Source organism: Paracoccus sp. R12_2, from assembly GCF_017744015.1.
Taxonomy (GTDB): Bacteria; Pseudomonadota; Alphaproteobacteria; order Rhodobacterales; family Rhodobacteraceae; genus Paracoccus.
The window spans coordinates 111,793-327,016 of record NZ_JAGHRA010000004.1 but is presented as its reverse complement, the minus strand read 5'-3'; the positions used below and the strand labels follow the sequence as shown (position 1 = coordinate 327,016).

Below are 215,224 nucleotides of genomic sequence, written 5' to 3'. Positions count from 1 at the left end.
CGGTGCAGGCCCAGCTTGTCCTCCTCGGCAAAGACCGCGACCGTGCGCTTGCCCAGCTCGTTCGCCGCCCGCATGACCCGAATGGCAATCTCGCCACGGTTCGCCACAAGGATTTTCTGAAACATGCTGATCCCCCTTTTTCCGCTTGCGGTATCCTAACCATGCTGCATCGCAGCGCAAGCGCTAGCACGCAGCAGCCGCGTTCGGCGCGCAGAGATACAGCAAATGCCCGGCAAGACGAGTCCGGCAAAAGGCTGACACGCAGCCCCGCGATCCCGCCCGCCGCAACGCCACGACCGGGACGAACAAGGTTGCGCCCGCCTGGAAGTTCACTTTATGTTCACAGCATTCGGTTGCTTTTTCATCGCGTCTGATTATGTGATGCGCTTGGTCGATCAAAGGCTCGCTCATGGAACAGAAGTTCATCGAGGTTCGCGGCGCGCGCGAGCACAACCTGAAAAGCGTGGACATGGACATTCCGCGCGACAAGCTGGTGGTCATCACCGGCCTGTCGGGCAGCGGAAAATCCAGCCTTGCCTTCGACACGATCTACGCCGAGGGCCAGCGCCGCTATGTCGAAAGCCTGTCGGCCTATGCAAGGCAGTTCCTGGACATGATGGGCAAGCCGGACATGGACCATATCAGCGGTCTGTCCCCGGCGATCAGCATCGAACAGAAGACGACCTCGAAGAACCCGCGTTCAACCGTGGGCACCGTCACGGAAATCTACGATTATCTGCGGCTGCTGTTCGCCCGCGCGGGGACGCCCTTCTCGCCCGCCACCGGACTGCCGATCGAGGCGCAGCAGGTCCAGGACATGGTGGACCGCATCATGGCGATGGAAGACGGCACTCGCGCCTATCTTCTGGCGCCCATCGTGCGCGATCGAAAAGGCGAATACCGCAAGGAATTTCTTGAACTCAGGAAGCAGGGTTTCCAGCGCGTCAAGGTAAACGGCGAATTCCACGACCTGGACGAACCGCCGACGCTGGACAAGAAGTTCCGCCAGAATATCGACGTGGTCGTGGACCGGATCGTCGTGCGCGAGGGGCTGGAAACCCGGCTGGCGGACAGTCTGCGCACCGCACTGGATCTGGCCGACGGCATCGCGGTGCTGGAGACGGCGCCGACCGGCGACGATGCGCTGCCCGAACGGATCACGTTCTCGGAAAACTTCGCCTGCCCGGTCAGCGGATTCACCATCCCGGAAATCGAACCGCGCCTGTTTTCCTTCAACGCCCCCTTCGGGGCCTGCCCGGTCTGCGACGGGTTGGGGGTCGAACTGTTCTTCGACGAACGCCTGGTCGTCCCGGATGCGGGCCTGTCCGTGGACAAGGGCGCGATCCTGCCGTGGGCCAAGTCCAAATCCGCCTATCTGACCCAGACGATCAATGCGCTGGCCAAGCATTACGGCTTCGACAAGAAGACGCAGTGGAAGGACCTGCCCGACCATGTGCAGCAGATGTTCCTGCGCGGGTCCGGCAAGGACGAGATCAAGTTCCGCTTCGACGACGCGGGCCGCGTCTATGAAATCAGCCGCGTCTTCGAAGGCGTGATCCCCAACATGGAACGCCGGCTGCGCGAATCGGACAGCCAGTGGGTGCGCGAGGAATTCGAACGCTATCAGAACAACCGCCCCTGCGGCGCCTGCGCCGGCTATCGCCTGAAACCCGAGGCACTGGCCGTGAAGATCGCGGGCAACCATATCGGCCAGGTGGTCGAACTTTCCATCCAGGACGCGCTGGACTGGGTCGAGAATGCGCCCGCACATCTGTCGAAACAGAAGAACGAGATCGCCGCCGCGATCCTCAAGGAAATTCGCGAACGCCTGGGCTTCCTTGTCAATGTCGGGCTGAACTACCTGACCTTGTCGCGCGCCGCCGGCACGCTGTCGGGCGGCGAAAGCCAGCGGATCAGGCTGGCCAGCCAGATCGGCAGCGGGCTGACCGGCGTGCTGTATGTGCTGGACGAACCCTCGATCGGGCTGCACCAGCGCGACAATGACCGACTGCTGCGGACGCTGATGAACCTGCGCGATCAGGGCAATTCGGTGCTGGTCGTGGAACATGACGAGGACGCGATCCGCCACGCAGACTATGTCTTCGACATGGGCCCCGGCGCGGGTGTCCATGGCGGCACCGTGGTCAGTCACGGCACGCCGGACCAGATCGCCGCCGACCCGGCCAGCCTGACCGGCCAGTATCTGTCGGGCCAGCGGGAAATCGCGGTGCCCTCGGACCGCCGCAAGGGCAACGGCAAGAAGGTCAGCGTCGTCAAGGCGACCGGCAACAACCTGAAGAACGTCACCGCCGATTTCCCGCTGGGAAAATTCGTCTGTGTGACCGGCGTTTCGGGCGGCGGCAAATCCACCCTGACCATCGAGACGCTGTTCAAGACTGCCTCTCTGCGCCTGAACGGCGCGCGTCAGACGCCGGCCCCCTGCGAGACGATCAAGGGGCTGGAACATCTGGACAAGGTCATCGACATCGACCAGCGCCCCATCGGCCGCACGCCCCGGTCGAACCCCGCCACCTATACCGGCGCCTTCACCCCGATCCGCGACTGGTTCGCGAACCTGCCCGAATCCAAGGCGCGCGGCTACAAACCCGGCCGCTTCAGCTTTAACGTCAAGGGCGGTCGCTGCGAGGCGTGTCAGGGCGACGGCGTCATCAAGATCGAGATGCATTTCCTGCCCGACGTCTATGTCGAATGCGAGACCTGCAAGGGCAAGCGCTACAACCGCGAGACGCTGGAAATCCGCTTCAAGGGCAAAAGCATAGCCGACGTTCTTGATATGACGGTCGAGGATGCGCAGACCTTCTTTGCCGCCGTCCCGTCGATCCGTGAAAAGATGGACGCGCTGATGCAGGTGGGCCTTGGCTATATCAAGGTCGGCCAGCAGGCCACGACCCTGTCGGGCGGCGAGGCGCAGCGGGTCAAGCTGTCCAAGGAACTCAGCCGTCGGTCCACCGGCCGGACGCTGTATATCCTCGATGAACCCACCACCGGCCTGCATTTCGAGGATGTGCGCAAGCTGCTGGAGGTGCTGCATCACCTGGTGGACGAGGGAAACACCGTCATCGTGATCGAACATAATCTGGACGTCATCAAGACCGCCGACTGGATCATCGACATCGGCCCCGAAGGCGGCGATGGCGGTGGCGAGATCGTTGCCACCGGCACGCCCGAACAGGTGGCCGGGGTCGAGGCCAGCCACACCGGACGCTATCTTGCGCAGATGCTGAAACCCGTCCGCATCCGCGCGGCGGAATGACCCCGGTCGTCTGGCAGCGGGTCGAGGGCGCGGGGATCTTCACCGCGGCCATTGCGCTGGCCGGATTCACCCAGTCGGGCTGGCCGCTGTGGGTCTGGCCCCTGGCGCTGCTGGCGCCCGACCTGTCGATGCTGGGCTATCTGGCCGGCCCCCGGATCGGCGCGGCGGTCTATAACGCCGCGCATCTTTACGCCAACGGGCTGATCCTGGCGCTGCTGGGTCTGATGATCGGATCCCCCGACCTGATCGCGGCGGGCGGCATCTGGATGGCGCATGTCGGCATCGACCGGGCATTGGGATACGGGCTGAAAACGGCCGCAGGCTTTCAGGACACGCATCTGGGCCGTATCGGCCGCGATTGATCCCTCAGCCGCCCGTGCCGCGATCCAGATCCTGTGGCAGGCGGTGGATCAGGCAGGATTCCCCCGGCTCTGCCCCGTCCGTCAGGTTCCGATAGGCGGTCGCGTGATCGGGACGTTCGAAGACCGCACAGAACCGCAGATTGTCGGCGTCCACCATCTCGATGCGATAGGGCCGATCGGTAAACGGATCGGTCAGGCGCAGCGTTTCGGGACAGGCGGCGGTGGGCGCCAGATCCGCCGTCGCCGCGCCCGCCTCGAACGCCCGGCAGATGGCCTGGGTCTGCGCCGCGTTCAGGTCGTGCATCCGCACCGCATCGCGCCGCTCGGCCCTGCCCTGCATCGGCCCGCCGCTGAACACCAGACCGGTGCCGATCAGCGCGACCGCAACTGCCGCGATCGTCCAGACCGCCCAGCCCTGCCGCCGCTCAGTCATCCAGATCGCTCCGGTAATAGACCAGCACCAGCCCCGCGATCACCGCGACAAGCACCGCCTTGGCGATGAACCGCAGCGTCAGCCCGCCGGACAGCAGCGCATAGATCGCAGCGACCAGATCCCCCATCAGCGTCAGCAGCGCGATCAGCAACGTGACCGAGGCGAACAGCCGCCGCAATGAAGACCCGCGCCCACCCTCGCCGCGCGGCACCGCCCGGACCGCCCGGCGGTCCAGATACAGAAACAACGGCAGGAACCCCAACAGCGCCGCAATCGACCAGCGCATCGTTCCGCGCCCGACGGACAAGTCGGTCAGATCGGGAATCAGCGCATCGATGACCGCGAATCCCAGTTGCAGCAGATGCCAGGTCACCATTGCCAGCGCCGCGAACATCAGCGCGTGGAACACCGCTTCGCGGGCCGACACATGGTGTTGCGGCAGCGGCACCGGGGGCATCCCCTGCGGCTTTGCCCACGCCGCAAGCGCGGTCCGAACCTCGGCCTCGGACCATCCGGCATCGGCCATCGCGCCGGCGATCGCGGCCCGGTCATGACCTTCCTCAAGCGATTGGCGAACGAAGTCGCGCAGCTGCTCGGTTGTATTCACGCGGTCACCCCTGTCCTGCGCGCTGAAAATGCGCTCTGGGCGGATGATCTGTCAATGCGGCGAAAAAAACCGCGCCGATCCGGAAATTTCCCCTTGCACGCCCCGGCGCGGTCCCATAAATCACCGCTCACCGAAGGCGAAGACAGCTTCGGACAGGATGCGGGCGTAGCTCAGGGGTAGAGCATAACCTTGCCAAGGTTAGGGTCGTGAGTTCGAATCTCATCGCCCGCTCCAATTCAAAAAGGCCGGACCTTCGGGTCCGGCCTTTTGCATTCAGAGGGGACGCGCCCTGTCCGGGCAACGCTTGACCACCTTGCGGGCGTCCTGCAGGATAAGGTTCTCGCGCCGGTCGGCCATTCGGTTACCGCGACGCCGTTCCCGATCGATGCCACCGGTGCGAAGGCAACCGAAAGGCAGATCCGATGTTTTCCAAGATCATGATTCCCGTCGACCTGTCCCATTGGGACAAGATGGCGCGCCCGATCGAACTTGCGATGGAACTTGCCCGCAGCCATGACGCCGACATTCTCCTGGTCAGCGTCGAAAGCGACCACCCCAGCAGCATCGCCCACAACCCGCAGGAATTTCGCGAGAAACTGTCCTCCGCAGCCAACGACCTGGCGTCGCGCAGTGGCCTTGCGGTCGAAAGTCAGGCCATCATATGCAGCGATCCGACATCGGAAATGTCGCAGCAGCTGCTGCACGCGGCAGAGGAAAGCGGCACCGACCTGATCGTGATGGCTACCCATGTTCCCGGCATGATGGACCATGTCTTTGCCTCGCATGGCGGCCATGTGGCACGCTACGCGAAGATCTCGGTATTCCTGGTTCGCTGACGCCGAATGCAGATGCCCGCCCGCCGGATTTCGGCGGACGGGCACATGGAACACAGGGCGCGTTGCCCGACCGCAAGGTCAGCCGTCGACGCGGATCTTCGCGTTGGTGGGATCGTAGGGGCTGTCCTCGGTCACCTCGGCGTCATACAGGTCGCGGAACATCCGCACCTTCAGCTTGGTGCCCGGCTCGGCCAGATCGGGGCGGACATAGCCCATGCCGATCTGCTTGCCGAAGGCTGCCGAATAGCCGCCCGAGGTCAGTCGCCCGATCTTCTCACCATCCAGGAACAGCGCCTCGCGGCCCCAGGGATCGGCGTCCGCAGGCCCGTCGATCAGCAGGGTCACGCATTTGCTGCGGATACCAACCTCCTGCATTGCCGCCTTGCCCTTGAAGTCCTTGGACAGATCGACGAACCGATCCAGCCCGGCCTCCAGCGGGGTCGCGTCGCGGCCCAGTTCAGTGCCGAAGGCGCGATAGGATTTTTCCTGCCGCAGCCAGTTCTGCGCTCGCGCGCCGACCAGCTTCAGTCCCAGCGGCTCGCCTTCCCGCACCAGGTTGTCGAACAGGTGGTTCTGCATCTCGATCGGGTGGTGCAGTTCCCAGCCCAGTTCGCCCGTATAGGCGACGCGAATCGCGTTCACGGGCACCATCCCCAGTTCGATCCGGCGCGCCGACAGCCATGGGAAGCGCTTGTTCGACAAGGCGGTCTCGGGCTGCGGATCGCGGATCAGCCGCGACAGGATCTCACGCGATTTCGGACCCGCGATGGCGAAGACGCCCCATTGCGTGGTCACGTTCTGGATCGCCACGAAGGCGCCACCCGCAGCCATGAAATCCTCGGCCGACTTCATCAGGTTGTCGCCGTCGTAATCTTCCCAGGCACCTGCCGAGACAAGGTAGTACCTATCTTCGTCCAGCCGCACGATGGTGTATTCGGTGCGGGTCGTGCCGGTCTGGGTCAGCGCATAGGTCAGGTTGATGCGGCCCACCTTGGGCAGCTTGTTGGTGGTCAGCCAATCCAGGAACGCCGTCGCGCCCGGTCCGGTGACCATATGCTTGGCGAAGGCGGTCGCGTCGATCAGGCCGGCGGCTTCTCGGACGGCCTCGGCTTCGGCCTTCGCATATTGCCACCAGCCGCCGCGCCGGAAGTTGCGGGCAGTGTGGTCGAAATCGGCGGGGGCATCGACCGGCCCGTAATAGTTCGGCCGTTCCCATCCGTTCACCTGCCCGAACTGCGCGCCGCGCGCCTTTTGCCGGTCATAGGCCGGCGAGGTGCGCAGCGGCCGCGCCGCGTCGCGTTCCTCGTCGGGATGATGCAGGATGAAGACGTGGGAATAGCTTTCCTCGTTCTTCTTCACCGCATATTCGGTGGTCATCCACGACCCGAAGCGGCGCGGGTCCAGCGACGCCATGTCGATCTCGGCCTCGCCCTGGGTCATCATCTGGGTCAGGTAATGGCCGACGCCGCCCGCCGCCGTGATGCCGAAGCTGAATCCCTCGGCCAGCCACATGTTGCGCAGTCCGGGCGCCGGTCCAACCAGCGGGTTGCCGTCGGGGGTATAGCAGATCGGCCCGTTGAAATCATCCTTCAGCCCGACCTCTTCCGACGAGGGGATGCGATGGATCATCGACATGTATTCCTCTTCGATCCGTTCCAGATCCAGCGGAAAAAGATCGGCGCGGAAGCTGTCGGGCACCTCGTGGGGGAAGCGCGCCGGTGCGCCTTCCTCGTAGGGGCCAAGGATCCAGCCGCCGCGTTCCTCGCGGACATACCATTTGGCATCGGCGTCGCGCAGGACCGGGTGTTCCGGGTTGCCGTCGGCGCGCCACTTCAGCAGCGCCGGGTCGGGTTCGGTGACGATGAACTGATGCTCGACCGGGATCGCCGGAATGCGGATTCCCAGAAGCCGGGCGGTGCGCTGCGCATGGTTGCCGGTGGCGGTGACGACATGTTCGGCCCGGATCTCGAACGTCTCGCCCGAGGGGACCAGGTTGCCGCCCTTCTCGATCATCTTCTCGCAGGTGACGATCCATTCCGTTCCGGTCCAGGCATAGCCGTTGACCTGCAGCTTGCGCTCGATCGTGGCGCCGGCCATGCGCGCGCCCTTGGCCATCGCCTGGGTCACGTCGGCGGGGTTGATATAGCCGTCGGTCGGATGGAACAGCGCGCCTTTCAGCCCGTCGGTATTGACCAGCGGCCAGCGATCCTTGATCTGCTGCGGGGTCAGGAACTGATGTTCGATACCGATCGTCTCGGCGGTCGAGGAATACAGCATGTATTCGTCCATCCGCGCATCTGTCTGCGCCATCCGCAGGTTGCCGCAGCGCGTGAACCCGGCATTCAGCCCGGTCTCGGCCTCAAGCCCCGCATACAGCCTGACCGAATAATCGTGGATATGGCTGGTCGCGTAGCCCATGTTGAACAGCGGCAGCAGACCGGCGGCGTGCCAGGTCGATCCGGCGGTCAGCTCGTCCCGCTCGACCAGCAGCGGCTCCCACCCGGCCTTAGCCAGATGATAGGCGATGCCGCACCCGACCGCGCCGCCCCCGACGACAAGAACCTTCACATGCGTTTTCATTTTCGGGCGACTCCTCTGGCCTGTTCCTGTCCCGTATCTGCCAGAGCCATGGCACACCGGTCCCCTCGGCCCGACCATTGACGGCCAAAAACGACATGCTGCAACGCAGCACTTGTGCGAATCCGCCTTCGGACGGTAGGTTGCCCGGCATGTCGGGGGGCAAGACCGGGTGACGGGGGGACGGGATCATGCAGATTTGCCGCAGCAGGCAGTCGGTCAGGGACTGCGTCGCGGGTTGGCGCGAGGCTGGCGACAAGGTGGTTCTGGTCGCCACGATGGGCGCGCTGCATGACGGCCATATGCACCTTGTCGCGAAGGCCCGCGACTGGCTGGACGCACGGGGCGGCGGACGTATCGTCGCCTCGATCTTCGTCAATCCGACGCAGTTCGACCAGCAGGCCGATCTGGAAAAATACCCCCGCGACGAGGAAACCGACCTGGCGATGCTGCGTCAGCATGGCTGCGACGCGGTGTTCCTGCCCTCGGTCGAGGATATCTACCGCCCCGGCGCGCAGACCGTGGTCGAGGTTGCGGGCCTGTCGCGGATGCTGATGGGCCGCGTCCGCCCCGGCCATTTCCGCGGCATGACGACGATCGTGACGAAACTGTTCAACATCATCGGCCCCGACGCATCGACCTTTGGCGAAAAGGATTACCAGCAACTGACCATCGTGCGGCAGATGGTCGCCGATCTGGACATGCCCGTGGAAATCATCCCGGTGCCCACCGTGCGCGAATCCGACGGTCTGGCGATGTCGTCGCGCAACCGCCGCCTGACGCCCCAGGACCGTGCGGCCGCGACCGTCCTCAACCGCGCGCTGGATCGCGGCCAGCAGATGGTCGAACACGGCGCCAGCCCGGCCGCCATCCGCCGCGCGGTCCGCGCCATCCTGCGCAGCGAACCGCGCGCGCAGGTCCGATCCGTCGATCTGCGCGACGCCGCCGATCTGTCGCGCGTCAGCCGCATCGACCGTCCGGTGGTCATGCTTCTGGCCGTCCGCTTCGGCGAGGTGCTGCTGATCGATCAACGCACCGCCACCCCGTAAAGGATCGCCCATGTCCGCTCAGGCCCCGGTCAAACGCATCACCGTTCCGCAGATCGCCGCCCGCAAGGGCGACACGCCCATCGTCGCGCTGACCGCCTATACCGCGCCCATGGCCGCGATGGTCGATGCCCATGCCGAAGTGATCCTTGTCGGCGACAGCCTTGGCATGGTGATCCACGGCCTTCCCTCCACCATCGGCGTCACGTTGGACATGATGATCCTGCACGGACAGGCGGTGATGCGCGGCAGCGCGCGCGCGATGGTGGTGATCGACATGCCCTTCGGCAGCTATGAAGAAAGCCCGCAGCAGGCGTTCCGCAACGCCGCCCGGATCATGTCGGAAACCGGCGCCGGCGCGGTCAAGCTGGAGGGCGGGGCAAGAATGGCCGACACCATCGCGTTCCTGACCAGCCGCGGCATCCCGGTGATGGGCCATGTCGGCCTGACACCGCAATCCACCCTGACGATGGGCGGATTCCGGACGCAGGGCCGCGATCAGGCGACATGGCCCGCCCATGTCGCCGATGCGCAGGCCGTCGAACAGGCCGGGGCATTCTCGCTTGTGGTCGAGGGCGTGATGGAACCGCTGGCCGACCAGATCACCCAGGCCATAGCGATCCCGACCATCGGCATCGGCGCTTCGGCACGCTGCGACGGCCAGATCCTGGTCCTTGACGACATGCTGGGCCTGTCGGGCCGCGTGCCCCGCTTCGTGCAGAAATTCGGCGATCTCGGACCGCGCGCAGAACAGGCCATCGCCGATTATGCCTGCGCCGTCCGCGATCGCAGTTTTCCGGGCCCCGACCAGACCTATCGCTGACGGGCAGGGAACAGCCTGCTTCGGCAGCCATGGTTCGCCCCTCCGGCTTCGCATACGCGACCTCAAATTTTCCTTACCTGCCCGTGATCTATCGGCTAGCCTGTTCGCAACGCGAACGGAGAGTCTCATGTGCCAAGCCTGCTTCGAAGCCGCGTTCCAGCCCGGAACGCTGAGTTATTGCCATTGCGGTCGCCCCGAGACTCAGATGGCGATGAGGCGGATCGAGGCGGATATCTCTCGCCGGCAGATGCTGGGCGGTATGTCGGCGGTCGTCGGCATGTTCGCGGGCTTCGGGCTGGCCCCGCGCGAACTGCGGGCGCAGACGCCGGGAAAACCCCTGCTGCTGACCAACCTGAAATTCTTTGACGGCCAGACCCTGTCGATGCGCGACGGGATGGACATCCTGATCGAGGGCGGGCGCATCTCGGGACTGCCAGCCGTCGGACAAGGCCCCGAGGACGCCGACCGGATCGACTGCGGCGGGCGCAGCGTGATCCCGGGGCTGATCGACGCGCATTGGCACGCCTCTCTGGCGTCGGTCAGCCAGATCGTCGCGATGACGCAGGATATCGGCCTGGTGCATCTGCTGGCGGGACGCGAAGCCGGCGCCACGCTGCAGCGCGGCTTCACGACGGTGCGCGACGTGGGCGGCCCGGTTTTCGGGCTGAAGGCCGCCATCGATCGCTCGGTGGTCGAGGGGCCGCGCATCTTTCCCTCGGGCGCGATGCTGTCGCAGACCTCGGGGCACGGCGATTTCCGCTTTCCCAACCAACTGCCGCTGATGCCGTCGGACCCGCCCGACTACGCGTTGCAGCAGGGCATGACCGCGATCACCGATGGCGTTCCCGAAATCCTGCGCCGTGCCCGCGAACAGCTGATGAAGGGCGCAAGCCAGATTAAGATCATGGCCGGCGGCGGCGTCGCCTCGCCGTCCGATCCCATCGATTCGACCCAGTATCTGGAAGAAGAGATGCGCGCCGCGGTTCAGGCCGCCGAAGACTGGAACACCTATGTCTGCGCGCATGTCTATACCTCGAAGGGCATTCAGCGCTGCATCCGGGCGGGCGTGAAGTCGATCGAACACGGTCAGCTTGCGGACCAGGAAACGGTCGCCATGATGGCCGACAACGATGTCTGGTGGTCGATCCAGCCCTTCCTGGCGGACGAGGATTCCAACCAGTACACCGACCCCGCCGCGATCGCCGCCCAGAAGATGGTCGCCGAAGGAACGATGCGCGCCTTCGACCTGGCCCGCACCCACAAGGTGAACTGGGCGTTCGGCAGCGATGTGCTGTTCGGCGGCGCCGAGAAACAGGGGCGGCACTTGTCCAAGCTGGCCCGCTTCATGTCCCCGCTCGAGGCGCTGCACCGGGCCACGGGCGCGGCCGGGCAATTGCTGGCGCTGTCGGGACCGCGCGCGCCCTATGACGGGCGTCTTGGCGTGATCGAACCCGGCGCCTTTGCGGATCTGCTGGTGATCGACGGCGATCCCTCTGCGGATCTGGACTGGCTTGAAGATACCGACAACCTGCGGCTGATTGTCAAGAACGGTCGCGTCCACAAGAACAGCATCTGAGGGATCACGGCATGTCCTGGAAAACCGCACTGACGCTTTCGGCCGCCGCGCTGCTGTCCCTGCCTGCCACGGCGGAGGCGCAGGATCGCGACTGGCACGGGCAGATCACCCCCTATGTCTGGGCGGCGGGACTGGGTGGCGACGCGACCCCGTTCACCGGCGCGCCGACCTTCAGCGTCGACAAGTCGCTGTCCGAGGTTCTGGAAGATACCGATGGGGCGATGTTCCTGACGGGCTATGCGCGCCGCGACCGTCTGGTGTTCATGGGCGATCTCAGCCTGTCCTCCAGCAGCAAGGAGGGGGTGGTGCCTCCGGGCCTGCCGGCGCGCGCCAAGCTGCGGCAACGATCCATGACCCTGCTGGCAGGCTATCGCGCCATCGACACGCCGGACATGCATCTGGACGTGCTGGGAGGGGCGCGGCTGTGGAAGGTCGAGGCGCAGGTCGATCTTCTCGGCGGCGCGATCAGTCGCAGCGGGGACAAGTCCTTCGCCGATCCGCTGGTGGCGCTACGGGCGAATTACCGTCTGTCACCACGCTGGAGCGCCATTTTCTATGCCGATTACGGCGGCTTTGGCGTCGGCTCGGAACAAACCAGCCAACTGGTCGCCACCGCAAACTATCAGGTGACCGAAAATGTGTATCTGTCCGCAGGATATCGGCAACTGAATGTCGATTACCGCGACGGCGGCACCCGGATCGACATGACCATGGCTGGCCCGCTTGTCGGGGTCAGCCTGCGGTTCTAGCGCCGCGAACGCGTCCGGGAATCCGCGTCGGGCCTGCGCAACGCGCGCAAGCTGTGTACGCGCTGTGCACGCCCGGTGCACGCGCTGTGCACGGTTGGTGCAGCGAAAATCCCTGCATTTGCCGAGGCGTCGGGCGATCCGCCGGAAAACCCGTTGCGCGCACAGCCCAAGCAACGCGCGCCCCCGTTGCGCGGGTTGACTCAGGCGGCGCGTTCGGCAGGTTCGTCCTCTGCCGCCGTGAAATCCGCCGTCCGTGCCAGCGGCGACAGCAGCAGTGGCACCGTCAGCAAGGCCGCCAGCCCAAGGTAGATTGACGAAAAGCTCATCCGCTCGGCCAGCCAGCCGATCGTGCCGGGCGCCAGCAAGATACCGGAATAACCCATGGTCGTGACCACCGACAACCCAATCCCGTTGGCCAGACCGGGCAGGTTGCCCGCCGCAGAAAACGCGATCGGCACCAGATTGGCGATGCCGATCCCCGCCAGCGCGAACCCCGTGATCGCCAGCGCCGGTGTGCCCGCCATCCCGGCGATTCCCATCCCGGCGATCGCGACAAGCGCGCTAAGACGCAACATGCTGACCGCGCCAAGACGGTGCCGCAGCGCATCGCCCAGAAACCGCATCACCGCCATCGTCGCCGCGCATCCCGCGAATCCCCAGCCCGCCAGCGACAGGGACGCGCCCATCTCGCGCTGCAGATAGACCGCGGCCCAGTCAAGGATCGCACCTTCCGGCACCATGCAGCACAGCGCCATGAAGCCGATCACATAGGGCATGGGCTGGCGCGGCAACCGCAGCGGCGCCGCGGCCGCGCCCCCGGCAACGGGCGCGTCCTGCAGCACGCGCGGCAGGATGACGGCAAGCCCGGCAGCCAGCAGCAAGGTCACGGCCACCGCGTGCCAGACCTCACCCAGCAGGGTGATCGCCATGCCGCCAAGGCCCGCGCCGACGACTCCGCCAAGGCTCCAGAATCCATGGCACGACGACATGATCGCCCGCCTGCGGCCACGTTCGACCGCGACCGCATTGGCATTCATCGCGACGTCCATCGCCCCGATCATCCCACCGAACAGGAAGACTGTTGCCATCGTGGCAATCAGGTTAGGCGAGACCGAAATCATCAGCAATGTCGGCACCGCAAGCAGCGCCGCCAGACGCACCGCACGGGCCGATCCCCGGCGTGCCGTCAGGGCGCCGAAGACCGGCATGATCGTGATCGAGCCCAGGCCCAGAACCAGCACGATCCCGCCAGCGACAGCCTCGGATATATCCAGCCGCTGCATCAGTACGGGCAATTTCGGTGCCCAGCTTCCGACCATCAGACCGTTGAGAAAGAACAATCCCGACACGGCCGCCCTCGCGGACATCACCATGCGCGCCCCCAATTCAATCAGTTACCGTCAATACTCGGGACGCCTCAGCGTCCGCATTCCGGCGCGTGCGCGCGTCACAACATGCTGGGCACGACCAGATCGGGCGGGCGATGCCCGTCGGCGAAGGTCTTGATGTTGATGATCACCTTCTCGCCCATTTCTGCGCGTCCCTCGGCGGTGGCGCTGCCCATGTGGGGCAACAGCACCACGTTCGGCAGTTCGCGCAGTCGGGGATTGATCTCGTGGCCATGTTCGAAAACGTCCAGCCCGGCGCCCGCGATCTCGCCGGCGCGCAGCATCCGGGTCAGCGCATTCTCGTCGATGACTTCCCCGCGCGAGGTATTGACGATCACCGCCGATGGCTTCAGCAGCTTCAGCCGCCGCGCATTCAGCAGATGGAAGGTCGAGGGCGTGTGCGGAGCATTGACGCTGATCACATCCATCCGGGCCAGCATCTGGTCCAGACTTTCCCAATAGGTCGCCTGCAATTCCTCTTCGATCTCGGCACGCAACCGTTTGCGGTTGTGATAGTGAACCTGCATCCCGAAAGCGTTCGCGCGACGCGCCACGGCCTGCCCGATCCGGCCCATGCCCAGGATGCCAAGGCGCCGCCCGCCGACACGCCCGCCCAGATGCGCCGTGGGGGCCCAGCCCTTCCAGCGGCCGGCCTGCATTTCGGCCAGGCCTTCCGGGATCTTGCGGGTCACCGCAAGGATCAGCGCCAGCGTCATGTCGGCGGTGTCTTCGGTGACGACGCCCGGCGTATTGCTGACCAGAATGCCGCGCTGTCGGGCCGTCTGGACATCGATGTGATCGACCCCAGCACCGTAATTTGCGATCAGCTTCAACCGCTCGCCGGCCTGGGCCAGCAGGTTGGCGTCGATCTGGTCGGTCACCGTCGGCACAAGCACGTCCGCGTTCTGCATCGCCGAGGCCAGCTCTTCGCGGCTCAGCTTTCGGTCGTCATCGCGCAGCACCACATCGAAAAGCTCTTTCATGCGGGTCTCGACCGCTTCGGGCAGGCGACGGGTGACGGCGACGCGCAGCTTCTGACGCGATGGCTGGGGGCTGTGCATGTGAACCTCACTTTCTCGAAGTCGTGTGGGCGGCACACTTCCAATGCCGGGCGGCTTTTGGCAAACTGCCCGCGTTGCGACGCAGGCACAAGACCCCAGCGCGACGCTTGCCGCAAACGCGCATCGGGCCGGTGCACAGCGCGGTGGCGCCGACAGTGATGGGGCGGAAATTTTGGGGCGGTCGGGATTCCGATCGACAGGAACGGAAGACAGATGAACAGACGGGCGTGTGGACGGCACCTTGCGGCGATGGCGGCAGCTGTGGTGATGGTGATAACGACAGGCATCGTCGCGTTACCCGCCCTTGCAGGCCAGATCGGGGCCGCGCCGCAGGACGGGCCCACCGCGATGCAGGACGTGTCCCCGTATCAGGCGCAGCTGCAGCTTCGATCCCGGTCACCCAATGCGCGGGTGATCCGTGTCCAGAGCCAGGCCGAACCGGGCATGCGAGGCCCGGTCACGAATCTGCCGCTGCCGCGCTATGTCAGCCTGAAGGGCAACGAGGGCAATGCAAGACGCGGCCCCAGCCTGTCCCATCGAATCGACTGGGTCTTCCGCCATGCCGGAATGCCCTTGCGGGTGGTCGCCGAGTTCGGCCACTGGCGCAGGGTCGAGGACAAGGACGGCGCCGGCGGCTGGGTGCATTACGCGCTGCTGTCGGGGGTCCGGACCGCCCTTGTGACCCAGGACATGGTGCAGTTGCGCAACCGCCCCGATCCTGATGCGGATGTCGTTGCAAAGGCGGAAACCGGCGCGATCGTCAGACTGGGCGAATGCAATCCCGGCTGGTGCCGCATTTCGGGCGGCGGTCAGCGGGGATGGGTTCCCAAACAGGCGATCTGGGGTGTCGATCCCCAGGAAATCCGCGACTGACAGACAGGGTCGGCCAGGGCCGCTATCTGCGCGGCCGCGCGCCGCGACCGCGGCGCGCCAACGCCCGTCCGGCAGGACGCCGACCGCAAGGTCGGCACGCCCCCCCCTTTCCTTTGGTCACTCACCTCGGCACGTTCGCCGGGCAGATCAGGCCAGCCCCCGCCCCTTCAGCAACGGGTCGATGCCCGGCATGCGCTGCCGGAACGCGATCCATAGCTGGTCCGCCGGGGCCGAACCGCCGCGCGACAGGATCCTGTCCTCCAGTCGCCGGGCGGTTTCGGCATCAAAGATGTCCCCTGTCTCCTCGAATGCGGCGAATGCATCCGCGTCCATGACCTCGGACCACAGATAGCTGTAATAGCCGCTGGCATAGCTGTCGCCCGCAAAGACATGCGCGAAATGCGGCGAGGCATGACGCATCGGGATCGCATCGGGTGCGCTGAGTTCCGCCAGGATCTCGGCCTGGCGGGCCATCGGATCGGCCGGCGGATCGCCGCGATGCAAGGCCAGATCGACCAACGCGCTTTCCAGATATTCGGTGGTCGAGAAGCCGGTATCGGCGTTACCCGCCGCAATAACCCGGTCCCGCAGATCGGCCGGGATCGGCGCGCCGGTCACGTTGTGGCGCGCATGCGCGTCCAGCACCTGAGGTTGTTCCAGCCAGTGTTCGTAAAGCTGGCTGGGCAGTTCGACGAAATCCTGGGCCACGGATGTGCCGGAAATCGACGGCCAGGCAACATCGGACAGGATGTGATGCGTGGCATGGCCGAATTCGTGGAACAGCGTATGGGCGTCGTCCCAGGACAGGAACGCGGGCTGACCCGGTTCTTCGGGCGGAGTGAAGTTGCAGACATTGACGACGATCGCCCGCTGGCCCGTGCCGATCCGGTGCTGGGATTGCAGCGACGAGCACCACGCGCCGGACCGTTTGCCGGGCCGGGCGAAATAGTCGCCCACGAACGCCGCCATAAGCCGCCCGTCGCGCGTGACACGCCATGCCCGGACATCGTCCGACCACAGCGGCGCGTCGATCGGTTGAAACTCCAGCCCGAACAGCCGGCCCGCCACGTCGAAGACCGCGCCCAGCATCGCGTCCAGCGTCAGATAAGGCTTCACCTCGTCGGGATCGACATCATGTTCGCGCCGCAGCAACCGCTGGGAATAGAAACGCCAGTCCCATGCCTCGAAGGGGCCGTTGACGCCATCCTCGCGCGCCAGCGCGACCAGCTTCGCCTGATCTTCGGCGGCGCGTCGCGTCGCCGGTTCCCAAACCTGGTCCAGCAGATCCCGGACCCGCGCCGGCGTTCCCGCCATTTCCGGTTCCAGCTTGTAGGTGGCGAAATCCGGATAGCCCAGGATCTGCGCCCGCTCGTGGCGCAGCGACAGGATTTCCGCGATCAGCGGCAGATTGCTGGTCGCCTCGCCGCCTGCCCCCTGACCCGATCCCCGCGCAGTCCATGCCCGGAACGCCACTTCCCGCAAGGCCCGGTCCTCTGCATGTTCCAGAAACGGCACGATCAGCGACCGATTCAGGGTCACGACCTGGCCGTCAATTCCGCGCTCGCGCGCGGCCGCGCGCATCGCGCGGACCAGCCAATCGGGCAGACCAGCCAGCCGGTCCTGCGGGACAGGCAGGACATAATCGCGTTCATCAGCCAGCACATTCTGCGCGAATTGTGTCGTCAAGACCGCCATGCGGCTGCGGATTTCGGCCATCCGGTCGCGTGCCGCACCACTCAGTCCAGCACCTGCACGGGTCAGATCGCGCAACGCCAATTCGACAATGCGCCGATCCTCGGCGTGCAAAGCCTCGGCCTGATCGGCGACCAGACGGACGCGGGCGAACAGCCTTGGATCCATGCTGATCTTGCTGCCATATTCGGCAAGCCGTGGCGCGAAGTCCCGTTGAAGGGCCTGCCGCGCCGCGGTCGAATCGACGGAAGCCAACGTGTAGAACACCGACAAGACCCGGTTCAGCCCCTCATCCGCGGTCTCCATCGCCGCGACGGTATTCTGAAAGCTGGCAGGTTCGGGATCGGCGGCAATCGCCTCCATGGCGGCTTCGGCGGCGGCCAGTTCGCGATCAAAAGCGGGCGCGAAATCGGCATCGCCGATCAGGTCGAATCGCGGCAGGCCTTCGGGGCCGGTCCAGCGGGTCAGTTCGGAATTCATGGGCGTGGCTCCTGTCTTTGCAGTGACCCTAATGAGGATTGTGCTTGATCGAAACCATCTGCTGCCGACGTGATCACGCAGATGGACTGCTGCGGCAGGATGAACGAAATCGGACAGGCATTCGGCGACAGCGGGACGATCAGTGGCTGATCCTGGACCCGCAGACGTCACACTCGGCGCGTGCCCGAGTGCGGACCATCCGGGTTTCGCCGTAAAGCCCGTCAAAGATCAGCATTCTGCCCCGCAGGCCCTCGCCCGCGCCGGTCAGATGCTTGATCGCCTCAAGCGCCATCAGGCTGCCGATCACGCCGGGCAGCGCGCCCACGACGCCTGCCTCTGCGCAGGCAGGTGCCAGGCCCGGCGCTGGTGCCACCGGAAACAGGCAACCAAGGCACGGGCCGCCGCGCGCGGGGTCATACAGCGTCACCTGCCCCTCCCACTGGGCGATCGCGCCGGCGATCAGCGGGACGCCCGCGCCCACGCAGGCGCGGTTGATCGCCTGCCGCGCAGCAAAACTGTCGGTGCCGTCGATGACCAGATCGTGCTGGCTGACCAGATCCGCATCCTCGGCCGTGACGCGGCGCAGCAGCGGCGAAATCGCGACATGCCGGTTCAACGCGGACATCGCCAGTGCAGCGGCGCGCGCCTTTGGCTGACCGCGTTGATCGCTGCGGAAGATCACCTGCCTTTGCAGGTTGGACAGGCTGACCGTGTCGTCGTCCGCCAAGGTGATCCGCCCGACGCCCGCAGCCGCCAGATACAGGCAGACCGGCGCACCCAGCCCGCCCGCACCGGCGATCAGCACGCGCGCGTCCCGCAGCCTCATCTGGCCCGCCCCGCCGATCTCGCGCAGGACCAGATGCCGGGCATAGCGATCCAGTTCCTCATCCGACATCTGCCCGTCTTGGGCAGGCTGCGCCTCGGACGGCATTTCGGGCGCTTTCGCGCGCAGCCGTGACAATGCCGCGCGATACAGCAGGATCAGCGCGACCACGGCGCCGCCGACCAGCCATTGTGGTGCCGTCCCGCCCGTCGCCCGCGCCGCAGCGCTGTCGGGCAACAATGCCAGCAACAGCACCAGCCCCAACCACAGGCTGCCCAGCATCGCCAGCACGACCCGGCCGGGCAGACGCAGGAACAGCGCCAGCACCGCCAGACCGGCCAGCAGCCACACGCCCAGCATCAACCGGCCCCGGTCGAGCCGAAGCCACCGGCCCCACGCGGCGTCGCATCGACCTGTCCGACCTCGAGAAACGTGACCTGTGGCGCGGGTGCCGCGACGATCTGGGCGATCCGGTCGCCATGCGCCACGTGGAATGTCTCATGCCCGAGATTGATCAGGATCACCCCCAGCATGCCGCGATAATCGCTGTCGATGGTGCCCGGTGCATTCACCAGGCCGATCCCGTGCTTCAGCGCCAACCCCGAACGTGGCCGGACCTGCACTTCCCAACCTGCCGGGATCTCTAGGATCAGCCCGGTCGGGACCAATGCACGCGCGCCGGGCTGCAGATCGATGCCCTGACGCAGCTCGGCGGTGAAATTCGCGCGCAGATCCGCCCCGGCCGCGCCGGGCGTCGCATAGGACGGAAGAGGGACCGAATGGTCGGACCCTTCGCCGCGCTTGATCCTGATCTGCGTCGGTTGCGTCATGTCACCCTCGTATCCAAGACAAAGGCCGCGCGGCAATGCCTGCGCGGCCCGATTTCTGCGGCGTCGGTCAGATCAGCGCGACTGTTCAGCGCGGCGCGATCATCATCACCATCTGGCGGCCTTCCAGCTTTGGCATGGATTCGACCTTGCCAGCCTCGCCGACATCGTCACGGACGCGGTTCAGCAGATCGACACCCAGATCCTGATGCGCCATCTCGCGACCGCGGAAGCGCAGGGTGACCTTCACCTTGTCGCCGCCTTCAAGAAACTTCATCACGTTGCGCATCTTCACATCGTAGTCGTGGGTGTCGGTTCCCGGACGGAACTTGACCTCCTTGATGTCGATGACTTTCTGCTTCTTGCGCGCCTCGGCCTCTCGCTTCTGCTGTTCGTACTTGAACTTGCCAAGGTCCATGACCTTGCAGACGGGCGGGGTCGCGTTGGGCGAGATCTCGACCAGATCCAGTCCGCTGTCCCTTGCCATCTCCAGCCCGACCGAGGGCGGCACGACACCGACATTCTCTCCTTCAGGGCCGATCAGGCGAATCTCGGCGACGCGAATGCGTTCATTCACGCGGGGTCCGGTGTCACGGGTGGGCGGTGCGTTATGCGGGCGACGAGCTATGGCGTTACTCCTTTTATGGCCATGGCGGGAATGGACCGAAAATAAGGCGCGCGTCGCCCTCTTTCAACCGGATTTGAACGCAACCGGGCCGCTAATGGCGGAATTCCGGGCGGTTTCGCGGATCGCTGGTGGCTTTTCGGCGTTGCGACCCTGTGCGATAACCCCAATCGGCCCCGTCGGCCAGGACGCAAGAAGGAAGACACCCCCATGCAGAAGCTGTTGCCACTGATCGTGATTCTCGTGCTGGCGCTTGGCGGCTGGTGGTGGTGGCAGAACGCCTCCGCGCCCGATGCGCCCTCCGACCTTGCCGCGAACGAGACGCCGATGGACGCCCCCGACACGCAGGCTGGCGAAGCGGCCGAGATCGCCGATACCACCGCGCAGCAGACCGAGGCCACAGCCGAGGACGTCTCCGAAACAGTCGCGGAAACACCCGGCGATCAGCCCGTTCCGTCCAACGAAGCGGCGGATGCCGCAGACGCGGCAGCAGATGCCGCGGCGATTGCCGCAGATGCCGCCGCCGAAGCCGTCGAGGCGTCGCAGGAAGCCGGCATCGCCCCGGCCAACGAGGCCGCGACCGAGGCGGAGGCCGCGGCAGAGGACGCGATTGCCGCGGCCGATCGCGCCGCCGACGCCGCCGCCACATCGGCGACGGACACGCGCGCGGATCAGGACGCGACCGAGACAGCCGCAGAGGCGGCCGAGGACGCGGCCAGCGCCACCGCAAGGGCGGCCGATGCGGCCGCGACGGCTGCCGAGATCGAGACGCTGCTGACCCCCGAAGGATTCGACGCGGGCCGGGTGACGGAAATCATCGAAAGCGCGCAGATCTCGCAGACGCAGAAGGCCACCCTGATGCGGCTTGTGGAAAGCGCGGCAACCAACCCCGATCTGCTGCGCGCGGCGCTGGATCAGGTAAAGGCCGTCATGCCATGAGCGCAGAGACTGGATTGCTGGACTTTCTGAAGCGCGGAGCCCGGCAGATCCAGCGTGGCCCCCTTGCCATGATCCTGATCGAGGATGACGCGGCCGTCACCGAAACCATCGCCCATCATCTGCGGGTCGGTTTCCGCCACGTGCTTGCGCTGTCGCCCGAGCCGATCACCCTGCCCGACGACATGGCCGCCCGCGTGACCAATCTGATCTGGGATACGCGCCGCCCCGCTGCCCATGTCGAGGCTGTGAACGCCCTGATCCGAGCGGTCCCTGATGGCACATGGCTGTATTACTGCTTCAACGCCGAGTTTCTGTTCTTTCCGTTCAGCGAACATCGGCATGTTGGCGAAATGCTGTCCTTTCATGCCGAAGAACGCCGCAACGCCATGCTGAGCTATGTGATCGACCTATATGGCCCCGATCTGAGCCGGTGCCCGTCTGGCGTGGATCTTGACCAGGCGATGTTCGATCGGACCGGCTATTACGCGCTGGGGGTGGCAGGGCCGGATGGCGTTCACCTTGAACGCCAACTTGCGTTTCATGGCGGCCTGCGTTGGAGATTCGAGGAATATCTTCCAACGGACCGGCGCAGGATCGACCGTATTTCGCTGTTTCGCGCCAGCGAGGGGCTGAAGATCGGCGACGATCACAGGTTCAACGACAACGAATACAACACCTATGCCTGCCCATGGCACCACAACCTGACCGCGGCGATCGCCTCGTTCCGCGTCGCGAAGGCCTTGCTGCGCAACCCCGGTTCACGCGACGCGATCAGCGGGTTTACCTGGCGAAATTCCCACAAATTCGAATGGAATGCCCAGCAACTGATGGATCTGGGACTGATGGAACCGGGCCAGTGGTTCTGACGGTCAGGCCCGTCATCACGCCCCTGACGCCGATGCCGCAGCCAGAACCGCTTGCACTTGCACGCGCTTTGTCGTGAATGATAGACCATGCGTCAATCTTAACTCGGGCGAAGTTCACGCCCAGATGGAAGGCAGGATTGCATGGCGATGACCCAAACAAGCTTTGACCGTGACGAGTTGCTTGCCTGCGCGCGCGGCGAACTGTTTGGCGAAGGCAACGCACAACTGCCTGAACCGCCGATGCTGATGATGGACCGGATCACCGACATCTCGGGCGATGGCGGGCCGCATGGAAAGGGGCATGTGGTCGCCGAATTCGACATCAAACCCGATCTGTGGTTCTTCGACTGCCATTTCCCCGGAAACCCGATCATGCCCGGCTGCCTTGGGCTTGACGGGCTTTGGCAACTGACCGGCTTCAATCTGGGCTGGCGCGGCTGGAAGGGGCGCGGATATGCGCTTGGCGTGGGCGAGGTCAAGCTGACCGGCATGGTCCGCCCCGACCGCAAGATGCTGCGCTATTTCGTCGATTTCACCAAGGCGGTTCAGACCCGCCGGCTGACGATGGGCGTGGCCGATGGCCGCGTCGAGGCCGATGGCGAAGTGATCTATCAGGTCAAGGACATGAAGGTCGCGCTGTCGGAAAGCTGATTTTTTTATCTTGAGGAGGCCCCCAATGCGACGCGTCGTCATCACTGGCCTTGGCATCGTATCACCCATCGGCAACAACGCAGCCGAGGTGACCGAAAGCCTGCGCGCCGGCCGTTCGGGCATTGTCTTTGCACCCGAATACGCCGAACACGGCTTCCGCAGCCAGATCCACGGCATGCCCCAGATCGTGCTGGAAGACCATATCGACAAGCGTAACCTGCGCTTCATGGGTCCGGGCGCGGCCTATAACTTCATCGCCATGCAACAGGCCATCGCCGATAGCGGGCTTGAGGAAAGCGACGTGTCGAACCCGCGCAGCGGGCTGATCATGGGGTCTGGCGGGCCGTCCACATCGAATTTCTTCGAGGCGCATCAGATCGTCATCGAAAAGGGCGCGCCCAAGCGGATGGGACCGTTCATGGTCACGCGCTGCATGTCGTCCACGAACTCGGCCTGCCTGGCCACGCCGTTCAAGATCAAGGGCGTGAACTATTCGATCACCTCTGCCTGTTCGACCAGCGCGCATTGCATCGGCAATGGCGTCGAGCAGATCCAGATGGGCAAGCAGGATATCGTCTTCGCCGGCGGCGGCGAGGAACTGGACTGGACCCTGTCCTGCCTGTTCGACGCGATGGGCGCGATGTCGTCGAAATACAACGACACGCCCGAGACCGCCTCGCGGCCTTATGACGCGACCCGCGATGGTTTCGTGATCGCGGGCGGCGGTGGCGTCGTCGTGCTGGAAGAACTGGAACACGCCAAGGCGCGCGGCGCCAAGATATATGCCGAGGTCACCGGTTACGGCGCGACCAGCGACGGCTATGACATGGTCGCCCCGTCGGGCGAAGGCGGCGAACGTTCGATGCGGCTGGCCATCGACACCCTGCCCGAGGGCCGGAAGGTCAGCTATATCAACGCACATGGCACCTCGACCCCGGTCGGCGATATCGGCGAGATCCGTGCGATCAGGCGCATCTTCGGCGAAGGCGCAACCCCGCCGGTCAGTTCGACCAAGTCCTTGACCGGTCACAGCCTTGGCGCGACCGGCGTGCACGAGGCTATCTATTCCCTGTTGATGTTGCAAAATGACTTCATTGCAGCATCTGCAAATGTCGATACACTGGACCCCGAAATCCAACCGGGCGAAGTTGCCACAAGCCGGGTGGACGACGCCGGACTGGATTCGATCCTGTCCAACAGCTTCGGCTTCGGTGGCACCAACGCCACGCTGCTGATGTCTAAATATCTGGAATAAAACAAGAAACGACGCAGAGGTCAGAATATGGGCGATCTTCTTAAAGGCAAGCGCGGGCTTGTGATGGGGGTCGCCAACGACCACTCCATCGCTTGGGGCATTGCACGGGCCGTCGCGGCCGAGGGTGCGGAACTTGCCTTCAGCTATCAGGGCGAGGCGTTCGGCAAGCGCGTGCAGCCGCTGGCCGCATCGGTCGGATCGGATTTTCTGGTCGATGTCGACGTCACCGACGACGCGTCGCTGGACGCGGCGTTTGCGGCGATCACAGAACGCTGGGGAAAGCTGGATTTCCTGGTCCATGCCATCGCGTTCTCCAACAAGAACGAACTGACCGGTCGGTTCGTCGATACCAGCCGCGCGAACTTCAAGCACAGCCTTGAAATATCGTGCTATTCGCTGATCGAGGTCGCCCGCCGCGCCCATCCGCTGATGTCGGAAGGCGGGTCGCTGATCACGCTGACATATGGCGGTTCGAACCGGGTCACACCGTTCTACAACGTCATGGGCGTGGCCAAGGCGGCACTGGAATCCTCGGTGCGCTATCTGGCCAACGATCTTGGTCCCGACGGCATCCGGGTGAACGCGATCAGCCCCGGTCCGATGAAGACTCTGGCCGGTGCCGCGATCGGTGGGGCGCGCAAGACCTTCCGCCACACCGAAGCCAACGCACCGCTGCGCGCCAATGCCACGCTGGATGCGATCGGCGGCACGGCCTGCTGGCTGCTGTCGGATTGGGGCGCCTGCACCACGGGTGAGATCGTCACCGTCGATGGCGGCTATCACGTGCTGGGCATGCCGCAATCGGAAAACCTGTGATCCATGTCTTCGACGCCTATGGCACGTTGTTCGACGTGGACGGCGCTGCCCGACAGGCGGCGCAAGGCGATTCCGCGCTGAACGACATATGGGCGGCGCTGTCTGCGGACTGGCGGCGCAAGCAGTTGGAATATTCATGGCTGCGTGCAATCACCGGCGATCACGTGGATTTCTGGCAGGTCACATCGGACGCGCTGGACTGGGCCGCCGAACGCCACGGCGCATCCACCGCTCAGGCGGCGCGGCTTCTGGATCTTTATCGCAGCCTGCCAGCCTATCCCGAAGTTCCCGGGGTTCTGGACCGCCTGCGCGGCGCGGGCTCGCGCACCGCGATCTTTTCGAACGGCTCGCCGCAGATGCTGTCGGACGCAGTGCACTCGGCCGGGCTCGACGACCGTCTGGAGGCGCTTCTGTCGGTCGAAACGGTGGAACGGTTCAAGCCCGCAGCCGCCGCCTACGATATCGTGACCCGCCATTTCGCCTGCGATCCCGGTGCGATCACCTTCGTATCGTCCAACGGATGGGACATCTATGGGGCGGCGCGCTTCGGGTTCCGGACCGTCTGGGTCAACCGCGCGGGCCTGCCGGTGGATCGCCTGCCCCACCTACCCGACCGCATCCTGACCGACCTGAAAGGACTTTCATGACGCAGTTCTTCACCGCCGAGGACGGCGCACGGCTGGCCTATGACGACCAGGGCCAAGGACTTCCGGTGCTGTGTCTGGCCGGGCTGACGCGCAACATGGCGGATTTCGACTATGTCGCGCCCCATCTGCCGGGGGTGCGGCTGATCCGGATGGATTATCGCGGGCGCGGGCAATCGGATCACACCGGCGCAGGCACCTACACAGTCCCGCAAGAGGGCAAGGACGCGCTGGCGCTGCTGAACCATCTGGGCATCGACAAGGCCGCCGTGCTGGGCACATCGCGAGGCGGACTGATCGGCCTGCTGCTGGCGGCGGCGGCGCATGACAGGCTGCTGGGTCTGTGCCTGAACGATGTCGGCCCGGAAATCGAAAAAGCGGGGCTGGACCGGATCTTCGACTATGTCGGCCGCAATCCGCGCGCGCACACTCATCAGGAACTGGCCGACAAGCTGCCGGCGGCGATGCCCGGCTTTGCCAATGTCCCCGAGGGCCGCTGGCTGTCGGACGCCCGCAGGCATTATGACGAGACACCTGACGGCTTGAAGATCAGATACGACCAGACCCTGCGCGACGCGTTCCTTGATGCCTTCAAGGGCGAACAGCCCGACCTTTGGCCGTTGTGGCAGGCGACCGCCGGGTTGCCGGTGGCGCTGATCCGTGGCGCGAACTCGGACCTTCTGTCAGCCGATGTTGCGGCCAGGATGCAGCGCCTTCGACCGGACATGATCTTCGCCGAGGTGCCCGACCGCGCGCATGTGCCATGGCTGGATGAAGCCGAAAGCCTTGATGCCGTGAAACACTGGCTGGCCCTGCTGGACCGGGCCGCGTAACCCTGCGCAATTGACAAACCCGCCGCCGCGCCCCTGAATGCCGCCAACCGGCATCTGCAGGAAAGGCGCGGCGCATGAGTATCTTCGACATCCTCGGTGGCGAATTCATCGAGATCATCGAATGGACCGACGACAGTCGCGACACGATGGTCTATCGCTTTCCGACCGTCGGCAAGGCGATCAAGTATGGTGCCAAGCTGACCGTCCGCGAAGGTCAGGCAGCGGTCTTCGTGCATGAGGGCCAACTGGCCGACGTGTTCGGCCCCGGCCTGTATCTGCTGGAAACCAACAACCTGCCGATCCTGACCCGTTTGCAGCACTGGGATCACGGCTTTCGCAGTCCCTTCAAGTCGGAAATCTACTACGTCAACACGACGCGCTTCACCGATCTGAAATGGGGCACCAAGAATCCCGTGATCGCGCGCGATCCGGAATTCGGCCCCGTGCGCCTGCGTTCCTTCGGCACATATTCGATGCGCGTGACCGACCCGGCGAAATTCATGTCCGAGATCGTCGGCACCGATGGCGAATTCACCCGCGACGAGATCAGTTTCCAGATCCGCAACGTGATCGTGCAGGAATTCTCGCGCATGATCGCGGGTTCGGGGATTCCTGTCCTGGACATGGCGGCCAACACCGACCAGTTGGGCAAGATGGTCGCCAAGGCGATCGAACCGGTGATCGCCGCGTACGGCCTGACCATCCCCGAATTCTATATCGAGAATATCAGCCTGCCCGAAGCGGTCGAGGCGATGTTGGACAAGCGCACATCGATGGGCATCATCGGCGATCTGGACCGTTTCGGCCAATACGCCGCCAGCGAGGCGATGCTGAACGCCAGCCAGAATACAGGCGGCGCGGGCGCAGGCATGGGTGCGGCCATGGGCGCCGCGATGGGCATGGGCATGGCGCGTCCCGGTCCGTGGGGGCCGCAGCCTCAATCCACCGCGCAGGTCGCGCCGCCGCCGCTGCCCGGCAAGCAGGTCGAGACCGTGTGGCACGTCGCACTGGAAGGCGAGGCGCAAGGACCCTACGGGCGCGGGCATCTGGGACGGCTGATCCAGGAAAACCGCTTCTCGCGCGAGACACTGGTCTGGACGCCCGGCCAGAACGGCTGGCTGCCGGCGGATGAGGTGCCGGAACTGGCGCAACTGTTCACCACGATGCCGCCGCCGCTGCCGGGCTGACGCCGGAATGCCCACCCCGCCGACCGAATACCGCTATCCCTGCGAGAATTGCGGTGCCAGCCTGCGTTTCAAACCGGGCCAGCAAATGCTGGTCTGCGACTATTGCGGTCATCAGCAGCGCATCGGCGATGGGGCCGCACGCGCCCCGGCCCGGCAGACGCAGGGCGGGGTCGACGGTGAAGCCGCGATTCTAAGGGATCCATCGACCGGGCGGGCGCTGCAATGGGACGCCGGACACAAGTCGCCCAACCTGACCGAGATCCCGCTGGACAGGGGGCTGCGTCTGGATGCCGGATCAGAGATCACCGAGGATATCCGGACGCTGTCCTGTCCGAATTGCGGCGCACGGATCGAGATCGCGGGCGACAGCCATGCCACCGCCTGTCCTTTCTGCGCAACGCCCGTCGTCACCGACACCGGCACAACGCGGCAGATCAAGCCGCAGGGTGTTCTGCCCTTCCTGCTGACCGAGGAACAGGCCCATTCCGCCATGGAAGACTGGCTTGGCAGCCTGTGGTTTGCGCCATCCGGCCTGCTTTCCTACGCGCGGCGCGGGCGAAAGATGCGTGGGATCTATTCGCCCTACTGGACTTTCGATGCACGGACACGATCCGAATATTCGGGCCAGCGCGGCGACGCCTATTATCAAACGGTCTATGTCACGCGCGAGATCAACGGTCGCAGTCAGCGCGTCGCGCAGCAGGTCCGCCGCATTCGGTGGCGCCGGGCCAGCGGCAGGGTCGCGCGCGATTTCAACGATGTTCTGGTCCTTGCCTCGGCGTCGCTGCCACGGCGATTCACGGATGGGCTGACGCCGTGGGATCTGTCGCATCTGCGCCCCTATCGTCCTGATTATCTGGCGGGATTCGAGGCCGAGGGATACACCATCCCGCTAAGCGACGGACATGCAACGGCGCGGCAGGAAATGGCGGGCGTGATCCTGAACGACGCACGTCGCGACATCGGCGGCGACGAACAGCGCGTCGAACAGATCCGCACCGATTATGGCGACGAGACATTCAAGCATGTGCTGCTGCCGGTCTGGACCGCCGCCTATCGCTATAACGGCAAAAGCTTTCGCTTCCTCGTCAACGGACAGTCCGGTCGGGTACAGGGTGAACGGCCATGGTCGGTCTGGAAAATCGCCGCCGCCGTGATCGCGGCGCTGGTAGCGCTAGCGGTTTTCCTGTATCTCGCCGAGGCAGGGGGTTACATCCAGCTTGGATCGGGTCTGCCACTGGACGTTGGCACGCCGTCAGGGGACTATGTGATCCAAAGCTAATGGGCTTCGGAGGGGGAAAGATGATCCTGTGCGCAGGCGAATCGCTGATCGACATGGTGCCCGAGAACGGCACTTTCCGGCCGCTGGCAGGCGGCGCGGTCTATAATACCACCGTTGCGCTGGGGCGCCTTGGCGAACCCACGGCCTATCTGTGGCCCATCAGTCGTGACGCGTTCGGTGATATGCTGCTGGATCCGCTGACCGAGGCCGGCGTGGACACGACGCTGTGCCCGCGGTCGAACCGGCTGACGACGCTGGCGGTGGTCACGCTCAGCAACGGTGACGCGCGCTATTCGTTTTATGACGAGGGCTCGGCCGGGCGGATGCTGTCGCCCGAAGACCTGCCCCAGTTGCCCGCCGATATCGAGGCGCTGTTCATCGGCGGGATCAGCCTTGTTCCCGACCCTTGCGGCGCCGCGATCGAGGCGCTTGCGGCGCGGCACCACGAAAACCTGCCGGTGATGATCGACCCGAATATCCGGCCGTTCTTCATCACCGACGCGGACGGCTTCCGGGCACGGCTGGATCGGCTTCTGCCGCTGACCGACATCGTCAAGCTGTCGGCGGACGATCTGGAATGGCTGTATCCCGATCTTGCCCATGAGGATGCGGCTCGCAAGGTTCTGGATCTGGGGCCAAGGATGGTGCTGCAAACCGGCGGTGCGGCGGGTGCGCGAGCGCATTGGGCAGGCGACACCATCGTCGCACCGGCGATCCGCACCACAGTCGCCGACACGATCGGTGCTGGCGACACGTTCAATGCCGGGATTCTTGCCAGCCTGCGCCGCCAGGGCGCGTTGTCGAAGGCGGGATTGGCCGCCATCACGGCCGACCAGATCCGCGCCGCGCTGACACTTGGCGCGCAAGCCGCCGCGATCACCGTGTCGCGGCCCGGCGCCAACCCGCCATGGGCGCATGAAATGCCGGTCTAGTCCGGCTTTCCGACGATCACATCGACCAGCGCGGCAGGGCCGGAATGTCCCGGACCTTCATCCAGGACCGCGTCATAATCCTGCGCGCGGATCACCTGCCAGCGTGGATAGGCGGCAAGGATGACGGGGACTGTCCACAGCTGCTCCTCGATTTTCGGCCCGCCAGATGAATTTGCCATCTGCCGTGTGCTGAAACCGTGCAGGAACACCTGCCCGCCGGATCGAACCGATCTGCCCAGCCCGGCCAGGATCCGGGACCTGAAATCCGGTGAAGCGAATTGGAAGAAACAGCCTAGCGCGGCGTCGAAGCTGCAGTCGGGCCAATCAAAGCCATCCAGCGTTTCGGACCGCCAGTCCAACTTGACATCGTGGCGGGCGGCCAGATCCAGGGCCTTCGCACGCCCAGCCTCGGTCGGCTCGATGGCGGTGACATGATATCCCTGCCGGGCCAGCCAGACCGCGTTGCGACCCTCGCCCTCGGCGATGGTCAGGACGCGCGCCCCCTGCCCCAATCCGACCATGTGATCACGGACGAACGCCGCCGGGGATCGCCCATAGTGAAATGTCTTGCCTTCGAACCGCGCGTTCCAGTCCATTGCCCATCCACCTGTCCTGGTTTTCCGTTCTTGCGCGCACCCGCAACCGGCCCATACAGACTGGCAGCTATTCCTCGGGGTTGTCCAGCGCCTCGAAGCCGGCCCGCTGGCGCGCTGTCCAGCGCAGATGCAGAACCAGCCCATCCTCGCCGGCTTCTTCGCGTTCGACCACGCCAGCCTCGTGCAGCCACGCCCGCCTGCGACCGTCGCTGAAGTCAAGCCGCACCGTCGCTTCGGTGCGCGGCTCGTCCAACGCGCGCGACAGATGCGTGTCGATCGCAACGATCAGATCGTCCAACCCTTCGCCAGTCAATGCGCTGACCGATTGCACACCTTCGGTCCGCGAATCGGTGCGGCGCAGCGCGGCGCGTGTGTCGTCTGACAGCGCGTCGATCTTGTTCCACACCTCGATCAGTTCGACATCCTCATCAACCCCAAGGCTTTCCAGAATCTCGGCCACATCTTCGGCCTGTTCCTCGGTCTCGGGGTGGCTGATGTCGCGCACGTGCAGGATCAGATCGGCTTCCAGAACCTCTTCCAGCGTGGCACGAAACGCCGCGACCAGTTCGGGCGGCAGATCGCTGATGAAGCCCACGGTATCGGACAGGATGATCTTGCGCCCGGACGCACCGCCACCGGCATCCGGCAGGCGAATCGCCCGCATCGTCGGATCAAGCGTCGCAAACAGCATGTCCTTGGCCATCACCTCGGCCCCGGTCATGCGGTTGAACAGAGTCGATTTCCCGGCATTGGTATAACCGACCAGCGCGACGATCGGATAGGGCACCTTGGCCCGCGCGGCGCGATGCAGCGTGCGGGTCTTGACCACGCGTTCCAGTTGACGGCGCAGGCGCGTCATCTGTTCGTCGATCGCGCGGCGGTCGGCCTCGATCTGCGTCTCACCCGGACCGCCGACAAACCCCAGCCCACCGCGCTGCCGTTCAAGGTGGGTCCAGGCGCGCACCAGACGCGTGCGCTGATAGGACAGCGCCGCCATTTCGACCTGCAGGACGCCTTCACGCGTTCGCGCACGGTCGGCGAAGATCTCGAGGATCAATCCGGTCCGGTCCAGCAGCTTGACGTCCCAGTCCTTTTCCAGATTGCGCTGCTGAACGGGCGTCACGGGACCGTCGACCAGCACAAGTTCGGCCTCGGCCGATGCCAGCCTGTCGCCGATCTCGGCAAGCTTGCCCTTGCCGAACAGAGTGCCGGGATTGGGTTCGCGCAGCCTTGCGACTTCTTCGCCCACGATCTCGATACCCGGCAGTGCATGGGCCAGCGCCACGGCTTCGGCCAGCGCGTGTTCGGAATCGCGTCGCTGGGTGCGCGCATGCCCCAGATCAGGATGGATCACATAGGCGCGGGTCGGCCTTGCCTCGGTCGAGGTAGGTTCGGCCAATCAGTCCTCGCCTTCGTAAAGCGAAATGGGCTGTCCGGGCATGATCGTACTGATCGCGTGCTTGTAGACCAGCTGCGACTGCCCGTCGCGGCGCAGCAGCACGCAGAAATTGTCGAACCAGGTGATGACACCCTGCAACTTGACGCCATTTATCAAAAAGATCGTCACCGGCACCTTGGCCTTGCGGACATGGTTCAGGAACGCGTCCTGCAGGTTCTGCTTGTCACCAGCCATTTGTGGGTTCCCGTTTTTGTGCGGCCTGATCCTTCAGACATCTATGCGACACATCGGGGTCATGCAAGACGATGCGAACACTAGCAAAAGTCAATCTGCACGATCCGGTTCGCGCGGTCTGGCCCGCGGACGGGTCAGCGGCGCCAGAACTCTGGCGAAAACAGGGCCAGGATCGCCAACGTCTCCAGTCGGCCGACGACCATCGCGCCGGCCAGAACGATCTTCGTCAGGGACGGCAGACCCGACCAGCCTTCCCAAGGTGCCGACGCGATACCGGCTGATCCGTCAAAGGCCGGGGTCAACGGAATCGCACCGGCCAGCGGGCCGGTATTGGTCAGCGCAGCGATGGACAGGATCGTCGCGGTTTCGAACTCGATCTGCTGGATGGATACCAGCGCGACCGTCACGGCGATGGAACTGGCGAACAGCATGAAGAAGATGAACGCCAGATAGGCGCCCTCGCGCCGCAACCGCCGAGCGACGCGTCCGCCGCCGGCGACCGAACTGGGATGGATGATCCGCTCCATCTCGCGCTCGCCATGCCGGGCCAGCGCATAGACCCTCAGCAGCTTGACGCCCCCCGCCGTCGTCGCCACACCGCCCCCCATCATGGCCAGCCCGGCAAGGATCAGACCCGGCGATGTCAGCCCCGACCATGCCCGCGCGCCCTGCCAGTCAACCGAATTCCAGCCTGTCGTGGTCAGATAGCTGAGCGCGTTGAACAGCCCGCCCCAGAAGGCAGAAAGCGCGTTGCGCAGGTCAGCAGGCATCAGCGGGGCGGAAATCGCGGCATTGCCGGTGTCGATCGCGCCCAGAAAATGCCGCAGAAACAGGAGCAGTGTCACCAAAGCGACCAGCCCGGCCGCCATTTTCAGTTCGGGATCATCGGCCAGCCGTCTGGTCGCGCGCAACTCGCTGCCGCCGGGCCAGAAACGACGCGACAGCGCGGGGATCAGGAAGATGAAAACCACAACCTCGCCAGCGATGCCCGAGCTTTCGCCCGCGGGACCGATGACGGGCGAGATACCACTGGTCGCCAATGTGCCCATCGCACGACACAGCGCCACCAGTGAACCGTCCCCCAGCAGAAGCAACAGCAGCCACATCAGCAGGGTCAGGCCGCCATAGACCGGAAGCACGGTCTGCGCGCTGCGCCACAGGCGATAGGCCGGATCATTCAATGCGGTGCGGAACTCGGGCGATGACAGATGCGACTGCGTATCGCGCGGATCGGCGGATTCCGGCAGGCTTTCAAAATACTCGCTGCGGCCATAAGGGGATGACATGATCTCAAAGCCGCCGACGCGCAACGGCGCAAGGATGGCGACGGCCGCTACCAGCATGAAGAAGCCGCCCATCCAGCCTACCATCGCGCGCCAAAGATGCAGCGGCAGCGGCAGCAGATCGGCAGAATACAGCGACGCGCCGGTCGTTGTCAGCGACGACACCATCTCCCACCATGCATTGAAGAAACCTGTGTCGGGAAGGCTTTCGGCGAAGGGAACGGCAAGGATCAAGGGCAGCACCACCATCGACGCCAGCATGCTGAGCAGCGTGTTGCGCGCGCGCGCGGGCTGCGGATTGGCGATGGTCGCAAGCCCGATCAGCCCGGATAGGATCAATGCCAGAAGCGCCGAGTAGAAAAAACTCCGCGCGATCGCGTCCTCGTTCACGACCGACGCATAGGCGGCCGGCACCAGCATAGCCATGGCCGAGACGACGGTCAGCTGGATCAGCAGCGGTTGGCGCAGCAGCGGCGACACCGGCGCGGCTCAGAAAAAGTCGATCGAGACCTGCAGAAGGCGCTCGACCTCCGGCACGTCTGCGGTCAGCGCGAAGATCAGCACGATGTCACCCTCTTCGATACGGGTGTCCGATGACGGCTTCACGATCCGGTCGCCCTTCTGCACCGCACCGATCAGCACGCCTTCGGGAAATTCGATGTCGCGGATGGCGCGTCCCGACATCGGTGATGTCGACAGAACCTGCGCCTCCATGACCTCGGCCTCGGCATCGCCGATGGAATAGATGTCGCGCACGCGGCCGTGGCGGATATGGCGCAGAATGGTCGACACCGTCGTGGCGCGGGGATTGATATAGGCGTCGATGTCCAGCGCCCCCATCAGGGGAACCAGTGTCGGATCGTTGATCAACGAGATGACCATCCTGGCCCCGGCCTGCTTGGCGCGCACGGCGGCAAGAATATTGGTCTTGTCGTCATCGGTGACAGCCAGCACGGCATCGGCCGAGGGCACCGCCGCCTCTTCCAGAAGTTCGGCCGACAGCCCGTCCCCGTTCAGCACGATGGTTCTTTCCAGCCGGTCGGCGGCATATTCCGCGCGGGCGCGGCCATGTTCGATCAGCTTGGCGCGGATCCGGTCGGGACGCGCCTCAAGCGCGCGGGCGACGGCAAGCCCGACATTCCCGGCCCCGATGATGACGACCCGTTCCTGCTTTTGTGGCGGCTTGCCAAAGATTTCCAGCGTCCGGTTCACGTCCTCGATATGGGTGAAGATATAGACCTGATCGCCCGCGAACAGCTGGTCGCCCGCCTCGGGCGCGAACAGCCGTCGGTCGCGGCGCACACCGGCGACGATGGCGCGCAGGCTTGAAAATATCTCGTTCAATTGCCGCAACGGGGTGTTCAGGGCGGGGCAATCCGGTTCCAGCACGATCCCCAGCAGCTGGATCTTGCCGCCAAGAAACGTCTCGACGTCAAAGGTCGAGGGCGCGGACAGGCGCTGCAACGCGGCCTTGGCGACCTCGCGCTCGGGGCTGATCACCACGTCGATGGGCAAGTGGTCGGTGCGGTAAAGATCCGAATAGATCGCATCCAGATAGGCACTGCTGCGCAGCCGGGCGATCTTTCGCGGCACCTGGAACACCGAATGCGCCACCTGGCAGGTGACCATGTTCACCTCGTCCGAATGCGTGGCGGCGATGATCAGGTCGGCATCGCGCGCGCCCGCCTGATCCAGAATGTCGGGATGACTTGCGAACCCGGTGACGCCCTGCACGTCCAGCGCGTCGGTGGCGCGCCGGATCAGTTCGCTGTTGTTGTCGATCACGGTGACGTCGTTGCGTTCGCCCGACAGATGCCGCGCGATCTGCCAGCCGACCTGCCCTGCCCCGCAGATGATGATCTTCATCCCAGTCCTCGTCCCGACGCGGCGCACCGCCCTGTGCTTTGCCTATGACGCTTGCCCGGAACGCGCAACACCTTCGCCCGTTCCTGAAGGGGGAGACGACCAAGCGAGGCGCCGCGAAACTGCATTGTTGCACGCTGATGCTTGCAACATGGAGCCCGACGCATTAATAATTAACGTAAGGTAAACCTTACCAAGGCGGCAATCAGTGAGGCGGTTTGCGGAATGCTGATTTCCTGCCCCTTCGTTCGGCGGTGCGGCTGCTCAACTGCCCTGACCATGCATCGCTCAGGCGATGCGGGTGTCGCCGTCACCGGAACCAGGCCAGATGACAAGAACGGAGATGGAGAATGCTTGCACCGTCCGCCCGCGGTTTCGTCTGCTCGCGCGGCGTGACATTCGCAGCATGAAGTTTGCTTCCCCCGAACGCCGTCGCCAGTCATCCTGACCTGGTCGTGGTCGGCGATGCTGATTGGCAGTGCATCGCCGACCACCTTTTCGTTGTGAAATCGGCATGCGATGGCTGCGCGATGTCGCCCATGTCACTTTCCGGCGATCAGTTCCTCTTCGCCGCGCATCCCGCCCACGACACCAAGCGATTTCAGCTTGCGGTGCAGCGCGCTGCGCTCCATGCCGACGAACTGGGCGGTGCGGCTGATATTGCCGCCGAAGCGATTGATCTGTGCCAGCAGGTATTCACGCTCGAACATCTCGCGCGCCTCGCGAAGCGCCATCGCGGTGATCTGAGGTCCAAGGCTCAGCGCGTCGCTGTTGTCGGGCGTGGCGCCCTGCGGTTCAAGCTCGGCCGGTTGGATCGGCCCGCTTTCCTCGGCCAGGATCAACACGCGTTCGATCACGTTGCGCAATTGCCGGATATTGCCCGGCCAGCGCATCGATTGCAGCGCCGCGACCGTATCCTCGGGCAGGTCGCGCGCCGGAAGGCCCTGCATCCTGTTGAAATGCTCGATGAAATGCCGCGCCAGCAGCGCGATGTCGTCGCGCCGGTCGGCCAGCGACGGCACGGCGACGGGCACCACGTTCAGCCGGTCGTACAGTTCCTGCCGAAATCGGCCGGCCGCGATTTCGGCCATCAGGTCGCGATTGGTCGATGAGATCACCCGAAGATCCACGCGCACTTTGTCCGAACCGCCCGCCCGCGAGAACTGCTGTTCCGTCAGGACGCGCAGGATCTTCGGCTGGGTGCCAAGCGGCATGTCGCCAACCTCGTCGAAATAGATTACGCCGCCATGTGCCTGTTCCAGCAGTCCGGGCTCGATGCCGCGCTCTGGCGTCTCGCGGCCGAACAGCACCTCTTCCATCCGCTCGGGCTCGATGCTGGCGCAGGGCACGGTGATGAAAGCGGCGTTGGCCCGCGGGCTGTGGGCATGGACATAGCGCGCGGCCAGTTCCTTGCCGGCGCCGGGTTCGCCGGTCAGCATCACCCGTCCGTTCGACTTTGCGACCTTGTCCAGATTGTCGCGCAGCCTCTTGAAGGCAGCAGACTGTCCCAGCATCTCGGCCAGGCGTTCGCCGCCGCGACGCAGGGTGCTGTTCTCGCGGCGCAGGCGGCTGGTCTCCATCGCCCTGTTCACAACGACCATCAGCTGGTCGATGTTGAACGGCTTCTCGATAAAGTCGTACGCACCCTGCTTGATCGCCGCGACCGCGATCTCGATGTTCCCATGGCCCGAGATGATGATGACCGGCACGTCGGGATTGTTTCGCTTTACTTGCTTGAGGATGTCGATCCCGTCCATCCGGCTGTCCTTCAGCCAGATATCCAGCACCATCAGCGCCGGTTCGGCGCTGTTCAGCGCCTCGACCGCCTCGTCCGAATTCGCGGCCAGTCGCGTCTCGAAACCCTCGTCCTTCAGAATATCGGCGATCAGTTCGCGGATGTCCCGTTCGTCGTCGACGATCAGAATGTCACTCATATCAGTCCCGCCTCGTCTTTTTCTTGCCTCGGCTTGCGTTGCGCCCCGCGCACGGGATGCCGTTCCCGCGGCAGGCGTATTTCGGCCATCGCGCCATCGCGTCCGGGCGCGTCCGTCAGGGCAAGGCTGCCGCCATGCTCTTCGACGATCTTCTTCACGATCGGCAGGCCAAGGCCGGTGCCCTGCGATTTCAGTGTCACGTAAGGTTCGAAAAGCCGCGAACGATCGGCCGGCAGTCCGGGGCCGTTATCGACGATGCGGATGGCCACGGCATCATGTTCGGTCTGCATCGTCACATAGATGCGCGGCACCCAGCCATCGGACGCGCCGGCTGCGGCACGTTCCTCGATCGCCTCGCCCGCGTTCTTCAGAAGATTGGTGAAGGCCTGGCGCAACATACCTGCGTCGCAATCGACGACCACGGGCTGATCGGGAATTTCAGTGTGCAGCGCGCCACCAAGCGCATCCTGTTGCAACAATACCGTCTCGCGCAACAGCGCGGCCAGATCGGTTTCCGCCCGGTCGGGTTCGGGCATCCGCGCGAATCGGCTGAATTCGTCCACGATCCGTCGCAGATCGCCGGTCTGACGGATGATGACATCGACATACTGATCCAGCGACGCCTTGTCGTCCGCGCTGGCCAGTGGACCGAACTTGCGCCGCAGCCGTTCCGCCGAAAGCTGGATCGGGGTCAGCGGGTTCTTGATCTCGTGGGCGACGCGCCGGGCGACGTCGCCCCACGCGGCCATGCGCTGTGCGCTGACCAGTTCGGTGACATCGTCGAAGGCGACCACATACCCCTCAAGCCCGCCATCCGTGCCCCGCCGCACGGCCATCCGGACAAGCAGGCTTTCGACACGCCCCTCTCGGGCCAGGCGAACCTCGTCCTGAATCGCCTCGACGACCGAGGCAGACAGTTTCTCGAACAGCGGCGCGAATTCGGGCACCGCTTCGGACAGCAGCGCATCGATATCGCGCTGCGGGTCCAGCCCCAGCAGACGGGTCGCCGAGCGGTTGACGAAATCGATCTCGCCCGCCGCATCCAGACCGATCACGCCGGAGGTGACCGAAGTCAGAACGTTGTCGAACAGGCGTCGCTGTTCGTCGCTGACGCGATAGCTTTGGATCAGTTCCTCGCGCTGCGCCTTGAGTTGACGGGTCATGCGGTTGAAGCTTTCGCCAAGCGTCTGGATCTCGTCGCCGGTATCGGGTTCGGGCACCTGCACATCCAGATCGCCCCGGCCGACCTGCTCACTGGCCAGTGCCAGCGCCCCGATCGGTCGCGACAACCGGCTTGCGAACCACAGCCCCAGCCAGACCGCCGCCGCCACCAACAGCAACGCGAAGCCCAGATAGACCAGCGAGAATTCGAACAGAACCTGTCCGCGTGTCTCTTCCAGCTGCCGGTAGTCACCCACGGTCGCGCGGGTATCGTCCAGCAATCCCAACAGGTTGCCGTCAACATCTCGGGTCACGTACAAATACCGGTCGGCCAGCGGCGGCAGCGCCACCAGTGCGCGGAACTCATTGTTCTGCCAGTCCTCGACCAAGGCCAGACCGTCGGCTTGTGCCGTGTCCAGCTGATCGCTGGTCGGCGCCTCGTACCAGAACAGATAGCTGCGTTCGCCGCGCGCCCGGATCTCTCCCGAGCCGTTGATGATGTAGGCTTCGCGCAGGCCGCGCTGGATCAGCGACTGTCCCTGCGCCAGAAGCTGACGCATTTCACCATCGTCGATCATCGGGTTGGCGCGCCCCGCCTGGATCAGCACCCCGGCCAATGCCCGCGCATCCTCGGTCAGATCCTGGCGATGCTCGTCCTGATACGCCTCGGCTGCGGCCTGTGATGTGGTCACTACCTGCTGCACACGACCCGAGAACCAGCCTTCAAGTCCGATATTGACCAGAAGTCCGGCAAACAGCGCCACCAGCACCGTCGGCACCAAGGCAAGGCCGACGAACACGGCGACCAGCCTTGAATGCAACCGCGATCCTGCCGCCGAGGCGCGCCGCGCAGCGATCAGGCGCGCCATCCGCGCGACCACCAGCCCGATCAGGCAGATCAGATACAGAAGGTCCAGAAGCAGAATCAGGCGCAGCACACGGCTTGCAATGCCATGGCTGAACGGCCCAAGCACGGTCACCGTGACCGCCGCCAACGCCGCGCCGATCAGCAACGCGCCCCAAGCGAGGATGCTACGCCACCGGCGCGGCAATCTGATCCTTGCCAGCCTGTCCCAGCTCAGCCCTGATGCGGACTCTGCCATAACCCCCACTCGCCGTCTGTCGCGGCTTTTGCTGTTGCAGCACCGTTGCCCGGTGACTGCACCTGTGGCGGTTTTACATCAGTTTGCGGCGCCGTGTCACCTCGATATTCAGTTCGGTCAGCTTCTTTCGAAGGGTATTGCGATTTATTCCCAGCAGATCCGCGCAACGAAGCTGATTTCCGCCGGTCGCATCCAGCGCCACCTGCAGCAACGGCCTCTCGACCTCGCGCAGGATACGGTCATACAGGCCCGGCGGCGGCAAGGCATCGCCATGCAGGTCGAAATATCGCTGCAGATGCGCCTCGACCGAATCCGACAACCTGGAATTGCCACCAGGCATCGGCGCTGCGGCCGACATCGCAGAAGGCTGTTCGACCGGCCCGGTGTCACCCGTCATCACGGGCATCCGCGGCGAGGCCTGCTGGCTCAGCGCCTCTGACATCTCGGTCGCCGACACCGCGGGACCGCTTGCGGTCAGGGCCAGCCGTCGCATCATGTTTTCAAGCTCTCGTACGTTTCCCGGAAACGCATGTGATCGCAGCATCGCCGCGGCATCATCGGACAGGCTGCGTTCGGGCAGGCCCTGTGCTGCCGCCCGTGCCAGAAGATGATCGGCCAGCGGCAGGATATCATCGACGCGGGCCCGCAAGGGCGGCACAGTGATGGTCACCCCCGCCAGCCGGTAATACAGATCCGAACGCAGACGACCGGCGGCCACGTCGGCCTGCGGATCAGGTCCGGTGGTTGCGACGATGCGCGGCGCGGCGGCCCGTTCGGGTCCGGACTCCAGCGCCTCGATCAAACCGATCAGCCGCGCCTGCGCAGCCTGATCGAAGCCCGCCGGGTTCTCGATCACGATCGTTCCGCCGCGGGCCTTTTCCGCCGCGCGACCGATCGACCCCTCGCCCGCGTCGGCCGATGTCAGCACCACGATTCCGCGGTCGCGCCGATCCGACAAGTCATGGAAGGATCGGGCGATGATTGTCTTTCCAACGCCCGCCTCGCCTGCGATCAGGACCGGCAGATCCGCGTTCAGGACCCGCGCGACCATGCGAAACAGCGCCTGCATCGCGGGCGCGTGACCGATCAGCGGCATCGCGGGGTCGGCGCTTTCCCGTGGCGCCGAGGCGGTCATTTCGGGCGACGTGTCGGACTTGCGCGGCCGTCGTGACAAGGCCTGTCCGGCCTTGGACATCAGATCCGGCAGATCGAAGGGCTTGGGCAGGTATTCGAAGGCATCGGCCTCGGTCGCGCGGATCGCGGTGACGATGGTATTCTGGGCCGATATCACGATCACCGGCAGGTCGGGACGCGCCTCGTGAATGGCCGGGATCCGGTCGATGCCGTTTCCGTCGGGCATCATCACGTCCGTGATGACCAGATCACCGCGCCCTTCCTCGACCCATTTTGCCAGTTGCGCGAGGCTGCCGGTTGCATGGACCCGACAGCCCGCGCGGGTCAGCGCCTGCGTCAGGACGGTGCGGATGGTGCGGTCGTCGTCGGCGATCAGAACGGTTCCGTCCATGGCGAGGATCCTTATGCCTTTGGCAGCGAAATGCGAAATCGGGTTCGGCCGGGCCGTGAATCGACCCGGATAAGGGCGCCGTGATCGGTGATGATCTTGCTGACCAGCGCCAGACCAAGCCCGGTGCCATTCTCGCGGCCCGACACGAAAGGTTCGAAGATCTGATCGGCGATGGCTGCGGGCAGGCCCGGGCCGTTGTCTTCGATGACGATCTGCAGCGGCAGCGGGCGTCCGGTCGGATCATCCTCGTCAGGCGGCAGGCGCAACGTGTGGTCATAGTAGCTGTGAAGCCGGATCGACGGATCTGCCGTGTCAATCAGCGCCTCGGCGGCGTTCTTGACCAGGTTCAGGCACACCTGGGTCAACTGATCCGCATCCGCCAGCGCCGGCGGCATCGAGGGATCATAATCCGCAGTCATGGAAATTCCCTGCGCGAACCCGACCATGGCCGACCGACGGACCTTTTCCAACACGTCATGGATGTTCACCGGCGACAGCTTGGGCGAGGATGTATCGCCGAACCGTTCGACCTGTTCCAGCAAGGTCACGATCCGCCGGGTTTCGCTGACGATCATCTCGGCCATCTCGCGATCCTCTGCCGACGCGTTCATGCCCATGATCTGGGCCGCACCGCGAATCCCGGCCAGCGGGTTCTTGATCTCGTGGGCCAGCATTTCGGCCATGCCGATGGCGCTGCGCGCAGCGGTTCGAACCGCCCGGCTTTGATATTGCAGCCCGGCATCGTCAAGCGGCACCAGCAGGATCGAAACGGCGCCTCCGCCGCCCCCCGAAGGTCCCGCATGGACAGCCGCCCTTCGGGCCTGATGACCGCCGGCGCGGTCGCCGATCTCGAACAGAACATCCGCCTGATACAGCGCCTCGTCCGACCGCGTCACCCGGCCGATCAGCGGGCGCAACGAGGGATGGACGCGCAACCGCTTGGTCATCGCCTCGCCCTCAAGGGTCTTGCCGATGGTCGAATTGCGCGAGATGTTCAGCCAGATTTCCGCGGCGTCGTTCATCGCCGCCACCCGTCCCTTTTCGTCCAGAACCAGCGCCGGAAGCGGCAGGGAATCCCAACCCGGCCCGGGGCAAGCCTCGCGAAAATCGGCCGGGCGGGCACAGGTCATGCGGCGATACCCCTGGCATCCGCAAATGCACGGCGGATCAAGGCGACCGTCGCCGCGGGGCTGTCGGCCCGCAACATCTCGGCCCGCAACGGGGCGGCGCTGGCTTCGGCATACCAGCCAAGATGTTTCCGCGCGACGCGCAGTCCCAGTTCAGGCCCATAGAAATCCAGCATGTCCTGATAATGTTCTTCCACGGCATCGGCCAGCGCATCGCCCTGCGGAACGACAGGCGCCGGCGTTCCCCACAGATCATGCGCGATCCGCGCCAGTTGCCAGGGCGCGCCCTGCGCCCCGCGTCCAACCATGACGGCATCGGCGCCGGACCGTGCCAGGGCCGATCGGGCAGACGCTGCATCGACCACATCGCCATTCGCAACCAGCGGCGGGCGATCGGGTATGTTGGCGACATCCGCGATCCGGTCCCAATCGGCGCGCCCCTTGTAAAACTGCGCGCGTGTGCGTCCATGCACGGTCAGCATCCTGACCCCGGCATCGCGCGCGCGGCGCGACAGATCCGTGGCGTTCAGGCAGGTGTCGTCCCATCCCAACCGCATCTTCAGCGTCACCGGAACGCGGACCGCCGCGACCACCGCATCGATCAACCCCAGCGCGTGATCCAGATCCCGCATCAACGCGGCCCCCGACAGACCCCCGGTGACCTTCTTGGCGGGGCAGCCCATGTTGATGTCGATAATGCAGGCACCCATCGACTCGACGATCCGGGCGGTTTCGGCCATCGCGGCGGCTTCTCGACCGGCGATCTGCACGCTGACCGGCAGGCCGCCTTCGGTCAGTGCCCGAACACGCGCCGATGCGCGCCCCGACGGCCGTGGCGTCACCATTTCGGTAGAGGCGACCATTTCGCTGACCATCAGACCGGCGCCGTGCCGGGCCACTGCGCGCCGAAACGGCAGATCGGTGATCCCGGCCATCGGCGCAAGGAAAACCGGCGGACCCAGCTTCGTGTCGCCTATCATGATCGGTTCGGGTAATCTCATATCCTGTTCCTTCACCTTGCCGGGCTGTCACCGCAAGGACCGTGCCGCGGCGTCGCGAACTCGCCTGCGCCGCCCCAATGCAGATGCACAATAAAAGGGCATATTGCAATTTTTTCAGGCAGCGCCAGGCATCGCGAATGTCGCAACCATCCCGTGCAGGCGTCGCATCCGTCATGGCATCCAATGCCGTCACCTGATTAAATGCCGGTAAACTTGCAAGGGTGTATCATGTTCCTGTCGGTCTTCGATCTGTTCAAGGTGGGTGTCGGTCCGTCGTCGTCCCATACCATGGGGCCGATGGTCGCCGGGGCGCGGTTTCTGGATGCGCTGCGCCAGCAACCTTTCAGCCCCCACGGGCTGAAGGCCAGCCTGCATGGCAGCCTTGCCTTTACCGGCAAGGGACATGCGACCGACCGCGCCACCATCCTTGGGCTGGCGGGGTTCGTGCCGGCCACGATGGACGCCGACAAGGCCGAGGCCGCGCTGAACGCAAACCGCGAAAGCTGCGTCCTGACACCCGACGGGCTGGGAAAGTTGCACTTCGATCCGGATGTCGATCTGCGCTTTGATTATGATCGCGCCCTGCCCGGCCACGCCAACGGCATGACGTTGTCGGCGACGGACGCACAGGGCGACGTGATCTTCCATCAGGTCTATTATTCTGTCGGCGGCGGCTTCGTGCTGACCGAGGATGAACTGGCGCGCAAGGGCGACGAGGACCGCAGCGACGCAACCCCGAAGGTTCCCTATCCCTTTGCCAGCGCCGAAGAGATGCTGGCGATGGCCGAAAAATCGGGCAAATCCATTGCCCAGATGAAACGCGCGAACGAGCTGGTCTTCCGCAGCGATTCCGAGGTCCGGGACGGTCTGCAGCGGATCTGGCAGGTGATGCGCGACTGCATGGACCGCGGTCTGGAGGCGACGGGCACCCTGCCGGGCGGCCTGAATGTCCGCCGCCGTGCGCGTGCCATCCACGAAAAACTGATGGCCGAGCGCGGCATGAACCTGACCGCGCCCCACGTCATCAATGACTGGATGTCCACCTATGCGATGGCCGTGAACGAAGAGAACGCCGCCGGGGGGCAGGTCGTGACCGCGCCCACGAACGGCGCGGCGGGCACGGTGCCGGCGGTGATAAGGTACTGGCTGGACCATGTGCCGGGCGCGACCGAACGCGATCTGCCGGATTTCCTGCTGACGGCCGCAGCGGTGGGCGGTCTGATCAAGCACAACGCCTCGATCTCGGGTGCCGAATGCGGATGCCAGGCCGAGGTGGGCAGCGCGTCCGCGATGGCCGCCGCCGGGCTTGCCGCCGTGCTGGACGGGACGCCCCGACAGGTCGAGAACGCTGCCGAAATCGCGCTGGAGCATCATCTTGGAATGACTTGCGATCCGGTGAAGGGCCTGGTGCAGGTGCCCTGCATCGAAAGAAACGGGCTCGGCGCGATCAAGGCCGTCAGCGCGGCCAGCCTGGCCCTGCGCGGCGACGGCACCCATTTCGTGCCGCTGGATGCCGCGATCGAGACGATGCGCCAGACCGGCAGGGACATGTCCGAGAAATACAAGGAAACATCGTTGGGCGGTCTGGCCGTGAACGTGCCGAACTGTTGATCGGCAATCAGGCGGCCTGTCGCCAGCCGGACTGCGCGACGCTTGCCCCCGAAGGCCGCGATTGCTAACGCTTGTGCGACAGTGATCCAAATACAAAAGGCCGCCGATGTCCTCGCGTCTCGCACTCATCGCCATGCTGACCTTGTCGCTTGCCGCCTGTGAAGGCACGGGCTTGCCGGGGCTTGGCACCGACGAACAACCTCAGGTCGAAGGCCACAAGGGCCCGCCCGGCGTCTCGCCGCTGGAAGCCCCGATCGAAACCGGCGCCGGGGCGCGCGCCGTCTCGACGGCCGAAGCGAAGACCTACAACACCAGGGCATTCAGCGCGCGCGGCAACGAACCCTTCTGGGCTGTCGATGCTGCGGGCGGCACCGCGATCTACAAGACGCCCGACAATCAGAAGGGTCGCGCAGTCCGCGTCAGCCGCCTGAACTTCGCCGAGGGCGTCGAATATATCGGCGTTCTGAACGGTAGGCCCTTCGTGCTGACGGTGCGCGGTCGCGAGTGTCAGGACAGCATGTCGGGCGAGAAATTCCCGATGTCGGCGGAACTGAAGGTTTCGGGACGGACCAATCGCGGCTGCGCAGCACCCGCATCGGCCGAGCTGGCCGCAGCGGTCGCGGCGGTCAAGGCACCGGCGCCGGCCCAGCCCAAGCCCAAGCGCGTCGCCGCCCCGAAACCAACCGCCGCCGAACCGGCCCCGACGACACGTCCGGCCGCCTCGACGCCCGCGACCCCGGCGCCTGCCACATCGCAGCCAACCGATCCGGAACCCGCTTCGACGGAACCAGCCTCGGATGCGCCCGGCAGTGTGACACCGCCAGCGAATGACACATCGGCGCAACCGGAACCGGCGACGCCGGCGACCGGAACAAGCGGTGACGCGGCACCCGATGATGCCTCCCCTGTCCCCGACCTGCCGATGCGCCTGCCCCAGACCCCGCCGACCGTGACGCGGGACGCGGCGGACACGGGAACCGGCGCGACCGAGGACAGCCCCAGCGAAACCGGCGACAAGTGATCGCGCCGGTGCCTGCGGCGCAGATGTCGCACCCCGATGGCCAAATCGCGACGGCGGGCTGCAAAGTTCCGCCGTCGCGGCTATGATCGCGGCAATTGCCGAACGAGGACCAATGATGCGCCGATCCCAGCTTATCAGACGCCTTCTGGCCACCACCCTGCCGGCCGCCCTGGTCGTCGGGTCGGCCACATCGACCGCGGTCGCCGACCCGATGCTGGCACGCAACATGTCCAGCTTCGGGATGCCCGGCGGCATCGACACCCCCACCGCCGAGACCCTGCCCGACGGCACGCTGGGGGGCACGCTGTCCTATTCCGATTTCGCACGCCGGGCCAACGTGACCTTCCAGGCAATGCCCGGCCTGACCACCGTGCTGCGCTACTCGCGCATCGAGGGTATCCCCGACGGCGACGACGACTATATCTCGGACCGATCCTTCGACCTGCAATACCAGATCGTCGACGAACAGGGCTGGCGTCCGGCCGTCGCGGTCGGTCTGCGCGATTTCCTGGGCACCGGGGTCTATTCGGGCGAATACATCGTCGCGACCAAGAACATCACGCCGACGATCCGCGCCTCGGCCGGTCTGGGCTGGGGGACGCTGGCCGGAAAGAACCGCGTCATCGACACGCAGGACACCGGCGGCAAACCCAATGTCGACGACTGGTTTTCCGGCGGCGCGAAGCCCTTCGGCTCGATCAGCTGGCAGGTCAACGACAAGCTGAGCCTTGTCGCCGAATATTCGAACGACAACTATCTGGCCAGCTACAGCGACGGGCGCACCTATCGGCAGGGCGATACCGAACCTGACAGCAACATCAACCTTGCCGCGTATTACCGCCTGGGCCGCGCCTACGAGGTCGGGGTCTATACGATCGGCGGCGAAACCTTCGGCGCCCAGTTCTCGGTCGCGCTGAACCCGCGCGAGGCACCCTATCCTTCGGGACTTGAAAAGGCGCCGGCGCCGGTGCGTCCGCGCCCATCCCCGGCCGCCGATCCCGAGGGCTGGTCGGGCAGCTGGTCACAGGATCCGACGGCTCAGCCCGCCATCCAGAAAGCCTTGGGCGACGCGCTTTCCGATGAGGGTCAGATCCTGGAATCGATGGCCCTGTCGTCGCGCCGGGCCGAGGTCCGCATCCGCAACCAAAGATATGTCAATCAGTCCGAGGCGATCGGACGGACCGCACGCCTGATGACCCGCGCACTGCCGCCTTCGGTCGAAACATTTGTGATCACCTCGACCGCCGACGGCATCCCGACTTCGTCGGTCACGCTGTCGCGTTCCGATGTCGAGCGGCTGGAAAATACCGAGGCCGGACAGATCGCCGCCGCCTCGGCGATCAGCGATCCGGAACTGCGCCCGGCCGGGCTGGTGCGCAGCGACGACATCTATCCGCGCTTTCGCTGGGTCATAAAACCCTATCTGGATCTGGGCGTGTTCAGCGCCGCGGACGGCCTGACCCACGAAGTCGGTGCCGAAGCGCGCGCCACCTACGAAATCTCGCCGGGGCTGGAGTTGACCGGCGCGCTGCGTCAACGGGTGTTCGGCGACGTCTTCCAGCGTGGACCGGGCATCCCGGGACAGAACCGCGAATATTATACGCCCGAGGAATACCTGGCCGATCCCAGCCTGGAAACGACGCCCGAAGGGGTGCCACGGGTGCGGTCGGACACGCGGATGTACACGGGCAACCATGATCCGGTGATCCCGGAGCTGACGCTGGCCTGGTACACGAAGCCCACCGAAAACGTCTATACCCGCGTCACCGCCGGTCTGCTGGAACGCGCCTATGGCGGCGTCTCGGCCGAGGTTCTGTGGAAGCCCGCTGCCTCGCCATTCGGGTTCGGTGCCGAGATCAACCGCGTGCGGAAACGCGATTTCGATCAGCTGTTCAGCTTCCGCGATTACGAGGTCACGATGGGCCATGTCTCGGCCTATTACGAGTTCGCGCAGGGCTTCACCGCCCAGGTCGATGTCGGCAAGTATCTTGCCGGCGACAAGGGCGCGACCGTCAGCCTGACCCGCGAATTCGCGAATGGCTGGCAGATCGGGGCCTATGCAACCAAGACCGATCTGTCGGATGAGGAATTCGGCGAAGGCAGCTTTGACAAGGGCATCAGCCTGTCGATCCCGCTGGCCTGGGCCACCGGCCAGCCCTCCCGCGAACGCGTCCAGACCACGCTGCGTTCCCTGTCGCGCGATGGCGGCGCGCAGTTGAACGTCAATGGCCGTCTTTACGACCGTGTCCGCGACAGCCAGTCGGTCAAACTGTATCAAGGCTGGGGGAGGTTCTGGCGATGAAACCTGCACGCAAGATCACGCTGCTGGTCGCAGCACTTGCCACCCTTGGCGCCTGCAGCAACGGCACTGCCGACGAAGGCGATATGGGCCCGCTTGGTGCCCTTGCCTCGGTCGCCGGCGATGTCGTCGCATCGCGAGGAAGCCGCGGTGACGAAACACCCGCCGCTCCACCGAAATCCCCTGCCGAAGCCGCCGCCGAGGCGCTGCGGGTCAACCCCGCGCCCCTGATCCAGGCGGGCTTCGAATCCCTGGGCCGCACGCAGGTCATGGCGATGACGGGACAGAACGGCGCGATGCGCACCTACATGACACCGGCCGAAGAAGCCCTGATCCTGCGCGACGGCATGCTGATCGGCACGCGCGGTCTGGGTCACGATCTTTCGGTGGCCGAACCGCAGACCGAAACGCTGATCCGGTCGGGTCGATCCGGCAACGGTCAGCGCGTCATGCGGTATTTCAGCGGCGACGGTCTGGAACGGCCCCTGCAGTTCGATTGCAGCGTCGGCGCCGGGCCGAATCCCGGTGTCATGGTGGAAGACTGCACGGGCCACGGCCTCAGCTTCCAGAACAGCTATATGGGACAAGGTGGCCAGATCGCGGTGTCGCGGCAATGGATCGGCCCGACGCTTGGCTATGTGACCATCCAGACGCTTCGGCCCTGACACGCAGCACGCGAACTAGGTGTCTGACCGGACCGGCCCCTCGGGGCCGGTTTTTTCATGTAGTCGGCTGGCCATACCGACGCAATGCAAGGACGCACCGGTCGCCGAGTCAGGCGCGCAACAACGAAAAGGGGGCTGACCCGAAGGCCAGCCCCCTTCAAAACGAACCGGATGGACCGATCCGTTCCGAAATCAGCTGTCGTCGTCGTCCGAAGCGACGGCGGCGATCACACCCAGCAGCAGCAGGGCGGGAACAACCAGGCCGGCGTTCGAGCTTGCGGGCTCTTCTTCGACGACGACGGGCTCAACGTCGACGACGGGTGCAACATAGCCACCGGCCAGGGCGGAAGTAGCGGTCAGGCCGAGAGCGGCAGCGAAAGTAGCGAATTTGGTCATGATCATGCTCCGTTTCGTTGAAAGCTGCCGTCTCCGGCAACATCGATGAGACAGTTACACAATCCCGAACGGTTGAAAAGCAGCATTAAATCAAATCCCCCGCGGGTCCATGTGCACTGTTGCATATTGGCCAACACATCGCGCGGTGAAGGGTTCCGGTATGCTGGTTGCCCACGCAAGGCTGTAACAAAATTGCCCTAAAAGCGACGAAAAACCTGACTCAGGACAAAGAAAACCGCCGCCGCCGCAACGATCGAAGGTCCGGCCGGCGTGTCGAGGCGCAAGCTTGCCCACAACCCGCCCGCCACAGACGCCGCAGCGATTGCGGTCGCGCTGGCGGCCATCCGCTCGGGTGTCGGCGCCAATCCGCGCGCCGCGGCTGCGGGAACGATCAGCAGAGCCGAGATCAGCAGAGACCCGACCACCCGAATCGCCAGTGCAACAACGACGGCCAATGCGACCGACAGAACCAGTCTTTCGACGCGCGGATCAATTCCGGCGGCCATGGCAAGTTCGTCGTTCAGGGTCGATGTCACCAGCCTCTGCCAGCGCCAGATCAGAGTGCCCAGAACAAGCGCACCCCCGGTCCAGATCAGGGCCAGATCGCCCCGGCCGACTGCAAGGATGTCACCGAACAGATAGCTGGAAAGATCGGCCCGCGCCGACGGCACGAAGCTGATCGCGACAAGACCGATGGCCAGGGCCGAATGGGCCAGCACGCCCAGGATCGTGTCCATCGACTGGCCGCGCGAAGACAGCGACGAAACCAGCAGCGCCATGGCCAGCGCCACACCGACGGTGCCGATATAGATCGACATACCGAATGCCAGGCTCAGCGCCACGCCCAGAATCGCGGCATGTGCCGTCGAATCCCCGAAATAGGCCATGCGGCGCCACACCACGAAACTGCCAAGCGGCCCGGTGACCGCGGCAAGGCCCAGACCTGCCAGCAGGGCGCGAATGAAGAAATCGTCTAGCATTGTCCCTAACCCGCCACGTCAGCCGTGGTGATGATGATGGTCATGACCGCAGGCCGCATCCGGGGGTGCTGCGTGATCATGGTCATGGTCATGGTGATGACGATACAGCGCCAGAGTCCCCTCGGCCCCGGCACCGAACAGCGCGCGGTATGCGGGATCAACGCTGACATGCGCGGGCGTGCCCTCGCAGCAGACATGTCCGTTCAGGCAGACGACCCGATCGGACGCCCCCATCACCACCAGAAGATCGTGACTGACCATCAGCACCGCCGCGCCTGTCTGGCCGCGCAGATCCTCGATCAGCTTGTAGAAGGCGACGATGCCGGGCTGATCCAGCCCCTGCGTCGGTTCGTCCAGAACCAGAAGGTCCGGCACATGAAGCAACGCGCGTGCCAGCAGCACACGCTGGAACTGGCCGCCCGACAGCTGCGTCAACTGCCGCCGCTGCAAGCCCGGAACGCCGGTGCGCTGCAAGACTGCCGCCGCCTCGTCGTCAGAGATGCGGCGCGGCAATGACAGGAACCGCCTGACGGTCATCGGGATCGCAGTGTCCAGCTGAACGCGCTGCGGGACATACCCGATTCGCAGTTCCGGCCGCCGCGAGACCTGTCCGGCGGCAAGGGGCATGTGCCCCAGAAGCGCGCGGACAAGGGAAGATTTCCCCGAGCCGTTCGGCCCGACGACCGTCACGATCTCGCCCGGATCGATTCGGAAATCGACGGATTGCAGCACGGTTTCGGCGCTGCCGGGACGATGGATCGTCAGGTTGCGCGCTTCGATCAGCGCTGTCACGCGACATCTCCTGCGGCGCAGGCAGGGCACAGTCCGACAGCTTCGATCGTCGCCCGCTCGACCGTGAAGCCGCTGTCACGCGCAACATCCGTCAACGCATCGCGGACGGGGGCGGCGGGCAGTTCGGCAAGTTTCTCGCAGACACGACAGATCAGGAAGGCCGGTGCGTGATCCTGATTTGGATGCAGGCATGCGGCAAAGGCGTTCAGACGCTGAAGCCGATGGGCAAGTCCATGTTCGACCAGGAAATCCAGCGCACGATAGGCAACGGGAGGTTGCCGCCCGAAACCTTCTTCCGCAAGCCGGTCAAGCACCTCGTACGCCCCCATGGCGCGATGCGCCTCTAGCAGGATTTCCAGGGTTCGACGCCTGACAGGGGTCAGCCTCGCGCCCTGAGCCGCCACGCGGGTTTCGGCGGCGGTCAGTGCGTGGGACTGGCACGATGCGTGATCATGGGGCGCAAAGGGCGCGCCGGCATCCGAAGGGTGTGTTTGTGTCAATTCATGTAACTTTATAACAATTCGGTTGACTTGTTACCATATTACATAGACATGTTTGCCCCCGCAACAAACCCCGAGGTTCCCATGCGCTTGCTTCTCTCTTCTGCAATCCTTGCCGCGCTGGCGGCACCTGCTTCTGCCGCGCCGCCTCGGATCGTCGCCGACACGGCCATTACCGGCGCCCTGGTTGCGCAGGTTCTTGGCGATCTTGGGGAACCGCATGTCCTGCTGCCTTCAGGCGCCAGCGTCCATCATTACCAGATGCGACCGTCCGATGCGCAGGCGCTGCAATCGGCCGGGCTTCTGGTCTGGTTCGGCCCGGAGCTGACGCCGTGGCTGGATCGGGCAGCAGACGCCGGCGGCACCGGTGCGCCACAACTGGAACTGCTGGACGCAAGTGACGTGACATTGCGCAGCTATGCCAAGGATGACCAGCACGATCATGACGAAGGTCACGACCATGAAGGACATGACCATGAAGGCCACGATCACGAAGTCCAAGATCACGGGCATGACCACGCGCATGAACATGGTGACGACCATCAACACGACGGCACCGATCCGCATGCGTGGCTGAACCCCATGAATGCCGCGCCGTGGCTGACGGCGATCGCACGCGAACTGTCCAAGCTGGACCCGGAAAACGCTGCAACCTATGCCGCCAATGCGGACGCCGCCGCACAAGACTATCTTGCGCTGGATCAGAAGATCGCGCAGCAGCTGACGCCGCTGACGGACAAGAGCTTCGTCGTGTTCCATGACGCCTATGGCTATTTCACCGAACATTTCGGGCTTCCGCCAGCCATCGCGGTGTCACTGGGGGACGCCACCTCGCCTTCGGCCGCGCGCCTGTCCGAGGTTCGGTCACAGATCGCGGAATCGGGCGCAAGCTGCGCGTTTCCCGAATACGGTCACGATCCCAAGCTGATCGATACCGTGATCGAGGGGTCAGATGTCGCCATGGGCGACGAGCTTGATCCCGCAGGGGCTGGATTGTCGCCGGGCCCGATGCTGTATCGCGATGTCCTGCAGCGGATGAGTGATACGCTAAATGCCTGCCTGACAACGGAATAATGCCGAAACAGGGTGGGGCGGACACATGCCGTGGACCGCCCCACCTCTTTTCCGACTCTTTTACTTTGACTTTCCCGATTAAATTTGTCAGCTTTGCAGCCATAGCAACCGATACCGCAAGAGGCTGACCATGACCGCTGCCCGCCCTGCCGATTTCTCGTCCGCCGCCACCAGTGTTCTGGCGCGCATTCCCCAGCATGATGCGACCCAGTTGACGCGGGGCGGCAACCAGGCGCTGATCGTTCTTGATGATCAGATCTATCAGCTTCGAATCACCCGTGCGGGCAAGCTGATCCTGACGAAATAAGAAAGCGGCGCCCCGCGGCGCCGCCTTTCGAATTTACCGCTTCGGGCCAGACGGCTTGCCACCCGGCCGCCCGCCCGGCTTTCCGCCGGGCCGACCCGAAGAAAAACCGGACCCGCCGCGATCCGCGCCCTTGAAACCGGGCTTTCCAGCGGGTTTCCCAAACGGCTTCCGCCCTCCGTCTCGCGTGCCCTGCGCGCCTGCCGGCTTGCCGCCAAAGCTGCGGCGCGGACGGTCCGACTGTTCGCCATCGGCGCGCGGACCGCGAGGACGATCAGACTTCTCCCATGGCTTGCCGCCGCTTGCGGGACGATCTGCACCGGGTTTGCCGCCAAAGCTGCGGCGTGGACGGTCCGACTGTTCGCCCTCGGTGCGCGGACCGCGAGGACGGTCCGACTTTTCCCATGGTTTGTCGGAACGTGCCGGTCGGTCCTTGCTGTTCCAGCGCGGCTTGTCACCTGATCCGGTATCGCCCTGACCGTCACGCGATCCGTGCTTGGGACCGCTGCGGAAGCTGCGTGGCGCGTCGTCATGATCGCGACGTGGGCGGTCATCGCCGAATCGCCGCGCCGGGCGATCCTCTGCGTCACCGGCACTGCGAAAGCTGCGCCGCGGGCCATCCGGACGCGGGCCGGGCTTTCCGAAACCCGCGCGGGCCCCCTCGGCGCCGCGCGGACGCATCTCGCGCTCTTTCTCGGTGGTCTCGCCGGTCAGCAAGCCGCCCAACTGGTCGCGCAGCACCTTGCGCTTGACTTCGCTGACCTGGTTCTTCTCAAGCCCGGTCAATTTGAACGGGCCATAGCCGATCCGGATCAGCCGGTTCACCTGCAACCCGACATGCGCCATGGCGCGACGGATCTCGCGATTCTTGCCCTCGCGGATGCCCACGGTCAGCCACGCATTCGCGCCCTGCTGACTGTCAAGCTTGATCTCCATCGGTGCGAATTCCTCGCCCTCGATGGTGGCGCCGCGGCGCAACGGCGCGAAGGTCAGGTCGCTGGGGGTGCCATTGACCCGCACGCGATACCGGCGCAGCCACCCGGTCGAGGGCAGTTCCAGCCGGCGCTTCAGATCGCCGTCATTGGTCAGAAGCAAAAGCCCTTCGGAATTCAGGTCCAGCCGCCCGACTGTCATCACCCGCGGCAGGTCGCGCGGCAGCGCATCGAACACGGTCTGGCGACCCTTTTCATCGGATTCCGAGGTAATCAGCCCGATCGGCTTGTAGTAAAGCCACAGCCGGGTGTCCTGTTTTTCATCCAGCTTCTTGCCGTCCACGGTGATCCGGTCGCCCGGCATCACGTCCAGTGCCGGGCTGTCGATCTTTTGCCCGTTCACCGTCACGCGGCCTTCGACGATCATCCGCTCGGCCTCGCGGCGGCTTGCGACACCGGCGCGGGCGATCACCTTGGCGATCCGGTCGGCATCTGCGGGCTTTTCGGTGTTTTCTGGGGTTTCGGTCATGCGACGTTCTCCTTCGCATCGCTGCGGTGGCAAAGGCGGTTTACTACGCTTTCATACCGCACGGGGAAAGGATTCTTTTGACGGCTTGCGCGGCGTTGGCAGCCTTGCGACAACCGGGCATGAATTTCATCTCGCATATGCCGCTGGCGCTGGCCGAGGCGCGCGCCGCCGCCGATCGCGGCGAGGTGCCGGTTGGGGCGGTGCTGATCGCTCCTGGCGGAGGGGTCGCGGCCACGGCCGGCAATCGGACACGCGAATACAGCGACCCCACCGCCCATGCCGAGATCCTGGCGATTCGTGCCGCCTGCATCGCGGCCGGGTCGGAACGGCTGCCGGGCCACGCGCTGTGGGTCACGCTGGAGCCCTGCCCGATGTGTGCCGCTGCCATCTCGGCGGCACGAATCGAGGTGCTGTATTACGGGGCATCCGATCCGCGCATGGGCGGCGTGTCGCATGGCGCGCGCGTGTTCGATCATCCCCAATGCCATCATCGTCCGCAGATCTATGAGGGCATCGACGCGGAAGCTTCGCGGCGGCTGCTGCAATCCTTCTTCCAGGATCGCCGGTAACGCAGGTGCCGGTCCATCCGTCGCGCCCCTTGCGGGCAGGAAGATCGCACCGGACCGCTTGCACCCCAAGGCCCGCCCGCATATACGAAGGGTGCGCGGGTGTAGCTCAATGGTAGAGCAGCAGCCTTCCAAGCTGAATACGTGGGTTCGATTCCCATCACCCGCTCCAACCTTCCCTTTCTGACGCTCATCCCGCAGCTTCGGCACCAGTCCGATCTGCGACCAACGGTCGATGACGGCGCCTCTTGCACCTGTTCTCGCCTCGGTGCATGTCCGGTTCAGGATGACCGAACCAGACGATATCATCGACATGCCGGCCTTGCGCGCACATATCGACGCGCTGGACGCCGAGCTGATCGCCCTGTTCGCACGCCGCCGCGATCTGATCGATCGGGCGGCACAGATCAAGGCAGCCCAGGGCCTGCCCGCACGCATCGACTGGCGCGTGGACGAGGTCGTGCAGAACGCCCGACGCAATGCGGCCGCAGCCGGGCTGGATGAAGACCTTTTCGCGGATATCTGGCGACGCCTGGTCGAAGCGGCCATCGCACAGGAAGACCGCCACCTGAAGGGAGATCGCCAATGACCGCCACCCTGATCGACGGCAAGGCGTTCGCCGCCGGACTGCGCCAGCGCATCGCCGCCGAGGTTGCCGCGATGCGGGATCGCGGGATCACGCCAGGTCTTGCCGTCGTGCTGGTCGGCGAGGATCCGGCCAGTCAGGTCTATGTCCGATCCAAGGGCAAGCAGACCGCCGAAGTCGGCATGAACTCTTATGAACACAAGCTGCCGACCGACACCGCAGAAGCGGATCTTCTGGCTCTGATCAAGCGGCTGAACGACGATCCCGACGTGAACGGGATACTGGTGCAGTTGCCGCTGCCGGGTCATATGAACGAAGCCGCGGTCATCAACGCGATCGACCCTGCCAAGGACGTGGACGGGTTTCACATCCTGAATGTCGGCCTGCTGGCCACCGGACAGAAATCCATGGTCCCCTGCACCCCGCTTGGGTGCCTGATGATGCTGCGCGACCATCTGGGCAGCCTGTCCGGCAAGCGTGCGGTCGTCGTCGGCAGATCGAACATCGTCGGCAAGCCGATGGCACAGCTTCTGCTGCGCGACAGCGCCACCGTGACGATCGCGCATTCCCGGACCCAGGATCTGCCCGCGCTGTGCCGCGAGGCCGATATTCTGGTCGCCGCCGTCGGGCGGGCGCATTTCGTCAAGGGCGACTGGATCAAACCGGGCGCCACGGTCATCGACGTCGGCATCAACCGAACCGACGACGGTCTGGTCGGCGACGTGGACTTCGCCGCAGCGCGAGAGGTTGCGGGCGCGATCACGCCGGTGCCAGGGGGCGTGGGGCCGATGACGATCGCCTGCCTTCTGGCCAACACGCTGACCGCGACGGCCCGTGTGAACGGCCTTCCCGATCCCGAAGGCCTGACCCCCTGACAGGGCGATCTGCGCACGCCTTCTGAAGGCACTGGGGCTCTTTCTTTGCGAAAATACCCAGCCGCGGCGACGTCTCGCGAGCGGTTGGGATCTCAGCCCTCGAACAGCCCGGCCTGACGCATCGCCACCGGCGCTGCCAGTCCCAGATGGGTCCACGCGCGCGCCGCCAGCTGCCGCCCCCTGGGCGTGCGTGCGATCAGGCCCTGCTGCAACAGATAGGGCTCGATCACCTCTTCGATGGCATCACGGCTTTCCGACAAGGCCGCTGACAGCGTTTCCACCCCGACCGGGCCGCCGCCATAATGTTCGGCCATCAGGGACAGATAGCGCCGGTCGGCACCGTCAAGGCCCAGATCATCCACGCCCAGCCTCGTCAGTGCCGAATCGGCGATCTGGCGGGTTAGCCGACCATCGCCCTCGACCAGCGCGAAATCGATCACCCGGCGCAGCAGCCTGCCCGCGATCCGGGGGGTGCCACGGGCACGGCGCGCGATTTCGCGCGTGCCGTCCGGGTCGGCCTCGATCCCCATCATGCGTGCGCCCCGCTGCACGATCAGGTCAAGCTCGGGAATCTCGTAGAACTGCAGCCGGGTGGGGATTCCGAAACGGTCCCGCAGCGGCGTGGTCAGCAGTCCAAGCCGGGTGGTCGCGCCGACCAGGGTAAAGGGCTGCAATTCGATCCGGACGGTCCGCGCGGCCGGCCCCTCGCCGATCACCAGATCCAGTTCGAAATCCTCCATCGCGGGATACAGCACCTCTTCGACCGCCGGGTTCATCCGGTGGATCTCGTCGATGAACAGCACATCGCGGGCGTCGAGATTGGTCAGGATCGCGGCCAGATCGCCGGCCCGCGCCAGAACCGGCCCCGATGTCATGCGGAAATTGACGCCCAACTCGCGCGCCATGATCTGTGCAAGCGTGGTCTTGCCCAACCCCGGCGGGCCGAAGAACAACGTATGATCCATCGCCTTGCCGCGCATCTTCGCGCTGTCGATGAAGACCCGCAGATTGGCGCGCGCCTCGGCCTGACCGACGAAATCCGTCAACGCCTGGGGCCGCAGGGCACGGTCCTCGACCTCGCCCTCCATCGGCTCGGGGCGCAGGGTGGGATCTGGCTGCGTCATTCGCGGCCCCATGGTCCGGGTCGTGCGTCCCCCGCCATACCCTGCAACCGGGCGATCCGTTCCTCGGTCGGCGGGTGTGTTGCGAACAGGCTGTCCATGCGCATGCCATGCAGGGGATTGATGATGAACAGGGCGGCCGAGGCCGGATTGCGCTCGGCCGGCACGTTCATGCTGCGACCGGCCATCTGAGCGATCCGGTTCAGCGCCGAAGCCAGCGCCAGCGGCTGTCCGCAGATCTCTGCGCCTTCGCGGTCGGCCTCGTATTCGCGCGTGCGCGAGATTGCCATCTGCACCATCATCGCCGCAATCGGCGCAAGCACCATCGCGATGATACCGCCCAGCATCCCGCCGCGTCCCTCGCGGCCGCCCGTGAACAACAACATGTTGCCCATCATGGCAATCGCGCCTGCCATGGTCGCGGTGATCGTCATGGTCAGCGTGTCGCGATTCTTGATATGGGCCAGCTCATGGGCAATCACGCCCGCAAGCTCGTCGCGGTTCAGACCGCGCAGCAATCCCTGCGTCACCGCGACGGCGGCGTTCTGCGGATTGCGTCCCGTCGCGAAGGCGTTGGGCTGTTCGGTCGGCAGTAGATACACCCGCGGCATCGGCAGGCCTGCCCGTTCGGCAAGCTCGGCCACAAGACCATGCAATTCGGCACCTTGGTGGGGCGTCAGTTCTGTCGCGCCTTGCTGGCGCAGCACCATCTTGTCGCTGTTCCAGAAAGCGAACAGGTTTCCCGCGCCCGCAAACAGGAAGGCAAGGATCATCCCGCCGCGTCCGCCCATCATCCAGCCAAGCGCCATCACAAGCGCGGTCATTGCCGCCATCAACAGAAAGGTTCGCGCGTTTCCAGCCATCACCCTAATCCTTCGGAGCCAGCGATCTTAGTGCCGCGCGGATCAAACCGGCTGTCGCCGCCTCGGGTTCCCTGGCCTGCGCCTCGGCGACGGCTGTGGCGGCTTCCGAGGTTGCATAGCCCAGATTCGCCAATGCAGACAGTGCATCGGCGGCGGCGCGGGCGGATGGTGCGGCGCCAGAGGCAGGGCGCGCAGCGGCCCCGGCACCCTTGGCCGGCGCCGATGCGGCGGGCGTGCCGGGTTCGATGCCCGGCTCGTCCGCCCCCCCCGCATCAACGGTCAGATCGCCGCCAAGCGCCATGATCGCAGGGGCCTTGTCCTTCAGTTCCAGCACAACCCGCTGCGCCAGCTTCGGGCCGACACCCTGCGCCTTGCGCACCGCTGACCAGTCACCCAAGGCGATGGCCCGGCCCAACCCCTCGGCCCCCAGCGTACCCAGAACGGCAAGCGAAACCTTGGCCCCCACCCCCTGAACGCTGGTCAGAAGCCGGTGCCATTCCTTTTCCAGCAGCGTGGAAAACCCGAAAAGCTGCAGCAGATCCTCGCGCACCAGAAGATCGGTATAAAGTGCCACCGCCTGCCCCGCGGGCGGCAACCCTGCCGCCGTGCGTTCGCTGACATGAACGATATAGCCCACGCCGCGCACATCGATCAGCACATGATCGCGCGCGCGATGCAGGATCACCCCTGCGATGCGGCCGATCATGCGACACCTTGCCGCGGGCGGGCCTCTCGCAGGGTCCGGCCCTGCAGATGCCGTGCGTGACAGATGGCAATGGCCAGGGCGTCGGCCGCGTCGGCCCCGTCAATGACGACACCGGGCAGTTGCACGCGCACCATATGCTGCACCTGTTCCTTGCCGGCATGTCCGACGCCCACGACGGTCTTCTTGACCGCGTTCGGCGCGTATTCCCCCACCTCAAGCCCCGCTTCTGCGGGCGCAAGCAACGCAATGCCGCGTGCCTGCCCCAGCTTCAGCGTACCCGAGGCATCCTTGTTGACGAATGTCTGTTCCACCGCCGCGGCATCGGGGCGATGTTCCGCGATCACCGCGCAAAGACCGCGAAACAACTGCGACAGCCGCGTGGCCAGGTCACGCCCGTCCCCGGTGGCGGTGGAATGGATCACCCCGTTCGCGACGTGGCGCATCCGCGATCCATCGACCGCGATCACGCCCCAACCCATGTTTCTCAGACCTGGATCGATCCCCAGAACCCGCATGACTGCCCCTTCTCTTTTGTTTCAGAGCTAGCACGAAAGGCGAACATCGACTAGGGAAAACACGCGTTGGGGGGCATCTGCTTGACTCCCCCTGCCCGATTGGAAACACAAAGGGAAACAACGAACAAAAAAATCGTGAACAGGATCGAGGACCCATGTCGCCAGCCCTCATCGCCATGTTGCCCTTCATCGGCGCGCTGTTGCCGGGACTGCTGATCCGTTCGGGACGCAGCGTCGCCGCCACGGCCTGCGGAACAACCACATTCGTCGCACTTCTGGGCCTGCTGCTGCATGTGCCCGCGATCATGCGCGGCGAGGTCATCACCGCCCGGTTCGAATGGTTGCCGCTGATCCAGTTGAACGCGAATTTCCGGATCGACGGGCTGTCCCTGCTGTTCGGGATCCTGATCCTCGGGATCGGCCTACTGATCATCACCTATGCACGGTTCTACCTGTCGCGGCATGACTCGATCGGCAAGTTCTACACCTATCTGATGCTGTTCCAGGGTGCGATGGTCGGCATAGTCCTGTCCGACAACATCCTGCTTCTGCTGGTTTTCTGGGAACTTACATCGCTGTCGTCATTCCTGCTGATCGGCTATTGGCGGCATCTGCCCGCAGGCCGTCAGGGCGCGCGGATGGCGCTGACCGTCACGGGGATGGGCGGTCTGGCGATGATCGCGGGCATGCTGATCCTTGGGCAGATCGCGGGCAGCTATGACATCAGCGACATCCTGAATGCCAAAGAGGCGATCCAGGCCAGCCCGCACTATACCACGGCACTGATCCTGATCCTGATCGGGGCCTTCACGAAATCCGCGCAGTTCCCGTTCCATTTCTGGCTGCCGCACGCGATGGCGGCCCCCACGCCGGTCAGCGCCTATCTGCACAGCGCCACCATGGTGAAGGCGGGGCTGTTCCTGATGGCGCGACTGTGGCCGGTGCTGTCAGGCACGGCGGAATGGTTCTGGATCGTGTCGATCATCGGTCTGATCACGATGACGCTTGGCGCGCTGATCGCGGTGTTCAAGGACGATCTCAAGGCGCTGCTGGCGTTCTCGACGGTCAGTCACCTTGGCCTGATCACCATGCTTCTGGGCTTTGGCACCAAGGATGCGGCGATCGCGGCCGTGTTTCACATCATCAACCACGCGACCTTCAAGGCCGCGCTGTTCATGACCGCCGGGATCATCGACCATGAGTCCGGCACAAGGTCGATCGCGCGTCTGGGCGGGCTTCGAAAGCTGATGCCGGTGACATTCCTGATCGGCACCGTCGCCGCCCTGTCGATGGCCGGCATACCGCCCCTGAACGGCTTCCTGTCGAAAGAGATGATGCTTTACGAGGCCAGCCATCTGGAGATGGCGCGACAGGTCTTCATGGTCGTCGCCACGATCGCGGCGCTGTTCTCGGTCTGTTATTCGCTGCGCTTCATCGTGCAGGTGTTTCTGGGCAACGAACGCGAAGACTATCCCCACCACCCGCATGATCCGGGTTTCGGGATGTGGGCGGGACCGGCGCTGCTGGTGGTGCTGGTCGTCCTGATCGGGCTGTTCCCCAATACCATGGCCGGCTGGCTGGTCGATGCCTCGGCCAGTGCCGTGACCGGCGAAGCTGCGCATGCCCATATCTCGTTGTGGCACGGCGTGAACGCCGCCCTGATCATGTCGCTGATCGCGATTGCCGGCGGTGCGTTCCTGCTGGGTCTGCATCGCCCGCTGCTGGCCGCATGGGACGCCGCGCCGCGCCCCGAGGCGAAGGCGATCTTCGACTGGTTCGTGCTGCGCTGCGTGTTTGTCGGTCGTGCGATCACCGACGGGCTGACGAACGGCTCGATGCCGCGCGCACTGGCCTTCTTCACGCTGACCGTTCTGGGGGCTGCCGGAGTCGCATGGCTGACCGGCGAGGCAGGCCCGGTCACGCGACCGATGCTGCCGGTCGAGCCGGTGCCGTTCGTCGGTTGGCTGATGGCCATCGTCGCGACGGGCTGCATGGTCTTCTTCCATCGCATCCGCGTTCTGGCGCTTGTTCTGGTGGGCATCGTCGGACTGATCACGTCGATCTTCTTTGCCTATTTCTCGGCCCCCGACCTTGCGCTGACGCAGATCTCGGTCGAGGTGGTCACGGTGATCCTGCTTCTGCTGGCGCTGAATTTCCTGCCCAAACGGACGGCGACCGAAACATCTTCCGTCCATCGGGGCTGGGATGCCTTCATCGCGACGCTGGCGGGTCTGGGTTTCGGCGCGCTGACCTATGCCATGCTGCGGCGCGACTTCGCGTTTCCCAGCATTTCCAGCTACATGCTGGAAAACAGCTACAAGCTGGGCGGCGGCGACAACGTCGTGAACGTGATCCTGGTGGACTTTCGCGGCTATGATACGTTCGGCGAGATCACGGTGCTTGGCATCGCCGCGCTGGCGATCTTTGCGCTGACCCAGACCCTGCTGCAGGGCCGTTCGGCCAAGCGGCTGACGAACTGGGTCCATGACCAGCGCCGCGCGGGCGACCGCCATCCGCTGATGCTTGTCATCGCGACACGGGTGATCCTGCCGATCTCGCTGGTGGTGGGGATCTATATCTTCCTGCGCGGTCACAACCAGCCCGGCGGCGGTTTCATCGCGGGTCTTGTCGTCGCAATCGCGCTGCTGGTGCAGTACATGGCCTCGGGCTATGCTTGGGCGCAGGACCGTCAGGGACTGCCCTATCACGCATTGATCGGGGCGGGTGTCGTGGCTGCCGGTGTCACCGGCATCGGCGCGTGGTTCAACGGCCGGCCGTTCCTGACCTCGGCCTACGGCTATTTCAAGCTTCCCTTCCTTGAGGAATTCGAACTTGCAACCGCGATGGGCTTTGACCTTGGCGTGTTCCTGTGCGTCGTCGGCGCGGTGATGCTGGCGCTGAACTCTCTGTCGCGGATCGCGCGCAAGACGGGCGAGACCGTGAACAAGAAACCGATGGACATCGATCTGAGCGACGAGCAGCCGAAGGAGGCGAACTGATGGAATTTCTTGTCGCCTCGGCCATCGGCGCGACCACGGCAGCCGGTATCTACCTGATCCTGCGCCTGCGCACTTTCGCCGTCGTGCTGGGCATGACCATGCTGACCTATGCGATCAACGCCTTCCTGTTCACGACTGGGCGGTTGGTCGTGAACATGCCGCCGATCCTGCACGGCCATGGCGAGGTCAACGTCGCCGACTATACCGATCCGCTGCCGCAGGCACTGGTGCTGACCGCCATCGTGATCTCGTTCGGGATGACGGCGGTGGTGGTGATGATGGCATTGGGCGCATTCATCGAAGGCGGGGATGACCACATCAACATGCCGGAAAACGACCGCATCATGCCACCGCTGAAGACCATCGACGACCCCAAGCAGACCGAGGACGAGACCGCATGAACCATCTGCTGATCGCCCCGGTCCTTATTCCCGCCATCCTCGGGCCGCTGATGATCCTGTGGATGCGCCACGACCTGCTGCAACAGCGCGTCTTCGGCGTCATAGGCAGCCTGCTGACCCTGGCCGTGGCCGTCAAGCTAAGTGCGATGGCGGCGGGTGGCGATGTGTATGTCTATCGCCTTGGCAACTGGTCCGCCCCCTTCGGCATCGTCCTGATGCTGGATCGCCTTTCCGCGCTGATGCTGCTGCTGACATCGGGCCTGGCCGTCATCGTGCAGCTTTACGGGATCGGCTCGGGCTGGGATCGCAAGGGCTGGCATTTCCATTCACTTTGGCTGTTTCAGCTGATGGGGCTGAACGGCGCCTTCCTGACCGGCGACGCCTTCAACCTGTTCGTGTTCTTCGAGGTGCTGCTGATCGCCAGCTACGGTCTGATGATCCATGGCGGCGGCCCGATGCGGCTGCGCGCGGGCGTTCAGTATATCAGCTACAACCTTGCCGGATCGGCGCTGTTTCTTGCCGCGCTGGGGACGCTGTATGCCGTCACCGGCACGCTGAACATGGCGGACATGGCCGAACGCGTAGCCCAGATGCCGACCGAAGATACCGCGCTGCTGCGAACCGGCGCCGTGCTGCTGCTGCTGGTCTTCGCGATCAAGGCCGCGATCGTGCCGCTGCATTTCTGGCTGCCTTCGACCTATGCCAACGCGCCCGGCCCGGTCGCGGCGTTGTTCGCCATCATGTCGAAGGTCGGCGTTTATGCGATCATCCGCTTCTTCACGCTGGTCTTCCCGCAGGATTCGGTGATCGAGACCATCGCGACCGACCTGATCCTGCCTGCCGCACTGATCACGCTGACGCTGGGACAGATCGGGGTGCTTGGCACCCGAAGCCTGGCGCGTCTGGCGGCGTTCGCGGCCATCGCCTCGATCGGGACGCTGATGATCTCGGTCGCGCGGTTCGACGCGCAGGGGCTGACCGCGGGCCTTTACTACATGATCCATTCGACACTGGCAGGCGCGGCGCTGTTTCTGGTCGTGGACCTGATCGCGGCGCGACGCGGCGGCGATTTCTGGCTGCGGCTTCGTCCTGCGATCCGCAATACCGGGCTGGTGTCGGCACTTTTCTTCGTCGCCGGCATCGCCGTTGTCGGACTGCCGCCGCTGTCGGGGTTCTTGGGCAAGCTGATGATCCTTGATGCGACGCGAGACGATCCGTGGATGGCCGCGATCTGGGCGACGATCCTGATCACCTCGCTGATCGCGCTTGTGGGCTTCGGTCGGGCCGGATCGATCCTGTTCTGGAAATCGCACGAAATGGACCCCGAACCCGGCAACGACACGGACGAAGGGCAGCGGCCGCAACCCGGACCGATCCCGACCAAGCTGGAAACGGACGAGCCGATTCAGGACGTGGATGATTCCGCCGCGCCATGGCTTTCCTTCACGGCGACGGGGATGCTGCTGGCAGGTGCCGTGGCGCTGGCGCTGTTTGCGGGGCCGTTGACGCGATATCTTCAGGACACCGCCGATCAGCTGACCAATCCGCAGCTTTACTATGAGTCGGTTCTGCGCCAGCAGGAGGGTTCGCGATGATCCGCCGTCTGTTTCCCCATCCCTACCTGTCGGCACTGCTGGTGCTGGTGTGGATGCTGCTTGTCAATCGCTTTGCCTGGGGTTCGCTGGTCTTCGCGATCATGCTCAGCATCGCGATCCCGGCGCTGACCGAACCCTACTGGCCCGACCGCGCGCGGCTGCGCCATCCCGGCAAGATCATCGCCTATGTGTTTCTGGTGCTTCGGGATATCGTGGTGGCGAATGTGCAGGTCGCGATGATCGTGCTGTTCAAGCCGAACAGCCGGCTGCAGCCCGCATGGATCACCATTCCGCTTGATCTGCGCTCGCCCGAGGCGATCACGGTGCTGGCAGCGACCATCACACTGACACCCGGCACGGTCAGTTCCGACCTGTCACAGGACGGTCATGCGCTGCTGGTGCATTGCCTGCACGCGCCCGAGCCGGAAGCCGTCATCCTTGACATCAAGAACCGCTACGAGGCCCGGCTGCAGGAGATCTTCGAATGATCGGATACGCGCTATACTTTGCCTTCGCCTGTTTCGGGATCGGCCAGTTGTTCTGTCTTTACCGGGTGGTGATCGCGCCCGGTGTCGGCGACCGGGTTCTTGCGCTGGACACGATGTCGATCAACATGATCGCGTTGATCGCATTGTTCGGCATCCTGCATGACACCGCCATGTATTTCGAGATCATGCTGCTGTTCGCGATGGTCGGCTTTGTCTCGACTGTCGCCTACGCGAAGTTCCTGCTGCGCGGCGACGTGATCGAATAGAAAGGACTGGACATGGAATATCTTGCGGAAATCCTGATCACGGCCCTTCTGGTGCTGGGCGGCATCTTCGGTCTTGTCGGTTCTTTCGGGCTTGTGAAACTGCCTGACCAGATGACCCGGCTGCACGCACCGACCAAGGCCGCCACATTGGGTGTCGGCGGTGTTCTGATGGCATCCCTGTGCTGGTTCTTCTTTTTCAGCGACCATTCAAGCTGGCACGAGTTGCTGATCACCCTGTTCCTGTTCCTGACGGCACCCGTCACCGGACTGATGATCGCCAAGACCAACATGCACCTGACATGGCGGCCCGAGGAATTGCCCGACCCGGGCGAGGATCGGAACTGGGCGACATTCGGGCAATCCGCGGATCGCAGCCTGATGGATGCGGTTCCCGAAGTGGACAAGGCTGCCCGCGACCATCGCGAGTGACCTCAGAGGCCGCGATTTCGCCAATCCCACCCGGTTGCCCGCGCCCTGTTATTCCTCGATGACGTCCAGAACGCCCGGCACGGCACGCAGCGCCTGCCGCGCCGGGGTGGTCAGCGGGGCATCGTTCGCGACTTCGATCTCGATCAGTTCGTCACCCTCGCGCAGTCGCAGCAGGACGGGGCCACGGCTGCGCGCGGAAACGCTGAACTCGGCCTGAATCCGGCCCAGCACTTCGGCAAGGCGCGGGATGGTATCGGCCCCCTGCATCTCGACCGCAAGCGAGCCTGCCCCGGCATCGGCCACCGCATCCTCAAGCCGTGCAACCGAATTCGCCAGCATCTTGACCTGGTCGCCCGAGGGTTCGACCTTGACCTGCAGCACCACGTTTTCGCCCGGTTCCAGCCGGTCGCGGGATGCGGTCAAAAGGTCCGAGAAGACGGTGACTTCATACAACCCGGTCGGATCGGACAGGCTGACAAAGGCGTACTGCGTGCCCTTGGCGGATTTGCGTTCCATCCGCGCGGCGACGGTTCCCGCGATCGAGGTGACCAGCGGCCCGCCGGCGGCCTCGGCGCTGATCTCGGCCAGCGTCTGGACCTTCTTGCGTTTCAGCGCCGGCAGGTAGTCGTCCAGCGGATGCCCGGACAGGTAGAAGCCGACAGCCCGGTGTTCCTCGCCCAGTTTCTCGGCAGGCAGCCAGACCTGCGCAAGGGCCGCGCGCGGCGGCGGCAGATCCTCTCCACCGCCGAACAGCGAAGACTGGCTGGATGCCGCCTGTTCCTGAACCGCCGCCGACCACGCCACCAGCGCATCAAGCGACTTCAGCACCCGTGCCCGATTGTCATCCAGCGCGTCGAAGGCCCCTGCCCGCGCAAGCATTTCCAAGGGCCGTTTGCCCACGCGCTTCATGTCCACACGCCGTGCGAAATCATAAATGTCGCGGAACACCGTGTCGCCCCGCGCTTCTTCGATCAGCCGCATCGCGTCGATGCCGACACCCTTCAGGGCACCCAGCGCATAGTGAATACGCCCGTCCCTGACGGTAAATCTCGGGGCGGACCGGTTCACGCAAGGCGGCACGATCTCGATGCCCATCCGGTCGCATTCGCGTTTGTAGATCGCCAGCTTGTCGGTCAGGTGAATATCGCAGTTCATCACCGCGGCCATGAATTCGACCGGGTGGTTCGCCTTGAGCCACGCGGTCTGATAGCTGACCACGGCATAGGCCGCCGCGTGCGATTTGTTGAAGCCGTAATTGGCGAACTTCTCCAGCAGGTCGAAGACCTCGCCCGCCTTCTTTTCCGATACGCCGTTCTCGACGCTGCCCTTGATGAATTTCGGGCGCTCCTTCGCCATTTCGGCAGCGATCTTCTTGCCCATCGCGCGGCGCAGAAGGTCGGCGCCGCCAAGGCTGTAACCTGCCATGACCTGTGCGATCTGCATCACCTGTTCCTGATAGACGATGATGCCCTGCGTTTCGGCCAGAATATGATCGATGCTGGGATGGATCGATTCCAGATCACGGACGCCGTTCTTGACCTCGCAATAGGTCGGGATGTTCTCCATCGGGCCGGGGCGATACAGCGCCACCAGCGCCACGATGTCCTCGATGCAGGTGGGACGCATCCGCCGCAGCGCGTCCATCATGCCAGAACTTTCGACCTGGAACACCGCGACGGTCCGGGCGCTGGCGAACAGATCGTAGCTGGCCTTGTCATCCAGAGGAATCGCGTTGATCTGGTTCTCGGCACCCTCGGGCGGATCGTACAGCCTGCGCCCGTCGGCCGCGACATGCAAAGGCCGCCCGCCCCCATTGATCAGATCGACGGCGTTCTGGATCACGGTCAGCGTCTTCAGGCCCAGAAAGTCGAATTTTACCAACCCAGCCTGTTCGACCCATTTCATGTTGAACTGGGTGGCCGGCATGTCCGAACCCGGATCGCGATACAGCGGCACCAGTTGATCCAGCGGCCGGTCGCCGATCACCACACCCGCCGCATGGGTCGATGCGTTGCGATACAGCCCCTCGATCTTTTCGGCGTAATCCAGCAGGCGGGCCACGACCTCTTCCTTCGCGGCCTCGCGCAGGCGGGGTTCATCGGCACGGGCCTTGGTGACGCTGACAGGCTTCACGCCCTCGACCGGGATCATCTTGGACAGACGGTCCACCTGCCCGAATGGTAGCTGCAACACGCGGCCCACGTCGCGCACGGCGGCCTTGGACAGCAGTGCACCGAAGGTGATGATCTGGCCGACCTTTTCCTTGCCGTACTTGTCCTGGACATAGCGGATCACCTCTTCGCGGCGGTCCATGCAGAAATCGATGTCGAAATCCGGCATCGACACCCGTTCCGGGTTCAGGAAGCGTTCGAACAGCAGGCTGTAGCGCAGCGGATCAAGATCGGTGATGGTCAACGCATAGGCGACCAGCGACCCCGCCCCCGAGCCGCGCCCCGGGCCGACCGGTATCTGGTGATCCTTGGCCCACTGGATGAAGTCGGCAACGATCAGGAAATAGCCGGGAAAGCCCATCTGTTCGATGATACCCAGCTCGAACTCCAGCCGTTTCTGATATTCCTCGACCGGTACCGCATGCGGGATCACCTTGAGCCGCGCGGCAAGCCCCTCTTTCGCCTGTCGGCGCAGCTCCGTGACCTCGTCATCGGCGAATCTGGGCAGGATCGGCTTGTGCTTGCTGACGGCAAAAGCACAGCGGCGCGCGATCTCGACGGTGTTTTCCAGCGCCTCGGGCAGATCGGCGAACAGCACCGCCATTTCCTCGGGCGACTTGAAATAGTGCTGCGGGGTCAGGCGGCGGCGGGGTTGTGCCTGATCCACATAGGCCTTTTCCGCAATGCAGATCAGTGCGTCATGCGCCTCGTAAAGGTCGGGTTTGGGGAAATACACGTCATTGGTGGCGACCAGAGGCAATTCGTGCCCATAGGCCAGATCGATCAGCCCGGATTCCGACGCGGCTTCCGCCGCCATCAATTGCCCATTCTCGCCCGGATGACGCTGCAATTCGACATATAACCGGCTCGGAAACGCTGCGGCCAGCCGGTCGGCAAGCGCCACTGCCTTGTCGGTCTGCCCCTGCGCGATCAACAGCCCCAACGGGCCAGTCGCGCCGCCTGTCAGACAGATCAGCCCTTCGGAATGCGGGCATAATTCGTCCAGCGTGACATGCGGCAGGCTGCCGTCCGTTCGCAGATAGAGGCACGAGGACAACGCCATCAGGTTCAGCCAACCCGTCTGGTTCTGCGCCAGCAGCACCACCGGGCCGGTCGCCTCGGCGGCCAGTGTCATCTGGCAGCCGATGATCGGCTGGACGCCCTTGTCCATCGCCTTCACGCTGAATTCCAGCGCCGCGAACATCGCATTGGTGTCGGTCAGCGCGACCGCGGGCATTCCCGCATCGGCGGCAAGCGAGGGCAGCTTGCCGACAGGAATCGCCCCCTCCAGCAGAGAATGCTCGGAATGGGTGCGCAGGTGAATGAATCGGGGGGATGCCGTCGCCATGCCGCGACGTTATCGCAGCCTGAGGAACCTGCGCAATCGTTCAAAGCCCTTTGTCGGCGCTGGCGCGCGGCGTGCAGTTCATCAACCCATCCGTTCAGACACATAGCTGCCGGGCGAGGCCGGGAAAACTACGGTTTTCGGACCGTTCAGGAACACCCGGCCATGGATATGGGCGTGGATCGCACGCGACAGGACCTGGCTTTCGACGTCGCGGCCAAGGCTGACATAGTCGCCGGGCGACTGCGCATGGGTGACGCGCACCGTGTCCTGTTCGATGATCGGCCCTTCGTCCAGATCGGCGGTGACATAATGGCTGGTCGCGCCGATCAGCTTGACGCCCTTTTCATAGGCCTGCTTGTAGGGGTTCGCGCCCTTGAAGGACGGCAGGAAGGAATGGTGGATATTGATGATCCGGCCCGACATCTTCTTGCACATCTGGTCCGACAGAACCTGCATATAGCGCGCCAGCACGATCAGTTCCGCCCCGGTTTCCTCGATGATCTCCATCTGCCGCGCCTCGGCCTCGGGCTTGTTCGCGGGGGTGACGCGGATCATGTGGAAGGGAATGTCGTGATTGACGACGACTTTCTGGTATTCATGGTGGTTCGAGATGACGCCGACGATGTCGATGGGCAGCGCGCCGATCTGCCAGCGATACAGCAGGTCGTTCAGACAGTGACCGAAGCGGCTGACCATGATCAGCACCTTCTTCTTCACCGAATCGTCGCCGATCTCGACCTGCATGCCGAATTTTTCGGCGATGGGCGCGAAATCGGTTCGCAACTGCTGCAGGCTCACGCCCCCCTCGGACCGGAAGCTCATGCGCATGAAGAAGCGGCCTGTCTCGATGTCGTCAAACTGTGCGCTGTCGGTGATGTTGCAGTCCTTGGCGGCAAGAAAGCCCGAAATCGCCGCGACGATGCCACGGGTCGAGGCGCAGGTAACGCGCAGGGTATAGCTGTTCATGGTCGGGCTCCGTTGCATATTCAGGGCCGCCCGTGATGGACGGCCCGGTCTGGTTCGCATTTCGGACGAATGGCGCGGAACCTCCATCGCGATTCCGACACAGCCGGGCGTTCATGCGACATTGCGCGATCGCCCGACCGAACGATCAGGCGGCCGGCAAGCGGCTTTCGATCATGCCGGCATACCAGCTTGAACCGGCCGGGATCGCGTCGTCGTTGAAATTATAGGCGGGGTGATGAACCATCGCCGTGTCGCCGTTGCCGACAAAGATATAGGCGCCCTGACGTTCGTTCAGCATATAGCTGAAATCCTCGCCGCCCATCATCGGCTGCATGTCCATGTTCACGTCGCCGGCGATCTGGCGGGCGACCTCGGCCGCCCATTCGGTCGCCTGATCGTCGTTCATCGTCACCGGGTAGCCGCGATCGTACTGCACCTCGGCGATCGCGCCCATCGCGGCGGCGATATTCGTCGCGACGCGGATGATGCCTTCCTCCAACTGATCGCGAACACCGGGATCAAGGCTGCGGGCGGTGCCCTTCAGCTTGACGACATGCGGGATCACGTTATGCGCCGTGGAATCGGTCGAGACGACGCAGACCGAGATGACCGCGTTCTGCAGCGGATCGATATTGCGCGACACGATGGATTGCAGAGCGACGATGATCTGCGCGGCGGTCAATGTGGTGTCGATGCAATCATGCGGCTTGGCGGCGTGCCCACCCTTGCCGGTCACGGTGATGTCGAACTGGTCCGCCGCGGCCATCATCGCGCCGGGCTTGATCGCGAAGGTGCCCGTCGGCACGCCGGGCATGTTGTGCATCCCATAGACCTCGTCGATCTTCCAACGTTCGATCAGGCCATCCTTGACCATTGCATCGCCGCCGCCGCCGCCTTCTTCGGCGGGCTGGAAGATCACCACGGCGGTGCCGTCGAAATTGCGCGTCTCGGCCAGGTATTTCGCGGCACCCAGCAGCATCGCGGTATGGCCGTCATGACCGCAGGCATGCATCTTGCCCGGCGTCTTCGAGGCGTATTCGACGCCGGTCTGTTCGTTGATCGGCAGCGCATCCATATCGGCGCGCAGGCCGATCACCCGGCCCTTGCTGTCGGTCTTGCCGCGGATGACGCCGACGACGCCGGTGCGACCGACGCCCTCGGTCACCTCGTCGCAGCCGAATTCGCGCAGCAGATCGGCAACCTTGCCGGCGGTTCGATGGACGTCATACAGAAGTTCGGGATGTTCGTGGAAATCGCGCCGCCAAGCGGTGATTTCGGGCAGCAGTTCGGCAAAGCGGTTCTTGACGGGCATGATCGGTCTCCTTCATCCGACAGGATGAGGGCTTCGTGCAGAGTGTGCAAGTGGGCCGATGCGTTCTGCCCGGCAGCCAACCTGAACCAGACGGCGGGGCAGACTGATCTGCCCACCCCGCGTGCCACCGCCGGTCGGTTCGGTCAGATGTCGAAATTGCTGGGCAGCACGATCATGTCGCGGATGGTGACGTTGCGTGGGCGGGTCAGCATGAACATCAGGGCGTCCGAAACCTCTTGCGGTTCGATCAGCGCCCCTGCGTCCTTCATGCGCTGCAACCGCTCGGGCTCCCAATCGGAGAGCAGGGCCGAGATCACCGGGCCGGGCGAGACCTGACCGACGCGAATCCCGTGCCCCATCAATTGCCGGCGCATGGTCTGGACAAAGCAGGTCACCGCCCATTTCGAGGCGGAATAGACCGGCTCGACATGGATCGGGGCGTGTCCGGCAATCGAACAGGTCACCAGAATATCGCCGGTGCCGCGTTCGATCATGTGGGGCGCCACGGCGTGCACGTTCTTCATCACCGCGTTGACGTTCAGGTTCAGCATCCGGTCGATGGCTGCCGGGTTCGTCTCGACCAGATCGCCGCCGACATAGCTGCCGGCATTGCACACGATGATGTCGATCTGTCCGGTCTTCTCAAGGATCTCGGGGACCATCGCGTTGCAGCTGTCGGCATCCAGCAGATCCGTGACCTGCGAAACGGTGTTGCCGCCCAAGCTGGCGGTCAGTTCGGCCAGCGCCTCGCTGTTGCGATCGACCATGACAACGCGCGCGCCGGCGCCAAGCAGCGCCTTGGTGGCGGACAGGCCGATGCCCGACGCGGCGCCGGTGACGACGGCTGTCTTGCCGGTGAATTCCTTGGTCATGCGATGTCTCCTTCGTTCGGCGGGCATGTCCCGCACATCCTGTGGTTGGTTTGCAGGCGGTTCCGGGATCAGACGGCCAGAAAGCCGCCGTCCAGCGGAAGCACGGCGCCTGTGATCATCGCGGCGTCGGGTGACAGCAGCAGGGCGATGCTTTTCGCGACATCCTCGGCCTCGGCAAAGCGGCCCATCGGGTGGCGCGCCATCATCGGATCGCGCTTTTCCGGATCGCTCCATGCTTCGGCGGCAAGTTCGGTCATTGTCACGGTCGGTGCCAGGGCTGCGACCCTGATGCCATGCGGGCCCAGTTCCCTGGCCATCACACGGGTCGCGCCCTCCAGCCCTGCCTTCGAGGCGGCATAGCAGACATGATCGGCAAAGCCGCGATGCCCTGCGATGCTGGTGACGTTGACAATCGCGCCGCCGCCGCCCGCCGCGACGCGGGCGCGGGCAAATTCCTGCGCGCAGATCAACGCCGTTCGCAGATTGATTCCCATGACCGTCTCATAGCCGGCGTCGGTCATGTCCAGCAGGCTTTCCAGCACGTTCGTGCCGGCGCAGTTGACGAGAAAATCGCAGGTTCCGGCCTCGGCCATCGCCCCGCGCGCGGCGGCGGGGTCGGACAGATCCGCAACGACGCTGCGGGATCCCGTTTCGGCGGACAGGCTGTCCAGATCGGCGCCGGTGCGGCTGATGGCCACGACCTGCGCGCCACGTTCGGCCAGCAAGCGTGCGGTGGCGCGCCCGATCCCCTTGCCGGCGCCGGTGATGATGACGGATTTTCCAGTGAATTCCATTGCAAGCCTCACAAGATGGTTCGGTCGGACGCGACCCGATTTGCGGTGGGACGCCCGGATGTCATGTCGCCATGGCCTCGGCGATCTTCTGGCGGATCTCGCGCGCCGTGCGCTGCAGCGTCAGGAACGCGTCAAACCGCGCATCCTGAAGCCGCCTGACCCGCCCTTGGGCGGGGACATAGCGATCCTGCACGCGCGCCATGACCGGCATCGCGCTGTGGATATCGTCGAAGCTTCCCGCCGCGACCGCGCCCAGGATGGCCGATCCCAGAAGTACGGGTTCCACGCATTCCGTCGCCTCGACGGGCAGGCCGGTGGCGTCCGCAAGGATCTGGCGGATCAGCGGGTGCTGGCCCGCGCCGCCGCTGATCGCGATACTGTCCACGGGCGCACCGTTCGCGGCCTGCGTCTCGATGATCTGGCGCAGGCCGCACCCAAGGCCGCAGATCCCCGCGACATACAGCGCGATCAGCCCGTCCAGCCCGGTTTCGACGCCCTGTCCGGCAATCACCGCCCGCGCCTGCGGATCGGCGAAGGGCGCACGGTTGCCAAGGAATTCCGGGACCACATGAACCTGCCCGGCCAGCATCACCGCGTCAGAGGCGGCCCCTGCCCGGTCAAGCGCGGTGTCGGCCAGCCATGCCGGCAGCGACATATCCACAGCCTTGGCGCGGGCCTTCGCCTCGGCATGGGCGGGATGCATCGTCACAAGATGATCGATGGCAGCGCCGGCGACCGACTGGCCGCCCTCGTTCAGCCATGCGCCGGGCACCATGGCCGAGAAATAGGGGCCCCAGACGCCCGGCACGAAGGCAGGCTTGGTCGTGGTCGTCATGGTGCAGGACGAGGTGCCGAAGACATATCCCAGACAGCGTGTCGGATCGCCGCCGCCGCCCTGCGCGCCGACCGTTCCGATCCCGCCCGCATGCGCGTCGATCAGGCCCGCACCGACCGCGATGCCGGGAACAAGCGCCATCTGCCGCGCCGCATCCGGGGTCAACCCCTTCCCCAGCGCGGTGCCGGGTTCGACGACCTCGGTGCCGATCCGGGCAAAGCCATCCCGTGCCAGATCGCCCAGCCCGATACCGTGGAAATATTCAGGGTCCCAGCGCCCTTCATGCGCCAGATAGGTCCATTTGCAGGTCACCGTGCAGGTCGAACGCGCAAGGCTGCCGGTCGCCTTCCATGTCAGGAAATCGGTCAGGTCGAAGAAATGCCCCGCAGCATGATAGATGTCGGGCCGGTTTTCCTTCAGCCACAAAAGCTTGGGCGTCTCCATCTCGGGCGAGATGCGGCCGCCCACATACCGCAGCACGTCATGGCCCTGCGCGTTGATCCGTTCGGCCTGCTCGACGGCGCGGTGATCCATCCACACGATGATGTCGCGTTCGGGATGGTCCGGATCGCCCACCGGCAGTGCCGCGCCATCGACGCCCCGCACGACCAGCGAACAGGTCGCGTCGAACCCGATGCCGCGCACGCTGTCCAGCCGGATGCCCGCCTGTGACACCGCCTGCCGGGTCGCGGCGCAGACCGCGTCCCAGACCTGATCGCCGGATTGTTCGGCGATGACGCCCGCGCGGTGCATGTCGACATCGCGCCTGGCGGTGGCAAGCAGATTGCCGGTCCGGTCGAAAACCCCGGCGCGGGCCGAGCCGGTGCCGACATCGATGCCAATGAAATGATCGCTCATCCGCTGAACTCCGGTTGCAAGAAATTCGGGGGCGGCAGGGAGGGGGCCGCCCCCACGGCGACTAGCGCCATTCGCGGCCGATATAGATGGCCAGAAGGATGATGAATCCCTTGATCACGTCCTGCAGATACGGGTTGATACCCATCAGGTTCAGCCCGTTGTTGATGATCCCCAACAGCACCGCTCCGATCAGCGTGCCGATGATCAGGCCGCGCCCGCCCGAGATGGCGGCGCCGCCCAGAACCACCATCGCGATGGCATCCAGTTCGAACGCGACACCTGCGCCGGGCTGGCCACTCATCAGGCGGCCGGTCAAGACGATGGCCGCCATGGCCGAGGTGAAGCCCGAGATCATGAAGACAAACAGCTTGACCCGCTTGGTGTTCACGCCCGACAGGTTCGCTGCCGTCTCGTTTCCGCCGATCGCATAGACGTGGCGCCCGAACGAGGTGCGCTGCAACAGCACCCAGGCCGCGGCGTAAAGCAGCACCATGATGATGATCGGCACCGGCACCCCGGCGATGCGGCCGACGCCGAACCACGACACCCATCCCGGCACCCCGCTGATCGGGTAACCGCCGGAATAGACAAGGCCGAAGCCGCGCGCGATCAGCATGGTTGCCAGCGTCACGATGATCGCGGGCATCTGTCCCCACGCGACCAGCACGCCGTTGAAGACCCCGAACAGCACGCCGACCACGATCATCGCCAGCAACCCGGCGACGCCCGGCATGCCCATGTTCACCATGACCCCGGCCCCCAGCGTACCGCACAGCGCCATGACCGCGCCGACCGACAGGTCGATCCCGCCGGTCAGGATCACGAAGGTCATGCCGATCGCCAGGATGCCGATGATCGACTGCTGCCGCAGGACATTGACGATATTGTCCACGCTGAAGAAATTGTCGCTGGCGAATGCCATGACGGTCGAGACGGCGATCAGGCCGACCAGCGGCAGGATCAGGGGCGAGTGCTTGAGCCCGCCAAGGATGGATTGCCACGCCGATGGCGGCGCTTCGGGTGAAGATTCATGCGACATATCTGACTTTCCCCGTGGTAGCGTGGGTCATGATTTCTTCGGAATTTATGGCATCGCCCTGAACGGTCGCGACGATCGCGCCGCTGCGGAACACGCAGACCCGATCCGACATGCCGATCACCTCGGGCAGTTCGGACGAGATCATGATGATCGAGTATCCGTCCTCGGTCAGGTTGCGCATCAGCTGATAGATCTCGGCCTTGGCGCCGACGTCGATGCCGCGTGTCGGCTCGTCGAAGATCAGGATCGGCGTGCTGTGGTTCAGCCAGCGGGCGATCACGACCTTCTGCTGGTTGCCGCCCGACAGCGTGTCCACGGCGACATTCGGACCCGGAGCCTTGACCTGCACGTCCTTCATCACGCTTCTGGTCGCTTCCAGCTCTTTCTTCAGGTCAAGGAAATACTTCATTGCCCGATACTTGCCGTAATTGTTCACGGACACGTTCTGCATGATCGAGAACGAGGTGATCAGCCCCTGATCCTTGCGGCTTTCGGGCAAAAGGCCGATGCCGCGTTCCAGCGCCTCTTTCGGGTTGGCGGGGCGTTTCGGGTCGCCGTTGATCTCGACCTCGACAACGGCGGCCGGATAGGCGCCCATGATCGACAGCGCGGTTTCTGTGCGCCCGGAACCGACCAGACCGGCGAATCCCAGAATTTCGCCCTGATGCAGTTGGAACGAACTGACGGGACCGTTCTTCCGCAACTGGATATTTTTCGCGTCAATGACCACGCGCCGGTCGGGCAAAGCTGCGGGCTTGGGCGGGAAATTGTTCTCGATCCTGCGTCCGACCATCATTTCGACCAGCCGGTCGGTGTCGATCGCGCTGACCTCGCACGTGCCGACATATTCGCCATCGCGAAGCACCGTGATCCGGTCACAGATCTCGAAGATCTCGTCCAGATGGTGCGAAATAAACACCATCGCGACGCCCTGCTGCCGCAGATCGGCCATCACCTTGAACAGATGTTCGACCTCGCCGGGCGTCAGTGTCGCGGTGGGTTCGTCCAGCACAAGAATGCGCGCATCCAGCGACAGCGCCTTGGCGATCTCGACGAATTGCTGTTCGGCCACGCTGAGATCGGCCACCGGCACGTCAAGCGGCACATCGACGCCCAGCTTGCCCAGAACTTCCCTTGCGCGGGTTCGCATGGCCCTGCGGTTCAGCAGGCCGTAGCTGGTCGTCTTCTCTCTTCCCAGGAAGATGTTCTCGACCGCGGTCAGATAGGGGATGAGGCTGAATTCCTGAAAGACGATCCCGACCCCCGCGGCGATGGCGTCATCGTAATGGGCGAAATCCTGTTCCCTGCCGTCGATGCGGATGGTGCCCTCATCGGCCTTCAGGATGCCGCACAGGATCTTCATCATCGTCGATTTTCCGGCACCGTTTTCGCCCAGAAGGGCGTGCACCTCTCCGGCGCGGACTTCCAGATCGACGCCGTGCAGCACCTTGACCGGCCCGAAGGCCTTTCTGATGCCCCTCATCTCTAGCATGTCACGTCCTCCCATTTCAGCCCGCGCCCGGAACCTCCGGGCGCGGTCGGTCGCAGATTACCAGGAGAAGCCTTCGGCGTTCTCGGCATCGACAACCTTCACGTCGATCGGCACCTCGGTCGGCACGACCTGCGCGCCCCAGTGCTTGGCCAGCGCCATGGCCAGACCGATGCGAACCTGATCGCGCGGGAACTGGGCAGTGGTCTCGATGAACGCCGTGCCCTTGGCGATCGCTTCGACGGCTTCGGGCGCACCATCAACCGAGGTCAGCTTGATGTCCTTGCCCGACCCCTGGATCGCTGCCAGCGCCCCCATCGCGCCGCCATCATTGACCGAGAAGATGCCGGCAAGGTCCGGATGCGACTGGATCATGTTCTCGACCACGCCAAGCGCGACCGAACGGTCCTGACGGCCGTTCTGGGTATCAACCAACGTGATGCCTTCGGCCTCTTCCAGCGCGGCCTTGCAGCCTTCGACACGTTCAAGGATTGGCACGACCGGGATGCCATCGAGGATCGCGACTTCGCCTTCACCCCCCAGCGCCTCGGCCAGGTACTTGCAGGACTGGTACCCCGCGTCGCGGTTCTTGGAACCCACGAAGCTGTCGACCGGTCCGTTGGCGTTGGCGTCCACGGCGACGACGATCGCCCCCGCATCCTTCGCCATCCTGACGGCGGTTTCGATGCCCGCGCTGTCGGTCGGATTGACCAGCAGGATGTCGATGCCCTGTTGCAGCATGTCCTCGACGTCCGAAATCTGCTTGGCGACGTCGTGTCCTGCGTCGGTCACGACCACCTCGGCGCCCAGTTGGGCGGCGGCCTCGTTCAGCGCCTCTTGCATGCTGACGAAATAGGGGTTGTTCATCTCCTGGAACGTCATGCCTATTTTCAGCGGTCCGTCGTCCTGCGCGGCGGCCAATCCGGCCGATGTGGCAAGCGCGAGGGTCGCGATGGATGCGGTTTTCAAGAATGTCTTCATGGGTTCCTCCCGTTGATGAAGATGGCACGTCTTTTCCGCACGCTGCGGACATGCTGCCTGCAACGATGGGAAACTGGTAAAGGGTGAATGGTCGTCCTAGCTGGCCATGCGCACCGTGTTGTTGGCCGCGAATGTTGCCCTGAATTCGGACGGCGACATGTTCTTCAGCTTCAGGAAATGCCGGTTGAAGTTCGACAGGTTCGAGAAGCCGACCTCGAAGCAGATGTCCGCCACCTTGGTGTCGGGGTCGGACAGCAGCATGTGGCAGGCCAGATCGATCCGAAGCTGGTTGCGATAGCGGACCAGCGTCGTGCCGGTATGGCGCTTGAATGACCGCGAGAAGGCGCTTTGGCTCTGGCCGGTCAATTCGGCAAGCTCGGCCTCGCTCAGCGGTTCGTTCAGGTTGTCGCGCAGATGGGCAATAGCGCGGTTCATGTCCGATTCCTCGGCCTTCTCCAGATCCAGGACGAAGCTGAGACTGGCCAGCGTCTGCGCCTGCGGTGCGTTCACCATCAGGTCGAGGATCTCGAAGAAAAGCCCAAGGCGTCGCGTGCCGCGCGCGTCGATCAGGCGACGGATCAAGGGACGGACCGCTTGCGCGGTATCGTCGCCGAACAGGACCCCGCGCCGGCTGCGGTCCAGCAGATGTCGCGCGGCGTCCAGTTCGGGAAAGGTCGCAAGGGCCCCGTCGATGAAACTTTCGGGGAACTGGATGACCTGGGTGCGCTGAGGAACGATCTCGCCGGGGCGGATATCGCTGATCCAGTTCTGCGGCAGGTTCGGTCCGGTCATGATCAGTTGGCCGGGCGCGAATTCGCCGACATGGTCACCGATGTAGAACTTGCCTGACGTGGCGACGACCTGATGGATTTCGTATTCGGGATGATAGTGCCAGCGCACCGTCCGGAAGGGATAGCCATGCTTCCACGCGGCGAAGGATTCGCCTTTCCTGATGTGCACCAGTTCCAGATCGGGTTGCATGATCTCCTCCTTCCCGCGCCGGATCCTGCCCTTGTGGGACCGGTCCTCCTCGTGGCGCCGATTCCCGTTCTAGCACTTGCAACGCCTGCGCCTCCACGACGCCAGCCAGAAATTTATGATACTTTTTTGACACGAACCGCCTGAAATTCATCACCGGCACTCCGCAATTTGCAGATCGCGCACTTGCCGCAGTGCAGAATAAAGTTGCAGGGGCGGACGCTAATGAACGCGTTTCGGGCAAATTCTTGGGCCTCGGCCGGAGGAAAGGAACACCGGCTGTCAGGATAAGTCGCATGTTCGCCTATACTTTTTCCTCGCATTCCGTCGCGACCGGATGGCTGCGCAAAATCAAAGGCCCCGGCGTCGCCACGCCGGGGCCAGTCACATAGTTCCAGGATCGGATGATTTGCGGCCTGTCAGGCTTCGGGCATTCTGATCTGGATCTTCACGTCCGTTTCGCGGGCCTCGACGGCCCGATCAAACGCCGCGACGCTGTCCGCGAAAGGCAGCGTGGCCGAGATCAGCGGCTTCAGATCGACCTTCCCCGCCCCGATCAGCGCGATGGCCCGGTCATAGATATTGGCATAGCGGAACACCGTCTCGACCCGCAATTCCTTGGCCTGCAGGCCCACGATATCGACCGGGACCGGATCGACCGGCATGCCGACCAGCACGATCGCGCCACCCGGGCGCGCAAGTGCCGGCAGACCAAGGATCGCGGGGGCCGCGCCGGAACATTCGAACACCACATCGGCCCCCCAGCCGTCGGTGGCCTCGGCGATCGCCTCGGCAGCCGACTGCTGACGGATATTGATGGTCTCGATGCCGTCATACGCTCCGATGATGTCCAGCTTGGGTTGCGCCAGATCGGCCACATAGACCTTGGCGCAGCCCCCCGCCAGCGCCGCCAGCGCCGTCATCATGCCGATCGGACCGGCACCTGTGACAAGACCGACATCACCCGGCTGGATGCGGGCGCGCAGCGCGCTTTGCATGCCGATGGCGAAGGGTTCGACCATCGCCCCTTCGGCGAAGGACATGGTGTCCGGCAGCTTGAAGGTGAAGGCCGCCGGATGGATCACATGCGGCGTCAGGCAGCCATGCACCGGTGGCGTTGCCCAGAAGGTCACCGCCGGGTCGACGTTGTAGATCCCGAGACGCGAGGCCCGCGAGGTCGGATCGGGGATGCCGGGCTCCATGCAGACCCGGTCGCCCACCTTCAGATGCTGCACATCCGACCCGGTCTGGACAACGATGCCCGACGCCTCGTGGCCCAGGATCATGGGTTCCTGCACGACGAAGGGGCCGATCTTGCCATGCGTGTAGAAATGCACGTCCGAGCCACAGACCCCAACGGTGTGTACGGCGATGCGTACGTCCTGCGGACGCAGTTGATCCGGCAACGCGATGTCGCGCAGCGCCAACTCTCCCTTGCGTTCAAGAACAAGTGCCTCGGCCATTTCAGTTCCTCCCATTCGCGGCGCGTGGTCCGACGGGGTCGGGCCACCAAAACTGCACGCAGCATCGTTGACGGTGGAAAGCCTGTCCCGTCGCGCACGACCTGTAAATCCCCCTCGTCGGGGATCAACGCCAAATTTCGCGGGAACGGAAAAAATCTATCAGCCCCGGCCACGATCCACCGTTCGGTCTAGACCGAGAAAACCAACTGGCTTTCGAAGGATGCATCCTCGGCGCCGACACGCCAGTATTTCGGCGTCTGTTCGGGCGGCATGCGCGACGCGATCCGGTCCATGAGTGCCTTGTATCCATAGATCTGCGGCGAAGCCCCCAGGACTTCCAGCATGGTATCGGTAAAACGCCCGTGCCCGAGGCTTTCGGTCGCCAGCTGGTTGGACTGGCATGCAGAAAGCTGCACCACGCACGCCGCCACCGGATAGTCCAGTTCGCGATTGATGATTGCCGGATCGGGTGCCGCGCCGACGCCTGGCAGACCGCGATAAAAGGCCTCGTTCTTGCGAAAAACGCGTGATGCAGCCCCCAGAGTCATCCGCCGGGCGGTGACTGTCGGTCCTGCGTCCAGCGTCGCGGGCGCCCGGACGACGCTGCCCGAATGGCAGCTGTCGAAGACGGCCAGAACGCGCACGCCTTCGCGGAACTGCGACCACAGCGCGAACAACTCGTCATCGACGAACTGCCCGTCGAACAGGCACAGCGTCTCGTCCAGCCGGTCCATGTCTGGACCGCCCATTTCATCACCGTTGAAATCCGGCAACTGCCCGCCATGCCCCGCATAGGTGAACATGAAGGTCTCGCCGGGTTGCAGGTCGGTCGCGGCCTTGGCCATCGCCTCTTTCAGGGCATCCCGTGTCGCGGCCGCATCGATCAGCAGGATCGGCGCAAAGCCCCGGCTTCCCGCCAGTTCGGCCATGGCTTCGGCGTCCGCGATGCAGAATTCCAACGGCGAAAGCTCGGCCCCGTAATGCGCCGGATCGGCGTTGTTCAGCCCCAGATGCAACGACATCGCGCGCGGGCGATCGGACCGTGACGCACCGCGGCCTCGCGGGCGCGACAACTTGTCGATCTGCGCCGCGAAGATATCGCCTACACGGCGATAGCCGGCATTCTTCGGATGCAGTTCGTCGGACCAGCCCTGCCGTCCCACAACCCCGCGCAGATCCAGGAAATGCACATGCGCATGGCTGCGTGACAATCGCGCAAGAGAGATGTTGAATCGATCCATCATCACCTTGGCGATGGACACCTGCAATTGCGGATCGACGATCCCGCGCGTGGCCATCGGCTGTCCCAGCCAGCGGCCCTTGTCGGGGACCGGATAATCATAGCCGTGGCAGACGACCTGAACCTGCGGGAAACGCTGCGCCACGTCGCGGAAGATCATGTCATAAAGCGCCATGGTCCTGCCGATCAGCTGGTCGAAACTGCTCAGCAGATATTCGGCCGGTTGCAGCGCAGCATCGAACGCCCGCAGATGCGTCGCCAGATTCCCGTTCGCAACCAGATCGTTGCCACCCGCCGACAGCAGCAGGATCGAGGCCTGAGTGGACTGCAACGCCTTTCGATATTCGGCCCTGCGGACCATGTTTTCCAGCGTGTCCCCGCCCGCGCTCAGCGACAGGACGGCATATTTCTCCATCAGCACGTCGATCACGTCCCACAGCTTGAAGGGATACTGGAACCAGCTGTCGCCTTCTTCGACGATCACCGGGCCTGTGTAGTTTCCCTTGGACAGCAGCCGATAGAACCGGCTTTGCCTGCCATTCCGTTCCAGCCAGTTCGCGCCATTCAGGATCAGCGCGCTGCGCGAACGCCCCTCGGCGGTGTCGGGGACATGAACCGTATCGGTATTGATCTCGACCACGGGATCGAAGGCCGCGCCCTGATCCTCGGCGACGCGGAAATAGGGTTCCAGATCGCCGGGCGCGGTGGCCGGATCGGCGACCATCTCGGCCAGTTGCTCCAGCGTCAGCTTGCCGTCCGGGCCGCCGGCAGCAGCCTCACGAGGCTTGCCGTTCGAGGGTTTCTTCGCGCGCGCCATGGCGTTGTCCTTTCACTGCTTCGCGCCGGCCTCACCGATCCTGGCAAGATGGCGCAGGATCATCGTGTGACAGGCAAGGTTGATACTGACTTCGTGATATTCATAGCGCCGCCGTCCGGGCACACGCGGGCGGATCGGCCCGATGCGCAATCCCTGCAACGCGCCGCCGGCACCACATAGCTGCGCAATGCCGGATCGCTGGCGCGACATGCCGACAAGCCGGGCATCGCGCGGCCGCCCCTGGAAACTGTACAGGACAAGATCCAACATCGAACCCGCATAGTGGTCGATGGACAGCCGTTCCTCGAACGGCCGTGTCGGAACCCACAGCGTCGCCCGCCCCGGTTTGAGGACCGACAGCCCACGGATCAGAGGTCCGAACGCCGACTGGAAACGCGGGGCTTCCATCACGGGCGCAATCAGATCGATCGAGGCGACGGCCGCATGGAATCGTTCGGCCAGTTTCTTGCGGCGGCGGTTTTCGGCGGCGTTGCCGGTGTCCGAGTTCAAAGACTCGAGATATTCTGCCATCAGCAGGGCGCCGGCACCTTCGATCACCAGATGCAGCGGCGTGCGGGCTGCGGCGAAGCGGTCGAATATCTCGGCCGCCGCGCCATCGGTTCCCTTTGTGACATGGCGACCGGCGGTTCTTGCGGCACGCTCGATCTCGCGCCAGAACGCGCGGCCGATTCCGGCGGTGACCTTTTCGATCTCGGCGTTCAGGCGGTCGCTGTGCGGTCCGACCCGCTGCACCGCAGTCGAGAACAGATGGGTCAGCACCGGTGTCGCGCTTTCGATCAGATCGTTGCACCACAGGACGGCATAGGGATACATGTCGCAGATGTCCTCGACGCATTGGCGCCGACGCGCCTCGAAGTCGAAAGCATCCTTCATCCCCATCAGCGAGCCGCTGACCGACAGCAGCACCGGCTTGCGATCGCGTTTGCTGCGCTTGCGCAATCGGTCGGTCGTCTGGGCGACATAGTCGCGAGAGGTCGCGTAGCTGCCGCGTTCGACATGCACACCGTCGTCAAGATGGGCAAAATGGCCAAGCAACTGATGGCAGGCGGTGGACCCCGCGCGGATATCGGCGCCACCGAAACTGATGCCCTGGTCGCCCACGGAATACTGGAACGCCTCGGGCGCAGGGACGCCCAGGCGCAGCACCCAGGCATCCATCACGTTGCGCGCCCAGTCCTCGTATTTCCAAAGCGCGATCCCCGGGCGGTCGCGAAACCCGCCCCAATCGGCGCCCCAGGAATTCAGCACCAGGAACCCCTCGGAGGTGTAGCCGAGGATCACGAAGGCATGCGCGCCAAGGCCGCGGGATGACACCGGAATACGGCCGCGCCGGTCGGCGGATGCGACAGAGAACGCCGACACGGCGTCGTCTTGCCACCCCGCGTGGATTTCGGCCGAAACAAGAATGCCGTCCGCCTCGACGAGGGCGTTGTGATAATCGTTGAGGATCGGGCGGACGCGGTAATACGCCCCCAGCGTCACACCCCGCGCCGATTTGAACCTTTCGACCTCGGACGGCAGATCATCTGCGGCGGCCTGCGCGACCGGGTCCGGCCACATCCTGTCCGGGCAGCAGCCGAAATGATAGAACCCCTTGACCGCCGAGCGCAGCGACTGAACGCCGGTGTCGGCGCTGGTCTCGCGCCCCTCGATCCGCCGCGCCATCAGATACAGCATCTGCGGCGATACCGGGTCCGCATTCGCAACATTTGCGCGTCGGCGGTGAATGTCGATCAGGTTGGCAAGGGCCTGCCCGACGCAGGTGCCCGCATCGCCCTGATTGCGGATCGGATAGGACGGGCAACCGTCGGCAGGACACGCTGCGGCGGCGAACCCGCCCGGATCGGCCTCGGGCGACAGAAGGCGCAGCGTCGGGGTATAGATCTGATCGCGCAAATCGGACGGATCGCGGGACAATCCGCTGTGCCAGCCAGCGGTGCGTCTGCCGGCCCTTTGACCGGCGGGCTGCCCTGTCGATCCGATCAACGCCCCATCATTCATCCACACCCCCCCTGCATCCGGTCACGGCCCGTAAAGGCTCCAGAAAAAAAGGCGCAGCTTGTCGCTGCGCCGATAGCCTTCGAAATTCGCCTCGAATGCCTCGTCCAGCAGCGATGGCTGCGACAGGACAAGTTCGGACAGCACCCGCGAAAAGGTCATCAGCAGCCGCGCCTTGTCGATGCCGACGCTGTCGGCATTGCGCATGAACAAAACATAGCGATCATCGCTGTAGGTCGTCGTCGCGGGCTCGGGCTTGCAGTCGGGGTCGCCATATATAAGCAGGGCCCGGTTCACGATTTCCAGGTCGCCGACATAGTACTGAAGCGGGTTGGAATCGCCCGATGGTGCCGCGCAGAAAGCCTTGACCGCGTCCTTGTGGGTGGGCGACAGGTGAACCTTCTCGTTGCCGTCCGCGGCCGCGCCGGGATTATACAGATAGCTCAGCAGATCATCGCGAAAGCTTGGCCATTCCCCCGCGTCCAGAATCCGCCGGATTCCGTGATCGATGGCCGTGGTGCTGCCAACGACATTGATGCGGAAGTTGCCGGAGCCGGTATTCTGGTTTCTTTCCCGCTTTCTTGCGGCATAGCCGACCCCCGAAAGATAAAGCGGCAGCGAGGCGGTGTGGTCGCTCAGACGATCGCGTGTCGCCGTGGCGGGATCGCATAGAAGGTCGATCGAAGGATCGCCGCCGCCGGGCATTTCTCGCAGCATCTGGAAACGGGATCCCGCCGTCACCTCGACCGGCACGACATTGAAGGCCGGCTGGTCGTTCCGGTCGCGCATCACTTCCAGCACCCGGTCGCAGATATAGACGATATAGCCCGAATATCCTGCGTCCCCCAACGGACCGGTGCCCTTGCCGGATGACACAAGCATCTGATCGGGCCGGTATGAAAAAGGCGGCGCATCGGCCCGAACCCCGACATACAGAGTCGGCAATTCCGGCTGTGCAGTATCGTCGGCGGGCTGCGCGCAGGCGGGCGCCGCGATCAGCGCCAGGATCGCAAGGGCGGCCTTCATCCCTCACCTGCCACGGCGGCCGCCGCCAGATGCTTGCGCTTTTCCGACATCTCAAGAAGACCGGCGTAAGAGATCAGGAAGATCGCCAGCGGCATCAACAGGAACAGCGCCTCGCGCAGATACCAGATGGCCCACGCCCATCCCTCTTGCGCCGAGGTGAAATTCGGAACTGCGATCAGCACACAGATCAATGCCAACACCACCGCGGGCACCAGCGCGGCCAGCGTGACAAGGATGGTGCGGCTGGCAATCAAATTGTCATGCTGGTCGGTGGCGATCAGAACACCCAGCGACACACAGGCACCAAGCGGCGCAAAAAACAGCAGATAGCGCCATTTGTCCTGAAGAAAGTCGCGCATCTGATCCATCGTGGCGACATAGCCGAAGGCAAGATCCTGCAGCAGCAGCGCCAGTCCGACGAAGGCCATGCCGACGACGCCGGGCAGCACGACCGTCCCGACAAGACGCGAAACGGGTGGAAATCGTGGGTTCCACGCGGCCCATTTGCCCTGTTCGCGCCGAATATCGCGGATCAGCAGCGCGAAGAACCCGCTGAAGAAACTCAAGGTGGCCCCGGTGATCGCAAGTCCGATCGACTGCGTGACGATGGATTTCAGGACATCCGGCGGGAACACCCCAAGGCCCAGAACAAAGCGCACGAAAAGCCAGTAGATGAACGATGCCGCAAGGAAGGATCCCATTGCACAGGCTAGCGTCGCCCCCAGCAATGCGTCGGCATTCGCCTCTTCGTTGCTGCGCAGATGACCGTTCAGACGCCCGTAAAGCCGGTCGCGCGGGTTGTTGGGCTGGGCGGGCAGTGCCGTCAGTGATCTGCCGTTCCGAATGAACTGGACCGCGAAGATCGCCTTCATGTTCTCGCACAGATCGACCGCGGCCTGGTAGAATCTGGTCTGCGCCTCGGGGCTGTCCGTCTTCAGGCCGTCCAGATCCTCGCACAGTTTCTCGTAGGATTTGACCAGAAGATCGTGCACGTCGGAAAGCGATTCGGTCGTCGCGGTGCTGAAGAAACGGTACCGGCCAGCGCCGATCACCGCCGCATGCAGCACGTCGATCTGCTTCAGAAACCCGCGCAGATCCTGTCGGTCCGACGGCGTGTTCCAACCGGTTCCATCGGGAAAGCGATGATCGAATCCCGACAACAACCGGAACCTGTCACGCGCCGGCGCTGCGGAATCCAGGTAATCGGGAAACTCGAACCGGTCCAGATCCTCGACAATTCGGAAAACGCCATTCGGGATATTGGCAGCGCGATGCGCGACGCTGCGAATGAATCTTTCCAATGGGGCCAGAACCCCCGACACCATCGCCACCATGATTAGCGTCGCGATATAGAACGGCTTGCCGAAGTTCAGCCCGTTCACGGTCAGGGAATTATCCGGAAGAAAGCTGCTGCCGGTCGGACCCGCATGCTCGCCCGAAAGTGCGACGAACATCTGAAGCAGCCGTTCGGATCCAAGCAGACCAGCATAGATCAGCAGATAGATGCCCACATAGAATGCCGCACCCCGGACCCGTTCCCCCAGCGTGCACAGCGCGCCGATCTCGACCCCGCGCAGGATCGAGAAGCGATCGAAAGCAACGCTTTTGCCGGGTTTGCGAAACTGTTGAACCGACTCGACCGTCAACACGATCGCTCCGGCCAGACAAGCTGCCAGATATGCGGGGTTCATGGTTTCTGTCTCAGATGCAGGTCTGCACTTCGGGATTGCACGGCCCGGCCCCGATCCGCGCCTGAGACGGTTGCGGCGGAACGGTCAGGACGACGAAAACCAAGACCCACGGGATCAGGTAAAACATTTGCATGGCAGCACCTTTTAAAGACCTAATCATATTATAATAGAAAATGGTTTATTTACAGACTTATTGTGCGGCGCCAAATCAATATCTCGGATGAAAACTATATTCCATCGCAATATCTCGGCGCGCCCCAAACACCTGCCGACTTCGATTGATATCCTGGAATGATGCAACCCGTGCGCGATTCGCGTCGCCGCAGGTCGTCCCGCATGCGCGGTGTCGCACAAGGCCCTCCTCGCGCCGCGCAGCATTTATACTTGTAATTTCTATATTACAATTGTATCAGGATGCCCGTGCGGTGCGCCAAGCCGATGCCGCCAACAGGAGGAGCGCCCTGATCGGGCGCATGTATCTGGGAGGAATATCCATGAGGAAACTGGCCGCCATGCTGGCCGGTGTGGCCCTTGCCATGCCCTTGGCCGCCGCCGCGCAAGACGCCGCCGGCACCGCCAAGAAGGACAGCTATCGCTTTCTGATCGTGCCGAAGGTCGTCCATCCGTGGTTCGACAAGGTGAATGACGGCGCCCAGATGGCCGCCGAGGCGCTGCAGGCGCAGACCGGCGCCGATATCGAAATCGTCTATTCCGCGCCACAGACCGCGGATGTCGTGCAGCAGGTGCAGATCGTGGAAAGCGCGATCTCGACCCGCCCGGACGGCATCGCCATCGACCTTCTGGATCCGTCCGGCAATCGCGGTTCGCTGGAAGCCGCGCAGGGTCAGGACATTCCGCTGGTGATCTTTGATTCGGTTCCGCCCGAGGGCATGGACATCCCCTATATCGGATCGGATTTCTGCGAGCAGGCCAAGATCGCCTCGCGCCGGCTGGTCGAGGTTCTGGGCGGCGAAGGCGAGGTCGCGATCATGATGGGCGTGCCCACCGCACCGAACCATTCGATCCGCGCAGAATGCCACCGCGAGGTGTTTGCCGAACACGAGGGCATCACCGTCGTGGCCGAAGGCATCGACAATGATAGCATCGAGATCGCCCAACAGCAGGCCGCTGCGATCATGCAGGCCAATCCCGACCTGAAGGGCTGGGTCGCATCGGACGCCGCCGGTCCCATCGGCATCGGGCAGGCGATCGTCGAGGCTGGCAAGGAAGATCAGGTCACGCTGGTCGGGTTGGACAACCTGCCCGAGATGCTGGACATGATCCGTTCCGGCGTGGCCGACAGTTCCTCGGCCTCGCAGCCCGAATTGCAGGGTTACTGGTCGGTGATGCTGCTTTGGGCACAGGCCACCGGTGCGCCGGTTCCGGATTACCTCGACACCGGAAACGCCTTCTTGACCAAGGACAACGTGGACGGCTGAACGATCCCGTCGCGGCCGGCGCAGACCCGGCCGCGACCAACAGCCGTGGGAGGAAACATGGCCTATCTGGAGGCACGCGGCCTTGGTCGGGATTTTCCCGGTGTGACCGCGCTGAACGAGGTCGATCTTTCGGTCGAACTTGGACGGACCCATATTCTGGCCGGCGAGAATGGCGCCGGAAAATCGACGCTGGTCAAGATCCTGACCGGTTCCGACCGCGCAACACGCGGCAGCATCGCGATCGACGGGCAGGACCCGCTGGACCATCCCGACCTGTTTCGCAACATCGCCTATGTGCCGCAGGAACTGTCGCTGTTCGCCGATGTCAGCGTGGCCGAGAACCTGTTCATGCCCTTTGACCGCACCGGCCATGGCGGCATCGTCAATCGCCGCCACATGGAGGCCGAGGCACAGACCTATCTGGACCGTTTCGGAATCGACGCGAAGCCATCCGATCTGGTTCGCCATATCTCGGTCCCTGATCAGCAATTGCTGCAGATTGCGCGGGCATCCACGAATCAGGACATGAAGGTGCTGATCCTGGACGAGCCGACCTCGGCCCTGACCGCGCGAGAGGTTCAGCGCGTCTTCAAGGTGATCCGCGGATTTCTGGATCGCGATCACGCCATCGTCTTCATCTCGCACAAGATGGAAGAGGTGTTCGAGATCGGCGACGACTACACGGTTCTGCGCAACGGCAAGAAGGTCGATGCGGGCCGCGTCACCGAGATCGACGAGCCGGGGTTGATCCGCGCCATGTCGGGCCGCGAGGTGGCGATAGACCAACATTTCCGTCCCGCCTGCCCCGTCACCGACACGGTCATGACGGTCGAGAACCTGTCCGGGCACATGTTCGACGATGTCAGCTTCGATCTGAAACGCGGCGAGATCCTTGGCCTTGCCGGGCTTGTCGGGGCGGGACGGTCGGAACTGATGCAAAGCATTTTCGGCTTTCGCAAGGCGACCGCAGGCCGGGTGCAGGTCGAGGGGCGCGACTGGCGCCTGCATGACACCGCATCGTCGGTCGCGGGCGGGATGCTGTATCTGTCCGAGGAACGCAAGCAACACGGGATCTTCCCGCTACTGTCTCTGCGCGAGAATATCGGATTGTCGGTGCTGTCTCTGACCTCGGGCGCGGCAGGCATCGATTTTGGCATGGAGCGCGGGCTTGTCCGGCGCGTGATCGACGATTACGGGATCAAGGCCTCAGGTCCCGGTCAGCGCATCTCGAACCTGTCGGGCGGCAATCAGCAAAAGGCGATCATCGGCCGGGCCATGGCCACGACGCCACGCATCCTGATCTTCGACGAGCCGACCAAGGGCATCGACATCCGCACCAAGGCCGAGATCTACCGGATCATGAAGCAACTGGCCGAAGACGGGGTGGGCATCATCCTTATCTCATCGGAAATGACCGAGCTGCGCCGCTGTGCCAGCCGGATCCTGACCATGCATGGTGGGCGCATCACCGGCGATTTCGACGCCGCGACCACCGATACCGAAACTCTGGTCGGGGCGATCTTCGCCACCGGCACCGGGTCCGAACAGGCCCGCGAAGACGCAGAGGCTTCCCATGTCCACTGATACAACCGCGCAGGCGCGCGCGCCCTCGGCGCTGGCCATTCTGATCCGCAACCCGCTGGCCGGTGTCTTCGTGGCGCTGACGGTGATCTTTGCGATCTCGGCGCTGATCTCTCCCTACTTCCTGACCGGCTACAACATGTCGGTCATTGCCCGCGGGCTGGCGTTCGTCGGGCTTGTGACCATCGCGCAGTCATCGCTGATGATCCTGGGCGAACTGGACCTGTCGCTTGGCACCATCGGCGGGCTGTGTGGCGTCGTGTCGGGAATGTTGATGGTTCAGGCCGGACTGCCTTGGGGCGTCGCCCTGGTTCTGGCGCTGATGCTGGGCATGGTCCTTGGCTTTGTGAACGGCTTTCTGGTCACCTCGCTGGGGCTGCATTCGCTGGTCCTGACCATCGGCACGGCCGGAATCTATGGCGGCGCCATTCTGGTGCTGACCAAGGGCGTGGCGATCACCGGCATTCCGCAGGGCATCCAGTTCCTGGGCCGTGGCGATGTGCTGGGCCTGCCGGTGCCGTTCCTGATCATGCTGGTGGTTCTGGCCATCGCCCTGTTCCTGACGCTGAAGACGCCGATGGGCCGCTATATGTATGCCATCGGCAACAACGCGGCGGCGGCGCGGATGCTGGGCATTCGCGTGGACCGGATCCGTTTGCTGGTGTTCACCTTCGCCGGGATGCTGTCGGCGCTGGCCGGGCTGTTGATGGTGGCGCGGCTGGGAACCGCCCAGCCCTCGATCGGGCAGACCTGGGTGCTTGCGCCCATCGCTGCCGCCGTGATCGGCGGGGTTGCCACGACCGGTGGCATCGGCTCACCCCTTGGTGCGATCTTCGGCGCGGGCATCATCGCCATCATCGAGAACATCATCGTGCTGTTCGGCGTCTCTCCCTATTGGCAGGGCGTCGTATCCGGTGCGATCGTCGTTCTGGCGATCTCGTTCGACGCGCTGTCGCGCCGCTATCTTCGCCGTGACGGCGCCTGACCTGACGAAGTGGAATTTCCCATGACCAAGACAAAGAAACTGATCAACGCGCCCGAGGACATCATCCCGCAACTGATCCGCGGCATGGTCGCCGCGCATCCCGACATGCTGACGGTGGAAGGTGGCACCGGCCGCGCCATCGTCGCGGTGGACGGGCCGCGCGACGGCAAGGTCGGCATTGTCGTCGGCGGCGGTTCGGGCCATGAACCCGCCTTCGCAGGCTATGTCGGACGGGGACTTGCCGATGCGGCGGCGGTCGGCAACATCTTTGCCTCGCCCTCGCCCGAGCAGATCCTTGACGCCGCGCGCGCATCCGATGGCGGTGCAGGCGTCCTGTTCCTTTACGGGAACTACACCGGCGACGTGATGAACTTTACGATGGCCGCCGAAGAGCTGGAGGCCGCAGGAACCCGCGTCCGTCAGGTGCAGGTCGCCGATGACGTGGCCTCGGCCCCAAGGGATCGCCGCAGCGAACGTCGCGGGATCGCCGGCGATTTCTTCGTCTTCAAGATCGCCGGTGCCGCCGCCGATCTGGGCGAGCCGCTGGCGCGGGTCGAGGCGCTGGCACAGAAGGCCAATGATGCGACCCTGTCCATGGGCGTTGCACTGGGTGCCTGTTCCCTGCCCCAGACCGGCAAGCCGAATTTCGAGATCGGCGATGACGAAATGGAAATCGGCATGGGCCTGCACGGCGAACCCGGCATCCGCCGCGAGAAGCTGGCCCCCGCCGATCAGGTTACCGACGAATTGCTGGATGCGATCCTGACCGAAATGACTCCGGCCACGGGTGACCGGGTGGCCGTTCTGGTCAATGGGCTGGGATCGACATCGCTTGTCGAACTTTACATCATCTTCGACCGGCTGAAGCAGGTGCTGGACCAGCGCGGGGTCCAGATCCACCATTCATGGGTCGGCGAATACGCAACCTCGTTGGAAATGGCGGGCGCTTCGATCACGCTGATGAAGCTGGACGACGAACTGACGCAGCTTCTTGACCATCCCTGCCGGACACCGGCGCTGACCGTGGGCGCCGTCGAGGGAGCGTCGGCGGGCAGTGCGCGATCCGCACGCAAGACGGCACAGGCCACAGATGCGCCGGCCAAGGCGCAGGCCATGACCGACCTCAAGCGTGACGGCGCGATTACCCCGGCGATCTTCCGGGCCATGATGCATCGCGCCGGGGATGACATCATCGCGGAACGTGACTGGCTGTCGGAACTGGACGGCGTCATCGGCGACGGCGACCACGGCGTGACCATGGAAATCGGCTGGAAGGCAGTTCAGGGCGCGCTGTCCAACGCCCCCGACAACGAAACAATCGAAGGCAGCTGCAAGCGGATGGCCAAGGCGTTTCTGGATGCCGTGGGCGCCTCGTCGGGGCCGCTCTATGCGACCGCCTTCCTGCGCGCGGGTGCAGCGGTCAGCGACCGGCTGAACCTTGACCCGGCTGCGCTGGCGGCATGGCTGGCGGCGGCCCTGCAGGGAGTTCGCGACCGGGGTCGGGCCGAGCCGGGCGACAAGACCATGATCGACGCCTGGGTCCCGGCGGTCGATCGCGCGCAGCAGGCAGCCCTGTCGGGAACCGAGCGTGACGTGATGATGGCCGCCCGCGACGGCGCCGAGCAGGGAATGAAAGCCACCGCCGACCTGGAATCGCGGCGGGGCCGGTCGGCCAAGCTGGGCGCGCGTTCGATCGGGCATATCGATCCGGGCGCGGCCTCGACATGGGTCATCCTGCGGGCAATGGCTGCCGAGCTGGAAGAAGCAAAGACGACGGCCTGAGCCTTACCGTGGCCCCGCCATCAGGGCGCGGGCCACGGATTCGTTGGTGACCAGCCTGTTCACATATCCCGCGCGCAGGATGGCGCGGATGATCTGCACCTTCTCGATCCCGCCGGAAACCAGCATCGACATCGGCTTCAGCTTCAGTTTGTCGGGGCTGAGCGCGATGATCGACTCGTTCAGGAAATGATCGACGGGCCGACCATGCGAGTCCAGAAAGCAGCCCAGAAACTCGCCCACCGCGCCACGCCTGACCACATCGTCCAGATGATCCTTGACCACCCTGATCTGGGTCAGCGTCGTGTCTTCGGCCAAAGGTCCGCACGAGGTGATGCCCAGATCGGCGATCTCGGTGCGGGCCAGCACATCGGTCAACTCGTCGATCAGCAGCAGCGTTTCCCGGCTTTCGGGCGACGCGCAATACAGCGGCGCGGTCAGATAGTGGCATTCGACGCCCAGCTTGCGCGCAAAGCTGGTCGCGACCTCGAACGTGTTGGTCCCCGATGACCGCGTGACCCCGCCGGTCAGCCCGACCACCCAGCTGTCGGCATGCGGTCGTGCGTTCAGCCTGCGGACCGCGAAGCTGAGCGTTCGGCCCGTCGCGATGCCGATGCCCAGGTCGCGCCCCTCGATCAGCGCGGCGGCCATCGCCCCCGCCGCCTCGCCGATGACCCGCTTCTGTTCCAGATAGTCCGGGACATCCGGCACCACCAGGACGTCGGCCAGGCCATAGCGCCCGGCGACCGCCTCGGCCAGGGCGATGCAGTCGCTCAGCGGCAGCGTGACCTCGATCCGCACCGCGCCATCCTCGCGCACCTGCCCGATGATCTTGTTCACCCGCAGGCGGGTCATGTTCATCCGCTCGGCGATCTGCTGCTGGGTCAGTCCGCCGACAAAATAGAACCAGGCCACACGGGCGCGCTCCAACTGTTCCGGCAGGGCTTCGATCGGGTCGTCCATGGTCGCTTCATCTGCATGGCCGGAACGAAAGTCCGGCGGTTCTGATTTAGCGACTACAGGTCGGCGCGTTTCCCGTAAAGCATGCCGCGACCGATGTCGGGATCAGGATGCCGGCAGCCGCGCTCAGTCCGCACTGGACGGACGGATGATCAGTTCCGGCTCGGGCGCGACAAATGCGCTGTCGCGGTCTTCGATCCGGGCAAAGATGGTTTCGACCGCCAGTTCGGCGACACGATCCAGATGCAGGTTGACCGCGGTCAGCTGCGGTTGCGCAAGCTGCGCCCGCATCCCGTCATACCGCGTCGCCAGCCGCATGTCGGCAGGCACGTTCAGACCAAGTCGGCTCAGCGCGGTCAGCGTGCCGGTCGCCAGCGCATCGACCGTGACCAACAGCCCGTCCAAGCCGGGCGACTGGCGGATCAGCCGCGCAGCCTCGATCTCGGCAAGGGCCTCGCCGCCGCTTTCGTCAAGGCGCAGTGCGACAGGCGTCATATCGTGGGTCGCGGCGAAACCGGCATAGGCATCCTCGGTTTCCTCATAGGACGTGCGGCGCTGTGCGCCGGTGATCAGCCCGATCCGACGGCTGCCCGCCTGCCGCAGATGATCCAGCAGCATGCATGCCGTCCGCCGGGAATGCAGGTCGATCGCGGGAATGTCGGGTCGCCCGGGGACCTTGCCGATCGACACGACGGGCGTGTGACGGGATTCGAAATAGCCGATCAGCGCCTCATCCCGCGCGGGTTCGACGACGATCACCCCGTCGAAGCCCAGACCGTCCAGGTTTCCGCCGGGCGCCAGCGGCGGGATCAGGCAAAGGGCCATGTTCCGGCCAAGTGCGGTCATCGCCGCGGATGCGGCAATTTCCATCAGGAAGCCCAGGCGCGACGGGCCCGCAGCAACCGCGAACGGCATCGAGGACGCCAGCCCGATCGTGCCGGTCCGACCGCTGCGCAGGCGCTGCGCGGCCTGATTGGGCCGATAACCCATCTGCGCGGCAAGGGCGACGATCCTTTCGCGGGTCTCGGGATCGACCTTCCGGCGGCCGCTGAAGGCATGGGATATCGTCGTGGGTGACACCCCCGCCGCCTTCGCAAGATCGATGATCGTAGGTTTGCGCACGCCGCCCCCCAACTTTTCCGCCCCCACAGAACCCGCAGTTGCCCGGAAAAGCAACACTTGGGCAAACCGATCACAAAACGTTTTGCACGAATCGCGAACCATGCTAATGAATGTTTATGCAAAACGTTTTGCATCAATAAGAGTCAGTCTGGATCAGCAACAGGGAACACTTCGCATGTCCTTCACCGAAACCCCGCCCTATGACGGCGACCCCGTCGATCAGGTTCTGCCAATGCGCAGCCTGATCCTTTACGGCCTGCAGCATGTGCTGGTCATGGCCGCGTCACCGATCACCGCCGTCTTCCTGGTCGCCCAGACCCTGGGCTTCGACACGGCACTGACCGTCAGCGTCATCAGCGCCACTTTCCTGGTCTGCGGGCTGGGCTCGATCCTGCAAAGTTTCGGGCCGCGAGGCTTTGGCGCGCGCTTGCCGTTCATCATGGTTCCAGGCGGCGCCCCGATCGCGATCTTCCTTGCTATCGCGCTGCAGACCGACGTGCAGACCGCCGTCGGCGCGGTGCTGATGACTTCGGTCTTCTATTTCGTCGCCTTGCCGGTGTTCCGGCGCCTGTTGCGGTATTTCCCGCCCATCGTCGTCGGCACGATGCTGCTGCTGGTCTCGGTCAACCTTGTCCGCATCTATGGCAGCACGATCACCGGCAAGCCCGGCAGCGACAATTTCGCCGATCCGCTGAACGTGGGGCTGGCGCTGGCGACGATTGCACTGACGGTCCTCTTCGCCTGGGGCTTCACCGGCACGCTGCGCCGCATCTCGGTGATGCTGGGGCTGGTCGCGGGCACGGTGCTGGCGGCAATCTTTGGCCAGATCGACCTGTCCGGCGTCGCCGGTGGGCCGCTGATCGCCGTGCCGCAGTTGTTTCCGTTCGGCATGCCCAAGTTCGACATCATCGCCGCACTTCCGCTGATCGTGTTCTCGATCATCTCGATGGCCGAGGCGACAGGGCAGACCATCGCCACCGCCGAGATCGTCGGTCGGCGCGAGGATGCGCGCGGGATCGTGCCGCGCACCATTCGCGGCGACGCGGTCATGTCGCTGGTCGGCGGGTTGTTCGGCACCTCGCTTATCATCACCTCGGGCGAGAATGTGGGCATTGTCCGCGCCACCAATGTCAAATCGCGCTATGTCACCGCGATGGCGGGGGTGATCCTGGTCCTGATCGCATTGTTCGCGCCTGTGTCGCGGCTGGCTTCGGCCCTGCCCGGCCCGGTGATCGGCGGGACCGCCGTCATCGTCTTCGCGATCATCGGCGTGATCGGCATCGATCTGCTGCGCCGCACAGATCTGCGTGAACACGGCGCGATGTTCACGCTGGCCTCGGGATTGTCGATGGGGCTGATGCCGATCCTTGTGCCGGGCATCTACAGCCAGTTTCCGCAATGGTCGCAGATGATCATCGGCAACGGACTTGCCGCGGGAACCATCACCGCAGTGATCGTCAACGCCCTGTTCCAACATGTGCGCCCGGTGGCCGAAACCAGCCTGCAGGAGATCAACTGATGTGGGATCTTCCCGACAACCTGCTTGACCGCCCAGAGATGCTTCTGGCCCCCGGCCGGATGCTGCTGGAGGACGGTCCCGCCACCGGCATGGCGGCCCTGGTCCGCGATGGCCGCTTTGCCGAGATCGCCACGGTGGCGGAACTGACCGCCCGGCATCCCGGCCTGACGCCCATCGCACTGCCCGATCACCTGATGATGCCCGGCTTCATCGACAGCCACACGCATCTTACCCAGTCGCTTGGAAAGTCGCTGGTCTTCGGCGAGCCGTCAGAGATATTCCGTCGCATCTGGGTCCCGCTGGAGGGCAGCCTGGATCAGCGCATGGTCTATCTGTCCTCGAAGCTGGCGGCACTGGAATGTCTGCGCGGCGGTTTCACCTGCGCCGTTGATGCGGGCACCCGCTCGGCCGGGCAGCTTGATGCGCTGACGCAGGCCGCGCAGGAGACCGGCATGCGTTCGGTCATCGGACTGATCTGCAACGATCTGGGGGGTGCGGTCGACGTGCCGCCCCCCGACCGGATCGTCGCCCGCGCCGAAGCGCATCTTGAACGCTATTGCGACGACCCTCTGGTCCATCCTTCCCTGGCGATCTCGATTCCCGAGGTGGGAAGCGACCAGATGCTGGCGCGGATATCGGGCATGGCCGGCAAGGCCGGTGCGATCTTCCAGACCCATGTGAACGAACATCTGGTGGCGGTCGAACGCTCGCTTGTCGCCAATGGCCGCCGCCCGCTGGAGCATCTGGCACATATCGGCGCGCTGGGGCCGCATGTCCTGATCGCCCATTCGACGCTGGTGACGCCTTCCGAACTGAATATCCTGCGCGATACCGGCACGGCGGTCGCCTACAACCCCGTCGCCTCGGTCTGGAAGGGCAATGCCATCGCACCGGCCCTGCAGATGGCCGCGCTGGGGATCCGGTTCGGGCTGGGCACAGACGGCACCCGCGCGGACGGGTTCCGCCTGATGGACGCCGCCGAAACCTTGCAGCGCGCGGGCTATGGCCTTGCCTCGGGCGACAGTTCCTGCGGCGGCGGCTGGCTGTGGCTGGATGCCGCGACCCGCATGGCCGCCGACGCCAGCGGGCTTGGCGCCGTGACGGGCCGCATCGCACCGGGCCTGGCCGCCGATTTCCTGCTGGTCGATCTGGATCGGCCGGAATTCACCCCGTCGCACGATCTGACATGGGAACTGGTGCGCTATGGAAATCGCGACCAGATCGACGCGGTGTTCACGCAGGGAAGGTTGCGCCTGTGGCAGGGCTGGCCGGTCGACTGGGACGCCCGTGCCCTGCTGGCCGAGATCCGGGAAACCGCCGCGCACGCGATCGCCGGCGCGCCGATCACCCGCATCCATCCCACCGCCGACAAGCACCGAGTCGAGGCCCTTGCGTGACCCTGTTCCTGATCCTTTCGGCGACGGTCTTCGTCGCCGCGTTCGTCCAGGGTGCCATCGGCATCGGCTTCGCCCTGATCGTCGCGCCGGTCTTCGGCATCCTTGCGCCCGAATATCTGCCGGTGACGCTGCTGATCCTGATGCTGCCGCTGAATTTCCACGTCGCCTGGCGCGAACGCGGCGATATCGACCGGCCCGGCGCCGGCTGGATCACGCTGGGGCGGTTCTTCGGAACCTTCGCCGGGCTGTGGATGCTGGCCGCCCTCAGCGGAAGCCAACTGGGACTGGCGGTCGGCTGGTTCACCGTGATCGCCGCAGCCGTCGCATTGCTGGCACCCCGTTTCGACCCGAACCGACCTGCAGCGTTGGGGGTGGGGCTGTTCACCGGCGTCACCGAGACCGCGACGGGGATCGGCGGCCCGCCGCTGGCGCTGCTGTATCAGCATGCCGCAGGCCCCGTCCTGCGCTCCACCGTGGCGACCTGTTTTTTCGTGGGCGAGGTGATCTCGCTGGTCGTGCTTGCCGTGATGGGAATGCTGCAACTGTCGCAGGCCAGCGCCGCCCTGATGCTGATGCCCGCGGTTCTGGCCGGCAGTGCGCTGTCGCGGCTGACGCATGCCCATATCAGCGGCAAGGCGCTGCGGTACGGGGTGCTGATCTTCGCGGTGGTCAGCGGCTGTTTCCTGATCCTGAAATCCTGATCACATGATTGTGGCAGCCTCGGCGCCGGCCCGCCCTGCCGCCGCGCGTCCCGCCTTGGCGCAGTGCCTGACCGGTCATGTCGGACGAAAGCGGGTGCGATGAGGCACCGGCCCGACCCCACAGCCCTTGCCAAGGCCATCAGTGGCGTTGCCCACCCCCGGAAATCGTGGCAATAAGCTGGTCAAAACAGGTCGCAGAGGTTTCCGACATGACCGATTTCGCGCAGCGGCGCACCGTGATGGTGGACACGCAGGTCCGTCCCAGTGACGTGACCAAATTCCCCGTGATCCAGGCCATGCTGACCATTCCGCGAGAGGAGTTCGTTCCTCCGGCCAAGCGTGCGGTCGCCTATTCCGGCGAGAATCTGGACATCGGTCATGGCCGGGTTCTGCTGGAACCGCGCACCTTGGCCAAGATGGTGGATGCCCTGGACATCCAGCCACAGGATCTGGTTCTGGATCTGGCCTGTGGCTATGGATATTCGTCAGCCGTCATCTCGCGCATGGCGGAAGCCGTCGTCGCGATCGAGGATCACGAGGAAATGGCGGCCGAAGCCGAACGTCGTCTGGCCGAGGCCGGCGTGTTCAACGTCGCCGTGCTGAACGCGCCGCTGGCCGAGGGTGCGCCGAAGCAGGGACCTTATGACGCGATCCTGATCGGCGGCGCCGTCGAAGAGGTGCCGGGCGCGATCATCGATCAGTTGAAGGAAGGTGGTCGTATTGCCGCCCTGTTTTCGGAAGGAAGGCTGGGCGTGGTGCGGATCGGGCACCGCCTGAATGGCCGGGTGAACTGGCGCTATGCATTCAATGCGCATGCGCCGGTGCTGGCCGGATTTGCAAAGGAACGGGGGTTCAGCCTGTGAGATTCCGGACATCGCTTCGCAGGCTGGCGGCAGGCGCCGCGATGACGCTGTCGGTGGCATTGCCGGCCAGCGCCGAGACGCTGGCCGACACCATGGTCGCCGCCTATCGCCATTCGGCCCTGATCGAACAGAACCGCGCCGTGCTGCGTGCCGCCGACGAGGATGTGGCAAGCGCAGTCGCGCAGTTGCGTCCGGTGGTTCAGTGGGTGCTGGATCATTCGATCCAGCACAACGAAAGCAGCCCTACCACGCGGTCAACCTCGCTGTCCCTGGGCGCCGAGCTGACGCTGTATGATTGGGGTCGGTCACAACTGGCCATCGATTCCGCCAAGGAACAGGTTCTGGCAACGCGCCAGGCGCTGCTGGGTGTCGAACAGGACATTCTGCTGGCCGCGGCTCTGGCCTATTTCGATGTCTGGGAAGCCAAGGAACAGGTGGCCCTGCAACAGAACTCGGTCGAGGTTCTGACCCGTGAACGCCAGGCCGCGCAGGATCGTTTCGATGTCGGCGAAATCACCGTGACAGATGTCGCGCTGGCCGATGCGCAACTGGCCGCCACTCAGGCGGCACTTGCAGCCGCGCAAGGGCAATTGGAGGTGGCGCGCGAAGCCTATGTCGCCGCGACCGGACGACGTCCGCAAAACATCAATCAGCCGTCCTCGTTGCCCGCACTGCCGGGTTCGATCGACGCGGCGCGCGGGATCGCACAGAAAACCCACCCCGCCATTCTTCAGGCACAGCGTCAAGCCGCCGCGGCCGAGCTTGGTGTGGCTGCGGCCGCCGCCGAACGCCGCCCGTCGCTGTCCGCGAATGGCAGGGTCGGCCTGACCCGCGGCCCCGACCAGCTGAACAACTATGACAACCGACTGGGCGCATCGGTCGGGCTGGAACTTAGCCAGACCCTGTATTCCGGCGGCAGACTGCCTTCGGCGCAGCGCAAGTCGATGGCGGCGCGCGATCAGGCCAGGGCGGCACTGCTGAACACCTCGCGGCAGGTCAGCCAGCAAGTGGGCGAATTCTGGGCGAATATCGGCGTCGCGCGTGCGCAGATCGGTGCAATCGATCAGCAGATTTCAGCCGCCCAGCAAGCCTATGACGGCGTCCGCGAAGAGGCGCTTTTGGGCGCGCGCACCACGCTGGACGTTCTGGATGCCGAACAGTCCCTGCTTGAGGCACGGGCCGACAAGATCACGGCAGAGGTCAATCTCCAGTTAGCACATTATCAACTTTTGGCTGCTATGGGTCGTCTTACGGTAGAACACCTGAACCTGGGGATTCCGACCTATGACCCATCCCAATACTACAACGCGGTGCGCAACGCGCCCAACACCACAAGCAAGCAGGGCGAAAGCCTGGATCGCGTTCTGCGCGCCATCGGCAAAGGAAACTGATCGGCGCGTGAAAGGCGGGCGTCATGTCTGATGCCCGCCTTCCGCAGGACGCGGCCCGCCTGTCCGAAGATATCGGAGACGTGCTGTCAGCAATCCGCCGACTGATCGCCGAGGACGAAGCCTTGTCACTGGCCCGCGATCGGATCGGCGCTGGCCGCGCCGACGCAAGGCAAGCGATCGACGAGGATGCGGCAGAATTTCTTGCCCGCCGACATGGTGGAAACGCAGCGCTTGCCCGCCGGATGGCCACGGGATCGGAACCCCAGAACGGCTATGATCGTCCGGTGGATCTGGCCAAAGCCATCTCGCCGGGCGACGATATGGCCGTCAACCAGCCGACCGAACATGGTGACCTTGCCTGGCCTCTTGGCGATGCCGCAAACGCGCCCGGCGCCGCGCGCCCTCGCCCGGTCGTTCCCGAAACACCGATCCTCGACACCCCGCAGCCACCGCAGCGCATCAGGAGGCATCTGTCCGCCGATACTCCGATGCCGGACCCCGGACGCGGCGATCGTCCCGAGGCGCGCAACGATCTGGTGCGCGCGCTGTCACGCGCGCAACGCCACCATGACGACGCAGAAAATCCGGGATCTGCCTCGCCCCCGCGGCTGAACGTCGTGCCGCGTCGCGCAACAGAGACCGCGCCTGCAACGTCGCCACTGCGGCTGGACAATACCCGGCGTGTCACGGATGAGACGATGTCCCCGGCGCGCGAAGCGAGCTTGGGGTGGCGCGGCTGGCTGCGCGCACGACCGCAGACTGAGACTGCGGAACAGGCTGACGATCAGCAGGACCCAGCCCCGACAGACGCACAGGATGAGGACGCATTCGCCGAGGCATTCGACTGGAAAAGCCGGATGCGTCCGGACCTGCCCGATGCCGCCCATTTCGCAAGTTCTCTCGGCGACGCCGAGGCCGCGACTTCGGATGCGGGCGTCGTTGGAAGCGTCATCCACCGTCAACGCGTGTCGGGTTGGGTGTCGCCACCCGATGGTCGTGATGCCGGCAAGGTCCAAGACGTCGCCCGCCCCGCTGTCGGGACCGGCGAGGCGGCATTTTCGGACGTCCTGGATGCGATGGCGCGCGGCGACGCTGACGGGTCGGCGTGCGACGACGACATCGCGCCGCATGCCCACGCCCCCGAAAAGATCGCAGCGGTCATGCCCGATGCGTCACAGGGTGAGCAAGGCGAGGATACCGGACAGGAACCTGCCGACGCTTCCTCGCCCGCAGCTTTCGGCACATCGCGCTATGACACGGTGACCGGCCTTTCGCCTGAAGACGAGGAACAAAGCATCCGCGACCTTCTACGCGACATGATCCAGGAAGAACTGCATGGCGAACTGGGCCAGCGTTTCGCACGCAATCTGCGGGCCGTGATCCGGCGCGAAGTCGCTGCGGCAATCGACGACCAGATCGATCGTTTCTGATTTCCACAGGCGTAAGCCGGATCGAGCGCGTGCGACGCAGCCCGGTCCGGGAAAGCCATCATCCCGCCTGGCGGGATGGACAACACCCAGATCACGCCGGCCAGAAAACTTCTGGCCGGCGTCTTCGCCTCATGAAAAAGAACGGGCAGGCGCCGACCCGGCGATCAGCCCAGATAGTCTTCGGGATCGACGCTTTCAAAGCCCCGACGGACTTCGAAATGGACAAAGCCGCCGTCACCCGCGGTCCCCAGTGACTGTCCCGACGACAACTGATCGCCCTTCGCGACATTCAGCGACGCCAAGCCGGTATAGACCGTCATCAGCCCATCGCCATGACGCACGACCACGATCGGCACCCCGGCAGTATCGCGGGTGATCGCAGCGACCGTACCGCTGCCGGCGGCCTTGACCGAGGTTCCGGCAGGCGCGGCGATGTCGATGCCGTCATTCTTGCCCTTTTCATAGACCCGGATGATCGCGCCTGACACCGGCATCGCGAAACGTCCGCCGCCCGACGCCGCAGTGCGGTCCGCGCCCATGTTCGTGGCAGGCGCATCGGGGGCCGGTGCGGCAGCGGGGCTGGTATCCTCTTTGGGCAGCGCCTCGGCGGAGGATGGCGGCTTGGGGGTTGGACTGCCACTGCCAGGCGCGGTCGTTACCCGCGCCGGATCAGGCGGTGTCTGACCAGCGACGGGGATCATCAAACGCTGACCGACGCGCACGTTCATTGATGAAGGCAGGCCATTCCAGCTGGCCAGATCCTGAACGCTGACACCGTATTTGCGCGAGATCGACCATGCAGTTTCCCCGGCCGAAACGACGTGCTGCCCCGGTTGCGCGGTTGTGGCCGCGGGTTTGGTGCCACCACCGGATTGGGCGTTGCTGCGACCAGGAACGTCACGCTGGCGAACCCCCTGCCCGGCGAAAGGATCGGTCACAAGGCCGGTGGTGCTGGTGCCGCTGGCGGGCGCCCCGGCGGCCACGCGGCGCGGCAGCACCAGCGTCGCGCCTTCCGCCAACGCGGCATCGATGGGCAAGGCGTTATGACGCGCCAGTTCATCCGCCGTCAGACCAAGCCGCGATGCGATGCTGGCCGGGGTATCGCCGTTGCGTGCGATGACAACCTGATAGTCCGGAAAGGAAATCACGCCCCGGCTGTCCGGCTGGGGCCTTGGCGCTGCCCGTGCCGCCGCATCCGCAGTATTCAGGGCACCGGGCATCCAGCGCCGCAGATCGGGATCGAAGCCGCCATTCGGCCCGCAAGAGGCCAGCAGCGCAAGCACGGCGCAAGCGCCGGCCGCAAACAATGGTGTTCTGCTCATCCTGTATGTCCTCAAACTGCCTCTTGGCGGCGATGCGCGCCCTTGCCGGCGGGGATCATGTCTGGCCCAACCCCTCGACCAGCGGAACGAAGCGCACCTGCCGCAACTCGTCATATTCGAACCCGGCATCCGTGCGGGTCACCCGGATCAGCGTCTGAACCGCATCCGACTGCCCGACCGGCACGACCATGATACCGCCGATCTTCAGTTGTGCCAACAGCGGGCCGGGCGGGTCTTCAGCCGCCGCGGTGACCAGAATCCGATCGAACGGAGCCTGATCCGGCAGCCCGCGCGATCCGTCGGCGATCTGCGCGGTGATATTGGGCAGGTCAAGCTGCCGGAAGATCGCCTCGGCCTCTTGGACAAGCCGACGATGCCGGTCCACGGTATAGACGCGCCGGCACAGTCTGGACAGCACCGCAGCCTGATAGCCCGAGCCCGTGCCGATTTCCAGCACGGTATCGCGCAACCCCGGGGACAGTGCCTGTGTCATCAGCCCGACGACCGATGGCTGGCTGATGGTCTGGCCGCACGGGATCGGCAGCGGCGTGTCCTCATAGGCCCGATCCGCGAACTGTCCGCGAACGAACAGGCCGCGGTCGATCCGTTCCATCGCCTCAAGCACGCGGGGGTCGGTGACCCCGCGCGAGCGCAGCTGGAACAGGAAACGCATCTTGCGTTCCGCGGTGCTGCCTTCGCCTTCGTCTTCGTCTTCAGGATCGCTCATGACGCTTCGCTGGCCTCCGTTTCGCGGTCCAGCGCCGTGGCGAGCCGGTCAAGCGACGCGTGGCAGGTCAGATCCGCCCGCATGGGCGTCACCGACACGAAACCAGCCATGTTCTGCGCGACATCGCTGCCTGCGCGAGCCGGTGCCTGTTGCGAGCTGCCCGATACCCACATGAACCGGCGGCCATTCGGCGCGGTATAGGGCACTACGCTGAACCCGGTGCCCTGGCGACGACCCTGCGGCGCAACCCGCGTTCCGCGCACCTTCACCGCCGGAACCGGCGGAAAATTCACATTGTAAAACAGCCGGAAATCCTGGTCCGAACGCCAGTCGGCGTGATCCAGCAACTGCCGCACCAGGCGCGCCGCGTGACGCCGGGCGGCCTCGAACGGATCGGCAAGATCGGCCGTTTCCGGCCCCAGATACTGCGACAGGGCAATCGCCGGCAGGCCCTGCAGGGCGGCCTCCATCGCGCCGCCGATCGTGCCGGAATACATCACGTTCTCGCCGGCATTGTTGCCGCGATTGACGCCGGACAGCACAAGATCAGGGGGGGTGGCCGACATGATATCGGAAATCGCGGCCAATACACAGTCGGCGGGGCTGCCCTCGGCCGCATAGCGACGTTCGGAAAGCCGGGCGACCATGGTGGGATGAGAATAGCTGATGCAATGCGCCACGCCCGACTGTTCGAATGCCGGTGCGACCGTCCAGACCTCGCCATGCGGCCCGGCCAGATCGGATGCGATCTCGGTCAGAACCTCAAGGCCCGGCGCGTTGATGCCGTCGTCGTTGGTGATAAGTATGCGCATTGCGGCCCCGCGCCAATTGAATATGCGCCGGGATCCGGCATCCGGCGTCACTTCGTATTGCTTACCGGCGCGCGGGGCGCGCATCAACCCGCTGATCGGTGGGCAGAAAGCGGTTTGACGCGCCGCGCCGGGCGTTGCATTCTCTGCCCACCGCAATTGGCGCGCGCAACATGCAGATTTTTCTTCCCATCGCCGAAGTCTCGGTCAATGCCTTTACCTTGATCGGGCTTGGCGGGCTGGTCGGACTGATGAGCGGCCTGTTCGGCGTCGGCGGCGGCTTTCTGATCACGCCGCTTCTGTTCTTCATCGGCATTCCGCCCCCGATCGCGGTGGCCACCGGCGCCAACCAGGTCGTGGCTTCATCGGTCAGTGGCGTGCTGGCCCATGTCAAGCGCAGGACCGTTGATTTTCGAATGGGCGGCGTGCTGTTGGCCGGCGGTCTGGTCGGGTCATGGATGGGCGTCTGGGTCTTCACCATCCTGCAGAATCTGGGCCAGGTCGATCTGGTGGTTCAGCTTTGCTATGTCATATTCCTTGGCCTGATCGGTGGGATGATGCTGCAGGAAAGCATCCGCAGCATGCGGCGGTCGCGCAATCCGACCTATCGCAAGCGACTTCACCAGCATAACTGGGTCCATCGCTGGCCGTTCAAGATGAAGTTCCGCACCTCTGGACTGTATATCAGCGCGATTCCCGTGCTGCTGGTCGGCGTGGCGGTCGGTGTTCTGGCCGCGATCATGGGTGTCGGCGGCGGCTTCATCATGGTTCCGGCAATGATCTACCTGCTGGGAATGCCGACCAAGGTCGTGGTCGGAACCTCGCTGTTCCAGATCATCTTCGTCACCGCCTTCACGACGCTGATGCATGCCATCAGCTACAATACCGTGGATATCATGCTTGCGGTGCTGCTGATCGTCGGCGGCGTCATCGGCGCGCAGATCGGCACCACGCTTGGCGCGCGACTGCGGGCCGAACAGCTGCGCATCCTGCTGGCACTGCTGGTGCTGATCGTCTGCGGCAAGCTGGCGCTGGACCTGTTCCTGCGCCCGGATGAGTTGTTCTCGATCACGACGGGGGCGCACTGATGCGTGCGTTTCTGGGTCTTGCGGCGGGGATCTGGCTGGCGGCCGGGGCCGTGTGGGGACAGGATGCCCCGCCACGTCAGGCGCCGGGGTCGACGGTTCCGCTGTCGCCACCGCAGCAGGGCTATCCGCTCTATCCCGACCCCGGAATGCCCCGCGCCGGATTGCCGGTGCAGCAGGACGCCCCGACCGAACAGGTGGTCGCGGGACTGTCACGCAATTCCGTTGCGATCACGGCCAGCTTCGATGGATCCGAAATCCTGATCTACGGTGCCATCAAGCGAGAGACGCCCATCCCCCCGGGTCCGCCGCTGGAGGTCGTCGTAACGCTCGAGGCTCCGACGCAGGCGCTGACGGTTTGGCAAAAGGAACGCAAGCTGGGGATCTGGCTGAACGCCGAAAGCGTCGAGGTGGGGGCAGCGCCCGGCTTCTATGCCGTCGCCACCAGCGGTCCGCTGGACCAGATCCTGAGCCCCGAATGGGACAGCCGCTATCGCATATCGCTGCCGCTTGCGCTGCGGGCGTTCGGCGGCGGCCTGAATGTCGAAGACGCGGTGCCCTATACCGAGGCGCTGATCCGCATCCGCGAGGCGAACGGGCTGTATCGGCTGGACGAAGGCAGCGTGAAGCTGGTCGATCAGACGCTGTTCCGCGCCGACATACGCCTGCCCGCCAATCTGATCGAAGGCGACTACAAGACACGCATCTTCCTGCTGCGCGACGGAGAGGTGGTTGATGTCTACCGGGCGCCTATCGAAGTGCGGAAGGTCGGGCTTGAACGCTGGCTCTACCGTCTCGCCTTCGATCAGCCGCTGGTTTACGGGCTGATGTCGCTGGCGGTGGCGGTGGCGGCGGGCTGGGGCGCATCGGCTGCGTTCCGGCGGCTGAGGCGGGCCTGAACTTCGCCTGTGCCGCGGCTGCCGGGTGACGGCGATCAGGGCCTAGCGCCGCAAGCCGTGTCCTGATCGGCGATGACGCAACAGGCCCCGCGGTCACCCACGGGGCCTGCGCCCTCCCACATCGCGGGCCGTCCCCCTCCACTGGTCCGGCGCCGCTTGTGTGTCCTTACGATCCGGCGATCAGTTCGGCCTGACGCACGATCACCTCGGCCTGCTTGATCGAGGCTATATCGACCAGGCGGCCCTTGTACACCGTGGCCCCCGCACCGGTCTTCTTGGCCTCTTCCATGGCCGCCAGGATCTCGCGCGCCTCGGTCACCGCATCGTCCGAGGGCGAGAACACCTCGTTGGCCAACGCGATCTGGCTGGGATGGATCGCCCATTTGCCGACCATGCCAAGCGTGGCGGACCGGCGGGCCTGCGCGACGAAGCCGTCCTTGTCCGAGAAGTCGCCGAACGGGCCGTCCACCGGCAGCAGTCCATGCGTCCGGCACGCGGCGACAATGGCAGTCTGCGCCCAGTGCCATGGATCGGGCCAGTATTTCTGGCCCTCGCGGATCATGTAATAGTTTTCCTGGGTGCCGCCGATGCCCGTCGTGGCCATCCCCATCGAGGCCGCGAAATCCGCGGCGCCAAGGCTCATCGCCTGCATCCGGGGTGATCCGGCCGCAATCTCCTCAGCATGGCATATCCCGGCGGCGCTTTCGATGATGACCTCGAAGGCGATGGCCTTGCGGCGATTCCGGGCACGCTCGATCGCCGTGACCAGCGCGTCCACGGCATAGATGTCGGCGGCATTCCCGACCTTGGGGATCATGATCTGGTCCAGCCGGTCGCCCGCCTGTTCCAGCAGATCGACCACGTCGCGATACCAGAAAGGCGTGTCCAGCCCGTTGATCCGCACGGACAGGGTCTTGTCACCCCAGTCGATGTCGCCGATCGCCTGAATGGTCTGGCGCCGGGCGGTTTCCTTGTCGTCGGGCGCGACCGAATCCTCGAGATCGATGTTGATCACGTCGGCCGCGGATTTCGCCATCTTCTCGAACAGAGCCGTGCGCGACCCGGGACCGAACAACTGGCAGCGGTTCAGTCGGGCTGGCGGAAGGGGCTGAAGGCGAAAGCTCATTGCGGCTCCGTGTCATCAGGCGAAATTTAATTGCGGCACCATTAGCGCGCCGCGTGGCCGCTTTCAACCCCGTTGCGCACCGTCGCATACCGCCCGGGGCGAGCGAATGTCCGACTTGACCCGCGCGCGCTTTGGGCGCAGGACCGCAGCCGAGGACGCTGATACGGAGAGAGGATGCGATGACGCGGACAGTCTATGTGAACGGCGAGTATCTGCCCGAGGATCAGGCAAGCGTATCGATCTTCGATCGCGGCTTCCTGATGGCCGACGGCGTTTACGAGGTGGTCAGCGTCCTGAACGGCAAGCTGCTGGATTTCGACGGCCACATGGCGCGGCTGCAGCGCTCGCTCGCGGCGCTGGAGATCGTCAATCCGCTGGCCGAGAACGAATATCTGGACGCCCATCGCACGCTTTTGGACCGCAACGCGATCATCGACGGGCTTGTCTATCTGCAGGTGACGCGCGGCAATCCGGGTGATCGCGATTTCGCCTATCCGCCGGAAGACACCCCGCCGACAGTGGTCATGTTCACACAGGCGAAACCCGGACTGGCCGACGCGCCGGCGGCGAAGACCGGCTGGAAGATCGTCAGCGTCGAGGATCTGCGCTGGGGCCGTCGCGACATCAAGACGGTGCAGCTGCTTTATCCCTCGATGGCCAAGATGGAGGCCAAGTCGCGCGGCGCGGACGATGCCTGGCTGACCGAGGACGGATTCGTGACCGAGGGGACCTCGAACAATGCCTATATCGTCAAGGACGGGGTGATCGTCACGCGAGAACTGTCCCACGACATCCTGCACGGCATCACCCGCGCGGCGGTGCTGCGTTTCGCGGCCGAGGCGCAGATGAAGATCGAGGAACGCAGCTTCACCATCGCCGAGGCGCAAGAGGCCGACGAGGCATTCGTGACTTCGGCCTCGGCCTTCGTGATGCCGGTGGTCGAGATCGACGGAAAACCCGTCGGCACCGGAAAGATCGGCGCCATCGCGACGCGCCTGCGCGAGATCTATCTTGAGGAAAGCCGCAAGGCGGCGGTCTGACCAGACCTCGGGCGCCGCGGGAAACCCGCGGCGCTTTCTGCGTCCCGCGATGGCCGGGGGGCGAGCCCCCCGGACCCCCGCGCCGTCCATCGGCGACGATTGGCAACGCTGCCTGTTTGGGGCAAGGGCCCTGCCTCGCCGTATGAGAACTCGCAAAGGAAGGTCAGGTTGACTTTCGCGCACGAGACCACAACTTGGGTGTCTGTCGCACGAGACACATCGGGGGAATGGATGGGTCACAACAACACCAATGCGCCGGTCGCACGGTTTCCCGAAGTCTCTCGCCCCAAGCTGGAGGGCGGCAGGCGTTTCGTGATGCACAGCGAGTTTCGCCCGGCTGGCGACCAGCCGCGGGCGATCGAAGAACTGTCGCGCGGCGTGAACGGTGGTGAACGCGATCAGGTTCTGCTGGGGGCGACGGGTACCGGCAAGACCTACACCATGGCCAAGGTGATCGAGGAGACGCAGCGCCCGGCGATCATCCTTGCCCCGAACAAGACGCTGGCCGCCCAGCTTTATGGCGAATTCAAGGGCTTCTTCCCCGAAAATTCGGTCGAGTATTTCGTCAGCTATTACGACTACTACCAACCCGAAGCCTATGTCCCGCGCAGCGACACCTATATCGAGAAGGAAAGCCAGATCAACGAGGCGATAGACCGGATGCGCCACAGTGCGACGCGCGCATTGCTGGAACGCGATGACGTGATCATCGTGGCCTCGGTCAGTTGCATCTATGGCATCGGCTCGGTCGAGACCTATTCGGCAATGACGCAGGACATGATCGTCGGCGAAAGCTATGATCAGCGCGAATTCCTGGGTCAGTTGGTGGCGCAGCAATACAAGCGGCTGGACGCGGCCTTCCAGCGCGGCGGTTTCCGGGTGCGCGGCGATGTGGTCGAGGTCTGGCCCGCCCACCTTGAAGATCGCGCCTGGCGGTTCGATTTCTTCGGCAACGAGCTAGAAGCGATCACCGAATTCGATCCGCTGACCGGTGCGAAATCCGATAATTTCAAGCAGATCCGCATCTATGCCAACAGCCACTATGTGACCCCGCGTCCGACGATGCAGCAGGCCGTGAAGGGGATCAAGAAAGAACTGGCCGAACGGCTGAAGCAGTTGCAGGAAGAAGGCAAGCTGCTGGAAGCGCAGCGGCTGGAGCAGCGCACCAATTTCGATATCGAGATGCTGGAGGCCACCGGCGTCTGCAACGGGATCGAGAACTATTCCCGTTACCTGACCGGCCGCGCGCCAGGCGAGCCGCCGCCCACCCTTTTCGAGTTCATTCCCGACAACGCCATCGTCTTCGCAGACGAATCCCATGTCAGCGTGCCCCAGATCGGCGGCATGTACCGGGGCGACTTCCGGCGCAAGTTCACGCTGGCCGAGCATGGCTTCCGCCTGCCCAGTTGCATGGACAACCGCCCGCTGAAATTCGAGGAATGGGACGCGATGCGCCCGCAATCGGTCTTCGTCAGCGCCACCCCTGCGTCATGGGAAATGGACCAGACCGGCGGGGTCTTCACAGAACAGATCATCCGCCCCACAGGCCTGCTGGATCCCCAGATCGAAATCCGACCGGTCGAGATGCAGGTCGATGACCTGCTGGACGAGGTGCGCAGGGTCACCGCCAAGGGGTATCGCACCCTGTGCACGACCCTGACCAAGCGCATGGCCGAGGACCTGACCGAATATCTGCACGAGCAGGGAATCAAGGTTCGCTACATGCACAGCGATATCGACACGATCGAGCGGATCGAGATCCTGCGTGACCTGCGCCTGGGCGCCTTCGACGTGCTGATCGGCATCAACCTGCTGCGCGAGGGGCTGGACATTCCCGAATGCGGGCTGGTGGCGATCCTTGATGCGGACAAGGAAGGGTTCCTGCGGTCCGAGACCTCGTTGATCCAGACCATCGGCCGCGCCGCGCGAAACGTCGACGGGCGGGTCATCATGTATGCCGACCGCATCACCGGCAGCATGGAACGCGCCATGGCCGAAACCGAACGGCGGCGCCAGAAGCAGATGGCCTATAACGAGGAACACGGCATCACACCGCAGACCGTCCGCAAGAATGTCGAGGACGTTCTGGCCGGGCTGTGGCAAGGCGATACCGATCAGTCGCGCGTCACCACCAAGGTCGAAAAGCCCCTGGTCGGCGCCAATCTGCAAGCCCATCTTGACGCGATGCGGGCGCAGATGCGCAAGGCGGCGGAAAATCTTGAGTTCGAAGAGGCCGCGCGGCTGCGCGACGAGGTCAAGCGGCTGGAGGCCGTCGACCTGGCGATCTCCGACGATCCGCTGGCCCGTCAATCGGCCATCGAGGACGCGGTCGCCGCAAACAGCAGCGGGTCAGGAAGATCGACCGCAGGCCGCGCGGGCCAGCGCGGTGGCAACAAGCGATCAAAGCGCCGCCGCTGATCGGTGTGTCATGCGCGTTGGAATTTCGGCAATGTCAATCTGCCGAAATCGCCAGTCAAAAACCGCTTTGTTTTTGTCAGGGAATCGGTTTCTAATTGCAATATATGTGTTCAGCTTTAGGAGTTTGTCATGCCGGTTCTTGCGATGGATCCCGAAACGCTTCAACTCGATCCCGAAATCGCGAAGGCTGCCGGCAAGGCCGCGTCCGAGTCGTATCGCAACAAGTCGCCCTATCCCTATGGCAGTTTCGAAGACTTCCTGCCGCCGGAGGTGCTGGACAATGTCCGTGAAGAGCTGAAGGCCCTGCCCGAGGCGGAGACCAGCTTCGATCGCCCGCAGGAAAAGCTGAAAACCAGCTATGTGCCGGAACGCCTGCCGCCATACACGCGCAATCTGTTCTATATCCTGAATTCCCGCCCGTTCGTTCAGTTTCTGGAAAACCTGACCGGCATCAAGGGGCTTATTCCCGATCCCTATTTCGCGGGTGGCGGCATCCACGTCGTCGGAAACGGCGGCCATCTGGATATTCATGCGGATTTCAACCACAACGCCATTCTGAATCTTGAACGGCGACTGAATGTCCTGATCTATCTGAACAAGGACTGGAAAAAGGAATATGGCGGGTCGTTCGAAATCTGGAATGATGACATGACCGAAATGGTGGACAGTTTCGTGCCCCTGTTCAACCGCATGGTCTGCTTCAACACCGGGTCAACGACCTGGCACGGCAATCCGACGCCGGTCAACCACCCCGAGGGCGAGCCGCGCATGTCGATGGCGCTGTATTACTATACCGCGACATGGGACGGCACCAAGAAGGCGCACACGACCCTGTTCAAGCCGCGTCCAGGCACCGCCGATCAGGCCGACCGCGAGACACGCAGGAATGAGATGCTTCAGGACGTCCTGCCACCGGTCATGTATCGGCGGGTGATCGGCCCGTTGCGGCGCCTGGGCTTCTAGCCCGCACGGGACTAGCCGCAGCTGACGCGGGCGATCCAGCCCTTCGGGTCCACGAAGATGTTCAGACGATCGGGATTGACGCCATCGGTCAGGGTCGCGCCGGGTATGACGACTCGCTGCGGCAACTCTGACGGCAGCGTCACGGCACCGATATTGCGTCCTACCAGCGCCTGATGCAGCGCGGGCTCGCAGCGCGCGGCGCTGACGGTCAGGCCGGATTGCTGCTGGCATGCGGACAGGACGACGGGACTGCAGATCATCGCTGCAAGGCCCGTGCTGCGGAAAATGCGATACATGACGGCTCCTCTCTATCTTGTGTCAGAACCCGGGTGGACACTGGTACGTTCCCTTGCCTAGGCCAGAGCAGTTCAAGGAGTAAGCCCAAATGAAACGACCATGGATCCAGGCCGCGACGGTTTGCCTGCTGGCGTCAGGACCGACGCTCGCCTCGACCGATAAGGCGTGGGAAGAATTTCGGGCTTCCGTCGAAGAAGCGTGCAGCGACCTTGTCCAATCATCGGACGGCGCGTTGGTCAGTCTGGACATCGCACCGTTCGGTTCCGAATCCTACGGCGCCGCATTGCTGTCGATCAAGCCGTCCGGCGGTGAGGCAGAGCGCGTGATCTGCATCTACGACAAGAAGACCCGGGCCGCCGAGTTGACCGGCGGCTTCTAGGATTCCGGTTCAGGTCGGCGGCTTTCAAGCGGGCTGTGCCCTGACCCGCCACGTGACAGAAAGCGTTCGGGGCTTGATCCGGCGCCCCGCTTTGGCGATAAACCTGCGAAGCTAGTGCAAGAGGTTCACCCATGCGAGTCCGCATCTTCCAGCCCGCCCGTAACGCGATGCAGTCCGGAACGGCCCTCAGCAAGGGGTGGGTGCTGGAATTTCCGGCGGCTGACGCCCGCGAGATCGATCCTCTGATGGGCTGGACCAGCAGCGACGATACACAAAGCCAGGTTCGTCTGCGCTTTGACACGCGCAAGCAGGCCGAGGATTATGCGCGCGATCACGGTCTTGAATATGTCGTTCAGGAACCTCACAAGCGCGCGGTCAATGTTCGCCCCCGCGGATATGGCGAGAATTTCGCGACGGACCGCCGCGGACCCTGGACCCACTGAGTAGTGTGGATCGGGCTAAGATCAGTCGAGGCTAACGGAGTGTTTTCCGGGTTCGCCACACGCAGCTAGCGCCGCCCCGCGCGCTGCGCCGCCCGCTCGATGGCTGCCAGAACGGCATCGGGCGCGGCGTGATGCGGCATGTGGCCGATACCCGGCAGGATCGTTAGATGGGCGTTCGGCAACTGATCGTCCATCTTGCGCGAATGATACTGGATACCCACCGTGGTATCGCGCGCACCGTGGACGATCTCGATCGGCAGGGTCAATTCGGAATAAAGCGGTGCCATCCGTGCCAGATAGGGCTTCAGGTTGTCGACCTGCTGCGCGTTGGCCAGAAAGCTGTCCTGACGCAGGGTCAGGCCGGCCCCCACATATTCCATATATCCCTTGGGTACCGGATTAGGCGCGAAAATGCCGGCAATGGCGCTTTCGATCCGGGATTCCGGGACAAAGGCCGAAATCAGCGGCACCGCCGCGGACCGCCCCAACGCGCTGGTAATGAACGGATAGAACGGGCCCAGATCCGCCTCGTCGGGCCAGGGGTGGGTGGCACCCGCAAGCAGCACCACCGCTGCCGTGTCCTGCGGGTCGCGCAGTGCCCACGCCATCGCAACCGCCCCGCCATAGCTGTGCCCCAGCACGATGGGCCGCGTGACCCCAAGCTGATCGGCGGCCTTGCGCAACAACTCGGCCTGCGCGATGGGATTGTCGTTCTGCGCACCGATGTTGTCGGTCCAGCCCAGGCCAGGTCGGTCGAAGGCGATGACGCGGTAATCATCGCTCAGCCGTCCGACCAGATCAAAGGTGAAGTCGCGGGTGTTGCCGCTGGCGCCGTGGATCAGGACCAGATCGGGGCCAGAGCCTTCGACATGGGCGTGGACACGATGTCCGTCCACTTCGATCAGCCGTCCGGTCGGGGGATAGGCGGCCTCGGCAGCATCCTCGCGCGTGGCTGCCCGATCCTCGACGAACGCCGCGCAGCCCGCAAGGCTTGCCGCCACGATGGTCAGCACCAGCAGTCCCGGTCTAAGTCTTGGCATCGCGCGGCCTTCCCTGTTGCTTTCCTATCCGAACAGTCACGCAACGCGGTGGGTTCCGGGTGCAGGCCGCACGGCGCGCCTCGCGCGATTGTCATTCGGCATGACCACGCCTGCGGCCCCGACCAGCGCATCCGGGGGTTTGCGTTGACGCATGGCTGGGCTTATCTGGCCCCCAAGGTTCCTGAAAGGCCCTGCTTCGTGCTCGTGCAACCCCGCGCCCTGATCCTGTCGGCCCTGCTGGCCCTGCTGGCCCTGCCGCCCGTCCCAGCGGCGGCGCATCCGCATGTCTATATCGATTCCGAGCTGGAGCTGATCTACGACGCGACGGGGCGACTTAGCGCAGTCGCCGTGGAATGGAGCTATGACGAGCTGTATTCGCTGCTGATCGTTACCGATCTTGGCCTTGACCCCGATGGTGACGGCGTTCTGGACGACCACGAACGGACCCGGCTTCAGGGGTTCGACGCGGATTGGGAACCGGACTTCGACGGTCGGCTGTATCTGACAACAGATCAGGGTCCGGTGGAATTGCTGGGGCCGCGCAGCTTCGAAGCCGTTTATCGTGACGGCCGGATCGTGTCGCGGCATCTGCGGCCGCTGTCCTCGCCGCTACCAGCCGACGCGGCGCTGCAACTGCAAACCTACGATCCCGAATTCTATGTCGATTTCACGCTGCACGGTCCGCCCCGCTTCCTGGGTCGCGACGATTGCCGGGCGGCGCTGGACCAGGGTGACCCGGATGCGGCGCGTGCGGCCTATCGCGCCGCGCTGGATACCGCCCTGCTGGGGGCGACAGACGATTCCGAGGCGGAACTGGTGACGGTTGATATCGGCGGCGCGGGGGCGGGCGCGTTGAATGTCATCTGCGGCGCGGCGCCGGGATGAACGACACCGCACATCATCGTCGCAGCGCGACACGTATCCTGGCGATCGCCGGACTTGGGGTCGGGCTGCTTCTGCTGGTCCTGTGGTCCAGCGGTGCATTGGCGGGGATCGAGGCCTGGGCGGCCGACCGGCAGCGCGAGGCGCAGACCCTGATGGCCGGCGCGCTGCGTCAGTTGCGCGCCGGCCAGCCGGGTGCGACCGGGACGCTGCTGGCGATCTGCTTTGGCTATGGGTTCGTCCATGCCGTCGGTCCCGGACATGGCAAGATCCTGATTGGCGGCTATGGCTATGGCACGCAGGTTCCGATGGGACGGCTGGCGGTGCTGGCCCTGCTGTCCTCGTTGGCGCAGGCCGGGACGGCGGTGGCGCTGGTCTGGGGCGGCATCGCGCTGCTGGACCTGTCGCGCGAGGCGCTGACCGGGCTGACCGAGGATTCGATGGCCGACATCAGTGCCGTGATGATCGCGCTGGTCGGGCTGTGGCTTGCCTTGCGCGGCGCCCGCCTGATCCTGCGGACAGCACAAGGCGGCCAGCATCCCGCTCATCACACGCATCACCACGACCACATGCATGGTCATGAACACGGGCATGATCACCAGCATGCTGCGGATTGCGGCTGCGGCCATGCGCACGGCCCGACCGCCGAAGAGGTTCTGGCGACCCGTTCGCTGCGCGACGCGGTCATGCTGATCGCGGGCATCGCCGCGCGGCCCTGCACGGGGGCGCTGTTCCTGCTGATCCTGACCTGGCGGATGGATGTCTTCGCGATCGGGGTCGCGGGCGCGATGGCGATGGGGCTGGGCACCGCTTCGGTGACGCTGCTGGTCGCGGCGATGTCGGTGTGGGCCCGGCGCGGCAGCCTTGCGCTGCTGCCCGAAACGGGGCCACTGGCCGCGCTGGGGCGCTGGCTTCCCGGCGCGATGCAACTGGCTGCCGGTTGCCTGATCGCGGTCGCCGCCATCGCCCTTGTCCTCTGACCGCCGCTGCGCGACCGGCAAGCCCGATAAATTCGTCATTTTGCATATCCACTCCACGCGCCGTTTGACGCAGGTCAAGGCGTGACGTCGCCCGCCGCCCTATCAGCGGGGTGCGAAACAGGAGCGATATCCTCATGTCCACATCACGGATGGACCCGCCCGGCCTCTACGCGGCACGCGAGCCGATCTTCCCCAAACGTGTCAGGGGCCGGTTCCGGAACCTGAAATGGATCATCATGGCGGTAACGCTGGCGATCTATTACGTCACGCCGTGGATCCGGTGGGATCGTGGGCCGAGCATGCCCGATCAGGCGGTTCTGGTCGATCTGGCCAATCGCCGCTTCTTCTTTTTCTGGATCGAGATCTGGCCGCACGAGTTCTATTTCGTTGCCGGGCTTCTGGTCATGGCGGGGCTGGGCCTGTTCCTGTTCACGTCGGCGCTGGGACGGGTTTGGTGCGGCTATTCCTGTCCGCAGACCGTCTGGACCGACCTGTTCATCCTGGTCGAACGGTGGATCGAAGGGGATCGCAACAACCGCATCCGCCTGCACCGGCAAAAATGGAACGGGCAGAAGATCCGCCTGCGCGCAATCAAGTTCGCGGCATGGCTGCTGATCGCGCTGCTGACAGGCGGGGCGTGGGTGTTCTATTTCACCGATGCGCCCACGCTGCTGATTGATCTGCTGTCCGGTCAGGCGCACGCCGTGGCCTATCTGACCATCGCGCTGCTGACCGCGACCACCTTCGTCTTCGGCGGCTTCGCACGCGAACAGATTTGCATCTATGCCTGCCCATGGCCGCGAATTCAGGCGGCGATGATGGACGAGGACACGCTGACCGTCGCCTATCGCGACTGGCGGGGCGAGCCGCGCGGCAAATCCGGACATGATCGCAGGCAGCCGGCGGGTCACGGCGCGGCCGGCGTCGTGGGCGATCCGTCGGTCGCGGCACAAGGCGCGGCGGTCGCGCAGGCTCCACGTCTGACGTCGCCCGACCCCGAGGATGCCGTGCGGGGCGACTGCATCGACTGCATGGCCTGCGTCAATGTCTGTCCAATGGGGATCGACATCCGCGATGGCCAGCAACTGGAGTGCATCACCTGCGCGCTGTGCATCGACGCCTGCGACGAGATCATGGAAAAGATCGGCAAGCCGCGCGGCCTGATCGACTACATGGCACTGCGCGACGAGACGGCCGAGCGTGCCGGCGGGGCGCCCAAGCCGCTGCTGAAACATGTGCTGCGCCCGCGCACGCTGCTGTACTTCACATTGTGGTCGGGAATCGGCGTGCTGTTGCTGGTCGCGCTGATGATGCGATCCTCGGTCGATCTGAACGTCTCGCCGGTGCGCAATCCATTGTTCGTGACCATGTCTGACGGCGCGATCCGCAACACTTACGAGGTTCGGCTGCGCAACAAGCAGCACGATACCAGCGTCTACAGCTTCGGCGTGGCGGGTGGCGATACACAGGGCCTGACCCTGACCATCGAGGGGGCCGAGGGCGATACGGTCCAGGTCGCCGCCGACCAGACGCTTGCCGCTCGGCTGTATCTGACCGCCCCGGCGGGATCGCCGCTGACACAGGCCGAGAACACGCCGATCGAACTGGTCGTGACCCAGCGGGGCGGCGATGCCAGCAACTCGGTCGAGACCGTCTTTCATGGAAGGAGCCAGTAGATGCGCCGCGAACTGACAGGCCGCCACGTGCTGACGATCACCGTCGCGGCGTTTTCCGTCATCATCGGGGTCAACGTGGTCATGGCGATCAAGGCGGTGGGCAGCTTTCCGGGGCTGGAGGTCGCCAATTCCTACGTGGCGTCGCAGACATTCGATGACGACCGTGCGGCCCAAAGCGCTCTGGGCTGGACCGTGATCCCGTCCTATGACGGCGAGGAACTGACGCTGGCTGTGACCGATCGCGACGGCCTGCCTGTCAGGGTCGCAGGCCTGTCCGCAACGGTGGGAAGGACGACCCATCAACGCGCCGACCGCACGCCGGTCCTGACCTACGAGGGCGGTGTCTATCGCGCCCCGCTGACGCTGGAACCCGGCGCATGGACGATCCATGTCGTCGCCACGGCGCCCGATGGAACGCAGTTTCGCCAGCGGCTGGATCATTATGCGGGCGCGGTGGTGAAATGAGCGGCGGTGACTTGTTATGAGCGATCTGTCCGCGATCCGGCTGAGCGCCTGCCCGGCCTGTGACGCCGCCCCGCTGGCGCGACATCTGGCCGACCGGGCGGGCGGCGCGGCGATGGCGGCGGGCAATGGCACACTGATCCTGTCCCTGCCCCGGATCCATTGCGCGGTCTGTATCGGCGACGTCGAACGCGCGCTGCATGCGCTGCCGGGCGTCCGCCACGCCCGGGTGAACCTGACGCTGCGCCGGGTGACGATAGACGCCCCGGGCCTGACGGCTGCTGATCTGATCCCGGTACTGGGCCGTATCGGCTACGAAGCGCATGAGCTGGACCCCGATGCGCTGTCCGACGGCGCCGCCGACCGGCAGGGGCGCGACCTGCTGATGCGCATCGGCGTCGCGGGATTTGCGATGATGAACGTCATGATCCTGTCCGTGGCTGTCTGGTCGGGTGCGCAGGACGCGACGCGTGACCTGTTTCACTGGATCAGCGCCGCCATCGCCTTGCCCACTGTTGCCTTTGCCGGTCAGCCTTTCTTTTCCAGCGCCTGGACCGCGATCAAGGCGCGGCGTCTGGGAATGGACGTGCCGATCTCGCTGGCGCTGATCCTGGCCACCGCGATCTCGGTCTACGAAACGGTCCTGTCTGGCCATCACGCCTATTTCGACGCGGCAGTGATGCTGTGCTTCTTCCTGCTGATCGGGCGATATCTGGACCATCGCACACGTGCCATCGCGCGGTCCGCAGCGGCCGAGTTGACCGCGCTTGAAGTGCCGCGCGCCACATTGCTGAGCGCGACGGGGGAACGTATCGTGCCGGCCGCCAGCCTTGCCGTGGGCGATCTGGTTCGCGTGCGCCCCGGCGGCCGCATCCCCGCCGATGGCCGCATCGTCGACGGCCGGTCCGAGATCGACCGCGCCCTGCTGACCGGAGAGACGCTGCCGGTTGCCGCCGGACCCGGGCTGGATCTGTCGGCGGGAGAGCTGAACCTGACGGGCCCGCTGCTGATGCGGGTGACGGCCGCAGGGCGCGACACCACCCTTGCGCGGCTGACCGCGCTGGTCGAGGCGGCGGAATCCGCGCGCGGTCGCTATACCTCGCTGGCCGAACGCGCCTCGCGCGCCTATGCGCCGGTGGTGCATCTGCTGGCCGCGACCAGTTTCGCGGGCTGGTTCTGGACGACGCACGATCTGCGCCTGTCGGTCAATATCGCCGCGGCGGTGCTGATCATCACCTGTCCTTGCGCGCTTGGGCTTGCGGTGCCTGCGGTGGTGACAGCAGCGTCGGGCCGACTGTTCCGGCGCGGATTGCTGATCAAGGACGGCACCGCGCTGGAACGGCTGGCGCAGGTCGATACGGTCGTGTTCGACAAGACCGGAACGCTGACCATGGGCCGGCCAAGCCTGCTGTCCACCGATGCGCTGCCCGACGTTCTGCGACCCGTGGCGCTGGCGCTGGCGCAGGGCTCGGCGCATCCGCTGTCGCGGGCTCTGGCCGAGGCCCTGGCCGGGACACCGCCCGCCGAACTTCACGATCTGTGCGAGGAACCCGGCCATGGTATCCGCGCCATCTGGCAGGGAGCCGAGGTCAGACTGGGTCGCGCCGACTGGTTGGGCGTCGCCGACGACAATGCCGAACGTCCTGGCAGCGCCACGTGGTTGTCGGTCGCGGGCCGCGCGCCGATCCGGCTGGATTTCACAGACCAGATGCGTCCGGGTGCCGGGGACTGCGTGGCCCGGCTGCATGCGGATGGCCAACGGGTCATCCTGATCTCGGGCGACCGGCCTGCAGCGGTGGCGGATCTGGCGGCCCGGCTGGGGATCGCCGAATGGCACGCCGGCACCGACCCGATGGGCAAGGCCGCCGCGATCGAGGCGCTGGCAGCGCAGGGCGCGCATGTGCTGATGGTCGGGGACGGGCTGAACGACACGGCGGCGCTGGCGCGCGCCCATGCCTCGATTTCGCCGGCCTCGGCCCTGGACGCCGCGCGCGTCGCCAGCGACATGGTCCTGACCGGGCAGGATCTGTCGCCCGTCGCCGACGCGCTGTTGACCGCGGGGCGCGCCACCGCCCGCATCCGCGAGAATTTCGCGATCTCGATCCTGTACAACATCATCGCGGTGCCGGTGGCGATCGCCGGTCTTGCCACGCCGCTGCTTGCCGCGCTGGCGATGTCGGCAAGCTCGATCACCGTGACGCTGAACGCGCTGCGCCTGCGCCGCTGAAAGGAAGTGCCATGGAGATCCTGACCATCCTGATCCCGGTATCGCTTGGGCTGGGTGTCGTCGGTCTGGCGGCGTTCATCTGGACGCTGCGCGCGCGCCAATACGACGATCCCAAGGGCGACGCCGAACGCATCCTCAGCGATGAATGGGATGACCGCCCGCGCCCTGACTGAACGGCCGCGCGTGCCGGCAAGCACGAAGACCCTCGATCCCTCGCCGTGCTTTCCGGGTTATCATGCGTCAGCGGTCTGCGTTCATACGGCGCATTCACGAAGCACAGCGGACCGCGGCTTGCGCAGATGTCGCGCTGTGTCATATCAATGCCTTGTGCGCATCAAGGCGGGATCTTTCCTGGCATCATTGCGCCCCTCGCCGTCCTTGTCCGGCGGCGGTTACCTGCGGCGGATCACGGACATGCCAGATTATCCCGACCTCTATCTCATGCGGCATGGCGAGACTGCCTGGAACGCCGAGGGGCGGATACAGGGCAGGCTGGATTCACCGCTGACGTCTTTGGGCAGGCAGCAGGCACATGGGCTGGCACGGCTGGTCGCCCCTGTCGAAGATGCGCTGCGTGTTGCCAGTCCGCAGGGGCGCGCCGTTGAAACGGCCAGGATCGTCTTTGGTTCGCAAGCCTTTGAAACCGACACAAGGCTGGCCGAGATCGACACCGGCAACTTCTCGGGTCGGCTACTGGTCGAATTGCGGGATCAGCACCCCAAGGTGTTTCGCGAAGGTTCGCTGGACTGGTATGACAGGACGCCCGATGGTGAACGCCTTGCCTGCCTGCGGACGCGCGTCACAGGCTTTCTGGGCGGCCTGACCCGCCCCACGCTGATCGTCACCCATGGAATCACGCTGCGGATGATCCGTCTGGTCGCCATGGGCCTGCCCCCCGATCGCCTTGGCGACATGCCGGTCGTGCAGGGGGCGGTCCACGTCGTCTGCCGCAAGGGACACCAGATCTGGCAGACCTAGATCGCGAAACCCTCGTCACCGGGGCTGGGGATGACTGCGGTTTCGACAGCTTCCTGAACCAATCCGGAACCGTTCATCGGCCTCGTTTACACCGAAGATATTGTGGGCTATCTGGCAGCACGGTATCAGCGAGTCCAAGACTTGCCGGGGATCTTCAAGACCCTGTTGCCAATGGGGCGGTAGCTCAGCGGTAGAGCGACACGTTTACACCGTGTTGGTCGGGGGTTCGATCCCCTCCCGCCCCACCATATGGTTCCGGCAAAACCGACCACGTCCTGATCGTCACGGCCAGAACCTGAAGGCAGCGGCAGTTTGTTCTCGCAGCACCGTCTGCCGAAGCGAACTGATGGCACCGACCGGCCGCGATCTTTTCCGCGTCAGGCCAAGAATATTTCTTTGCAGCGTCACAACCTGAGCTGGTTTCGTTCACGCCGCTTTCACGCACCATTTGTCACTGTCGAGATGCAACCAATATCTGACTACTCAGTTTCTTCGCCGACAGGCAATTACAGCAAGAACGAGCAACACCATGATGAACAACGCATTTCGACCGAAAATTTCCGATGACGAATGGCAGCTCATCCTGTCTGCACTAAAGCCCTATCGCCATAACGTTCAGTATCGCGAACTTCTGGAACGCCTGGAATATCAAGCCGAAGCACTATGCGCGCATCACCTGCATGCGCGCGCCGCCTGACCGTCCAGAAGACCAACCGCCGGGACTTTCGTCGGTCGCGATGTCAGCGTGGCGGCCGACAGTTTTTCAAAGACAAGGCACCACGGTCATCAAGACCGCAGGCAAGAACGGTTGTGATCGTCGCTTTTGGATCGACCATCCATCAATCCGACGATTTTGCGCGTTGAGGCCCGCTGGGAAGACTTGCGGGCGCATCCGGGATCGTCGTCCCTCTCGAACTACAGCGCGATTGCGGAAATCAGCCTTCCGTAATCCGCCTGCCCTTCGTGCGTGGCGCGGCGATAGCTGAAGAACCGCTGCGGGTCCGAATAGGTGCAATGGCGCGACCATTCGGCCTCGACGCCTTCGGCGCGCAGTCGCGAAAGTCCGAATGACGGCAGATCGAACATGGGACGGCCGTTCGGGCCGCCACTGAAAAACCGATGATATTCGGGGTCTTCGATCAGGAAATCCTCCATGAAATCCTCGCCGACCTCGTAGGCACGCTGACTGATCGTGGGTCCGATCACAGCCCGGATCCGTGTCGCACCCAACGCCCGCATCGCCGCCACGGTCGTTTCGATGACCCCGGCCAAGGCACCTTTCCAACCCGCATGGCATGCGCCGATCACGCCCGCCTCGCGGTCGGCCAGCAGCACCGGCTGACAATCTGCCGTCAGCACCGCCAGCGCCACCCCCTGCCGGTCGGTGACGATGCCGTCCGCCTGCGTGTCGCGGATCTTTTCAATGTCGTCCTGCGCGGTCAGTGTCACCACGTCGGCGGAATGGACCTGCTTGACCGTCGCCAGCTTGTCCGGTTCGACGCCCATCGCCTGCGCCACCCTTGCACGATTCACCGCAACCATGTCGGTCTGATCGCTGGATCTGCGTCCGCAGTTCAATCCTGCGAACAGGCCCGACGACGCGCCGCCCTTTCGCGTAAAGAAACCGTGCCTGACATCGTGCAGCAGCGGGTGGGTCAGGATCTCAAGCGTCGTCTGCATGAAGCCTCAGTGCGTCGAATCCGGGCACCGGCGGCGCCCCTTGGGGCCAGATGGCCATCGCCTTGAACAGGTGACCCATTTTGTCTGCATCGGTCAAGCGGTCTAACGCCGCCATCGCACCGCCATCGCCCGCCTGGGTCAACCGCTCGGCCCGCTGGCGCGCCCCCAGCGACAGCAGCCAGTCGCCCTGATGGATAGGGCGCGACACCGTGGCGCCTGCCCTGATCGCCGCCGCCGCAAGCGGCGCAAAATCGACATGTGCCGTCAGATCCGCCTCGCCGGGTCGGGCCAGCGGGTCTTCAGGGCGGTGCCCCGCCAATGCCTGAAACGTATCGCCATAACCGTTCCAGCCGCCGTAATCGACAATGATCGCCGCCCCGCCATGCGCCGCGATCCGATTGCTGATGGCCGTCATCATCGCCGGTGCGGCCGGGCAGTCCTCGATCACATCCCCTGCACGTCCCTGCCGCGGCAAATCGACCGGCGGCGCCAGCCCCAGGCGCAGGCCGCCGTTCTCGTCCAGCCCGACGACACGCTCGGCCCAGCCATCATCGACATGCTGGAACTGCCGGATTGGCAAGGCATCAAAGAATTCATTCGCGATCAGGAACAGCGGCTGGGATGGAAGGTCGTCCAGATTGTCCAGATGCCGGACATCGCCCAGCCTGTCGCGCTGCACATCGCGCAGATGCGGCGATGCCTCGATCAGGGCAATCCGGGCCGCGTCGATCATTCCCGGCACGGCTCGGATCGCGCGCAGCATGTCGGCCATCAACGTACCGCGCCCCGGCCCCGGTTCGGCCAGCGTGAAGGGCGCCGGACAGCCCTGATCCATCCATGCCTGTGCAAGGGCCAGCCCGCAAAGCTCTCCGAAGAGCTGCGAAATCTCGGGCGCGGTCACGAAATCGCCGGCCTGACCGAATGGATCGCGCGTCGCATAATAGCCGTGCTGCGGGTGCAGCAGGCACAGTTCCATATAGTCGGCCAGCGAGATTGGCCCGGTTGCGCGGATGCGCCGGGCAATGATCTGCGCCAGCGGCGTCATGCAGTGGCCGGGACAGGCGCGCGGCGCCACGCCCGAAGGATGAAGACCACGCCCAGCACCACCATGGGCAGGGAAAGAACCTGCCCCATCGTCAGACCGATCACCGGACCGCCGACAACATGACCCAGCGGATTGTCGGGCGTGATGAACTGCGCGTCGGCGACCCGGAACAACTCGACGAACATCCGCGCCAGACCATAACCTGAAAGGAAGATCCCGAAGGACAATCCGGGACGGCGCAACCCGCCCGCGCGGACCACGGCCAAGAGGACAAGCCCCAGCAGCAGACCTTCCAGCCCTGCCTCGTAAAGCTGGCTGGGATGGCGGGCGCACAGCCCCTCAATCCCCGGACAGTTCTGTGCCGCCTCGCCGGGAAAAATCACCCCCCAGGGCAGATCCGTGGGCCGTCCCCAAAGTTCGGCATTGATGAAATTCGCGATGCGGCCGAAGAAAAGCCCGATCGGGGCGACGACCGCCATCGCGTCCGCAAGGCGCAGCGGCGCGATGCCGCGCGCGCGGCAGAACAGCCACGCGGCGACGATGACCCCCGCGAAGCCGCCGTGAAAGCTCATTCCGCCCTGCCAGACCTGCAGGATCTGACCGGGATTGGCCAGATAATATCCGGGTTCGTAGAACAACACGAAGCCCAGCCTTCCGCCCAGAATCACGCCCAGAATGACCCAGGTCAGCAGATCGTCGACCGCGTCGCCCGCCATTGGCGCGCGATCGCCCCAAAGACGGTCGCGGCGCATCATCGCCACCATGATCTGCCAGCCGATCAGCAGCCCGGCCAGATAGGCCAGCGCATACCACCGCAACGACAGCGTCAGACCACCCAGATGGATGGAAAATATCTCGGGCGCGATATTGGGAAAGGGGATCATTCGGCCTCTCGGGTTTCGTCGCGCAAGCTAGACACGCAGCACGGGAAGTCAACATACGCCCCGCCCTGCGGACCGATCACGTTCCCGATGGCATCCCGCATTGCAGCCCGCGCGCCATGAGGGCGCAGCTTGCCCTAGCGACCGATGAATCCCGGTTTGCGCTTTTCCAGAAACGCCGCCACGCCCTCGCGGAAATCGGCGCTGCGGCCAGCCTCGCCCTGCAGACGCGCCTCCAGCCGAAGCTGTTCGTCAAGATCGTTGTCGAAGGACGCCGCCACGGCGCTGCGGACGGCAAGGTAGGCGGCGGTCGGTCCCTGCGCCAGATGGCGGGCCCGGTCGGTGACCGTCTGGGCGAATTCGTCGTCGGGCAGCGCCTGCCAGATCAATCCCCAATCCGCAGCCTGCCGGGCCGGTATGGCATCCGCGAACAGCATCATTCCAAGGGCACGGGCGGCACCGACCGCGCGCGGTATCGCCCAGGTTCCGCCGGCGTCCGGGATCAATCCGATCCGCGTGAACGCCTGAACGAAGCTGGCGCTTTCAGCCGCGATCACCACGTCGGCGACCAGCGCCAGATTGGCGCCCGCACCGGCCGCGACGCCGTTCACTGCCGCGATCACCGGTGCCGGGCAGTCGCGGATCGCCCGCAACATCGGCTCGTATTCGTCGCGCAGCGTCGCCTCGAGGTCCAGTGCCGCGCTTGCATCGGTCAGATCCTGACCCGAACAGAACGCCTTGCCGGACCCCGTCAGCACGACACAGCGCACGTCTTCGGTCAGGCTGGTCAGGGCTTGCGTGATCTCGGCCCGCATCTGACGGTTCAACGCGTTCATCACCTGCGGACGGTTCAGGATCAGCGTCGCGATGCCGTCGCTGACGGCGAACTGGATGGTCTCGAAACTCATGGAAGTCCCCCTCTGGTCTGGGGGCATGATGCCTGAATTGGCGCGCGGGGAAAGCCGGACCCCGCGTCAGTCGCGCATGATTTCCTGCAGCCTTGTCCGTTCGGCCTCAGACAGGTCTTCGACGCGCGCGGTCGATGCGGCACGGGCGCGCATGAAACGCCACGCGACCAAGAGCGCGATCAGCGCCATGACCGGACCGGCCAGCCACAGCACCAGATTGCCGCCACGGGCGCGCGGCTCGAACAGGACGAACTCTCCGAACCGGTCCACAACGGCGTCGATCACCTGATCGTCGCTATCCCCGGCGACCAGTCTTTCGCGCACATACAGCCGCAGGTCGCGGCTGATCGCGGCATTCGATTCGTCGATATTCTCGCCCTGGCAGACCGGGCAGCGAAGCTTTTGTGACAGCTGGCGCGCCCGCGTCTCCAACGCGGGGTTGTCCAGAACCTCGTCAGGTTGGACTGCCAGCGCCGCGATGGGCAAGGTCAGCAACAGCGTCAGGATCAGCAGAAACCGTTTCATTCCGCAGGCACCGCGTTGGCGTGCGCGCGCCGCGCACCGGCGGCGACGCGGTAGCGGCGGTCGGACAGGCTGATCAATCCGCCAAGCGCCATCAGGATCGAGCCCGCCCAGATCCAGTTGGCGAAAGGCTTGATATAGCTGCGCACGGCCCAGCCCCCGTCAGCCTGCGCATCGCCGATGACCAGATAGATGTCGCGGAAGATGCCGTTGTCGATCGCGGCCTCGGTCGTGGGCATCGCCTGCACGGGATAGACGCGTTTTTCGGGGTGCATGGTCGCGACCTGCCTGCCGTCGCGTGCCACCTGCATCGTGGCCATGGTCGAGACATAATTCGGCCCCTGAACCTCGTCCACGGCGGTCAGGGTGATCTGATATCCGGACAGATCGAACGGTTCGCCGATCTGCGCCACACGGATATCCTCTGTCTGCCAAGCGGTCAGCAGACCGACACCGATGAATGTCACGCCCAAGCCTGAATGCGCCACCGCCTTGCCCCAGTCTGCGCGCGGCAGCCGGACAAGCCGCGACAGGCCGGATCTCCCGGTGCGATGGATCAGTTCCGCCGCCGCGCCCGCGATCAACCAGGCGCCAAGCCCGGCCCCGATCACCGCGATCGCGCTGCGCCCGGTCGAGACCGACCAGACCAGCACCATCACCGCGACTGACAGGATCAGCGCCGCACGCAGCGGCTTGGCCGATCGCATCAGCGTGGCGCGTTTCCATGGCATGATCGCACCCAGAGGCAGCACGATCGCCAGCACGATCATGAAGGGCGTGAACGCCTGGTTGAAGAACGGCGCGCCGACCGACAATTTGCGGTCCCACATCATTTCCGCGAAAAGCGGCCACATGGTTCCGATGAACACGACGAAGGCCGACACCGCCAGCAGCACGTTGTTCAGGATCAGCGCCCCCTCGCGCGAGACGGGGGAAAACACGCCCTTGGCGGTCATCTCACCCGCGCGTGCCGCATACAGCGTCAGGCCGCCGCCCATGAACACCGCCAGAATGGCAAGGATGAACACCCCGCGCGCCGGATCGCTGGCAAAGCTGTGGACCGAGGTGATGACGCCGGACCGAACGATGAAGGTGCCGATCATGGAAAAGCCAAACGCCATGATCGCCAGAAGGATCGTCCAGCTTTTCAGTGCCTCGCGCTTTTCCACGACGATGGCCGAATGCAGCAGCGCGGCGGCCAGAAGCCACGGCATGAAGCTGGCGTTTTCCACCGGATCCCAGAACCAGAAACCACCCCAACCCAGTTCGTAATAGGCCCACCACGACCCCAGAGCGATGCCCACGGTCAGGAACATCCAGGCCGCCAGCGTCCAGGGCCGCACCCAGCGTGCCCATGCGGCATCGACCCGGCCTTCGATCAGCGCCGCGATGGCAAAGCTGAACGCCATCGAAAGCCCGACATAGCCCAGATACAGAAACGGCGGGTGAAAGGCCAAACCGGGATCCTGCAGCAGGGGGTTCAGGTCGCGCCCGTCGAAGGGTGGGTTGGCCAGGCGCAGAAACGGGTTCGAGGTGAACAGGATGAAGGCATAGAACGCCGCGCCGATCGACGCCTGAACGCCCAGCACCCGCGCCCTGAGACTGGGCGGCAGGTTGCCACCGAACGCCGCCGCCGCGGCACCGAAAAGCGACAGGATCAGCACCCACAGCAGCATGCTGCCTTCGTGGTTTCCCCAGACGCCGCTGATCTTGTAGATCATCGGCTTGGCGGTATGCGAATTCTCATAAACCAGCTTCAACGAGAAATCCGATGTGACAAACGCCACCGTCAGCGCCGCGAATGACAGGCCGGTCAGCAGGAACTGGGCCATGGCGGCCGGTCGGGCGCTGTCCATCCAGCCCTGCCTGCCCTTGGCCGCGCCGATCATCGGTACAATCATCTGATACAGCGCCACCGCGAAGGCAAGCGTCAGGGCGAAATGGCCAAATTCTGCGATCATGCGGGTGTTCCTCCGTTGGCGCCAGCATAGGGATACGCAAAAAGGGGGGAAAGTCCCCCCTTGGTCGCCGCCCTTCAGTTTTCCGTGCGACCTATTCGCGCAACCCGGCCGCCCAATCGCGCAAGGCGGCATTATCCGCAAAATCATCGTCGGGCCGCGCGGCGCCGGTCAGCGCGACGGCTTCCTGCGGGCGGTCGGGTGCTGGGCCGGTCCCTGCCACCTGCGCCGCAGGCCAGACCCGGTGCCGGAAATAATGCGCTTCTCGCGCGCCGAAATAGAACCCGACGATCGCGCCAAGCAGCCACCACAGCGGTTCCGGCACCTGTTGCAGCCCCTGCATCCGCAGGCCGAAACCCGACGGCTCGACCATCGCATAGACGAACAGCGCCATCGTCCCCAACGCCAGCAAGGGGCGCGGCAGGCGGTTCAGCCCGTTCACGAGACTGTCGAAGAAACCCGGCCGGGCGACCTGAAATTCTTGTCCAAGCTGGGTGATCGCGCGGGCATAGGCCTGTTCTTCCAGTTCCATCTTGCGCGTCGCGTTCTGGGTGAACACCTCGGCCATGCCCGTCGCGGCGCTGCCAAGCGCGGTCACACCCTGGCCAAAACCAAGGAAGCGGTCGATCATGCCCATCTTGCGGTCCTTTCACGGTGTTCGGCTTCGGTCAGGTGATAGCGCGGCGATACGAAGGTTTCGGCCCGGGTGATCCAGCCGCCTTTTCCGCCCGCGCGGGTGCGCGCGTATTTGCGGCTTGCCGGGCGCTGATCGGCCAGTGCGTAGTAATAATTGCGCCGGGCGATCCCGTAGGCATCGGCGATATGGGCAGGCGCAGCTTCGGCAGCATCTGCGACCGCGGCGATCGTTCTGGGGCCGATCACGCCATCCGCAGTTGCCGGAAATCCCATGCGCGAAACCAGTTTCTGCAGGATCTTCACGGCGTTCGCGCCGGCATTCACATACATGTCGAAGACGCTGGCCTGCACCGGATCGGGCAATTCGGCCAGACGCGGCTTGCGGAAATAATGTTCGACGAAGATCTGTTCCGCCTGCGACCGCGTCAGGGCGCGTACATCGACTGCATCGACCTTGCCATCGCCGGTCAGGTCCAGTCCCAGCGACCGCATCGTGCCGATCGTGACCCCGAAATTCGTGGCCCCGCCGGGATCGTCGGGGTCGTTCACATAGCCGCCCTCGCGGGCGACGATCTCTCGCGCGATGTCAGTGACGCTTGGCATCTGAATCCCCCTGAAGCCTGCCGCCCGAAGCGGCGAACGGCTCTAGGGTCGATGGGTCAGGTTAACCCATCGTTAACCATGCGTGCGTTGCTGGACTCGGCCTCAGGAATTGGGATCCTGATAGACGCCGCTTTCCTTAAGCGTATCGACGACTTCGCGTGGCATGTAGGTTTCGTCGTGCTTGGCCAGCAGGCTTTCCGCCTCGAAGCGGCCGCCGCGATAATATCCCTTGGCAATCGTGCCCTGCCCTTCCTTGAACAGGTCCGGACGCGGATCGCGCCCGATATAGCTGACCGGGATTTCTGCCGCGCCATCGGTAATGATGAAATCGAAGGCGACCCCATCGCGGTTGATGATCGAGCCGTCCTTGACCAACCCGCCAAGCTGGAAATATTCATCCGCGCCGGGGGCCTGTGCGCTGACCTGGGTCGGCGAGCGGTAAAGGTTGATGCCGTCCCGAAAGCCGTAGCCGATCAGCCCCACCGCGATCAGCAGCGCGACTGAAGCCGCGATAAGGACCTGCGCGCGACGGCGTTTCTTCAGCGATTTCAGACCGGCCATTCTTTCCTCCTCAAGCAGCCTCGAAACGGATCGAACGGCGCAGGAACTGCGTCGCCTTGCCGGACACGCGGACCGGATCGCCCGTGGTCAGGTATTTCGACGCAGTGCCTTCGCCCAGAAACTCGGGCCTGCGTTGAAGATAGTCTGCAAGGCTTTCTGCGACCAGCCCCGCCTGACTGTAAACCCGGACCTTGGTGCCCAAGGCGCGCTGAAACGCGGCCTCGACCAGCGGATAATGGGTGCAGCCAAGGATCGCGGCTTCGGGCTGCGGCATGCGACGCAGCAGCGCCTCGACATGGCTGGTCACCAGCGCCTCGGCCAGAATTTCGTCACCCATTTCAATGGCATCCACGACGCCGCCGCAGGGCTGCGCCTCGACATCGACGCCCACGGCGCGGAATGCCAGTTCGCGCTGAAAGGCCCTGCTGGCAACGGTGGCGGGGGTCGCGAACAGCGCCACCTGATTGACCGCGACGGGGCGGGGCGGCGAATTGTCGCCCCATTGACGTTCGGTCAGGGCCTCGATCATCGGCACGAACACCCCCAGAACCCGCTTGCCCTTGGGCAGCCAGGTTTCCTGCATGCGGCGCAGCGCGGCGGCGCTGGCGGTGTTGCAAGCCAGAATGACCAGATCGCAGCCCTCGTCCCACAGACGGCTGACGCCCGCGCAGGTCAGATCGAAGATGTCGTCCGGTGTACGCACCCCATAGGGCGCATGCGCATTGTCGCCAAGATAGACCAAAGGCAGATCCGGCAACCGGGCGGCGATGGCGCTATGAACCGTCAGCCCGCCCAGACCCGAATCGAACACGCCAACCGCCATCTTGCCACTCCTTCTGCCGCGCGCCGTTTTAGGACGCCGCGCGGCGTTTGGAAATGACTCAGTTCATTCAGCGGCTTCACGCATCGGTGCGCCACCGGACCGGAACTGTGCGAGCAACTCTTTGCGCCGGATCGCGGCCTCGTCTGCGGCCTTGTCCTTGACCGGTCCATAGCCCCGCACGCTGAGCGGCAGTTCGGCAAGTTCGATGGCGATGGGCAGCGTCGCGTCATCCACATTCGCCAGTACCTCGCGCATGTCCGCCTCGAAATCACGGATCATGGCGCGTTCGCGCCTGCGTTCGGCGCCATAGCCGAACGGATCGAACGGCGTGCCGCGCAGCCCCTTCATGGCCGACAGAACCCGGAAAGCCTTCAGCATCCATGGCCCGAACTGCCGCTTCTTGGGGCGCCCGTTGGCATCGGTGCCCGACAACATCGGCGGTGCCAGATGGAAGGACAGCGTCGTGTCACCCTCCCACTGCGCCGCGATCTGTTCGGCGGTGGTCAGGTGAAGCCGCGCAACCTCGTATTCGTCCTTGTAGGCCAACAGCTTGTAGTAGCCGCGCGCGACGCTTTCGCGCATTCCGTCCGGCGCCAGATCGACCAGCTTGCGGAATTTCCTGGCCAGCCTCTTGCCCTGATAGTCAACCAGCCGAGCCTCGCGATAGGACACGGGATCGACCGGCAGTTCCGGGATCTCGACCGGCTTTTTCATCAGTTCCGGGAATGCCATCGCGCAGCGGCCGATCTGGAAAGCACGAAGGTTGTCATCGACCTTGGCACCGTTCAGTCGGATCGCGTCGTGGATCGCCGCCTCGGTCAGCGGAATCAGCCCCTGCTGCCAGCACGCGCCCAGAACCAGCATGTTGGAATAGATCGAATCGCCAAGCATCCGCAGCGCCAGATCATTGGCGTCAAAGAACGCCACCCGGTCACCCAACCGCGCCTGCAGCGACATCTTCAGCCGATCGGCGGGCACCTGAAAATCGCGGAACCGGGTGAAATCGCCGGTGATGATCTCGTGATCGTTGACGACCGCGCCGGTGCGATCATGCGTCATCAGCCCGATCGTCCTGGCGCCGGCCGTCACGACCAGATCACCGCCGATCACGCAGTCGGCTTCACCGGTCGCCACGCGGATCGCGCTGATATCCTCGGGGCGCTCGGCCAGTCGCAGATGAATATGGACCGCGCCACCCTTCTGGGCCAACCCGGCCATCTCCATCATGCCGGCACCCTTGCCGTCGATCTGCGCGGCCTGGGCCAGCACGGCCCCGATGGTGACCACGCCGGTGCCGCCGACCCCGGTGATGACCACGTTATGCGTCCCGCTGATTGCGGGCAGCGCGGGCTGCGGCAGATCGGGGATGTTGAACGCCTCGGCCTTGGGTTTGCGCAGCTTGCCGCCCTTGACGGTCACGAAGCTGGGGCAGAAGCCCTTCAGGCAGGAATAGTCCTTGTTGCAGCTGGACTGGTCGATCTGACGCTTGCGGCCAAGTTCGGTGTCCAGCGGCACGATCGACACGCAGTTCGACTGGACCGAGCAGTCGCCGCAGCCCTCGCAGACCTCGGGATTGATCCAGACGCGCCGGTCAGGGTCCGGGAACTGCCCCTTCTTGCGGCGACGGCGCTTTTCAGCCGCGCAGGTCTGGATATACAGGATCGCGCTGACGCCCTTGGCATCTTCCAGTTCGCGCTGAACATTCATCATCTCGGCGCGTTCCTCGAACCGCATTCCCTGCGGGAATTGCTTGCGGTCCACGTCCTCTTTCTCGTCATAGACCACGATCACCGGATCGACCCCCATCGCGCTCAACTCGCGCGCGATCTGGGGCGCGGTCAGGTCACCCTCGTTCGGCTGGCCGCCCGTCATCGCAACAGCGTCGTTATACAGGATCTTGTAGGTGATGGTGGTCTTGGCCGCGATCGCCGCACGGATCGCCAGAGAGCCGGAATGATTATAGGTTCCGTCGCCAAGATTCTGAAAAACATGACCTCTTGTGCTGAATGGCGCCTCGCCGATCCAGTTCGCACCCTCGCCGCCCATATGGGTGAAGCCTTCGGTCTCGCGACCCATCCACTGCACCATGTAATGGCAACCGATGCCGGCATAGGCGCGGCTGCCTTCGGGCAAGCGGGTCGAGGTGTTGTGCGGGCAACCCGAACAGAACCAGGGGGTTCTGCTCGCTATCTCGGGTGCGTTGTCATTGCGGCGGACTTCGGTCAGGCGGTCCAGACCGGCACGGATATGTTCGGTCCCGCGGCCTTCCTCGATCAGGATGCCGCCGATCTTCTGGGCGATCATCACCGGGTCCAGCGCATAACGCGTGGGGAACAGTTCCTCGCCGGTCCTGTCGTGTTTCCATCCATGCACGCGACGCCCGTGGCGATTGTCGAAGATCGCCTCTTTCAATTGCACCTCGATCAGCTTTCGCTTTTCTTCGACGCAGACGATAAGTTCCAGATTTTCAGACCATTCCTGGAAAGACTTCATGTCCAGCGGCCATGTCTGACCGACCTTGTAGGTGGTCAGCCCCAGACGCTCGGCCTCGGCCTCGTCTATGCCCAGCAAGGACAGAGCATGAACCAAATCCAGCCAGTTCTTGCCCGCCGCGACGAAGCCGATCTTGGCGCCCGGCCTGCCCCAGTGCTTGCGATCGATCCGGTTGGCGCGGCTGAACGCCTCGGCCGCCCACCGCTTGAAATCGATCATCCGCGCTTCCTGCGTGACAGGCGTATCGCCCAGGCGGATATTCAGCCCGCCCTCGGGCATCTGAAAATCGGGGATGACGAATTTCAAGCGGTCTGGATCGCCGTTGACGACGGCGGTCGCCTCGACGGTATCCTTCATCGTCTTCAGGCCGGTCCAGACGCCCGCAAACCGCGACAGCGCAAATCCATACAGGCCATAGTCCAGGATTTCCTGCACACCGGCCGGTGACAGGACCGGGATATAGGCGTCGATCATCGCCCAGTCCGACTGATGCAGCACGGTCGAGCTTTCGCCGGTGTGATCGTCGCCCATCGCCATGACGACACCGCCATGTTTCGAACTGCCGGCCATGTTGGCGTGGCGCATCACGTCGCCGGTGCGGTCCACGCCCGGCCCCTTGCCATACCATAGCGCATAGACGCCGTCGTATTTGCCCTCGCCGCGCAGTTCCGCCTGCTGGCTGCCCCAGATGGCGGTTGCCGCAAGGTCTTCGTTCAGGCCGGGCTGAAACAGCACATTCGCCTCGGACAGGCGCTTGCCCTCGCGCATCATCTGCAGATCGACGCCCCCCAACGGCGACCCGCGATAGCCGGTGACATAGCCGGCCGTGTTCAACCCTGCGGCTTTGTCACGTGCCGCCTGCATAAGCATCAGGCGAACAAGGGCCTGCGTGCCGTTCAACAATACGTGTGACTTCGACAGATCAAAGCGGTCGGCTAGCGTGAATTCCTGCTTGCTCATCCTGCGTCTCCTCCAATGCCGGTGGGCTCTGCAGCCATTATAGGTCAGAATTGCTGACCGATGAAGGAAAAAATCGATGCTTGACGCAGCCGTGAGGGACAGGCAGGGGAAGAAGAGATTTGCAAAAAACGCATGGCTGACCAAGCAGGATTGTAACAGCTATGGACTGGGACAAACTAAGAATATTTCACGCGGTTGCCGACGCCGGCAGCCTGACCCATGCTGGCGACACGCTGCATCTGTCGCAATCAGCCGTCAGCCGGCAGATCCGCGCGTTGGAAGAGACGCTGGGAACGACGCTTTTCCACCGGCATGCGCGCGGACTGATTCTGACCGAACAGGGCGAGCTGCTGTTCGAGGCGACCTCCGCCATGGCGCGCAAGCTGGACGGCGCCTCGGCCCGCATCCGCGACAGCGAGGAAAATGTTCTTGGCGAACTGAAGGTGACCACGACGGTCGGCTTCGGCACGTTGTGGCTGGCCCCGCGCCTGGTCAAGCTTTACGAGAAATATCCCGACCTGAAGATCGACCTGATGCTGGAGGAGCGGGTGCTTGACCTGCCCATGCGCGAGGCCGATGTCGCGATCCGCATGAAGGAACCCAGCCAATCGGACCTGATCCGCCGGCGCCTGCTGAATATCCGCATGCGGCTTTATGCCACGCAGGAGTATCTGGATCACGCCGGCACCCCAGGCAGCCTGGACGACCTGTCCACCCATCGGCTGATCTGTCAGAAAACCGATCAGCCGCAGGTCGCCGCCGGCGCGCGGCTGGTTCAGGAAATCATGTCCCGGAACATCACCTCGATGTTGACCGTGAACAATTATTTCGGCGTGCTTCAGGGCGTTCTGGCCAATGTCGGCGTCGGCGTTCTTCCCGATTACCTGGCCGTGGATCACCAAGGCCTTGTGCGCGTCCTGCCCGAGATCGAGTCGGGCGAGGTTCCGGTCTTCCTTGCCTACCCCGAAGAACTGCGCCAGACGCGGCGCGTCGCCGCATTCCGCGATTTTGTCTTGGAAGAGATTCAGGCCTATCGGCGGCAGAAAAGCGAAGTCGTGCCTGAATAGTGCGCTAAACCTGCCGAATCCTGACATATCAGACTGCAATTTTGCGGCGACTCGGGGCTGATCTACAACTTTCGCGTGTAGCTATTCAGCAACTGCATGGCGGCTATGCTGCGGGTGCAGCATCATTTTCCTTGAACCATTCGCATCCTGCCCATAAATCAGGCTGCGAAGGCGGTGGTCAGCTTAACCGCGCATCACCTTCTACCTCCCTGTTGGACTTAGGCCGGGCCTCGTGCCCGGCTTTTTTTTGTCCGCACGGGCGCGGTTCGCCGCGCAACCCTTCCCATGGCGGGCGTCTCACCATAAAAGGCGCCAGACCACACGGGGCAGGAAGGGCCGGATATGCAGGAACCGTCGATCACCGCCGATCTGATCGCCGCGCACGGGCTGAAGCCCGACGAATATGACCGCATCCTGAAGATCATCGGCCGCGAACCGACCTTCACCGAACTGGGCATCTTCAGCGCGATGTGGAACGAACATTGTTCCTACAAATCGTCCAAGAAATGGCTGCGCACCCTGCCGACGGAAGGGCCGCAAGTGATCTGCGGGCCGGGCGAGAACGCGGGCGTCGTCGATATCGGCGACGGCCAGGCCGTGGTCTTCAAGATGGAAAGCCACAACCACCCCTCGTATATCGAGCCACATCAGGGTGCCGCGACCGGCGTGGGGGGCATCCTGCGCGATGTCTTCACGATGGGCGCACGACCCATCGCGGCCATGGATTCGCTGTCCTTCGGGCGGCCCGAACATCCCAAGACCCCGCATCTGGTCAAGGGCGTGGTCGAAGGCATCGGCGCCTATGGCAATTGCTTCGGCGTGCCGAATGTCGGCGGCGAGGTCAGGTTCCACCGCAGCTATGACGGAAACTGCCTTGTGAACGCCTTCGCCGCGGGTCTGGCGGATACCGACAAGATCTTCTATTCGGCCGCATCCGGCGTCGGCATGCCGGTCGTCTATCTTGGCGCAAAGACCGGTCGCGACGGCGTCGGCGGCGCCACGATGGCCAGCGCCGAGTTCGATGACACGATCGAGGAAAAGCGCCCCACCGTTCAGGTCGGCGACCCCTTCACCGAAAAATGCCTGCTGGAAGCCTGCCTGGAACTGATGGCCTCGGGTTCGGTCATCTCGATTCAGGACATGGGCGCGGCAGGGCTGACCTGTTCCGCGGTCGAGATGGGCGACAAGGGCGGCCTGGGAATCAAGCTGCATCTGGACGCCGTTCCGCAGCGCGAAACCAACATGACCGCCTACGAAATGATGCTGTCGGAATCGCAGGAACGCATGCTGATGGTGCTGAAGCCCGAGAAAGAGGCCAAAGCCCGCGCGATCTTCGAGAAATGGGATCTGGATTTCGCCATTGTCGGCGAAACCATCGCCGAAGACCGATTCCTGATCCTGCATGGCAACGACGTGAAAGCGGATCTGCCGCTGTCCAAACTGTCCTCCAGCGCGCCGGAATATGATCGCCCGTGGGTCGAGACGCCGGCCGCAGACGCCGCCCCCACCCTGCCCCCGATCCGCCCGATCGCGGCGCTGCGCGCCCTGATCGGCAGCCCCAACCATGCCCACAAATCATGGGTCTGGGAACAATACGACACGCAGGTCGGTGCCGATACGATCCGCCGTCCGGGGCTGGGTGCAGGCGTCGTGCGGGTGCATGGCACGAACAAGGCGCTGGCCTTCACCAGCGACGTCACCCCCCGCTATGTCAAGGCGAACCCGTTCGAGGGCGGCAAGCAGGCCGTTGCCGAGGCGTATCGCAATCTCTGCGCTGTCGGCGCGACGCCGCTGGCCACCACCGACAACCTGAATTTCGGCAACCCCGAAAAGCCAGAGATCATGGGCCAGTTCGTCGGCGCGATCAAAGGCATCGGCGAAGCATGTCGCGCGCTGGATTTCCCGATCGTGTCGGGCAACGTGTCGCTTTACAACGAGACCGACGGCAAGGGGATCCTGCCGACGCCGACCATCGGCGGTGTCGGTCTGATCGACAACATCTCGCACCTGATCGCGGGTCTGCCGTCGGAAGGCGATCTGGCGCTGGTGATCGGCCGGACCGACGGACATCTTGCCCAATCGGCCCTGGCGCACGAGGCGTTCGGGATCGAAACCGGTGATGCCCCCCATGTCGATCTTGATGCCGAACGCAGGCATGGCGAATTCCTGCGGACCCACCGCCGGCACCTGAAGGCCGCGACCGACCTGTCGGATGGCGGGCTTGCGCTGGCCGCGTTCGAGATGGCCGAGGCGGCAGGCATCGGCCTGCATCTGGGCAGCAGCGATATCGGTCAGCTGTTCGGAGAGGATCAGGCCCGCTATCTGGTCGCTTGCGATGCCGAAGGCGCCGATGCCATCGAGAAGGCGGCCGGATTGGCCGGAATTCCTGTGGCGCAGGTCGGCAGGTTCGGCGGGACGATCGTCGAACTGGGCGATGACGCCGAAGATCTGGCCGAACTGTCGCGGCTGTACCGCACGGCATTCAAGGTCGCGATCAAGGGCGACATGCCCGATCACGCATGACCGTGCGCGCGCCCGTCGGATTCGCCGTCATCGTCACGGCGGCGGGTCGTGGCAGCCGCGCGGGCGGTGACGGTGACGCGCCCAAGCAATGGCGCAGCCTTTCGGGGCGTTCGGTGCTGGCCCGGACGCTGGCCGCCTTCTCGGGCTTTGATCGCGTGGTGCTGGTCGTGCATCCCGACGACATGGGCGATGCGATCAGGGAATTCTCGGGCGCCGTCACGATCGTTTCCGGGGGCGAGACCCGCGCGGCAAGTGTCCGCAACGGCCTGTTGTCCCTGCGCGGCGGCGGCGTCAGCCATGTGCTGATCCACGACGGCGCCCGCCCTCTGGTCAGCGACGACGTCATCGGCGGCGTCATCGAGGCCTTGACGGCGGGGGCGCTGGCGGCGGCGCCCGCGCTGCCGGTCAGCGACGCGCTGTGGCGCGGCGATCAGGGCAAGGTCACCGGAACCGCCTCGCGCGACGGGCTGTATCGCGCCCAGACCCCGCAAGGATTTTCCTTCGACCACATCCTGACGGCCCATCTGGATCATCCGCACGACGCCGCCGATGATGTCGAACTGGCGCGTATGGCGGGATTGCAGGTCGCGATCACAGCCGGCAGTGAAGACAATCTGAAGATCACCTATCCTGCGGATTTCGCGCGGGCCGAACGGATTCTGGGAACGGCAATGGATATACGGCTTGGCAACGGTTACGACGTTCACGCCTTCGGGCCGGGCGATCATGTCTGGCTGTGCGGCGTGCAGATCCCGCACGAGGCCGGGCTGGTCGGCCATTCTGATGCAGATGTCGGCATGCACGCCCTGACCGACGCCATCTATGGCGCGCTGGCCCAGGGCGATATCGGTCGGCATTTTCCGCCTTCCGACCCCCAGTGGAAAGGTGCGGACAGCGCGATCTTTCTGCGCCATGCGGCAGAGCTTGCCCGCAGCCACGGGTTTTCATTCGGCAATTGCGATGTCACGCTGATCTGCGAGGCTCCGAAGATCGGACCGCACGCCGCCGCAATGCAGCTGCGCCTGTCCGAAATCACGGGGATCGACGCCGACCGGATCAGCGTCAAGGCGACCACCTCGGAACGCCTTGGATTTACCGGCCGACGCGAAGGGATCGCGGCCATCGCAACCGCCGCGCTGATGAAAGGATAGATGATGGATCGCCTGCTGTGTATCTGGTTCGGTGCCGGTCTGTTGAAGCCCGCCCCCGGCACCTGGGGATCGGCAGTGGCCGTCGCGCTGGGGCTGCTGATCCACAGGATCGGGCATTTTCCCCTGCTGGCCATCGCCACGGTTGCCGTCACCATCGCAGGGTTCTGGGCCGTTCGCCGCCATACCGCCGGCATGGACGATCCCGACCGCAGCGAAATCGTCATTGACGAGGTCGCGGGCCAGTGGCTGGCACTGTGTTTCCCTTCGGCAGGGTTCTTTTTTGCGGGGCTGCCCGCAAGCAGCTTTCCCTATCCCGGCTGGATCGCGGCATTCCTGTTCTTTCGCCTGTTCGACATCTGGAAGCCATGGCTTGTCGGACGCGCCGACCGGCAGGGAGGGGTCGATGGCGTGATGGTGGATGATCTCTGGGCGGGTCTGTTCGCGGGCATCGCCACGATGATCGCGGCGGCCATAGCTCATGGGGTGCTGATGTGAGCCTTGCGGCCGAGGTGCTGGACGCCGCCCGTGCGCGCGGCATCCTGATCGCCACCGCCGAAAGCTGCACCGGGGGGCTGATCGCGGCCGCACTGACCGAGGTTCCGGGTTCGTCCGATATCGTGGATCGGGGCTTCGTGACCTATTCGAACGCCGCCAAGCGCCAGATGCTGGGCGTCAAACCCGCAACGCTTGGCGCATTCGGCGCGGTCAGCGAAGAGGTCGCGGCCCAGATGGCCAGCGGCGCCTTGGCGCACTCGGATGCAAACCTTGCGGTCGCGGTCACCGGGATAGCGGGCCCCGGCGGATCTGACCACAAACCCGAGGGCCGGGTCTGTTTCGGTGTTGCGATTGTGTCAGGGGGCACGGGGCCCGAGGTGGTGACCGAGACGGTCGAATTCGGCGCGATCGGTCGGCATCGGGTGCGCGCAGCGACGGTCGATCGCGCGCTGCGGCTGTTGCTGCTGCATCTCGGGCAGCGCCGCACACAGGACGCCGACGGCTGACCTAGGCCCGCCGACCCGCCAGTGCCGCAAGAAACCGTTCGATATCCGCGTGGGGCGTGTTCCACGACGTCACCAGACGGATCGGCACGGGATCCAGCCCATCGGCCGACTTGTCGGGCCACAGGTGATAGATCGCCCCGGCCTCTTGTGCGCGCCGATGCGCCGCGGCGGGGATGGTCGCAAAGACGGCATTCGACTGGACCGGCACCAGCAGCGAACCGCCAGCCTCCAGCACCCCTTCGGCCAGCCGTGCAGCCAGACCGTTCGCGTGGCGGGCAAGGTGCAGCCACAGGCCGTCTTCGGCCAGCGCCAGCATCTGCGCCGACAGAAATCGCTGCTTCGAAAAGACATGTCCGGACTGCTTGCGGCGATAGTCGAACCCCTCGGCCAGCGTAGGATCGAAGAATACCACGGCTTCGGCCGCCATCGCGCCGTTCTTGGTGCCGCCAAGGCACAGCACATCGACGCCGGCACGCCATGTCAGATCGGCGACGGAACCTTCCAGGGCCGCGACAGCGTTGGCAAAGCGCGCGCCATCCATGTGCAGCGGCACACCAGCCCGATGCGCGATTTCAGCCAGTGCCGCGACATCCTCGACGCTGTAGACGGTGCCCCATTCGGTCGCGTTGGTGATTGACACCATCGCGTTGCGGCCACCGTTCAGCCCCCCACTGGCGCCGATGCGCAGGGCGTCGGCCAGAACATGCGGCGCGATCTTGCCACCTTCGCCCGGCAGCGTCACCAGCTTGCCGCCGTGGGTAAAGAACTCGGGCGCGCCGCATTCGCTGGTTTCGATATGCGCATCCTCGTGACAATAGATCCGACCACCCGCCGGACAAAGCTGCGCGCAGACCAGCGCATTGGCCGCCGTTCCCGTCGCCACAAAGCGGATGACGGCATCGGGTGCCTGCAACAGGTCGCGCAGCGCCGCTTCGGCACGCGCGGTCACCGGATCGTCGCCATAGCCCATCATCGCACCATCGTTGCACTCCGCCAGCGCGCGCAGGACCGCCGGATGCGCGCCATATGCGTTGTCCGATGCAAAATTCACGAAAGATCCTCGATGATATGCTGGTCCCAGTCTTCCTCGTCGATCTCGGCCTCGCTGACCGTCCAGCCGCGCACGCTGACACCGGCGCGGTGGACCGCTTCGGGATCACCCGAGATCAGGTGATGCCAGTCATAAAGCGGCTTGCCTTCGGCCCGCAGGCGATAGGCGCAGGTGGCGGGCAGCCACCATGCGATGTCCTTCAGCCGCGCCGGTGTCAGCACCACGCATTCGGGAACATAGTCATGCCGGTTGGCATAAGAGCTGCACCGACAGGCGTGCCCGTCCAGCAGTTTGCAGGCCACGCGGGTGAACGCCAGTTCCTCCGTATCCTCGTATTCGATCTTGTTCAGGCAGCACTTGCCGCAGCCGTCGCACAGCGCCTCCCACTCATCGCGGGTCAGCCGGTCCAGCCGCATTTCCCAGAACCGTTCGCGCATCAGGCGCCCGACAGAACCGTGCGCGCCTGTCCGGCGTCGGCGGCGATCTGGTCGATCAGCGTCTCGACATCGTCGAACTTCGCCTCGTCGCGCAGGAACTCGACCAGCGCGACCGACAGATGTTCGCCGTATAGGTCGCCGTCGAAGTCGAACAGGTGCACTTCAAGATTGGGTTCGTTGCGACCGAACATCGGGCGCACGCCCAGGCTGGCGACACCCTGGCAGGACAGCCGATCCGGTCCGGTCAGCACATCGACCAGCACCGCATAGACGCCCAGACGCGGCAGGTGCAGCCCCTCAAGGCGCATATTCGCAGTCGGCCAGCCGAAGTCACGGCCACGCTTGTCGCCATGCACGACTTCGCCCTCGATCCGATGCCAGTGCCCCAGCATTCGTTCGGCGTCGCGCACCCGCCCCTCGCTCAGCGCGGTGCGGATCGCGGTGGAGCTGTAGTCCTGCCCGCCGGTGCCGACCAGCGGCACCGCCGTCACGCCAAAGCCGAACCGGCGACCCAGATCGGCCAGGGTCTGCGCATCACCTGCGCGTTTCTTGCCAAAACGGAAATCGGCACCGACTGTGACATGCCGGACGCCCAGACCTTCGGCAAGCACGTCCTGTGCGAAAGCTTCGGGCGTCAGGCCGGCCAGAACCGGACCGAACGGCAATTCGTAAAGCTGTTCGACCCCCAGCCTGGCCAGGCGGTTGGCGCGCGATTCAGCGTTCATCAGCCTGAAGGGTGCGGCATCGGGCGCAAAATACTGTCGCGGATGCGGCTCGAAGGTCAGGATCCCTAGCGGCGCGTCGGCTGCGCGGGACGCGGTCTCGATCACCACCCGGTGTCCCAGATGGACGCCGTCGAAATTGCCCATCGCCACGGTCGCCCCACGGGCGCTGGCAGGCAATCCGTTCCAGTCGTGATGGATATGCAACGGGCCCCCAGTCAGGGCGCCTGCCGCCCCGTCAGTCGAACTTGCGGCTTGGGGCCAGTACGACCGCCTCGCCTTTCAGCACGACCGTATCGCCCACCAGACAGCGGGTTGCAAGCGTCACCCGGCGTTTCGCGTGGTCGATCGTGTCCACCGTGACCTCGGCGCGGACCATGTCGCCGGGACGCACCGGAGCCATGAATTTCAGCGTCTGCCCCAGATAGACGGTGCCATGTCCCGGCAATTGTTCCCCGATCACCGCCGAGATCAGACCCGCGGTCAGCATTCCGTGCGCGATCCGCCCCTCGAAAATCGTGTCCTGAGCATAATCATCATCCAGGTGCACCGGATTGCGGTCGGTCGAGACCTGGGCGAACAATTCGATATCGTGGTCGGTCACCTGCTTTTGCAGATAGCGGGTCATGCCGACTTCCAGATCCTCGATGACGATCGTGCCGCGGGGAAGATTGTCGAACATGCTGTCATCCATCTCTTGCGCCGGTTTTCTGAACGTGATGCTGCATAGCAGCAATTTTACCCTCGCGCAACAAACTATCACATAAATGGTATAAAAATATAATATTGTTGCACGTTGACCGCCGCCCAAACTGGTTGCCACAAAAAGAAAACCCGCACCGATGGGTGCGGGTCGAGTGATGGACAGCGCGCGATCAAGCTTCAGCGAAGGCGGCCTATCGCGTATTGCGGCTGTTGCTGATGATGCGCCAGCCATTCGCGCAGCAGTTCGGGATCAGGGTTCTCGACATCGTCGCCGAAGGCCGCCGCGGCAAGCCCACCGGTCACGAACAGCACATCGATACCCTCTTGCTGCGCACCGCGGATATCGGTGTTGATCCCGTCGCCGATGGCCAGCACCCGCGACGAATCGCTCAGTGACAGAAGACGCCGCGCACGTTCGTAGATCGGCGGATGAGGCTTGCCGAAATAGAACGACACCCCGCCCAGATCCTCGTAGAACTCGGCCAGGGCACCCGCGCAATAGATCCGCGTCTCGCCCATATCGACCACCACATCGGGATTGGCGCAAAGCATCTTCAGCCCGCGCTGCCGCGCCAGCATCAGACGGGCGCGATAATCCTCCGGCGCCTCGTTCACCTCGTCGAAGGGGCCCGTGCAGACGATACCCTCGGCGTCTTCCAGCGGCACCCTGACCACCGCAGGCGCATCTGACCACTCGGCCGGAATGTCGTTGAAGAAGCCGTCATCCTTTTCGGTGCCGATATGCCAGACCTTGCGGCCCACGGCCCCCTCGAACATCGCGTCCTGTGCTGCGTCTCCGGAACTGATCACCATGTCCCAGGCGTCGCGCGGCACACCCATCCGGTCAAGCTGCGCGATGACATACTGGTTCGGACGCGGCGCGTTCGTCATCAGCACGACACGCCCGCCGCCCCGACGATAGTCCTGAAGGGCCGCCACCGCCGCCGGATAGGGGCGTTTGCCGTTATGCAGACAGCCCCACAGATCGCAGAACAGCGCATCATATTGCGTGCCGATCTGCGACAGGCTTTCGATGATGCGGGTCATCAGACGGCCAGGGCGGGGATGATCTGCTTCTTGCGGCTCATGATCCCCGGCAGAACGACCGTATCGCCGGTGACCGTCGCGCCAAAGCTTTTCACGGCGACCTCGCGCACGAAATCATCGGGCACCAGCAACGTGGCCTCTTCGCGCAGGATGTCGATGATGAACAGCAGAACATGATCGGCACCGTCCGCTGCCGCGACGCCCGGCATGGCCGCGACCAGCGCGTCCTTGCGATCCAGCAGCACCTGCGGCGCCGTCGTTTCCAGAACCGAGATGCGCAGCTGCTTGCCCCCCAGTTCGTATTCCTTGCTGTCCATCCGAAGCAGCGCCTCGTCGCTGAAGGCGCTGACATCGGATTTGGCCGCGAACATTTCGTTGGCGTAATCGGTGATGTTCAGCCCCAGTTCAGCTGCCAGCTTTTCGGCCACCGCGCGGTCATGCGGGGTCGTCGTCGGGCTGCGGAATTCCAGCGTGTCGGACAGGATGCAGGTCAGCATCGCGCCCTTCACCGCCTCGGGGGCGCGGGCCAGATCGTCGCCGATCAGGTCATGCATGATCGTGGCGGTGCAGGCCAGAGGACGGATGGTGATGTTGATCGGCGTCTTGGTCTTCACGCCGCCTGCCAGCATGTGGTGATCGATGATCTCGATCACATCCGCATCATTGATGCCTGCGGGCAGTTCGGCGGGATTGTTCGTGTCTACCACTACGCATTTTTCGCCCTTCTCGACATCCAAGATGATCTCGGGCTTGTCGAGGTTCCAGCGGGTCAGCATCCAGGCGGCCTCGGTGTTTGGCTCGCCCTGCAGAACCGCCTTGGCGGGGGTCTTGCGGACCTCGCTCAGATACCACGCCCAGATGATGGGCGAGCCGGTCGAGTCGGTGTCGGGGGAGGTGTGGCCGAATACCTTGATCATGATGCGCCTCTAAGGGTTCGAATGTCGCGCGCCTTATAGGCGGCATGCCGAGTGATGTCCACGCGGGCGGCACCGCGCCAACGGCGCCTGTCAGTCCGAATAGATCATTCTGCGCGTCATGCCGCCATCGACGACGAAGTGCTGACCGGTGATGAACCCTGCCTTGTCGGACGCCAGAAAGGCGACCAGCGTCGCGATATCCTGCGGCACACCGACCCGTCCGACCGGGTGCTGGGCCAGGTCGGACGCGGAATGATCCGGCTCGCTACGCTCGGACCGCTTTTGCCAAGGTCCGGTTTCGATCCAGCCCGGCAGGATCGCGTTCACCCGCACCGAAGGCCCAAGACTGATTGCCAGCGCGTGCGTCAGGGACAGCAGCGCGCCCTTGGCCGCCGCATAGGCCTCGCAATCGGGTTCGGATTGCAGGGCGCGGGTCGAGGCAACGGTCACGATCGCGCCATGCGCCCGACGCAGCAGCGGAACCGCAGCACGCACGCAAAGAAACGCCCCGGTCACATGGCTGTCCTGCCAGCGCCGCCAATCTGCCAGCGACAGCGACTCGATCGGTCCGCTGACGGGATCCGCGACGCCCGCGTTCGAGACCAGCAGATCCAGCCCGGCCCCATCCAGCCAATCTTCAAGTTGCCTGAAGCCGTCTGTCACCGACGTCTCGTCGCCGACATCCGCGTGGATCAACAGAATTCCATGATCTTCGGCGCCCAGGTTCTCCAGGGCCTCTGTATCTTGGTCGAGAACGGCAACGCGCCATCCCTCGGCGCGAAGATGCACCGCGATCCCCTTGCCGATCCCTTGCGCGCCGCCGGTAATCAGTGCCGATCGCATGCTGCCCTCGTGATTTGCCGGCTTGACGCAACGACTGCACCCGCGCGGCGGTTGCCGGCGTCAGCCGCGGCTGGTCAGACGGCGGGAATTGGCGCGCGTGCGCTTGCCATAGGGCCGCAAGGCGGCCGACATCATGCGGTCGGCGCTGGCGCCGCGGCTGGCGGCCTGCGCGACGGCGAACATCGACTCGGACGCGGCGGCCTGCTTCTCGGCAACCATGCGAAACGGCTCGCCGGGGGACTGGGCCATCATGCCCATCATTCCGGCAACGCGATATCCGATCACCATTTGGGAATCCATTGCGATCCGCGCCATCTGCGCCCAGACCCGATACGGGGCACCGACAGCCGACATCAGATTAATTCTTTGTGTCATTGTTATATCCTTCGTGTCATCGGCAAAGCCGGACGGGTCATCCTGTCGCCATCGAAGATATGAATACAAGTGCGACTTTTGAACAGGTAAGCCGGATTTAGGCATCGCCCGGCTTGGCAAGCGCGGGCCGCCATGTATAGAGGCATGCCATGATCGACAGCATCACACTCCGCCGCCCCGACGACTGGCACCTGCATCTGCGCGATGGCGCGATGCTGGTGGCCGTGGCCCCGCTTTCCGCCGGTTTCGGCCGTGCGATCATCATGCCGAACCTGGTTCCGCCGGTGGTAACGGGCGCCCAGGCGGCCGCCTATCGCAACAGGATCCTTGCGGCGCTGCCGGAAAACGCCCCGCTGAAGCCACAGATGACGCTGTATCTGACGGACGGCACCGATCCGGCCGATGTCATCGCAGCGCACAAGGACGGCATCATCCGCGCGGTCAAGCTGTATCCGGCCGGCGCGACCACCAACTCGGCCAGCGGCGTGACCGATGTCGAACGTGTGCGCCCGGTGCTGGAGGCGATGGCCGAGGCGGGCATTCCCCTGTGCGTTCACGGCGAGGTCACGGATCCTGCGGTGGACATCTTCGACCGCGAGGCCGTGTTCATCGACCGGGTACTGGACCCGCTGCGCCGCGCCACGCCCGGCCTGCGCGTGGTGATGGAACATATCACGACCTCGGATGGCGTGTCCTATGCACGGTCCGGCGGCGATGATCTGGCGGCGACGATCACGACGCACCACCTGGTCATCAACCGCAACGCCATCCTGGCGGGCGGGATCCGTCCGCATTACTACTGCCTGCCGGTGGCCAAGCGCGAAACCCATCGCCTGGCCCTGCGCGAGGCGGCGACCAGCGGCGAGGCGCGCTTTTTCCTGGGCACCGACAGCGCGCCGCACACTGACAGCGCCAAGCTGCAACCCTGCGGCTGCGCGGGCTGCTTTACCGCACCGAACACCATGTCGATCCTGGCCCATGTGTTCGAAGACGACGGCGCGCTGGACCGTCTGGAATCGTTCACCAGCCTGAACGGCGCCGCCTTCTACGGCATGGAGCCGAACGAGGACCGCATCCGCCTGGCACGGCGCGACGTGGCGGCGGATTATCCGGCCTCGATCTCGGTCGGCGATCAGACCGTGACGGTCTTTGATCCAGGATTTCCGCTTTACTGGCATCTGGAGGACGCATGAGCCTGCCCTACCCCGCGCGCGAGGAAATCGCCCGCCTGACCGCCCGCATGCTGCTGGAAATCAAGGCGGTGGACTTCAACGCCGAGACGCCCTTCACCTATGCTTCGGGCCTGAAGGGGCCGACCTATGTCGATTGCCGCCGGATCATCAGCTTCCCGCGCGTGCGCCAGACCCTGATGGATTTTCTGGCCACCACGGTCACGCGCGACGCCGGGTTCGAAGCGTTCGACAACGTCGCCGGCGGTGAAACGGCGGGCATCCCGTTCGGCGCGATGGTTGCCGAACGGCTGGGACTGCCGATGACCTATGTGCGCAAGAAGCCGAAAGGTTACGGTCGCAACGCCCGGATCGAGGGCGTGATGACCGAAGGCCAGCGTGTTCTGCTGGTCGAGGATCTGACCACCGACGGCGGCAGCAAGCTGTCCTTCGTCGATGCGATCCGTGACACCGGGGCGACCTGCGCGCATACCGCCGTGATCTTCTATTACGGCATCTTTCCGGAAACGACCCAGCGTCTGGCCGATCACGGCGTGCGACTGCACCACCTCTGCACCTGGTGGGACGTTCTGGAAGAGGCGCGGGCGCAACAAGCCTTTGACGACAACACCCTGGCCGAGGTGCGGACCTTCCTGACCGATCCGCGCGGATGGCAGGCGGCAAACGGCTGAACGCCGTTTATCCACAGCCTGTCCACAGATCGACACACCGTTTTCCGGCCGCGCGGGATTTCCCGCGGCCGCTGCTTGCGGTAGAACGGACCGATAAACACCAAAACGGGGCATGGGGCAGATGAGCGGCTTGCGCGCGATCATTCCGGGGCAGGAAGATCAGGACGACGAGAAGCAGGCGGTGCCCTTCTCGCTTGAGGCCGAGCAGCAATTGCTGGGCGCATTGCTGACCAATAACGACGTGTTCGACCGCGTCAGCCAGGTCATCAAGTCGGAACATTTCTATCATCCGGTCCATGCCCGCATCTTCGAGATCTGTGCCGAACGGATTCGCAAGAACGCGCTGGCAAGCCCTGTGACCATCAAGGCCTTCATGGAGAATGACGAGGGCCTGAAGGAACTGGGCGGCGCGCCCTATCTGGCGCGGCTGGCCGCGGCTGCGATCTCGGCCTATGCGGCGCGCGACTATGCGCAGATGATCCGCGAATTCGCGCTGCGCCGCGAACTGATCGGGCTGGGTCAGGACATCTCGGCCCGCGCGGCCAGCGTCGAGGTCGGAGACGACGCCGAAGAACAGATCAAGGCCGCCGAACAGACCCTCTACAAGCTGGGCGAACAGGGCGTGGCCGAGCGCGGCTTCCAGTCCTTCCTGAAGGCGGTGACGGGCGCGGTGCAGGCCGCGAACGCCGCCTATCAGCGCGACGGCAAGCTGTCGGGGATCTCGACCGGACTGGTGGATCTGGACGGCAAGATGGGCGGGCTGAACAATTCCGACCTGATCATCCTTGCCGGCCGCCCGTCGATGGGCAAGACATCCTTGGCCACCAACATCGCCTTCAACATCGCCAAGGCGCACAAGACGGGCGAGCGCCCCGACGGCACGCAAGGCTCGATCGAGGGCGGCGTGGTCGGGTTCTTCAGTCTGGAAATGTCGGCCGAGCAGCTGGCCGCGCGGATCCTGTCCGAGGCCGCCGAGGTTCCCAGCGAACGGATCCGCAGCGGCAATATGGACGAAAGCGAATTCCGCCGCTTCGTCGAGGCCGCGCACGCCTTGCAGAACTGTCCGCTTTACATCGACGACACACCGGCCCTGCCGATCAACCAGCTTGCCGCCCGTGCGCGCAAGCTGAAGCGGACGCACGGCCTTGATGTGCTGATGGTGGACTATCTTCAACTGCTGAAGGCCGCCAGCGCCAAGGACAGCCGCGTGAACGAGGTCAGCGAGATCACCCAGGGTCTGAAGGCGGTCGCCAAGGAGCTGAACATTCCGGTCATCGCGCTGTCGCAGCTGTCGCGTCAGGTCGAGAACCGCGAGGACAAGCGCCCGCAACTGTCGGACCTGCGCGAATCCGGGTCGATCGAACAGGACGCCGACATCGTGATGTTCGTGTTCCGCGAGGAATATTACAAGGAACGCGAAAAGCCCTCGGATGCCGATCTGGACGCCATGGCCAAATGGCAGCAGATCATGGAACAGGTCCACGGCAAGGCCGAGGTCATCCTTGGCAAGCAGCGTCACGGCCCGATCGGCACGGTCGAACTGTCCTTCGAAGGACAGTTCACCCGCTTTGGCAACCTTGCAAAGGATCGCCAAACCCAATGGGATTAAGCCTGCCCGTCCCGGTCATCACGATCGGGCTGCTGATTGCCTCGAACGTCTTCATGACCGTCGCATGGTATGGTCATCTGAAGTTCAAGACCGCGCCCCTGATGGTGGTTATCCTGATAAGCTGGGGCATCGCCTTCTTCGAATATCTGATGCAGGTCCCCGCAAACCGGATCGGATACGGGCATTTCAGCGCCGCACAGCTGAAGACCATTCAGGAGGTCATCAGCCTTTCCGTCTTCGCCATCTTCTCGTGGGTCTATCTGGGCGAACGGGTCGGCTGGCAGCATGGCGTAGGCTTTGCCCTGATCTGCCTGGGCGCCTGGTTCGTCTTCCATGACTGGAGCTAGAACCCCTCCGCATCCGATGACCCTGGTGGCGCTGTCGGGGATGGGCGCGCTGTCGATGAACATCTTCTTGCCGTCGCTGCCGGGAATGGCGCGGGATTTTGATGTCGACTATGCGATCATGCAGCTGTCGGTGTCGGCCTATATCGGCGCCAGCGCGGTGATCCAGCTGCTGGCCGGCCCGGTCAGCGACCGGTTCGGCCGCAGGCCGGTCGCGCTGGTCGGGCTGGTGATCTTTGCGCTGGCGACAGTCGGCACGCTGATCGCGCCCAACGCCACGATGTTCCTGCTGTTCAGGCTGATCCAGGCGATGGTCTCGGTCTGTCTGCTGCTGTCGCGGGCTGCGGTGCGCGACATCTATGACGACGCGCGGGCGGCATCGATGATCGGCTATGTCACCATGGGCATGGCGGTGGTGCCGATGCTGGCGCCGGTGATCGGCGGCGTGCTGGATGAGGCGTTCGGATGGCGCGCGAATTTCGCGATGATGGGAATCCTGGGTCTGATGACGCTGGTGCTGGTCTGGCGCGACATGGGCGAAACGGTCCGCGGCGGCGGGCTGCCCATGCGCCAGCAGATCGCGAATTACCCGATCCTTGCCCGATCACACCGGTTCTGGGGCTATTGCCTTGCCGCCACGCTGTCCTCGGGCTGCTTCTTTGCCTATCTGGGCGGTGCGCCGTTCGTGGGCGAGCAGGTCTTCGGCCTGACCCCGGCGCAGGTCGGCTATTTCTTCGCCGCCCCCTCGGTCGGTTATCTGGCCGGCAATTTCATGTCCGGGCGGTTCACCGCACAGGTCGGGCTGAACCGGATGATCCTGTTCGGGGCGCTGATCTGCCTCGTGGCACTGGGCGTGTCATTGCTGGCGACGCTGGCGGGAATGATCAGCCCGCTGGTCTTCTTCGGCGCCATCGCCTTCATGGGGTTGGGCAACGGGCTTGTCATGCCCAACACCAATATCGGCATGATGAGCGTACGCCCCGAACTGGCCGGCACCGCCAGCGGTCTGGGTGGCGCGCTGGCGGTGGCGGGCGGGGCGGTCCTTTCGGCACTGGCCGGGGCGCTGCTGCAACCCGGCTCGGGCGCGACCCCGCTGCAGGTGATCATGTTCGCATCGGCAGCCGGATCGCTGGTCTCGGTGCTGTGGGTGCTGCGGCGGGAACGGCAACTGGCGCGGGTCGGCTAGGGCCGCCGGACCGGCAAACCTTATCTTAAGCCTTTTGGGACATGCTGCATCCCATGTCCCTTGCAACCGCCCTCAACCGTCGCGTGCCGATCCCCCGCCCTGACGCGGCAGGGCTTGCCCGAAGCGCTTTGCAAACGATACATCCGAATTTGCAAATCGTGGGGGACAGGATGGCGACTCAGAAGATCTACGCGGGCACATCGCTGCGCGAAACGCGGGCACGCGCAAGTTTGACCCAGCGGCTTTTTGCCGAACGACTGGGTGTTTCCCTGCCCTATCTGTCGCAGATGGAAAACAACCACCGCCCCATCTCGGCCGGTGTCCTGTTGCGGCTTGCGCAGGAATTCGGCGTCGACCTGACGACGCTGGCGGCGGGCGACGCCGACCGCATGGTGATCGACATGCAAGAGGCTCTGGCAGACCCGCTTTTCGATGCCGCTCCGCCGTTGGCCGATCTGCGGCTGGCCGCCACCAACACCCCGATCCTCGCCCGCGCCTTTCTGGATCTGTATCGCGCCCACCGGCAGGGCCAGGAACGGCTGGCCGCGCTGGACGAAGCGATCGGCGCGGCAGGCCAGAACGCCCTGTCGACCCCCTGGGAAGAGGTTCGCGACTTCTTTCACTATTGCGACAACTATATCGACGCGGTGGACCGCGCCGCAGAACGCTTTGCCTGCCCTGCCGGGCAGCGCACCGATCTGTGGCAATCGGCGGTGAAGACCCTGGCCGAAAAGGGAATCCGCGTCACCCTGATGGAACTGCCAGCAAACTCCGTCTTTCGCCGCGAGGACGGCGAATTGCAGGTGAATGCCGCGGCCGAGGCACCGACGCGACTGTTCCAACTGCTGCATCTGGTGGCGCAGGAACGGCAATCCGACCTGCTGGAGGCGACGCTTGATCTGGCCCGATTCCGCAGCGACACGGCACGGCAGATCGCGCGCCTGGGTCTGGCGAACTACTTCGCCGGCGCCGCGATGATGCCCTATCGCCCGTTTCTTGCCGCCGCACAGGCCGAAAGGCACGATCTGGAACGCCTGGCACATCTGTTCGATGCCTCGCTGGAACAGGTCGCCCACCGTCTTTCCACCATGCAGCGCCCCGGTGCCAAGGGGGTGCCGTTCTTCTTCGTGCGGGTCGATCAGGCCGGCACGATCACCAAGCGCCATTCCGCCACCCGCCTGCAATTCGCGCGGTTCGGCGGTGCCTGCCCGCTGTGGAATGTCCATCAGGCATTCGAACAGCCGGGCCGGTTCCTGCGCCAATTGGCCGAGACGCCGGACGGGATGCGGTATCTGCTTCTGTCGCGGGACGTGTCGAAACATGCCGGGGTCTTCAATGCCCCGGTCCGCCGTTTCGCGATCGGACTGGGCTGCGAGGTCGCGCATGCCGAAGGCTTGGTCTATGCCGACGGCCTTGATCTGACAAAACCCCGCGCGTTCGAGCCGATCGGCATTTCCTGCCGCATCTGCCCGCGCCCCGATTGTCACCAGCGTTCGGTGCCGCCGATCGACCGGCCGTTGCGCGTTCCCCCTGACCGAAACGGACCCCTGCCCTATGAGATTGCGTGAAGACGTCTCGCACCGCGCCCCCGCTTCGGCGGAAAATCGCCCGAAAAGGCGTGTATCCGCCCATCTGGCCCGTGCCCGGCAGTTGGTGTGTTGCCATGAAGGCACAGCTACTGTTTACCGCATGACCAACGGAACCAACGCAACCTGCACGCGACAGGTATGTGTCACCGGGGGACAGGACTTGCCGCTGAACGTGATGAACCGACTGAACAGCTCGCTCGAGCGTTTTCTTCCCGAACAGCGACTTTTCCTGCGATCCGACGATGCAACGCGCTTCGTCAGGCTTCGTCCGATGACGCAGCTTCTGGGAATCAGCGGCATCACACTGGGCTTCGGCTGGATGCTGGTCGCCAGTTCCATCCTCGTGATCGATGCGGTCAGTTCGGGCAGTTCGCGCGACCAGATCATCCGCACCCAAAGCGCCTTCGAAGAACGGCTGGACCAGCTTTCTGCCGAACGCGACGCCCGCGCGGCCGAGGCTGTCGCCGCCCAGAACCGCTTTGCCGTGGCGCTGGATCAGGTCTCGCAGATGCAGTCCAAGCTGCTGGCCTCGGAAGAACGCCGCCGCGAGCTTGAGACCGGGCTGAACGTGGTGCAATCGACCTTGCGCGATGCCATCACCGAACGCGACGACGCGATCCGCCTGACCGATGGCGAAGATGCGGGCGCGACGGATGCGGATCGCAGCAACGAGGTTTCGGTTGCGCTGGACATCCTGTCCGGAGAGCTTCGCAGCGCCGCCGCGGAACGCAGCGAAGCCCTGCAAGAGGCCGAGCAGGCGCGCAGCGCCGCCGCCGATCTTGAAACCCAGCGCGATCAGATCATCGCCCGCAACGACGAAATCCTGACGCGGCTCGAAGATGCCGTGACGGTTTCGGTCAAACCGCTGGACGAGGTGTTCCGCTCGGTCGGGATGAACCCCGAGGACGTTCTGCGGACCATCCGGCAGGGCTATGCCGGTCAGGGCGGCCCGCTGACGCCGCTGTCCTATTCGACCCGCGGCGATGCCGCGCTGACCCAGGGCGAAACCAAGGCGAACCAGATCATCGTCACCCTGGACCAGATGAACACCTATCGCATTGCGATCGAGAAACTGCCCCTGGCGATGCCGGTCAAATCGGCGTTCCGCTATACCTCGGGCTTCGGCCGCCGCTGGGGACGTATGCATGAGGGCGTGGACATGGCCGGTCCGGTCGGCACGCCGATCTATGCGACCGGCGACGGCGTCGTGGTATTCGCCGGCCGCCAAAGTGGCTACGGAAACCTTATCAAGATCCAGCACGAATTGGGCGTCGAGACGCGCTTCGGCCATCTGTCGCGAATTGGCGTGAAGAAGGGCCAAAGGGTGTCGCAAGGCGAGCGGATCGGTGATATGGGCAATACCGGACGCTCGACCGGGCCGCATCTGCATTACGAGGTGCGCATGAAAGGCCGGGCGGTGGACCCGATGAGCTTCATCAAGGCAGCAAGCAATGTTCAGTAAGACCCGCGTGACAGAAAACCGTCCCCAGCAAACCTCGTCGTCGTCGCAGGCCTCCGCCGCCGCGACGGATCAAGGTGCCGCGCCCGCAACGTCGTCGCCGCAGCCCGAACGCAGCGAACCCGCGCCCAGCCCGGCAAAACGCGCTGTGCCGTCGGTGCTGTCGTCCGACCTGACCGTGACCGGCAACATCCAGACCGATGGCGACATCCAGATCGAGGGCAATGTCGAGGGCGACATCCGCGCCCATCAGCTGGTCATCGGCGACAGCGCCACCATCAAGGGCGAGATCGTCGGCGACGAGGTCGTGGTCCATGGCCGCGTGATCGGCCGCGTGCGCGGCCTGAAAGTCCGCCTGACCGCGACTGCCCGGGTCGAGGGCGACATCATCCACAAGACGATCGCGATCGAATCGGGTGCTCATTTCGAAGGCTCGGTCCAGCGTCAGGAAGACCCGCTGGCCGGCGGCAACACCAAGAAACTTGCCCCACCGCACGCCGGTTGAACCTGCATTCCCGACCTTGTCACAGGATCACAGCCCGCGTCGTCGCGGGCTGTTTGCGTTTCGGTCCCCTGCACCGCGCCCCAATCCAATTCCCCCGGGGCGCTGAATACAGCATCTGCCGATCCGGCAAAGCGCATCGGCCGCTTCCGCGCTAGGCTGCCCGCGACGCATGGCGGCGCCGCGGGTTCGCGGGGCGGTCACCTATCATCTCTGAGGAGGGAAGATGAAGCTACTTCGTTACGGCGCAAAAGGCGCAGAGCGCCCCGGACTTCTGGACGCATCCGGAAAGATTCGCGATCTTTCGGGACACGTCACGGACATCGCCGCAGATGCGCTGACGCCCGACAGCCTGCAGCGGCTTGCCGCGCTGGATCCCGAAACCCTGCCGCTTGTGGACGGGGTGCCGCAGCAGGATCTGCGGCTTGGTCCCTGTGTCGGTCAGGTCGGAAAGTTCCTGGCCATCGGCCTGAACTATGCCGACCACGCCGCCGAGGCGGGAATGGATCTGCCGTCCGAGCCGATCATCTTCACCAAGTGGAACAGCTCGATCGCCGGGCCCGACGATGACCTGACCCTGCCCCCCGGATCCGTCGCAACCGACTGGGAGGTCGAACTGGGCATCGTGATCGGTGCGGGCGGCCGCGACATCCCCGAATCCGAGGCGCTGGACCGTGTTGCGGGCTACTGCATCGTCAACGACATCAGCGAGCGCGACTGGCAACTGCGGCGCGGCGGCACATGGGACAAGGGCAAGGGCCATGACGGGTTCGGCCCTATCGGTCCCTGGCTGGTTACGCCCGACGAGATCGGCGATCTTGCGGCGATGCGCCTGTGGCTGGATCTGGACGGCGCGCGTCAGCAGGATGGCACGACGGCGACCATGGTCTTCGGTCCCGCCCAGCTTGTCGCCTATTGCTCGCGCTTCACCACGCTGGCGCCGGGCGACGTCATCACGACCGGCACGCCACCGGGCGTCGGCATGGGTCAGAAACCGCCGAAATATCTGCGCCCCGGCCAGACCATGCGGCTTGGCATCGACGGGCTGGGCGTGCAAACCCAACATGTCATCGCCTAGCTGAAACGGGGGTTCACATGCCGTCCATCGCCATCACCGGGGCCGGCAGCGGCATCGGTCGCGCCACCGCGCGGTGCTTCATCAAGGCGGGCTGGCGCGTCGCGCTGATCGGACGGCGCGAGACCCCGTTGCACGACACGGCCGCAGGTCAGGCGGCTTTGGTGCTGCCCTGCGACGTGACCGATGCCGCCTCGGTCGATGCGGTCTTCGACCGGATGGCGCAGGAATGGGGCCGGCTGGACGTTCTGTTCAACAATGCCGGCCGCGGTGCCACGCCGGCAACCCCCGACCTGATGTGGCCCGAGGAATTCCGCGCGGTGATCGACGTGAATGTGACCGGCATGTTCCTGTGCGCCCGCGCGGCATTCCGGGTGATGCGTGCCCAGAATCCGCAGGGCGGCAGGATCATCAACAACGGATCGATCTCGGCCCATGTTCCGCGCGCGGGATCGATCGCCTATACCGCCTCGAAGCACGCGGTGACGGGCATGACGCGCAGCCTGTCGCTGGATGGCCGTCCCTTCGACATCGCCTGCGGCCAGATCGATATCGGCAATGCCGGGACCGATCTTCTGACCCAGGTCAGCCGTCAGGCCGCGAACCCTGAACCGCTGATGGATGTGTCGGTGGTGGCCGACGCCGTGCTGCACATGGCAAGCCTGCCGCACGGCGCGAACGTGCAGTTCATGACCGTGATGGCCACCAACATGCCCTATATCGGCAGGGGCTAGGCCAGGTCCTGCCCATCGGGCATCAAGCGTCGATAGACATGCCAGCTTGCATGGCCCAGCACCGGCAGCGCGATGAACAGGCCCAGAAAGAACGGCACCATTCCCACCGCCAGCAGTGCCGCGATGATCGCGGCCCACGCCGCCATCACGACCGGATTCGCAGCCACGGCGCGGATCGAGGCAATGATCGCGGTGATGAAATCGACCTCGCGTTCCAGCAGGACCGGCAGGCCCGCGACGGTGAAGGCGAACAGCACCGCCGCGAAACCCCCACCGATCAGCGTGCCGATCAGCAGCATCAGCAAGCCGCGCCCGGTCAGCAGGATCTCTGCCGAACTGGTGACGTTCGTCAGTGCCGACACGCCCATGAACAGGGCGAAAATAGTATGGGCCACGAACACCCAGAACATGAACAGCAACAGGATCACCATTGCCATCGACGGCACCTGCCGGTCCTTCTGGGCGAAGACCACGCCGATCACCGCGGGCCAGTCCAGCGGTTCTTCGGCTTCGATCCTGCGGCTGACCTCGTACAACCCGACCGCCGCGAAGGGGGCGATCAGCGGAAACCCCAGCACGAAAGGGATCAGCCACCATTCGCGTCCCGATGCCAGGGCAACGGCGGCGATCACCATGCCGCCCAGCACGTAGAAAGCCGTGAACAGCAGCCCGAAGGCCGGCGCGCGGCGGAAATCGCGCCACCCCGCCGACAGGGCGTCGGCAATATCGCGCATCCCGATCCGCGCGGGCGCAGGCAGTTCATCGGGAAGGTCAGGTCCAGGATCGGCAACTGGAGATACAGGCCTTGCCGTCTCGGGCCCGGATTCGGTCGCGTCTTGTGTGGTCAAGTCATCCTCCCATCACACGCGCGCCCGGACCGATGCTAGGTCCGAATCACCAAGCGTGCAACGAAAACAGATGTCTCAGCCAAGCCGTTCGCGCAGCGCCTGCGCGACATCGGGGGTGACGAAGCGGGACACGTCCCCGCCAAGCCGTGCGATTTCCTTGACCAGTTTCGAGGCGATCGCCTGCCGTCGTGCATCGGCCATCAGGAACACCGTCTCGATGCTGGCATCCAGCGCCCGGTTCATGCCGACCATCTGGAACTCGTATTCGAAATCGGCCACCGCGCGCAGCCCGCGCACGATCACCGAGGCGCCGACATCGCGCGCACAGTCGATCAGCAGGTTGTCGAACGGATGCACCAGGATCTCGCCCCCGGTGCGGGCGGCGATCTCGTCGCATTCCTGGCGCACCATCTCGACCCGCTGGTCAAGATCGAACAAGGGCGACTTGTCGCGATTGATCGCCACACCGATCACCAGCCGATCGACCAGCGCCATTGCCCGCTGGATGATATCGACATGACCCAAGGTGATCGGATCGAAGGTGCCGGGATAGAGGCCAATGCGCATCATGAGGCGTCCTTGTGCATCGTCGCCTCAGCAGGGAAAGCCGATTTGGCCACCGATTGCAAGCGTTTGGCCCGATTTGATGCGGGCTCAGTTGCCCATGATCATGCCGGTCAGCGCCTCTTTCTCGGCGGCAAGCTCTTGCAGGCGTCCGCTGACCGCGTCCCCGATCGACACGACGCCCAGCATCTCACCCTGATCGTCCACGACCGGCAGGTGGCGGAACCGGCCTTCGGTCATGCGCTGCAGCACGGTCAAAGCGTCTTCGCCGGTCGTGCATGTCTGGACATCGCGCGTCATCACGTCGGACACCGGGTTTGACAACACATCGGCACCCCGCTCGGCAAGTTGCCGCACGATGTCGCGTTCGGAAAGAATGCCGGCGGGCTTGCGCCCGTCCGATGACACGACCACGGCGCCGATACGCTGTTCGGCCAGCAACTTCGCGGCTTCCCCAAGGGTCGCGTCGGGCTTGATCGTCACGATCGTGGCGGCCTGGACCCCCGGCTTTCCCGCGCCCTGTTTCATGGACAGCAACTGTCTGACCAGCATCGACCTACTCCTTCACGCCGTGGTTGATTTCATCATTTTCGCGGAATCATCCGCCGTCAAGCCCGACGATCAGTCGGGGCGAAGACCTGCTGTTCCAGCCGGGCGATCTCGTTGCGGATACCGTGGGCCAATGCGTCGGCCAGAATGCCAAGTCGCCGCGAATCGCGGTCATCGGCATGGCGCAACAGCCAGAAGCTGCGGGTCAGCGAAATGCGCTCGGGCAGGATCACCTGCAATCCCTCGACGAAGGGAATCGCGAAGTCATGGACGATGCCAAGCCCCGCCCCCGCGCGAATCGCCTGCATCTGAACCGACACCGCGTTCGAGGTGATCGCGGCGGTGTGGACGCCCGTCTCGGACAGATAATCCAGTTCCCGGTCGAATATCATGTCGGGGATATAACCGATCATCCTGTGCGCCTTCAGGTCTCCCAGGCCGGTGATCGGCGGATGGCGATCCAGATAGTCGCGATGCCCCGCTAGATGCAGGCGGTAATCGGACAGCCGCTGCACGGTCAGCCGCCCGGTGTCGGGGGGCGAGACCGCGATCGCCATGTCGGCCTCTCGCTTGGACAGGTTGACCACGCGCGGCAGGGCGACGATCTGGATCTCAAGCCGTGGATGCGCCTCGGCCAGGATCCGCGCGACCTGCGGCATCAGGTAATTGGCGCACCCATCCGGCACGCCCACGCGCAACTGCCCGCCGATCCCCTCTTCGCGCCGCGCCGATTCGACCACCGCCACGGCCGCCTTTTCCGCCGCCTCGGCCGGTGCGACCAGACGCCCGCCCTCGGCCGTCAGCCTGTATCCCTGCGGCGTCTTCGCGAACAGGCTGGCGCCCACGGCCTGTTCCAGCCGCATGATGCGCCGGCCCACCGTCGAGGCATCCATCCCCAGCCTGCGCCCCGCGCCCGACAGGCTTTCCGCGCGCGCGACGGCCAGAAAAATGCGAAGATCGTCCCAGTCCAACCCGGCCACCTTTGCAAAATTGCAAAACGCTTTTGCCATCCTGCCTCTTTCCGCGGCATTTCCGCAAGCCTATGGTTGCCCGAACATGATATGGAGGAAGCGATGCAAGAGATTGCGCACTGGATCGACGGCAAAGAGGTCGCCGGCACATCTGGCCGGTTCAGCGACATCTACAATCCCGCGACGGGCGAGGTGCAGGCTCGGGTCGCTCTGGCCAGCCAGGACGAACTGAACGCCGCCATCGCCAGCGCCGAAAAGGCGCAGGTCGGATGGGCCGCGACCAACCCGCAGCGCCGCGCGCGGGTGATGATGAAGTTCGGCCAGCTGATCAACCAGAACATGGACATGCTGGCCGAACTGGTCAGCAAGGAACACGGCAAGACCCTGCCCGACGCGCGTGGCGACGTGCAGCGCGGTCTTGAGGTGATCGAGGTGTGCATGGGCGCACCGGCGATGCTGAAGGGCGAATTCACCGACAATGCCGGCCCCGGCATCGACCTCTACTCGATGCGCCAGCCGCTTGGCGTCGTGGCGGGCATCACCCCGTTCAACTTCCCGGCGATGATCCCGCTGTGGAAGATGGGGCCGGCACTGGCCGCGGGCAACGCGATGATCCTGAAACCGTCGGAACGTTGCCCCTCGACCTCGATGGCGCTGGCAAAGCTTGCCCAAGAGGCCGGTCTGCCCGACGGCGTGCTGCAGGTCGTCAACGGCGACAAGGAAGTCGTGGACGGCATTCTCGACAACCCGACCGTCCAGGCGGTGGGCTTTGTCGGCTCGACCCCGATCGCCCAGTATATCTACGGCCGCGCGGCCACGAACGGCAAGCGCGCGCAGTGCTTCGGCGGCGCCAAGAACCACATGCTGATCATGCCGGACGCCGATCTGGACAAGGCGGCGGACGCGCTGGTCGGTGCGGGCTTCGGCGCGGCGGGCGAACGCTGCATGGCGATCTCGGTGGCGGTGCCGGTCGGTGACAAGACCGCCGACGCGCTGATCGAACGGCTTGTGCCTAAGATCGAAAAGCTGAAGGTCGGCCCCTATACCGCCGGCGACGACGTGGATTTCGGCCCGGTCATCACCAAGGCCGCGCAGGACCGCATCAACCGCCTGATCGCCTCGGGCGTCGAGGCCGGTGCCGATCTGGTTGTCGATGGCCGCGACCTGAAGATCCAGGGCTACGAGAACGGCTTCTTCTGCGGGCCCTCGCTGTTCGATCGCGTCACGCCCGACATGGACATCTACAAGGAAGAAATATTCGGCCCGGTCCTGACCACCGTCCGCGCGCAAAGCTATGACGAGGCGCTGCAGCTGGTGATGGACAATGACTACGGCAACGGCACCTCGATCTTCACCGCCGACGGCGACACCGCGCGGGACTATGCCAGCCGGGTCAATGTCGGCATGGTCGGCGTGAACTTCCCGATCCCGGTGCCGCTCAGCTACTACACGTTCGGCGGCTGGAAGAAATCGGCCTTCGGCGACCTGAACCAGTACGGCCCCGACGCGTTCCGCTTCTATACCAAGACCAAGACCGTCACGACGCGCTGGTTCTCGGGCATCAAGGACGAAGGTGCCAGCCTGAACTTCAAGGCGCTGGACTGACCCCTTCTTCTTTGTCCAAATACCCTGGGGGTCCGGGGGGCAACGCCCCCCCGGCCATCGCGGGACGCAGAGACGCGCGCCTGTCGAAGAAGGGGGCAAGAAGATGAGTGCGGAACCTGACTTCACGCTTGGCATCGAAGAGGAATATCTGCTCGTCGATGCCGAAACCGGCGACCTGGCCGAGGCGCCGGACGCGCTGATGCAGGACTGCAAGGCCCGGCTGAAGGATCAGGTCAGCCCGGAATTCCTGCGCTGCCAGATCGAGGTCGGAACCCCGGTCGCCCGCGACATCGCCGAGGCGCGCGACCGACTGCAGCATCTGCGCGCCGCCATTGCGCAGATCGCCGGCGAATACGGGCTGGCACCGATCTCCGCCTCGTGTCACCCCTTCGCGGACTGGCGCGACCAGCATCACACCGACAAGGAACGCTACAACGTCCTGTCACGCGACATGGCGGCGGTGGCGCGGCGCATGCTGATCTGCGGGATGCATGTGCATGTCGGCCTGCCGGATTCGGACATGCGCATAGACCTGATGAACCAGGTCTCGTATTTCCTGCCGCATCTTCTGGCGCTGTCGGCCTCCAGCCCGTTCTGGCAGGCCGAGGATACCGGGCTTTCCTCGTATCGCACGACGGTGTTCGGGGACATGCCGCGCACCGGCCTGCCGCCCAAACTGGGCAGCTGGGGCGAATTCGAACGCTCGGTCGGGGCGCTGGCCGAACTGGACATCATCGAGGACGCCAGCAAGATCTGGTGGGATCTGCGCCCCTCGGCGAAGTTTCCGACCCTGGAAACCCGGATCTGCGACGCCTGCCCACGGCTGGACGACACCATCACCCTGGCCGCGCTGATCCAGGCCACGACGCGGATGCTGTGGCGGCTGTCCCGGCAGAACACGCGCTGGCGCGAATACGACAATTTCCTGCTGGGGGAGAACCGCTGGCGCGCGGTCCGCTATGGGACATCCGAAGGGCTGATCGATTTCGGCGACCACAGGATCCTTCCCTTCGCGGAACTGGCCGAGGACTGGATCGCGCTGATCGCAGCCGATGCCGATGCGCTGAACAGCCAGCACGCCATCGCCCGCCTGCGTGACATGGTCGGCGCCGGCACCTCGGCCGATCGACAGCGCGCCGTCTTGTCGGGCGCGCTGTCTGCCGGTGCGACGCGCGATCAGGCGATGCGCGCGGTCGTCATGCACCTGATCGAGGAGTTTCGCCGCGACCTGTAAGGGCGCGATCCGCGCTTGCAACACTGTCGCAAGATTTGGCAATTAAACACATGTTCAATTCATGGCAGCCACAGGGGGAGGACGTCAGGTGGATTTCGCATTGTCCGAGGAACAGCAGGCCATCTTCGACATGGCCAGGGATTTCGGCCAGACCCGGATCGCGCCGCATGCACGCGACTGGGAAGCCTCTGGCACGATCCCCAGGGAATTGTGGTCCGAGATCGCCGGCCTTGGCTTCGGCGGTCTCTATGTGGCCGAGGAATATGGCGGCTCGGGCCTCAGCCGGCTGGACGCGGCGCTGGTCTTCGAGGCGCTGGCGATGGCCGATCCCGCGGTCGGGTCGTTCCTGTCGATCCACAACATGTGCGGCGGCATGATCGACAAGTTCGGCACGCCCGAGGACAAGGCGCGCTGGCTGCCTGACCTGTGCAGCATGACCAGGGTCTTCAGCTATTGCCTGACCGAACCGGGCAGCGGCTCGGACGCGGCGGCGCTGCGGACCCGCGCGGAACGCACGGATGACGGCTGGCGGCTGAACGGGACAAAGGCGTTCATCTCGGGCGGCAGCTATTCGGATGCCTATATCGCCATGGTCCGCACCGGCGAGGACGGGCCGAAAGGGATCAGCACCGTGATCGTCGAGGACGGCACGCCCGGCCTCAGCTTCGGCGCGCTGGAAGACAAGATGGGCTGGCGCGCCCAGCCCACGACGCAGGTGCAGTTCGACGACTGCGTGATCCCGGCCGGGAACCTTCTGGGCCAGGAAGGGCGCGGCTTTTCCTATGCCATGGCGGGGCTGGACGGCGGTCGGCTGAACATCTCGGCCGGGGCGCTTGGCGGCGCGCAGGCCGCGCTTGACGCGACGCTGGCCTATATGGGCGAACGCCACGCCTTCGGCAAAAGCCTCGATCAGTTCCAGGCCCTTCAGTTCAGGCTGGCCGAGATGGAAACAGCCCTGCAATCCGCGCGGATCTTCCTGCGGCAAGCCGCATGGAAGCTTGACACCGGCGCCCCGGATGCGACCAAGTTCTGTGCGATGGCCAAGCTTTATGTGACCGACCGCGCCTTCGAGGTCGCCAACCAGTGCCTGCAACTGCATGGCGGCTATGGCTATCTTGCCGATTACGGCATCGAAAAGATCGTGCGCGACCTGCGGGTCCACCAGATCCTTGAAGGCACCAACGAAATCATGCGGCTGATCGTCGGCCGCGCCCTGCTGGCCGAACGCGGCTGAACGATTGAAGGAGAACGCATGGACGACCTGAACATCCGCAAATCGGGCCGCGCCGGGCGCATCACCTTCACCCGGACGAAGGCGCTGAACGCGCTGACCCACGACATGGCCATCGCGATCCGCACCGCTCTGGTCGGCTGGCGCGACGATCCCGATGTGGATCTGGTCATCATCGACGCCGAAGGCGACCGCGCGTTCTGTTCGGGCGGCGACATCGCCGCGGTCTATCGCGCGGGCCTTGCCGGCGATCACCAGGTCGGACGCGACTTCTTTCGCGACGAATACCTGATGAATGCCACCATCGCCGACTACCCCAAGCCGGTGGTCGCCTTCATGCAGGGCTTCGTGATGGGCGGCGGCGTCGGCGTGGGTGGCCATGCCGGGCATCGCGTCGTCGGCGACACCACCCGGATCGCCATGCCCGAATCCGGCATCGGTCTGATCCCCGATGTCGGGGGCACATGGCTTCTGGCGCGCGCGCCGGGCCGGATCGGGGAATATCTGGCGCTGACCGGCGCGCGGATGGGGCCGGGCGACGCGATCCATGCAGGCTTTGCCGACAGCTACCTGCCCGAGGCGGAATGGCCCGCCGTGATCGCCGACCTGGAAAGGACGGGCGACGCCACGCGCATCATGGGCATCACGCCGCCGCCCGCGCCGCTGGCCTCGCGCGACCTGTCGGCCTTTGGCGGACGCGACGTGGCGCAGATCGTCGAGACGCTGGAACAGGCGGGCGACGACGACGCGCTGAAACCGATCCGCCGCAACTCGCCCCTGTCGATGGCCGCCGGCCTGGCGCTGGTCCGCGCCGCGCGCGGCGACCGGCGGATGCAGGAATCGCTGGCCCGCGAATACCATTTTACCTGGCGCGCCACCGAACAGGCCGATTTCATCGAAGGCGTGCGCGCGCAGCTGATCGACAAGGACCGCAACCCGAACTGGACCGCCGACGCCTCGCCCGAACAGGTCGAGGCGCTGCTGGCCCCGCTTGGCGAACACGAACTGCACTGGGAGGAACAGGCATGAAGATCGGTTTCATCGGACTGGGCAACATGGGCGCGCCGATGGCCGCCAATCTGGCCGAGGCCGGGCATCAGGTGCTGGGCTATGACACCGCCGCGCCCGAACCCGATGGCGTCAGCGCCGCGGCCAGCGCGGCCGAGGCAGCGGCGGATGCGGACGTGGTCATCACCATGCTGCCGAATGGCAAGATCCTGCGTTCCGTCGCCGATCAGGTGATCCCCGCGATGCGCCCCGGCGCGGTGTTCTGCGACTGCTCGACCGTCGATGTGGACAGCGCGCGGGCGGTGGCCGAACAGGCCCGCAACGCCGGTCTGGGCGCGCTGGACGCGCCGGTCTCGGGCGGCATCGGTGGCGCGCAGGGCGGCACGCTGACCTTCATGGTGGGCGGCGACGACGCGTCCTTTGCCACGGTGAAGCCGCTTTTCGACATCATGGGCCAGAAGGCCGTGCATTGCGGCGCCGCTGGCGCGGGACAGGCGGCCAAGATCTGCAACAACATGATCCTGGGCGTGACCATGATCGCCACCTGCGAGGCCTTCGCGCTGGCCGACAAGCTGGGGCTGGACCGGCAGAAGATGTTCGACGTGGTCTCGACCAGTTCGGGCTATAGCTGGTCGATGAACGCCTATTGTCCGGCCCCCGGCGTCGGCCCGGCCTCGCCCGCCGACAACGATTACCGCCCCGGATTCGCGGCCGAACTGATGCTCAAGGATCTGCGCCTGGCCCAGGCCGCCGCCGAGGGCGCGGACGCCGACACACCGATGGGCGCGCTGGCGATGCAGCTTTACCGCAACTTCGTCGAGGAAGAGGGCGGCACGGGCCGCGACTTCTCGGCCATGCTGCCGCGCTTTGCGGAGAAATCACGCGGCTGAGGGCGGGGGAATTGGACGGCGCAATGGGGGTTGTAGTAAAAATATGGAGGTGGGTTACGTCGCGCGAATCAAGGATGTTAGCAAATGCAACTTATCTATGGGCCTTTGTGAGTCACTTTAGCTGGTGCTCCGAGCATCCAGTGATTAATTCACTCGGCATCGTGGAATTGGGTGTGAGCTAAGACCGGGTCTTAGGTTCACACTCGAAATCAAACTGGTATAGAATTGCGCTCTATACTTGATCGAGTTCACCACGAATCATTTTCACAAAATCCAAAGGGTCATTAAAATAGTTTCGATAAGCTGACCTTAGCTGCCTCGGATTTTCAGAGCCAACATAAACAGCATTCAAACTTACGCCACTCTCCTCTAAACTTGTTGCTTTCTCCACTGCCTGCGACGCAGACTTGAAGGGAATGACCTCAAGTTCAAGACGCCCATCACTGTTATGAAAGATGTTTAGAACGTTGTGACGGCCGAGCTTTTCCTCATCTTCAAATTGCTTGAGAGCCTCAAGGCGTCTAAGTATTCCCAGCTTTTCTTCCAACGCATCAAGTTCGGACTTCAGCATAGGGGTGTCCGTCCCTAGAAAAGCATTAGAAACACCTTCGACGTCTCTGGCAATTATCTCGCTTGCTAGGTCGTGTTGACAAAAGGGATTCCCCTCGGGCGTAGGGCATGATTCAAGCTGGCATCTGCGATGGAGACCAGCTTGGCACGAAACCTTATATCGGACGAGGAATGGGCGTTCTTTGAGCGCTTCATCCTCGCCGCCCGCGCCCCGAACGGACGCAAAGCCACCAACCACCGCCTCGTCCTTGATGGGATTTTCTGGATTGCCCGAACCGGGGCGCCATGGCGGGACCTACCTGGCGAGTTCGGCAAATGGTCAAGCGTTTACCGACAGTTCCGGCGCTGGACACTGGCGGGCCTCTGGGAGGACATAATGGATGCTCTGAACCAGAGCGGAGCCGTGCCAAGCGCCCTGCAAATGATCGACAGCACCGTGATCCGCGCCCACCATCAGGCAGCGGGCGCTAAAGGGGGACTCCACGACAGGGTTTCGGCCGTTCTCGAGGTGGCTTTACGACCAAGATCCACCTCCTCGTCAATGCACACGGGCTTCCCATGAGGACAGAGATCACGCCAGGCCAGACGTCGGACTATCTCGGCTTCAATCTGGTGATGGCGGATAATCTGCCCCGCCCGAGCGTGCTGCTCGCGGATCGCGGCTACGATGCAGACAAGATCAGAGGAGGCATGGAGGCGCGCAACGTCCTGCCCGTGATACCGATGCGCAAGTCCCGCAAGAAGCGGATTGGTGTCGATCGCTCGCTGTATCGCCTGCGGAATCTGGTCGAACGCTGCTTCAACAAGCTCAAGAACGCCAGGCGTGTCGCGACCCGCTACGACAAGACGGCGGAAAGCTTCCTCGGCTTCATTGACATCACGTCGATCCGTCTCTGGATCCGCCATTTGTCAACATGAAGTAGCGCGAAAAGCGACCGCGAGCGCTTTGATCAAGCTCAAATTTCGTTTTCTCTCCATCTAAGAGATCTGAAATCTCAACTGCGGTCGCCCAAGCATGTTGTGCACGTGTCCGATACTGAATTTCAGCCAGCAGACCGTCCCATGGCTTATCCCCCTCACGCCTGCTACTGCCACGAGGGAAATGCTTATATACATCATGGATACCGCGATATCCGGTTGTTTTTGGGCTTTCAATGTAATCGTATTTTATTGAATCGTGTCGCAACTTATGTTCAACGTTCCTCATCACTTGCGGTGAGTGAACATAAGCCCGAAAATCTCTTAAATCTTGCAAGCTTTCAAATATCATTCGACAGCCTGCGAAATCGTGCATGCTGGTAACATCCGAAATGAGATGCTTTCCTGAAGAATCCACTCTCCTCAGCTTGTCTATAACCGTATTTCTACGTTTTAATCTCTGAGCGAACTCGATGCTCTTTTCGAATTTCTCAATTTTCCGGCGCAGGAAAATTTGGAAGGTATTTATAACATATCCGTGAGATGCTCGCCACTGATCAACTAGATCATAGTCTGCTTGACTGGCTGTGCCTTGCGCGATCGAGCGGCCCGCTCTGTTGACCGCCCCCTTGGTAGCAGGGGGTTTAGGAAAGCTCATTCACCCATCCATCTTCAGCGCCTGAATGAACGCCGTCTGCGGGATTTCGACCTTGCCGAACTGGCGCATCTTCTTCTTGCCGGCCTTCTGCTTCTCGAGCAGCTTCTTTTTCCGCGTCGCATCGCCGCCATAGCATTTGGCGGTCACGTCCTTGCGCATGGCGGACAGCGTCTCGCGCGCGATCACACGGCTGCCGATGGCGGCCTGGATCGGGATCTTGAACATGTGGCGCGGGATCAGTTCCTTCAGCTTCTCGACCATCACCCTGCCCCGGCTTTCGGCCCGGTCGCGATGGACCATGATCGACAGCGCGTCCACCGGTTCGTCGTTCACCAGGATCGACATCTTGACCAGGAAATCCTCGCGGTATTCGCTGATCTGGTAGTCGAAGCTGGCATAACCCTTGGTCACCGATTTCAGCCGGTCGTAGAAGTCGAACACGACCTCGGCCAGCGGCAGGTCATAGACGACCATCGCACGGCTGCCCGCATAGGTCAGGTCCAGCTGGGTGCCGCGCCGGTCCTGGCACAGTTTCAGCACGTCGCCCAGATATTCGTCGGGGACCATGATCGTGGCCTTGATGCGCGGCTCCTCGATGTGATCGACCAGCGTCAGGTCGGGCATGTCGGCGGGGTTGTGCAATTCTTTCACCTCGCCGTCGCGCATATGCAGGCGGAACACCACGCTGGGGGCCGTGGTGATCAGGTCCAGATCGTATTCACGTTCCAGCCGGTCGCGAATCACTTCAAGGTGCAGCAGCCCCAGAAACCCGCAGCGGAACCCGAAGCCAAGCGCGGCCGAGGTTTCCATCTCGTAGCTGAAGCTGGCGTCGTTCAGGGCCAGTTTCTCGATCGCGTCGCGCAGGGCCTCGAAATCATTCGCATCGACCGGGAACAACCCGCAGAACACCACCGGCTGCGCCGGCTTGAAGCCCGGCAGCGGGCGTTCGCAGGGCTTCTTCTCATGGGTGATCGTGTCGCCGACGCGGGTGTCGCGGACCTGTTTGATGGATGCGGTGAAGACGCCGATCTCGCCTGGTCCCAGTTCGGCGATGTCCTTCATCGCCGGGGTCAGCACGGCCAGCTTGTCCAGCCGATAGGTCGCGCCGGTCTGCATCATCTTGACCTGATCGCCCTTGCGGATCACCCCGTCCATGACGCGGATCATCACCACGACGCCCAGATAGCTGTCATACCAGCTGTCGACCAGCATCGCCTTCAGCGGCGCATCGCGTTGGCCCTGCGGGGCGGGCAGGCGCTGGACGATGGCTTCCAGAACGTCGGGAATCCCAAGCCCGGTCTTGGCGCTGATCGGGATGGCCTGCGACGCGTCGATGCCGATCACGTCCTCGATCTGCGCCTTGACGCGGTCGGGCTCGGCGGCGGGCAGGTCGATCTTGTTCAGCACCGGGACGATCTCGTGATCGGCGTCGATGGCCTGATAGACATTGGCCAGGGTCTGCGCCTCGACGCCCTGGGTGGCATCGACGACCAGCAGGCTGCCCTCGACCGCGCGCATGGACCGGCTGACCTCATAGGCGAAATCGACGTGACCCGGCGTGTCGATCAGGTTCAGCACATAGGTCTGCCCGTCCTGCGCCGGATAGGCGATGCGGACGGTGTTGGCCTTGATGGTGATGCCCCGCTCGCGCTCGATATCCATGGCATCCAGGATCTGCGACTTCATGTCGCGTTCGGCGACGGTGCCGGTCAGCTGGATCAGCCGGTCGGCCAGCGTGGATTTGCCGTGGTCGATATGGGCCACGATCGAGAAATTGCGGATGAGGGTCTGCTGGGTCATTGCGCGGCTATACAAGGCCGCAAAGCGCGCGAAAAGAGGGTATCGCGCGCTTGCCCGGCGGATCAGCCCAGATCGCCGCCCAAGCCCTGCATCAGCGGCAGGAAATCCGGGAACGAGGTGGCGATGGGGCCGCCATCGTCAACCGCCACCGGATTTTCCGTGGCAAGGCCAAGGATCAGGAAGGACATCGCGATGCGGTGATCCAGATGGGTGACGGCGGTGCCGCCGCCGGGCACACTGGTCATGCCGTGAACCGTCATGCTGTCGCGCGTCTCCTCGACCCTGACGCCGTTCGCTTCAAGGCCGCGCGCCATCGCGTCGATCCGGTCGCTTTCCTTCACGCGCAGCTCGGCGACGCCGTTCATGACCGTGGCGCCCTCGGCGAAGGCCGCGATCACCGACAGGATCGGGAATTCGTCGATCATGCTGGCCGCGCGTTCGCCGGGCACCGTCACGCCTTTCAGGGGGCCGTGGCGGACAACCAGATCGGCCACCGGCTCGCCGCCCTCCTCGCGCGGATTCTCGAACGCGATGTCGGCGCCCATTTCCAGCAGCGTCACATACAGCCCGTCCCGCGTCGGGTTGCGGCTGACGCCCGGCACGCGGATCCGGGATCCCGGCACGATCAGCGCCGCCGCGACCGGAAACGCCGCGCTGGACGGATCGCGCGGCACCGCGACCGGCTGCGCCACCAGTTCGGGCCGCCCGGTCAGGGTGATGACATGACCTTCCTCGGTGGTCTCGCTGCGGATCTGCGCCCCGAAACCGGCCAGCATCCGTTCGGAATGATCACGCGTGGGCTCGGCCTCGATCACCACGGTCTCGCCCGGCGCGTTCAGCCCGGCCAGCAGGATCGCCGACTTGATCTGGGCGCTGGCGACCGGGGTGCGATAGCGCAGCGGCACCGGGTCCGCCGCCCCGCGAATGGTGATCGGCAGTCGCCCCCCCTCGCGCGTGGTGATGTCGGCCCCGAACTGGGCCAGCGGATCGGTGACACGCGCCATCGGTCGGCGCGACAGGCTGGCGTCGCCGGTAAAGGTGACTGCGATCGGCGTCGTCGCCACCGCCCCCATGATCAGCCGCACCCCGGTGCCGGAATTGCCGCAATCGATCACCCCCTCGGGTTCGGCGAAACCACCGACACCCACGCCATGCACCGACCATTCGCCGGGCCCCAGCCGTTCGACCTGCGCCCCGAACGCCGCCATCGCCCGTGCGGTGTCCAGCACGTCCTGCCCCTCCAGCAGCCCGGTGATCCGCGTCTCACCGACCGACATCGCCCCAAGGATCAGCGCGCGGTGGCTGATCGACTTGTCGCCCGGCACCTGCGCCTCGCCCTTCAGCGGGCCGCTGCGGCGCGACGTCATCGGGCGGGGATCGGCGGAATGCGACATGGAAACACCTTTCGATTTGCGCGGCTCTTTTACCGCTAGCACGCGGGCGCTGCCACCATGTTCTTGCGGCGCGGCGCAGGGCTTTCTAGAAGCACGGGAAACGGAGACCCCGATGCAGGAACTCGACGCGCTGCGATCCTTGGCCGATCCCGACCGGGCGGCGCAGATGGCGGCCTATCACAAGGCCGCCCGCACCTATCTGGGCCTTCAGGTGCCGCAGATCGAAGCGCTGGTCGCCGAATGGCGCGCGGCGCGCGATGTGGGCGAACGTGTGGCGCTGGCCGCTTCTCTGTGGGACAGCAACATCCACGAGGCGCGGGTGGCGGCGGCCAAGCTTCTGACCCAGGCCCGGATCAGGCCCGATCAGGCGGTCTGGAACCTGATCGCCTCATGGGCGCCGCAATTCGACGCCTGGGCCATCGCCGATCACGCCATGACCGCCGGACAGAAGCGGCTGGTCGCCGACCCCGACCGTCTGGATCAGGTCGAAACCTGGCTGGATCACCCGAATTTCTGGGTCCGTCGCGCGGCACTGGTCGGCACCCTGCCCTGGGCCAAGATGAACCATCCGAAGCCCGACGATCTTGACCGGCGCGAACGGATCCTTGGCTGGGCGGCGGGGATGGCCGATGACCGCGAATGGTTCATCCAGAAGGCCATCGCATGGTGGCTGCGCGATCTGTCGAAACGCGACGCGCCCCGCGTCCGCGCCTTTCTGGCCCAAAACGGCGCGCGGCTGAAACCCTTCGCGCGGCGCGAGGCCGCACGGCTGATTCAGGACTTGTAGACCTCGATCGTCGGCAGGTCGGTCAGCGACACCCCGATCAGTTGCAGCGCCGGCAGCGACACCTGGCTGCCGCCGCTTTCGGGTCCGTCCAGCGGGATCAGATCCACCTTGGCCGACTTGCCGTTGGCCGGGTTGACGATCCGGCCGATGCCGCGCGCCTTGACCAGCGGCGTCTTGATCCAGAACCCGCCCTCGGTCGGATCACCCAGCGAGGCGATGGTATCGCCCAGCTTCGTCTCGGCCACTTCGGGCGCCTGCGCGGCCGCGGCCTTCTGCTCGGCGGTGGTGGTGTCCAGCTGCGCGGCGCTGGCCCGCGCGGCGGCCCGTGGCGCGGGCGCACGGGTGATCGCGGTCGCCGCGGCGACCTGATCGGGCGTCAGGCTGCTGTCGATCCGGGCCGGCGCGGCATCTGCCGCAGGGCGGCTGTCGGTGGTCGTCGCCGCGGGGGTGCAGGCGGCCAGCGCAAGCGTGGCCAGCACGGCCGTGGTCGTCATCCGCATGGGGGGCGCTCCTTCGGGTGGCATTTCGCGCAGGTTAGACCGCCGCGCCGCACCGCGTCCACCAGCGGTTGCGTGATCGGCGGCAGCTTGTGTGTTGGCCGTCACATGCCTAGATTGAGGGCATGGATACCGCCGCCTCCGCGCCCCTCATCGACCCGTTCGCCCGGCCGATCACCTATCTGCGGGTGTCGGTCACCGACCGCTGCGATTTCCGCTGCGTCTATTGCATGGCCGAACATATGCAGTTCCTGCCCAAGGCCGAACTGCTGACGCTGGAAGAACTGGACCGCCTGTGTTCGGCCTTCGTGGGGCTTGGCGTGCGCAAGCTGCGCATCACCGGGGGCGAACCGCTGGTCCGGCGCGGCATCATGCAGTTCTTTCGCGGCATGTCGCGCCATCTGGGCAAGGGCCTGGACGAGTTGACCCTGACCACCAATGGCAGCCAGCTTGGCCGCTTCGCCAGCGAACTGGTCGATTGCGGGGTCCGCCGCGTCAATGTCTCGCTGGACACGCTGGACGCCGACAAATTCGCCGCGATCACCCGCTGGGGCCGCTTGCCGCAGGTGCTGGACGGGATCCGCGCCGCTCAGGCGGCCGGGCTGCGGGTCAAGATCAACGCCGTCGCGCTGAAAGGCGTGAACGACGACGAATTGTTCGATCTGGTCCGCTGGTGCGCCGACGAAGGCCACGACCTGACCTTCATCGAGGTGATGCCGATGGGCGATCTGGGCAACGAGGATCGGCTGGACCAGTACTGGCCGCTGTCAGACCTGCGCGCCCGGCTGGCCGAACGCTTTACCCTGACCGAACTGGCCGAACGCACCGGCGGCCCGGCGCGCTATGTCCGCCTGAACGAGACCGGCCAGAAGATCGGCTTCATCACGCCGCTGACCCATAATTTCTGCGAAAGCTGCAACCGCGTCCGCGTCACCTGCACGGGCGAATTGTTCATGTGCCTGGGCCAGGAAGACAACGCCGACCTGCGCGCCCCGCTGCGCGCCAGCCCCGACGACGCCCTGTTGCGCCAGACGATCCGCGACGCCATCGCACGCAAGCCCAAGGGCCATGATTTCGACTATTCCCGCCAGTCCGTGACGGGCCAGATGACCCGCCACATGAGCCATACGGGCGGCTAGCCGGGGGCCATTGTTCCGGCTTGCTTAAGATGCCTCAGCAAACGAAGGGATTGCGGGACGGAACCAACTTTCGCTGCGGCGGCCAGTGCGGCAACTGTCGGCGCATCGCGAAAGTAGTGAAACAACATCGTTTCAGCAGAACTTACCTTAGGTCAACACATTGCCCGTCAGATATCGCGTATCTTGCCAAGACATAGCGCCCAAAGGCACCTCCAGAAATAAGGCGTACCGAAATGAAATCTGGATCCTCGATATCTGCTTGCTGTTGCACGAATGGAATGACCGACGGCGCGTAGTGATTGCATAGCGCCAATATGAGATCATCTAAATTGTCGCTACCGAACAAGCCTTTGGGAACTGGATCGGGCTGTATACGCATCTCGATGCCTTTGCCGTGAGACGAGTGGGTCAAGACGCCAGTATCAACCAATTTCCATTGTACATCTTGTGCTGAGACAGGCAACGCAACCAACACAATAAGGCCAACTAGAATGACGAATGGTTTCACGAAAATACCTGTTTGGTGAAGACCGAGCAGAATGCTGCTTGGTTCTTGAAGCGGAAATTGCATCAAGGTGCAGCATCGGTCAAGTTGGGCTCAGAGCCGCCCTTCGTCCCCCTTACCCGCAAATCCCGCGGTCCGCGGCCGCAGACCGCATTCCCTAACCCTTCCTTAACCCACAGCCCGCAAGCGGTGTACGCCCTGTGCACGCGCGGTGCCGCGCTGGTGCACGGGTTGTGACACATCAAATCCAGCATTTGCAGGGATTTCCGGGATCACGTCCCGATCCGGCGACACCGGCAACGCGCGCTGCCGTTGCGCGCAACACCCAGGCCTCCGGGCAATGCCTCTATTCGGCCGCGGTCTGCTCGGCCGCCGCTTCGGCTTCCAGCTTCTCGGCGCGTTCCTCGACCAGTCCGACGATGTGGTCAATCATCTGGTCGTTCGACAGCTTGTGGCTTTGCCGACCGGCCAGATAGACCATGCCGCTGCCCGCGCCGCCGCCGGTGAAGCCCAGATCGGTCATCAGCGCCTCGCCCGGCCCGTTCACCACGCAGCCGATGATCGACAGGCTCATCGGCGTCTTGATGTGTTCCAGCCGTTTTTCCAGCGTTTCCACGGTCTTGATGACGTCAAATCCCTGCCGCGCGCAGGACGGGCAGGAAATGATCTGCACGCCGCGCGTGCGCAGGCCAAGCGATTTCAGGATCTCGAACCCGACCTTGACCTCTTCGACCGGATCCGCCGACAGGCTGACCCTGATCGTGTCGCCGATGCCCGCCCACAGCAGGTTGCCCAGGCCCACGGCCGATTTCACCGTGCCGCCGACAAAGCCGCCCGCCTCGGTGATGCCCAGATGGATCGGCGCGTCGGTCGCCTCGGCCAGTTGCTGATAGGCGGCGGCGGCCAGGAACACGTCGCTGGCCTTCACGCTGATCTTGAAGTCGTGAAAATCGTTGTCTTCCAGGATCTTGATGTGATCCAGCCCGGATTCCACCATGGCGTCCGGGCACGGTTCGCCGTATTTTTCCAGCAGATGCCGTTCCAGCGAACCGGCATTCACGCCGATGCGGATCGAACAGCCGTGGTCGCGCGCAGCGCGGATGACCTCGCGCACCCGGTCGGACGAGCCGATATTGCCGGGATTGATCCGCAGGCAGGCTGCGCCCGCCTCGGCCGCCTCGATGGCGCGCTTGTAGTGGAAATGGATGTCGGCGACGATCGGCACCGGGCTTTCGCGGCAGATCTCGCGCAGGGCGCGCGTGGTTTCCTGATCCGGCGCGCTGATCCGGACGATATCGGCGCCCGCATCGGCAGCCCGGATCACCTGATCCAGCGTCGCGCGCACGTCATGGCCGTCGGTGTTGGTCATCGTCTGCACGCTGATCGGGGCGTCACCGCCCACCGGCACATTGCCGACCATGATCTGGCGGGATTTCCGCCGCTCGATATTGCGCCAGGGACGGATCGGGTTCAGCGACATGCGGCACCTTTGGGTTTCGCCTCACCAGATAAGCCATCCGGCCATGCGCGGCAACCGCCGCACGGATCCTTGATCGGCAATCGCACCGATCAGGACCCCGCAGCGGCGTTCAGAAATGCGGCAGCCGCAGCGCCGTCATCACGGTTGCAAGGGAATGGCGCGGCAACATCACCAGCATCTTGCCTTCGATGCGTAACGTCACCAGGCCCTTCGCCATGTTCGAGGTGCCGACGCGCGCGCCCGGCGCGAACTCGATCCCCTCGATCGGCCATTCCAGACCGGTGCTGACGCCGCGCGCCGGACCCATCGGATACAGCGAGACCCGCGTTCCCGGCATCAGCGGCAGCGTCACGCGCGGTGGCGCCAGAAACACGATGTCGTCGCTGGCGATCAGGATCACGGGCGGGCGGGCGACATTGGCCATGGTGGTCAACGCGGCCAGCGTGTGATCCAGCCGCATGCCCGCGAAGCCCACGGCGATGACATATGGCGCCGCGATCCGCGTCAGGCATTTGGTGAAATCGGTGCTGTCCTGTTCCGCGATATGGGCCACGCGTTCGGGCGGGATCATCCGCCGGGCGGACGGGCTGATGCTGTCCAGATCCCCGATCACCCAGTCGGGCGGATGCCCCAGCGCCAGCGCGCGATCCGCACCGCCATCGGCCGCCACCAGGGTTGGCGCGACCGCCATCGCCAGCGCAAGTTCGGTCGGTCCGACCGCGCCACCGCCGATGACGGTCACGCCGCGATCCGAGATGACCAGCGGCGGGATCATTCTCCCCGGCCGATGCCGGTGAAGATACGCTTCAGCGGCACGATCCAGATCAGCCCCAGACCGACATAGACCAGCAGTTCGATCCAGATCGGTTGCCGCCCCCAGCGCGCATCCATCCAGTTCACCAATGTCACCGCCACGACGACATATCCCGGCAATCCAAGCACAAGGATCAGCAGCGACAGCCGCTTTCGGGTCTTCAGATCCATCAGGCTTTCCTTCCGCGTTTCAGGGCTTCGGCGCTCTCGGCCAGTTGCGTCAGCCGCTTCTGCCACGCGGCCATCCGCCGTTCGGCGCCGCCGCGCCGCACCGGCCCGAAGAACCCGACCCGCAGCGGCCTTATGCCGCAAAAGCCCAGCACCTGGTGGGAAAGGCGCTTTCCCAGCGGGTTGCCGAAGCGCAGCTTCAGCCACGAGACCGGCGTGTCCGTCGTCACCAGCACATCGCCCGAGCGCCCCTTCAGCAGCTTATCCCAGAACGGGCTGCGCTTGTGGTACTGGAAGGTCGTGCCGGGCAGGAACACCCGGTCGTAAAATCCCTTCAGCAGTGCCGGTTCGGCGCCCCACCACAGCGGATGCGCGATCACGATGTGATCGGCGTCAAGCATTGCCTGCGTGGCGCGCTGCAGATCATCCTCCAGCGGCTGCGGCTCGGCATAGCCGCGTCGCAGGTTCGGGTCAAAGCGCAAGTCGCGGATCGCGATCCGGTCGATCATGTGATGGGCAGGCAGCGCCCGCTGATACAGGTTCAGCAGATGCGCCGTCAGCCGGTCCTGGTCGGGATGCCCGTCGATCAGCAGCACCCGCATGGCGATCAATCCGCGAACGGGTCGGTGACAAGAATCGTGTCGTCACGTTCCGGGCTGGTGGACAGCAGCGCAACGGGGCACTGGATCAGTTCCTCGACGCGCCGCACATATTTGACTGCGGCTGCCGGCAGATCGGCCCAGCTTCGGGCGCCCTCGGTCGATTCCTGCCAGCCCTCCATTTCCTCGTAGATCGGCTTGACCTTCGCCTGCAGCGCGGCGGCGGTCGGCAGGTAATCATAATGCTGGCCGTCGATCTGGTAGCCCACGCAGATCTTCAGCGTGTCGAACCCGTCCAGGACATCCAGCTTGGTCAGCGCGATGCCGTTCACACCGCTGATCGCGCAGGTCTGTCTGACCAGCACCGCGTCGAACCAGCCGCAGCGGCGCTTGCGACCGGTGACGGTGCCGAATTCATGACCGCGTTCGCCCAGACGCTGGCCGTCGGCGTCGTCCAGTTCGGTCGGGAACGGGCCTTCGCCCACTCGGGTCGTATAGGCCTTGACGATGCCAAGGACGAAATCGATCGCACCGGGCCCCATCCCCGTGCCGGATGCCGCCGCGCCCGACATGGTGGTGGACGACGTCACATAGGGATATGTCCCGAAATCGATGTCCAGCAACGATCCCTGCGCGCCCTCGAACAGGATGCGCTTGCCGGATTTGCGCGCCTCGGCCATGACCTTCCACACCGGCTGCGCATAGGGCAGCAGCTTCGGCGCGATCTCTTGCAGCCTGGCCTTCAGGTCGGCGCGGTCGATCGGATCGGCACCCAGACCCTGACGCAGCGCGTCATGATGGGCCAGCAACCGGTCCAGACGCGCGTCCAGCGTCTCTTCGTCGCCCAGATCGGCGACGCGGATGGTGCGGCGACCCACCTTGTCCTCGTAGGCCGGGCCGATGCCGCGGCCCGTCGTGCCGATCTTGGCCTTGCCGGCGGCTTCCTCGCGCAGCTTGTCCAGATCCTGATGCAACGGCAGGATCAGCGGCGTGTTTTCCGCGATCATCAGGCTGTCGGGCGAGATGCTGACCCCCTGCCCGGTCAGCTTGTCGATCTCGGCGAACAGCGACCACGGGTCAAGGACCACGCCGTTTCCGATCACCGCAAGCTTGCCTTCACGAACGATTCCCGAAGGCAACAGCGACAGCTTGAACACCTTGCCGCCGATGACCAGCGTGTGACCGGCGTTGTGGCCGCCCTGAAACCGCGCGATCACATCGGCACGTTCCGACAGCCAATCGACGATCTTGCCCTTGCCCTCGTCGCCCCACTGCGCGCCGACAACCACCACATTGGCCATGAGCCGGTCCTTCCCTTGCCCGAAAATTGTCCGGTGCCGGGTCTAGCGCATGGGTGGTCCGGGGAAAAGCGGCGATTTCCGCTTCGGCCCGGCGCGACCGTCCGTGCGCGGGTGGTCCATGGACCCGCCGCTTACCAATGCGGCGGGCGCTGATCGGACAGCGGGATCGTGCCTCCGCTGTCCAGTTCGCGTTCGGCGGCGGCGTGCAGCAACATCTCGACCCGGCGGGTCAGGCGGACGATCTCGGCGTCCTGCCGGGCGATGACCTCGCTCAGCTCATCTGTCGCGCGGCCTTGATGGGCCAGCGCCTCTTCCAGCCGGGCAAGCCGCGCCTGCATGTCCTCGACCTCCATGTCCTTGTCCATATCGCCCCCTTCCGCTACAGCAGCCACGGATTTGCCCTCTAAGGCACAGGACCATGGCGAAAGACAAGAAAAAGCAGTCTCGGCCCAAGGCGGAAACGCCCAAGGGATTTCGCGACTATTTCGGCACCGACGTGACCGAACGCAAGGCGATGCTGGACCGGATCGCCGAAATCTATCATCGCCATGGCTTCGATCCGCTGGAAACCAGCGCCGTCGAGACGGTCGAGGCTTTGGGCAAGTTCCTGCCCGATGTGGACCGACCCAATGCCGGTGTCTTCGCGTGGCAGGAAGAGGCCGTGCCGGGCGGCGGTTCGGGCGACTGGCTGGCGCTGCGCTATGACCTGACGGCGCCGCTGGCCCGCGTGGCCGCGCAGTTCAGGAACGACCTTCCCAGCCCCTATCGTCGCTATGCGATGGGTCCGGTGTGGCGCAACGAAAAACCCGGACCGGGCCGGTTCCGGCAGTTCTATCAGTGCGACGCCGACACAGTGGGCAGCGCCTCGGTCGCCGCCGATGCCGAGATCTGTGCCATGCTGGCCGACGCGCTGGAGGCGGTGGGCATCGCACGCGGCGACTACATCGTGCGGATCAACAATCGCAAGGTTCTGAACGGCGTCCTCGAGGCCGCAGAGATCCGCGAGGATCAGGCCGAGGACGTGCTGCGCCAGATCGACAAGTTCGACAAGGTCGGCCGCGACGGCGTGCTGGCCCTGCTGACGACTGGACGGCTGGACGACAGCGGCGCACGCATCGATGGCGTCGGCCTGTCCGAGGCGCAGGCCGCGCCGGTGCTGGCCTTCCTGACGTCGAAGGGCGCGGACAATGCCGCGACGCTGGACAACCTTGCAGCAGCTGTCGGCGGGTCTGCCATGGGCGGCGAGGGCGTGGAAGAGCTGCGCCAGATCGCCACGATGCTGGCCGCGATGGGCGTGGCCGAGGATCGCGCCGTGATCGACCCCTCGATCGTGCGCGGCCTCGGCTATTATACCGGCCCGGTTTTCGAGGCCGAGCTGACCTTCGAGATCCTCGACGAAAAGGGCCGCAAGCGGCAATTCGGCTCGGTCGCGGGCGGCGGGCGTTATGACGGGCTGGTCGAACGCTTCACCGGCCAGAAAGTGCCCGCGACCGGCGTCAGCATCGGCGTGGACCGGCTGTTGGCGGCGCTGCGCGCCAAGGGTCTGGCGGGGACCGAAGATCGCGGCCCGGTCGTCGTGACCGTGATGGACCGCGACCGGATGGCCGAATATCAGGCCATGGCGTCCGAACTGCGTGCGGCAGGCATCCGTGCCGAAGTTTATCTGGGCAACCCGAAGAATTTCGGCAATCAGCTGAAATATGCGGACCGGCGTTCGGCGCCTGTTGCCGTCATTCAGGGCGCTGACGAGGCCGAACGCGGCGTCGTGCAGGTCAAGGATCTGATCCTTGGTGCAAGGCTTGCGGCGCAAGCCAGTCACGAGGAATGGAAGTCCCAGCCTGCCCAGACAGAAGTGGCGCGCAATGATCTGGTCGCCGAAGTGAGACGGATCCTGGGATGACCTCCAAGCGCGACAAGCAGGCGGTCGGCCAGCGGCTTCTGGCGGCCTTCCGCGACGCGGGCGCCGCCGAGATCGCGCCCGACATCCTGCTGCCCGCCGAAAGCCTGCTTGATCTTTACGGCGAGGATATCCGCGCACGCGCCTATGTGACCCAGGATCCGATCCGCGGCGAAATGATGCTGCGCCCGGATTTCACGGTTCCCGTCGTGCAGGCGCACATGGACGACGGCGCCGAGCCGGCGCGCTATTGCTATCTGGGCGAGGTGTTCCGCAAGCAGGACATGGGCGAGCATCACCCAGAAAACCCGCGCGACAACGAATATCTGCAATGCGGGTTCGAACTGTTCAGCCGCGATCCCGGCGCCGATGCCGAGGTGTTCGCGCTGTTTCACCGCCTTCTAGCGCCCTACCGGCTGACGCCCGAGACCGGCGATATGAGCCTGTTGCTTGACGCCGTCCGCGGCCTGCCGGTCAGCACGACACGGCGCGACGCGTTGCTGCACCATATCTGGCGGCCGGGCCGGTTTCGCAGATTGCTGAACCGGTTCTCCGCACCGGTCCCGCCGCGCGACTTCCCCGATCCCATCGCCCCCTGGGCCGGTCTGCGAAGCGAGGCCGAGATGCGGGAACGTATGAAACGGCTGCGCGCCGACATGGACGAGCCGCCCCTTCCCGCGCAGTGGTCCGACCGGTTGAACCGGCTTCTGGCGCTACGCGCCCCGGCAACCGAGGCCGTCGCGATCCTGGAAGGGCTGGCCAGGGACATGCCCGCCATCGCGGAAGCGGTTGCGCGGATTGTCGCACGGTTCGACGCCATCGCGGCGCAGGGCATCGAGCCGGCGCGGGTCATCTTCGATGCCAGCCATGGCCGCGCGAACATGGAATATTACGACGGCTTCACCTTCAGCTTCCTGGCACCGAACACTCTCTGGCCCGCCGTCGCATCCGGTGGCCGCTACGACGCGCTGACACGGGTGCTGGGCAAGGGGCGCGAAATTCCGGCGGTGGGCGGCATCATCCGCGCCGGGCTGATCGCCGAGATGGAGGCCGCATGATCCGCCTTGGGGTACCGTCCAAGGGACGGCTGATGGAGCAAAGCTTCGACTGGTTCGCGGATCGCGGCGTGCGTCTGTCTCGCGCCGGGTCCGACCGTGAATATGCCGGCCGGGTCGACGGTGCGGACGGCGTGTCGCTGGTCCTGTTGTCGGCCGGAGAGATTCCGCGCGAACTGGCGGCGGGCCGGATCGAGCTGGGCGTGACCGGCACCGATCTTGTGCGCGAGAAGCTGGCCGGCTGGCGCGACGTGGTGACAGAGGTCGCGCCGATGGGTTTCGGCCATGCGGACCTGATTCTTGCCGTTCCCGATTGCTGGCGCGACTGCGAGACGCTGGACGACCTGACCTCGATCGCCCGCGATTTCCGTGCGGTCCACGGCTTCCGCCTGCGGATCGCGACGAAGTATCATCGTCTGGTCCGGGCGTGGCTGGCCGAACACGAGGTCGCCGACTATCAGCTTGTCGACAGTCAAGGCGCGACGGAGGGCACCGTTGCCAACCGGACCGCCGAGGCGATTGCCGACATTACCTCGTCAGGCGCGACGTTGCGCGCGAACAATCTGCGCATTCTGAACGAAGATCCCATCCTGCGGTCACAGGCGACGTTGTTTGCCAGCCGTGCCGCTGGCGGAGCCGCAATGACCGGCTTCCTGTCGCAGCTCGGCCTCTGACCTTCGCAGGATGGCCCAACCCGGTCAGCAAGCGGCAAGGAAAGACCCCGGCAGTCGGAACTGCCGGGGTCTTTGATCTTGCTTTGGCTGCCCAGAACCCGGTCAGGCCGCGCGCGACAGCAGAACCTCTTCGACGCGTTTCTGTGCCGCGCCCTCGTCCACACCGCTGACTGCAGCGACTTCGCGGGTCAGCCGATCAAGCGCGGCTTCGTAAAGCTGACGTTCGGAATAGGACTGTTCGCGCTGCTCGTCGTTGCGATGCAGGTCGCGCACGACCTCGGCGATCGACATCAGATCACCCGAATTGATCTTCTGATCGTATTCCTGCGCACGGCGCGACCACATCGCGCGCTTGACGCGGGCCTTGCCTTTCAGCGTTTCCAGCGCACGGGCGATCAGGTCGGGGGTGGACAGGCCACGCATCCCGATCTCGGAGGCGCGCGCGGTAGGTACGCGCAGGGTCATCTTGTCCTTGTCGAACGAGATGACAAACATCTCAAGCCGCAGCCCCGCGACCTCTTGCTCTTCGATGGACACGATCCTGCCCACGCCATGGGCGGGATAGACGACGAAATCATCAGGGCGAAATTCGTTTTTCTTGGTCTTGGACATATGGCTTCCTCTAGGTGGTGCCTTTTCAAGGGCACAAAAGACCGCAAGCGGCGGTTGCCACCTTCGGTCCATCTTGATCTGTTATTTGCTTCTTGCCCGGCAGAGGGCAGGAAGTGGCAGTTTGGGCGCACATCTGAAGGGCCTCTGACTCCCATCAGACGCGAATGTGAATTGAACATAACATAAATAAGGCGCCAAAAAAAGCACCGTGAAATGCAGGGCGCAGCCGCACTGAACGAGGTGTTCCTGCTTTCCGATCAAAACCTTAGCTGCTCAGCCAAACCCACATCACGGCAATGTGGGCGCGAATCGCCCCGATATTGCCCTGCGATGCAAGCGGCCTTATCAGCCCTGGAAGGCCCGAAGGCCCCCGTCAATCACCCTCGCCCGGCGCTTCGGAGAAATACTTGTCCAGCTTGCCGTCGACGCCATCCATCTCTTCAGCAGTCGGAAGAGGATCCTTCTTCTGCGTGATGACGGGCCACTGCTCGGAATATTTGCGGTTGAACTCGACCCATTTTTCCATGTCCGGTTCGGTGTCCGGGCGGATCGCGTCGGCCGGGCACTCGGGTTCGCACACGCCGCAATCGATGCATTCATCGGGATGGATGACCAGCGTGTTCTCGCCTTCGTAGAAGCAGTCCACCGGGCAGACTTCCACGCAATCGGTGTATTTGCACATGATGCAATTGTCGGTGACGACATAGGTCATTGCACGCTCCCTTCGGGTCCGTCGCGCTAGTTACGCCCGGCATTCGGATCATTCAAGTCCGTGGCTGCCGAAAAGACCTGCGTTCCGACGTGCCCGATATTGCGCAACCCGCGTTCGCGTTCGCGCACCGGGCGGCGAACATCGTCCCCGCCTGCGCAGTCAGCGGCTTTCCGAAGTATCGCCCATCTCGTCATACAGCATTCGTGCCTCGGAAGCAGGGCCGCGCCTGCCTGAAAGCGCGACGATGCGCAGGCTGTGAACATGGCCATGGGCCGAGACAACCAGAAGATCCCCAGGGCGGACGACGCGACCGGGCTTGCGGCAGGGCTGACCGTTCAGCCTGACCCCGCCGCCTTCGATTCGGTCGGCTGCCAGACCGCGCGACCTGAACAGTCGCGCGTAGAACAGCCATTTATCCAGCCGCAATGCGTCGGGATCGTCCGTCACTTCTTGTCTTTAAGTGCCGCCAGAACCGCGAACGGGCTGTCGGGATCGGCCTTCTTTTCAGGGCGCGCCGTATAGGTCTTTGGACCGCTGTGCTGCGGCTTGCCGCCCTTTTTCGGTCCCTTGCCGCGAGGCTTGCCGCCATCGCGCGCCGACTTGTTTCCGGGCTCGCCGCGCGATTCCTGTCCGCCCGCACCGTCCCTGCGCGGTCCGCCGCCGCGACGACCCTGGCCGTCACCTTGCGGACGGCGATTCGCCCGAGGCTTGGGCGCCCAACGAAAGGTATAGAACACCTCGATCTCGGGGGCCGTCTCTTCGGGTTGGGGCGTCTCGCCGGCGGCTTCGGCTTCGGCACGACGTTTCTCGGCCTGTTCGGCCTCCCATCTGGCGCGAGTCTCGGCGGCCAGAACGCTTTCCTCTTCGGTCAACGGCGCGTCCGAGCCTTCGCCCTCGGGCGCAGGCGGCGGTGCCACGGGCTCGACGGTCTTCAGCTTTTCACGCTCGCCCTTCTCGGCGGCGTATCCCAGCCCCTGCATCAGGGCCGCGAACTGTTCCAACGTCATGCCGGTGATCGACAGCATGTCAGGATTGGCCTCGAAGCCGCCGCGCGTATCCTGCGCGCGCAGCAGGTCAGCCAGACGTTCCAGCATGTCGATCCGGATCGCCCGTTCACCCGCGGGACGATAGCCGGACAATGTGTAATAGCCGTCCGGCACCTCGGCGATATGCGGGATCGTGACAAGCCCGGGCGGCGGGCTTTCGGGAAATTCGTCCAGCCCCTCGGCCAGCGACCACAGGACCAGCCGCAACCGTGTCGGCGCAGGTTTCAGCAGGGCCGGCATGAAGATGGTGAACTGTCCAAAGCGGACGCCATGCTTGCGCAGCGCGCCGCGCGCTTCCTGGTCCAGTTCCTTGACCTCGGTCGCGACACCATCGCGCGGCAGCACACCTAGCGCCTCGATGATCCGGAAGGCGAATCCCTTGGCCAGCCCGTTCAGAGCTTCATCCTTCTGCATCGCGATCAGCGGTTCGAACAGCGCGGCAACCTTGCGGTCGATGAAATGCTGCAGGCGACGCTTGACCTTCTCGGCGATCTCTTCGCCGGCCTCGTCATCGACAAAGACCTGAACGCCGGTGTGCAGCGCATCAGGTCCCCGCACCAGCTTGCCGATCGCCGAGTCACCCCACATGAGGCCACCCTGTTCGGTGAAATCCAGTTCGGTGTCCGGCGCGTTGTAGAAACGGTCCGCACGCAGATGAAACTCGGGCTTCAACGCCTCGTAGCTGGCGCGGTTCAGCGTCTTCGCCTCGTCCGCCGATCCGGTCTGGTCGGGGCGAAAGCGGAAACCTTCCAGACGACCGGCGAACTCGCCCTCGACCGTCACCTCGCCCTTGTCATTCACTTCGGCCACAAGGCTCTCCTTCTGCTTGAGCCGGCGCAGCAGCACGGATGTGCGCCGGTCCACAAATCTTTGCGTCAACGCGGCGTGCAGCGCGTCCGACAGGCGGTCTTCTACCGCGCGCGTCTCGCCGCGCCAATGTTTTTCGTCCTCGACCCAGCCGGTTCGTTGCGCGACATAGGTCCATGTGCGGATATACGCCAGACGTTTCGACAACGCATCGATATCGCCATGGGTCCTGTCGATTCTCTGTACCGCGCGGGCAAGCCAGTCGGACGGGATCGTGCCCTCTTGCAGGAAACCGAAGATGCGCGACAGCAGGCCGGTATGCTCGGTCGGCGAAATACCCCGGAAATCAGGCACTCGGCAGACATCCCACAGAAGGCGGACATCCTTGCCTCCCTGCACCTTGTCGCGGATCTCGGGCATGTCACGAAGCGATTTCAGGGCATGCAGATCGTCGGCCTCGCGCCCGCGCGACAACAATTCATGTCCCGAGGCGGTTTCCAGCGACTGCACCAACCGGTCCATCGTGCCGAATTCAAGCGCCGCGTTGCGCCACATCAAACGGCTGATCGGCTGGAAACGATGATTCTCGATGGCCTCGACCAATCCGTCCTCCAATGGACGGGCCTCGCCGGTCACACCGAAGGTGCCGGGTTCGGTGTGGCGTCCGGCACGCCCGGCGATCTGACCCAGTTCATGGGGAAACAGCGCGCGCACCCGACGACCGTCGAACTTGTGCGTGGCGCTGAAGGCGACATGGCGGATGTCCAGGTTCAGCCCCATGCCGATCGCGTCGGTCGCGACAAGATAATCGACCTCGCCCGCTTGGTACATCGCCACCTGAGCGTTCCGCGTCCGCGGCGACAGCGCCCCCATGACGACCGCGCAGCCGCCCTTCTGGCGGCGGATCAGTTCGGCCATGGCATAGACGTCATCGACGCTGAAGCCGACAATGGCCGACCGTGCCGGCATCCGCGACAGTTTCTTGGACCCCGACCAGGTCAGGGTCGAGAACCTTTCACGCCGCTGGAACTGGACCCCGGGCACCAGCGCGGCAATCGCCGGGCGCATCGTGTCGCTGCCCAGAAACAGTGTCTCGTGCAGCCCGCGCATATGCAGCAACCGGTCGGTGAAGACGTGACCGCGTTCGGGATCGGCACAAAGCTGGATCTCGTCGATGGCGACGAAATCTGCGCCGATCTCGGGCATCGCCTCGGTCGTGGCGACCCAGTACTGCACCCGTTCGGGAACGATCCGTTCTTCGCCCGTGACCAGCGCCACGACCGACGGCCCGCGCGCCTTGACGATCCGATCGTAAACCTCGCGCGCAAGCAGGCGCAGCGGCAATCCGATCACCCCTGTCCGGTGCGCCAGCATCCGTTCGATCGCGTAATGGGTCTTGCCGGTATTGGTCGGGCCAAGCACGGCGGTCACCCGGCCCCTGTCGTGAATGCTCATGGATCAGATCTCGGTGCCCTGGTCTTCGCGTTCCAGACGTTCGACCGCGTCGATGGCTTCCTGTTGATGCGGATGGATCGAAAGGCTTTCACGATAGGCTTTCAGCGCAGCTTCGCTGTCGCCGATCTCTTCCAGCATTGCGCCAAGCTGGGTCAGAGCGGCAAAGTGGCGCGGTTCAAGCTGCAACGCGCGGGCAAGGTCGGACACCGCCGGGCCGAACTGACCGGCGGTCGCATAGGCCGCCGCGCGCAACTGCCAACCGGCGGCGAAATCCGGGGCGTGATCGGTCAGCGCAGTCAGATGCCCGATGGCAGCGGGCAGATCACCCTGATCCAGCGCCTCTTCGCCACGTTTGTAAAGCAGATCCATCGCCGCCGATCCGGATTTGGACCATTCGCGCAGGATGTCAGATTCGGCGATACGCCACGCTTCCCCCTCGGGTTGGGCAAGCTGTTCGAACAGCGCGTCCATATCCGCATCGTTCTGGGCGACGGCGGGCGAGGCCAGTGCGATGGCTGTTGCGAAAAAGAACAAAATCGTAAGAACTCGGACACGGGTTGCCGCGACGACGGGGTGGTAATGATGACGTTCCGGGCGCATAACCTTGGTGTAACCCAGCCCGCATGGCGGGCGCCAGCCAAAGCGCGACAAAGAGGACCCAGATGAGCAAAGTTGTGAACGCCGCCGTGGAAAAGCTGAACGAAAAGATCGGCAGCTTCGGATCGACCGCGAAATTCGTCATCGAGGATGAAGGAGCGATCATGATCGACGAGAACGGCGCCCGCGCAGGCGACGAAGAGGCCGAGGTGACGCTGTTCGCCAGCCGCGACACGTTCGAGGGGATCCTTGACGGCAGCGTGAACCCCGCCACCGCGTTCATGACCGGCAAGCTGAAGATCGACGGCAACATGGGCACGGCGATGCAACTGGGTCAGGCCCTGTCGTAAGCGAATCGCATTGGAAGACACGGCTCCTTTCCATCAGCTGCCGGGCGACGAAAGCCGCCCGGCGAACGCCCTTTGGGTCACGGCCGAGGACGGGATCCGGCTGCGGCTGGCCCTTTGGCGGTCCGAGGCGGAACCGCTTCGCGGCAGTGTCCTGCTGTTTCCCGGCCGTACGGAATATGTCGAGAAATATGCCCGCGTCGCGGAACGGCTGAACCGCGCGGGATACGACGTGCTGGCGATCGACTGGCGCGGTCAGGGCATGTCCGACCGACTTCAGGTCGATCCAAGGCCGGGCCATGTCCGCGAATTTTCGGACTATCAGCTTGATGTCGTCGAAATGGTGATGGCGGCGACCGATCTGGGATTGCCGCAGCCCTGGCATCTGTTGGGACATTCCATGGGTGGCTGCATCGGGCTGGCGGCCCTGCATGGCGATCTGCCCGTGGCCAGCGCAGTATTCTCGGCCCCGATGTGGGGGATCAACCTGCGACAGATGCCGCATGGGATCGCGCTTGGTGTGGCCTATCTGGCTGGAAGGCTGGGTCATGGCGGGCGTTCGGCGCCCGGCAGCGGCGCCCACGGCACCTATCTGGTGGACGAGGCATTCGGCCCCAATCTGCTGACCAACGATGTCGATGAATGGTGCCGGATGCTGCGCGAGGCCGCCGCATGGCCCAAGCTGACCATCGGCGGCGCCAGCTATAACTGGGTTGCAAGGGCCCTGAATGAATGTTCGCGCCTCGCGCGCATGGAGTCACCCGATCTGCCGATGACGGTTTCGCTTGGCACGCGCGAACAGATCGTTTCGGGCGCGGCCATCCGCGACCGCGTCGCACGTTGGCCGGGCTCACGCCTGCTGGAGGTGGACGGCGCGCGGCACGAGGTGATGATGGAGGGCGAAGAACTGCGAGAACAGTTCTTCCACGCCGCCCTGACGCAATTCGGCCAGGTCTGAGCGCGCGGGGACGCATCCTGGTCCCCGTCGGCGGCCGGCGCCGGAAGCTGCTTCAGACGTCCTTGGCCGGGGCGGTCGGACCCTTCGGCTCTGCCGGATCCACCGGCTTGATCGGGCGGCCCGCAGCCACCGTTTCGGCAGAGCGCAGCCTGACACGCTTGATCCGGCGAGGATCGGCATCGACCACCTCGAACTCAACCCCGGATTCGTGCGAGATCACCTCGCCCCGCAGCGGAACACGGCCGGTCAGCATGAAGATCAGCCCGCCAAGCGTATCGACCTCTTCGCCCTCGTCCTCGCTGGCAAGCTTCAGGCCGGTTTCGGCCTCGACCTCGTTCAGCGGGGCGCGCGCCTGGATCAGCCACTGACCGGGCTTTTCATTGACCCAAAGCCCGCCTTCGTCCTCGTCATGCTCGTCCTCGATCTCGCCGATGACCTGTTCGATCAGGTCCTCGATCGTGACCAGCCCATCGACGCCTCCATATTCGTCGATCACCAACGCCATATGGGTGCGTTTCTGTTGCATCTGCTGCAGCAATACCCCGATGGGCATGGATGGCGGCACATACAACATCGGTCGCAGCATCGGGCGCAGCGTGAACTTGCCGCCCTGCCCGAACCCATGCTTCAAAGCCAGATCCTTCAGATGGATCAACCCCAGCGGGCTGTCGAGGGTGCCGCGAAACACCGGGATCCGCGAAAAACCGTGCTCGCGAAACATCTCGACCAGATCGTCAAGCGTGACGTTCAGGGGCGCCGCGATGATCTCGACCTTCGGGATGGCCACGTCGTCCACGCGCATCCGACGCAGATTGACCATGCCGGGCGCAGGCGATGCCACCGGTCGCTGTTCGTCCGCGTCCTGTTCCTCATCTTCATCCGATCCTGTCAGGGCATCGAAGAAACGTCCGAAAAATCCGCGTGAACTGGGCAAATCACGGCCATCGCCTCCGACGCCATCGGCCGGACCGGCGGCGTCGTCACCAAGGGACGTTTCGGGTAATCGTGGCTCGGAGTTCATCAGACCTTCTCGTGATAGGGATCGGGAATATGCAGCGATTTCAGAATCGAACGCTCGGCGGCTTCCATGGTTTCCGCATCGGCATCGTTCTGATGATCATAGCCCAGAAGATGCAGTGTCGCATGGACAAGCAGATGGACAACGTGATCTGCGAAGGGTTTTTCCTGCGCCCGCGCCTCGGCGTCGCAGGTGTCGAAGGCGATGGCGATGTCGCCCAGTTCTTCCTCGTCCGGCAGTTCCGGACGCGCGCCGGGATCGCGCGGAAGATGTTCGACCGACGGCCAGGACAGCACATTGGTGGCCTTCGGCTTGCCCCGGAAATCAGCATTCAGCGCGGCGATGCGGGCATCGTCGCAGCCCATGACCACGACTTCGCCGCCGATGCCATGCCAGCCAAGCGCCGCAGATATGGCGCGGCTGGCCAGATCTTCAAGGCCGACGGTTTCCCATCGGTCGTCCTCGATGACGCAGTCGCTGGTGATCTCGTCAGGCATCGTCTCGTCGTATCGCACGCCGCGGCGCATAGCCCCCGCGCGTCCCCTCGGTTTCGCCGCGCGCAAGGGCCGCGGCATCCTCGGCGTCATAGGCGTCAATGATCCGCGCGACAAGCGGATGGCGCACCACGTCCCTGGCAGTGAAATAGCTGAAGCTGATCCCCTTGACGCCGTCAAGGATGCGCTCGGCGTCGACCAGTCCCGACTGCATGCCGCGCGGCAGGTCGATCTGGCTGCGGTCGCCGGTGATCACCATGCGCGATCCCTCGCCAAGGCGGGTCAGGAACATCTTCATCTGCATCTGCGTGGCGTTCTGCGCCTCGTCCAGAACCACGAAGGCGTTGGCAAGCGTGCGGCCGCGCATGAAGGCCAGCGGTGCGATCTCGATCCGCTTTTCCTCGATCAGCTTCTGCATCTGCTTGCCGGGCAGGAAATCGTTCAGAGCGTCATAGAGCGGCTGCATGTAGGGATCGACTTTTTCCTTCATGTCGCCGGGCAGAAAGCCCAGTCGTTCTCCGGCCTCGACCGCCGGTCGCGACAGGATGATCTTGTCCACATGGCCGTTGATCAGCATTGTTACGCCGACCGCGACGGCCAGATAGGTCTTGCCGGTCCCCGCCGGACCGATGCCGAAGGCCAGTTCGTTCTCGAACAGCGCCCGGACATAGGTTTTCTGCGCATCGGTGCGAGGCTCGACGGATTTCTTGCGGGTGCGCAGCTCGTAGTTCCCGGCACCGAACATCTCGATCTGTTCGGCGGGGCTGGTTTCCGAGGTGCTGTCGATGCCCATGCGAAGCGCGGCCTCGATCTCGGGCAGGCCGACGGGTTTGCCCTGTTCCAGGCGCGCATAAAGACCGCGCAGCAACTGGCTTGCCTCGGCCTGGGCCTCGGGTCCTCCGACGACCGCAAGCTGGTTGCCCCGGCGCAGGATATGAATGCCAAGCGCCTCCTCGATCCGGGCGAGATGCCGGTCGTTGGCACCGCACAGATCGATCAGCAACCTGTTGTCGGGGAATTCCAGCAGGGTTTCGGCGGGATGGGTCGCGACGGGTGGCGTTGGGGTCAGGCCCAAAATATTCTCCAACTCAGTCCTATGTGTCCATGGTGGCGATCCAAGGGGATTCGCACAAGATCCAGTCGCGCGATTGCACCGCATTCCTGCCGGCGAGTGCGGCAAAATTACGGCAGCGGGACGACATCTGCCACCTTGGCTGGCAAACACCTCGCGTCATGTCGTTTCCTTTCCCAGAAATCCGGCCAGCGGCGGCGCATCGTCCATGTCGGCCACGGCACCCTGCCATGCGATGGAACCGTCCTGCAACAACGCCACGCGATCCCCGATCGCCCGCACCGAATCCATGTCATGGGTGATCGTGATGGCCGTCGCGCCGGTCTCTTCGACGATGCCGCGGATCAGGCCGTTGATCCTGCGGGCGCGGATCGGATCCAGTCCGGTCGTCGGCTCGTCGAAGAAGATGACCTGCGGATCATCTGCGATGGCACGGGCCAGACCCGCCCGCTTGGCCATACCGCCCGACAACTGGGCAGGCATCATGTCGGCGGTTTCAGGCCCAAGACCGACGCGCGCAAGCTTCTTGATGGCAATGCCGCGCGCCTTCTGGTCAGACATGCGCTGCCGCAACCGAAAGCCGACATTCTGCCAGACCGGCAGGCTGTCGAACAGCGCGGCGCCCTGAAACAGCATGCCGAAGCTGTCCAGAAACCGCGGCCGCGCATGGCGATCCAGCGGTCTCCCCTGCCACAAGATCAGCCCATTGTCCGGCGCTTCGAGGCCCAGGATACATTTCAGCAGAACCGACTTGCCGGTGCCGGACTGCCCGATGACGCACAGGCTTTCGCCCTGTCCGACCTGCAGATCGACCCCGTCCAGAACGGTTCTGGTGCCAAAGGATTTTCGCAGACCCTCGATCCGTATCATTCGAAGAACAGCCCGGTCAGGATGAAGTTCGCAGCTAGTATTCCCACCGCCGCAGCCACCACCGCAGATTTCGTCGCCCGTCCGACCCCTTCGGCGCCACGGCCCGAGGCCATGCCGTACCAGCATCCGCTGACCGCCACGATCAGTCCGAAGGCGGCGCCCTTGATCAGGCCCGAAATCACGTCCCAGCTTTCAAGATAGGCCCAGCTATTGGCCAGATAGGCCGCCGAATTGAACCCCAGCGATTGCGTGCCCACCAGCCAACCGCCCATGATGCCGATGATGTCACCCACGCCCACAAGGACCGGCACGGTCAGCATCGCGGCCCACAGGCGCGGCGTGACCAGCCAGCCTATCGGATCGGTGGACAGCGTTACCAGCGCGTCGATCTGTTCGGTCACTTTCATGGTGCCGATCTCGGCCGCGATGGAACTGGCCACGCGCGCGGCCACCATCAAGCCGCCCAGAACCGGTCCAAGTTCGCGCACCATGCCGATGGCGACGATGGCCGGTACCACGTCACTTGCCTGAAACCGCGCACCGCCCGAATGGATCTGCAACGCCAGCGCGGCGCCGGTGAACAGCGCGGTCAGCGCCACGACCGGCAATGACAGCCAGCCGATCTGAAAGATCTGCGCCGCCAGCAGACGCGGACGGAACGGGCGCAGATGGAACAGCCCGCGCAGCGTGAACAGCGCGACCGCGCCGACCCCGCGCAGGCCGCGCAGCGTGGCGCGACCGGACAGCCGGACAGGGTTCACAGATAGACCCGTTCATAGCGCTGCCGCAGCGCCGTCAAGATCTCGTAGCCGATGGTACCGGCATGATCGGCCAGCTTGTCGATGGGTTGTTCCGGGCAGATCAGATCAAGATGATCCGGCACAGTCCGAAGGTCGGTGACATCCGCCGTCACAAGATCCATCGAAACGCGCCCCACGATCGGGCAGGCAATGCCATCGGCATACAGGCTTGCCCCGCTGGACGACAGCGCACGCAGGATGCCGTCTGCATATCCCGCCGCAACCGTCGCGATGCGTCGCGGCGCAGTGGCGGTCCATGTCGCGCCATAGCCCACGAACTCGTCCGGCGCGACAGGACGGGTCTGGATCACCGGCAGCGACAGCCGGACGACCTGCTGCGCATCGGCAAAGGGCATCCCGCCATACAGGCCGACGCCCGGCCGCACGAGGTCGAAGTGATAGTCGGGGCCCAAAAGGATGCCGCCCGTCGCCGCAAGCGAACGTGGGACGTCGCACCCATCTGTCATGGCCCGGAACGCAGCCAGCTGAGCGGCATTGGCCGGGTGATCGGGTTCATCCGCGCAGGCCAGATGCGACATGACGAAATCGGGGCCGGCGTCCATCACCTCGGCGCGGATCGCGGCCCATTCCGCGGCCTCCATCCCCAGCCTGTTCATGCCGCTGTCCAACTGGATCGCGAAACGCGCGCCGGGTCGCATCGTGCGGTCGCGAAAGAACTGTTCGGCACTGTTCAGCACCGGCACCAGCCCGTCCAGATCGGCCCCCGGCATATGTCCCGACAGCACGTTGATCGTCGCATCATCGGGAAGATGCGGGCGGATCGCCCTGCCCTCTTTCGCCAGCGCGACGAAGAAGTCGCGCGCACCGGCCTGATACAGAGCGGGCACGATCCGGGACGCACCAAGACCATATCCGTCAGCTTTGACGACGGCCGCCGCGCGAGCCCCCGGCGCCTTGGCCGCCAGCGCCTTCCAGTTGGCCACGATGGCCGCGATATCGATCTGCAAACCCATCGGGATGGCTTGCCCCCGGCCCCGCGCAAGGTCAAGGGGGCTTGAGGTTGGTGCATGTTAGCAAGTTTGCAGTTTACCTACTCAGCTATGCACATAGTTTGCAAATTTTCCTGATTTTCCTTTTCCGTATCCTCGTCCCAAGCTACCGTGCCGCAACCTGATCGGGAGGCCTGCTATGAAGGACATTCTGCAAGAGCTGGAGCGTCGGCGCGACGAAGCCCGTCTTGGCGGCGGCCAGCGACGTATCGACGCGCAGCACAAGCGCGGCAAGCTGACCGCGCGAGAACGGATCGAACTGCTGGTCGATGAAGGCAGCTTCGAGGAATTCGACATGTTCGTCGCCCATCGCAGCACCGATTTCGGAATGCAGGACGAACGCCCCTATGGCGACGGCGTGGTGACAGGCTGGGGCACGATCAATGGACGCATGGTCTATGTCTTTTCGCAGGATTTCACCGTCTTCGGCGGATCGCTGTCGGAAACCCACGCCCAGAAGATCTGCAAGATCATGGACATGGCCATGCAGAACGGCGCGCCCCTCATCGGCATCAACGATTCGGGCGGCGCCCGCATCCAGGAAGGCGTTGCCAGCCTTGCGGGCTATGCCGACGTGTTTCAGCGCAACATCATGGCCTCGGGCGTGATCCCGCAGATCTCGGTCATCATGGGGCCTTGCGCGGGCGGCGCTGTCTATTCCCCGGCGATGACCGACTTCATCTTCATGGTGCGCGACACCAGCTACATGTTCGTCACCGGTCCCGATGTGGTGAAGACGGTGACCAACGAGGTGGTGACCGCCGAACAGCTTGGCGGCGCCGCGACGCATACAAGGAAATCCTCGGTCGCCGATGGTGCGTTCGAAGATGATGTCGAAGCCCTGTCCGAGATTCGTCGGCTGTTCGATTTCCTGCCGATGAACAACCGCGGCACCGTGCCCGTTCGCCCCTTCTTCGACGACCCTTCACGGATCGAGGAAAGCCTGGACACCTTGATCCCCGACAACCCGAACCAGCCCTACGACATGAAAGAGTTGATCGTGAAGGTCGCGGACGAGGGCGATTTCTACGAGATCCAGAAGGATTTCGCGGGCAACATCGTCACCGGCTTCATCCGGCTGGAAGGCCGCACGGTGGGCATCGTCGCCAACCAGCCGATGGTTCTGGCGGGCTGTCTGGATATCGACAGCAGCCGCAAGGCCGCGCGCTTCGTGCGTTTCTGCGACGCGTTCGAAATTCCGATCCTGACCTTCGTGGATGTTCCGGGCTTCCTGCCCGGAACCGGCCAGGAATATGGCGGCGTCATCAAGCATGGCGCGAAACTGCTGTTCGCCTATGGCGAGGCGACCGTGCCGAAAGTGACGGTGATCACCCGCAAGGCCTATGGCGGCGCCTATGACGTCATGGCGTCGAAACACCTGCGCGGCGATTTCAACTATGCATGGCCCACGGCGGAAATCGCGGTGATGGGCGCCAAGGGTGCGGTCGAGATCCTGTATCGCAGCGAACTGGGCGATCCAGACAAGATCGCCGCGCGCACCAAGGATTACGAGGACCGCTTTGCGAATCCCTTCGTTGCCGCCGAAAAGGGCTTCATCGACGAGGTGATCCAGCCGCGCTCGACCCGGCGGCGCGTCGCACGCGCCTTTGCCAGCCTGCGCAGCAAGAAGCTGTCGAACCCTTGGAAAAAGCACGACAACATTCCTCTGTAAGTTGCGGATTTTCATGAAGATGCACAACTGTGTGAATGATGCAGCGCAGCCACAGCTTGGCGGCGTTTTGCCGAGCCCGGACATGGGTGGCTGTCTGGATCATTGCGGCGCGGCTATCATTGCGGCGCGGGCGGCCCGTCAAGAAGCCGTCCCGAACCCGAGCAGCCGGGCGCATCTTCGCCCGCATTACAGGAGCAAGACACCATGTCGAAGAAGTTCATCCTCGGCCTCGTGCTGGTATCGGCCTTCGCCGCCTGCCAGCGTCAGCAGCCCGAAGTCGATGTGTATACCCCCACTGCCGACCCGGTCACGACCGAGCCGGTCTACCAAGGGAAATACGGCGCCAACTGATCGCCCATATTCCGACATTGCGCGCGGGCGGCACGGCTGCCCGCGCGCCTCGCGCCGCGCCCCAAACGGAGCAGCGCCATGCTGAAACATCGCGGCTTTCCCAGCCGACTTCCCGGCACCGATTTCCAGTTCACGATCCGACGCGAGAACAAGAAGGGGGCCACCCCCCTGTCGCGGCGCGAACGGTTCCGCGACCGCAAGCCCGCCGATCGTCGCGCCGATGCAGGCTTCCTGACAGCCTTGATCGAGAATTTCGGCGATGAGCCGTTCGAACGCGGCAACCTTGATGCCGGCCGCCTGTCATGGCTGCTGGGACGCGAGGTGATCGCCGTCGGCGATCTGGACCCGGTCAGCTATGATCAGTTGCTGCGGGTCGATCTGGCACGCGCAGAAGCCTCGTTTCCCGAGATTTTCTCGTCGGGCGAAATGCCCGAAGAGCCGGACTGGGATGACGAGGGACCGGACGACGAAATCGACCCGGCGGAGAACCGCTGATGCGCGATTTGCCGCCAAGCAGGATATTTTCACACCGATGTCAGTTTGATGCTGATACAGTCTGTGCAATATTGCCTGCGCAAACTTTCAATCCGGGCCCGGACGGCCCCCAGAACACAGGCAAGACAATATGCACGTCTCGAAACTTCTTCGCATCGCTGGCATCACCGTGGTCGCAGCAGGTCTTTCGGCTTGCGCTCAGCAGGGCTACGGCACGGCCACCGGCCTGTCCCCGGACGCGCAGCGCGCCGCTGGCGGTGCTGTCGCGGGTGCCGTCATCGCCAAGGCGTTGGACGAAGACATCGCGACCGGTGCCGCGCTTGGTGCGGGTGCTGGCGCCCTGTGCGACGACGCCGGCGTCTGTCAGCGCCGCTACTGATCTCCGCACCACAAACGAAAGGCGGCAACCAGACGCGTTCGGCGTCGTTGCCGCATTGACAGGAAGGCCACCATGTCCAAGATCTTTGCAATTCTCGCTGTCGTCGGTGCCACTGCCGTCGCAGGCTGCACGCAGGGCATCAACCCGACCGACACCGACCGCGCCCTCATCGGTGCCGGCGTCGGTGCAACCGCAGCCCATGTCGGCGGCAAGAATGTCGTCAAGGGCGCAGCACTTGGCGGTGCCGCAGGCGCACTGTGCGACGACGTCCGCCTGTGTCAGTAACGATCTGACGCGCGCGCACCCAGCGCGATCACTGCCTTATCCGACCGTCCGCGACCTGATCGTCGCGGGCGGTCTTTTCACGTCTGACGTCGTCCCGGAGCGCCCATGTTCAAGAAAATCCTGATCGCCAACCGCGGTGAGATCGCCTGCCGCGTCATGAAGACCGCGCGCAAGATGGGCATCGCCACGGTCGCCGTCTATTCCGACGCCGACCGCAATGCGCTGCATGTGAAGATGGCCGACGAGGCGGTCCATATCGGGCCGCCGCCAGCCAACCAGTCCTATATCGTGATCGACAAGATCATGGAGGCGATCCGGCAGACCGGGGCCGAGGCCGTCCATCCCGGCTACGGCTTCCTGTCCGAGAACCGCAAATTCGCCGAGGCGCTGGAGGCCGAGGGCGTGGCCTTCATCGGCCCACCCGCGTCCGCGATCGAGGCGATGGGCGACAAGATCACCTCGAAGAAACTGGCACAGGAAGCGGGTGTCAGCACGGTGCCGGGCTATATGGGCCTGATCGCGGATGCCGACGAGGCGGTGAAGATTTCCGGTCAGATCGGCTATCCGGTGATGATCAAGGCCAGCGCCGGCGGCGGCGGCAAGGGCATGCGGATCGCCTGGAACGAGGAAGAGGCGCGCGAAGGCTTCGAATCCTCGAAGAACGAGGCCGCCAACAGCTTCGGCGACGATCGGATCTTCATCGAGAAATTCGTCACCCAGCCGCGCCATATCGAAATCCAGGTTCTGGCCGACAGGCACGGCAATGCGGTCTATCTGCATGAACGCGAATGTTCGATTCAGCGCCGCAACCAGAAGGTCATCGAAGAGGCCCCATCGCCGTTTCTGGACGAGGCCACCCGCAAGGCGATGGGTGAACAGGCCGTCGCCCTGGCCAAGGCGGTGAACTATACCAGCGCGGGCACCGTCGAGTTCATCGTCGATGGCGACAGGAACTTCTATTTCCTCGAAATGAACACCCGCCTTCAGGTCGAACATCCGGTGACCGAACTGATCACGGGCGTCGATCTGGTCGAACAGATGATCCGCGTGGCCGACGGTCAGAAGCTGCCCTTCGCGCAGTCGGATCTGAAGATCCAGGGGTGGGCGATGGAAAGCCGCCTTTACGCCGAGGACCCCTATCGCGGCTTCCTGCCGTCAATCGGGCGTCTGACCCGCTACAAGCCGCCGACCGAGATAGCGGCCGGACCCTTGAAGGCCAGCGGGAACTGGGTGAATGACAGCGAGGGCGGTGACAGCACGGTGGCCGTGCGTAACGATACCGGCGTTTATGACGGCGGCGAAATCAGCATGTTCTATGATCCGATGATCGCCAAGCTGTGCACCTGGGCCCCCTCGCGCGCCGAGGCGATCGAGGCGATGCGGATCGCGCTGGACGAATTCGAGGTCGAGGGGATCGGGCACAACCTGCCCTTCCTGTCGGCAGTGATGGATCATCCGAAATTCACCTCGGGCGACATGACGACCGCCTTCATCGCCGAGGAATATCCCGACGGGTTCAACGGCGTCATGCCCGACGACGCGCAGGTGGTTCGGATCGCGGCAGCGGCTGCCGCCATGCACCGGATCGGAGAGATACGCCGCAGCCGGATCAGCGGACGCCTGGATAATCACGAACGCCATGTGGGCGAGAACTGGGTGGTCTTCGTCGGCGACAAGGATCTTCCGGTGCGCATCCAGGCCGACCGCGAAGGGGCCACGGTCCGGATCGACGACCGCGATCTGCGCGTCGAAAGCGACTGGAAACCGGGGCAGTCGCTTGCGCGACTGACCGTCGACGGCGCCCCCCTGGTGATGAAGGTCGATCGGATCGCGGCCGGATTCCGTGTGCGGACGCGCGGCGCCGATCTGAGGGTTCATGTCCGCCGTCCGCGGGCCGCCGAACTGGTCCGACTGATGCCCGAAAAAATCGCGCCCGACACATCCAAACTGTTGCTGTGCCCGATGCCGGGGCTGGTCGTGAAGATCAATGTCGAAGCCGGCGACGAGGTGCAGGAGGGGCAAGCCCTGGCGACGGTCGAGGCGATGAAGATGGAAAACATCCTGCGCGCCGAAAGGAAAGGCGTCGTCAAATCCGTCAACACCGAACCGGGCCAAAGCCTGAAGGTGGACGATGTGATCATGGAGTTCGAATAAGGCCTTGGACTGGCAGACGCTGTTTCTGAACGACCGGGTTGCCGCCGCCCTTGTCACCGCCATCGTCGGCGGCGGGGTGGTTGCGGCCGGCTGGTTCTGGACCCATGCCCTGTCGCGCCGACGCGACCGGGTGCTGCGGCTGGAACAGGTCTCGGACATTCAGCGCGCCCTGCTGGCCGAGATCCGCGCCCATGTCGCCGCGCTGGAACAGCAGCAGGCCACCGACACATCGGCGGCAAGTCAGGCGCTGCGGGAAAAGCTGCTTGGCGATCAGCATGTGCCGATCCTGCCCCATGATGCCAATGACCGGATATTCCGCGCCGTGGTCGAGCAGGTGCATATCCTGCCGGAAAACGTCATCGACCCGGTGGTGCGCTATTATCGCCTGATCGCCGTCAGGGTCGCGCTGGCCCAGGACATCCGTCGCAGCGCCAAGGCGCAGCCGGATCGTGCAGGCGCGATGCTGGACGACTATCTCAGCCTGACGGACGAGACGCGTCAGGCGGGAAATTTCGCGATGCTGGTGCTGAGCGCAAGCCTGCAGGGCGGCGCGTCGGCCGTGCGGGCCTTGCTGAAGGCGTTGCAGGAAAAGGAACGCGAGGCGGCAACATCCGCCGAGAACGTGATCGAGGGTTCAGGGTCTGAAGACCTGGACGATCCTAGTAGAACACTTTCGGACCGGAGATCCCCTTGATGGGCGGCAGACCGATGACGGCAGCAATCTCATTGGAATTGCTGGCTTTCAGCAGCCGCCGAACCAGTTCCTCGGTGGCATCCGCAACCGTCTCGCGCGGATCGCGCGCGGCCGGAACGGCCGGTTCGGACGTGTCGATCTTGCGCAGTGCGGACTGGTTGGCCATGGGTTCACCTTTCGACTTCACGGAACGCGATACTGGCGCCCGTATACTGAAGATAGGGGCCGACGCCGCGTTTCGCAACAAAAACCGGTTTTCGGCCAGTCGGTTCCGCAACGGTCATTCCCCCAGATCGGCACGCCCGATTTCCTGCCGGCGCAGCGGAAACTTGTCGATGGCCCTGCTGATCTCTCGGACATCCCACGGAAAGGGCTTGCGCAGCTTCACCTGCCCGTCCTTGTCCATGATCACCAACGAGAAGCCGCGCGGATGCAGTTGCCGGCGCCACGCGCTTGCGGCCTGGGGATCGGCGTCGGTGACGACCACCACATCGCGATCGGCCAGCATCCGGGGCTGGGCGCGCAAGGCGCGCATCTGTTCGCGGAAGGCCGGATCTTCGGGGGTGTCGGAAAACACCACGATCGGACGCGAGACCCACAGGAAATCTTCCGGCCCGACCTCATCGGCACCATATTCCAGCAGTTCCGGACGCGCGGTGTCGGTATCCGGGGCGGACGGCATCTCTTCGGGGCTCATCGGGCGGGATTGCGGCGCCTCGGGCGCGGCCGGCGGCGGCGCCTCGCGCGCAGGCCCCATGGCGGCCAGCGCCACCGCGAAAAACAGGAATTTCAAATTCATCGGCACCTCATCCTGTCCTGAATATAGGATGCGGCGGCCCTTGGGAAAGGACAGATCATGACAAAACCGACGCTGGAGGATTGGCGCAAGCTGGCCGAGAAGGAATTGAAGGGTCGTGATCCCGACAGCCTGACCTGGGACACGCTTGAAGGAATTCCGGTAAAGCCGCTGTATACCGAGGCTGATACCCAGGGTATGCAGCATCTGGGTTCACTGCCCGGCTTCGGCCCCTATACCCGCGGGCCGCGCGCCACGATGTATGCGGGCCGCCCCTGGACGATCCGGCAATATGCGGGGTTTTCCACGGCCGAGGAATCGAACGCTTTCTACCGCCGCAACCTGGCCGCCGGACAGCAGGGCGTGTCGGTCGCCTTCGACCTTGCGACCCATCGCGGCTATGACAGCGACCATCCTCGGGTCGAGGGCGATGTCGGCAAGGCGGGCGTTGCCATCGACAGCGTCGAGGACATGAAGGTCCTGTTCGACGGCATCCCCCTGGACAAGGTCAGCGTCAGCATGACCATGAACGGCGCGGTGATCCCGATCCTGGCGAATTTCATCGTCGCGGGAGAGGAACAGGGCCACGACAAGTCGGTCCTGTCCGGCACCATTCAGAACGACATCCTGAAAGAGTTCATGGTGCGGAACACCTATATCTATCCGCCCGAACCCAGCATGCGGATCATCTCGGACATCATCGAGTTCACAAGTTCGGAAATGCCGCGCTTCAACAGCATCTCGATTTCGGGCTATCACATGCAGGAGGCCGGGGCGAACCTGGTGCAGGAGCTGGCCTATACGCTGGCCGACGGGCGCGAATATGTCCGCGCGGCCATCGCGGCGGGCATGGATGTCGATGCCTTCGCAGGGCGGCTGTCCTTCTTCTTTGCCATCGGCATGAACTTCTTCATGGAGATCGCCAAGCTGCGCGCCGCGCGCCTGCTGTGGCACAAGATCATGGATGAATTCGGCGCAAAGAAGCCGGGGTCCAAGATGCTGCGCACCCATTGCCAGACCTCGGGTGTCAGCCTGCAGGAACAGGATCCCTACAACAACGTGATCCGCACCGCCTACGAGGCGATGTCGGCCGCGCTTGGCGGCACGCAATCGCTGCATACCAACGCGCTGGACGAAGCGATCGCCCTGCCCACCGATTTCAGCGCCCGCATCGCGCGGAACACGCAGCTGATCCTGCAGGAAGAAACCGGCATCACCCATGTCGTCGATCCGCTGGCGGGCAGCTATTACATCGAAAGCCTGACCGCCGAACTGGCCGAAAAGGCATGGGCCCTGATCGAAGAGGTCGAGGAACTGGGCGGCATGACCAAGGCCGTCGCATCCGGCATGCCCAAGCTGCGCATCGAGGAAACCGCCGCCCGTCGTCAGGCGCTGATCGACCGGGGCGAGGATGTGATCGTGGGGGTGAACAAATACCGCAAGGACAAGGAAGACCCGATCGACATTCTGGACGTGGACAACGTCAAGGTGCGCGCCAGCCAGATCGCCGCGCTGGAGCGCATCCGCGCCAGCCGCGATGAAACCGCCTGTCAGGCCGCGCTGGACGAACTGACACGCCGCGCGGCGCAAGGCGGCAACCTGCTGGAGGCCGCCGTCGAGGCCGCCCGCGCCCGTGCAACCGTAGGGGAAATCAGCATGGCCATGGAGAAGGAATTCGGGCGTCACCGCGCCGAAGTAAAGACCTTGGCGGGCGTCTATGGCGCCGCCTATGAGGGCGATGAGGGTTTCGCGCAGATCCAGAAAGATGTCGAAGCCTTCGCCGAACAAGAGGGCCGGCGCCCGCGGATGCTGGTCGTGAAGATGGGTCAGGACGGACATGACCGCGGTGCCAAGGTCATTGCGACCGCCTTCGCCGATATCGGCTTCGACGTGGACGTCGGACCGCTGTTCCAGACCCCCGAAGAGGCCGCGCAGGACGCGATGGACAACGATGTCCATGTGGTCGGCATCAGCAGTCAGGCAGCCGGTCACAAGACCCTTGCGCCAAAGCTGATCGAGGCGCTGAAGGCTGAGGGCGCGGGCGATATCCTGGTGATCTGCGGCGGCGTCATTCCGCAGCAGGACTACGACTTCCTGAAGAAGGCGGGCGTCAAGGCGATCTTCGGACCCGGCACGAACATTCCCGCAGCCGCCGCCGATATCCTGCGCCTGATCCGCGAGACCCGCGCGGCCTGACCTGTGACGGTGACGTGCAGGGTGCCCGCGTCCACCGTCGTGTCACGGCGGCGGATGCGGGAAAAGGCTGCGCCGAGGATCAGACTTCCTCGATCCGCAGCTCGACCGGGTCGCTGACCAGAACACCGGTTCCGGGCAGCGTCTCAATGGCATAGTCGATCGCCTCGGGCGTCGTCTTGTGGGTCACAACCAGCACCGGCACGCTGCTGTCGCTGTGCTGTCCGTATTGGCGCATGCGGTCGATCGAGATGCCTGAATCACCCAGAACCGTCGCGATCTTGGCCAGCGCACCGGGCTTGTCCTGCAGCTCCAGACGCAGATAGTAGGCCGCAGGCACAGCAGTGCGCGCAGGCTTCGCCGCCGTCAGCGATGCCGCCGGCTGGCCGAAGACCGGCATCCGCACGCCGCGCGCCACTTCGACAATGTCCGACATCACCGCACTGGCGGTCGGACCTTCGCCGGCCCCTGCCCCGCGCAGCACGATCTGGCCCACGCTGTCGCCTTCGACCACCACCATGTTGGTGCCGCCGACCAGCTGCCCCAGCGGACTGTCGGCGGGCACAAGACAGGGCGACATGCGCTGTTCCAGCCCACGCGCGGTCATCTGCGCGACCCCCAGAAGCTTGATCCGATAGCCAAGATCGGAAGCGCGGCGGATGTCGTCGATGCTGACCCGCTCGATCCCCTCGATCTCGACCGCGTCGAAATCAACCTGCGTGCCGAACGCGATCGAGGACAGGATCGCCAGCTTGTGACTGGCGTCGATCCCGCCCACGTCAAGCTGCGGATCGGCCTCGAGATAGCCAAGCTGGCGCGCCTCTTCGAACACGGCCTCATAGGGCAGGCCCGCGCTTTCCATCCGCGTCAGGATATAGTTGCAGGTGCCGTTCATGACCCCCATCACGCGGGTCACGTCGTTGCCTGCCAGCGATTCCGTCATCGTCTTGATGACCGGGATGCCCCCTGCAACAGCGGCTTCGAACCGGATCACGCGGCCCAGCCCCTCGGCCAGCACGGCCAGATCCTGACCATGCACGGCCAGCAGCGCCTTGTTGGCCGTCACCACGTCCTTGCCGGCCCGCAGCGCCGCCTCGATGCTGTCCTTGGCGATGCCGGTATCACCGCCGATCAGTTCGACATAGACATCCACGTCTTCTGCGGTGGCGACCGCCATGGCGTCGGTTTCCCAGCGATAGGACGACAGATCCGCGTCGCGGTTCTTCATTTGGTCGCGGGCGCTGACGGCGGTAATGGCAACCTCTCGCCCCGACCGGCGCGCCAGCATTTCGGCGTGCTTCTGAACGATCTTGACGACACCGATCCCGACGGTGCCGAGCCCGGCAATACCCAAGCGGAGGGGGGACGACATGGAAGCCTCTTTTTTACGATTGCGCGGGGTGTTAGCGCGCCCGGTCACTGGTTGCAACGAAGAAGGCGGAATGTCCGCCCCGGCGATCAGATCCAGCGACGCGTATGCGCCCGGTATTGCGCGAACATATCGGGGAAGGCCGTCGCAAGCCGGGCCTCTTCCCCGGCGATGAACCGGCGCGAAATGACGATCATGAACACCGGCACCAGGATCAGCGCAGCGACCGGCGCCGCGAAGATCAGGCACAGCCCTGCAAGGATCAGAGCGTCACCCAGATAGATCGGGTTGCGCGACAGCGCGAACACGCCGGTGGTGACCAGCGCGGCGGGCTGGCCATGTGGATCCAGCGTCGTGCGCTTGCGCCACATGGTTGCGGCGGCGGTGATCATCACGGACAGACCTGCGAGAACCAGAATCCAGCCAGGCAACCCCTGCCAGCCGGGCCCATGCGGGACCAGACGGCCCAGCCCCCAGGCCACCGCGCAAGATCCGGCCAGCCAAACCGGCGGATAGTCCAGGGTCAACCGCATCGCCTAATCCTCTTCGTCATGACCGGCCCATTCTCCGTCGATGCCTGTCGCACGCATGATCGACACCACGCGCCGCGCCACTCTCAGCGTGGCCGCATGTATGTCGCGGATATCGCGGGCATTCATGTCATCGGGATACCGCTCGCCCCGGGTGTTGATGAAGGTCGGGTGCCAATATCCCGGCTGATCCGCCGGGCGCCACGAGGCGTGGCACAGAAGGTTGCGCTTCAACCGGATTTCGGTCAGCGCCTCGGCCAGCAGGTGCCGGTCGTCGATCCGCGCACGCCCGATCGCGGCGACGAAACTGTCGATCAGCGTACCAAGCGAATCGTCGGCGATTTCTTCCATACGGCGCAGCCATTTCTGCAGCGCCGCGTCATCGGCATCCTGGCTCAGCCCCTGTCGCGTCAGCGAAAAGATCGCGCGTTTCAGCGCCTCTTCCAAAAAACCGAACCCGGCCACGGCGTGGCCAAGGGCCTGGGCCATCTCGTCGGACAGTCGGTCGGGGGCGCGCGGCAAGCTCATGCTGTGGTGATAACGCCTTGGGCAAGGCCTGTCTGCCCCCGGCTGCCTACGCGGGCTTGCCCTGTCAGTCTGACCCGATAGGCTGCCGTCATGGCGGCAGAGGACGCGCAATGAGCCGATTTCGCACCCGCACCGACTGGGCGACTGCGCTGGCGCAGGGTGGCGACGATGTGCTGGCCCATGAATTGCAGGCCGAGCGTGCATCGTCTTTGGGAACCGCGGGCCGTCGCATGGAACGCGCATTGGCCATGCTTGAAAACGACCCCAGCAACGACGCCCTGGACGAGGCGGGACGGCTTGCGTGGGAATTCATGGTGCTGCGCGAGATGTCCGGTCTGCGCGACTGGCCGCAGGTGGTACATCTTTACGCAATTCCCGAAGCCGTGCTGCGACGGATGGGCGCATCGGCGACGATCACCAAGGGAAAGCAAGGTTGACCGGATCAGCTGCCGGCGATGATCCGGACATAATTCCTTGTCTCGCGATATGGAGGGATGCCGCCATACTTGGCCACCGCGCCCGGTCCGGCGTTATAGGCCGCCAACGCAAGCCGCCAGTTGCCGAACTGGTTGTACATCATGCGCAGATAGCGGGCCCCGCCCTGAAGGTTCTGCATCGGATCGTTGGGGTTCACGCCCAGCTTCGCGGCGGTGCCGGGCATAAGCTGCGCCAGCCCTGTCGCGCCCTTGTGCGAACGCGCGCGGGGGTTCCAGCCCGATTCCTGCTGAACCAGCCGCAGGAACAGATCCTCGGGCACCCCATGCTTGCGCGCGGCAGCGCGCGCGTGCGGGATGAAATCGCTGCGCTTGCCGCGATAGGCTGGGATATTGGTGGAAAGCTGGATGTTCACGGTGCTGCGGTTGGCACCGCCCGGCTGCAGCCGGGCCGATTGCTGATACTGCGAGGCCAGCCGCGAATCCATCAGCCGGGTCTGCCGCGCGAACTGATCGGCCCGTGACTTCGACGAGCTTCCGGAAAGCCGCAACCCCTCTGCCGCGACCGGCATGGCCGCCAGCATACCGATCAACGCGGCGCTCAGCGCCAGTCTTGCCCCGGGAATCATCCGCATCGCTCCGCCCTCGTTTTTGCCGGAAATCGCGCCTTTCTGACGCCGCGCTTTTCTGTATCGCGTTTGCGGAAAGCCTATACGCATTCGGCCGTTGCCGCCAGTCATGCGGTTTCCGGCCTTCTCGGCCCCCTTGATGTCGGCGGTTTCCCGCCGACAGGCCATGAAGCCTCGGGACCGGTCCGCACCCGAAAGGTTGCCGAGTGAATGCTTGAGGCATCGATCAGGCTGCGATACATGGACGGACAAGCACATCGAAGCAGGGAACCCCGTCATGGCAGGCAGCGTCAACAAGGTCATTCTGATCGGAAATCTGGGACAGGATCCCGAAGTCCGCACCTTCCAGAACGGCGGCAAGGTGGTGAACCTGCGCATCGCCACGTCGGAACAGTGGAAGGACCGCAACACCGGCGAGCGGCAGGAGCGGACGCAGTGGCATTCGGTCGCGATCTTCGCAGAACCGCTGGCGAAGGTGGCCGAACAATATCTGCGCAAGGGCAGCAAGGTCTATATCGAAGGCCAGCTGGAAACGCGCAAATGGCAGGACCAGTCCGGCAATGACCGCTATTCCACCGAAGTCGTGCTGCGACCCTTCCGCAGCGAACTGACCATGCTGGACGGGCGCGGCGAAGGTGGCGGCGGCTCGGGCGGGGCACCGCGCGATCAGGGCGGCTATGGCGGCGGCGGATACTCCGGCAACGACGCGCCCTCGGGTGGATCGTCGGGCGGCGGGCGCAGCGATTATGACGACGAAATTCCGTTCTGATCGACAAGAACCGGCATGAAATGATGAAAAGGCGGCCCTTCTTCCAGGGGCCGCCATTTTCGGTTAGTGCCTCCCGATCGCCCTACCAGGAGCTGCCGAATTCCAGCCGCCGGGCAAGCCACAGCGCCAGAATCGTCGCCACCGCCCCCGACAGCAGGTAAAGCCCCGACAGCATCAGACCGCCCCATGCCGTCAGCGCCAGCGCCGCCAGCGGCGCGAAGCCCGCGCCGAACAGCCACGCCAGGTCGGATACGATGGCCGAGCCGGTATAGCGGCGGCGCGGCGGAAACAGCGACGCCACAGCCCCGGACGATTGTCCGAAACTGACGCCAAGGATGATGAAGCCCGCGATCATGTAAACGGCCTCGCCGAAGCCGCGCCCCGACAGCAGAAGCGGCGCGACAACGCTGAAGGCCGCGATCGCGATGGCGCCCCGGAACAGCAGCTTGCGATGACCGATCAGATCCGCCAGCAGCCCGGACAGGATGATCGCGGCGATGCCGAACAGCGCAGCCACCGATTCGATGATCAGGAAGCTGGTCACGCTTTCCTCGGTGTAAAGAAACACCCAGGACAGCGGAAAGACCGTGACCATGTGAAACAGGGCGAAACTGGCAAGCGGCACGAACGCGCCGATCAGGATGGTCCAGCCGTCATTGGTAATCGCGTTCCGCAGGCTGATCGGTTCCAGTTCGCGCGATTGAAACATCCGCGTGTATTCCGGCGTTGCCACGATCCTCAGGCGCGCGAACAACGCCACGACATTGATCGCGAAGGCGACGAAGAACGGATACCGCCAGCCCCAGTCAAGGAAATCCGCCTCTGACAGCTGTGAGACGAGATACGCGAACAGCAGGCTGGCGACGATCAGCCCGACCGGCGCGCCAAGCTGCGGCACCATGGCATAAAATCCGCGCTTGTCCCTTGGCGCGGACAGCGCCAGCAGCGATGGCAGGCCGTCCCACGCCCCGCCAAGGGCCAGCCCCTGCCCGATCCTGAGAATACACAATACCGCGATCGAGGCCGCGCCGATGCTTTCATAGGACGGGACCAGCCCCATCGCGACCGTCGAACTGCCAAGCAACAGCAGCGCCAGGGTCAGCTTGACGCTTTTGCCATGGCGCCGGTCGATCGCCGTGAAGATCGCCGTGCCAAGCGGTCGCGCGACAAAGGCCAGTGCGAAGATCGCGAAAGACCAAAGCGTGGCGCGCAAAGGTGTCTCGAACGGGAAATAGCGCATCGGAAAGACGATGACCGACGCGATGGCGAATACGAAAAAGTCAAAGAATTCAGAGCTGCGGCCGATGATGACGCCGACCGCGACATCCGAGGGAGAGATGGTGTGGTCGTGGGGCTCCGTCTCGGGCGGCAGGTCTTCGACGGGATGCGTCACGGGGGAAGAATTCATGGCGTGCGGATTCCTTCATCGGCTGATGACGGGCATGTGTCGGATCAACGGGCATAGGACGCCAAATCGTGCCGCGATGCCGCCTGCAGCGCAATACACCGGCGACGCGACAAAGTGTCTGTGTCAAAATGTCGTATGTCGGGGCCGGTACGCCTGCAGTAGCAAACTGACTCGAACGAACGCGCCATCATACGACCGATTTCCCGTATCTCCCTGCCCCACAGGTAAGGACGCCAGCATGCGTATTTTGCCCCCAGCCCCCGGCGCCCTGGCGCTGGGAATGTCGTTTCTTCTGCTGACAGGCTGCAAGCCGGTGGTTCTGGCACCTGCCGGCGACATCGCCGAACGTCAGAAGGATCTGTTGCTGGCCGCGACAGGGCTGATGCTGATCGTCATCATTCCGGTCATGTGCCTGACGCTGTGGTTTGCCTGGAAATACCGCGCCGCCAACAGGCAGGCCGCGTATCGCCCCGACTGGGATCATTCGGCCAAGTTCGAACTGGCGATCTGGGGTCTTCCGCTGCTGATCATCATCTGTCTGGGCGCGCTGACCTGGGTCGGCACCCATCTTCTGGATCCGTATCGCCCGCTGGACAGGCTGAGCGCGACCGAGGAGATTGCCGAAGATCATCAGCCCCTGAAGGTGCAGGTGGTCGCGCTGGACTGGAAATGGCTGTTCATCTATCCCGAACAGGACATCGCCGCCGTGAACGAACTGGTCGTGCCGACCAACCGCGAGATCGAGTTCAGCCTGACCGCGTCCTCGGTGATGAACGCCTTCTACATCCCTGCGATGGCCGGAATGATCTACGCCATGCCCGGCATGGAAACCAAGCTGCACGGCGTGTTCAATCACGAAGGCGAATATCAGGGACTGGCGTCGCATTACTCTGGCGCCGGGTTCTCGGGGATGCGGTTCAAGGCCCATGCCACCGACACGGCCGGCTTCGATGACTGGGTGTCACGGGCGCGCGCTGGCCAGGACGCACTGACCCGCGACGAATATCTGCGGCTAGAGGCCCCAAGCGAGAACGTGGCACCGCGCATCTATGCCGAGGTTGATCCAGATCTGTTCGCCCGCGCCGTCAACTTGTGTGTCGAAGACGGAAAGATGTGCATGGCCGAGATGATGGACATCGACAGCAAGGGCGGGCTGGGGCTGGAGGGCACCATCAACATCCAGTCGCTGACCCACGACAAGCACGCAAGGCGTGGCGCACGCCCCGTGCTGGGCCATCAGCCGGTCATGGTCACCAGCATCTGCACCCCCGAAGAGGCGGCGCTGATGTTCGCCGATCTGGGGACCACGCAACCAACCTCGCGCGCCGACCAGACCCGGCTTCAAAGCCGTGCCCTGCCCGTGCCCGACAGCCTGTTCGACAGGCTGATCGCGCCGACAATCCGCGATGCCAGCAAGACTGCAGGCACCGCAGACCAGAAACTTTGAACGGAATTTCGCGATGGCCGTACCTGCCAATGTCGAGACCACATTTCTGCTTGGTCGTCTGACCTGGGACGCCATCCCCAAGGAACCCATCGTCTTCGCCACGTTCATCGTGGTCGCGATAGGTGGTGCAGCGGTCCTTGCGCTGCTGACGAAATACCGGCTTTGGGGCTATCTGTGGCACGAGTGGTTCACCTCGGTCGATCACAAGAAGATCGGGATCATGTACATGATCCTTGGGTTGATCATGTTGGTGCGCGGCTTTGCCGACGCGGTGATGATGCGAATTCAGCAGGTCTGGGCCTTTGGCGGATCGGAAGGCTATCTGAACGCCCATCACTATGACCAGATCTTCACCGCCCATGGCGTCATCATGATCTTCTTCGTGGCGATGCCCTTCGTCACCGGGATCATGAACTATGTGGTGCCGCTGCAGATTGGCGCGCGCGACGTGTCCTTTCCGTTCCTGAACAACTTCTCGTTCTGGATGACAACGGGCGGCGCGATCATCGTCATGGCGTCGCTGTTCGTGGGCGAGTTCGCGCAGACCGGCTGGCTGGCTTTCCCGCCGCTGTCGGGCCTGTCCTACAGCCCCTATGTCGGCGTCGATTACTATATCTGGGGGCTTCAGGTCGCCGGGGTCGGAACGACACTGTCGGGCATCAACCTGCTGGTCACGATCCTGAAGATGCGCGCGCCCGGCATGACGATGATGCGGATGCCGATCTTCACCTGGACCTCGTTCTGCACCAACATCCTGATCGTGGCGTCCTTCCCGGTCCTGACCGCGACGCTGGTTCTGCTGACACTTGACCGCTATGTCGGCACGAATTTCTTCACCAATGACCTTGGTGGCAATCCGATGATGTACATCAACCTCATCTGGATCTGGGGCCACCCCGAGGTCTACATCCTGATCCTGCCGCTGTTCGGCGTGTTTTCCGAGGTTACCTCGACCTTCTCGGGCAAGCGGCTGTTCGGCTATACCTCGATGGTCTATGCGACCGTCTGTATCACGGTTCTGTCCTATCTGGTTTGGCTGCACCACTTCTTCACCATGGGATCGGGCGCGTCGGTGAACTCGTTCTTCGGGATCACGACGATGATCATCTCGATTCCGACCGGCGCCAAGATCTTCAACTGGCTGTTCACCATGTATCAGGGCCGCGTCCGGTTCGAGTTGCCGATGATGTGGACCATCGCCTTCATGCTGACCTTCACCATCGGTGGCATGACAGGCGTTCTGCTGGCTGTGCCGCCCGCCGATTTCGTGCTGCACAACTCGCTGTTCCTGATCGCGCATTTCCACAACGTGATCATCGGCGGCGTGCTGTTCGGCAGCTTCGCGGCGATCAATTTCTGGTGGCCGAAGGCCTTCGGCTTCAAGCTGAACGTGTTCTGGGGCAAGGTCAGCTTCTGGTTCTGGGTCGTGGGTTTCTGGGTCGCCTTTGCCCCGCTTTATGTGCTGGGCCTGATGGGCGTGACCCGCCGGATGCGCGTCTTCGATGACCCCGACCTTCAGATCTGGTTCATCATCGCGGGGTTCGGCGCATTTCTGATCGCCTGCGGCATCGCGGCCATGTTCGTCCAGTTCGGCGTCTCGATCTGGAAGCGCAACGAGAACCGCGACCTGACCGGCGATCCCTGGAATGGACGCACGCTGGAGTGGGCGACATCTTCCCCGCCCGCGCCCTACAACTTCGCCTTCACGCCGGTCATCCACGGCCTCGACGCCTATGCCGACATGAAGGCGGCAGGCGCAGCGCGCGGCAAGGGGAACTTCATCCCCATCCACATGCCCCGCTATACCGAGGCGGGAATCATCCTTGCCGGCCTGGCCACCATCTGCGGCATGGCACTGGTCTGGTATATCTGGTGGCTTGCCGCGCTGTCCTTCATCGGGCTGGTCGGCTACGCGATCCACCACAGCTTCAACTATGACCGCGACTATCACATTCCCGCCGACGAGGTGCGCGTGACCGAGGACGCCCGCACCCGCCTTCTGGCACAGGAGGCCTGAGATGAGCATGGGCACGCAACCCACGACCTACTGGGAGACGGAACCGCATCACCACGAGGACGGAGCTTCGACCGGCATCGGCTTCTGGGTCTATCTGATGAGCGACTGCCTGATGTTCGCGGTGCTGTTCGCGACCTTCGGCGTTCTGCACGGCAGCTATGCCGCCGGTCCCGGTCCGAAGGATCTGTTCGATCTGGAACTGGTGGCGATCAACACGGCCATGCTGCTGTTTTCGTCGATCACCTACGGCTTTGCGATGCTGGCGATGTCCCAAGACCGCAAGGCCACCACGCTGCGCTGGCTGGGTGTCACGCTGTTCTTCGGACTCAGCTTTCTGGCGATCGAGCTATACGAGTTTCATCACCTGATCCATCTGGGCGCGGGACCGCAGCGTTCGGCTTTCCTGTCGGCCTTCTTCACGCTGGTCGGCACGCACGGGCTGCATGTCGCGTTCGGCTGCATCTGGCTGGTCACACTGATGGTCCAGGTCGCACGCTCAGGTTTGATCGCGGCCAATCAGCGCCGCCTGATGTGCCTGTCGCTTTTCTGGCACTTCCTGGATGTGATCTGGATCGGTGTCTTCACGCTTGTCTATCTGCTGGGGATGATCTGATGTCCGCACATACCGACAACAATCACGCGAATGGCAGCTATCGCGGCTATCTGACCGGCTTCATCCTGTCGGCGATCCTGACCGCGATCCCCTTCGGCCTTGTCATGACCGGCGGGCTGGACAGCCGCGCCCTGACGGTTGCCGTCGTCGTCGGCTGCGCGATCATCCAGGTTCTGGTCCACATGGTCTATTTCCTGCACATGAACAGCCATGCGGAAGAAGGCTGGACGCTGCTGTCGACACTGTTCACGGTGGTCATCGTGGTGATCATGATCGCGGGTTCCTTGTGGGTCATGTTCCATCTGAACACCAACATGATGCCGCAGATGAACCACAACATTCCCTTGGAATCCTTGCCGTGACATCCGGGCGCAGCCCCCGTCGTGTGGGGCTGATCGGGGCGGGGATCGGGGCGGCCCTTCTGGTCGCTGTCCTGTGCGGGCTGGGCGTCTGGCAAGTCCAGCGCCTGCAATGGAAGACCGGCCTGATACAACAGGTCGAGGCGCGTCTTGCGACGCCCGCCATTCCGGCACCGGCAATGACAGCATGGCAGGACCTGGATGAAGCAGACGAATATCGGCGTGTGACCGTCACGGGACAGCTGGACCAGCGACACGAAGCGCTGGTGAAGGCCGTCACCGCCTACGGAGCCGGCTTCTGGGTCATGTCGCCGCTGACGACCGACACTGGCTGGACGGTCTGGATCAACCGCGGCTTCGTGCCGCAGGATCGCACCGCGCCGTCGTCCAGATCGCAACCGCAAGGCGTCGTGACGATCACCGGTCTGTTGCGCATGAGCCAGCCGGGCGGCGCCTTTCTGCGGGCCAATGATCCCGACGCCGATCGCTGGTATTCGCGTGATACCGGGGCGCTGGCCGCGTCGCGCGGGCTGGATCGCGTGGCGCCCTATTTCATCGACGCGGACGCAGGCTCAGGCGATGAATTGCCGATCGGCGGGCTCACGGTCGTCCGGTTTCGCAACAACCACCTTGGCTATGCATTGACGTGGTTTGCAATGGCGCTTGGCCTTGCCGCGGCAGCCACGATCCTGCTGCGCCGGGAACTTAACCGCGAAGCCTGACCAGCCATGCGTCAGGGCCCCGCAACCATCTCATGCGGGACCAAAGTTCGCCACGGGCAGGCCACGTTTGTGGAATTGAGCAGCGGAAAAAGTTGGGCTACAGACAGTTACACCCTGCATGGTGAAATTGGTAAACACAGGAGACTTGCGGGCCGCCAGCCAGTGAGTGCCCCGTTGGAAACGGCGGGAGTAGAGCTGCTCAAATTCGGGGAAACCTCACGGGTCATGCCGGTGGCGATCCCGAGCCAAGCCCGCCGGACGAATGTCCGGCGCGGAAGGTGTAGAGACTAGACGGGCAGGGCCTAAGGCGCAAATGGCGCTAGGGCCAAGGGATAGTCCAGACCACGAACGCCCAGGCGGGCGGCGGCGGAAGTCGAAGTGGTATGAAAATCTCCCGCCTTCGGGCTTCCCGGTTCGAGCCCGGGTGCAGGGACCATTCTTCGCATGACAACGCGGATGACTGCCCAAGGACGCCGCGAACGACTGATCACGGCAGCCCATGGGCGCAGTGAAACGCCGAGTTTCGCCAAAGCCACAAGTCTCTGGCGATGCTGCAGGCACAATGCGTCCTAGTGCCCCCCCTTTCATCGTGACGTCTGGTTTCGGTCACCCGCGCCGGAAAATATGGGATATGACGCAAGAAGGCCGGTCACGAGGACCGGCCTTCTTTGAATGACAACCGTGGTGCCGGTGAAGGGACTCGAACCCCCGACCCCATCATTACGAATGACGTGCTCTACCAGCTGAGCTACACCGGCATCAGGTTGTGCGGCGGCGGATAGCAGGTTCCCGCGAAAGGGGGAAGAGGGGCAACGTTTTTTTTGCCCCTCATTCCACGCTCTCAGCGGCGTCCGGCCCCACTGTCCTTGGACCAGCTTTCGCCCTCGGGCGGCTCGACATCGGGTCGCACCGGTTGCGGTTCGTCTGCAGTCGCGGGGGCGGCGGCAACCGGTTCGGGCCGTTTCTCATCGTTGGGTTCAGGCGGCGAAGCCTGCGGCTTTTCAGGGCTGCGATCCGTGCGCGACGGCGCGATCTCGACGAAGTCCTCTTCACGCGGCACCATCCCGGGCGCCACATCCGCGACCTCGACCCTGGCCTCCTTCTGCTTCACCCCGGTGTTCTCGGGCGCCGGTCCTTCGACGAC

General features: G+C 64.4%; 207 protein-coding genes and 4 tRNA genes (1 of these 211 cut by a window edge). 104 read left to right on the top strand and 107 right to left on the bottom strand.

Annotated features, from left to right (window positions below; genetic code table 11):
• Positions 1-125 (bottom strand): biotin carboxylase N-terminal domain-containing protein (locus tag J7359_RS07680; protein ID WP_247740256.1); only part of this gene is annotated, 125 nt, incomplete at its 3' end.
• Between the two features lie 284 nt (positions 126-409).
• On the opposite strand from J7359_RS07680, the gene uvrA reads away from it, so the two are divergent.
• Together uvrA and J7359_RS07670 are read left to right on the top strand one after the other, a co-directional pair.
• Positions 410-3,274: an excinuclease ABC subunit UvrA gene (gene uvrA, locus J7359_RS07675; RefSeq protein ID WP_209056032.1), complete on the top strand. Its 2,865-nt coding sequence runs from the start codon at positions 410-412 to the stop codon at positions 3,272-3,274.
• Positions 3,271-3,636, top strand: coding sequence for a DUF4260 domain-containing protein (locus tag J7359_RS07670; protein ID WP_209056031.1), 366 nt, complete (start codon positions 3,271-3,273; stop codon positions 3,634-3,636). The genes uvrA and J7359_RS07670 overlap by 4 nt, the downstream gene beginning before the upstream one ends.
• Before the next feature lie 4 nt (positions 3,637-3,640).
• Here the strand turns inward: J7359_RS07670 and J7359_RS07665 are convergent, their stop codons facing one another.
• Complete coding sequence (locus J7359_RS07665; RefSeq protein WP_209056030.1) at positions 3,641-4,069, bottom strand: hypothetical protein; 429 nt, start codon at positions 4,067-4,069, stop codon at positions 3,641-3,643.
• Complete coding sequence (locus J7359_RS07660) at positions 4,062-4,676, bottom strand: DUF5671 domain-containing protein (protein ID WP_209056029.1); 615 nt, start codon at positions 4,674-4,676, stop codon at positions 4,062-4,064. The genes J7359_RS07665 and J7359_RS07660 overlap by 8 nt, the downstream gene beginning before the upstream one ends.
• Before the next feature lie 159 nt (positions 4,677-4,835).
• Between J7359_RS07660 and J7359_RS07655 the strand changes: the two genes are divergently transcribed.
• Both J7359_RS07655 and J7359_RS07650 read left to right on the top strand, forming a co-directional pair.
• Positions 4,836-4,910: transfer RNA gene (locus tag J7359_RS07655), tRNA-Gly, on the top strand.
• A gap of 188 nt (positions 4,911-5,098) precedes the next feature.
• Positions 5,099-5,512 carry a universal stress protein gene (locus J7359_RS07650; protein ID WP_209056028.1) on the top strand — a complete coding sequence of 138 codons (414 nt, stop codon included), beginning with the start codon at positions 5,099-5,101 and terminating at the stop codon, positions 5,510-5,512.
• A gap of 78 nt (positions 5,513-5,590) precedes the next feature.
• On the opposite strand, the gene J7359_RS07645 is transcribed toward J7359_RS07650, so the two are convergent.
• On the bottom strand, positions 5,591-8,092 hold the full coding sequence (locus tag J7359_RS07645) for an FAD-dependent oxidoreductase (protein ID WP_209056027.1): 2,502 nt from the start codon (positions 8,090-8,092) through the stop codon (positions 5,591-5,593).
• Positions 8,093-8,280: 188 nt separating this feature from the next.
• Here J7359_RS07645 and panC point away from each other — a divergent pair, with 188 nt between their 5' ends.
• The 4 genes from panC to J7359_RS07625 all read left to right on the top strand — a co-directional run bounded on the left by panC (position 8,281) and on the right by J7359_RS07625 (position 12,283).
• Entirely contained in the window at positions 8,281-9,138 is an 858-nt protein-coding gene (gene panC / locus J7359_RS07640) for a pantoate--beta-alanine ligase (protein ID WP_209056026.1), read from the top strand.
• Positions 9,139-9,148: 10 nt separating this feature from the next.
• Positions 9,149-9,958: a 3-methyl-2-oxobutanoate hydroxymethyltransferase gene (panB, locus tag J7359_RS07635; protein ID WP_209056025.1), complete on the top strand. Its 810-nt coding sequence runs from the start codon at positions 9,149-9,151 to the stop codon at positions 9,956-9,958.
• 127 nt (positions 9,959-10,085) lie between these two features.
• On the top strand, positions 10,086-11,534 hold the full coding sequence (locus J7359_RS07630) for an amidohydrolase family protein (protein ID WP_209056024.1): 1,449 nt from the start codon (positions 10,086-10,088) through the stop codon (positions 11,532-11,534).
• A gap of 11 nt (positions 11,535-11,545) precedes the next feature.
• A complete protein-coding gene (locus J7359_RS07625) occupies positions 11,546-12,283 on the top strand; it encodes a YfaZ family outer membrane protein (protein WP_209056023.1) in 738 nt (245 codons plus the stop codon).
• 200 nt (positions 12,284-12,483) lie between these two features.
• On the opposite strand, the gene J7359_RS07620 is transcribed toward J7359_RS07625, so the two are convergent.
• Positions 12,484-13,656, bottom strand: a complete 1,173-nt coding sequence (locus J7359_RS07620; protein WP_209056022.1) for an MFS transporter — start codon at positions 13,654-13,656, stop codon at positions 12,484-12,486.
• A gap of 74 nt (positions 13,657-13,730) precedes the next feature.
• The gene (locus J7359_RS07615) at positions 13,731-14,732 is read right to left on the bottom strand and encodes a D-glycerate dehydrogenase (RefSeq protein ID WP_209056021.1); all 1,002 of its coding nucleotides are present in this window, start codon (positions 14,730-14,732) and stop codon (positions 13,731-13,733) included.
• 249 nt (positions 14,733-14,981) lie between these two features.
• Here J7359_RS07615 and J7359_RS07610 point away from each other — a divergent pair, with 249 nt between their 5' ends.
• Positions 14,982-15,605, top strand: coding sequence for an SH3 domain-containing protein (locus tag J7359_RS07610; RefSeq protein ID WP_247740234.1), 624 nt, complete (start codon positions 14,982-14,984; stop codon positions 15,603-15,605).
• A 147-nt stretch (positions 15,606-15,752) separates the two neighbouring features.
• Here J7359_RS07610 and J7359_RS07605 read toward each other — a convergent pair whose 3' ends face one another.
• The 4 genes from J7359_RS07605 to infC form a co-directional block, all read right to left on the bottom strand.
• Positions 15,753-17,777 carry a M3 family metallopeptidase gene (locus tag J7359_RS07605; RefSeq protein ID WP_209056020.1) on the bottom strand — a complete coding sequence of 675 codons (2,025 nt, stop codon included), beginning with the start codon at positions 17,775-17,777 and terminating at the stop codon, positions 15,753-15,755.
• 139 nt (positions 17,778-17,916) lie between these two features.
• Complete coding sequence (locus tag J7359_RS07600; RefSeq protein WP_209056019.1) at positions 17,917-18,960, bottom strand: HesA/MoeB/ThiF family protein; 1,044 nt, start codon at positions 18,958-18,960, stop codon at positions 17,917-17,919.
• Complete coding sequence (gene dut / locus J7359_RS07595) at positions 18,960-19,430, bottom strand: dUTP diphosphatase (protein WP_209056018.1); 471 nt, start codon at positions 19,428-19,430, stop codon at positions 18,960-18,962. The genes J7359_RS07600 and dut overlap by 1 nt, the downstream gene beginning before the upstream one ends.
• An 85-nt stretch (positions 19,431-19,515) precedes the next feature.
• On the bottom strand, positions 19,516-20,055 hold the full coding sequence (gene infC, locus J7359_RS07590) for a translation initiation factor IF-3 (RefSeq protein WP_209056058.1): 540 nt from the start codon (positions 20,053-20,055) through the stop codon (positions 19,516-19,518).
• A 207-nt stretch (positions 20,056-20,262) separates the two neighbouring features.
• On the opposite strand from infC, the gene J7359_RS07585 reads away from it, so the two are divergent.
• The 10 genes from J7359_RS07585 (at position 20,263) to J7359_RS07540 (ending at position 29,457) form a co-directional block, all read left to right on the top strand.
• Entirely contained in the window at positions 20,263-20,991 is a 729-nt protein-coding gene (locus J7359_RS07585) for a hypothetical protein (RefSeq protein WP_209056017.1), read from the top strand.
• Positions 20,988-21,857, top strand: coding sequence for a glycosyltransferase family 2 protein (locus tag J7359_RS07580; protein WP_209056016.1), 870 nt, complete (start codon positions 20,988-20,990; stop codon positions 21,855-21,857). The genes J7359_RS07585 and J7359_RS07580 overlap by 4 nt, the downstream gene beginning before the upstream one ends.
• A 141-nt stretch (positions 21,858-21,998) precedes the next feature.
• Positions 21,999-22,508 carry a bifunctional 3-hydroxydecanoyl-ACP dehydratase/trans-2-decenoyl-ACP isomerase gene (gene fabA, locus J7359_RS07575; protein WP_209056015.1) on the top strand — a complete coding sequence of 170 codons (510 nt, stop codon included), beginning with the start codon at positions 21,999-22,001 and terminating at the stop codon, positions 22,506-22,508.
• A gap of 25 nt (positions 22,509-22,533) precedes the next feature.
• Positions 22,534-23,763 (top strand): beta-ketoacyl-ACP synthase I, encoded by a 1,230-nt coding sequence (gene fabB / locus J7359_RS07570; RefSeq protein ID WP_209056014.1) that lies wholly within the window; start codon positions 22,534-22,536, stop codon positions 23,761-23,763.
• A gap of 27 nt (positions 23,764-23,790) precedes the next feature.
• On the top strand, positions 23,791-24,579 hold the full coding sequence (locus J7359_RS07565) for an SDR family oxidoreductase (RefSeq protein ID WP_209056013.1): 789 nt from the start codon (positions 23,791-23,793) through the stop codon (positions 24,577-24,579).
• Positions 24,576-25,226, top strand: a complete 651-nt coding sequence (locus tag J7359_RS07560) for a haloacid dehalogenase type II (protein ID WP_209056012.1) — start codon at positions 24,576-24,578, stop codon at positions 25,224-25,226. The genes J7359_RS07565 and J7359_RS07560 overlap by 4 nt, the downstream gene beginning before the upstream one ends.
• Positions 25,223-26,056 (top strand): alpha/beta hydrolase, encoded by an 834-nt coding sequence (locus J7359_RS07555; RefSeq protein WP_209056011.1) that lies wholly within the window; start codon positions 25,223-25,225, stop codon positions 26,054-26,056. Before J7359_RS07560 ends, J7359_RS07555 begins: the two co-directional genes overlap by 4 nt.
• Before the next feature lie 74 nt (positions 26,057-26,130).
• The gene (locus J7359_RS07550; RefSeq protein ID WP_209056010.1) at positions 26,131-27,243 is read left to right on the top strand and encodes an SPFH domain-containing protein; all 1,113 of its coding nucleotides are present in this window, start codon (positions 26,131-26,133) and stop codon (positions 27,241-27,243) included.
• 7 nt (positions 27,244-27,250) lie between these two features.
• Positions 27,251-28,525: a zinc ribbon domain-containing protein gene (locus tag J7359_RS07545; protein ID WP_209056009.1), complete on the top strand. Its 1,275-nt coding sequence runs from the start codon at positions 27,251-27,253 to the stop codon at positions 28,523-28,525.
• Between the two features lie 20 nt (positions 28,526-28,545).
• Complete coding sequence (locus tag J7359_RS07540) at positions 28,546-29,457, top strand: carbohydrate kinase (RefSeq protein WP_209056008.1); 912 nt, start codon at positions 28,546-28,548, stop codon at positions 29,455-29,457.
• On the opposite strand, the gene J7359_RS07535 is transcribed toward J7359_RS07540, so the two are convergent.
• The 10 genes from J7359_RS07535 to dusB form a co-directional block, all read right to left on the bottom strand.
• Positions 29,454-30,053, bottom strand: a complete 600-nt coding sequence (locus J7359_RS07535; protein ID WP_209056007.1) for a class I SAM-dependent methyltransferase — start codon at positions 30,051-30,053, stop codon at positions 29,454-29,456. The genes J7359_RS07540 and J7359_RS07535 overlap by 4 nt on opposite strands.
• A 67-nt stretch (positions 30,054-30,120) precedes the next feature.
• Entirely contained in the window at positions 30,121-31,452 is a 1,332-nt protein-coding gene (gene hflX, locus J7359_RS07530) for a GTPase HflX (RefSeq protein ID WP_209056006.1), read from the bottom strand.
• Positions 31,453-31,686: an RNA chaperone Hfq gene (hfq, locus tag J7359_RS07525; protein ID WP_020949330.1), complete on the bottom strand. Its 234-nt coding sequence runs from the start codon at positions 31,684-31,686 to the stop codon at positions 31,453-31,455.
• A 134-nt stretch (positions 31,687-31,820) separates the two neighbouring features.
• Positions 31,821-33,449: a potassium transporter TrkG gene (locus tag J7359_RS07520; protein WP_209056005.1), complete on the bottom strand. Its 1,629-nt coding sequence runs from the start codon at positions 33,447-33,449 to the stop codon at positions 31,821-31,823.
• Between the two features lie 9 nt (positions 33,450-33,458).
• Positions 33,459-34,835 carry a Trk system potassium transporter TrkA gene (gene trkA / locus J7359_RS07515; RefSeq protein ID WP_209056004.1) on the bottom strand — a complete coding sequence of 459 codons (1,377 nt, stop codon included), beginning with the start codon at positions 34,833-34,835 and terminating at the stop codon, positions 33,459-33,461.
• A gap of 539 nt (positions 34,836-35,374) precedes the next feature.
• Positions 35,375-36,766, bottom strand: coding sequence for a sigma-54 dependent transcriptional regulator (locus J7359_RS07510; protein ID WP_209056003.1), 1,392 nt, complete (start codon positions 36,764-36,766; stop codon positions 35,375-35,377).
• The gene (locus J7359_RS07505; RefSeq protein WP_209056002.1) at positions 36,763-39,030 is read right to left on the bottom strand and encodes a PAS domain-containing sensor histidine kinase; all 2,268 of its coding nucleotides are present in this window, start codon (positions 39,028-39,030) and stop codon (positions 36,763-36,765) included. Before J7359_RS07505 ends, J7359_RS07510 begins: the two co-directional genes overlap by 4 nt.
• 73 nt (positions 39,031-39,103) lie before the next feature.
• On the bottom strand, positions 39,104-40,555 hold the full coding sequence (locus J7359_RS07500; RefSeq protein ID WP_209056001.1) for a sigma-54 dependent transcriptional regulator: 1,452 nt from the start codon (positions 40,553-40,555) through the stop codon (positions 39,104-39,106).
• An 11-nt stretch (positions 40,556-40,566) separates the two neighbouring features.
• On the bottom strand, positions 40,567-41,685 hold the full coding sequence (locus J7359_RS07495) for an ATP-binding protein (RefSeq protein ID WP_209056000.1): 1,119 nt from the start codon (positions 41,683-41,685) through the stop codon (positions 40,567-40,569).
• Positions 41,682-42,683, bottom strand: a complete 1,002-nt coding sequence (dusB, locus tag J7359_RS07490) for a tRNA dihydrouridine synthase DusB (protein ID WP_209055999.1) — start codon at positions 42,681-42,683, stop codon at positions 41,682-41,684. The genes J7359_RS07495 and dusB overlap by 4 nt, the downstream gene beginning before the upstream one ends.
• Before the next feature lie 228 nt (positions 42,684-42,911).
• Here dusB and J7359_RS07485 point away from each other — a divergent pair, with 228 nt between their 5' ends.
• The 4 genes from J7359_RS07485 (at position 42,912) to J7359_RS07470 (ending at position 48,279) form a co-directional block, all read left to right on the top strand.
• The gene (locus J7359_RS07485) at positions 42,912-44,294 is read left to right on the top strand and encodes an L-serine ammonia-lyase (RefSeq protein WP_209055998.1); all 1,383 of its coding nucleotides are present in this window, start codon (positions 42,912-42,914) and stop codon (positions 44,292-44,294) included.
• A gap of 106 nt (positions 44,295-44,400) precedes the next feature.
• A complete protein-coding gene (locus J7359_RS07480; RefSeq protein ID WP_209055997.1) occupies positions 44,401-45,315 on the top strand; it encodes a hypothetical protein in 915 nt (304 codons plus the stop codon).
• A 112-nt stretch (positions 45,316-45,427) separates the two neighbouring features.
• Positions 45,428-47,617: a YjbH domain-containing protein gene (locus J7359_RS07475; protein WP_209055996.1), complete on the top strand. Its 2,190-nt coding sequence runs from the start codon at positions 45,428-45,430 to the stop codon at positions 47,615-47,617.
• Positions 47,614-48,279: a YjbF family lipoprotein gene (locus tag J7359_RS07470; protein WP_209055995.1), complete on the top strand. Its 666-nt coding sequence runs from the start codon at positions 47,614-47,616 to the stop codon at positions 48,277-48,279. The genes J7359_RS07475 and J7359_RS07470 overlap by 4 nt, the downstream gene beginning before the upstream one ends.
• Positions 48,280-48,471: 192 nt before the next feature.
• Here J7359_RS07470 and J7359_RS07465 read toward each other — a convergent pair whose 3' ends face one another.
• From J7359_RS07465 to J7359_RS07450, 4 genes are all read right to left on the bottom strand, one after another.
• Positions 48,472-48,681 (bottom strand): hypothetical protein, encoded by a 210-nt coding sequence (locus tag J7359_RS07465; RefSeq protein WP_209055994.1) that lies wholly within the window; start codon positions 48,679-48,681, stop codon positions 48,472-48,474.
• A 191-nt stretch (positions 48,682-48,872) separates the two neighbouring features.
• The gene (locus tag J7359_RS07460; RefSeq protein WP_209055993.1) at positions 48,873-49,655 is read right to left on the bottom strand and encodes a metal ABC transporter permease; all 783 of its coding nucleotides are present in this window, start codon (positions 49,653-49,655) and stop codon (positions 48,873-48,875) included.
• 18 nt (positions 49,656-49,673) lie between these two features.
• Complete coding sequence (locus tag J7359_RS07455; protein WP_348524348.1) at positions 49,674-50,387, bottom strand: metal ABC transporter ATP-binding protein; 714 nt, start codon at positions 50,385-50,387, stop codon at positions 49,674-49,676.
• A gap of 56 nt (positions 50,388-50,443) precedes the next feature.
• A complete protein-coding gene (locus tag J7359_RS07450; RefSeq protein WP_209055991.1) occupies positions 50,444-50,947 on the bottom strand; it encodes a Fur family transcriptional regulator in 504 nt (167 codons plus the stop codon).
• An 84-nt stretch (positions 50,948-51,031) separates the two neighbouring features.
• On the opposite strand from J7359_RS07450, the gene J7359_RS07445 reads away from it, so the two are divergent.
• Together J7359_RS07445 and J7359_RS07440 are read left to right on the top strand one after the other, a co-directional pair.
• Entirely contained in the window at positions 51,032-52,021 is a 990-nt protein-coding gene (locus tag J7359_RS07445; protein WP_209055990.1) for a zinc ABC transporter substrate-binding protein, read from the top strand.
• 130 nt (positions 52,022-52,151) lie between these two features.
• Positions 52,152-52,328 carry a hemin uptake protein HemP gene (locus J7359_RS07440; RefSeq protein WP_209055989.1) on the top strand — a complete coding sequence of 59 codons (177 nt, stop codon included), beginning with the start codon at positions 52,152-52,154 and terminating at the stop codon, positions 52,326-52,328.
• A gap of 33 nt (positions 52,329-52,361) precedes the next feature.
• On the opposite strand, the gene J7359_RS07435 is transcribed toward J7359_RS07440, so the two are convergent.
• Complete coding sequence (locus J7359_RS07435; RefSeq protein WP_209055988.1) at positions 52,362-53,786, bottom strand: pseudouridine synthase; 1,425 nt, start codon at positions 53,784-53,786, stop codon at positions 52,362-52,364.
• A gap of 119 nt (positions 53,787-53,905) precedes the next feature.
• Here J7359_RS07435 and J7359_RS07430 point away from each other — a divergent pair, with 119 nt between their 5' ends.
• The 4 genes from J7359_RS07430 (at position 53,906) to folD (ending at position 55,813) form a co-directional block, all read left to right on the top strand.
• Entirely contained in the window at positions 53,906-54,355 is a 450-nt protein-coding gene (locus J7359_RS07430) for a nucleoside deaminase (RefSeq protein ID WP_209055987.1), read from the top strand.
• Positions 54,356-54,450: 95 nt separating this feature from the next.
• Positions 54,451-54,524 (top strand) — tRNA-Gly (locus J7359_RS07425).
• 114 nt (positions 54,525-54,638) lie between these two features.
• A complete protein-coding gene (locus tag J7359_RS07420; protein ID WP_209055986.1) occupies positions 54,639-54,941 on the top strand; it encodes a chorismate mutase in 303 nt (100 codons plus the stop codon).
• The gene (folD, locus tag J7359_RS07415) at positions 54,938-55,813 is read left to right on the top strand and encodes a bifunctional methylenetetrahydrofolate dehydrogenase/methenyltetrahydrofolate cyclohydrolase FolD (protein WP_209055985.1); all 876 of its coding nucleotides are present in this window, start codon (positions 54,938-54,940) and stop codon (positions 55,811-55,813) included. Before J7359_RS07420 ends, folD begins: the two co-directional genes overlap by 4 nt.
• A gap of 92 nt (positions 55,814-55,905) precedes the next feature.
• Here the strand turns inward: folD and ruvB are convergent, their stop codons facing one another.
• Genes ruvB through ruvC form a run of 4 tightly spaced genes read right to left on the bottom strand, consistent with a single transcriptional unit; the run spans position 55,906 to position 59,018 of the window.
• Positions 55,906-56,937 (bottom strand): Holliday junction branch migration DNA helicase RuvB, encoded by a 1,032-nt coding sequence (ruvB, locus tag J7359_RS07410; RefSeq protein WP_209055984.1) that lies wholly within the window; start codon positions 56,935-56,937, stop codon positions 55,906-55,908.
• Complete coding sequence (gene htpX, locus J7359_RS07405; RefSeq protein ID WP_209055983.1) at positions 56,934-57,797, bottom strand: zinc metalloprotease HtpX; 864 nt, start codon at positions 57,795-57,797, stop codon at positions 56,934-56,936. Before htpX ends, ruvB begins: the two co-directional genes overlap by 4 nt.
• A 4-nt stretch (positions 57,798-57,801) precedes the next feature.
• On the bottom strand, positions 57,802-58,503 hold the full coding sequence (gene ruvA, locus J7359_RS07400; protein WP_209055982.1) for a Holliday junction branch migration protein RuvA: 702 nt from the start codon (positions 58,501-58,503) through the stop codon (positions 57,802-57,804).
• On the bottom strand, positions 58,500-59,018 hold the full coding sequence (gene ruvC / locus J7359_RS07395; RefSeq protein ID WP_209055981.1) for a crossover junction endodeoxyribonuclease RuvC: 519 nt from the start codon (positions 59,016-59,018) through the stop codon (positions 58,500-58,502). The genes ruvA and ruvC overlap by 4 nt, the downstream gene beginning before the upstream one ends.
• Before the next feature lie 155 nt (positions 59,019-59,173).
• On the opposite strand from ruvC, the gene J7359_RS07390 reads away from it, so the two are divergent.
• From J7359_RS07390 to J7359_RS07365, 6 genes are read left to right on the top strand one after another with little or no spacing between them, the layout of a single operon-like run.
• Positions 59,174-62,017 (top strand): monovalent cation/H+ antiporter subunit A, encoded by a 2,844-nt coding sequence (locus tag J7359_RS07390; RefSeq protein ID WP_209055980.1) that lies wholly within the window; start codon positions 59,174-59,176, stop codon positions 62,015-62,017.
• On the top strand, positions 62,017-62,418 hold the full coding sequence (locus J7359_RS07385; RefSeq protein WP_209055979.1) for a Na+/H+ antiporter subunit C: 402 nt from the start codon (positions 62,017-62,019) through the stop codon (positions 62,416-62,418). The genes J7359_RS07390 and J7359_RS07385 overlap by 1 nt, the downstream gene beginning before the upstream one ends.
• Entirely contained in the window at positions 62,415-64,013 is a 1,599-nt protein-coding gene (locus J7359_RS07380; RefSeq protein WP_209055978.1) for a monovalent cation/H+ antiporter subunit D, read from the top strand. Before J7359_RS07385 ends, J7359_RS07380 begins: the two co-directional genes overlap by 4 nt.
• The gene (locus tag J7359_RS07375; RefSeq protein ID WP_209055977.1) at positions 64,010-64,501 is read left to right on the top strand and encodes a Na+/H+ antiporter subunit E; all 492 of its coding nucleotides are present in this window, start codon (positions 64,010-64,012) and stop codon (positions 64,499-64,501) included. Before J7359_RS07380 ends, J7359_RS07375 begins: the two co-directional genes overlap by 4 nt.
• A complete protein-coding gene (locus J7359_RS07370) occupies positions 64,498-64,767 on the top strand; it encodes a K+/H+ antiporter subunit F (RefSeq protein WP_209055976.1) in 270 nt (89 codons plus the stop codon). Before J7359_RS07375 ends, J7359_RS07370 begins: the two co-directional genes overlap by 4 nt.
• Before the next feature lie 12 nt (positions 64,768-64,779).
• On the top strand, positions 64,780-65,196 hold the full coding sequence (locus tag J7359_RS07365) for a Na+/H+ antiporter subunit G (protein ID WP_209055975.1): 417 nt from the start codon (positions 64,780-64,782) through the stop codon (positions 65,194-65,196).
• Positions 65,197-65,244: 48 nt separating this feature from the next.
• On the opposite strand, the gene dnaE is transcribed toward J7359_RS07365, so the two are convergent.
• The 15 genes from dnaE to J7359_RS07290 form a co-directional block, all read right to left on the bottom strand.
• Complete coding sequence (gene dnaE, locus J7359_RS07360; protein ID WP_209055974.1) at positions 65,245-68,715, bottom strand: DNA polymerase III subunit alpha; 3,471 nt, start codon at positions 68,713-68,715, stop codon at positions 65,245-65,247.
• Between the two features lie 81 nt (positions 68,716-68,796).
• Positions 68,797-69,681 (bottom strand): formyltetrahydrofolate deformylase, encoded by an 885-nt coding sequence (gene purU / locus J7359_RS07355; RefSeq protein WP_209055973.1) that lies wholly within the window; start codon positions 69,679-69,681, stop codon positions 68,797-68,799.
• Between the two features lie 145 nt (positions 69,682-69,826).
• Positions 69,827-70,993, bottom strand: a complete 1,167-nt coding sequence (locus tag J7359_RS07350; RefSeq protein ID WP_209055972.1) for a M20 aminoacylase family protein — start codon at positions 70,991-70,993, stop codon at positions 69,827-69,829.
• A gap of 143 nt (positions 70,994-71,136) precedes the next feature.
• Positions 71,137-71,865 (bottom strand): SDR family oxidoreductase, encoded by a 729-nt coding sequence (locus tag J7359_RS07345; protein WP_209055971.1) that lies wholly within the window; start codon positions 71,863-71,865, stop codon positions 71,137-71,139.
• 68 nt (positions 71,866-71,933) lie between these two features.
• On the bottom strand, positions 71,934-72,659 hold the full coding sequence (locus tag J7359_RS07340; protein WP_209055970.1) for an SDR family oxidoreductase: 726 nt from the start codon (positions 72,657-72,659) through the stop codon (positions 71,934-71,936).
• Between the two features lie 61 nt (positions 72,660-72,720).
• Positions 72,721-74,352 (bottom strand): FGGY-family carbohydrate kinase, encoded by a 1,632-nt coding sequence (locus J7359_RS07335; protein WP_209055969.1) that lies wholly within the window; start codon positions 74,350-74,352, stop codon positions 72,721-72,723.
• A gap of 61 nt (positions 74,353-74,413) precedes the next feature.
• A complete protein-coding gene (locus J7359_RS07330; RefSeq protein WP_209055968.1) occupies positions 74,414-75,391 on the bottom strand; it encodes a ribose ABC transporter permease in 978 nt (325 codons plus the stop codon).
• Positions 75,381-76,883 carry a sugar ABC transporter ATP-binding protein gene (locus J7359_RS07325; RefSeq protein ID WP_209055967.1) on the bottom strand — a complete coding sequence of 501 codons (1,503 nt, stop codon included), beginning with the start codon at positions 76,881-76,883 and terminating at the stop codon, positions 75,381-75,383. Before J7359_RS07325 ends, J7359_RS07330 begins: the two co-directional genes overlap by 11 nt.
• Positions 76,884-76,940: 57 nt before the next feature.
• Positions 76,941-77,861 carry an ABC transporter substrate-binding protein gene (locus J7359_RS07320; protein ID WP_209055966.1) on the bottom strand — a complete coding sequence of 307 codons (921 nt, stop codon included), beginning with the start codon at positions 77,859-77,861 and terminating at the stop codon, positions 76,941-76,943.
• A 96-nt stretch (positions 77,862-77,957) separates the two neighbouring features.
• The gene (locus J7359_RS07315; RefSeq protein WP_209055965.1) at positions 77,958-78,842 is read right to left on the bottom strand and encodes an AraC family transcriptional regulator; all 885 of its coding nucleotides are present in this window, start codon (positions 78,840-78,842) and stop codon (positions 77,958-77,960) included.
• Positions 78,843-79,258: 416 nt separating this feature from the next.
• Complete coding sequence (locus J7359_RS07310; RefSeq protein WP_209055964.1) at positions 79,259-80,302, bottom strand: NAD(P)-dependent alcohol dehydrogenase; 1,044 nt, start codon at positions 80,300-80,302, stop codon at positions 79,259-79,261.
• 188 nt (positions 80,303-80,490) lie between these two features.
• Positions 80,491-82,359, bottom strand: coding sequence for a caspase family protein (locus tag J7359_RS07305; protein ID WP_247740233.1), 1,869 nt, complete (start codon positions 82,357-82,359; stop codon positions 80,491-80,493).
• A 12-nt stretch (positions 82,360-82,371) separates the two neighbouring features.
• On the bottom strand, positions 82,372-84,381 hold the full coding sequence (locus tag J7359_RS07300; protein ID WP_209055963.1) for a C1 family peptidase: 2,010 nt from the start codon (positions 84,379-84,381) through the stop codon (positions 82,372-82,374).
• Between the two features lie 21 nt (positions 84,382-84,402).
• Positions 84,403-85,404 (bottom strand): hypothetical protein, encoded by a 1,002-nt coding sequence (locus tag J7359_RS07295; RefSeq protein ID WP_209055962.1) that lies wholly within the window; start codon positions 85,402-85,404, stop codon positions 84,403-84,405.
• Positions 85,401-87,095, bottom strand: coding sequence for a hypothetical protein (locus J7359_RS07290; protein WP_209055961.1), 1,695 nt, complete (start codon positions 87,093-87,095; stop codon positions 85,401-85,403). The genes J7359_RS07295 and J7359_RS07290 overlap by 4 nt, the downstream gene beginning before the upstream one ends.
• Positions 87,096-87,589: 494 nt before the next feature.
• Here J7359_RS07290 and J7359_RS07285 point away from each other — a divergent pair, with 494 nt between their 5' ends.
• The 4 genes from J7359_RS07285 to dhaL are packed head-to-tail and all read left to right on the top strand — an operon-like array spanning position 87,590 to position 92,882.
• Positions 87,590-88,534, top strand: a complete 945-nt coding sequence (locus tag J7359_RS07285) for a substrate-binding domain-containing protein (protein WP_209055960.1) — start codon at positions 87,590-87,592, stop codon at positions 88,532-88,534.
• A 57-nt stretch (positions 88,535-88,591) separates the two neighbouring features.
• The gene (locus J7359_RS07280; RefSeq protein WP_209055959.1) at positions 88,592-90,118 is read left to right on the top strand and encodes a sugar ABC transporter ATP-binding protein; all 1,527 of its coding nucleotides are present in this window, start codon (positions 88,592-88,594) and stop codon (positions 90,116-90,118) included.
• Positions 90,108-91,100, top strand: a complete 993-nt coding sequence (locus tag J7359_RS07275; RefSeq protein ID WP_209055958.1) for an ABC transporter permease — start codon at positions 90,108-90,110, stop codon at positions 91,098-91,100. Before J7359_RS07280 ends, J7359_RS07275 begins: the two co-directional genes overlap by 11 nt.
• Before the next feature lie 21 nt (positions 91,101-91,121).
• Positions 91,122-92,882 (top strand): dihydroxyacetone kinase subunit DhaL, encoded by a 1,761-nt coding sequence (dhaL, locus tag J7359_RS07270; protein WP_209055957.1) that lies wholly within the window; start codon positions 91,122-91,124, stop codon positions 92,880-92,882.
• A 3-nt stretch (positions 92,883-92,885) separates the two neighbouring features.
• Here the strand turns inward: dhaL and J7359_RS07265 are convergent, their stop codons facing one another.
• Together J7359_RS07265 and J7359_RS07260 are read right to left on the bottom strand one after the other, a co-directional pair.
• On the bottom strand, positions 92,886-93,842 hold the full coding sequence (locus tag J7359_RS07265; RefSeq protein ID WP_209055956.1) for a sugar-binding domain-containing protein: 957 nt from the start codon (positions 93,840-93,842) through the stop codon (positions 92,886-92,888).
• Positions 93,843-93,965: 123 nt separating this feature from the next.
• Complete coding sequence (locus J7359_RS07260) at positions 93,966-94,961, bottom strand: substrate-binding domain-containing protein (RefSeq protein ID WP_348524347.1); 996 nt, start codon at positions 94,959-94,961, stop codon at positions 93,966-93,968.
• 175 nt (positions 94,962-95,136) lie between these two features.
• Between J7359_RS07260 and J7359_RS07255 the strand changes: the two genes are divergently transcribed.
• From J7359_RS07255 to J7359_RS07230, 6 genes are all read left to right on the top strand, one after another.
• Positions 95,137-96,480, top strand: a complete 1,344-nt coding sequence (locus tag J7359_RS07255; RefSeq protein WP_209055954.1) for a uracil-xanthine permease family protein — start codon at positions 95,137-95,139, stop codon at positions 96,478-96,480.
• Entirely contained in the window at positions 96,480-97,877 is a 1,398-nt protein-coding gene (locus J7359_RS07250; protein WP_209055953.1) for an amidohydrolase family protein, read from the top strand. The genes J7359_RS07255 and J7359_RS07250 overlap by 1 nt, the downstream gene beginning before the upstream one ends.
• The gene (locus J7359_RS07245; RefSeq protein WP_209055952.1) at positions 97,874-98,578 is read left to right on the top strand and encodes a sulfite exporter TauE/SafE family protein; all 705 of its coding nucleotides are present in this window, start codon (positions 97,874-97,876) and stop codon (positions 98,576-98,578) included. Before J7359_RS07250 ends, J7359_RS07245 begins: the two co-directional genes overlap by 4 nt.
• Positions 98,579-98,787: 209 nt before the next feature.
• A complete protein-coding gene (locus J7359_RS07240) occupies positions 98,788-99,441 on the top strand; it encodes a protein-L-isoaspartate O-methyltransferase (RefSeq protein ID WP_209055951.1) in 654 nt (217 codons plus the stop codon).
• A gap of 41 nt (positions 99,442-99,482) precedes the next feature.
• A complete protein-coding gene (locus J7359_RS07235; RefSeq protein WP_209056056.1) occupies positions 99,483-100,832 on the top strand; it encodes a TolC family outer membrane protein in 1,350 nt (449 codons plus the stop codon).
• 23 nt (positions 100,833-100,855) lie between these two features.
• On the top strand, positions 100,856-102,262 hold the full coding sequence (locus J7359_RS07230; protein ID WP_209055950.1) for a hypothetical protein: 1,407 nt from the start codon (positions 100,856-100,858) through the stop codon (positions 102,260-102,262).
• 164 nt (positions 102,263-102,426) lie between these two features.
• Here J7359_RS07230 and J7359_RS07225 read toward each other — a convergent pair whose 3' ends face one another.
• From J7359_RS07225 to surE, 3 genes are read right to left on the bottom strand one after another with little or no spacing between them, the layout of a single operon-like run.
• Complete coding sequence (locus J7359_RS07225; protein ID WP_209055949.1) at positions 102,427-103,584, bottom strand: LysM peptidoglycan-binding domain-containing protein; 1,158 nt, start codon at positions 103,582-103,584, stop codon at positions 102,427-102,429.
• Between the two features lie 55 nt (positions 103,585-103,639).
• Positions 103,640-104,311, bottom strand: coding sequence for a protein-L-isoaspartate(D-aspartate) O-methyltransferase (locus J7359_RS07220; RefSeq protein WP_209055948.1), 672 nt, complete (start codon positions 104,309-104,311; stop codon positions 103,640-103,642).
• Positions 104,308-105,123, bottom strand: a complete 816-nt coding sequence (gene surE / locus J7359_RS07215; RefSeq protein ID WP_209055947.1) for a 5'/3'-nucleotidase SurE — start codon at positions 105,121-105,123, stop codon at positions 104,308-104,310. Before surE ends, J7359_RS07220 begins: the two co-directional genes overlap by 4 nt.
• Before the next feature lie 170 nt (positions 105,124-105,293).
• Here surE and J7359_RS07210 point away from each other — a divergent pair, with 170 nt between their 5' ends.
• Positions 105,294-106,208 (top strand): sulfite exporter TauE/SafE family protein, encoded by a 915-nt coding sequence (locus J7359_RS07210; RefSeq protein ID WP_209055946.1) that lies wholly within the window; start codon positions 105,294-105,296, stop codon positions 106,206-106,208.
• A complete protein-coding gene (locus J7359_RS07205; protein ID WP_348524346.1) occupies positions 106,208-107,104 on the top strand; it encodes a TIGR02186 family protein in 897 nt (298 codons plus the stop codon). Before J7359_RS07210 ends, J7359_RS07205 begins: the two co-directional genes overlap by 1 nt.
• Positions 107,105-107,270: 166 nt before the next feature.
• Here the strand turns inward: J7359_RS07205 and J7359_RS07200 are convergent, their stop codons facing one another.
• A complete protein-coding gene (locus J7359_RS07200; protein WP_209055945.1) occupies positions 107,271-108,230 on the bottom strand; it encodes a CoA ester lyase in 960 nt (319 codons plus the stop codon).
• 179 nt (positions 108,231-108,409) lie between these two features.
• Between J7359_RS07200 and J7359_RS07195 the strand changes: the two genes are divergently transcribed.
• The 3 genes from J7359_RS07195 to J7359_RS07185 all read left to right on the top strand — a co-directional run bounded on the left by J7359_RS07195 (position 108,410) and on the right by J7359_RS07185 (position 112,651).
• Positions 108,410-109,270 carry a D-amino-acid transaminase gene (locus tag J7359_RS07195; RefSeq protein WP_209055944.1) on the top strand — a complete coding sequence of 287 codons (861 nt, stop codon included), beginning with the start codon at positions 108,410-108,412 and terminating at the stop codon, positions 109,268-109,270.
• 231 nt (positions 109,271-109,501) lie between these two features.
• Positions 109,502-111,688 (top strand): excinuclease ABC subunit UvrB, encoded by a 2,187-nt coding sequence (gene uvrB / locus J7359_RS07190; protein ID WP_209055943.1) that lies wholly within the window; start codon positions 109,502-109,504, stop codon positions 111,686-111,688.
• Between the two features lie 129 nt (positions 111,689-111,817).
• Positions 111,818-112,651 (top strand): 2OG-Fe(II) oxygenase, encoded by an 834-nt coding sequence (locus tag J7359_RS07185; RefSeq protein WP_209055942.1) that lies wholly within the window; start codon positions 111,818-111,820, stop codon positions 112,649-112,651.
• An 11-nt stretch (positions 112,652-112,662) separates the two neighbouring features.
• Here the strand turns inward: J7359_RS07185 and J7359_RS07180 are convergent, their stop codons facing one another.
• Complete coding sequence (locus tag J7359_RS07180; protein WP_209055941.1) at positions 112,663-112,947, bottom strand: I78 family peptidase inhibitor; 285 nt, start codon at positions 112,945-112,947, stop codon at positions 112,663-112,665.
• Positions 112,948-113,036: 89 nt separating this feature from the next.
• Here J7359_RS07180 and J7359_RS07175 point away from each other — a divergent pair, with 89 nt between their 5' ends.
• The gene (locus tag J7359_RS07175) at positions 113,037-113,327 is read left to right on the top strand and encodes a hypothetical protein (RefSeq protein WP_209055940.1); all 291 of its coding nucleotides are present in this window, start codon (positions 113,037-113,039) and stop codon (positions 113,325-113,327) included.
• A 131-nt stretch (positions 113,328-113,458) separates the two neighbouring features.
• Positions 113,459-113,770, top strand: coding sequence for an ETC complex I subunit (locus J7359_RS07170; protein ID WP_209055939.1), 312 nt, complete (start codon positions 113,459-113,461; stop codon positions 113,768-113,770).
• A gap of 65 nt (positions 113,771-113,835) precedes the next feature.
• On the opposite strand, the gene J7359_RS07165 is transcribed toward J7359_RS07170, so the two are convergent.
• On the bottom strand, positions 113,836-114,810 hold the full coding sequence (locus J7359_RS07165; protein WP_209055938.1) for an alpha/beta hydrolase: 975 nt from the start codon (positions 114,808-114,810) through the stop codon (positions 113,836-113,838).
• A gap of 204 nt (positions 114,811-115,014) precedes the next feature.
• Between J7359_RS07165 and J7359_RS07160 the strand changes: the two genes are divergently transcribed.
• From J7359_RS07160 to J7359_RS07120, 9 genes are all read left to right on the top strand, one after another.
• Positions 115,015-115,695, top strand: a complete 681-nt coding sequence (locus J7359_RS07160; protein ID WP_209055937.1) for a DUF1007 family protein — start codon at positions 115,015-115,017, stop codon at positions 115,693-115,695.
• Entirely contained in the window at positions 115,692-116,672 is a 981-nt protein-coding gene (locus tag J7359_RS07155; RefSeq protein ID WP_209055936.1) for a hypothetical protein, read from the top strand. Before J7359_RS07160 ends, J7359_RS07155 begins: the two co-directional genes overlap by 4 nt.
• 134 nt (positions 116,673-116,806) lie before the next feature.
• Positions 116,807-118,348 (top strand): cytochrome c oxidase accessory protein CcoG, encoded by a 1,542-nt coding sequence (gene ccoG, locus J7359_RS07150; protein WP_209055935.1) that lies wholly within the window; start codon positions 116,807-116,809, stop codon positions 118,346-118,348.
• Positions 118,349-118,813, top strand: coding sequence for a FixH family protein (locus J7359_RS07145; protein ID WP_209055934.1), 465 nt, complete (start codon positions 118,349-118,351; stop codon positions 118,811-118,813).
• A gap of 16 nt (positions 118,814-118,829) precedes the next feature.
• Complete coding sequence (locus J7359_RS07140; RefSeq protein WP_209055933.1) at positions 118,830-121,037, top strand: heavy metal translocating P-type ATPase; 2,208 nt, start codon at positions 118,830-118,832, stop codon at positions 121,035-121,037.
• An 11-nt stretch (positions 121,038-121,048) separates the two neighbouring features.
• Positions 121,049-121,210 (top strand): cbb3-type cytochrome oxidase assembly protein CcoS, encoded by a 162-nt coding sequence (gene ccoS, locus J7359_RS07135; protein WP_209055932.1) that lies wholly within the window; start codon positions 121,049-121,051, stop codon positions 121,208-121,210.
• A 241-nt stretch (positions 121,211-121,451) separates the two neighbouring features.
• Positions 121,452-122,015 carry a histidine phosphatase family protein gene (locus J7359_RS07130; protein WP_247740231.1) on the top strand — a complete coding sequence of 188 codons (564 nt, stop codon included), beginning with the start codon at positions 121,452-121,454 and terminating at the stop codon, positions 122,013-122,015.
• Between the two features lie 173 nt (positions 122,016-122,188).
• A tRNA-Val gene (locus J7359_RS07125) sits at positions 122,189-122,263 on the top strand.
• Positions 122,264-122,544: 281 nt separating this feature from the next.
• Positions 122,545-122,712: a hypothetical protein gene (locus tag J7359_RS07120; protein WP_209055931.1), complete on the top strand. Its 168-nt coding sequence runs from the start codon at positions 122,545-122,547 to the stop codon at positions 122,710-122,712.
• Positions 122,713-122,930: 218 nt separating this feature from the next.
• On the opposite strand, the gene pgeF is transcribed toward J7359_RS07120, so the two are convergent.
• The 11 genes from pgeF to J7359_RS07065 all read right to left on the bottom strand — a co-directional run bounded on the left by pgeF (position 122,931) and on the right by J7359_RS07065 (position 135,085).
• Positions 122,931-123,695 (bottom strand): peptidoglycan editing factor PgeF, encoded by a 765-nt coding sequence (pgeF, locus tag J7359_RS07115; protein ID WP_209055930.1) that lies wholly within the window; start codon positions 123,693-123,695, stop codon positions 122,931-122,933.
• Positions 123,679-124,740: an SAM-dependent methyltransferase gene (locus J7359_RS07110; protein WP_209055929.1), complete on the bottom strand. Its 1,062-nt coding sequence runs from the start codon at positions 124,738-124,740 to the stop codon at positions 123,679-123,681. Before J7359_RS07110 ends, pgeF begins: the two co-directional genes overlap by 17 nt.
• Positions 124,737-125,624, bottom strand: coding sequence for a prolipoprotein diacylglyceryl transferase (gene lgt / locus J7359_RS07105; protein ID WP_209055928.1), 888 nt, complete (start codon positions 125,622-125,624; stop codon positions 124,737-124,739). The genes J7359_RS07110 and lgt overlap by 4 nt, the downstream gene beginning before the upstream one ends.
• 134 nt (positions 125,625-125,758) lie before the next feature.
• Positions 125,759-126,529 carry an enoyl-CoA hydratase-related protein gene (locus J7359_RS07100; protein WP_209055927.1) on the bottom strand — a complete coding sequence of 257 codons (771 nt, stop codon included), beginning with the start codon at positions 126,527-126,529 and terminating at the stop codon, positions 125,759-125,761.
• A 66-nt stretch (positions 126,530-126,595) separates the two neighbouring features.
• Positions 126,596-127,054: a cytochrome c-type biogenesis protein gene (locus tag J7359_RS07095; protein ID WP_209055926.1), complete on the bottom strand. Its 459-nt coding sequence runs from the start codon at positions 127,052-127,054 to the stop codon at positions 126,596-126,598.
• Entirely contained in the window at positions 127,051-129,012 is a 1,962-nt protein-coding gene (locus J7359_RS07090) for a heme lyase CcmF/NrfE family subunit (protein WP_209055925.1), read from the bottom strand. Before J7359_RS07090 ends, J7359_RS07095 begins: the two co-directional genes overlap by 4 nt.
• Positions 129,013-129,103: 91 nt before the next feature.
• Positions 129,104-129,646 (bottom strand): holin family protein, encoded by a 543-nt coding sequence (locus tag J7359_RS07085; RefSeq protein ID WP_209055924.1) that lies wholly within the window; start codon positions 129,644-129,646, stop codon positions 129,104-129,106.
• Positions 129,637-130,248 carry a holin-associated N-acetylmuramidase gene (locus tag J7359_RS07080; protein ID WP_209055923.1) on the bottom strand — a complete coding sequence of 204 codons (612 nt, stop codon included), beginning with the start codon at positions 130,246-130,248 and terminating at the stop codon, positions 129,637-129,639. Before J7359_RS07080 ends, J7359_RS07085 begins: the two co-directional genes overlap by 10 nt.
• A 102-nt stretch (positions 130,249-130,350) precedes the next feature.
• Positions 130,351-130,800: a cytochrome c maturation protein CcmE gene (ccmE, locus tag J7359_RS07075; protein WP_209056053.1), complete on the bottom strand. Its 450-nt coding sequence runs from the start codon at positions 130,798-130,800 to the stop codon at positions 130,351-130,353.
• Between the two features lie 19 nt (positions 130,801-130,819).
• Positions 130,820-131,632 (bottom strand): aspartate/glutamate racemase family protein, encoded by an 813-nt coding sequence (locus J7359_RS07070; RefSeq protein ID WP_209055922.1) that lies wholly within the window; start codon positions 131,630-131,632, stop codon positions 130,820-130,822.
• Positions 131,633-131,695: 63 nt separating this feature from the next.
• Positions 131,696-135,085, bottom strand: a complete 3,390-nt coding sequence (locus J7359_RS07065; RefSeq protein WP_209055921.1) for an indolepyruvate ferredoxin oxidoreductase family protein — start codon at positions 135,083-135,085, stop codon at positions 131,696-131,698.
• Positions 135,086-135,246: 161 nt separating this feature from the next.
• Here J7359_RS07065 and J7359_RS07060 point away from each other — a divergent pair, with 161 nt between their 5' ends.
• The 5 genes from J7359_RS07060 (at position 135,247) to J7359_RS07040 (ending at position 140,827) form a co-directional block, all read left to right on the top strand.
• The gene (locus J7359_RS07060; RefSeq protein WP_209055920.1) at positions 135,247-136,152 is read left to right on the top strand and encodes a LysR family transcriptional regulator; all 906 of its coding nucleotides are present in this window, start codon (positions 135,247-135,249) and stop codon (positions 136,150-136,152) included.
• A gap of 342 nt (positions 136,153-136,494) precedes the next feature.
• Positions 136,495-138,675, top strand: a complete 2,181-nt coding sequence (gene purL, locus J7359_RS07055) for a phosphoribosylformylglycinamidine synthase subunit PurL (protein ID WP_209055919.1) — start codon at positions 136,495-136,497, stop codon at positions 138,673-138,675.
• A complete protein-coding gene (locus J7359_RS07050) occupies positions 138,672-139,826 on the top strand; it encodes a bifunctional 2-C-methyl-D-erythritol 4-phosphate cytidylyltransferase/2-C-methyl-D-erythritol 2,4-cyclodiphosphate synthase (RefSeq protein WP_209055918.1) in 1,155 nt (384 codons plus the stop codon). Before purL ends, J7359_RS07050 begins: the two co-directional genes overlap by 4 nt.
• 3 nt (positions 139,827-139,829) lie before the next feature.
• A complete protein-coding gene (locus J7359_RS07045) occupies positions 139,830-140,321 on the top strand; it encodes a phosphatidylglycerophosphatase A (RefSeq protein WP_209055917.1) in 492 nt (163 codons plus the stop codon).
• Positions 140,318-140,827: a CinA family protein gene (locus J7359_RS07040; protein WP_209055916.1), complete on the top strand. Its 510-nt coding sequence runs from the start codon at positions 140,318-140,320 to the stop codon at positions 140,825-140,827. Before J7359_RS07045 ends, J7359_RS07040 begins: the two co-directional genes overlap by 4 nt.
• Position 140,828: 1 nt before the next feature.
• Here the strand turns inward: J7359_RS07040 and J7359_RS07035 are convergent, their stop codons facing one another.
• The 8 genes from J7359_RS07035 to J7359_RS07000 all read right to left on the bottom strand — a co-directional run bounded on the left by J7359_RS07035 (position 140,829) and on the right by J7359_RS07000 (position 146,924).
• The gene (locus tag J7359_RS07035; protein WP_209055915.1) at positions 140,829-141,878 is read right to left on the bottom strand and encodes a beta-eliminating lyase-related protein; all 1,050 of its coding nucleotides are present in this window, start codon (positions 141,876-141,878) and stop codon (positions 140,829-140,831) included.
• Positions 141,875-142,315, bottom strand: a complete 441-nt coding sequence (locus J7359_RS07030; RefSeq protein WP_209055914.1) for a YcgN family cysteine cluster protein — start codon at positions 142,313-142,315, stop codon at positions 141,875-141,877. The genes J7359_RS07035 and J7359_RS07030 overlap by 4 nt, the downstream gene beginning before the upstream one ends.
• Entirely contained in the window at positions 142,315-143,244 is a 930-nt protein-coding gene (locus J7359_RS07025) for a bifunctional riboflavin kinase/FAD synthetase (protein ID WP_209055913.1), read from the bottom strand. Before J7359_RS07025 ends, J7359_RS07030 begins: the two co-directional genes overlap by 1 nt.
• A 31-nt stretch (positions 143,245-143,275) precedes the next feature.
• Positions 143,276-143,719 (bottom strand): MaoC family dehydratase, encoded by a 444-nt coding sequence (locus J7359_RS07020; protein ID WP_209056052.1) that lies wholly within the window; start codon positions 143,717-143,719, stop codon positions 143,276-143,278.
• 200 nt (positions 143,720-143,919) lie between these two features.
• A complete protein-coding gene (locus J7359_RS07015) occupies positions 143,920-144,789 on the bottom strand; it encodes a TIGR01459 family HAD-type hydrolase (RefSeq protein WP_209055912.1) in 870 nt (289 codons plus the stop codon).
• Positions 144,789-145,706: a manganese-dependent inorganic pyrophosphatase gene (locus J7359_RS07010; RefSeq protein WP_209055911.1), complete on the bottom strand. Its 918-nt coding sequence runs from the start codon at positions 145,704-145,706 to the stop codon at positions 144,789-144,791. The genes J7359_RS07015 and J7359_RS07010 overlap by 1 nt, the downstream gene beginning before the upstream one ends.
• Positions 145,707-145,796: 90 nt before the next feature.
• The gene (locus tag J7359_RS07005; protein ID WP_209055910.1) at positions 145,797-146,549 is read right to left on the bottom strand and encodes an SDR family oxidoreductase; all 753 of its coding nucleotides are present in this window, start codon (positions 146,547-146,549) and stop codon (positions 145,797-145,799) included.
• Between the two features lie 60 nt (positions 146,550-146,609).
• Complete coding sequence (locus tag J7359_RS07000) at positions 146,610-146,924, bottom strand: antibiotic ABC transporter (RefSeq protein ID WP_209055909.1); 315 nt, start codon at positions 146,922-146,924, stop codon at positions 146,610-146,612.
• 149 nt (positions 146,925-147,073) lie between these two features.
• Here J7359_RS07000 and pyrC point away from each other — a divergent pair, with 149 nt between their 5' ends.
• The 10 genes from pyrC (at position 147,074) to J7359_RS06950 (ending at position 157,283) form a co-directional block, all read left to right on the top strand.
• Positions 147,074-148,117 (top strand): dihydroorotase, encoded by a 1,044-nt coding sequence (gene pyrC / locus J7359_RS06995; RefSeq protein ID WP_209055908.1) that lies wholly within the window; start codon positions 147,074-147,076, stop codon positions 148,115-148,117.
• Complete coding sequence (locus J7359_RS06990; RefSeq protein ID WP_209055907.1) at positions 148,114-148,785, top strand: orotate phosphoribosyltransferase; 672 nt, start codon at positions 148,114-148,116, stop codon at positions 148,783-148,785. Before pyrC ends, J7359_RS06990 begins: the two co-directional genes overlap by 4 nt.
• A 121-nt stretch (positions 148,786-148,906) precedes the next feature.
• Positions 148,907-150,394: a replicative DNA helicase gene (locus tag J7359_RS06985; RefSeq protein WP_209055906.1), complete on the top strand. Its 1,488-nt coding sequence runs from the start codon at positions 148,907-148,909 to the stop codon at positions 150,392-150,394.
• Positions 150,385-150,741 carry a DMT family protein gene (locus J7359_RS06980; protein ID WP_209055905.1) on the top strand — a complete coding sequence of 119 codons (357 nt, stop codon included), beginning with the start codon at positions 150,385-150,387 and terminating at the stop codon, positions 150,739-150,741. Before J7359_RS06985 ends, J7359_RS06980 begins: the two co-directional genes overlap by 10 nt.
• Positions 150,728-151,924, top strand: a complete 1,197-nt coding sequence (locus tag J7359_RS06975) for a multidrug effflux MFS transporter (RefSeq protein WP_209055904.1) — start codon at positions 150,728-150,730, stop codon at positions 151,922-151,924. Before J7359_RS06980 ends, J7359_RS06975 begins: the two co-directional genes overlap by 14 nt.
• A gap of 170 nt (positions 151,925-152,094) precedes the next feature.
• Positions 152,095-153,492 (top strand): XRE family transcriptional regulator, encoded by a 1,398-nt coding sequence (locus J7359_RS06970; protein ID WP_209055903.1) that lies wholly within the window; start codon positions 152,095-152,097, stop codon positions 153,490-153,492.
• A 196-nt stretch (positions 153,493-153,688) separates the two neighbouring features.
• On the top strand, positions 153,689-154,975 hold the full coding sequence (locus J7359_RS06965) for a M23 family metallopeptidase (RefSeq protein WP_247740246.1): 1,287 nt from the start codon (positions 153,689-153,691) through the stop codon (positions 154,973-154,975).
• Positions 154,965-155,477 carry a polymer-forming cytoskeletal protein gene (locus J7359_RS06960; protein ID WP_209055901.1) on the top strand — a complete coding sequence of 171 codons (513 nt, stop codon included), beginning with the start codon at positions 154,965-154,967 and terminating at the stop codon, positions 155,475-155,477. Before J7359_RS06965 ends, J7359_RS06960 begins: the two co-directional genes overlap by 11 nt.
• A gap of 223 nt (positions 155,478-155,700) precedes the next feature.
• On the top strand, positions 155,701-156,552 hold the full coding sequence (locus tag J7359_RS06955; RefSeq protein WP_209055900.1) for a fumarylacetoacetate hydrolase family protein: 852 nt from the start codon (positions 155,701-155,703) through the stop codon (positions 156,550-156,552).
• 17 nt (positions 156,553-156,569) lie between these two features.
• On the top strand, positions 156,570-157,283 hold the full coding sequence (locus tag J7359_RS06950) for an SDR family oxidoreductase (protein WP_209055899.1): 714 nt from the start codon (positions 156,570-156,572) through the stop codon (positions 157,281-157,283).
• Here J7359_RS06950 and J7359_RS06945 read toward each other — a convergent pair.
• The 4 genes from J7359_RS06945 to J7359_RS06930 all read right to left on the bottom strand — a co-directional run bounded on the left by J7359_RS06945 (position 157,280) and on the right by J7359_RS06930 (position 160,215).
• Complete coding sequence (locus tag J7359_RS06945; protein ID WP_209055898.1) at positions 157,280-158,017, bottom strand: DUF2189 domain-containing protein; 738 nt, start codon at positions 158,015-158,017, stop codon at positions 157,280-157,282. The two genes, J7359_RS06950 and J7359_RS06945, sit on opposite strands and share 4 nt — an antisense overlap.
• Before the next feature lie 189 nt (positions 158,018-158,206).
• Positions 158,207-158,698 (bottom strand): pantetheine-phosphate adenylyltransferase, encoded by a 492-nt coding sequence (gene coaD, locus J7359_RS06940; protein WP_209056051.1) that lies wholly within the window; start codon positions 158,696-158,698, stop codon positions 158,207-158,209.
• An 87-nt stretch (positions 158,699-158,785) separates the two neighbouring features.
• Entirely contained in the window at positions 158,786-159,247 is a 462-nt protein-coding gene (locus J7359_RS06935; protein ID WP_209055897.1) for a CBS domain-containing protein, read from the bottom strand.
• A 56-nt stretch (positions 159,248-159,303) separates the two neighbouring features.
• Positions 159,304-160,215: a LysR family transcriptional regulator gene (locus J7359_RS06930; protein ID WP_209056050.1), complete on the bottom strand. Its 912-nt coding sequence runs from the start codon at positions 160,213-160,215 to the stop codon at positions 159,304-159,306.
• A gap of 102 nt (positions 160,216-160,317) precedes the next feature.
• On the opposite strand from J7359_RS06930, the gene J7359_RS06925 reads away from it, so the two are divergent.
• From J7359_RS06925 to mmsB, 5 genes are all read left to right on the top strand, one after another.
• The gene (locus J7359_RS06925; protein ID WP_209055896.1) at positions 160,318-161,820 is read left to right on the top strand and encodes a CoA-acylating methylmalonate-semialdehyde dehydrogenase; all 1,503 of its coding nucleotides are present in this window, start codon (positions 160,318-160,320) and stop codon (positions 161,818-161,820) included.
• Positions 161,821-161,923: 103 nt separating this feature from the next.
• Positions 161,924-163,054 carry a carboxylate-amine ligase gene (locus J7359_RS06920; RefSeq protein ID WP_209055895.1) on the top strand — a complete coding sequence of 377 codons (1,131 nt, stop codon included), beginning with the start codon at positions 161,924-161,926 and terminating at the stop codon, positions 163,052-163,054.
• A gap of 88 nt (positions 163,055-163,142) precedes the next feature.
• The gene (locus tag J7359_RS06915) at positions 163,143-164,288 is read left to right on the top strand and encodes an acyl-CoA dehydrogenase family protein (protein WP_209056049.1); all 1,146 of its coding nucleotides are present in this window, start codon (positions 163,143-163,145) and stop codon (positions 164,286-164,288) included.
• An 18-nt stretch (positions 164,289-164,306) separates the two neighbouring features.
• Positions 164,307-165,314 carry an enoyl-CoA hydratase/isomerase family protein gene (locus J7359_RS06910; protein WP_209055894.1) on the top strand — a complete coding sequence of 336 codons (1,008 nt, stop codon included), beginning with the start codon at positions 164,307-164,309 and terminating at the stop codon, positions 165,312-165,314.
• Complete coding sequence (gene mmsB, locus J7359_RS06905) at positions 165,311-166,183, top strand: 3-hydroxyisobutyrate dehydrogenase (protein WP_209055893.1); 873 nt, start codon at positions 165,311-165,313, stop codon at positions 166,181-166,183. Before J7359_RS06910 ends, mmsB begins: the two co-directional genes overlap by 4 nt.
• 232 nt (positions 166,184-166,415) lie before the next feature.
• On the opposite strand, the gene J7359_RS06900 is transcribed toward mmsB, so the two are convergent.
• Entirely contained in the window at positions 166,416-166,754 is a 339-nt protein-coding gene (locus J7359_RS06900; RefSeq protein WP_209055892.1) for a hypothetical protein, read from the bottom strand.
• A 129-nt stretch (positions 166,755-166,883) separates the two neighbouring features.
• Here J7359_RS06900 and J7359_RS06895 point away from each other — a divergent pair.
• Positions 166,884-167,671, top strand: a protein-coding gene (locus tag J7359_RS06895; protein ID WP_156114499.1) for an IS5 family transposase whose coding sequence is annotated in 2 segments (ribosomal slippage) — positions 166,884-167,223 and positions 167,223-167,671 — 789 coding nt in all. Because the reading frame shifts where the segments join, the coding sequence is not laid out codon by codon here.
• Here J7359_RS06895 and J7359_RS06890 read toward each other — a convergent pair.
• The 3 genes from J7359_RS06890 to aroA form a co-directional block, all read right to left on the bottom strand.
• Positions 167,631-168,329: a RelA/SpoT domain-containing protein gene (locus tag J7359_RS06890; protein WP_209055891.1), complete on the bottom strand. Its 699-nt coding sequence runs from the start codon at positions 168,327-168,329 to the stop codon at positions 167,631-167,633. The two genes, J7359_RS06895 and J7359_RS06890, sit on opposite strands and share 41 nt — an antisense overlap.
• Positions 168,330-170,129: a translation elongation factor 4 gene (gene lepA, locus J7359_RS06885; protein WP_209055890.1), complete on the bottom strand. Its 1,800-nt coding sequence runs from the start codon at positions 170,127-170,129 to the stop codon at positions 168,330-168,332.
• 62 nt (positions 170,130-170,191) lie between these two features.
• Positions 170,192-171,523: a 3-phosphoshikimate 1-carboxyvinyltransferase gene (gene aroA / locus J7359_RS06880; protein ID WP_209055889.1), complete on the bottom strand. Its 1,332-nt coding sequence runs from the start codon at positions 171,521-171,523 to the stop codon at positions 170,192-170,194.
• 112 nt (positions 171,524-171,635) lie between these two features.
• Between aroA and J7359_RS06875 the strand changes: the two genes are divergently transcribed.
• Complete coding sequence (locus J7359_RS06875) at positions 171,636-172,310, top strand: DNA alkylation repair protein (protein WP_209055888.1); 675 nt, start codon at positions 171,636-171,638, stop codon at positions 172,308-172,310.
• Here J7359_RS06875 and J7359_RS06870 read toward each other — a convergent pair.
• Positions 172,298-172,810: a hypothetical protein gene (locus tag J7359_RS06870; protein WP_247740229.1), complete on the bottom strand. Its 513-nt coding sequence runs from the start codon at positions 172,808-172,810 to the stop codon at positions 172,298-172,300. The two genes, J7359_RS06875 and J7359_RS06870, sit on opposite strands and share 13 nt — an antisense overlap.
• 122 nt (positions 172,811-172,932) lie before the next feature.
• Here J7359_RS06870 and moaA point away from each other — a divergent pair, with 122 nt between their 5' ends.
• On the top strand, positions 172,933-173,946 hold the full coding sequence (moaA, locus tag J7359_RS06865) for a GTP 3',8-cyclase MoaA (RefSeq protein WP_209055887.1): 1,014 nt from the start codon (positions 172,933-172,935) through the stop codon (positions 173,944-173,946).
• 142 nt (positions 173,947-174,088) lie between these two features.
• On the opposite strand, the gene J7359_RS06860 is transcribed toward moaA, so the two are convergent.
• The 7 genes from J7359_RS06860 to J7359_RS06830 all read right to left on the bottom strand — a co-directional run bounded on the left by J7359_RS06860 (position 174,089) and on the right by J7359_RS06830 (position 179,204).
• Positions 174,089-174,517, bottom strand: a complete 429-nt coding sequence (locus J7359_RS06860; protein ID WP_209055886.1) for a hypothetical protein — start codon at positions 174,515-174,517, stop codon at positions 174,089-174,091.
• A gap of 280 nt (positions 174,518-174,797) precedes the next feature.
• Positions 174,798-175,931 (bottom strand): flavodoxin-dependent (E)-4-hydroxy-3-methylbut-2-enyl-diphosphate synthase, encoded by a 1,134-nt coding sequence (gene ispG / locus J7359_RS06855; RefSeq protein ID WP_209055885.1) that lies wholly within the window; start codon positions 175,929-175,931, stop codon positions 174,798-174,800.
• Positions 175,932-176,040: 109 nt separating this feature from the next.
• Positions 176,041-176,706, bottom strand: a complete 666-nt coding sequence (locus J7359_RS06850) for a thiamine diphosphokinase (protein ID WP_209055884.1) — start codon at positions 176,704-176,706, stop codon at positions 176,041-176,043.
• On the bottom strand, positions 176,703-176,915 hold the full coding sequence (locus tag J7359_RS06845) for a DUF2842 domain-containing protein (RefSeq protein ID WP_209055883.1): 213 nt from the start codon (positions 176,913-176,915) through the stop codon (positions 176,703-176,705). Before J7359_RS06845 ends, J7359_RS06850 begins: the two co-directional genes overlap by 4 nt.
• Positions 176,915-177,514: an NAD(P)H-dependent oxidoreductase gene (locus tag J7359_RS06840; RefSeq protein ID WP_209055882.1), complete on the bottom strand. Its 600-nt coding sequence runs from the start codon at positions 177,512-177,514 to the stop codon at positions 176,915-176,917. The genes J7359_RS06845 and J7359_RS06840 overlap by 1 nt, the downstream gene beginning before the upstream one ends.
• 5 nt (positions 177,515-177,519) lie before the next feature.
• Complete coding sequence (locus J7359_RS06835) at positions 177,520-178,812, bottom strand: adenylosuccinate synthase (protein ID WP_209055881.1); 1,293 nt, start codon at positions 178,810-178,812, stop codon at positions 177,520-177,522.
• 131 nt (positions 178,813-178,943) lie between these two features.
• Positions 178,944-179,204, bottom strand: a complete 261-nt coding sequence (locus J7359_RS06830) for a SlyX family protein (protein WP_348524345.1) — start codon at positions 179,202-179,204, stop codon at positions 178,944-178,946.
• Positions 179,205-179,230: 26 nt separating this feature from the next.
• On the opposite strand from J7359_RS06830, the gene hisS reads away from it, so the two are divergent.
• The 3 genes from hisS to hisG are packed head-to-tail and all read left to right on the top strand — an operon-like array spanning position 179,231 to position 182,438.
• The gene (gene hisS / locus J7359_RS06825) at positions 179,231-180,712 is read left to right on the top strand and encodes a histidine--tRNA ligase (protein WP_209055880.1); all 1,482 of its coding nucleotides are present in this window, start codon (positions 179,231-179,233) and stop codon (positions 180,710-180,712) included.
• A complete protein-coding gene (locus tag J7359_RS06820; protein ID WP_209055879.1) occupies positions 180,709-181,767 on the top strand; it encodes an ATP phosphoribosyltransferase regulatory subunit in 1,059 nt (352 codons plus the stop codon). The genes hisS and J7359_RS06820 overlap by 4 nt, the downstream gene beginning before the upstream one ends.
• A complete protein-coding gene (gene hisG / locus J7359_RS06815) occupies positions 181,764-182,438 on the top strand; it encodes an ATP phosphoribosyltransferase (RefSeq protein WP_209055878.1) in 675 nt (224 codons plus the stop codon). Before J7359_RS06820 ends, hisG begins: the two co-directional genes overlap by 4 nt.
• A 102-nt stretch (positions 182,439-182,540) precedes the next feature.
• Here the strand turns inward: hisG and J7359_RS06810 are convergent, their stop codons facing one another.
• The 5 genes from J7359_RS06810 to J7359_RS06790 form a co-directional block, all read right to left on the bottom strand.
• Positions 182,541-183,050: a CarD family transcriptional regulator gene (locus J7359_RS06810; RefSeq protein WP_209055877.1), complete on the bottom strand. Its 510-nt coding sequence runs from the start codon at positions 183,048-183,050 to the stop codon at positions 182,541-182,543.
• Positions 183,051-183,423: 373 nt separating this feature from the next.
• Complete coding sequence (gene fdxA / locus J7359_RS06805) at positions 183,424-183,762, bottom strand: ferredoxin FdxA (RefSeq protein ID WP_209055876.1); 339 nt, start codon at positions 183,760-183,762, stop codon at positions 183,424-183,426.
• Positions 183,763-183,921: 159 nt separating this feature from the next.
• Positions 183,922-184,209, bottom strand: coding sequence for an RNA-binding S4 domain-containing protein (locus J7359_RS06800; protein WP_209055875.1), 288 nt, complete (start codon positions 184,207-184,209; stop codon positions 183,922-183,924).
• Entirely contained in the window at positions 184,206-187,070 is a 2,865-nt protein-coding gene (locus tag J7359_RS06795; RefSeq protein ID WP_247740228.1) for a helicase-related protein, read from the bottom strand. Before J7359_RS06795 ends, J7359_RS06800 begins: the two co-directional genes overlap by 4 nt.
• A 3-nt stretch (positions 187,071-187,073) precedes the next feature.
• Positions 187,074-187,604, bottom strand: a complete 531-nt coding sequence (locus J7359_RS06790) for a hypothetical protein (RefSeq protein ID WP_247740227.1) — start codon at positions 187,602-187,604, stop codon at positions 187,074-187,076.
• A gap of 128 nt (positions 187,605-187,732) precedes the next feature.
• Here J7359_RS06790 and J7359_RS06785 point away from each other — a divergent pair, with 128 nt between their 5' ends.
• Together J7359_RS06785 and J7359_RS06780 are read left to right on the top strand one after the other, a co-directional pair.
• On the top strand, positions 187,733-188,017 hold the full coding sequence (locus tag J7359_RS06785; protein WP_209055874.1) for an SCP2 sterol-binding domain-containing protein: 285 nt from the start codon (positions 187,733-187,735) through the stop codon (positions 188,015-188,017).
• 10 nt (positions 188,018-188,027) lie between these two features.
• On the top strand, positions 188,028-188,972 hold the full coding sequence (locus J7359_RS06780) for an alpha/beta hydrolase (RefSeq protein ID WP_209055873.1): 945 nt from the start codon (positions 188,028-188,030) through the stop codon (positions 188,970-188,972).
• Positions 188,973-189,024: 52 nt separating this feature from the next.
• Here J7359_RS06780 and J7359_RS06775 read toward each other — a convergent pair whose 3' ends face one another.
• The 6 genes from J7359_RS06775 to alr all read right to left on the bottom strand — a co-directional run bounded on the left by J7359_RS06775 (position 189,025) and on the right by alr (position 194,200).
• A complete protein-coding gene (locus J7359_RS06775) occupies positions 189,025-189,993 on the bottom strand; it encodes a hemolysin family protein (RefSeq protein WP_209055872.1) in 969 nt (322 codons plus the stop codon).
• Entirely contained in the window at positions 189,993-190,487 is a 495-nt protein-coding gene (gene ybeY, locus J7359_RS06770; protein ID WP_209055871.1) for an rRNA maturation RNase YbeY, read from the bottom strand. Before ybeY ends, J7359_RS06775 begins: the two co-directional genes overlap by 1 nt.
• On the bottom strand, positions 190,480-191,559 hold the full coding sequence (locus J7359_RS06765) for a PhoH family protein (protein ID WP_209055870.1): 1,080 nt from the start codon (positions 191,557-191,559) through the stop codon (positions 190,480-190,482). The genes ybeY and J7359_RS06765 overlap by 8 nt, the downstream gene beginning before the upstream one ends.
• Before the next feature lie 156 nt (positions 191,560-191,715).
• Positions 191,716-192,426: an ATP-binding cassette domain-containing protein gene (locus J7359_RS06760; RefSeq protein ID WP_209055869.1), complete on the bottom strand. Its 711-nt coding sequence runs from the start codon at positions 192,424-192,426 to the stop codon at positions 191,716-191,718.
• Complete coding sequence (locus J7359_RS06755; RefSeq protein WP_209055868.1) at positions 192,423-193,187, bottom strand: ABC transporter permease; 765 nt, start codon at positions 193,185-193,187, stop codon at positions 192,423-192,425. The genes J7359_RS06760 and J7359_RS06755 overlap by 4 nt, the downstream gene beginning before the upstream one ends.
• A complete protein-coding gene (gene alr, locus J7359_RS06750; RefSeq protein WP_209055867.1) occupies positions 193,184-194,200 on the bottom strand; it encodes an alanine racemase in 1,017 nt (338 codons plus the stop codon). The genes J7359_RS06755 and alr overlap by 4 nt, the downstream gene beginning before the upstream one ends.
• Positions 194,201-194,375: 175 nt before the next feature.
• On the opposite strand from alr, the gene J7359_RS06745 reads away from it, so the two are divergent.
• From J7359_RS06745 to J7359_RS06715, 7 genes are all read left to right on the top strand, one after another.
• On the top strand, positions 194,376-195,908 hold the full coding sequence (locus tag J7359_RS06745; protein ID WP_209055866.1) for an acyl-CoA carboxylase subunit beta: 1,533 nt from the start codon (positions 194,376-194,378) through the stop codon (positions 195,906-195,908).
• Positions 195,909-196,112: 204 nt separating this feature from the next.
• Positions 196,113-196,259: a hypothetical protein gene (locus J7359_RS06740; RefSeq protein WP_209055865.1), complete on the top strand. Its 147-nt coding sequence runs from the start codon at positions 196,113-196,115 to the stop codon at positions 196,257-196,259.
• Positions 196,260-196,337: 78 nt separating this feature from the next.
• A complete protein-coding gene (locus tag J7359_RS06735) occupies positions 196,338-196,754 on the top strand; it encodes a hypothetical protein (protein ID WP_209055864.1) in 417 nt (138 codons plus the stop codon).
• Between the two features lie 130 nt (positions 196,755-196,884).
• Positions 196,885-197,133, top strand: a complete 249-nt coding sequence (locus tag J7359_RS06730; RefSeq protein WP_209055863.1) for a hypothetical protein — start codon at positions 196,885-196,887, stop codon at positions 197,131-197,133.
• Positions 197,134-197,205: 72 nt separating this feature from the next.
• Complete coding sequence (locus J7359_RS06725; protein WP_209055862.1) at positions 197,206-197,418, top strand: hypothetical protein; 213 nt, start codon at positions 197,206-197,208, stop codon at positions 197,416-197,418.
• Between the two features lie 105 nt (positions 197,419-197,523).
• Positions 197,524-199,572: an acetyl/propionyl/methylcrotonyl-CoA carboxylase subunit alpha gene (locus J7359_RS06720; RefSeq protein ID WP_209055861.1), complete on the top strand. Its 2,049-nt coding sequence runs from the start codon at positions 197,524-197,526 to the stop codon at positions 199,570-199,572.
• Positions 199,573-199,576: 4 nt separating this feature from the next.
• On the top strand, positions 199,577-200,266 hold the full coding sequence (locus J7359_RS06715) for a hypothetical protein (RefSeq protein WP_209055860.1): 690 nt from the start codon (positions 199,577-199,579) through the stop codon (positions 200,264-200,266).
• On the opposite strand, the gene J7359_RS06710 is transcribed toward J7359_RS06715, so the two are convergent.
• Entirely contained in the window at positions 200,232-200,432 is a 201-nt protein-coding gene (locus J7359_RS06710) for a hypothetical protein (protein WP_209055859.1), read from the bottom strand. The two genes, J7359_RS06715 and J7359_RS06710, sit on opposite strands and share 35 nt — an antisense overlap.
• Before the next feature lie 114 nt (positions 200,433-200,546).
• On the bottom strand, positions 200,547-201,065 hold the full coding sequence (locus J7359_RS06705) for a DUF4174 domain-containing protein (RefSeq protein WP_247740226.1): 519 nt from the start codon (positions 201,063-201,065) through the stop codon (positions 200,547-200,549).
• A 57-nt stretch (positions 201,066-201,122) separates the two neighbouring features.
• Here J7359_RS06705 and scpA point away from each other — a divergent pair, with 57 nt between their 5' ends.
• Complete coding sequence (gene scpA / locus J7359_RS06700) at positions 201,123-203,258, top strand: methylmalonyl-CoA mutase (RefSeq protein ID WP_209055858.1); 2,136 nt, start codon at positions 201,123-201,125, stop codon at positions 203,256-203,258.
• 79 nt (positions 203,259-203,337) lie between these two features.
• Here the strand turns inward: scpA and J7359_RS06695 are convergent, their stop codons facing one another.
• From J7359_RS06695 to J7359_RS06685, 3 genes are all read right to left on the bottom strand, one after another.
• A complete protein-coding gene (locus J7359_RS06695) occupies positions 203,338-204,627 on the bottom strand; it encodes a homoserine dehydrogenase (RefSeq protein WP_209055857.1) in 1,290 nt (429 codons plus the stop codon).
• 86 nt (positions 204,628-204,713) lie between these two features.
• Positions 204,714-205,157, bottom strand: coding sequence for an isoprenylcysteine carboxylmethyltransferase family protein (locus tag J7359_RS06690; protein WP_209055856.1), 444 nt, complete (start codon positions 205,155-205,157; stop codon positions 204,714-204,716).
• A gap of 3 nt (positions 205,158-205,160) precedes the next feature.
• Positions 205,161-205,682 carry a hypothetical protein gene (locus J7359_RS06685; protein WP_209055855.1) on the bottom strand — a complete coding sequence of 174 codons (522 nt, stop codon included), beginning with the start codon at positions 205,680-205,682 and terminating at the stop codon, positions 205,161-205,163.
• 110 nt (positions 205,683-205,792) lie between these two features.
• Here J7359_RS06685 and J7359_RS06680 point away from each other — a divergent pair, with 110 nt between their 5' ends.
• Complete coding sequence (locus J7359_RS06680) at positions 205,793-206,119, top strand: DUF6665 family protein (protein ID WP_209055854.1); 327 nt, start codon at positions 205,793-205,795, stop codon at positions 206,117-206,119.
• A gap of 5 nt (positions 206,120-206,124) precedes the next feature.
• On the opposite strand, the gene J7359_RS06675 is transcribed toward J7359_RS06680, so the two are convergent.
• Positions 206,125-206,751 (bottom strand): lytic transglycosylase domain-containing protein, encoded by a 627-nt coding sequence (locus tag J7359_RS06675; RefSeq protein ID WP_209055853.1) that lies wholly within the window; start codon positions 206,749-206,751, stop codon positions 206,125-206,127.
• A gap of 271 nt (positions 206,752-207,022) precedes the next feature.
• Here J7359_RS06675 and ssb point away from each other — a divergent pair, with 271 nt between their 5' ends.
• Complete coding sequence (ssb, locus tag J7359_RS06670) at positions 207,023-207,514, top strand: single-stranded DNA-binding protein (RefSeq protein ID WP_209055852.1); 492 nt, start codon at positions 207,023-207,025, stop codon at positions 207,512-207,514.
• Between the two features lie 82 nt (positions 207,515-207,596).
• Here the strand turns inward: ssb and J7359_RS06665 are convergent, their stop codons facing one another.
• A complete protein-coding gene (locus J7359_RS06665) occupies positions 207,597-208,922 on the bottom strand; it encodes an MFS transporter (protein ID WP_209055850.1) in 1,326 nt (441 codons plus the stop codon).
• 238 nt (positions 208,923-209,160) lie between these two features.
• Between J7359_RS06665 and cyoA the strand changes: the two genes are divergently transcribed.
• From cyoA to J7359_RS06640, 5 genes are read left to right on the top strand one after another with little or no spacing between them, the layout of a single operon-like run.
• Positions 209,161-210,369 (top strand): ubiquinol oxidase subunit II, encoded by a 1,209-nt coding sequence (gene cyoA / locus J7359_RS06660; protein ID WP_209055848.1) that lies wholly within the window; start codon positions 209,161-209,163, stop codon positions 210,367-210,369.
• Positions 210,370-210,382: 13 nt separating this feature from the next.
• Positions 210,383-212,386: a cytochrome o ubiquinol oxidase subunit I gene (cyoB, locus tag J7359_RS06655; RefSeq protein WP_209055846.1), complete on the top strand. Its 2,004-nt coding sequence runs from the start codon at positions 210,383-210,385 to the stop codon at positions 212,384-212,386.
• Positions 212,387-212,393: 7 nt separating this feature from the next.
• On the top strand, positions 212,394-212,999 hold the full coding sequence (cyoC, locus tag J7359_RS06650) for a cytochrome o ubiquinol oxidase subunit III (protein WP_247740242.1): 606 nt from the start codon (positions 212,394-212,396) through the stop codon (positions 212,997-212,999).
• The gene (gene cyoD / locus J7359_RS06645) at positions 212,999-213,361 is read left to right on the top strand and encodes a cytochrome o ubiquinol oxidase subunit IV (protein ID WP_209055842.1); all 363 of its coding nucleotides are present in this window, start codon (positions 212,999-213,001) and stop codon (positions 213,359-213,361) included. The genes cyoC and cyoD overlap by 1 nt, the downstream gene beginning before the upstream one ends.
• Positions 213,358-214,080, top strand: coding sequence for an SURF1 family protein (locus J7359_RS06640; RefSeq protein WP_348524344.1), 723 nt, complete (start codon positions 213,358-213,360; stop codon positions 214,078-214,080). The genes cyoD and J7359_RS06640 overlap by 4 nt, the downstream gene beginning before the upstream one ends.
• A 682-nt stretch (positions 214,081-214,762) precedes the next feature.
• Here J7359_RS06640 and J7359_RS06635 read toward each other — a convergent pair.
• Positions 214,763-214,838 (bottom strand) — tRNA-Thr (locus J7359_RS06635).
• A gap of 83 nt (positions 214,839-214,921) precedes the next feature.
• Positions 214,922-215,224: the end of a heme biosynthesis HemY N-terminal domain-containing protein gene (locus J7359_RS06630; RefSeq protein ID WP_209055841.1), read on the bottom strand. 1,467 nt of this gene lie beyond the right edge of the window; only the last 303 of its 1,770 coding nucleotides appear in the window; its start codon lies beyond the right edge, outside the window; it ends in the stop codon at positions 214,922-214,924.

Bases quoted from the DNA above. Each gene is read 5' to 3' on its own strand.
- uvrA (WP_209056032.1), top strand. From the start codon at position 410: ATGGAACAGAAGTTCATCGAGGTTCGCGGCGCGCGCGAGCACAACCTG.
- J7359_RS07670 (WP_209056031.1), top strand. From the start codon at position 3,271: ATGACCCCGGTCGTCTGGCAGCGGGTCGAGGGCGCGGGGATCTTCACC.
- J7359_RS07665 (WP_209056030.1), bottom strand. From the start codon at position 4,069: ATGACTGAGCGGCGGCAGGGCTGGGCGGTCTGGACGATCGCGGCAGTT.
- J7359_RS07650 (WP_209056028.1), top strand. From the start codon at position 5,099: ATGTTTTCCAAGATCATGATTCCCGTCGACCTGTCCCATTGGGACAAG.
- J7359_RS07645 (WP_209056027.1), bottom strand. From the start codon at position 8,092: ATGAAAACGCATGTGAAGGTTCTTGTCGTCGGGGGCGGCGCGGTCGGG.
- panC (WP_209056026.1), top strand. From the start codon at position 8,281: ATGCAGATTTGCCGCAGCAGGCAGTCGGTCAGGGACTGCGTCGCGGGT.
- panB (WP_209056025.1), top strand. From the start codon at position 9,149: ATGTCCGCTCAGGCCCCGGTCAAACGCATCACCGTTCCGCAGATCGCC.
- J7359_RS07630 (WP_209056024.1), top strand. From the start codon at position 10,086: ATGTGCCAAGCCTGCTTCGAAGCCGCGTTCCAGCCCGGAACGCTGAGT.
- J7359_RS07625 (WP_209056023.1), top strand. From the start codon at position 11,546: ATGTCCTGGAAAACCGCACTGACGCTTTCGGCCGCCGCGCTGCTGTCC.
- J7359_RS07620 (WP_209056022.1), bottom strand. From the start codon at position 13,656: ATGGTGATGTCCGCGAGGGCGGCCGTGTCGGGATTGTTCTTTCTCAAC.
- J7359_RS07615 (WP_209056021.1), bottom strand. From the start codon at position 14,732: ATGCACAGCCCCCAGCCATCGCGTCAGAAGCTGCGCGTCGCCGTCACC.
- J7359_RS07610 (WP_247740234.1), top strand. From the start codon at position 14,982: ATGGCGGCAGCTGTGGTGATGGTGATAACGACAGGCATCGTCGCGTTA.
- J7359_RS07605 (WP_209056020.1), bottom strand. From the start codon at position 17,777: ATGAATTCCGAACTGACCCGCTGGACCGGCCCCGAAGGCCTGCCGCGA.
- J7359_RS07600 (WP_209056019.1), bottom strand. From the start codon at position 18,960: ATGCTGGGCGTGTGGCTGCTGGCCGGTCTGGCGGTGCTGGCGCTGTTC.
- dut (WP_209056018.1), bottom strand. From the start codon at position 19,430: ATGACGCAACCGACGCAGATCAGGATCAAGCGCGGCGAAGGGTCCGAC.
- J7359_RS07585 (WP_209056017.1), top strand. From the start codon at position 20,263: ATGCAGAAGCTGTTGCCACTGATCGTGATTCTCGTGCTGGCGCTTGGC.
- J7359_RS07580 (WP_209056016.1), top strand. From the start codon at position 20,988: ATGAGCGCAGAGACTGGATTGCTGGACTTTCTGAAGCGCGGAGCCCGG.
- fabA (WP_209056015.1), top strand. From the start codon at position 21,999: ATGGCGATGACCCAAACAAGCTTTGACCGTGACGAGTTGCTTGCCTGC.
- fabB (WP_209056014.1), top strand. From the start codon at position 22,534: ATGCGACGCGTCGTCATCACTGGCCTTGGCATCGTATCACCCATCGGC.
- J7359_RS07565 (WP_209056013.1), top strand. From the start codon at position 23,791: ATGGGCGATCTTCTTAAAGGCAAGCGCGGGCTTGTGATGGGGGTCGCC.
- J7359_RS07555 (WP_209056011.1), top strand. From the start codon at position 25,223: ATGACGCAGTTCTTCACCGCCGAGGACGGCGCACGGCTGGCCTATGAC.
- J7359_RS07550 (WP_209056010.1), top strand. From the start codon at position 26,131: ATGAGTATCTTCGACATCCTCGGTGGCGAATTCATCGAGATCATCGAA.
- J7359_RS07545 (WP_209056009.1), top strand. From the start codon at position 27,251: ATGCCCACCCCGCCGACCGAATACCGCTATCCCTGCGAGAATTGCGGT.
- J7359_RS07540 (WP_209056008.1), top strand. From the start codon at position 28,546: ATGATCCTGTGCGCAGGCGAATCGCTGATCGACATGGTGCCCGAGAAC.
- J7359_RS07535 (WP_209056007.1), bottom strand. From the start codon at position 30,053: ATGGACTGGAACGCGCGGTTCGAAGGCAAGACATTTCACTATGGGCGA.
- hfq (WP_020949330.1), bottom strand. From the start codon at position 31,686: ATGGCTGGTGACAAGCAGAACCTGCAGGACGCGTTCCTGAACCATGTC.
- trkA (WP_209056004.1), bottom strand. From the start codon at position 34,835: ATGAAGATCATCATCTGCGGGGCAGGGCAGGTCGGCTGGCAGATCGCG.
- J7359_RS07510 (WP_209056003.1), bottom strand. From the start codon at position 36,766: ATGAGTGACATTCTGATCGTCGACGACGAACGGGACATCCGCGAACTG.
- J7359_RS07505 (WP_209056002.1), bottom strand. From the start codon at position 39,030: ATGGCAGAGTCCGCATCAGGGCTGAGCTGGGACAGGCTGGCAAGGATC.
- J7359_RS07500 (WP_209056001.1), bottom strand. From the start codon at position 40,555: ATGGACGGAACCGTTCTGATCGCCGACGACGACCGCACCATCCGCACC.
- J7359_RS07495 (WP_209056000.1), bottom strand. From the start codon at position 41,685: ATGACCTGTGCCCGCCCGGCCGATTTTCGCGAGGCTTGCCCCGGGCCG.
- dusB (WP_209055999.1), bottom strand. From the start codon at position 42,683: ATGAGATTACCCGAACCGATCATGATAGGCGACACGAAGCTGGGTCCG.
- J7359_RS07485 (WP_209055998.1), top strand. From the start codon at position 42,912: ATGTTCCTGTCGGTCTTCGATCTGTTCAAGGTGGGTGTCGGTCCGTCG.
- J7359_RS07480 (WP_209055997.1), top strand. From the start codon at position 44,401: ATGTCCTCGCGTCTCGCACTCATCGCCATGCTGACCTTGTCGCTTGCC.
- J7359_RS07475 (WP_209055996.1), top strand. From the start codon at position 45,428: ATGATGCGCCGATCCCAGCTTATCAGACGCCTTCTGGCCACCACCCTG.
- J7359_RS07470 (WP_209055995.1), top strand. From the start codon at position 47,614: ATGAAACCTGCACGCAAGATCACGCTGCTGGTCGCAGCACTTGCCACC.
- J7359_RS07465 (WP_209055994.1), bottom strand. From the start codon at position 48,681: ATGATCATGACCAAATTCGCTACTTTCGCTGCCGCTCTCGGCCTGACC.
- J7359_RS07460 (WP_209055993.1), bottom strand. From the start codon at position 49,655: ATGCTAGACGATTTCTTCATTCGCGCCCTGCTGGCAGGTCTGGGCCTT.
- J7359_RS07445 (WP_209055990.1), top strand. From the start codon at position 51,032: ATGCGCTTGCTTCTCTCTTCTGCAATCCTTGCCGCGCTGGCGGCACCT.
- J7359_RS07440 (WP_209055989.1), top strand. From the start codon at position 52,152: ATGACCGCTGCCCGCCCTGCCGATTTCTCGTCCGCCGCCACCAGTGTT.
- J7359_RS07435 (WP_209055988.1), bottom strand. From the start codon at position 53,786: ATGACCGAAACCCCAGAAAACACCGAAAAGCCCGCAGATGCCGACCGG.
- J7359_RS07430 (WP_209055987.1), top strand. From the start codon at position 53,906: ATGAATTTCATCTCGCATATGCCGCTGGCGCTGGCCGAGGCGCGCGCC.
- J7359_RS07420 (WP_209055986.1), top strand. From the start codon at position 54,639: ATGACCGAACCAGACGATATCATCGACATGCCGGCCTTGCGCGCACAT.
- folD (WP_209055985.1), top strand. From the start codon at position 54,938: ATGACCGCCACCCTGATCGACGGCAAGGCGTTCGCCGCCGGACTGCGC.
- ruvB (WP_209055984.1), bottom strand. From the start codon at position 56,937: ATGACGCAGCCAGATCCCACCCTGCGCCCCGAGCCGATGGAGGGCGAG.
- htpX (WP_209055983.1), bottom strand. From the start codon at position 57,797: ATGGCTGGAAACGCGCGAACCTTTCTGTTGATGGCGGCAATGACCGCG.
- ruvA (WP_209055982.1), bottom strand. From the start codon at position 58,503: ATGATCGGCCGCATCGCAGGGGTGATCCTGCATCGCGCGCGCGATCAT.
- ruvC (WP_209055981.1), bottom strand. From the start codon at position 59,018: ATGCGGGTTCTGGGGATCGATCCAGGTCTGAGAAACATGGGTTGGGGC.
- J7359_RS07390 (WP_209055980.1), top strand. From the start codon at position 59,174: ATGTCGCCAGCCCTCATCGCCATGTTGCCCTTCATCGGCGCGCTGTTG.
- J7359_RS07385 (WP_209055979.1), top strand. From the start codon at position 62,017: ATGGAATTTCTTGTCGCCTCGGCCATCGGCGCGACCACGGCAGCCGGT.
- J7359_RS07380 (WP_209055978.1), top strand. From the start codon at position 62,415: ATGAACCATCTGCTGATCGCCCCGGTCCTTATTCCCGCCATCCTCGGG.
- J7359_RS07375 (WP_209055977.1), top strand. From the start codon at position 64,010: ATGATCCGCCGTCTGTTTCCCCATCCCTACCTGTCGGCACTGCTGGTG.
- J7359_RS07370 (WP_209055976.1), top strand. From the start codon at position 64,498: ATGATCGGATACGCGCTATACTTTGCCTTCGCCTGTTTCGGGATCGGC.
- J7359_RS07365 (WP_209055975.1), top strand. From the start codon at position 64,780: ATGGAATATCTTGCGGAAATCCTGATCACGGCCCTTCTGGTGCTGGGC.
- dnaE (WP_209055974.1), bottom strand. From the start codon at position 68,715: ATGGCGACGGCATCCCCCCGATTCATTCACCTGCGCACCCATTCCGAG.
- purU (WP_209055973.1), bottom strand. From the start codon at position 69,681: ATGAACAGCTATACCCTGCGCGTTACCTGCGCCTCGACCCGTGGCATC.
- J7359_RS07350 (WP_209055972.1), bottom strand. From the start codon at position 70,993: ATGCCCGTCAAGAACCGCTTTGCCGAACTGCTGCCCGAAATCACCGCT.
- J7359_RS07345 (WP_209055971.1), bottom strand. From the start codon at position 71,865: ATGACCAAGGAATTCACCGGCAAGACAGCCGTCGTCACCGGCGCCGCG.
- J7359_RS07340 (WP_209055970.1), bottom strand. From the start codon at position 72,659: ATGGAATTCACTGGAAAATCCGTCATCATCACCGGCGCCGGCAAGGGG.
- J7359_RS07335 (WP_209055969.1), bottom strand. From the start codon at position 74,352: ATGAGCGATCATTTCATTGGCATCGATGTCGGCACCGGCTCGGCCCGC.
- J7359_RS07330 (WP_209055968.1), bottom strand. From the start codon at position 75,391: ATGTCGCATGAATCTTCACCCGAAGCGCCGCCATCGGCGTGGCAATCC.
- J7359_RS07325 (WP_209055967.1), bottom strand. From the start codon at position 76,883: ATGCTAGAGATGAGGGGCATCAGAAAGGCCTTCGGGCCGGTCAAGGTG.
- J7359_RS07320 (WP_209055966.1), bottom strand. From the start codon at position 77,861: ATGAAGACATTCTTGAAAACCGCATCCATCGCGACCCTCGCGCTTGCC.
- J7359_RS07315 (WP_209055965.1), bottom strand. From the start codon at position 78,842: ATGCAACCCGATCTGGAACTGGTGCACATCAGGAAAGGCGAATCCTTC.
- J7359_RS07310 (WP_209055964.1), bottom strand. From the start codon at position 80,302: ATGGCCGAGGCACTTGTTCTTGAACGCAAGGGAGAGTTGGCGCTGCGC.
- J7359_RS07305 (WP_247740233.1), bottom strand. From the start codon at position 82,359: ATGGCGCGCGCGAAGAAACCCTCGAACGGCAAGCCTCGTGAGGCTGCT.
- J7359_RS07300 (WP_209055963.1), bottom strand. From the start codon at position 84,381: ATGAATGATGGGGCGTTGATCGGATCGACAGGGCAGCCCGCCGGTCAA.
- J7359_RS07295 (WP_209055962.1), bottom strand. From the start codon at position 85,404: ATGAAGGCCGCCCTTGCGATCCTGGCGCTGATCGCGGCGCCCGCCTGC.
- J7359_RS07290 (WP_209055961.1), bottom strand. From the start codon at position 87,095: ATGAACCCCGCATATCTGGCAGCTTGTCTGGCCGGAGCGATCGTGTTG.
- J7359_RS07285 (WP_209055960.1), top strand. From the start codon at position 87,590: ATGAGGAAACTGGCCGCCATGCTGGCCGGTGTGGCCCTTGCCATGCCC.
- J7359_RS07280 (WP_209055959.1), top strand. From the start codon at position 88,592: ATGGCCTATCTGGAGGCACGCGGCCTTGGTCGGGATTTTCCCGGTGTG.
- J7359_RS07275 (WP_209055958.1), top strand. From the start codon at position 90,108: ATGTCCACTGATACAACCGCGCAGGCGCGCGCGCCCTCGGCGCTGGCC.
- dhaL (WP_209055957.1), top strand. From the start codon at position 91,122: ATGACCAAGACAAAGAAACTGATCAACGCGCCCGAGGACATCATCCCG.
- J7359_RS07265 (WP_209055956.1), bottom strand. From the start codon at position 93,842: ATGGACGACCCGATCGAAGCCCTGCCGGAACAGTTGGAGCGCGCCCGT.
- J7359_RS07255 (WP_209055954.1), top strand. From the start codon at position 95,137: ATGTCCTTCACCGAAACCCCGCCCTATGACGGCGACCCCGTCGATCAG.
- J7359_RS07250 (WP_209055953.1), top strand. From the start codon at position 96,480: ATGTGGGATCTTCCCGACAACCTGCTTGACCGCCCAGAGATGCTTCTG.
- J7359_RS07240 (WP_209055951.1), top strand. From the start codon at position 98,788: ATGACCGATTTCGCGCAGCGGCGCACCGTGATGGTGGACACGCAGGTC.
- J7359_RS07235 (WP_209056056.1), top strand. From the start codon at position 99,483: ATGACGCTGTCGGTGGCATTGCCGGCCAGCGCCGAGACGCTGGCCGAC.
- J7359_RS07230 (WP_209055950.1), top strand. From the start codon at position 100,856: ATGTCTGATGCCCGCCTTCCGCAGGACGCGGCCCGCCTGTCCGAAGAT.
- J7359_RS07225 (WP_209055949.1), bottom strand. From the start codon at position 103,584: ATGAGCAGAACACCATTGTTTGCGGCCGGCGCTTGCGCCGTGCTTGCG.
- J7359_RS07220 (WP_209055948.1), bottom strand. From the start codon at position 104,311: ATGAGCGATCCTGAAGACGAAGACGAAGGCGAAGGCAGCACCGCGGAA.
- surE (WP_209055947.1), bottom strand. From the start codon at position 105,123: ATGCGCATACTTATCACCAACGACGACGGCATCAACGCGCCGGGCCTT.
- J7359_RS07210 (WP_209055946.1), top strand. From the start codon at position 105,294: ATGCAGATTTTTCTTCCCATCGCCGAAGTCTCGGTCAATGCCTTTACC.
- J7359_RS07205 (WP_348524346.1), top strand. From the start codon at position 106,208: ATGCGTGCGTTTCTGGGTCTTGCGGCGGGGATCTGGCTGGCGGCCGGG.
- J7359_RS07200 (WP_209055945.1), bottom strand. From the start codon at position 108,230: ATGAGCTTTCGCCTTCAGCCCCTTCCGCCAGCCCGACTGAACCGCTGC.
- J7359_RS07195 (WP_209055944.1), top strand. From the start codon at position 108,410: ATGACGCGGACAGTCTATGTGAACGGCGAGTATCTGCCCGAGGATCAG.
- uvrB (WP_209055943.1), top strand. From the start codon at position 109,502: ATGGGTCACAACAACACCAATGCGCCGGTCGCACGGTTTCCCGAAGTC.
- J7359_RS07185 (WP_209055942.1), top strand. From the start codon at position 111,818: ATGCCGGTTCTTGCGATGGATCCCGAAACGCTTCAACTCGATCCCGAA.
- J7359_RS07180 (WP_209055941.1), bottom strand. From the start codon at position 112,947: ATGTATCGCATTTTCCGCAGCACGGGCCTTGCAGCGATGATCTGCAGT.
- J7359_RS07175 (WP_209055940.1), top strand. From the start codon at position 113,037: ATGAAACGACCATGGATCCAGGCCGCGACGGTTTGCCTGCTGGCGTCA.
- J7359_RS07170 (WP_209055939.1), top strand. From the start codon at position 113,459: ATGCGAGTCCGCATCTTCCAGCCCGCCCGTAACGCGATGCAGTCCGGA.
- J7359_RS07165 (WP_209055938.1), bottom strand. From the start codon at position 114,810: ATGCCAAGACTTAGACCGGGACTGCTGGTGCTGACCATCGTGGCGGCA.
- J7359_RS07155 (WP_209055936.1), top strand. From the start codon at position 115,692: ATGAACGACACCGCACATCATCGTCGCAGCGCGACACGTATCCTGGCG.
- ccoG (WP_209055935.1), top strand. From the start codon at position 116,807: ATGTCCACATCACGGATGGACCCGCCCGGCCTCTACGCGGCACGCGAG.
- J7359_RS07145 (WP_209055934.1), top strand. From the start codon at position 118,349: ATGCGCCGCGAACTGACAGGCCGCCACGTGCTGACGATCACCGTCGCG.
- J7359_RS07140 (WP_209055933.1), top strand. From the start codon at position 118,830: ATGAGCGATCTGTCCGCGATCCGGCTGAGCGCCTGCCCGGCCTGTGAC.
- ccoS (WP_209055932.1), top strand. From the start codon at position 121,049: ATGGAGATCCTGACCATCCTGATCCCGGTATCGCTTGGGCTGGGTGTC.
- J7359_RS07130 (WP_247740231.1), top strand. From the start codon at position 121,452: ATGCCAGATTATCCCGACCTCTATCTCATGCGGCATGGCGAGACTGCC.
- J7359_RS07120 (WP_209055931.1), top strand. From the start codon at position 122,545: ATGATGAACAACGCATTTCGACCGAAAATTTCCGATGACGAATGGCAG.
- pgeF (WP_209055930.1), bottom strand. From the start codon at position 123,695: ATGCAGACGACGCTTGAGATCCTGACCCACCCGCTGCTGCACGATGTC.
- J7359_RS07110 (WP_209055929.1), bottom strand. From the start codon at position 124,740: ATGACGCCGCTGGCGCAGATCATTGCCCGGCGCATCCGCGCAACCGGG.
- lgt (WP_209055928.1), bottom strand. From the start codon at position 125,624: ATGATCCCCTTTCCCAATATCGCGCCCGAGATATTTTCCATCCATCTG.
- J7359_RS07100 (WP_209055927.1), bottom strand. From the start codon at position 126,529: ATGAGTTTCGAGACCATCCAGTTCGCCGTCAGCGACGGCATCGCGACG.
- J7359_RS07095 (WP_209055926.1), bottom strand. From the start codon at position 127,054: ATGAAACGGTTTCTGCTGATCCTGACGCTGTTGCTGACCTTGCCCATC.
- J7359_RS07090 (WP_209055925.1), bottom strand. From the start codon at position 129,012: ATGATCGCAGAATTTGGCCATTTCGCCCTGACGCTTGCCTTCGCGGTG.
- J7359_RS07085 (WP_209055924.1), bottom strand. From the start codon at position 129,646: ATGGGCATGATCGACCGCTTCCTTGGTTTTGGCCAGGGTGTGACCGCG.
- J7359_RS07080 (WP_209055923.1), bottom strand. From the start codon at position 130,248: ATGCCAAGCGTCACTGACATCGCGCGAGAGATCGTCGCCCGCGAGGGC.
- J7359_RS07070 (WP_209055922.1), bottom strand. From the start codon at position 131,632: ATGGCGGTTGGCGTGTTCGATTCGGGTCTGGGCGGGCTGACGGTTCAT.
- J7359_RS07065 (WP_209055921.1), bottom strand. From the start codon at position 135,085: ATGAGCAAGCAGGAATTCACGCTAGCCGACCGCTTTGATCTGTCGAAG.
- J7359_RS07060 (WP_209055920.1), top strand. From the start codon at position 135,247: ATGGACTGGGACAAACTAAGAATATTTCACGCGGTTGCCGACGCCGGC.
- purL (WP_209055919.1), top strand. From the start codon at position 136,495: ATGCAGGAACCGTCGATCACCGCCGATCTGATCGCCGCGCACGGGCTG.
- J7359_RS07050 (WP_209055918.1), top strand. From the start codon at position 138,672: ATGACCGTGCGCGCGCCCGTCGGATTCGCCGTCATCGTCACGGCGGCG.
- J7359_RS07045 (WP_209055917.1), top strand. From the start codon at position 139,830: ATGGATCGCCTGCTGTGTATCTGGTTCGGTGCCGGTCTGTTGAAGCCC.
- J7359_RS07030 (WP_209055914.1), bottom strand. From the start codon at position 142,315: ATGCGCGAACGGTTCTGGGAAATGCGGCTGGACCGGCTGACCCGCGAT.
- J7359_RS07020 (WP_209056052.1), bottom strand. From the start codon at position 143,719: ATGTTCGACAATCTTCCCCGCGGCACGATCGTCATCGAGGATCTGGAA.
- J7359_RS07015 (WP_209055912.1), bottom strand. From the start codon at position 144,789: ATGACCCGCATCATCGAAAGCCTGTCGCAGATCGGCACGCAATATGAT.
- J7359_RS07010 (WP_209055911.1), bottom strand. From the start codon at position 145,706: ATGATCAAGGTATTCGGCCACACCTCCCCCGACACCGACTCGACCGGC.
- J7359_RS07005 (WP_209055910.1), bottom strand. From the start codon at position 146,549: ATGCGATCGGCACTGATTACCGGCGGCGCGCAAGGGATCGGCAAGGGG.
- J7359_RS07000 (WP_209055909.1), bottom strand. From the start codon at position 146,924: ATGACACAAAGAATTAATCTGATGTCGGCTGTCGGTGCCCCGTATCGG.
- pyrC (WP_209055908.1), top strand. From the start codon at position 147,074: ATGATCGACAGCATCACACTCCGCCGCCCCGACGACTGGCACCTGCAT.
- J7359_RS06990 (WP_209055907.1), top strand. From the start codon at position 148,114: ATGAGCCTGCCCTACCCCGCGCGCGAGGAAATCGCCCGCCTGACCGCC.
- J7359_RS06985 (WP_209055906.1), top strand. From the start codon at position 148,907: ATGAGCGGCTTGCGCGCGATCATTCCGGGGCAGGAAGATCAGGACGAC.
- J7359_RS06980 (WP_209055905.1), top strand. From the start codon at position 150,385: ATGGGATTAAGCCTGCCCGTCCCGGTCATCACGATCGGGCTGCTGATT.
- J7359_RS06975 (WP_209055904.1), top strand. From the start codon at position 150,728: ATGACTGGAGCTAGAACCCCTCCGCATCCGATGACCCTGGTGGCGCTG.
- J7359_RS06970 (WP_209055903.1), top strand. From the start codon at position 152,095: ATGGCGACTCAGAAGATCTACGCGGGCACATCGCTGCGCGAAACGCGG.
- J7359_RS06965 (WP_247740246.1), top strand. From the start codon at position 153,689: ATGAACCGACTGAACAGCTCGCTCGAGCGTTTTCTTCCCGAACAGCGA.
- J7359_RS06960 (WP_209055901.1), top strand. From the start codon at position 154,965: ATGTTCAGTAAGACCCGCGTGACAGAAAACCGTCCCCAGCAAACCTCG.
- J7359_RS06955 (WP_209055900.1), top strand. From the start codon at position 155,701: ATGAAGCTACTTCGTTACGGCGCAAAAGGCGCAGAGCGCCCCGGACTT.
- J7359_RS06950 (WP_209055899.1), top strand. From the start codon at position 156,570: ATGCCGTCCATCGCCATCACCGGGGCCGGCAGCGGCATCGGTCGCGCC.
- J7359_RS06945 (WP_209055898.1), bottom strand. From the start codon at position 158,017: ATGCGCGATATTGCCGACGCCCTGTCGGCGGGGTGGCGCGATTTCCGC.
- coaD (WP_209056051.1), bottom strand. From the start codon at position 158,698: ATGCGCATTGGCCTCTATCCCGGCACCTTCGATCCGATCACCTTGGGT.
- J7359_RS06935 (WP_209055897.1), bottom strand. From the start codon at position 159,247: ATGCTGGTCAGACAGTTGCTGTCCATGAAACAGGGCGCGGGAAAGCCG.
- J7359_RS06925 (WP_209055896.1), top strand. From the start codon at position 160,318: ATGCAAGAGATTGCGCACTGGATCGACGGCAAAGAGGTCGCCGGCACA.
- J7359_RS06920 (WP_209055895.1), top strand. From the start codon at position 161,924: ATGAGTGCGGAACCTGACTTCACGCTTGGCATCGAAGAGGAATATCTG.
- J7359_RS06910 (WP_209055894.1), top strand. From the start codon at position 164,307: ATGGACGACCTGAACATCCGCAAATCGGGCCGCGCCGGGCGCATCACC.
- mmsB (WP_209055893.1), top strand. From the start codon at position 165,311: ATGAAGATCGGTTTCATCGGACTGGGCAACATGGGCGCGCCGATGGCC.
- J7359_RS06900 (WP_209055892.1), bottom strand. From the start codon at position 166,754: ATGCTGAAGTCCGAACTTGATGCGTTGGAAGAAAAGCTGGGAATACTT.
- J7359_RS06890 (WP_209055891.1), bottom strand. From the start codon at position 168,329: ATGAGCTTTCCTAAACCCCCTGCTACCAAGGGGGCGGTCAACAGAGCG.
- lepA (WP_209055890.1), bottom strand. From the start codon at position 170,129: ATGACCCAGCAGACCCTCATCCGCAATTTCTCGATCGTGGCCCATATC.
- aroA (WP_209055889.1), bottom strand. From the start codon at position 171,523: ATGTCGCATTCCGCCGATCCCCGCCCGATGACGTCGCGCCGCAGCGGC.
- J7359_RS06875 (WP_209055888.1), top strand. From the start codon at position 171,636: ATGCAGGAACTCGACGCGCTGCGATCCTTGGCCGATCCCGACCGGGCG.
- J7359_RS06870 (WP_247740229.1), bottom strand. From the start codon at position 172,810: ATGCGGATGACGACCACGGCCGTGCTGGCCACGCTTGCGCTGGCCGCC.
- moaA (WP_209055887.1), top strand. From the start codon at position 172,933: ATGGATACCGCCGCCTCCGCGCCCCTCATCGACCCGTTCGCCCGGCCG.
- J7359_RS06860 (WP_209055886.1), bottom strand. From the start codon at position 174,517: ATGCAATTTCCGCTTCAAGAACCAAGCAGCATTCTGCTCGGTCTTCAC.
- ispG (WP_209055885.1), bottom strand. From the start codon at position 175,931: ATGTCGCTGAACCCGATCCGTCCCTGGCGCAATATCGAGCGGCGGAAA.
- J7359_RS06850 (WP_209055884.1), bottom strand. From the start codon at position 176,706: ATGATCCCGCCGCTGGTCATCTCGGATCGCGGCGTGACCGTCATCGGC.
- J7359_RS06845 (WP_209055883.1), bottom strand. From the start codon at position 176,915: ATGGATCTGAAGACCCGAAAGCGGCTGTCGCTGCTGATCCTTGTGCTT.
- J7359_RS06840 (WP_209055882.1), bottom strand. From the start codon at position 177,514: ATGCGGGTGCTGCTGATCGACGGGCATCCCGACCAGGACCGGCTGACG.
- J7359_RS06835 (WP_209055881.1), bottom strand. From the start codon at position 178,812: ATGGCCAATGTGGTGGTTGTCGGCGCGCAGTGGGGCGACGAGGGCAAG.
- hisS (WP_209055880.1), top strand. From the start codon at position 179,231: ATGGCGAAAGACAAGAAAAAGCAGTCTCGGCCCAAGGCGGAAACGCCC.
- J7359_RS06820 (WP_209055879.1), top strand. From the start codon at position 180,709: ATGACCTCCAAGCGCGACAAGCAGGCGGTCGGCCAGCGGCTTCTGGCG.
- hisG (WP_209055878.1), top strand. From the start codon at position 181,764: ATGATCCGCCTTGGGGTACCGTCCAAGGGACGGCTGATGGAGCAAAGC.
- J7359_RS06810 (WP_209055877.1), bottom strand. From the start codon at position 183,050: ATGTCCAAGACCAAGAAAAACGAATTTCGCCCTGATGATTTCGTCGTC.
- fdxA (WP_209055876.1), bottom strand. From the start codon at position 183,762: ATGACCTATGTCGTCACCGACAATTGCATCATGTGCAAATACACCGAT.
- J7359_RS06795 (WP_247740228.1), bottom strand. From the start codon at position 187,070: ATGAGCATTCACGACAGGGGCCGGGTGACCGCCGTGCTTGGCCCGACC.
- J7359_RS06785 (WP_209055874.1), top strand. From the start codon at position 187,733: ATGAGCAAAGTTGTGAACGCCGCCGTGGAAAAGCTGAACGAAAAGATC.
- J7359_RS06775 (WP_209055872.1), bottom strand. From the start codon at position 189,993: ATGAACTCCGAGCCACGATTACCCGAAACGTCCCTTGGTGACGACGCC.
- ybeY (WP_209055871.1), bottom strand. From the start codon at position 190,487: ATGCCTGACGAGATCACCAGCGACTGCGTCATCGAGGACGACCGATGG.
- J7359_RS06760 (WP_209055869.1), bottom strand. From the start codon at position 192,426: ATGATACGGATCGAGGGTCTGCGAAAATCCTTTGGCACCAGAACCGTT.
- alr (WP_209055867.1), bottom strand. From the start codon at position 194,200: ATGGGTTTGCAGATCGATATCGCGGCCATCGTGGCCAACTGGAAGGCG.
- J7359_RS06745 (WP_209055866.1), top strand. From the start codon at position 194,376: ATGAAGGACATTCTGCAAGAGCTGGAGCGTCGGCGCGACGAAGCCCGT.
- J7359_RS06740 (WP_209055865.1), top strand. From the start codon at position 196,113: ATGTCGAAGAAGTTCATCCTCGGCCTCGTGCTGGTATCGGCCTTCGCC.
- J7359_RS06735 (WP_209055864.1), top strand. From the start codon at position 196,338: ATGCTGAAACATCGCGGCTTTCCCAGCCGACTTCCCGGCACCGATTTC.
- J7359_RS06730 (WP_209055863.1), top strand. From the start codon at position 196,885: ATGCACGTCTCGAAACTTCTTCGCATCGCTGGCATCACCGTGGTCGCA.
- J7359_RS06725 (WP_209055862.1), top strand. From the start codon at position 197,206: ATGTCCAAGATCTTTGCAATTCTCGCTGTCGTCGGTGCCACTGCCGTC.
- J7359_RS06720 (WP_209055861.1), top strand. From the start codon at position 197,524: ATGTTCAAGAAAATCCTGATCGCCAACCGCGGTGAGATCGCCTGCCGC.
- J7359_RS06710 (WP_209055859.1), bottom strand. From the start codon at position 200,432: ATGGCCAACCAGTCCGCACTGCGCAAGATCGACACGTCCGAACCGGCC.
- J7359_RS06705 (WP_247740226.1), bottom strand. From the start codon at position 201,065: ATGAATTTGAAATTCCTGTTTTTCGCGGTGGCGCTGGCCGCCATGGGG.
- scpA (WP_209055858.1), top strand. From the start codon at position 201,123: ATGACAAAACCGACGCTGGAGGATTGGCGCAAGCTGGCCGAGAAGGAA.
- J7359_RS06695 (WP_209055857.1), bottom strand. From the start codon at position 204,627: ATGTCGTCCCCCCTCCGCTTGGGTATTGCCGGGCTCGGCACCGTCGGG.
- J7359_RS06690 (WP_209055856.1), bottom strand. From the start codon at position 205,157: ATGCGGTTGACCCTGGACTATCCGCCGGTTTGGCTGGCCGGATCTTGC.
- J7359_RS06685 (WP_209055855.1), bottom strand. From the start codon at position 205,682: ATGAGCTTGCCGCGCGCCCCCGACCGACTGTCCGACGAGATGGCCCAG.
- J7359_RS06680 (WP_209055854.1), top strand. From the start codon at position 205,793: ATGAGCCGATTTCGCACCCGCACCGACTGGGCGACTGCGCTGGCGCAG.
- J7359_RS06675 (WP_209055853.1), bottom strand. From the start codon at position 206,751: ATGCGGATGATTCCCGGGGCAAGACTGGCGCTGAGCGCCGCGTTGATC.
- ssb (WP_209055852.1), top strand. From the start codon at position 207,023: ATGGCAGGCAGCGTCAACAAGGTCATTCTGATCGGAAATCTGGGACAG.
- J7359_RS06665 (WP_209055850.1), bottom strand. From the start codon at position 208,922: ATGAATTCTTCCCCCGTGACGCATCCCGTCGAAGACCTGCCGCCCGAG.
- cyoA (WP_209055848.1), top strand. From the start codon at position 209,161: ATGCGTATTTTGCCCCCAGCCCCCGGCGCCCTGGCGCTGGGAATGTCG.
- cyoB (WP_209055846.1), top strand. From the start codon at position 210,383: ATGGCCGTACCTGCCAATGTCGAGACCACATTTCTGCTTGGTCGTCTG.
- cyoC (WP_247740242.1), top strand. From the start codon at position 212,394: ATGGGCACGCAACCCACGACCTACTGGGAGACGGAACCGCATCACCAC.
- cyoD (WP_209055842.1), top strand. From the start codon at position 212,999: ATGTCCGCACATACCGACAACAATCACGCGAATGGCAGCTATCGCGGC.